The 230,686-nt window shown below is 53.0% G+C and carries 212 protein-coding genes, 1 other RNA gene, 13 pseudogenes and 2 riboswitches (2 of these 228 cut by a window edge); of the genes and pseudogenes, 160 read left to right on the top strand and 66 right to left on the bottom strand.

Translation table 11 applies throughout. The annotated features are described in order from the left end of the window. The 4 genes from GC56T3_RS02105 to GC56T3_RS02125 all read left to right on the top strand — a co-directional run. Positions 1-1,546: the end of a TIGR02680 family protein gene (locus tag GC56T3_RS02105; protein WP_013144183.1), read on the top strand. Its footprint begins 2,576 nt before the window's first position; the window shows 1,546 of its 4,122 coding nt (coding positions 2,577-4,122); its start codon lies off the left edge, out of view; it ends in the stop codon at positions 1,544-1,546. Beyond that, the gene (locus GC56T3_RS02110) at positions 1,543-2,763 is read left to right on the top strand and encodes a TIGR02679 family protein (protein ID WP_013144184.1); all 1,221 of its coding nucleotides are present in this window, start codon (positions 1,543-1,545) and stop codon (positions 2,761-2,763) included. Before GC56T3_RS02105 ends, GC56T3_RS02110 begins: the two co-directional genes overlap by 4 nt. A gap of 144 nt (positions 2,764-2,907) precedes the next feature. Further along, entirely contained in the window at positions 2,908-3,822 is a 915-nt protein-coding gene (locus GC56T3_RS02115) for an Rpn family recombination-promoting nuclease/putative transposase (RefSeq protein WP_013144185.1), read from the top strand. 524 nt (positions 3,823-4,346) lie between these two features. After that, a complete protein-coding gene (locus GC56T3_RS02125) occupies positions 4,347-5,393 on the top strand; it encodes a P1 family peptidase (protein WP_041468665.1) in 1,047 nt (348 codons plus the stop codon). A gap of 59 nt (positions 5,394-5,452) precedes the next feature. On the opposite strand, the gene GC56T3_RS02130 is transcribed toward GC56T3_RS02125, so the two are convergent. From GC56T3_RS02130 to GC56T3_RS20260, 3 genes are all read right to left on the bottom strand, one after another. Beyond that, positions 5,453-6,685 (bottom strand): MFS transporter, encoded by a 1,233-nt coding sequence (locus GC56T3_RS02130; protein WP_013144187.1) that lies wholly within the window; start codon positions 6,683-6,685, stop codon positions 5,453-5,455. Between the two features lie 245 nt (positions 6,686-6,930). After that, positions 6,931-7,584, bottom strand: coding sequence for a PspA/IM30 family protein (locus GC56T3_RS02135; protein ID WP_013144188.1), 654 nt, complete (start codon positions 7,582-7,584; stop codon positions 6,931-6,933). Beyond that, the gene (locus GC56T3_RS20260; RefSeq protein WP_041468174.1) at positions 7,544-8,086 is read right to left on the bottom strand and encodes a hypothetical protein; all 543 of its coding nucleotides are present in this window, start codon (positions 8,084-8,086) and stop codon (positions 7,544-7,546) included. The genes GC56T3_RS02135 and GC56T3_RS20260 overlap by 41 nt, the downstream gene beginning before the upstream one ends. A gap of 160 nt (positions 8,087-8,246) precedes the next feature. Here GC56T3_RS20260 and GC56T3_RS02145 point away from each other — a divergent pair, with 160 nt between their 5' ends. Next, positions 8,247-8,630: a hypothetical protein gene (locus tag GC56T3_RS02145; RefSeq protein ID WP_013144190.1), complete on the top strand. Its 384-nt coding sequence runs from the start codon at positions 8,247-8,249 to the stop codon at positions 8,628-8,630. 97 nt (positions 8,631-8,727) lie between these two features. Here GC56T3_RS02145 and GC56T3_RS02150 read toward each other — a convergent pair whose 3' ends face one another. Then, the gene (locus tag GC56T3_RS02150; protein ID WP_013144191.1) at positions 8,728-9,429 is read right to left on the bottom strand and encodes a hypothetical protein; all 702 of its coding nucleotides are present in this window, start codon (positions 9,427-9,429) and stop codon (positions 8,728-8,730) included. A 355-nt stretch (positions 9,430-9,784) separates the two neighbouring features. Here GC56T3_RS02150 and GC56T3_RS02160 point away from each other — a divergent pair, with 355 nt between their 5' ends. Further along, positions 9,785-10,195, top strand: coding sequence for a hypothetical protein (locus GC56T3_RS02160; protein WP_013144192.1), 411 nt, complete (start codon positions 9,785-9,787; stop codon positions 10,193-10,195). A gap of 720 nt (positions 10,196-10,915) precedes the next feature. Here the strand turns inward: GC56T3_RS02160 and GC56T3_RS02165 are convergent. The 4 genes from GC56T3_RS02165 to GC56T3_RS02180 form a co-directional block, all read right to left on the bottom strand. Next, complete coding sequence (locus tag GC56T3_RS02165) at positions 10,916-13,225, bottom strand: YhgE/Pip domain-containing protein (protein WP_013144193.1); 2,310 nt, start codon at positions 13,223-13,225, stop codon at positions 10,916-10,918. Positions 13,226-13,302: 77 nt separating this feature from the next. Further along, complete coding sequence (locus GC56T3_RS02170) at positions 13,303-13,872, bottom strand: TetR/AcrR family transcriptional regulator (protein ID WP_013144194.1); 570 nt, start codon at positions 13,870-13,872, stop codon at positions 13,303-13,305. Between the two features lie 358 nt (positions 13,873-14,230). Continuing rightward, entirely contained in the window at positions 14,231-15,604 is a 1,374-nt protein-coding gene (locus GC56T3_RS02175; protein WP_013144195.1) for a cell wall metabolism sensor histidine kinase WalK, read from the bottom strand. Beyond that, complete coding sequence (locus GC56T3_RS02180; protein ID WP_013144196.1) at positions 15,585-16,256, bottom strand: response regulator transcription factor; 672 nt, start codon at positions 16,254-16,256, stop codon at positions 15,585-15,587. Before GC56T3_RS02180 ends, GC56T3_RS02175 begins: the two co-directional genes overlap by 20 nt. Before the next feature lie 166 nt (positions 16,257-16,422). On the opposite strand from GC56T3_RS02180, the pseudogene GC56T3_RS02185 reads away from it, so the two are divergent. The 7 genes and pseudogenes from GC56T3_RS02185 to GC56T3_RS02215 form a co-directional block, all read left to right on the top strand. After that, positions 16,423-16,860 (top strand): annotated as a pseudogene (locus tag GC56T3_RS02185) (PepSY domain-containing protein); the annotation flags it as partial. Between the two features lie 23 nt (positions 16,861-16,883). Then, positions 16,884-17,069, top strand: a complete 186-nt coding sequence (locus GC56T3_RS02190) for a hypothetical protein (RefSeq protein ID WP_041468178.1) — start codon at positions 16,884-16,886, stop codon at positions 17,067-17,069. Next, positions 17,050-18,255, top strand: coding sequence for a S1C family serine protease (locus GC56T3_RS02195; protein WP_013144198.1), 1,206 nt, complete (start codon positions 17,050-17,052; stop codon positions 18,253-18,255). Before GC56T3_RS02190 ends, GC56T3_RS02195 begins: the two co-directional genes overlap by 20 nt. A 420-nt stretch (positions 18,256-18,675) precedes the next feature. Continuing rightward, on the top strand, positions 18,676-19,401 hold the full coding sequence (locus tag GC56T3_RS02200; protein ID WP_013144199.1) for a YiiX/YebB-like N1pC/P60 family cysteine hydrolase: 726 nt from the start codon (positions 18,676-18,678) through the stop codon (positions 19,399-19,401). 263 nt (positions 19,402-19,664) lie between these two features. Then, positions 19,665-21,053 (top strand): hypothetical protein, encoded by a 1,389-nt coding sequence (locus GC56T3_RS02205; protein WP_013144200.1) that lies wholly within the window; start codon positions 19,665-19,667, stop codon positions 21,051-21,053. A gap of 10 nt (positions 21,054-21,063) precedes the next feature. After that, the gene (locus GC56T3_RS02210) at positions 21,064-21,432 is read left to right on the top strand and encodes a hypothetical protein (RefSeq protein ID WP_013144201.1); all 369 of its coding nucleotides are present in this window, start codon (positions 21,064-21,066) and stop codon (positions 21,430-21,432) included. Continuing rightward, positions 21,413-21,775 carry a DUF962 domain-containing protein gene (locus GC56T3_RS02215; RefSeq protein WP_013144202.1) on the top strand — a complete coding sequence of 121 codons (363 nt, stop codon included), beginning with the start codon at positions 21,413-21,415 and terminating at the stop codon, positions 21,773-21,775. The genes GC56T3_RS02210 and GC56T3_RS02215 overlap by 20 nt, the downstream gene beginning before the upstream one ends. A gap of 97 nt (positions 21,776-21,872) precedes the next feature. Here the strand turns inward: GC56T3_RS02215 and GC56T3_RS02220 are convergent, their stop codons facing one another. Beyond that, positions 21,873-22,751: an Rpn family recombination-promoting nuclease/putative transposase gene (locus tag GC56T3_RS02220; protein ID WP_013144203.1), complete on the bottom strand. Its 879-nt coding sequence runs from the start codon at positions 22,749-22,751 to the stop codon at positions 21,873-21,875. A gap of 205 nt (positions 22,752-22,956) precedes the next feature. Between GC56T3_RS02220 and GC56T3_RS02225 the strand changes: the two genes are divergently transcribed. The 9 genes from GC56T3_RS02225 (at position 22,957) to GC56T3_RS02260 (ending at position 36,085) form a co-directional block, all read left to right on the top strand. Continuing rightward, positions 22,957-23,493: a hypothetical protein gene (locus GC56T3_RS02225; protein WP_013144204.1), complete on the top strand. Its 537-nt coding sequence runs from the start codon at positions 22,957-22,959 to the stop codon at positions 23,491-23,493. Between the two features lie 21 nt (positions 23,494-23,514). Next, positions 23,515-25,035, top strand: a complete 1,521-nt coding sequence (locus GC56T3_RS02230; protein WP_013144205.1) for a flotillin family protein — start codon at positions 23,515-23,517, stop codon at positions 25,033-25,035. A 142-nt stretch (positions 25,036-25,177) separates the two neighbouring features. Next, entirely contained in the window at positions 25,178-26,098 is a 921-nt protein-coding gene (locus tag GC56T3_RS02235; protein ID WP_041468669.1) for a diacylglycerol kinase, read from the top strand. Between the two features lie 78 nt (positions 26,099-26,176). Beyond that, positions 26,177-27,550 (top strand): 23S rRNA (uracil(1939)-C(5))-methyltransferase RlmD, encoded by a 1,374-nt coding sequence (gene rlmD, locus GC56T3_RS02240; protein ID WP_013144207.1) that lies wholly within the window; start codon positions 26,177-26,179, stop codon positions 27,548-27,550. A 343-nt stretch (positions 27,551-27,893) separates the two neighbouring features. Beyond that, complete coding sequence (locus tag GC56T3_RS02245; protein ID WP_013144208.1) at positions 27,894-29,348, top strand: class I SAM-dependent DNA methyltransferase; 1,455 nt, start codon at positions 27,894-27,896, stop codon at positions 29,346-29,348. Continuing rightward, positions 29,345-30,559 (top strand): restriction endonuclease subunit S, encoded by a 1,215-nt coding sequence (locus GC56T3_RS02250; protein WP_013144209.1) that lies wholly within the window; start codon positions 29,345-29,347, stop codon positions 30,557-30,559. The genes GC56T3_RS02245 and GC56T3_RS02250 overlap by 4 nt, the downstream gene beginning before the upstream one ends. Positions 30,560-30,602: 43 nt before the next feature. Further along, positions 30,603-33,944, top strand: coding sequence for a DEAD/DEAH box helicase family protein (locus GC56T3_RS02255; RefSeq protein ID WP_013144210.1), 3,342 nt, complete (start codon positions 30,603-30,605; stop codon positions 33,942-33,944). A gap of 121 nt (positions 33,945-34,065) precedes the next feature. Next, on the top strand, positions 34,066-34,230 hold the full coding sequence (locus GC56T3_RS19535) for a hypothetical protein (RefSeq protein ID WP_013144211.1): 165 nt from the start codon (positions 34,066-34,068) through the stop codon (positions 34,228-34,230). Between the two features lie 385 nt (positions 34,231-34,615). Next, positions 34,616-36,085, top strand: a complete 1,470-nt coding sequence (locus GC56T3_RS02260) for a sodium:alanine symporter family protein (protein ID WP_013144212.1) — start codon at positions 34,616-34,618, stop codon at positions 36,083-36,085. Positions 36,086-36,267: 182 nt separating this feature from the next. Here the strand turns inward: GC56T3_RS02260 and GC56T3_RS02265 are convergent, their stop codons facing one another. The 3 genes from GC56T3_RS02265 to GC56T3_RS02275 form a co-directional block, all read right to left on the bottom strand. Further along, the gene (locus GC56T3_RS02265; RefSeq protein WP_013144213.1) at positions 36,268-36,615 is read right to left on the bottom strand and encodes a hypothetical protein; all 348 of its coding nucleotides are present in this window, start codon (positions 36,613-36,615) and stop codon (positions 36,268-36,270) included. 99 nt (positions 36,616-36,714) lie between these two features. Beyond that, entirely contained in the window at positions 36,715-37,086 is a 372-nt protein-coding gene (locus tag GC56T3_RS02270; RefSeq protein WP_049775713.1) for a helix-turn-helix transcriptional regulator, read from the bottom strand. After that, entirely contained in the window at positions 37,049-37,474 is a 426-nt protein-coding gene (locus GC56T3_RS02275) for an SRPBCC domain-containing protein (protein ID WP_013144215.1), read from the bottom strand. Before GC56T3_RS02275 ends, GC56T3_RS02270 begins: the two co-directional genes overlap by 38 nt. Positions 37,475-37,758: 284 nt before the next feature. On the opposite strand from GC56T3_RS02275, the gene rlmD (GC56T3_RS02280) reads away from it, so the two are divergent. Continuing rightward, a complete protein-coding gene (gene rlmD, locus GC56T3_RS02280) occupies positions 37,759-39,147 on the top strand; it encodes a 23S rRNA (uracil(1939)-C(5))-methyltransferase RlmD (RefSeq protein WP_013144216.1) in 1,389 nt (462 codons plus the stop codon). Between the two features lie 172 nt (positions 39,148-39,319). Here rlmD (GC56T3_RS02280) and GC56T3_RS02285 read toward each other — a convergent pair whose 3' ends face one another. After that, positions 39,320-40,084, bottom strand: a complete 765-nt coding sequence (locus GC56T3_RS02285; protein WP_193568248.1) for a sporulation protein — start codon at positions 40,082-40,084, stop codon at positions 39,320-39,322. Between the two features lie 426 nt (positions 40,085-40,510). On the opposite strand from GC56T3_RS02285, the gene GC56T3_RS02290 reads away from it, so the two are divergent. After that, positions 40,511-40,924, top strand: coding sequence for a (deoxy)nucleoside triphosphate pyrophosphohydrolase (locus tag GC56T3_RS02290; RefSeq protein ID WP_013144218.1), 414 nt, complete (start codon positions 40,511-40,513; stop codon positions 40,922-40,924). Between the two features lie 192 nt (positions 40,925-41,116). Here the strand turns inward: GC56T3_RS02290 and GC56T3_RS02295 are convergent, their stop codons facing one another. Beyond that, positions 41,117-42,298 carry a Gfo/Idh/MocA family protein gene (locus GC56T3_RS02295; RefSeq protein ID WP_013144219.1) on the bottom strand — a complete coding sequence of 394 codons (1,182 nt, stop codon included), beginning with the start codon at positions 42,296-42,298 and terminating at the stop codon, positions 41,117-41,119. 291 nt (positions 42,299-42,589) lie between these two features. Between GC56T3_RS02295 and GC56T3_RS02300 the strand changes: the two genes are divergently transcribed. From GC56T3_RS02300 to GC56T3_RS02335, 9 genes are all read left to right on the top strand, one after another. Then, on the top strand, positions 42,590-43,633 hold the full coding sequence (locus tag GC56T3_RS02300) for an NDP-sugar synthase (protein WP_013144220.1): 1,044 nt from the start codon (positions 42,590-42,592) through the stop codon (positions 43,631-43,633). Then, on the top strand, positions 43,630-44,817 hold the full coding sequence (locus tag GC56T3_RS02305; protein ID WP_013144221.1) for a glycosyltransferase family 4 protein: 1,188 nt from the start codon (positions 43,630-43,632) through the stop codon (positions 44,815-44,817). The genes GC56T3_RS02300 and GC56T3_RS02305 overlap by 4 nt, the downstream gene beginning before the upstream one ends. Next, on the top strand, positions 44,798-45,913 hold the full coding sequence (locus GC56T3_RS02310) for a hypothetical protein (protein WP_013144222.1): 1,116 nt from the start codon (positions 44,798-44,800) through the stop codon (positions 45,911-45,913). The genes GC56T3_RS02305 and GC56T3_RS02310 overlap by 20 nt, the downstream gene beginning before the upstream one ends. Further along, positions 45,864-47,273, top strand: a complete 1,410-nt coding sequence (locus tag GC56T3_RS02315; RefSeq protein WP_013144223.1) for a phosphomannomutase/phosphoglucomutase — start codon at positions 45,864-45,866, stop codon at positions 47,271-47,273. Before GC56T3_RS02310 ends, GC56T3_RS02315 begins: the two co-directional genes overlap by 50 nt. Positions 47,274-47,461: 188 nt before the next feature. Then, positions 47,462-49,114: a helix-turn-helix transcriptional regulator gene (locus GC56T3_RS02320; protein WP_013144224.1), complete on the top strand. Its 1,653-nt coding sequence runs from the start codon at positions 47,462-47,464 to the stop codon at positions 49,112-49,114. Between the two features lie 337 nt (positions 49,115-49,451). Then, positions 49,452-49,931, top strand: a complete 480-nt coding sequence (locus GC56T3_RS19850) for an ATP-binding protein (RefSeq protein WP_255347863.1) — start codon at positions 49,452-49,454, stop codon at positions 49,929-49,931. Beyond that, positions 49,828-50,112: an STAS domain-containing protein gene (locus GC56T3_RS02325; RefSeq protein WP_227456719.1), complete on the top strand. Its 285-nt coding sequence runs from the start codon at positions 49,828-49,830 to the stop codon at positions 50,110-50,112. Before GC56T3_RS19850 ends, GC56T3_RS02325 begins: the two co-directional genes overlap by 104 nt. A gap of 6 nt (positions 50,113-50,118) precedes the next feature. Next, entirely contained in the window at positions 50,119-51,645 is a 1,527-nt protein-coding gene (locus GC56T3_RS02330; protein ID WP_013144226.1) for a PP2C family protein-serine/threonine phosphatase, read from the top strand. Between the two features lie 190 nt (positions 51,646-51,835). After that, positions 51,836-52,249 (top strand): RDD family protein, encoded by a 414-nt coding sequence (locus GC56T3_RS02335; protein WP_011229872.1) that lies wholly within the window; start codon positions 51,836-51,838, stop codon positions 52,247-52,249. A 42-nt stretch (positions 52,250-52,291) separates the two neighbouring features. On the opposite strand, the gene GC56T3_RS02340 is transcribed toward GC56T3_RS02335, so the two are convergent. Genes GC56T3_RS02340 through GC56T3_RS02355 form a run of 4 tightly spaced genes read right to left on the bottom strand, consistent with a single transcriptional unit; the run spans position 52,292 to position 58,670 of the window. Beyond that, positions 52,292-53,497 carry a type III PLP-dependent enzyme gene (locus tag GC56T3_RS02340; RefSeq protein WP_013144227.1) on the bottom strand — a complete coding sequence of 402 codons (1,206 nt, stop codon included), beginning with the start codon at positions 53,495-53,497 and terminating at the stop codon, positions 52,292-52,294. After that, on the bottom strand, positions 53,485-54,723 hold the full coding sequence (locus GC56T3_RS02345) for an MFS transporter (RefSeq protein WP_013144228.1): 1,239 nt from the start codon (positions 54,721-54,723) through the stop codon (positions 53,485-53,487). Before GC56T3_RS02345 ends, GC56T3_RS02340 begins: the two co-directional genes overlap by 13 nt. 12 nt (positions 54,724-54,735) lie before the next feature. Next, a complete protein-coding gene (locus GC56T3_RS02350) occupies positions 54,736-56,742 on the bottom strand; it encodes an IucA/IucC family siderophore biosynthesis protein (RefSeq protein ID WP_013144229.1) in 2,007 nt (668 codons plus the stop codon). Then, a complete protein-coding gene (locus GC56T3_RS02355; protein ID WP_013144230.1) occupies positions 56,739-58,670 on the bottom strand; it encodes an IucA/IucC family siderophore biosynthesis protein in 1,932 nt (643 codons plus the stop codon). Before GC56T3_RS02355 ends, GC56T3_RS02350 begins: the two co-directional genes overlap by 4 nt. Positions 58,671-59,154: 484 nt before the next feature. On the opposite strand from GC56T3_RS02355, the gene GC56T3_RS02360 reads away from it, so the two are divergent. The 7 genes from GC56T3_RS02360 to GC56T3_RS02390 all read left to right on the top strand — a co-directional run bounded on the left by GC56T3_RS02360 (position 59,155) and on the right by GC56T3_RS02390 (position 70,173). Then, positions 59,155-60,408: a methyl-accepting chemotaxis protein gene (locus GC56T3_RS02360; protein WP_013144231.1), complete on the top strand. Its 1,254-nt coding sequence runs from the start codon at positions 59,155-59,157 to the stop codon at positions 60,406-60,408. Between the two features lie 135 nt (positions 60,409-60,543). Then, positions 60,544-60,657: riboswitch (TPP riboswitch) on the top strand. Between the two features lie 171 nt (positions 60,658-60,828). Next, the gene (gene thiC, locus GC56T3_RS02365; protein WP_013144232.1) at positions 60,829-62,517 is read left to right on the top strand and encodes a phosphomethylpyrimidine synthase ThiC; all 1,689 of its coding nucleotides are present in this window, start codon (positions 60,829-60,831) and stop codon (positions 62,515-62,517) included. A gap of 229 nt (positions 62,518-62,746) precedes the next feature. Then, positions 62,747-63,865, top strand: coding sequence for an RNA-guided endonuclease TnpB family protein (locus tag GC56T3_RS02370; RefSeq protein WP_013144233.1), 1,119 nt, complete (start codon positions 62,747-62,749; stop codon positions 63,863-63,865). Between the two features lie 610 nt (positions 63,866-64,475). Beyond that, entirely contained in the window at positions 64,476-65,654 is a 1,179-nt protein-coding gene (locus tag GC56T3_RS02375) for an aminotransferase class I/II-fold pyridoxal phosphate-dependent enzyme (RefSeq protein WP_013144234.1), read from the top strand. After that, entirely contained in the window at positions 65,651-67,306 is a 1,656-nt protein-coding gene (locus GC56T3_RS02380) for a thiamine pyrophosphate-binding protein (RefSeq protein ID WP_013144235.1), read from the top strand. Before GC56T3_RS02375 ends, GC56T3_RS02380 begins: the two co-directional genes overlap by 4 nt. Positions 67,307-67,376: 70 nt before the next feature. Continuing rightward, positions 67,377-68,858, top strand: coding sequence for an aldehyde dehydrogenase family protein (locus GC56T3_RS02385; RefSeq protein WP_013144236.1), 1,482 nt, complete (start codon positions 67,377-67,379; stop codon positions 68,856-68,858). Positions 68,859-69,015: 157 nt separating this feature from the next. After that, positions 69,016-70,173 (top strand): saccharopine dehydrogenase C-terminal domain-containing protein, encoded by a 1,158-nt coding sequence (locus tag GC56T3_RS02390; RefSeq protein WP_013144237.1) that lies wholly within the window; start codon positions 69,016-69,018, stop codon positions 70,171-70,173. Positions 70,174-70,359: 186 nt separating this feature from the next. On the opposite strand, the gene GC56T3_RS02395 is transcribed toward GC56T3_RS02390, so the two are convergent. From GC56T3_RS02395 to GC56T3_RS02435, 9 genes are all read right to left on the bottom strand, one after another. After that, on the bottom strand, positions 70,360-71,517 hold the full coding sequence (locus tag GC56T3_RS02395; protein WP_013144238.1) for an MFS transporter: 1,158 nt from the start codon (positions 71,515-71,517) through the stop codon (positions 70,360-70,362). Then, entirely contained in the window at positions 71,517-71,945 is a 429-nt protein-coding gene (locus tag GC56T3_RS02400; RefSeq protein WP_013144239.1) for a MerR family transcriptional regulator, read from the bottom strand. Before GC56T3_RS02400 ends, GC56T3_RS02395 begins: the two co-directional genes overlap by 1 nt. 154 nt (positions 71,946-72,099) lie before the next feature. Beyond that, positions 72,100-72,585: a (2Fe-2S)-binding protein gene (locus GC56T3_RS02405; protein WP_013144240.1), complete on the bottom strand. Its 486-nt coding sequence runs from the start codon at positions 72,583-72,585 to the stop codon at positions 72,100-72,102. 21 nt (positions 72,586-72,606) lie between these two features. Beyond that, entirely contained in the window at positions 72,607-73,449 is an 843-nt protein-coding gene (locus GC56T3_RS02410; RefSeq protein ID WP_013144241.1) for a xanthine dehydrogenase family protein subunit M, read from the bottom strand. Next, on the bottom strand, positions 73,436-75,763 hold the full coding sequence (locus GC56T3_RS02415; protein WP_013144242.1) for a xanthine dehydrogenase family protein molybdopterin-binding subunit: 2,328 nt from the start codon (positions 75,761-75,763) through the stop codon (positions 73,436-73,438). The genes GC56T3_RS02410 and GC56T3_RS02415 overlap by 14 nt, the downstream gene beginning before the upstream one ends. Continuing rightward, on the bottom strand, positions 75,750-76,388 hold the full coding sequence (pucB, locus tag GC56T3_RS02420; RefSeq protein ID WP_013144243.1) for a xanthine dehydrogenase accessory protein PucB: 639 nt from the start codon (positions 76,386-76,388) through the stop codon (positions 75,750-75,752). The genes GC56T3_RS02415 and pucB overlap by 14 nt, the downstream gene beginning before the upstream one ends. Further along, positions 76,385-77,410 (bottom strand): XdhC family protein, encoded by a 1,026-nt coding sequence (locus GC56T3_RS02425; RefSeq protein WP_013144244.1) that lies wholly within the window; start codon positions 77,408-77,410, stop codon positions 76,385-76,387. Before GC56T3_RS02425 ends, pucB begins: the two co-directional genes overlap by 4 nt. Before the next feature lie 204 nt (positions 77,411-77,614). Continuing rightward, positions 77,615-77,794 (bottom strand): hypothetical protein, encoded by a 180-nt coding sequence (locus GC56T3_RS02430; RefSeq protein ID WP_013144245.1) that lies wholly within the window; start codon positions 77,792-77,794, stop codon positions 77,615-77,617. Between the two features lie 15 nt (positions 77,795-77,809). Then, entirely contained in the window at positions 77,810-78,655 is an 846-nt protein-coding gene (locus tag GC56T3_RS02435; RefSeq protein WP_013144246.1) for an SPFH domain-containing protein, read from the bottom strand. A 271-nt stretch (positions 78,656-78,926) separates the two neighbouring features. Between GC56T3_RS02435 and hutP the strand changes: the two genes are divergently transcribed. The 8 genes and pseudogenes from hutP (at position 78,927) to GC56T3_RS02475 (ending at position 89,448) form a co-directional block, all read left to right on the top strand. After that, a complete protein-coding gene (hutP, locus tag GC56T3_RS02440; RefSeq protein ID WP_013144247.1) occupies positions 78,927-79,373 on the top strand; it encodes a hut operon transcriptional regulator HutP in 447 nt (148 codons plus the stop codon). Positions 79,374-79,490: 117 nt separating this feature from the next. Next, positions 79,491-81,005 carry a histidine ammonia-lyase gene (gene hutH, locus GC56T3_RS02445; RefSeq protein ID WP_013144248.1) on the top strand — a complete coding sequence of 505 codons (1,515 nt, stop codon included), beginning with the start codon at positions 79,491-79,493 and terminating at the stop codon, positions 81,003-81,005. Positions 81,006-81,663: 658 nt separating this feature from the next. Then, positions 81,664-82,392, top strand: coding sequence for a TerC family protein (locus tag GC56T3_RS02450; RefSeq protein WP_193568249.1), 729 nt, complete (start codon positions 81,664-81,666; stop codon positions 82,390-82,392). Between the two features lie 23 nt (positions 82,393-82,415). Further along, entirely contained in the window at positions 82,416-83,348 is a 933-nt protein-coding gene (locus tag GC56T3_RS02455) for a D-2-hydroxyacid dehydrogenase (protein ID WP_041468187.1), read from the top strand. A gap of 488 nt (positions 83,349-83,836) precedes the next feature. Continuing rightward, positions 83,837-85,201, top strand: coding sequence for an ISLre2 family transposase (locus tag GC56T3_RS02460; protein ID WP_041468188.1), 1,365 nt, complete (start codon positions 83,837-83,839; stop codon positions 85,199-85,201). Positions 85,202-85,842: 641 nt separating this feature from the next. Continuing rightward, a complete protein-coding gene (locus GC56T3_RS02465) occupies positions 85,843-86,982 on the top strand; it encodes an amidase domain-containing protein (RefSeq protein WP_013144251.1) in 1,140 nt (379 codons plus the stop codon). Positions 86,983-87,084: 102 nt separating this feature from the next. Then, the gene (locus GC56T3_RS02470; protein WP_013144252.1) at positions 87,085-87,423 is read left to right on the top strand and encodes a hypothetical protein; all 339 of its coding nucleotides are present in this window, start codon (positions 87,085-87,087) and stop codon (positions 87,421-87,423) included. Positions 87,424-87,781: 358 nt separating this feature from the next. Then, a pseudogene (locus GC56T3_RS02475) lies at positions 87,782-89,448 on the top strand (IS1634 family transposase). A gap of 502 nt (positions 89,449-89,950) precedes the next feature. Here GC56T3_RS02475 and GC56T3_RS02480 read toward each other — a convergent pair. From GC56T3_RS02480 to GC56T3_RS02505, 6 genes and pseudogenes are all read right to left on the bottom strand, one after another. After that, positions 89,951-91,315: an ISLre2 family transposase gene (locus tag GC56T3_RS02480; RefSeq protein ID WP_013145704.1), complete on the bottom strand. Its 1,365-nt coding sequence runs from the start codon at positions 91,313-91,315 to the stop codon at positions 89,951-89,953. A gap of 512 nt (positions 91,316-91,827) precedes the next feature. Beyond that, a pseudogene (locus tag GC56T3_RS19150) lies at positions 91,828-92,242 on the bottom strand (transposase); the annotation flags it as partial. Positions 92,243-92,365: 123 nt separating this feature from the next. Further along, the gene (locus GC56T3_RS02490) at positions 92,366-93,088 is read right to left on the bottom strand and encodes a lactate utilization protein C (RefSeq protein WP_013144253.1); all 723 of its coding nucleotides are present in this window, start codon (positions 93,086-93,088) and stop codon (positions 92,366-92,368) included. Beyond that, complete coding sequence (locus tag GC56T3_RS02495) at positions 93,085-94,515, bottom strand: LutB/LldF family L-lactate oxidation iron-sulfur protein (protein WP_013144254.1); 1,431 nt, start codon at positions 94,513-94,515, stop codon at positions 93,085-93,087. The genes GC56T3_RS02490 and GC56T3_RS02495 overlap by 4 nt, the downstream gene beginning before the upstream one ends. 17 nt (positions 94,516-94,532) lie before the next feature. Further along, positions 94,533-95,252, bottom strand: coding sequence for a (Fe-S)-binding protein (locus GC56T3_RS02500; RefSeq protein ID WP_013144255.1), 720 nt, complete (start codon positions 95,250-95,252; stop codon positions 94,533-94,535). Between the two features lie 108 nt (positions 95,253-95,360). After that, complete coding sequence (locus GC56T3_RS02505; RefSeq protein ID WP_013144256.1) at positions 95,361-96,086, bottom strand: FadR/GntR family transcriptional regulator; 726 nt, start codon at positions 96,084-96,086, stop codon at positions 95,361-95,363. Positions 96,087-96,397: 311 nt separating this feature from the next. On the opposite strand from GC56T3_RS02505, the gene GC56T3_RS02510 reads away from it, so the two are divergent. Beyond that, positions 96,398-98,071, top strand: a complete 1,674-nt coding sequence (locus GC56T3_RS02510; RefSeq protein ID WP_013144257.1) for an L-lactate permease — start codon at positions 96,398-96,400, stop codon at positions 98,069-98,071. A gap of 295 nt (positions 98,072-98,366) precedes the next feature. Here GC56T3_RS02510 and GC56T3_RS19855 read toward each other — a convergent pair. Both GC56T3_RS19855 and GC56T3_RS02515 read right to left on the bottom strand, forming a co-directional pair. Continuing rightward, positions 98,367-98,477, bottom strand: a pseudogene (locus GC56T3_RS19855) (rod shape-determining protein); the annotation flags it as partial. A 216-nt stretch (positions 98,478-98,693) separates the two neighbouring features. Beyond that, positions 98,694-99,146: a C40 family peptidase gene (locus GC56T3_RS02515; RefSeq protein WP_013144258.1), complete on the bottom strand. Its 453-nt coding sequence runs from the start codon at positions 99,144-99,146 to the stop codon at positions 98,694-98,696. A 344-nt stretch (positions 99,147-99,490) separates the two neighbouring features. On the opposite strand from GC56T3_RS02515, the gene GC56T3_RS02520 reads away from it, so the two are divergent. The 4 genes from GC56T3_RS02520 to GC56T3_RS02535 all read left to right on the top strand — a co-directional run bounded on the left by GC56T3_RS02520 (position 99,491) and on the right by GC56T3_RS02535 (position 104,918). Further along, positions 99,491-101,947, top strand: coding sequence for a bifunctional diguanylate cyclase/phosphodiesterase (locus tag GC56T3_RS02520; protein ID WP_013144259.1), 2,457 nt, complete (start codon positions 99,491-99,493; stop codon positions 101,945-101,947). Position 101,948: 1 nt separating this feature from the next. Then, positions 101,949-102,320 (top strand): DnaJ family domain-containing protein, encoded by a 372-nt coding sequence (locus GC56T3_RS02525; protein ID WP_013144260.1) that lies wholly within the window; start codon positions 101,949-101,951, stop codon positions 102,318-102,320. A gap of 205 nt (positions 102,321-102,525) precedes the next feature. After that, positions 102,526-103,095 carry a hypothetical protein gene (locus GC56T3_RS02530; protein ID WP_013144261.1) on the top strand — a complete coding sequence of 190 codons (570 nt, stop codon included), beginning with the start codon at positions 102,526-102,528 and terminating at the stop codon, positions 103,093-103,095. Between the two features lie 164 nt (positions 103,096-103,259). After that, positions 103,260-104,918 carry an IS1634 family transposase gene (locus GC56T3_RS02535; RefSeq protein ID WP_041468191.1) on the top strand — a complete coding sequence of 553 codons (1,659 nt, stop codon included), beginning with the start codon at positions 103,260-103,262 and terminating at the stop codon, positions 104,916-104,918. A 363-nt stretch (positions 104,919-105,281) separates the two neighbouring features. On the opposite strand, the gene GC56T3_RS02540 is transcribed toward GC56T3_RS02535, so the two are convergent. Next, positions 105,282-106,061 carry a YiiX/YebB-like N1pC/P60 family cysteine hydrolase gene (locus GC56T3_RS02540; RefSeq protein WP_013144262.1) on the bottom strand — a complete coding sequence of 260 codons (780 nt, stop codon included), beginning with the start codon at positions 106,059-106,061 and terminating at the stop codon, positions 105,282-105,284. Between the two features lie 397 nt (positions 106,062-106,458). Here GC56T3_RS02540 and GC56T3_RS02545 point away from each other — a divergent pair, with 397 nt between their 5' ends. Beyond that, entirely contained in the window at positions 106,459-107,955 is a 1,497-nt protein-coding gene (locus GC56T3_RS02545; protein ID WP_013144263.1) for a carboxylesterase/lipase family protein, read from the top strand. 100 nt (positions 107,956-108,055) lie between these two features. On the opposite strand, the gene GC56T3_RS02550 is transcribed toward GC56T3_RS02545, so the two are convergent. After that, the gene (locus GC56T3_RS02550; protein WP_013144264.1) at positions 108,056-108,271 is read right to left on the bottom strand and encodes a hypothetical protein; all 216 of its coding nucleotides are present in this window, start codon (positions 108,269-108,271) and stop codon (positions 108,056-108,058) included. A gap of 633 nt (positions 108,272-108,904) precedes the next feature. Between GC56T3_RS02550 and secG the strand changes: the two genes are divergently transcribed. The 5 genes from secG (at position 108,905) to ssrA (ending at position 113,521) form a co-directional block, all read left to right on the top strand. Next, positions 108,905-109,141: a preprotein translocase subunit SecG gene (gene secG, locus GC56T3_RS02555; protein WP_013144265.1), complete on the top strand. Its 237-nt coding sequence runs from the start codon at positions 108,905-108,907 to the stop codon at positions 109,139-109,141. 74 nt (positions 109,142-109,215) lie between these two features. Further along, the gene (gene estA / locus GC56T3_RS02560; protein ID WP_011232515.1) at positions 109,216-109,956 is read left to right on the top strand and encodes a carboxylesterase; all 741 of its coding nucleotides are present in this window, start codon (positions 109,216-109,218) and stop codon (positions 109,954-109,956) included. Positions 109,957-109,978: 22 nt separating this feature from the next. Continuing rightward, complete coding sequence (rnr, locus tag GC56T3_RS02565; protein WP_013144267.1) at positions 109,979-112,255, top strand: ribonuclease R; 2,277 nt, start codon at positions 109,979-109,981, stop codon at positions 112,253-112,255. 81 nt (positions 112,256-112,336) lie between these two features. Further along, positions 112,337-112,804, top strand: coding sequence for an SsrA-binding protein SmpB (smpB, locus tag GC56T3_RS02570; protein ID WP_013144268.1), 468 nt, complete (start codon positions 112,337-112,339; stop codon positions 112,802-112,804). A 365-nt stretch (positions 112,805-113,169) separates the two neighbouring features. Then, positions 113,170-113,521, top strand: a transfer-messenger RNA (tmRNA) gene (ssrA, locus tag GC56T3_RS18255). A 191-nt stretch (positions 113,522-113,712) separates the two neighbouring features. Here the strand turns inward: ssrA and GC56T3_RS02575 are convergent. The 3 genes from GC56T3_RS02575 to GC56T3_RS02585 all read right to left on the bottom strand — a co-directional run bounded on the left by GC56T3_RS02575 (position 113,713) and on the right by GC56T3_RS02585 (position 115,368). Continuing rightward, the gene (locus GC56T3_RS02575; protein ID WP_013144269.1) at positions 113,713-114,162 is read right to left on the bottom strand and encodes a staygreen family protein; all 450 of its coding nucleotides are present in this window, start codon (positions 114,160-114,162) and stop codon (positions 113,713-113,715) included. 168 nt (positions 114,163-114,330) lie between these two features. Continuing rightward, the gene (locus tag GC56T3_RS02580; RefSeq protein WP_013144270.1) at positions 114,331-114,756 is read right to left on the bottom strand and encodes a DUF6114 domain-containing protein; all 426 of its coding nucleotides are present in this window, start codon (positions 114,754-114,756) and stop codon (positions 114,331-114,333) included. A 21-nt stretch (positions 114,757-114,777) separates the two neighbouring features. Then, a complete protein-coding gene (locus GC56T3_RS02585) occupies positions 114,778-115,368 on the bottom strand; it encodes a DUF6230 family protein (protein WP_011232510.1) in 591 nt (196 codons plus the stop codon). 227 nt (positions 115,369-115,595) lie between these two features. Here GC56T3_RS02585 and GC56T3_RS02590 point away from each other — a divergent pair, with 227 nt between their 5' ends. The 4 genes from GC56T3_RS02590 to GC56T3_RS02605 all read left to right on the top strand — a co-directional run bounded on the left by GC56T3_RS02590 (position 115,596) and on the right by GC56T3_RS02605 (position 119,568). Further along, the gene (locus tag GC56T3_RS02590) at positions 115,596-116,771 is read left to right on the top strand and encodes a response regulator transcription factor (protein WP_013144271.1); all 1,176 of its coding nucleotides are present in this window, start codon (positions 115,596-115,598) and stop codon (positions 116,769-116,771) included. A 125-nt stretch (positions 116,772-116,896) separates the two neighbouring features. Beyond that, positions 116,897-118,267, top strand: coding sequence for a PepSY domain-containing protein (locus GC56T3_RS02595; protein ID WP_013144272.1), 1,371 nt, complete (start codon positions 116,897-116,899; stop codon positions 118,265-118,267). A gap of 144 nt (positions 118,268-118,411) precedes the next feature. Beyond that, positions 118,412-118,648 carry a YuzF family protein gene (locus GC56T3_RS02600; protein WP_013144273.1) on the top strand — a complete coding sequence of 79 codons (237 nt, stop codon included), beginning with the start codon at positions 118,412-118,414 and terminating at the stop codon, positions 118,646-118,648. 20 nt (positions 118,649-118,668) lie between these two features. Beyond that, complete coding sequence (locus tag GC56T3_RS02605; protein WP_011232506.1) at positions 118,669-119,568, top strand: manganese catalase family protein; 900 nt, start codon at positions 118,669-118,671, stop codon at positions 119,566-119,568. 127 nt (positions 119,569-119,695) lie between these two features. Here GC56T3_RS02605 and GC56T3_RS02610 read toward each other — a convergent pair whose 3' ends face one another. Further along, positions 119,696-120,610: a LysR family transcriptional regulator gene (locus GC56T3_RS02610; RefSeq protein WP_013144274.1), complete on the bottom strand. Its 915-nt coding sequence runs from the start codon at positions 120,608-120,610 to the stop codon at positions 119,696-119,698. 156 nt (positions 120,611-120,766) lie between these two features. Between GC56T3_RS02610 and hpaB the strand changes: the two genes are divergently transcribed. The 14 genes from hpaB to GC56T3_RS02680 all read left to right on the top strand — a co-directional run bounded on the left by hpaB (position 120,767) and on the right by GC56T3_RS02680 (position 134,277). Beyond that, positions 120,767-122,245, top strand: a complete 1,479-nt coding sequence (hpaB, locus tag GC56T3_RS02615) for a 4-hydroxyphenylacetate 3-monooxygenase, oxygenase component (RefSeq protein WP_013144275.1) — start codon at positions 120,767-120,769, stop codon at positions 122,243-122,245. Between the two features lie 43 nt (positions 122,246-122,288). Continuing rightward, positions 122,289-123,272, top strand: a complete 984-nt coding sequence (hpaD, locus tag GC56T3_RS02620) for a 3,4-dihydroxyphenylacetate 2,3-dioxygenase (RefSeq protein ID WP_013144276.1) — start codon at positions 122,289-122,291, stop codon at positions 123,270-123,272. 133 nt (positions 123,273-123,405) lie between these two features. After that, positions 123,406-124,347 (top strand): 2,4-dihydroxyhept-2-ene-1,7-dioic acid aldolase, encoded by a 942-nt coding sequence (hpaI, locus tag GC56T3_RS02625; protein ID WP_013144277.1) that lies wholly within the window; start codon positions 123,406-123,408, stop codon positions 124,345-124,347. Positions 124,348-124,703: 356 nt separating this feature from the next. After that, positions 124,704-125,483 (top strand): fumarylacetoacetate hydrolase family protein, encoded by a 780-nt coding sequence (locus GC56T3_RS02630; protein ID WP_013144278.1) that lies wholly within the window; start codon positions 124,704-124,706, stop codon positions 125,481-125,483. Further along, positions 125,480-126,220 (top strand): fumarylacetoacetate hydrolase family protein, encoded by a 741-nt coding sequence (locus GC56T3_RS02635; RefSeq protein WP_011232500.1) that lies wholly within the window; start codon positions 125,480-125,482, stop codon positions 126,218-126,220. Before GC56T3_RS02630 ends, GC56T3_RS02635 begins: the two co-directional genes overlap by 4 nt. Before the next feature lie 17 nt (positions 126,221-126,237). Next, positions 126,238-126,624 carry a 5-carboxymethyl-2-hydroxymuconate Delta-isomerase gene (locus GC56T3_RS02640; RefSeq protein WP_013144279.1) on the top strand — a complete coding sequence of 129 codons (387 nt, stop codon included), beginning with the start codon at positions 126,238-126,240 and terminating at the stop codon, positions 126,622-126,624. 16 nt (positions 126,625-126,640) lie between these two features. Further along, positions 126,641-128,152 carry a 5-carboxymethyl-2-hydroxymuconate semialdehyde dehydrogenase gene (gene hpaE / locus GC56T3_RS02645; RefSeq protein WP_013144280.1) on the top strand — a complete coding sequence of 504 codons (1,512 nt, stop codon included), beginning with the start codon at positions 126,641-126,643 and terminating at the stop codon, positions 128,150-128,152. Between the two features lie 39 nt (positions 128,153-128,191). Next, on the top strand, positions 128,192-128,839 hold the full coding sequence (locus GC56T3_RS02650; RefSeq protein ID WP_013144281.1) for a GntR family transcriptional regulator: 648 nt from the start codon (positions 128,192-128,194) through the stop codon (positions 128,837-128,839). A 77-nt stretch (positions 128,840-128,916) separates the two neighbouring features. Next, the gene (locus tag GC56T3_RS02655; protein WP_013144282.1) at positions 128,917-130,086 is read left to right on the top strand and encodes an ABC transporter substrate-binding protein; all 1,170 of its coding nucleotides are present in this window, start codon (positions 128,917-128,919) and stop codon (positions 130,084-130,086) included. Positions 130,087-130,147: 61 nt separating this feature from the next. Continuing rightward, positions 130,148-131,029, top strand: a complete 882-nt coding sequence (locus GC56T3_RS02660; protein WP_013144283.1) for a branched-chain amino acid ABC transporter permease — start codon at positions 130,148-130,150, stop codon at positions 131,027-131,029. Between the two features lie 13 nt (positions 131,030-131,042). Continuing rightward, positions 131,043-132,107, top strand: a complete 1,065-nt coding sequence (locus GC56T3_RS02665; RefSeq protein WP_013144284.1) for a branched-chain amino acid ABC transporter permease — start codon at positions 131,043-131,045, stop codon at positions 132,105-132,107. Beyond that, positions 132,104-132,874, top strand: coding sequence for an ABC transporter ATP-binding protein (locus GC56T3_RS02670; protein WP_013144285.1), 771 nt, complete (start codon positions 132,104-132,106; stop codon positions 132,872-132,874). Before GC56T3_RS02665 ends, GC56T3_RS02670 begins: the two co-directional genes overlap by 4 nt. Beyond that, on the top strand, positions 132,874-133,599 hold the full coding sequence (locus tag GC56T3_RS02675; protein ID WP_013144286.1) for an ABC transporter ATP-binding protein: 726 nt from the start codon (positions 132,874-132,876) through the stop codon (positions 133,597-133,599). Before GC56T3_RS02670 ends, GC56T3_RS02675 begins: the two co-directional genes overlap by 1 nt. 210 nt (positions 133,600-133,809) lie before the next feature. Next, complete coding sequence (locus GC56T3_RS02680; protein ID WP_013144287.1) at positions 133,810-134,277, top strand: flavin reductase family protein; 468 nt, start codon at positions 133,810-133,812, stop codon at positions 134,275-134,277. Between the two features lie 136 nt (positions 134,278-134,413). On the opposite strand, the gene GC56T3_RS02685 is transcribed toward GC56T3_RS02680, so the two are convergent. After that, a complete protein-coding gene (locus tag GC56T3_RS02685; protein ID WP_013144288.1) occupies positions 134,414-134,977 on the bottom strand; it encodes an FAD-dependent oxidoreductase in 564 nt (187 codons plus the stop codon). A gap of 404 nt (positions 134,978-135,381) precedes the next feature. Between GC56T3_RS02685 and GC56T3_RS02690 the strand changes: the two genes are divergently transcribed. The 6 genes from GC56T3_RS02690 to GC56T3_RS19540 all read left to right on the top strand — a co-directional run bounded on the left by GC56T3_RS02690 (position 135,382) and on the right by GC56T3_RS19540 (position 140,712). After that, a complete protein-coding gene (locus tag GC56T3_RS02690) occupies positions 135,382-137,214 on the top strand; it encodes a pyruvate kinase (RefSeq protein WP_013144289.1) in 1,833 nt (610 codons plus the stop codon). Between the two features lie 177 nt (positions 137,215-137,391). Then, entirely contained in the window at positions 137,392-137,955 is a 564-nt protein-coding gene (locus tag GC56T3_RS02695) for a biotin transporter BioY (protein ID WP_013144290.1), read from the top strand. A 4-nt stretch (positions 137,956-137,959) separates the two neighbouring features. Then, entirely contained in the window at positions 137,960-138,676 is a 717-nt protein-coding gene (gene bioD, locus GC56T3_RS02700; protein WP_013144291.1) for a dethiobiotin synthase, read from the top strand. Beyond that, on the top strand, positions 138,666-140,045 hold the full coding sequence (gene bioA, locus GC56T3_RS02705; RefSeq protein ID WP_013144292.1) for an adenosylmethionine--8-amino-7-oxononanoate transaminase: 1,380 nt from the start codon (positions 138,666-138,668) through the stop codon (positions 140,043-140,045). The genes bioD and bioA overlap by 11 nt, the downstream gene beginning before the upstream one ends. A gap of 230 nt (positions 140,046-140,275) precedes the next feature. Then, complete coding sequence (locus GC56T3_RS02710; RefSeq protein WP_011232484.1) at positions 140,276-140,470, top strand: hypothetical protein; 195 nt, start codon at positions 140,276-140,278, stop codon at positions 140,468-140,470. 98 nt (positions 140,471-140,568) lie between these two features. Then, a complete protein-coding gene (locus GC56T3_RS19540) occupies positions 140,569-140,712 on the top strand; it encodes a hypothetical protein (protein ID WP_013144293.1) in 144 nt (47 codons plus the stop codon). A gap of 215 nt (positions 140,713-140,927) precedes the next feature. On the opposite strand, the gene GC56T3_RS02715 is transcribed toward GC56T3_RS19540, so the two are convergent. Both GC56T3_RS02715 and GC56T3_RS02720 read right to left on the bottom strand, forming a co-directional pair. Next, positions 140,928-141,263, bottom strand: a complete 336-nt coding sequence (locus tag GC56T3_RS02715) for a spore coat protein (RefSeq protein WP_011232482.1) — start codon at positions 141,261-141,263, stop codon at positions 140,928-140,930. A gap of 15 nt (positions 141,264-141,278) precedes the next feature. Further along, positions 141,279-141,536 carry a hypothetical protein gene (locus GC56T3_RS02720; RefSeq protein WP_011232481.1) on the bottom strand — a complete coding sequence of 86 codons (258 nt, stop codon included), beginning with the start codon at positions 141,534-141,536 and terminating at the stop codon, positions 141,279-141,281. A gap of 164 nt (positions 141,537-141,700) precedes the next feature. Between GC56T3_RS02720 and GC56T3_RS02725 the strand changes: the two genes are divergently transcribed. Beyond that, positions 141,701-142,618, top strand: a complete 918-nt coding sequence (locus GC56T3_RS02725; RefSeq protein WP_013144294.1) for a proline dehydrogenase family protein — start codon at positions 141,701-141,703, stop codon at positions 142,616-142,618. Positions 142,619-142,849: 231 nt separating this feature from the next. Here GC56T3_RS02725 and GC56T3_RS18260 read toward each other — a convergent pair whose 3' ends face one another. Next, positions 142,850-142,999 carry a YuzL family protein gene (locus tag GC56T3_RS18260; protein WP_011232479.1) on the bottom strand — a complete coding sequence of 50 codons (150 nt, stop codon included), beginning with the start codon at positions 142,997-142,999 and terminating at the stop codon, positions 142,850-142,852. A gap of 187 nt (positions 143,000-143,186) precedes the next feature. Here GC56T3_RS18260 and GC56T3_RS02730 point away from each other — a divergent pair, with 187 nt between their 5' ends. The 12 genes from GC56T3_RS02730 to GC56T3_RS02785 all read left to right on the top strand — a co-directional run bounded on the left by GC56T3_RS02730 (position 143,187) and on the right by GC56T3_RS02785 (position 154,022). After that, the gene (locus GC56T3_RS02730; RefSeq protein WP_013144295.1) at positions 143,187-145,574 is read left to right on the top strand and encodes a 3-hydroxyacyl-CoA dehydrogenase/enoyl-CoA hydratase family protein; all 2,388 of its coding nucleotides are present in this window, start codon (positions 143,187-143,189) and stop codon (positions 145,572-145,574) included. Between the two features lie 28 nt (positions 145,575-145,602). Then, on the top strand, positions 145,603-146,775 hold the full coding sequence (locus tag GC56T3_RS02735) for an acetyl-CoA C-acetyltransferase (protein WP_011232477.1): 1,173 nt from the start codon (positions 145,603-145,605) through the stop codon (positions 146,773-146,775). 137 nt (positions 146,776-146,912) lie between these two features. Continuing rightward, positions 146,913-148,697 carry an acyl-CoA dehydrogenase family protein gene (locus tag GC56T3_RS02740; RefSeq protein WP_013144296.1) on the top strand — a complete coding sequence of 595 codons (1,785 nt, stop codon included), beginning with the start codon at positions 146,913-146,915 and terminating at the stop codon, positions 148,695-148,697. Positions 148,698-148,775: 78 nt separating this feature from the next. Next, on the top strand, positions 148,776-149,141 hold the full coding sequence (locus GC56T3_RS02745; RefSeq protein WP_013144297.1) for an arsenate reductase family protein: 366 nt from the start codon (positions 148,776-148,778) through the stop codon (positions 149,139-149,141). Positions 149,142-149,236: 95 nt separating this feature from the next. Continuing rightward, positions 149,237-149,620, top strand: a complete 384-nt coding sequence (gene gcvH / locus GC56T3_RS02750) for a glycine cleavage system protein GcvH (protein WP_013144298.1) — start codon at positions 149,237-149,239, stop codon at positions 149,618-149,620. 75 nt (positions 149,621-149,695) lie between these two features. Then, a complete protein-coding gene (locus GC56T3_RS02755; RefSeq protein WP_013144299.1) occupies positions 149,696-149,932 on the top strand; it encodes a YusG family protein in 237 nt (78 codons plus the stop codon). Between the two features lie 98 nt (positions 149,933-150,030). Beyond that, a complete protein-coding gene (locus tag GC56T3_RS02760) occupies positions 150,031-150,390 on the top strand; it encodes a toprim domain-containing protein (RefSeq protein ID WP_013144300.1) in 360 nt (119 codons plus the stop codon). Further along, positions 150,387-150,704, top strand: coding sequence for a thioredoxin family protein (locus GC56T3_RS02765; RefSeq protein WP_013144301.1), 318 nt, complete (start codon positions 150,387-150,389; stop codon positions 150,702-150,704). The genes GC56T3_RS02760 and GC56T3_RS02765 overlap by 4 nt, the downstream gene beginning before the upstream one ends. A 146-nt stretch (positions 150,705-150,850) precedes the next feature. After that, entirely contained in the window at positions 150,851-151,198 is a 348-nt protein-coding gene (locus GC56T3_RS02770) for a hypothetical protein (RefSeq protein ID WP_013144302.1), read from the top strand. 73 nt (positions 151,199-151,271) lie between these two features. After that, positions 151,272-151,381: riboswitch (SAM riboswitch) on the top strand. An 87-nt stretch (positions 151,382-151,468) separates the two neighbouring features. Further along, complete coding sequence (locus tag GC56T3_RS02775) at positions 151,469-152,497, top strand: methionine ABC transporter ATP-binding protein (RefSeq protein WP_011232469.1); 1,029 nt, start codon at positions 151,469-151,471, stop codon at positions 152,495-152,497. Next, positions 152,487-153,155 carry a methionine ABC transporter permease gene (locus GC56T3_RS02780; protein ID WP_013144303.1) on the top strand — a complete coding sequence of 223 codons (669 nt, stop codon included), beginning with the start codon at positions 152,487-152,489 and terminating at the stop codon, positions 153,153-153,155. Before GC56T3_RS02775 ends, GC56T3_RS02780 begins: the two co-directional genes overlap by 11 nt. A gap of 15 nt (positions 153,156-153,170) precedes the next feature. After that, positions 153,171-154,022, top strand: a complete 852-nt coding sequence (locus tag GC56T3_RS02785) for a MetQ/NlpA family ABC transporter substrate-binding protein (protein ID WP_013144304.1) — start codon at positions 153,171-153,173, stop codon at positions 154,020-154,022. 118 nt (positions 154,023-154,140) lie between these two features. On the opposite strand, the gene GC56T3_RS02790 is transcribed toward GC56T3_RS02785, so the two are convergent. Continuing rightward, positions 154,141-154,326 carry a hypothetical protein gene (locus GC56T3_RS02790; protein WP_013144306.1) on the bottom strand — a complete coding sequence of 62 codons (186 nt, stop codon included), beginning with the start codon at positions 154,324-154,326 and terminating at the stop codon, positions 154,141-154,143. A 585-nt stretch (positions 154,327-154,911) separates the two neighbouring features. Here GC56T3_RS02790 and GC56T3_RS02795 point away from each other — a divergent pair. The 12 genes and pseudogenes from GC56T3_RS02795 to GC56T3_RS02850 all read left to right on the top strand — a co-directional run bounded on the left by GC56T3_RS02795 (position 154,912) and on the right by GC56T3_RS02850 (position 166,813). Next, positions 154,912-155,274 carry a carboxymuconolactone decarboxylase family protein gene (locus GC56T3_RS02795; RefSeq protein WP_013144307.1) on the top strand — a complete coding sequence of 121 codons (363 nt, stop codon included), beginning with the start codon at positions 154,912-154,914 and terminating at the stop codon, positions 155,272-155,274. Between the two features lie 233 nt (positions 155,275-155,507). Then, a complete protein-coding gene (sufC, locus tag GC56T3_RS02800) occupies positions 155,508-156,287 on the top strand; it encodes a Fe-S cluster assembly ATPase SufC (protein WP_011232465.1) in 780 nt (259 codons plus the stop codon). Positions 156,288-156,304: 17 nt separating this feature from the next. Beyond that, a complete protein-coding gene (gene sufD / locus GC56T3_RS02805; protein WP_013144308.1) occupies positions 156,305-157,615 on the top strand; it encodes a Fe-S cluster assembly protein SufD in 1,311 nt (436 codons plus the stop codon). Continuing rightward, positions 157,612-158,832, top strand: a complete 1,221-nt coding sequence (locus tag GC56T3_RS02810; RefSeq protein WP_013144309.1) for a cysteine desulfurase — start codon at positions 157,612-157,614, stop codon at positions 158,830-158,832. The genes sufD and GC56T3_RS02810 overlap by 4 nt, the downstream gene beginning before the upstream one ends. Continuing rightward, positions 158,822-159,271: a Fe-S cluster assembly sulfur transfer protein SufU gene (gene sufU / locus GC56T3_RS02815; RefSeq protein ID WP_013144310.1), complete on the top strand. Its 450-nt coding sequence runs from the start codon at positions 158,822-158,824 to the stop codon at positions 159,269-159,271. Before GC56T3_RS02810 ends, sufU begins: the two co-directional genes overlap by 11 nt. 6 nt (positions 159,272-159,277) lie before the next feature. Next, entirely contained in the window at positions 159,278-160,675 is a 1,398-nt protein-coding gene (gene sufB / locus GC56T3_RS02820) for a Fe-S cluster assembly protein SufB (RefSeq protein WP_011232461.1), read from the top strand. Positions 160,676-161,166: 491 nt separating this feature from the next. Continuing rightward, positions 161,167-161,367 carry a transposase gene (locus GC56T3_RS02825; RefSeq protein WP_223810853.1) on the top strand — a complete coding sequence of 67 codons (201 nt, stop codon included), beginning with the start codon at positions 161,167-161,169 and terminating at the stop codon, positions 161,365-161,367. An 18-nt stretch (positions 161,368-161,385) separates the two neighbouring features. Then, positions 161,386-161,808: a hypothetical protein gene (locus GC56T3_RS19860; RefSeq protein ID WP_227456683.1), complete on the top strand. Its 423-nt coding sequence runs from the start codon at positions 161,386-161,388 to the stop codon at positions 161,806-161,808. Between the two features lie 482 nt (positions 161,809-162,290). Beyond that, positions 162,291-163,796: an IS21 family transposase gene (istA, locus tag GC56T3_RS02835; protein WP_041468192.1), complete on the top strand. Its 1,506-nt coding sequence runs from the start codon at positions 162,291-162,293 to the stop codon at positions 163,794-163,796. Then, positions 163,793-164,541 (top strand): annotated as a pseudogene (istB, locus tag GC56T3_RS02840) (IS21-like element helper ATPase IstB). The gene istA and the pseudogene istB overlap by 4 nt, the downstream one beginning before the upstream one ends. Positions 164,542-164,798: 257 nt before the next feature. Further along, positions 164,799-165,854 (top strand): hypothetical protein, encoded by a 1,056-nt coding sequence (locus tag GC56T3_RS02845; RefSeq protein ID WP_013144312.1) that lies wholly within the window; start codon positions 164,799-164,801, stop codon positions 165,852-165,854. Between the two features lie 59 nt (positions 165,855-165,913). Next, on the top strand, positions 165,914-166,813 hold the full coding sequence (locus GC56T3_RS02850; protein WP_227456684.1) for a hypothetical protein: 900 nt from the start codon (positions 165,914-165,916) through the stop codon (positions 166,811-166,813). Positions 166,814-166,923: 110 nt separating this feature from the next. Here the strand turns inward: GC56T3_RS02850 and GC56T3_RS02855 are convergent, their stop codons facing one another. Next, complete coding sequence (locus tag GC56T3_RS02855; RefSeq protein WP_013144314.1) at positions 166,924-167,556, bottom strand: LysE family translocator; 633 nt, start codon at positions 167,554-167,556, stop codon at positions 166,924-166,926. Positions 167,557-167,740: 184 nt separating this feature from the next. Between GC56T3_RS02855 and GC56T3_RS02860 the strand changes: the two genes are divergently transcribed. From GC56T3_RS02860 to GC56T3_RS02910, 11 genes are all read left to right on the top strand, one after another. Further along, positions 167,741-168,589 carry a DUF72 domain-containing protein gene (locus GC56T3_RS02860; RefSeq protein WP_041468677.1) on the top strand — a complete coding sequence of 283 codons (849 nt, stop codon included), beginning with the start codon at positions 167,741-167,743 and terminating at the stop codon, positions 168,587-168,589. Between the two features lie 18 nt (positions 168,590-168,607). Next, positions 168,608-169,510: a sulfite exporter TauE/SafE family protein gene (locus tag GC56T3_RS02865; RefSeq protein WP_013144316.1), complete on the top strand. Its 903-nt coding sequence runs from the start codon at positions 168,608-168,610 to the stop codon at positions 169,508-169,510. A gap of 17 nt (positions 169,511-169,527) precedes the next feature. Then, complete coding sequence (locus GC56T3_RS02870; protein ID WP_013144317.1) at positions 169,528-170,910, top strand: bifunctional UDP-sugar hydrolase/5'-nucleotidase; 1,383 nt, start codon at positions 169,528-169,530, stop codon at positions 170,908-170,910. A 61-nt stretch (positions 170,911-170,971) separates the two neighbouring features. Further along, positions 170,972-171,274, top strand: a complete 303-nt coding sequence (locus GC56T3_RS02875; protein WP_011232452.1) for a YunC family protein — start codon at positions 170,972-170,974, stop codon at positions 171,272-171,274. A 52-nt stretch (positions 171,275-171,326) separates the two neighbouring features. Further along, positions 171,327-172,073: a sporulation protein YunB gene (gene yunB / locus GC56T3_RS02880; protein ID WP_013144318.1), complete on the top strand. Its 747-nt coding sequence runs from the start codon at positions 171,327-171,329 to the stop codon at positions 172,071-172,073. A 633-nt stretch (positions 172,074-172,706) separates the two neighbouring features. Next, entirely contained in the window at positions 172,707-173,903 is a 1,197-nt protein-coding gene (locus tag GC56T3_RS02885; RefSeq protein ID WP_041468678.1) for an ABC transporter substrate-binding protein, read from the top strand. A 106-nt stretch (positions 173,904-174,009) separates the two neighbouring features. Further along, complete coding sequence (locus GC56T3_RS02890; protein WP_013144320.1) at positions 174,010-174,888, top strand: branched-chain amino acid ABC transporter permease; 879 nt, start codon at positions 174,010-174,012, stop codon at positions 174,886-174,888. Between the two features lie 16 nt (positions 174,889-174,904). Next, positions 174,905-175,879 carry a branched-chain amino acid ABC transporter permease gene (locus GC56T3_RS02895; RefSeq protein WP_013144321.1) on the top strand — a complete coding sequence of 325 codons (975 nt, stop codon included), beginning with the start codon at positions 174,905-174,907 and terminating at the stop codon, positions 175,877-175,879. Continuing rightward, the gene (locus GC56T3_RS02900) at positions 175,854-176,633 is read left to right on the top strand and encodes an ABC transporter ATP-binding protein (protein WP_013144322.1); all 780 of its coding nucleotides are present in this window, start codon (positions 175,854-175,856) and stop codon (positions 176,631-176,633) included. Before GC56T3_RS02895 ends, GC56T3_RS02900 begins: the two co-directional genes overlap by 26 nt. 2 nt (positions 176,634-176,635) lie before the next feature. Further along, positions 176,636-177,343, top strand: a complete 708-nt coding sequence (locus GC56T3_RS02905) for an ABC transporter ATP-binding protein (RefSeq protein WP_013144323.1) — start codon at positions 176,636-176,638, stop codon at positions 177,341-177,343. A 78-nt stretch (positions 177,344-177,421) separates the two neighbouring features. Continuing rightward, complete coding sequence (locus tag GC56T3_RS02910) at positions 177,422-177,595, top strand: hypothetical protein (protein WP_227456685.1); 174 nt, start codon at positions 177,422-177,424, stop codon at positions 177,593-177,595. Here GC56T3_RS02910 and GC56T3_RS02915 read toward each other — a convergent pair. Then, a complete protein-coding gene (locus GC56T3_RS02915) occupies positions 177,592-178,581 on the bottom strand; it encodes a M23 family metallopeptidase (RefSeq protein ID WP_013144324.1) in 990 nt (329 codons plus the stop codon). The two genes, GC56T3_RS02910 and GC56T3_RS02915, sit on opposite strands and share 4 nt — an antisense overlap. Before the next feature lie 166 nt (positions 178,582-178,747). On the opposite strand from GC56T3_RS02915, the gene lipA reads away from it, so the two are divergent. Next, the gene (lipA, locus tag GC56T3_RS02920) at positions 178,748-179,644 is read left to right on the top strand and encodes a lipoyl synthase (RefSeq protein WP_013144325.1); all 897 of its coding nucleotides are present in this window, start codon (positions 178,748-178,750) and stop codon (positions 179,642-179,644) included. 122 nt (positions 179,645-179,766) lie between these two features. Here the strand turns inward: lipA and GC56T3_RS02925 are convergent, their stop codons facing one another. Beyond that, complete coding sequence (locus GC56T3_RS02925) at positions 179,767-180,453, bottom strand: YhcN/YlaJ family sporulation lipoprotein (RefSeq protein WP_011232443.1); 687 nt, start codon at positions 180,451-180,453, stop codon at positions 179,767-179,769. 112 nt (positions 180,454-180,565) lie between these two features. On the opposite strand from GC56T3_RS02925, the gene GC56T3_RS02930 reads away from it, so the two are divergent. Continuing rightward, positions 180,566-180,841: a YutD family protein gene (locus GC56T3_RS02930; protein WP_013144326.1), complete on the top strand. Its 276-nt coding sequence runs from the start codon at positions 180,566-180,568 to the stop codon at positions 180,839-180,841. Between the two features lie 38 nt (positions 180,842-180,879). Here the strand turns inward: GC56T3_RS02930 and GC56T3_RS02935 are convergent, their stop codons facing one another. Both GC56T3_RS02935 and GC56T3_RS02940 read right to left on the bottom strand, forming a co-directional pair. Then, a complete protein-coding gene (locus GC56T3_RS02935; protein ID WP_013144327.1) occupies positions 180,880-181,164 on the bottom strand; it encodes a hypothetical protein in 285 nt (94 codons plus the stop codon). A gap of 58 nt (positions 181,165-181,222) precedes the next feature. Beyond that, a complete protein-coding gene (locus GC56T3_RS02940; protein ID WP_011232440.1) occupies positions 181,223-181,495 on the bottom strand; it encodes a DUF3055 domain-containing protein in 273 nt (90 codons plus the stop codon). A gap of 97 nt (positions 181,496-181,592) precedes the next feature. On the opposite strand from GC56T3_RS02940, the gene GC56T3_RS02945 reads away from it, so the two are divergent. Beyond that, positions 181,593-182,030: a DUF86 domain-containing protein gene (locus GC56T3_RS02945; protein WP_013144328.1), complete on the top strand. Its 438-nt coding sequence runs from the start codon at positions 181,593-181,595 to the stop codon at positions 182,028-182,030. A 24-nt stretch (positions 182,031-182,054) separates the two neighbouring features. Continuing rightward, on the top strand, positions 182,055-182,825 hold the full coding sequence (locus GC56T3_RS02950; protein WP_011232438.1) for a TIGR01457 family HAD-type hydrolase: 771 nt from the start codon (positions 182,055-182,057) through the stop codon (positions 182,823-182,825). A gap of 83 nt (positions 182,826-182,908) precedes the next feature. Here GC56T3_RS02950 and GC56T3_RS02955 read toward each other — a convergent pair whose 3' ends face one another. Further along, positions 182,909-183,406: a phosphatidylglycerophosphatase A gene (locus GC56T3_RS02955; protein WP_011232437.1), complete on the bottom strand. Its 498-nt coding sequence runs from the start codon at positions 183,404-183,406 to the stop codon at positions 182,909-182,911. Between the two features lie 295 nt (positions 183,407-183,701). On the opposite strand from GC56T3_RS02955, the gene yutH reads away from it, so the two are divergent. The 5 genes from yutH to thrB all read left to right on the top strand — a co-directional run bounded on the left by yutH (position 183,702) and on the right by thrB (position 189,185). Next, entirely contained in the window at positions 183,702-184,703 is a 1,002-nt protein-coding gene (yutH, locus tag GC56T3_RS02960; RefSeq protein WP_013144329.1) for a spore coat putative kinase YutH, read from the top strand. A 144-nt stretch (positions 184,704-184,847) separates the two neighbouring features. Beyond that, entirely contained in the window at positions 184,848-185,822 is a 975-nt protein-coding gene (locus tag GC56T3_RS02965) for a D-glycerate dehydrogenase (protein WP_013144330.1), read from the top strand. 92 nt (positions 185,823-185,914) lie between these two features. After that, positions 185,915-187,213: a homoserine dehydrogenase gene (locus tag GC56T3_RS02970; protein ID WP_013144331.1), complete on the top strand. Its 1,299-nt coding sequence runs from the start codon at positions 185,915-185,917 to the stop codon at positions 187,211-187,213. Next, positions 187,213-188,274 carry a threonine synthase gene (gene thrC, locus GC56T3_RS02975; RefSeq protein ID WP_013144332.1) on the top strand — a complete coding sequence of 354 codons (1,062 nt, stop codon included), beginning with the start codon at positions 187,213-187,215 and terminating at the stop codon, positions 188,272-188,274. The genes GC56T3_RS02970 and thrC overlap by 1 nt, the downstream gene beginning before the upstream one ends. Continuing rightward, complete coding sequence (gene thrB / locus GC56T3_RS02980; RefSeq protein ID WP_013144333.1) at positions 188,271-189,185, top strand: homoserine kinase; 915 nt, start codon at positions 188,271-188,273, stop codon at positions 189,183-189,185. The genes thrC and thrB overlap by 4 nt, the downstream gene beginning before the upstream one ends. Before the next feature lie 237 nt (positions 189,186-189,422). Here thrB and GC56T3_RS02985 read toward each other — a convergent pair whose 3' ends face one another. Further along, on the bottom strand, positions 189,423-189,665 hold the full coding sequence (locus tag GC56T3_RS02985) for a NifU family protein (protein WP_011232431.1): 243 nt from the start codon (positions 189,663-189,665) through the stop codon (positions 189,423-189,425). An 84-nt stretch (positions 189,666-189,749) separates the two neighbouring features. Between GC56T3_RS02985 and GC56T3_RS02990 the strand changes: the two genes are divergently transcribed. After that, positions 189,750-190,103 carry a YuzD family protein gene (locus GC56T3_RS02990; RefSeq protein WP_013144335.1) on the top strand — a complete coding sequence of 118 codons (354 nt, stop codon included), beginning with the start codon at positions 189,750-189,752 and terminating at the stop codon, positions 190,101-190,103. Positions 190,104-190,188: 85 nt separating this feature from the next. On the opposite strand, the gene GC56T3_RS02995 is transcribed toward GC56T3_RS02990, so the two are convergent. Continuing rightward, on the bottom strand, positions 190,189-191,259 hold the full coding sequence (locus GC56T3_RS02995) for an NAD(P)/FAD-dependent oxidoreductase (protein ID WP_011232429.1): 1,071 nt from the start codon (positions 191,257-191,259) through the stop codon (positions 190,189-190,191). Positions 191,260-191,428: 169 nt separating this feature from the next. On the opposite strand from GC56T3_RS02995, the gene GC56T3_RS03000 reads away from it, so the two are divergent. The 5 genes from GC56T3_RS03000 (at position 191,429) to GC56T3_RS03020 (ending at position 195,478) form a co-directional block, all read left to right on the top strand. After that, positions 191,429-191,668 carry a YuzB family protein gene (locus tag GC56T3_RS03000; RefSeq protein ID WP_013144336.1) on the top strand — a complete coding sequence of 80 codons (240 nt, stop codon included), beginning with the start codon at positions 191,429-191,431 and terminating at the stop codon, positions 191,666-191,668. Between the two features lie 131 nt (positions 191,669-191,799). Further along, complete coding sequence (gene dapF / locus GC56T3_RS03005; protein WP_013144337.1) at positions 191,800-192,672, top strand: diaminopimelate epimerase; 873 nt, start codon at positions 191,800-191,802, stop codon at positions 192,670-192,672. Positions 192,673-192,907: 235 nt separating this feature from the next. Continuing rightward, positions 192,908-194,188: an IS110 family transposase gene (locus GC56T3_RS03010; protein WP_041468193.1), complete on the top strand. Its 1,281-nt coding sequence runs from the start codon at positions 192,908-192,910 to the stop codon at positions 194,186-194,188. A 396-nt stretch (positions 194,189-194,584) separates the two neighbouring features. Then, positions 194,585-194,950 (top strand): iron-sulfur cluster assembly accessory protein, encoded by a 366-nt coding sequence (locus GC56T3_RS03015; RefSeq protein ID WP_013144338.1) that lies wholly within the window; start codon positions 194,585-194,587, stop codon positions 194,948-194,950. 225 nt (positions 194,951-195,175) lie between these two features. Next, positions 195,176-195,478 carry a lipopolysaccharide assembly LapA domain-containing protein gene (locus GC56T3_RS03020; protein ID WP_013144339.1) on the top strand — a complete coding sequence of 101 codons (303 nt, stop codon included), beginning with the start codon at positions 195,176-195,178 and terminating at the stop codon, positions 195,476-195,478. Positions 195,479-195,640: 162 nt separating this feature from the next. On the opposite strand, the gene GC56T3_RS03025 is transcribed toward GC56T3_RS03020, so the two are convergent. Beyond that, on the bottom strand, positions 195,641-196,639 hold the full coding sequence (locus GC56T3_RS03025) for an NAD(P)/FAD-dependent oxidoreductase (protein ID WP_193568251.1): 999 nt from the start codon (positions 196,637-196,639) through the stop codon (positions 195,641-195,643). Between the two features lie 276 nt (positions 196,640-196,915). Between GC56T3_RS03025 and GC56T3_RS03030 the strand changes: the two genes are divergently transcribed. From GC56T3_RS03030 to GC56T3_RS03045, 5 genes are all read left to right on the top strand, one after another. Beyond that, positions 196,916-198,139, top strand: a complete 1,224-nt coding sequence (locus GC56T3_RS03030; protein ID WP_013144341.1) for an NAD(P)/FAD-dependent oxidoreductase — start codon at positions 196,916-196,918, stop codon at positions 198,137-198,139. A gap of 119 nt (positions 198,140-198,258) precedes the next feature. Then, positions 198,259-198,762, top strand: a complete 504-nt coding sequence (locus tag GC56T3_RS03035) for an NUDIX domain-containing protein (protein ID WP_041468194.1) — start codon at positions 198,259-198,261, stop codon at positions 198,760-198,762. A gap of 123 nt (positions 198,763-198,885) precedes the next feature. Beyond that, a complete protein-coding gene (locus tag GC56T3_RS19545; protein WP_013144343.1) occupies positions 198,886-199,023 on the top strand; it encodes a YuiA family protein in 138 nt (45 codons plus the stop codon). A 126-nt stretch (positions 199,024-199,149) separates the two neighbouring features. After that, complete coding sequence (locus GC56T3_RS03040; RefSeq protein ID WP_013144344.1) at positions 199,150-199,473, top strand: YuiB family protein; 324 nt, start codon at positions 199,150-199,152, stop codon at positions 199,471-199,473. A 227-nt stretch (positions 199,474-199,700) separates the two neighbouring features. Beyond that, a complete protein-coding gene (locus tag GC56T3_RS03045; RefSeq protein ID WP_013144345.1) occupies positions 199,701-200,339 on the top strand; it encodes a 3D domain-containing protein in 639 nt (212 codons plus the stop codon). A 17-nt stretch (positions 200,340-200,356) separates the two neighbouring features. Here GC56T3_RS03045 and GC56T3_RS03050 read toward each other — a convergent pair whose 3' ends face one another. Further along, positions 200,357-201,166 carry a cobalamin-binding protein gene (locus GC56T3_RS03050; protein WP_013144346.1) on the bottom strand — a complete coding sequence of 270 codons (810 nt, stop codon included), beginning with the start codon at positions 201,164-201,166 and terminating at the stop codon, positions 200,357-200,359. A 183-nt stretch (positions 201,167-201,349) separates the two neighbouring features. Between GC56T3_RS03050 and GC56T3_RS03055 the strand changes: the two are divergent. From GC56T3_RS03055 to GC56T3_RS03065, 3 genes and pseudogenes are all read left to right on the top strand, one after another. Continuing rightward, positions 201,350-202,843 (top strand): annotated as a pseudogene (locus GC56T3_RS03055) (leucyl aminopeptidase). Between the two features lie 254 nt (positions 202,844-203,097). After that, positions 203,098-203,718: a DUF47 domain-containing protein gene (locus tag GC56T3_RS03060; protein ID WP_013144347.1), complete on the top strand. Its 621-nt coding sequence runs from the start codon at positions 203,098-203,100 to the stop codon at positions 203,716-203,718. An 18-nt stretch (positions 203,719-203,736) separates the two neighbouring features. Continuing rightward, positions 203,737-204,735: an inorganic phosphate transporter gene (locus GC56T3_RS03065; protein WP_013144348.1), complete on the top strand. Its 999-nt coding sequence runs from the start codon at positions 203,737-203,739 to the stop codon at positions 204,733-204,735. Positions 204,736-204,844: 109 nt separating this feature from the next. Here the strand turns inward: GC56T3_RS03065 and GC56T3_RS03070 are convergent, their stop codons facing one another. Next, positions 204,845-205,450 (bottom strand): biotin transporter BioY, encoded by a 606-nt coding sequence (locus GC56T3_RS03070; RefSeq protein WP_013144349.1) that lies wholly within the window; start codon positions 205,448-205,450, stop codon positions 204,845-204,847. Positions 205,451-205,717: 267 nt separating this feature from the next. Between GC56T3_RS03070 and GC56T3_RS03075 the strand changes: the two are divergent. Together GC56T3_RS03075 and GC56T3_RS19550 are read left to right on the top strand one after the other, a co-directional pair. Continuing rightward, positions 205,718-206,997, top strand: a pseudogene (locus tag GC56T3_RS03075) (IS110 family transposase). Between the two features lie 396 nt (positions 206,998-207,393). After that, positions 207,394-207,552 carry a hypothetical protein gene (locus GC56T3_RS19550; RefSeq protein WP_013144350.1) on the top strand — a complete coding sequence of 53 codons (159 nt, stop codon included), beginning with the start codon at positions 207,394-207,396 and terminating at the stop codon, positions 207,550-207,552. 425 nt (positions 207,553-207,977) lie between these two features. Here GC56T3_RS19550 and GC56T3_RS03080 read toward each other — a convergent pair whose 3' ends face one another. Then, entirely contained in the window at positions 207,978-209,636 is a 1,659-nt protein-coding gene (locus GC56T3_RS03080) for an IS1634 family transposase (RefSeq protein ID WP_041468196.1), read from the bottom strand. Between the two features lie 397 nt (positions 209,637-210,033). On the opposite strand from GC56T3_RS03080, the gene GC56T3_RS19865 reads away from it, so the two are divergent. The 3 genes and pseudogenes from GC56T3_RS19865 to GC56T3_RS03095 all read left to right on the top strand — a co-directional run bounded on the left by GC56T3_RS19865 (position 210,034) and on the right by GC56T3_RS03095 (position 212,780). Then, positions 210,034-210,597, top strand: coding sequence for a DUF6431 domain-containing protein (locus tag GC56T3_RS19865; protein WP_041468197.1), 564 nt, complete (start codon positions 210,034-210,036; stop codon positions 210,595-210,597). A gap of 141 nt (positions 210,598-210,738) precedes the next feature. Next, positions 210,739-211,987, top strand: a pseudogene (locus tag GC56T3_RS03090) (IS481 family transposase). Then, positions 211,980-212,780 carry an ExeA family protein gene (locus tag GC56T3_RS03095; protein ID WP_041468198.1) on the top strand — a complete coding sequence of 267 codons (801 nt, stop codon included), beginning with the start codon at positions 211,980-211,982 and terminating at the stop codon, positions 212,778-212,780. The pseudogene GC56T3_RS03090 and the gene GC56T3_RS03095 overlap by 8 nt, the downstream one beginning before the upstream one ends. 214 nt (positions 212,781-212,994) lie before the next feature. Here the strand turns inward: GC56T3_RS03095 and GC56T3_RS03100 are convergent. After that, positions 212,995-213,477, bottom strand: a pseudogene (locus GC56T3_RS03100) (transposase); the annotation flags it as partial. Between the two features lie 168 nt (positions 213,478-213,645). On the opposite strand from GC56T3_RS03100, the pseudogene GC56T3_RS03105 reads away from it, so the two are divergent. Then, positions 213,646-214,836 (top strand): annotated as a pseudogene (locus GC56T3_RS03105) (IS1634 family transposase); the annotation flags it as partial. Between the two features lie 90 nt (positions 214,837-214,926). Here the strand turns inward: GC56T3_RS03105 and GC56T3_RS03110 are convergent. Next, a pseudogene (locus GC56T3_RS03110) lies at positions 214,927-215,409 on the bottom strand (transposase); the annotation flags it as partial. A 169-nt stretch (positions 215,410-215,578) separates the two neighbouring features. Here GC56T3_RS03110 and GC56T3_RS03115 point away from each other — a divergent pair. Continuing rightward, positions 215,579-217,246: pseudogene (locus GC56T3_RS03115) on the top strand (IS1634 family transposase). A 90-nt stretch (positions 217,247-217,336) separates the two neighbouring features. Here the strand turns inward: GC56T3_RS03115 and GC56T3_RS03120 are convergent. Then, a pseudogene (locus GC56T3_RS03120) lies at positions 217,337-218,527 on the bottom strand (IS1634 family transposase); the annotation flags it as partial. A gap of 289 nt (positions 218,528-218,816) precedes the next feature. On the opposite strand from GC56T3_RS03120, the gene GC56T3_RS03125 reads away from it, so the two are divergent. Beyond that, positions 218,817-219,356, top strand: a complete 540-nt coding sequence (locus tag GC56T3_RS03125; RefSeq protein WP_013144352.1) for a hypothetical protein — start codon at positions 218,817-218,819, stop codon at positions 219,354-219,356. Between the two features lie 21 nt (positions 219,357-219,377). After that, positions 219,378-219,554 carry a hypothetical protein gene (locus tag GC56T3_RS19555; RefSeq protein ID WP_013144353.1) on the top strand — a complete coding sequence of 59 codons (177 nt, stop codon included), beginning with the start codon at positions 219,378-219,380 and terminating at the stop codon, positions 219,552-219,554. 485 nt (positions 219,555-220,039) lie between these two features. Here the strand turns inward: GC56T3_RS19555 and GC56T3_RS03130 are convergent, their stop codons facing one another. From GC56T3_RS03130 to GC56T3_RS03140, 3 genes are all read right to left on the bottom strand, one after another. Next, positions 220,040-220,390, bottom strand: coding sequence for a hypothetical protein (locus GC56T3_RS03130; protein WP_013144354.1), 351 nt, complete (start codon positions 220,388-220,390; stop codon positions 220,040-220,042). A 120-nt stretch (positions 220,391-220,510) separates the two neighbouring features. Next, positions 220,511-221,833: an ArsB/NhaD family transporter gene (locus GC56T3_RS03135; RefSeq protein WP_013144355.1), complete on the bottom strand. Its 1,323-nt coding sequence runs from the start codon at positions 221,831-221,833 to the stop codon at positions 220,511-220,513. Positions 221,834-221,853: 20 nt separating this feature from the next. Next, on the bottom strand, positions 221,854-222,291 hold the full coding sequence (locus tag GC56T3_RS03140; protein WP_013144356.1) for a hypothetical protein: 438 nt from the start codon (positions 222,289-222,291) through the stop codon (positions 221,854-221,856). Between the two features lie 476 nt (positions 222,292-222,767). Here GC56T3_RS03140 and kapD point away from each other — a divergent pair, with 476 nt between their 5' ends. The 3 genes from kapD (at position 222,768) to GC56T3_RS03155 (ending at position 224,260) form a co-directional block, all read left to right on the top strand. Beyond that, the gene (kapD, locus tag GC56T3_RS03145; protein WP_013144357.1) at positions 222,768-223,388 is read left to right on the top strand and encodes a 3'-5' exonuclease KapD; all 621 of its coding nucleotides are present in this window, start codon (positions 222,768-222,770) and stop codon (positions 223,386-223,388) included. A 76-nt stretch (positions 223,389-223,464) separates the two neighbouring features. After that, entirely contained in the window at positions 223,465-223,680 is a 216-nt protein-coding gene (locus tag GC56T3_RS03150; RefSeq protein WP_013144358.1) for a hypothetical protein, read from the top strand. Positions 223,681-223,735: 55 nt separating this feature from the next. Continuing rightward, positions 223,736-224,260 (top strand): superoxide dismutase family protein, encoded by a 525-nt coding sequence (locus GC56T3_RS03155; protein ID WP_013144359.1) that lies wholly within the window; start codon positions 223,736-223,738, stop codon positions 224,258-224,260. A gap of 245 nt (positions 224,261-224,505) precedes the next feature. Here the strand turns inward: GC56T3_RS03155 and GC56T3_RS03160 are convergent, their stop codons facing one another. Beyond that, positions 224,506-225,666, bottom strand: a complete 1,161-nt coding sequence (locus GC56T3_RS03160; protein ID WP_013144360.1) for a MalY/PatB family protein — start codon at positions 225,664-225,666, stop codon at positions 224,506-224,508. Between the two features lie 154 nt (positions 225,667-225,820). On the opposite strand from GC56T3_RS03160, the gene GC56T3_RS03165 reads away from it, so the two are divergent. From GC56T3_RS03165 to yugI, 4 genes are all read left to right on the top strand, one after another. After that, complete coding sequence (locus GC56T3_RS03165) at positions 225,821-226,084, top strand: DUF1871 family protein (protein WP_013144361.1); 264 nt, start codon at positions 225,821-225,823, stop codon at positions 226,082-226,084. Between the two features lie 54 nt (positions 226,085-226,138). Next, entirely contained in the window at positions 226,139-226,639 is a 501-nt protein-coding gene (locus GC56T3_RS03170; protein ID WP_013144362.1) for an Lrp/AsnC family transcriptional regulator, read from the top strand. Beyond that, on the top strand, positions 226,636-227,808 hold the full coding sequence (locus tag GC56T3_RS03175; RefSeq protein ID WP_013144363.1) for an aminotransferase: 1,173 nt from the start codon (positions 226,636-226,638) through the stop codon (positions 227,806-227,808). The genes GC56T3_RS03170 and GC56T3_RS03175 overlap by 4 nt, the downstream gene beginning before the upstream one ends. A 105-nt stretch (positions 227,809-227,913) precedes the next feature. Beyond that, positions 227,914-228,279, top strand: coding sequence for a S1 domain-containing post-transcriptional regulator GSP13 (gene yugI, locus GC56T3_RS03180; RefSeq protein WP_013144364.1), 366 nt, complete (start codon positions 227,914-227,916; stop codon positions 228,277-228,279). A 104-nt stretch (positions 228,280-228,383) separates the two neighbouring features. Here the strand turns inward: yugI and GC56T3_RS03185 are convergent, their stop codons facing one another. Beyond that, entirely contained in the window at positions 228,384-228,617 is a 234-nt protein-coding gene (locus GC56T3_RS03185; protein ID WP_011232397.1) for a DUF378 domain-containing protein, read from the bottom strand. Between the two features lie 148 nt (positions 228,618-228,765). Between GC56T3_RS03185 and GC56T3_RS03190 the strand changes: the two genes are divergently transcribed. Together GC56T3_RS03190 and GC56T3_RS03195 are read left to right on the top strand one after the other, a co-directional pair. Further along, positions 228,766-229,929, top strand: coding sequence for an iron-containing alcohol dehydrogenase (locus GC56T3_RS03190; protein ID WP_013144365.1), 1,164 nt, complete (start codon positions 228,766-228,768; stop codon positions 229,927-229,929). 104 nt (positions 229,930-230,033) lie between these two features. Then, positions 230,034-230,686, top strand: the 5' portion of a protein-coding gene (locus GC56T3_RS03195) for a glucose-6-phosphate isomerase (RefSeq protein WP_011232395.1). It continues 697 nt past the right edge of the window; only the first 653 of its 1,350 coding nucleotides appear in the window; its start codon is at positions 230,034-230,036; its stop codon lies off the right edge, out of view.

Here is a 230,686-nt window from a genome sequence, read left to right on the forward strand (position 1 = left end):
TTACCGCGAAACGCGCCATACCGAGGCCATGATCGCCCAACAGCGCGAGCGGCTCGCGGCGCTGGAAACGGAGATCGACGAAGCGAAAGGCGAACGAAATCGGCTTCGTGATGACGAAGAGCGGATCTCCTTGGAGATCGCTGAGATGGAACGGACGCTCGCCCAAATGGGAGCGGATGACATTCGCGCGGAAATCGCCCGCATCCAAGAACGATTGGCGTTTTTGCGCCAAGAAATTCCGCGCCTTGTCAACGAACGGGCGCGGACGGAACAGCGCCTCATGCGCTTAGTCGAAGAGCGGGAAAAAGGAGCGCAGCGGGAAGCGTTCGCCTGCCAGCTGGCCGCCATGTGGGAGCGGTCGTTTGCCGATGAAGCGGCGCTTGGGCTCGTGGATCTTGATCGTTCACGTTCCCTTTTGGAGCAGGCCAAAGAAGCGAAACAACGGTATGAAGCAGTGTTAAAAGAGACGCGTTCCTCGCTTTTGGCGCGGCTGAACACCGTCTTCTTCCAAGAGTCGTCCAACTTGACCGAATACCGGGCGACGTTCGAGCGGCTGGCGGAACAAAAGGAGCCCGAATGGATCGCCGCCGCCCCAGACGACGAGATGGCGATGAAAGCGGCCGATTGGCGGGAGAAACAAGAACGGCACGTCATTTATCTCGACTACAAAGGCGAGCGCGCCACGCCGTTTGCCGTGCTCGCCGAGGTGGAGCGCGACATCGCCTTGCAGCACGAGTATATGAAGGAGCAAGACCGCGAGCTGTATGAGGACGTCATTTTAAAATCAGTCGGCCGCATTTTGCGCAGCCGCATCCAGCGCGCCGAGCGGTGGGTGAGCGATATGAACAAACTGATGGGCGGCCTCGACACGTCATCAGGGCTCGTGCTGTCCATTCAATGGAAGCCGAAAACGGCGGAGACGGAAGCGGAGCTTGACACGAAAGAGTTGGTCCGTCTGTTGCGGATCGATTCGCGGCTGCTTAGAGAGGAAGATTTGCAGCGGGTGACGAACCATTTCCGCTCGAAAATCGCCCGCGCTCGCGAACTGCTTGAGGAGCGCGGCCAAGGCAACACGCTCCATCAAATCATTAAAGAAGTGCTCGACTATCGGAAATGGTTTGCGTTCACTCTTTACTACGAAAAAGCGAACGAGCCAAAGCGCGAGCTGACGAACCACCGTTTTTACCAATTCAGCGGCGGGGAAAAGGCCATGGCGATGTACATCCCGCTCTTTGCCGCGGCGTACTCGCGCTACCAAGAAGCGGGAGATGACGCGCCGTACATCATCTCGCTCGATGAAGCGTTCGCCGGTGTTGACGAAAACAACATCCGCAACATGTTCGGTCTTGTCGAACAACTCGGCTTTAACTACATTATGAACTCGCAAGCGCTTTGGGGCGACTACGATACGGTGTCCGCCCTGTCCATTTGCGAACTCGTCCGCCCGCGCAATGCGTCGTTTGTCACCGTCATTCATTATCGTTGGAACGGGCGCATCAAACAGCTTGTCATCGATGACAAGGAATGGGAGTTGATGGAAACATGAGCGCGGTCAAGGAAGCGGCCGCCTTTTTCCGCTCCGAACCGGGGTTTCATCGCCTGTTTATAGAGATGAAGCGCAAGTACGAGTCGCTCGGCCGCGTTGGCGGCGTCGTTTCTTTAGCGGCGTTCAGCGAGGAAGAGCGCGCGGCCGTCGCCGCCTTTTTCGGCAAAGACGTCTCCCGCGTCTCCCTCTCCGACTTTGAAAAACAGCTCGAACAGACAAGGTTTGCGGGTGTTGGACTCGTCGAACTGCTCGAACATTATTTCGGCGTCCCGCTTATGTCGAACAAAGAACGGCGCCAGGCAGAGGCGGAAGAGCGGGAGCGTTTTTTCGCGCGCCTTGCAGAGGAACATCATTGGTTCGCGGCAGTCCGCGGCCAACGCTTCGTCCAAGGCGCATATGAAACCGACCGCGACGGTCTTGAGGCCGCCGTCCGCCTGATCAGCGCCGCCCTCTGCCGCCTCCCGCTCTCTTCGTACATGCGCCTCCCGCTCTTTGCCCAGCAAGTGGCCAGCGACCCGCACGCGTTCGATTTATCCACTCTTCCAGGGAGATTGTTGTTGTCCGCCTTGCAAGCGACGACTCCAGGCCAGTGGGATGTGACGTCCGTAGAGAGTGTCAATGAACTGTTGCAGTCCGTCGGCCTGCTCCGCGAAGATATTTTGAACTTTGTCACATGCGCCAACATTCTCGCCGAAACCGAGGGCGGCCCGCATCCCGTCTTCTCTGCCGCCTCGGAGACGAACACGGCGCTGAACATGCCGCTTAGGGATGTGTTGTCACTTGTCAGTGTCCGCCCCGCCCGCGGCGGGACGGTGTACATTGTGGAAAACGCCGGTGTTTTTTCGACATTGCTTGACACCCGCGCCCCGCTTGTCAGCACGAACGGGCAAATGAATTTGGCGACGATGAAGCTGCTCGATTTGCTCGCGGCCTCTGGCGCCAAGTTGTATTATTCCGGCGACTTCGACCCGGAAGGATTGGCTATGGCAGAGCGGCTGCTTGAACGGTATGGACAGTCCGTCACACTTTGGCGATTTTCCTTGGACGATTATGCGGCCGCCAACCCTGTCGTCGACCTTCCTTCCGAGCGCCTCGCCAAGCTCGCATCCGTAACGTCGGCGCCGCTGCAGCCGCTGAAAGAGGAGATGAAGCGAAAGAAAAAAGCCGGGTATCAAGAGGCGATCATTGGGAGGTTGACAGAGGATATCAATGGGTAGTCCATCCACGAGCTAGAGGAAGGACAAGGGAAGGAGCCCGGAGCGATCGGGTCTCCTTCCCCAAAAAATGAAATTGATGAGAAGGAATTACGCCGCGGAGAGCGAATATCATATCGTGAATGCTATGTCGCAAGGAGGGGAAACGTGGCCAAACAGCGAATCGATCACGACCGGTTGTTCAAAGAGCTGCTGTCGACGTTTTTCGAAGAGTTTTTGCTTCTTTTCTTTCCCAACGTGTACGAGCACATCGACGTGCACCGCCTTTCTTTCCTCTCAGAAGAACTGTTTACCGACGTGACGGCCGGAGAGAAGCACCGTGTCGACTTGTTGGTCGAAACAAAGGTAAAAGGGGAAGACGGGCTCGTCATCGTTCACGTCGAACATCAAAGCTACGCACAGCGGACCTTCCCCGAGCGAATGTTCCTCTACTTCAGCCGCTTGTTTCAAAAATACCGCCGCCGCATTGTCCCGATCGCCATCTTCAGCTATGATGAACACCACGATGAACCTTCCTCATTGATCGTCCAGTTTCCGTTTTTGAAGGTTCTCGATTTTCGCTTTTTGACGGTGGAGCTGCGCAAACAGCCGTGGCGTCAGTATATTCATCAAGACAATCCCGTCGCCGCCGCTTTGTTAAGCAAAATGGGGTATAATGAAGAAGAAAAGGTCGAAGTGAAAAAGGAGTTTTTGCGCATGCTCGTCCGCCTCGAGTTGGATGAAGCGAAACAGCGGCTGTTGTTCGGTTTTTTTGAAACGTATTTGCGGTTGTCCGAAGAGGAGGAAGCGAAACTGCGAAACGAGGTGAGCCAAATGGAGACGAAGGAAGCGAAACAAGTGATGGAGCTCATCATCTCGTATGAACAGCGGGGAATGGAAAAGGGAATCCAACAAGGAATGGAACAGGGATTAAAGCAAGGGATGAAGCAAGGGCGTCAAAAAGGGATTGAGGAAGGGAAGCTCGACGTGGTGAAGAGAATGCTGGCAAAAGGATATGATGTCGACACGATCCACGAACTGACCGGGCTGCCGGTTGAGAAGATTGAAAGGGTGAAGGGGTAAGGCGGCTCTTCGCCGTCGAGCCTCACATTGTCGTCGACCCCCAATCGTGCAAAAACCCCGGGGATCGACGACAATGTCTTTTTGCGTCAAAATCCTACAGCCAACACGTCTGAACAATATTGACAGAATTTTTTGAACTTTATATTCTGGAAACAGCCTAAAGAAAAAGTCTTGATTTTATGCGCATTGTTTTGGGGTTTTTATCGTACCTATGAGGGATTGAAACTACCACAGTGATAATCTTAGGAGAACTAATTCTTGTGATGCAAGCTTTTATCGCACCCATTAACAGCTTGACAATCTTTTCCTCCTTGTTGGTTGTCTTCATTATCAAACATAAAGATGGTCTGCCCTTTTCCATTGACATCCTCGTCATACGGAAAGGTGTTTCTTCTCCTTCTTTCTTTTTTCTTTCTCGCGGCAGCTTTGTTCGATGCGGTATACTTGATAGAAGGAGCAACATTTGTTTGATTCCGAATGGACGTTTTGTTTTTCTTGCGCAAAGGGAAGGAAGGGGAAAGATGATGCGCCGCAAGCTTCGCGATCTCGGTTTTTCCATCGGCACGCTTCCGACAGGGGAGCGCAATCAAATCACCGATGTGCCTGGGGTGCGGGTCGGTCATGTGACGATTCGGGAAGATATGGATGAGCGGACGGTGATCCGCACTGGGGTGACGGCGGTGTTGCCGCATGGGGGCAATTGGTTTTTGGAGAAGGTGCCCGCGGCTTGTTTTGTGCTGAATGGTTTTGGGAAAACGGTCGGGTTGGTGCAGGTCGAGGAACTTGGGTTGATCGAATCGCCGATTATGCTGACGAATACGTTCAGTGTCGGGGAAGTTTGGCAAGGGACGCTTGAGCATATGCTTGCGATGACGCCAGAGATCGGAGATACGACTGGGTCGGTCAACATTGTCGTCGGGGAATGCAATGACAGCTATTTGAATACGGCGCGGGTGATGGCGGTGACGAAGGAGGATGCGAAACAGGCGATTGCCACGGCGCGCGTCGATATGGAAGAAGGGGCGGTCGGCGCAGGAACGGGGATGATGTGCTTTGGCTGGAAAGGGGGCATTGGCAGCTCGTCGCGGATCGCGGGCGGGATGTATACAGTCGGGGCGCTGGCGGTGAGCAACTTTGGACGGCGCGAGGAGTTGCGATTGGTGCCGTATGTGCCGCCGTCATTTGATGAACGGGATGTGCCGCCTGGGTCGATTATGATGATTGTGGCGACTGACGCGCCGCTTGATGCGCGGCAGTTGAAGCGGCTGGCGAAGCGGGCGGCGGTGGGGCTGGCGCGGACGGGAAGCCATGTCCATCATGGGAGCGGCGATATTGTCATTGCGTTTTCCAATGCTTATATGATTCCGCATTTCGCTGATTCTTCTCACCAACCGTTGCCTCCGCTCGTCCGCGACGATGCGCCGCTCATGAATGAGCTGTTCCAGGCGGCGATCGAGGCGGTCGAAGAAGCGATTTGGAATTCGCTCACGATGGCGGAGGCGACGACCGGGCGGAACGGGCGGGTTGGGGAGGCGATTCCGTATTCGTTGCTTCAACGGATGGGGAGATGATAGAAAACGGCCTGAAAGGGATTCCTCTCAGGCCGTTTTTTATGGCCTTGGCCGCGCTGTCAGTGCCGGATGTGAAGGCGATGCGCCCAGGCAGCGATTTTTTCTTTCATTTCTTCGCGCCATGCACGGTCATGCGTCGCATACCCAACCAATGCGCCGGTGGCGATCAGAAACAATCCGGACAAGGCAAAAATCGAGGAAATCGAAAAGAACCCTGCGATCGCGCCGGCGGCGGTCGGGCCGGTCAAGTTGCCGAGGAAGCGGGAGCTTGCCGTGACGCCGAACACGCGGCCTTGAATGCGGCGTGGGCATTGCGCGTTGATGAGAGCTTGAATAGACGGCCATACGCCGCCGACAACAAGCCCTTGCAAGAAGCGCCAGACGTACAATTCATAAAGATGGTCCGTCCATACTTGCGGCAAGGCGAACAGGCCGGAGAGCAGAAGCAACATCGGCAGTGTTTTCTCCTGCCCGATCCGGTCGCCGAGCTTGCCTAAATACGGCGCGCCGATGATCGTGGCGATTCCGGTGATCGAGGAGGCGAGCCCTGATAGAAATGCGAGATTGCGAGAATCGCCGACGAGCGACTGGACGAAAATCGTCATCATCGAGTTGACGCCAAGAACGGCGATTTGCACGAGAAAGGTGGCGACAAACAAGATGACGAGCGGCCGATGGGCGAATACTTCTTTGAAACTGGCATGGCGCTCTTGCGTCTGCGGCGCGACGGGGTCTTTGTCGAGCCAAAAGACGACAGGAAGCAATGTCGCCAAAATGCAAAACCCGGTCACGAGAAACACCGGGCGGAAGCCGAACCAATCGGATAAGGCGCCGCCGATGAGCGGCCCGATGATGTTGCCGGCGATGCTTCCCGTCTGCAGCGTCCCGAGCGCCTCGCCGCTATGGTCTTTTGGCACGACGCGCGCCAAGTACGAAAACGAGACGGTGATGAATCCCGAGAAAAAGCCGACCAAAAAGCGAAGAACAAGCAGCGCCATCGGCGAATGGGCGAACGCCATGCAGCTGGTGATCAGCCCCATGCCAATCCCTGCGCGGATGAGGTTGGCGCGCTGGCCGTACTTGTCGGCGAACATGCCCCAAATCGGCGCCATGATGGCCGCCGACAAAAACGTCGCCGAAAAGACAAGACCGGTCCAGACGCTCAACGAATGGTGCTCGGTGACGCCCATTTCCCACAACAGCAGCGACAAAAACGGAATGACCATCGTCATTCCCGCCGACACCATGAAATTGCACAGCCAAAGGATGCGGACGTTTCGTTTCCAGTTCAAGGAAGGTCATCTCCTGTATTCTTTCGTCTCTCTAATTAATTTTAGCACGATGGAAAAACAAAGGAAACGATTTTGCTTATCAATGGGGCAAGACCATGACAGTAAGGCATCGTGCAGGCTGGTCACGGGCTGCATGCGCTTTTGGCCGCTGTCTGCCCAAGAGGGCGAAAAGGTGCGCAAACAAACGAATCCCCCTTGCCTGCCCGGCAAGGGGGTGATCTATGTCAAAAGGGGGGAGGGGGAAATTAGGCGTTATGCGCTTGGGCGTCTTTCCATTTCGCCAGTTCACGTTCGACTTCTTCGTCAAACGGCAAAGGGGACAACACGGCGTTCGTTCCGAATCGGGCGGCTGCCGCTTCGGCTTCTAACGCGATGACGCGCTCTTCCATGCGGGCGAATCCGCGCAGCGCCTCGTCGGCGGAAAAGGAGGCGAGCGCCGAGTCGATTTGCTTCAACGCTTGCGCGGCGTTAACGCGGGTAGCGAGCTCCAGCTGCTTAGCTGCGAGCTCGTCGTACCGCTCGCGCAGTTGGTTTAGACGGTTGGCGACTTCCGCCGTTTTCGCTTTGATGGCGTCGTATTGTTGTTTGTACGCCTCCAGCTTTTTCTCATACAACAGCTTGTCGCGCAAGGCGAGTTTGGCGACGGCTTCTTCGTTGCGCTCGAGCGCCAGTTTCGCTTGGCGGCTCCGTTTTTCAATCGTCGCCTCCGCTTGGGCGATGAGCGTCTCATAGCGCCGCTCGGCGACCCATTGCTGGGCGAGCGCCTGGCGCCCTCGTTCGAGCTGCTTTTCAAGTTCACGCAAATATTGTTTCGTCATGGCGACGGGGTCTTCCCAGCGGTCGATTTGTTCGTTCACTTCAGCGAGAACGATCGTCTTCATTCGGCGAAAAATACCCATTTGATTGATCCTCCTTTTGAATTGATTTTTCCCATTCATCGAGCCAATCGGTGGAAACCGAAGGCGCCGCTGGCATCAACGCCTCAACAGCGGACGGTTTGCGCGCTTGACGCCGCCCCGAGGCGTACACCGCGGCCAGTGCAAGCAAAATCAACACCCATTTCGGCAGGAGCGCCGCAATCCCTACAGCGACGAGCACCCAGCCGATCCAGCGCTTCGACCGCGCCGCAGCGAGCCATATCGCCCCCGCGCCCACGAGCAAGAGAGGGATGAGCCACATCAGCAAGCCCGCCATCATCCATCCTCCCCGCGGTCCCATTCCGAACTCTGGACGATGATGGCCAAAGCCGCCATGCATGCCGTCAAACATAGCGCCCGGACGCCCGTGCGCCATCACTTCATGCGGTGTGAGAACGTGAAACAGACTGACCCCAGCAAGGGCAACAAGGGAGAGCAGAAAAACTGCCCGAGCTTTCTTCGATCTCGTCACCTCCTTTTCCATGGTGGACTGGCTTACGGTTTGTATTGTAGAAGGGGAAGGAGAAAATTAGGTGAAAAGCGAATATTTTTTGAAGGGGTTTTGAGCATATCCTCCATTAGGGGGATCCGCTGCAAGATAGACGGTGATTTTCTCATGACATGGTGGGGGAGGAAGGAAAGACGTGGTTCGGTCGTATGGGTTTGATGTGGTCGGCGCTTTGTTGGTATGGTTGTTTTCCTTTTTGTTTTCTACGTTTAACGTGGGGTACTATGCGTACGGCTCGTTTCTCTGGTTCGCCATCGGCTCGTTGATCGTCGGCTTGGCGAGAATTCGATGGCATCCGCAGGCGCGGTTCGGCGGTACTCTGATCGGTTCGTTCCTCATCATCGCGGTGTCTGTCCTCATCATCCGCCTGTTTCCGATCGAAATCCGCGATGTCGGAGACTTGGTCATGCCCTATGTCAATGCCATCGTGAATGCGTTGATTTATTTTATGATTACTAACGCCCTCCACTTGTTGCATTGCCTAACACAGGGCAACGCTTCGTTTTGGAAAAAACGCTGAAGCGGCTTATGCAGCTATGATGATTAAAAGGCGCCCCCGTCTGCCTGGAGCGCCTTTTGCTTTCAAGAGGAAGGCAAGCGTGTTGCCCCCCGCCCCCCTAATAAAGTGAATACACGAACCCTAAGTTGATCGGTTTTCTATAATAAATATCTGACCCTGATGAATAGCCGTACGTGAACCCAGCCTCTTTAAGAGCCGAAATGGAAAATGATCCTGTTATACTATAGCTAGTCTTCACTTCAATTGTAGCACTTCCTGATGTCTGCACTTTTGTAGTAGGAAAGGATCCAGTCATTGAAACTGTGTTGGCTACGTCACGAGTCAAATACCAACTTCCTCCACTAGCTTCAGACCACCAGGTGTTCAATACTTTATTAATTTGACGAAACGAATCATATGAATAGATGTAAAGTTGGGTGCTCAATCTAGAAACGGCTGGACCGTCATTTCGTTCGCGATAGACAGTCGAAATCGAATATGTTCCAGATGCATTTGCAACCGATGCATCATTCATTCCAACTGTTTTTGTTGCAACTTGTTCTAGGGGCTGTATAATTTCACCGTATGTTTCTAAAATCTTTCCCGATTTTTTATCGACTAGGCTAATTTTAGTGGAATTCTGATCCTCCGTTCGCACCAAATTTACTTGTGATTTGTCATAATGAATGTCCACAAATACGTTTTTGAGCTTCACTTTGTTCTGAATGAACTGCTCAGCCCCTACACGGGAAGTTGGTGAAAAAAGGGCTATAACCAACAAGAAAACGGACGATAGGAAGCAAAAAGAAAATCTTCTCATAAACCAATCCTCCCTAAATCCAATATTTTATTATTATTATAAACAATAACATTTTTTTGTAAATAAACATTTTTCTGTTATTGTGCTATGATATAATCACAAGACTATTTGCAAGAAAGGCAGGGAAGATGTTGAATAGGGTAATAGAATCTGAGAAGGCGGGTGATGAAACAGAACATAAGGTTCAACCATAGTGCTTATCAAACTGAGAAACTTTATAACGCCTGTCTTACCGTTCAAGAACCATCGGTTAAGGAAAACATATGATTCCTCACCCAGTCTTTCATACAAAAGAATACGAAGAATGTTTGATTTTTTGGCAATGTCAACTTTGTACATGTGAGGTGAATTCCCTATGAAAAAACTTTATAGTTTGCTGTCTATTCTTCTTTTATGCGTATGCGGAGCAGTGATTTTCTTTCAAACATCAGCAAAAACAGATTTCAATCGAAAGGAGGTAGAAGTCATTCGAGTAACAAGCAGAATGGAGGACTTTTCTAGCATTTATGAAATTCGAGACAAAAGAAAAGTAAATAGAATAATCGAAATTATGAAATTTGTAGAATGGTCAAAAACAGCCAAAGTCGATGAAGGTCAACCCGACTATCGTTTTTGGCTCGAACATCCAAAAACGAAGGACAGGCTATTCAATTACAACATTTGGTTTAAGAAGAATAACACAATGATCTTCGATAAAAAAACAGGAAAATATGGGGTCGTTCCTTCAAAATATGAAACAGAATTGAAAAGTTTGCTCAATGAGTAGGCAATGCTTAACAAAGTAGATTATTTGAACGCCAGCTCACATTTCGCACCCTAACAAGGTCAAAACAAAGGATTTTTTATCTCGCTTTTCAGAATAACGTTTTGGCCAACACGACTAGCGATGGCAATCTTTTTTTTACCATCGTTAGTCGTTCCGTATCATGTTATACGTAGATGCTCTCATCCATGTCCATATCCGTCAAGTTCAGCGTTAAAAATCGCTCTATCCATACATAGTGTTTGTGCCCATGGGATGAAGAAAAGAATATTTCTCATTTTAGGCATAGGACTGACTCAAAAGGAAGTCTGTCTTCAGAATAGGCACAAAATATAGTGATTAAGAATCGGTCGGTGCGTATATATAGAAACGAAAGAGGGTGTCTCGATCCTTTTGGGACACCCTCATTTTTATCAATAGAAAAAATCCTTTCTAACAAAGAGTATTCGCTAGAAAGGATGCCATGTTTTTAACGATGCACAAAGGCTCGAATTCTTAACTTGATAGGTGTGGGGAGGCCCAGTTTTTTTGACTAGAGCACTTATTATATTTTCAAATAATAACTACGATAGACCTCTTTGATTTGCACATCCATGAGAGAAAAACTCCTTCACTTTTCTTTGTGCATCAACGATTCATTTGATATCAGAGCGAAAAAAATCTTCCCTATTTTCGTTGGAAGGGTGCGAAATGTAAGGTGAAAAATAAAGCTTCTGAAGCATATTATGCCTCAGAAGCTTGTTCGACGGCCGTTGCAAATTGCCGGCGATGTTGCATCGTAAAATATGCCATCGTTCCAACCATCATGGCGACGATAAACAGTAGTAACTTACCGATGTTTTCCCACATAAATGAGAAATCGCCGCTTGAGATGACCGCTTTGAATCCGAAAACAGAATAGGTCATTGGGAGCCATGCGTTAAAATGCTGCAACGAACGCGGAATTAACTCGAGTGGGAACGTTCCGGCGCTTGTTGTTAATTGCAAAATTAATACGACAATCCCAATAAACCGTCCCGGATCCCCGAAGGTTGTGACGAGAAATTGAATGACAGATAAAAAAGTAATGCTTGTGACGACGCTAAACAAGATAAAGAATGGAACACTTTTCACTTGTAAGTCAAGTCCGTAAAGCAATACGCTATCGGCCAGGAGCGCTTGCAAAATACCAACACCAATGAGTACACCAAATTTAGCGAAAAACCAATGAAATGGCGAACGTGGAACCCCCGCTGGTTCGCGAAGCGGGAAGACAATCGAAAGTAAAAGCGCCCCAACAAACAATCCTAACGACAAGAAATATGGTGTAAATCCTGTTCCGTAGTTTGGCACTTCATTCACTTTTTCATTTTTTACTTTCACCGGTTCTGCAAACATGTCGTATACGTCTTCATTTGCTTTTACGTCGCTTGCTTTTTTGGCTCCTTCTTTTAACTTATCCGCTAGTTCTTCCGAGCCGTCTGTCAGTCGATTCATACCATCTTGCAAATCCCTTGTTCCACTCGTTAATTCATTCATTCCGCTTGCTAGTTGCTGCGAACCATCCGCCAATTGATGGGCGCCGTCTTGCAGCCGATCAGCTCCTTGAGCAAGCACTTGCAGACCAGAGGTCAGTGTTTGGCCGCCATTCGCGAGTTTGTCAGCTCCTTGTTCCGCTTCTTTCATTTTTTCGTGTAACGTATTCATGCCTGCGACAAGTTTTTCTTGGCCGTTCGCAAGTGCATTTGCGCCATTTACAAGCTGTTGTTGCCCAGAAAGCAATTTGTTTACTCCTTGATCGAGGGCAATATGCCCTTCATGTAGCTGTTTGGCCCCTCCGCTTAACGATGCTGCTCCTGATTGTAATGCTTTGGTTCCATCGTTTAACTGAGCAATGCCATTTTCGATTTGTTTGCTTCCTAATGATAATTTTACAACATTTTCTTTTAGCTGCTCATACACCGCCTTTTGTGTCGGATCGGGGGTTTGAGCAATGAGTGCATCAAGCTGTGCCGTTAGCCGTTCAAGTCCGCCTGTCACTTGAGTCGCCCCTGTTTGAACTTGAGTCGCTCCTTGTTGCCATTGTGCAAGTGATGATGCTAGCTTTTCGGCCCCCACGCTTAGTTGTTCCGAACCTTGCAAAAGTTGCGGCATGCGGGCATCGAGTGCTTGCATTCCTTCATATACACGTTTTGCACCTAAAGCAAGATTCGCGGTGCCCTCTTGCGCCTGTTTTGCTCCGTCAAGCAGCTGCCCTTGTCCGTCCACCATGTGTTTTATCCCATTGTCAAGCATTTGAACACCTGTTTGAACTTGCGCGGAACCATTGGCTGCTTGATGCAATCCGTCAGTAAAGGCAATGGATTTTTCGGCAAGTGTCGCCAAATGATGATGCAAATCTTTGGATCCATCCTGCGCTTTTTTCATTCCATCATACAGTTTGTTTGTTCCATTTTTTGCCTCGCTGAGACCATCATGTAATTGTTTGGCCCCATCGCTCGCTTTTGTTAACCCATCTGCTAATGTTTGAATGTTTTCAAACATATTTTCTGCGTACGTTTCCGTTAACGTTTTGGCTACTTCTGTTTTGATTTTTTCAACCGCTGTTCCGCCAATTTGAGCGGATAAAAAGTTAAACCCTTCATTGGGTTTGTAAATAAGTTGAAGTTTTTTCGGGTGATCGTCTTGTAACGTTGTTGCATTTTGCGAAAAATCTTCAGGGATTTGAATGAGCATATAGTACTTTTGTTCTTTTAATCCTTTTTCCCCTTCACGTTCGTTTACAAAATGCCAGTCAAACTGTTTTTTTTCTTTTAACTTTTCAACAAGATCATCGCCAAGATGAAACTCTTTCCCCTCAAACGTTGTCCCCTTGTCTTTGTTTACCACGGCGACAGGAAGTTCGTCCAAATGATCGTATGGATCCCAAAACGCCCATAAAAACATGCCGCTGTATAGAAGTGGAATAAATAATACAGCCATAATCGGAATAAGCACTTTCCGATTGGATGTGACTGCTTTCAACTCTTGCATCCATAATTGAAATGCGTGCACATGCTTAACCTCCTTTTGTAAAAAATATTGACCAATTTGTCCATTTAGTCATTTTTTCATCAAAAAGAGAAGGACCATCATGGTGACAATCCTTTTAACAAATATAAATCAAACAGCTCGGCAATCTTTTGTTGAGACAATGGTTCGTACTCTTTTCCCCAATCAATGTTTAAAGCAATGTACATTTTAAACATTAAAAACGCCATTAACTTCGAATCGCAAGAACGAACTTGACCTTTTGCCATCGCCTCTTCAATTTTCTCACGAATGTAAGCGATCATTTCGCGATCAAGCCGCTTCATCACGTCCCGTACAGCTGGCGTGCCAATATCACGAACTTCCTGTAAAAGTTTTATTGTCAGTTCATGCTCTTTGCGAAACGTAAAGATACGCTGCAAGGCTCGTTGTACGTTTTCATTAAACGATAAGCGATGATCGATCGCCGCATCCGCCTCGCGCTTAATTTCGAAAATAACGGAAGAAACAATATCCTCAAGCAGCTCTTCTTTGCTTTTGAAAAACGTATAAATGGTTCCTTTCCCGACTTTCGCCATCTTCGCCACTTGATCCATTGTCGTCGCCTTATAACCAAAAAGTGAAAACGACTTGGTTGCTGCATCAATAATTTGTTTCTTTTTATCTGACATGGGCGTTCATCCTTTGTTTTTGACTAAATGGACATTTTGGTCATTTCGTTTTACATCTTAACATAAACAACATATGCTTGCAACAAGTAGAAATGATCAATTCATCTTTAAGGTATGGTAAAATATAAAATTCAACCGTTCATCTGGTCATGATGAGCAAAAGGTGTCCCGATCCGTTTGGGACACCTTTTGACTTAGAGGAAAGCATGAACGCTTTGTCGTGAGAAGGACGGTGATTGAATAGAAAACGCGGCACAAAAATGCGGGTTCTCAAATAGAGAAAGTTTGCGAACCTTAACCTTTGCATTCCCTCGAAGACCGTTGCATGTTAGGGAAACGATGGTTTTTCACCTACCTTTTAGACAGGCAAACGGACAAGAAATTCCGACCCTTGCCCGAGTTGGCTTTGGACGTGGATCTTGCCGCCGTGAGCCTCGACGATCCACTTGGCGATCGACAGCCCGAGGCCGTGGCCGCCTTGTTGGCGCGAGCGCGCTTTGTCGACGCGGTAAAAGCGGTCGAAAATGCGGCCGATGTCTTCCGGCGGGATGCCGATGCCGGTGTCTTTGACGGAAAGGAACACGTGCTTTGGCTCGGTGCGGATCGACAGCGTCACCTCGCCGCCTTCGGGGGTGTATTTGATCGCGTTGTCGAGCAAAATGTACAACAGCTGCGTCAATTTGTCCGGGTCAGCGGTGACGAGCGCTTGCTCGGGAGCGTGAAAATGCATCGTAATCTGTTTTTTCGCCGCCAGTTCCGACATGAGCTGGAACGTGCGCTCGGCGTGCGGGCGGAAATCGAACGTTTGTTTTGAAAGCTCCAGCGCGGCGTGTTTCGCATCCGCGCGGGCGAGCGTCAACAAGTCGTTCATCAGTTTCGTGATTCGCTTCAATTCGTCACGCAGGCGGTCGAGCAGGCGGCGGGCAAAGTCGTTTTTCATCACATCCTCCTCAAGCGAAAGCGCCTCGACGGACGAGAAGACGACGCTGAGCGGCGTCCGCAGCTCATGAGAGGCGTCGGCGACGAACTGGCGCTGCCGCTCGTACGCCTCTTCAATCGGTGCGAGCGCGCGCTTGGACATAAAGAAGCTGAGCGCCACGCCGACGGCAAGAAACAAAACGGCCAAGCCGATGAGCACAATGAGCAGCCAATGGAACACGCCGAAAAACGACGTGACGTCCATGCCGATATACAGCATGCCCACGAAATCGCCGTGGATGACGAGCGGACGGGCGGCGGCGAGCACGCGCCAGTCGCGGGCCGCTTCGCGCGCGAGGCCGGGCATATGTTCCGGCAAAGAGACGCTCATGTAGACGGGAGCGCGCTCATTTGCCTTGAGATGGGACAAGGCGTTTAAAAAATACGGACGCAGGCGCGGGTGGACTTCATCCCCGGCGAGCAGGCCCCCGTCCGGGCTGATGACGTAAAAAAAGAGTTGGTCTTCGCTTAACAAAATGACATTTTCATCATCAAACAAGTCGAAATTGCTTTGCTTGAGCAGCACTTGTTCGATCGTATTCGCCTCTTGCTCGGCGAGGCGGCTGATGCGCCGCTCTTGGTCAGAGGTAGCGATCCAGTAAAACAAGGCCGCGGCGATCATGATAAACAAGGCGAGAAACAAGGTGAAAATGCCGCTATAGAGCGCCGTCAGCCGCCAATGGGCGCGGCGGAACAAGTCGGCGCTTCCTAAGCGGCGCAGCCAGTCGCGCCATTCATTCCATCGATTTATCAATTTTATATCCCACCCCGCGCACCGTTTGGATGACATCGTCTTTCAACTTTTTGCGCAATAGCTTGATTGTCGCGTCGATCGTTTTCATCGACACATCCGCATCCCAGCCCCAGACGCGGTCCAAAATCGTCTCGCGCGGCACGACTTGGCCTTGGTTTTGCACGAGCAAATCGAGAAGCTGAAACTCGCGTGGAGTGAGGAAAATCTCTTCATCGCCGCGATGGAGCGTATGGCTTGTCCGGTTTAAGGTGAAGCCGTGAAACGCCACTTTTTCCTCTTGAAGCGGGACGAACGTGCGCCGGGCGAGCGCCTTGAGCCGCGCGACGAGCTCGTCGATTTCAAACGGCTTGACCAAATAGTCATCCGCCCCGGCTTCAAGCCCGGTGACGCGGTCTTGCACAGCGTCTTTCGCCGTCAACATCAAAATCGCGCCTGTGTAGCCGTTTTGCCTCAACCGTCGACAAATGTCCACCCCATCGCCGTTTGGAAGCATCCAATCGAGCACGACGACATCGTAAAACTCCGCCATGGCGTAATCGTACGCATCTTCCCCTTCCTGCACCCAATCGATATGGTCGATGCCTTTCTTTTTCAATAAGTGAACGATCAGCTCCCCTAGGTGAAGATCGTCCTCGGCCAGCAAAATTTTCATCGCCATTCCTCCCGTTCTGTCTCTCTTCCTTCTTATCATATCAAATCGTTCGTGAAAAAACGGTGAAAACGCAGCCGATTCGCCGCGCAGAAGGCCGTTCTCTCAAAAAGAATTTTCACCATTTTTTCACCTTCCTTGGCTATCATGATGGACGAAGAGGAAAAGGAGGAAAACGGCGATGAGGAAAATGAGGAATTTGCATCTTTGGATTGGGCTGATCAGTTCGATCTTTTTGCTTGTTGAGGCGGTGACGGGGCTCCTTCTATCCGAGCCGTGGCTCATTGGCCAGGCGGAGCGCGGCGAGATGCACCGCGCCGCGCAGGAAGGAATGAACGCGTTCGGGGCGGGGCAGACGTCGGGAGCGGGGGCATCTACGGCCCCGATGGCACCGCGCGCCGAGGGAGGCGGATCGTCGCTCATGATGTTCGTCCGCCAGCTGCACGAAGGGAGAATCGGTTCGCTTGACATCCGCTGGGCGGTTGATGTCGCGGCGGTGGCGATGATCATTTTGACCGCGACGGGGATTTTCCTGTCGATCCGCACGCTCGCAGCGGGACGGAGGCGGAAGCAGAAGCGGATGACGCCAGCGCCGGAGACAACATAACGTATGCAGGAAGGGATGAAACGATGCATCAGAACAACCGGAAGAAACAGCGACGCTGGTCTTCTCTTTATGCAAGGCCGATCGATGTCGGTGGCATCGTCGTATTTCGCCCGCCATTTCACTGCTTGGCGGCCATTCGCACAAAAATGCCGCATATGCGATTAGGGATCATGAAGGAGGAGATGACCCATGGACATGATGCCATTTGAACCAACCCCAACGCCAGAACCGAAACGCCGCGGCCGCTTCGTATCGTGGCTCGCCGCTTCCGTCGCGGGGGCGGTGATCGGGAGCGCGGCGACGTGGTATGTGGCGCCGAAATGGATGCATGAAGAAACGAATTCCCAAACGGAAACAGCGGAAACGACCGCAAAAAGCGAGGCGCTGCCATTGCAGCCGACGGCGAACGTCAAAACGAATATGATTGACGCCATTAACAAAGTGGCCGATGCGGTCGTCGGGGTCGTCAACATTCAGAAGCAAGTCGACTTTTTCTCTGATCAAGCACAAGATACCGAAGCGGGAACGGGTTCAGGCGTCATCTTTAAAAAAGAAGGCAATGTGGCCTACATTGTGACGAACAACCATGTCATTGAAGGGGCAAACAAAGTCGAAGTGGCGCTCGCGAACGGGAAAAAAGTGAACGCCGAGATCGTCGGCGCGGATGCCCTCACCGACCTCGCCGTCTTGAAAATCCCCGCTGAAGGGGTGACGAACGTGGCGAGTTTCGGCGACTCGTCGAAGGTGAAAATCGGCGAGCCTGTCGCGGCGATCGGCAACCCGCTCGGCCTTGATTTGTCGCGGACGGTCACCGAAGGGATCGTCAGCGGCAAACGGACGATGCCCGTCTCAACGTCAGCGGGAGATTGGGAAATCGACGTCATCCAAACGGACGCCGCCATCAACCCGGGCAACAGCGGCGGAGCGCTCATTAACAGCGCGGGGCAAGTGATCGGCATCAACAGCATGAAAATCGCCGAAACGGGCGTTGAAGGGCTCGGCTTTGCGATCCCAAGCGAAAATGTCAAACCGATTGTCGAACAGCTCATGAAAGACGGGAAAATCAAACGCCCGTACCTTGGCGTACAGCTCGTCGATGTGGCCGATTTGTCCGATGACGTCCGCACGGATGAACTGAAATTGCCGTCCAACGTGACATATGGTGCGGCCATCACGTCGGTCGAACCGTTCTCGCCGGCGGCCGATGCCGGGTTGAAGTCAAAAGACGTCATCGTCGCGATCAACGGACAGAAAATCGACAGCGTCAGCGCCTTGCGCAAATATTTGTACACGAAAACATTGGTGGGCGATCGCATCAAACTGACGATCTATCGTGATGGGTTTGAGACGACCGTATCGGTCACCTTAAAAGCGAGAGACAGCAGCCAATCGTAAGAAGACATCGCCTCTTTTCCAGCGAATCGGCGGGGAAGAGGCGATTTTTTTGTGAAGTGCTTGTGCAAGGTGAAGGATAGAAACACGGATCTGTATCGTCAACAATCCTCTTCTTGTAAGAGCCGGCAGAATACATGCGCCCGCCATGCGAGTTGGCCCGCGACCAAAACCATAACGCTGTTTGAAATGACGTTCCTGGAAGGGCTTTGTTGGCTGTTACCACAACTCAGCTGAACTGCAGGACGGGTGCTCCAACGTCTCTCTCTATCTAAGTGTAGATGGGTAAATATTAGATATTTTTTATTTTTGTGAATATATTACTATGTTTTAAATGGTAATGAAGACTCTTTTTTTTTTTTTTTAATTTCTAATAAAATTTTAATTGTTAAAATATAAAATTAAAGGAGGTATTTGTATTTTATGAACAAATCTTTCCTGCTTTCTTCGATTGTAGCTTTAGGCCTCATTGGCACCTCAGGAGTTCCGATGGTGTACGCTCAGGGGGATGCGCAAGTGAATAAGGCGAAGATTCAAATCGAACAAGAGATGGAAAAGAAACAAAGAGAAGAGCGGCAAGAAATCATAAATTTAATCAATGAACCTGTTGATCAAGAAGCCGTGAAGAAAGAAATAGAGTGGATGAAAAAGAATGCTCCTGACAAGTATAATCAAATTATTAGCGGGCAACAGACAAAAGGGGTATCAGCATTAGCATCAAGTGGTGCCTTAGGAACTAATGGGGACATCTTAATTACCTATGATAGCGGAAGCTCTGGATGGAATTATGGACATGCTGCCATCGTCCGATGGGACGGTGAATATATCATTGAGGCTTGGCCAGGGGATGGAGTGCGCTACTATGTTAACAACTGGAAAACACGCTGGAAAACATGGAAAGGACTTTGGGTGAAAGGAGCAATGGGAGAGGATTATACATCAGCACAGTCATACGCTAGAGCACAAATCGGTGAGCCGTATAGTTTAACAGCGACAAAAGGCCAATCATCAAAATGGTATTGCTCGTTGCTCGTGTGGAAAGCGTGGGAAAATCGAGGATTTGATTTGGATGACGATGGAGGCATCATCGTGACCCCGTCTGACTTGGATCAAGACCCTGAGACTATTACCTATGCCAGCAGCAACTAAAAGAGTTGATGGGATATATTTCCGTGAGCGTGTAGAAGGGCAGACCATCCACATAACGGTTATGCCCTTCTATTTTCACCTATCCATCCCCGCAACTTGAAAACACTATTCATTATGAAGGGAAACTTTGCGGGTGCAAGCCAAACGTGTGTTGAATTTGAGCAGCCGCTTCCTTACGGAGAAGGGAACATCGTTCTGACAAGAAGGAACTCTTTTGGCTTTTATCGAATATGACCATCATCACGGATGGAAGGGGATTCAACATGGGCCCAAGTGCACCGCTATGGATGTCGATCGTATACGACGTGATGTGTATCGCTACGTTGATTGTTGGTGTGGTTATGCTTGTGAAAGGGACGATTCGCCGTTGGTATTCGCTCGTTGCGGTGCTTGTCGTGCCGCTCTTTTTTCTGAACAATTTTAACACGATCGCCAGGGTTGGCGTCGATCCGTTCGCCTATTGGCAGCAATCCCTCATCGAAGGACAATGGTGGGCGTGGCTGTCGCTTGCGTTGTTTCTTTACATCGTCTGGTATTGGGGATGGCTTGTCCAGTGCATAGGAGATAAAAAGGAAGGGAAGGCCTGGTGGAAGCGGCAGAGATGGATATGGGTGGTGCTGGCGGCAGCCGCGCCTGTCATCGTGTATGGGGTGCAGAGCTTGGATGATTCCGTCGTCTCCTCGGTGCGGACGTATGAACCATCTAAGAGTCACTCGGCGAACGACCCATCAGCGCGCATTTTCTTTTTGTATTCCCACCCATTGGGGCGAGAGTCGTATATCGTGGAGACGGATGGACGTCGCGTGCGCAACGTGGTGACGCTGAAAGCGGTTGGAATATCTCACCTCTCGCCCGCTTCCTCAACAAAAGAACTATTGTTGTGGTCAGATTATACGGGACGGTATGTATATCAACTGAATCCAGACACATGGACGGTTGTCGATCAAGAAGCGGTCTCTGTTCCTCTTTCCTTTGCCTCATTGGAGGGAGAGTGGGAGATTCGTTCGCTGAACCAGGATGTAAAAACAAATAAACTGGAAGTAAGAAAAGAGGGAAAATTGCTATTTTCGAAACGGTTCCCTCCTTACGTTCTTCAAGTTTTGCGCGCAGAGCCGTATTTTTATGTGTTCGTTGATGTGGTCGAAAAGGAACAAGGCGTATTGTATGTGGTTGATCAACGGGGCGCCTTGGTGAAGGAAATTCCATTGCTCACGTCCTCCGCCCGATCGATGGCGAGGTTTCACGACCGCATTGTCATCGCCACGAAACCTCGTCTCACCATCGTGGATCCGCATTCATGGCGAGTGACATATTGGGACATGGGGCAAGAGGAAGCGCGATTCGATCAGCTCTACGTGAAGGGAGACACGCTGTGGGTAAGCTATGTCCAAAGAGGAAAGTCGGGGTGGCTTGCGCTGAACGATCAGTTTAAGGTGATGGAGAAGCATGAGCTGCCGTCGGTGTATTGGGAAGCGCGGTTCCACGACGACTATGTGTACGTATTGTTCGAGCCACAGGAAGGGAACAAGGCGGACCATGCCGGAGAAATGAACATCTTCCAGCTGCGCACGGCCCAACTTGCTGCCAAGTTTACTGTGCCGAAACAAAAGCATCACTTGCAGACATTTCAGGTGATGGATGAAATACAATAGGAGTAGGAGGATGACGATAGGACCGAGCATGCCATTATGGATGTCGATCGTATACTGGGCGATAGGCATCGACACGTTCATCGCTGGCATGGTGACGCTCATTGCAGGAACGATTCACCGCTTGTATACACTTGCCGTCGTGCTCGCGGTGCTGTTGTTTTTTCTAAACAATTTTCATACGATCGCGAGGGTCGGCGTCGATGAGTTTGACTATTGGCAGCAATCCCTCGTCGAAGGGCAATGGTGGGCGTGGCTGTCCCTTGCTCTGTTTCTGTGCATGATCGGGTATTGGGTGCTGCTTGCCCGGCGCATTCGCGAACGGCGGGCCGCATCAGCTGAAGCGAAAGGGGGAAAGGAAGATGGAATTCCGCGATTATGAAGAGTTTTGGCCGTTCTATTTGACCCAGCATCGCAAACCGGCGACGCGGAGATGGCATTTTGCCGCGACGAGTTTCGTGTTTTTGTTTGTGATCATCGCGATCGTGACGAAGAACGCGTGGTGGCTGCTTGGCGCGCCAATCGCCGCCTATGCACTCGCTTGGTTCAGCCACTTTTTCATTGAAGGAAACAAGCCCGCCACCTTCGGCCATCCGCTTTGGTCGCTTCGAGCTGATTTTCACATGTACGGGCTGATGCTTACGGGACGCTTGGGGCGTGAGCTTGAGCGGATTGGGCTTTCAGAGGATCGGGCTGTCAGCCAAAATGGATGGGAACAGCGATAAAGAGGCCTTTCTCCCTGGGGATTTCTCAAAGTTTTGGAGAGATCGGAGGACGACAATCCGGGATGGAATGCCAGGGAGGAAGGCTCTTGTCCCCGTATTATTTCTTCAATTGTTCAATCTTTTCAAGCGGCAGTCCGGTCAGTTCATGGATCGTGTCAGCATCAAATCCTTTTGCCAACATTCGTTTCGCAACATCCAACTTTGCTTTCTCCATTCCTTTCTCCATTCCTTTCTCTATTCCTTTTTCCATGCCTTTCTGTTCGTATGACACGATAAGTTCCATGACTTTGGCAGCCTCCTTTTCCTCCATGGTCTTCACCTCATCTCGCAGTCGGACTTCTTCTTCCTCCGATAACCGCAAATACGTTTCGAAAAAGCCGAACAACAGACGCTGTCTCGCCTCATCGAGCTCGAGGCGGGTGAGCATGCGCAAAAATTCCTTTTTCACTTCCACCTTCTCCTCTTCATTATACCCCATTTTGCTTAACAGGGCGGCAGCGACCGGGTTGTCATGGCGGATGTATGTGCGCCATGGGAGTTTGGACAATTCCACCGTCAAAAAACGGAAATCGAGAACGGTCAAAAACGGAAACGAAACGGTGAATGAAGATGGTTCATCGCGGATGGCATCATAGCTGAAGATGGCGATCGGAAGAATGCGGCGGCGGTGTTTTTGAAACAAGCGGCTGAAATAAATGAACATTCGCTCTGAAAACGAGGATTGGATGTAGCTTTGATGTTCGATGTGGACGACGATCAGTCCATCTTCTCCTCTCAGCTTCGTCTCGACCAATAAATCGACTCGATGTTTTTCACCCGCGGTGACATCGGTCAGCACTTCTTCTGATAAAAAGGAAAGGTAGTGAAAGTCAATCTGTTCGTGTACGTGAGGAAAGAAGAGGAGAACAAATTCTTCAAAAAAGGTGCTCAACAACTCTTTAAACAGCCGATCGTGGTCAATGCGCGTTTCTGACATGGTCTTCCTCCCGATATGTTTTTAGATTCGCATAGCTTGATTCGCCTTGCACTATGCAAAATCCTGCCGGTCTCCCTGCATTTTTTCTGCTGTTAGAAGAAGGAAATCAGGGAGGATTGTCGAATTTTGATGACATTGGAAAAATGATGAAACCAACGGCTGCCTTCGCCGTATGTATAAGCGAAGGGGAAAGGAGGGAGGGGAGTTGTTCAGCCATTCGCCTGAAGTTGTGTACGGATGGGTGCTTGTCGTCAGTGCGTTGTTGACGGTTTTGTATTTTTTCTTCAGCGATGTGCTTGACGGTTTGTTCGATGTGGCTGATCATCCGCTGTTCAGTCCGCAGCTAGTTTTATCGTTTTTCATTGTTGGCAGCGCGGTCGGATTGCTGGCGGAATGGTACACAGACTGGGCATCGAGCTTGGTTCTATGGCTTGCCATCGGCGCGGCGCTCGTTGTCGTGTTGCTGTTGCACTTTTTCGTTTTTTTGCCCCTTCGGTCGGCGGAAGCGTCGCTTGGGTATACGGACGCCGATTTGGAGGGGGCGCTTGCCAAAGTGATCGTCTCGGTGCCGCCTGACGGATTTGGTGAAATTCTCATCTCCCGCAAAAGCGGGGCGGTGGCCAAACCAGCGAAAAGTGCAAACAATGAAGCCATTCCGTCAGGGGAAGAGGTCATCATCGTGCAAATGGAAAACGGCGTCGCCGTGGTGGCGAGGCACGATCCGTATCAGCTTTCCATCTAACATAACGAAAGGGGAAATGTCATGACTGTTGCACCATGGTTGATTGTCATTGGCGTCGTCGTCTTGCTTCTTGTCGGACTTATTGCCATTTTTATCGCCCGCTACCGCACCGTCGGGCCGGACGAGGCGCTCATTGTGACGGGCAGCTACTTAGGAAGCAAAAACGTTCATGTCGATGAGTCGGGAAACAAAATCAAAATCGTCCGCGGCGGCGGCACGTTTGTTGTGCCGATTTTCCAACAGGCCGAGCCGCTGAGCCTATTGTCGATCAAGCTTGACGTGCAAACGCCGGAAGTGTATACGGAACAAGGTGTACCCGTGATGGCGGACGGGGTGGCGATCATTAAAGTCGGCAGCTCGATTGGCGAAATCGCGACCGCGGCCGAGCAGTTTTTAGGCAAAACGCGCCAAGACATGGAAAACGAAGCGAAAGAAGTGCTCGAAGGCCATCTCCGTTCCATTCTCGGGTCGATGACGGTTGAAGAAATTTACAAAAACCGCGACAAGTTTTCGCAAGAAGTGCAGCGCGTCGCTTCGCAAGATTTGGCGAAAATGGGGTTGGTCATCGTCTCGTTTACGATCAAAGACGTGCGTGACAAAAACGGCTACCTCGATGCGCTCGGGAAGCCGCGCATCGCCCAAGTGAAGCGCGATGCTGACATCGCCACGGCCGAGGCGGAAAAAGAGACGCGCATCAAGCGCGCCGAAGCGGACAAGGAAGCGCGCAAAGCCGAGCTCGAGCGGCTGACGGAAATCGCCGAAGCGGAGAAAATCAACCAACTGAAGCTCGCCGAGTTCCGCCGCGAACAAGACATCGCCAAAGCGCGCGCCGACCAGGCGTATCATTTGGAGGAAGCGAAGGCGAAACAAGAAGTGATGGCCCAACAAATGCAAATCAAAATCATCGAGCGTCAAAAACAAATCGAGCTCGAAGAAAAAGAAATTTTGCGCCGCGAGCGGCAATACGATTCGGAAGTGAAGAAAAAAGCCGACGCTGAGCGCTATGCGATCGAACAAAAAGCGGCGGCGGAAAAGGCGAAGCAAATCGCCGAAGCCGATGCGCAAAAATACCGCGTCGAAACGCTGGCGAAAGCGGAAGCGGAGCGCGTCCGACTCGACGGGTTGGCGAAGGCTGAAGCGGAGAAAGCGAAAGGGGAAGCAGAAGCCGAAATCATCCGCCTCAAAGGTCTCGCCGAAGCGGAAGCGAAACAAAAGATCGCCGAAGCGTTCGAGCGCTACGGCCAAGCAGCTGTGCTCGACATGATCATCAAAATGCTTCCGGAGTATGCGAAGCAAGTGGCAAGTCCGCTTTCGAACATCGAGAAGCTGACGATCGTCGATACGGGCTCGGGGTCAGGCGGCGGCGCCAACCGCGTCACAGGCTATGCGACGAACTTAATGGCGAGCTTGCAGGAGACGTTGAAAGCCTCAACGGGCATCGATGTGAAGCAGCTGCTTGAGAATCTCACGGCGAGCGGTGCATCATCGGCCGTCACGGCCAAGCCAACCGTTTCCGAAGAGGCGAATGGGAGTCAGTCATAAGCAGGTGTCAGGCGCCCTTGATCGAACGAAGGGCGCTTTTTTCCGCGGCCATGCTCACGACATTTTTCGGAGTTGCGCATCAAGCGTTGTTTCGCTATGATGGGAACGAGTGGAATGGAAAAAAGGAAGTAGGTTGAAGATGATGAAACGAGCTCGAATTATTTACAACCCGACATCGGGACGCGAACTGTTTAAGCGCCATTTGCCCGATGTGCTCGTTCGGTTGGAAAAGGCGGGCTATGAAACGTCGTGCCACGCCACCGAAGGCCCGGGAGATGCGACGAACGCGGCGCGCCAGGCCGTCCTGCGGGAATTTGATCTCGTCGTTGCCGCAGGGGGCGACGGAACGATCAATGAAGTTGTCAACGGCATCGCCGATCAGCCGCATCGGCCGACACTGGGCGTCATTCCCGTTGGGACGACGAACGATTTCGCCCGCGCCATCGGCGTGCCGCGCTCGATTGAAGGGGCGTGCGACGTGATCGCCACGGGCGAGCCCGTCCCCATTGACATCGGCTGTGTGACGAACGAAGACAAAACACGCTATTTCATCAACATCGCCGGCGGCGGCCGCCTGACGGAGCTCACCTACGAAGTGCCAAGCAAGCTGAAAACGATGCTTGGCCAGCTCGCCTATTACTTAAAAGGGATCGAGATGCTTCCGTCCATCAAGGCGACCGAAGCGCAAATCGAGTACGACGGCAAACTGTTTGAAGGCGAGATTATGATGTTTTTGGTTTCGCTCACGAACTCGGTCGGCGGTTTTGAAAAACTGGCGCCCGATTCGTCACTCAATGACGGTCTGTTCGATTTTATCATCGTCAAGAAAACGAACTTGGCCGAATTCATTCGCCTTGTCACGCTCGCCGCGCGCGGCGAGCATATCAACGACCCGCATATCATTTACACGAAAGCGAACCGGGTGAAGGTGCGTTCGCCGATGCAGCTGAACTTAGACGGCGAATTCGGCGGCATGCTTCCAGGGGAGTTCGTCAATTTGTACCGCCATTTGGAAGTCATCATGCCGAAAGACAAGGCGGAACAAGTGAGAACAGGAAGATGAGCCTGTTCTTTTCTTATGCCTCTTGCTCAAGAAGGGAACGCTAAACTGTACAAACCGATCGGCAGAAAGGAGACGGACATGACCAAGCAGCAAGCACCGGTCGCCAAAAATGAATATTATGATGTCGTATTCACGGATTTGACCCACGACGGTCTCGGAGTGGCGAAAGTCGACGGCTTTCCCTTGTTCGTGAAAAACGCGCTTCCCGGGGAGCGGGCGAACGTGAAAGTCGTCAAAGTGAAAAAAGGCTACGGGTACGGCCGGCTTATCGAGCTGTACGAACCGAGCCCGGACCGCGTCGAGCCCCCGTGCCCCGTCTATCGCCAATGCGGCGGCTGCCAGCTGCAGCACGTAAGCTACGAGGGCCAGCTGAAAGCGAAGGAAAAGCAGGTAAAAGAAGTGCTCGCCCGCATCGGCAAGCTTGACGGCGTCACCGTCCATCCCGTCATCGGGATGAAGAACCCATGGCGCTACCGAAACAAGGCGCAAGTGCCGATCGGCGAGCGCGAAGGGGGCTTGGTCGCGGGCTTTTACAAAGAACGGAGCCATGAGATTATCGATATGGATGCCTGTCTCATCCAACAAGAGAAAAACGATGTCGTCGTTCAGACGGTGAAGCGCATCGCCGAGCGCTATGGTATTCCCCCATACGACGAAACCACGCACAAGGGCGTTCTTCGCCATATTGTCGCCCGCTACGGCGCGGCGACAGGCGAGGTGATGGTCGTTCTCGTCACCCGCACCGAGCATTTGCCGCATGAACAAGAAATCGTCCGCGCCATCGTCCGTGAAATCCCGGACGTGACATCGATCGTGCAAAACGTCAACCCCGAGCGGACGAACGTCATTTTCGGCGCCAAAACGCGGGTGTTATGGGGAAGCGAGTTCATCACCGACCGCATCGGCGGCATTCAATTCGCCATCTCGGCCCGCTCGTTTTACCAAGTCAACCCCGAACAGACGAAAGTGCTGTATGACAAAGCGCTCGAATACGCGGAGCTGACCGGGCGGGAGACGGTGATCGACGCCTACTGCGGCATCGGCACGATCTCGCTCTTTTTGGCGCGTAAAGCGAAACACGTCTACGGCGTCGAAATCGTCCCCGAAGCGATCGAAGACGCCAAGCGCAACGCCAAACCCAACGGCATCCAAAACGTCACCTTCGAAGTCGGCGCCGCCGAAGACGTCATCCCGCGCTGGTACGAAGAAGGCATCCGCGCTGACTGCTTGGTCGTTGACCCGCCGCGCAAAGGCTGTGACGCCTCGCTGCTTGAGACGATCATCGCCATGAAACCGCCCCGCGTCGTCTACGTCTCGTGCAACCCGGCGACGCTCGCCCGCGACTTGCGCATCCTAGAAGACGGCGGCTACGAAACGATCGAAGTCCAGCCAGTGGACATGTTTCCGCACACGGCGCATGTGGAGTGTGTGGCGAAAATTCGGTTGAGATAAGACAACGGGCCGGTGGATCCGGCCTTGTTGTTTGCAGTCGAATTGGGCAAACGGCCATGACGACACGAATGACATGATAAAGATTTCATCCGCCTGCAAAACTGGGGGCTGGATGAGATTCATCCTACTTGAGAATCCACAACACTTGCAAGTGTTCCTCGAACGGTTATGGTGAACGACTCCCGCTTCATAACAAAGCACAGTGGGAGTTTCTTTGTTCCACAAAGAAAGCCATTCTCCGTCTTTCTGAGCGTCAACCGGTATAAAACGTATTTTTCTTCCCCTTTTGTACCGAAAACCGTATATAATGGAGATTGGAAATCACAAGGAGGTACATAGATACATGCTCACAGGCGAATTGCGCCATAAAGTCGATAAAATATGGGAAACGTTTTGGACAGGCGGCATTACGAACCCGCTGACGGTCATTGAACAGTTTACCTACTTATTGTTCATCAAAGGCTTGGATGAAGTCGAAACACAGCGCGAGCAGGAGGATGCGCTGCTCGGCATTGAATCGGAACGCATCTTTCCTCCCGATAAGCAACACTTGCGCTGGAGCAAATTCAAACATTTTGAAGCCGCCCATATGTACGATGTCGTGTCCAATGAAGTGTTTCCGTTCATCAAAAACTTGCACGGCAATCGGGAATCGGCCTATGCAAAATATATGGGCGACGCCATTTTCATGATCCCGACGCCGCAAATGCTCGTCAAAATCGTCGACGGCATTGACCGCATTCCGATGAAAGACCGCGATACGAAAGGCGATTTGTACGAGTATTTGTTATCGAAAATCGCCACCGCAGGCACGAACGGCCAATTCCGCACCCCGCGTCATATCATTCACATGATGGTCGAACTGATGAAACCGACGCCGGAAGACATCATCGTCGACCCGGCGGCGGGGTCGGCGGGGTTTTTGGTGGCGGCGGGCGAATATTTGCGCAAACATCGCAGTGACTTATTTTTAGTGCAAAGTTTAAAAGAGCATTTTAATAACCATATGTTCTACGGTTTTGATATGGACCGCACGATGTTGCGCATCGGTGCGATGAACATGATGCTCCATGGCATTGAAAATCCGAATATCGAATATCGCGACTCCTTATCGGAACAAAACAAAGATAAGGACAAATACACCCTTGTCCTTGCCAATCCGCCTTTTAAAGGTTCATTAGATTATGATGCAGTTTCAAATGATTTGTTAAAAGTTGTAAAGACAAAGAAAACCGAACTTTTATTTTTGGCATTATTCTTACGCATTTTAAAAACAGGCGGACGTTGCGCGTGCATCGTGCCGGACGGGGTATTGTTCGGCAGCTCGAAAGCGCATAAAGACATCCGTAAAGAAATCGTTGAAAATCATAAGTTGGAAGCGATTATTTCTATGCCAAGCGGCGTGTTTAAACCATACGCGGGCGTATCGACAGCGATTATGATTTTCACGAAAACGGGCGTCGGCGGAACAGATCACGTCTGGTTTTACGACATGAAAGCCGATGGCTACTCGTTGGACGACAAGCGCACCCCGATTGAAGAAAACGATATTCCGGACATCATTGAACGATTCCATAACCGTGAAGCGGAAAAAGAACGGAAGCGCACGGAGCAGTCGTTCTTTGTTCCGGTGGAAGAAATTCGTGAAAACGACTATGACCTTTCGATTAACAAGTATAAAGAGATTGAGTATGAAGAAGTGGAGTATGAAGCGCCTATGGAAATAATTAAAAGAATTAAGGTACTGGAAGAAGAAATTAGAGAGGGTATTGTTGAGCTGGAAGGAATGATCAAATGATAAGGACTAAATATAAAGTATTAAAGTTAGAAGATATTGCTGTTAATAGCAAAAATGCAATTGTTGATGGTCCCTTCGGATCGGCATTAAAAGTAAAAGATTACGTTGATGATGGGATACCCGTTTTACAGGGGAAAAATATTAGTAACTTTCAATTTAATTTTTCAGATATAAGATATATAACTCCTCAAAAAGCGCAGGAATTAATTAGAAGTAAAGTTGAAGTAGGAGATATATTATTTGTAAAAATAGGTTCAATTGGTTATTCAGCAGAAGTAACTGATTTAAACGGGTACCCTTTTGCTATTATCCCAGCTAACTTAGCAAAAGTTTCTATTGATTATAGTAAAGTTGATAAAAACTATTTACTCTTTTGGTTAAGATCTGATACAGTTGTCAATTATTTGAAGAAAAATGCATCTAAGACTGCTCAGCCGGCTTTAAGTCTAGGGAAAATTAAACAAATACCGGTTGTTATGCCTTCTCTTGAGACACAAAAAAAGATTAGTGCTGTTTTGTTGAAAGCCCAAGAACTTATCGACAAACGAAAAGCTCAAATTGAAGCGTTAGATCAATTAACGCAAAGTGTGTTTTTGGAGATGTTTGGGGATCCTGTTACCAATAAAACATGGGAGAGACGACCACTTAAAGATATTGCAGATGTAAGGGATGGAACACACGATTCGCCTAAGTATGTTCCAAACGGTTATCCTTTAGTAACTTCTAAAAATATTAAAAACGGGAAAATAGATTTAAGTAATGTAAACTACATCTCGGAAGAAGACTTTATAAATATTAATAAGAGGTCTAAGGTTGATGTGGGAGATATTATTATGCCGATGATTGGTACAATCGGAAATCCAATTATTGTTGATGAACAGCCAAATTTTGCGATAAAGAATGTAGCATTAATAAAATTTAATAATCCTCTTGTGGTCAATATATACCTAAAATATTTACTGGATTCACATTATCTTGATTATATTCTCAATAAAAATAAACGTGGAGGAACACAAAAGTTCTTGTCTTTAACGGATATAAGAAATATGGAAATTCCGTTGCCGCCAAGAGATTTGCAAGACAAATTTTCTGAAATAGTAAAAAAAATTGATTCCCAGAAGTCAATTCTTCACAAAAGCTTGAGAGAGCTAGAAAAAAATTTCAACTCCCTCATGCAAAGGGCGTTTAAGGGAGAATTATTTAACGATTAGTAAGTGTAAAAGGAATTCGTGCTGGTCAAGGGAGGGGTGTTTGTTGTTATCCAACTTTCATTTTTTAATAGGCAAACCTCATTATGAGAGTTTTACGAATGCGTGTTTAGAGGCGGAGAAAAGTTTGGTTGTGAGTCCGGCGACGTGCGCGATTTTGACGCGCCGTGCGCTGGAGCTTGCCGTTAAGTGGGTGTACAGCTTTGACAGCGCATTGAAAGTTCCTTATCAGGACAATCTTTCAAGCTTGATTCATGACAACGTCTTTTTGTCCATTATTGATGAAGACTTGTTGCCGTTGTTGCGTTACATTGTGAAACTAGGAAATGTCGCGGTTCATACGAACTCGATGATTACGAGGGAAGAAGCGATTCTTTCCCTGCATAATCTTCATCAGTTTGTGTCTTGGATTGATTATTGTTATTCAGATGAATATACGGCTACTGACTTTGACGAATCGTTACTGCCAATCGGCGAGGAAAAGCGCGAGCGTCCGGAAGAATTGAAAGATTTATACGAACGGCTAAGTTCCAAAGACAAGCGTCTTGAGGAAATGATGAAAGAAAACGAACAGCTTCGCGCTCTTCTCACCGCTAAACGGGAAGCGAATACAAAAGAGTACCACTTCCAAGTGGATGAACTAAGCGAATGGGAAACAAGAAAGAAATACATTGATTTAGATTTAAAGCTAGCGGGTTGGGAATTTAAAAAGGACGTTATTGTGGAATACCCTGTCGTTGGCATGCCAAATCAAGAAGGAGTCGGCTATGTCGATTACGTCCTTTTTGGCGACAACGGGAAGCCGCTTGCGGTTATCGAAGCGAAACGGACAACCGCTGACCCGAACAAAGGAAAGCAACAGGCGAAATTGTACGCCGACTGCATTGAGAAAATGCACGGCCAACGTCCGATTATTTTTTACACAAACGGTTTTGAAACGTATATTTGGGACGACCTTAACTATCCGGCGCGGAGAGTTTCCGGTTTTTACAATAAGGAAGAATTAAGCTTGCTTATTGATCGACGGACGATGAAGCGGCCGTTGCGAAATGTGCAAATCAATGACAACATTACGAATCGCTATTATCAAAAAGAAGCGGTTTTAGCCGTATGTGACGCGCTTGAGAACAAACGGCGCAAAGCGTTGCTTGTCATGGCGACGGGGAGCGGCAAAACCCGGACGGCGATTTCGATTGTCGATGTTCTTACCCGTCATAATTGGGTAAAAAATATTTTGTTTTTAGCGGATCGCAAAACGCTGGTAACGCAAGCGAAAAATAGCTTTAGCCATTTGTTGCCGAACTTGACGCTTTGCAATTTGCTCGATAACAAAGACAATCCAGAGGAAAGCCGCATGGTGTTTTCGACGTACCCGACGATGATGAACGCGATTGATGAAGCGAAACGAAAAGACGGCAAACGCCTCTTTACCGTCGGGCATTTTGATTTAATTATCGTCGATGAATCCCACCGCAGTATTTATAAGAAATATCGGGCTATTTTTGACTATTTTGACGCGATATTGCTTGGGCTTACCGCCACGCCAAAAGATGAAATTGACCGCAATACGTATGAAGTGTTTGATTTGGAAAACGGCGTGCCGACCTATGCCTATGAGTTAGATCAAGCCGTTCAGGACGGCTATTTAGTCGATTATCGGACGATTGAAACAAAATTAAAGTTTCTCGAAGAAGGCATTCATTACGATGAGTTATCGGATGAAGAAAAAGAACGATATGAAGAAACATTTGATGAGGAAGTGGGCGAGGACATTGACAGTGCCGCGTTAAACGAATGGCTGTTTAATGACGATACGATTGATACGGTGCTGAGAGATTTAATGGAAAAAGGGATTCGCGTCGAAGGCGGAGACAAACTCGGCAAAACGATTATTTTTGCGAAAAACCATCGCCATGCGGAACGAATCGTGGAGCGCTTTGATCAATTGTTCCCTGAATACAAGGGCGGCTTTGCACGGGTTATTGATTACAGCGTGAACTACTACCAAACCTTAATCGATGATTTTTCCGACCGTAACAAATGGCCGCAAATTGCGGTATCGGTCGATATGCTCGATACAGGAGTGGATATTCCGGAAGTCGTCAACCTTGTGTTCTTCAAGAAAGTACGCTCCAAATCAAAGTTTTGGCAAATGATCGGGCGCGGAACCCGTTTATGCAAAGACTTATTCGGAGTCGGGCAAGATAAAACGCATTTCCTTATTTTTGACTATTGCGGCAACTTCGAGTTTTTCCGCGAAAATCCAAAGGGAATCGAAGGAAAAACGGTGGAAAGCTTAACGGAGCGTCTATTTAATGCCAAAATCGAAATTATTAAAGAACTGCAACATTTACAATACCAAGAAGAAGAGTATATTGCCCATCGCAATGAATTGATTGACGAAGTGCTAGCGGAAATCAATAAGTTAAACGAAGAAAACTTCCGCGTACGCCAACATATTCAATACGTACACAAGTTTAAAAGCCGGGCTAAATGGGATTCCTTAACAGCGATAGATGTCAATGAAATCAAAGAACATATTTCGCCGCTGATTGTTCCGTTGAATGATGATGAATTTGCGAAACGTTTTGATTTGCTCATGTACACGATTGAGTTGGCAAAACTGCAAACGAAAAATGCGACGAAGCCAATTCGGAGTGTGATTCGTACTGCAGAGGCGTTGTCGAAACTCGGTTCCATTCCTCAAGTGATGGAACAAAAATACATCATCGAAAAGGTGCAGACGGAAGAGTTTTGGAGCGAAGCCGATATTTTCGAATTGGAAGCCGTTCGTGAAGCGTTGCGTGACTTAGTCAAATTCCTTGAAAAAGAAACGCAAAAAATTTACTATACGAACTTTAAAGACCAAGTTTTAGAAGTCAAAGAAAACGGCCCGATGTTTAATGTCAATGATCTGAAAAATTATCGAAAAAAGGTGGAACATTATCTGCACGAACACCGCGACCAGATGGCCATTTACAAGCTGCGAAATAATAAAAAGCTAACCGTCCAAGACGTAAAAACGTTGGAACATATTCTTTGGAATGAGCTTGGCACACAGGAAGATTATAAAAGAGAATTCGGAGACACACCGATTACAAAGCTCGTCCGCCAAATCGTCGGCCTTGACCCGCAGGCCGCCAACGAAGCGTTTTCCGAATTTTTATCAAGCGAACGGTTGAACATCCAACAAAGCCGTTTTGTCAAATTGATCGTCGATTACTTTGTGAAAAACGGGGTTATGGACAAGCGGGTGCTGCAGGAAGAACCATTTAAAACCGTCGGCAGCATTGTTGAACTCTTTCAAGACAACATGGATGACGCGCGGAAGATTATTCGCATTATCGATGAGATTAACCGAAATTCGGAAGAAATTGCGGGGGCGTGAGCGATGGGCGGCATCAACCGGGAAGAGGTTCTCGCGGGAATGGATCAATCGCTGGTTGTGATGGCACGGATGGAGATGCGCTGTCTTTCCTAGGGGCAGTGCACGATAAGGAGCGCTGAACGTGAGCATTTCGTCTCTCATTTTGCTTTTGTTGATCATGTCGATCGTTTTGTTCGTGTATGGTGTTGTCCAAAAGAGCAAAGCCGCCAAACGGATCGCCTTTGGTCTCTTCGTAGCATCGGTCGGATTAGCGGGTTTTGTCGTGTTTCTCATCGGCTATATGTAACCGAAAGCCCAAAGCCGAACGCGCTGTTCTGTGTGCTCGGCTTTGCGCTTGCGGCGTTTCAGATGGAGATCGTCCGAAAGAGCGGGGGCTCGCGCGCTCAAGGCCTCAAGGACTTGGGATCCTGCGGCGTGGGGAGGCGGCCGTTCGGGGCGGATTCACCCGCCTTGCCTCATCCTATCATTTTTTTGGTTTGAAAGTTATTTTGAAAAAATAGCGGAACAAACCATTTATTTTTTTATACAAGGACAAGTGGGGTGATATAAAGAAAATACAGAAAAAAATGATATATAAAAAAATTATTGAAGCCGAAATGTGTAATATTTATAATATTATTTGGTTATGTGTTATACAACAAAAGTAATTAGCTGGCATAGGAGGGATTGGGTTGATTGAAAAGCTCGTGGAAACGGTGAACGGGTGGCTGTGGAGCCCTTTTTTGATTGCTTTCATTGTCGGTTGCGGTTTGTATTTTAGCATTCGCACCCGTTTCCTGCAAATTCGCCATGTGAAGGAAATGATTCGGCTTCTGACGACCGGGAAAGGCTCTGACGCGGGGGTCTCGTCCTTCCAGGCGTTGACGATGTCTTTATCCGGCCGCATTGGGGTCGGGAACGTCGCCGGGACGGCGACGGGGATTGCGTACGGGGGGCCGGGCGCGGTCTTTTGGATGTGGGTGATCACCTTTATCGGAGCGGCGACGGCGTATGTCGAGTCGACGCTGGCGCAAATCTACAAAGAAGAGCAAGACGGGCAATACCGCGGCGGTCCGGCTTTTTATATTGAAAAGGGCCTTGGCTGGAAATGGTTTGCGGTTGTGATTGCCGGGGCGATCCTTCTCTCCATGGCGGTGTTGATGCCGGGGATTCAGGCGAATTCAATCGCGGATGGGTTTTCGAATGCGTTTGGCATTCCGAAATTGGTGACGGGGATTTTCGTGATCGCTGTTCTTGGCTTTACGATTTTTGGAGGAGTGAAGCGGATCGCGAAAACGGCGGAAATTGTCGTTCCGTTTATGGCGGTTGGCTATTTGTTGGTCGCGATTGCGATTATTGCGGTGAATATTGAGAAAGTCCCGGATGTGTTTGGCCTGATTTTCAAAAGCGCGTTTGGCGCTGATCAAGTGTTTGGTGGAATTCTTGGGTCGGCCGTGATGTGGGGGGTCAAACGCGGCCTTTATGCGAATGAAGCGGGGCAAGGGACGGGCGCCCACCCGGCAGCGGCGGCGGAAGTGTCCCACCCGGCCAAGCAGGGGCTTGTGCAGGCGTTTTCGATTTATTTGGACGTGTTCTTGGTCGTGACGGCGACGGCACTGATGATTTTGTTTACGGGTCAATACAATGTGATCAATGAAAAAACAGGCGAGCCGATTGTGGTTCATTTGAAAGGAGTGGAGCCGGGCGCAGGGTATACGCAGGCGGCGGTGGACACCCTCTTCCCGGGATTCGGGTCGGCCTTTATCGCGATCGCTCTGTTCTTCTTCGCGTTTACGACGATGTACGCGTATTACTATATTGCCGAGACGAACCTCGCCTATTTGGTGCGCAGTGAAAAGAGGGGAACGGCCTTCTTTGCCTTGAAGCTCGTCTTTTTGGCGGCCACGTTCTATGGAACGGTCAAAACAGCGACGACGGCATGGGCGATGGGCGACATCGGGCTTGGAATCATGGTTTGGCTCAACTTGATTGCGATCTTGTTGTTGTTTAAACCAGCCTATATGGCCTTAAAAGATTACGAAGAACAGTTGAAGCAAGGCAAAGATCCGGAGTTCAATGCGTCGAAATACGGGATCAAGAATGCGGAATTCTGGGAAAATGGATATAAGAGATGGGAAGAAAAGAAAGAGAAGGCATTGTAACAGGTTGATTGGTTGGAGTCGACGGTGTCCCGAACGCAGCGGGACACCCTTTTTTTCATCATCATCTATATGGATAAGGAACACTTTCGTTAGACGTTTTCTAGGATGGTCAGTGATGGGCCGGTTTCAAACTTGTACATGCCGTTGCGAATCGCAACGTTCCTTTTCCCATTTCGGAGGCGCTACATCCTTTTTTTTACCTGAAAGCGCCCTTTTTTGCATAGGATTGTGGCGTTGGCGCGCTCGTAAAGCCAATAAATGGGATAGAGTGTAACAAGAAACACGATGATTGTCGGCACGTGATCGATGATTGGCCAATAAGCTGCAGCATATGTCTTGATTTGGACCGTCACGAAAATAAACAACGGGACGATGCATGCGGCGGCCAGCAGCAAAAACGGGGTGACCCGCGTTTCTTTCAGCTTTACATCGCAATATGGACATTTCATCGTCCAAGGAGAGGAAAAGCGCATGACGTCTTTGACTGTAATCGGATTTGTGCATTGCGGGCAAGAGATGAAAGGATCCATTCTTTTCTTCTCTTCTCCTTCCTTATAGAGCGATAGGGGGCGTATAGATTGTCGCTTGATCCGTCTTTGCGCCCCCGTGAATCCATGCGATTTTTGTCATCATGATGACTCCTCATCCGCTTCCACCAAATGCTTGAGAGCCGCAAGCCGTTCATCCCAATACGGTTCAAAGAAGGAAAGCCACGTTTTCAGTTCGGCGAGAGGTTCGGGCTCTAGCCTGTACCTTGTTTCGCGTCCAGTTTTCCGACAGCTGACCAAACCTGCTTCCGAAAGCACACGAAGATGTTTATTGACAGCTGTGCGGCTGATCGGGAAGGATTTGGAAATCGCGGCAATCGACAATTCGTTGTCGGCCAGCAGCTGCAACATCTGGCGGCGAGTTGGATCGGCGATGGCGTGAAACACATCGTGTTTTGGCACGGAAACGGTCCGTTTATCCTTCGAGATATGCTGGAAGTTTTTGGTTGACAATGTTCTCCCACCCGTCATCCATAATCTTGCGAACGACTGTGTGAGGTTGCCCAAATTCGGTTGTTTTGTCCGCATCCCATCCGGAATGGATCAGGGTGAATTCTGTTTTTCCGTCTTCTAATGCTTTTAATTCAAACGTAAGGTGCCAATCCTTTCCCCAGTCAAACCCTAAGCGGTTAGGTGGATCGAGCTCCGTCACTTTGCATGGCGAATCGCCGAATGGCCCTGCGTGCAAAACAAACTGGTGACCTAAAATCGGCTCAAACGTATTCGGCATCCACCACGCCGCAATACCTTCGGATGTCGCCACCGCTTTCCATACTTTTTCAATCGGGGCATTCAATACGATTGTTTTGCGGATTTCCGGCAACGTTTGCTTTGTTTCCACAAGAACTCCTCCATTCATTGGATATGACACCAATAGGTTTCAAAATAAATATATCACCTTTTGGTGTTAAAATCAAATGGAAGGGCCGCAAGCGATGGCGATTGTTTGTACCCTTTCCATTGATTAAGAGAATACGGACGTACATTGCCAGCTTAGGCTTTTCTTTATTATACAGTTTGGGGAACACTGTTCCATTGCGCGAAGTTTCTTTGGATTCGTCCGCTGATCGTGTACAATACATAAAGAGTGACAACACATCGCTCATCTCGGAAGGAGGAAAGCCATTGACAGACAGCGCAAAACAATCGTTCATTACGGACATTCATCAGTTGGATAAAAAAGGAGCGGGACAAGCGGTCGTTTGGCAGGAAGAAGAAGGGAGGAGAAAAAAGCTCAAACTCACCGTTCCGTCCACGCTTCCTGGCGAAAAGGTGCGGGTTTTGATCGATCGGCCGAAACGCCGGAGGGCCCATGCCCGAGTGGAAGAAGTGATCGAGCGGCATCCAGAGCGGCTCGATCCGCCGTGTCCGCACTTTGACCGCTGCGGCGGCTGCGTGTGGCAGCACTGGCACTATGAAGGGCAACTGCGGCATAAAACCGAACAGGTGAAGGCGCTTCTTGCCCAGCGCGGATTTGATCCGGACGTTGTGCGCGAGACGATCGGGATGGAGCGTCCATGGCATTACCGCAATAAAATGGAGTTTACGTTTTCTCCTGAAGGTTTGCTTGGGCTGCACGAGCAAGGGAATTTCCGACAAGTGATTTCGTTGGAGACATGTCTCATTGCCGGCGAGAAGATCGTCAAAGCTGCCATGGAGGTAGCGCGTTGGGCGCGCGATCATCAGCTGCCTGGTTATCACAAAGATACCCACGAAGGGCTGCTTCGCCACGTCATGGTGCGCGAGTCGTTTGCGACTGGGGAAGTCATGGTGGCGCTTTTTGCGACGGAGGCGCCGGAAGGGGAGTTGAAAGAAGCGGCGGCTGATTTGACGGAACGGATCACGAAGGCGCTCCCAGAAGTGAAAAGTTTGCTTTGGCTCGAGAATCGGGCGTGGGCGGACCGCACCCAGGCGGAACAAACCCATGTGTTGGCCGGACGTGATTTCATTTACGATGAATTGTGCGGCTTCCGCTACCGCCTTTGGTTTGATACGTTTTTTCAAACGAACCCGGTGCAGGCGGCCAAATTGGTCGAGCTGGCGTTGGAGATGGGCGAGCCGCAGCCCCATGAAAACATGATCGACCTCTTTTGCGGAGTCGGGACGTTTTCCCTGCCGTTTGCGAAACGGGTCAAAGCGTTAGCTGGCATTGAAATTGTTGAAACGTCGATTGAGTCGGCGAAGCGAAATGCGAAGGACAACGGCATTGACAATACGTACTTTTTGGCTCGGGATGCGAGACGCGGGATTGATGAAGTGTTGGAACAGTTCGGGCGGCCGGAGCTGCTGCTTTTGGATCCTCCACGTTCGGGGGCGGGCGGGAAGGTGATGCGCAAAATCGGCCGGGCGCGGCCGGAGCGGGTCGTGTATGTCTCATGCAATCCGGAGACGTTTGCGTCAGACATTACGGAGCTAGTCCCGTTCGGCTATACATTGGAGACCGTCCAGCCGGTGGACATGTTTCCGCATACGGCCCATGTCGAGTGCTGTGCGTTGCTTGTTCGGGGATCATGATGGAAGGAATCCCGTTTCTCGGATAGGGAGAAACGGGATTTATTGTTTTTGCCATCCTTTTTTGAAACAAATAGAAATCATTTACAGGGATAGATGTGCAACCTATGCCCCACCTACAAACTTCAGAAGCGGAAGGAAAAAGATGGCGGACGGCCCTTTCCGTTTTTTCCGTCTAACTGTACTTCTGGATCGCATCTGCCAGTAATTGCGGCAATGCCGGGATGTCGCCTGTGCCGTAGGTGAACCGGACAAACGTCTCGTCCATATCGAGCGCCTCTGCGAACAACCCAGAAAGTCCACGTGCCTTGCGGTCGATTTCCAGCAAGACTTCCACGCTGTTTTCAGACAAAAAGAAGATCGCTTCCAATTCATCAAGACAGCCTTTGAACGGTCCACTCGCCGGCTTGAATTCAAACTCTTGGACAAACGGCAACCGCCGCTGCCCATAGCGCCGCGCTTGTTCGCATTGGACGTGGTGGAGGCGGAATCCTAATTGGCGGGCTGCCTCGAGAAACGCGGCGACGAGCGGGTGCGGTTCGATGGTGAGATGGTCGCGGTCTTGCGGGTCGAGCGCCATTTTAATGTCAAGGCCGGTTTGCAGCCATACCCGCGAAGAGCCGAGCGTGACGGGCACGTTGTACGGCAAGGCGAATTGAAACGGGATCGTTTTCGTTTCGTTCGGCCCAATCGTCAGCGAGCCGCTTACTTTGTACCGCGCCAGCACCGCTTTTTCCTCGTGTTTCTTATCATCGATTTCGCGAAGGTAAGTCGTCACTAACGCTAAGTAAATTTCGTCGATATGCTGCTCGATGCTGCCGCCGCGAATGTCGACAACCCCTTCGACTGTTTCGCCTTGGACATATTGCGCTTTCGCTAATTTCGTATCAACAGTGGCTGCTCCGATGCCGATAGAACTTAACAGTTTTTTGAACAACAAGTTCTCCTCCTTGTCATCGATTTCAGTTGAGAATACGGAGCGCCTGGTGAAAAGGTTCCGTCCTTCTTAATTAAAAAGGCGGGAACGATGAAATTCTTCATCTGTTTCACGATCACGACCTTCAATGTCCTTCTTAAATTAAAAAGGCGGGAACGATGCCGTCCCGACCTTTGCCTGTCATGATTCTACTGTTGAGAGTAACATAACACCGAAAAGGGTTCCACTATTTTGGAAAATAGGGAAGTTTTTGGCTCTTCACCACAACATGTACTTGACAACGGTTTCCTGACAAGGATAGGCAAAAAGTGCTGATGTTCCCTCACAAGCGTAAATAGGGGATGTTCAGAAAAAATCAAGTACAACTTTTGGTGAAGAGCCAAGTTTTTGCTACAATGGTTGGGAGATCGTAACAAGGAGCCGGTCGTCATGAAACGAACCATCTATGTCGTCGGGGCAGCCATTCGCAATGAACGCGGGGACATCCTATGCGCCTTGCGCGCTCCCGACATGTCGCTGCCCAACGTCTGGGAGTTCCCCGGCGGCAAAGTGGAGGAAGGTGAAAGTCCGGAAGCGGCCTTAGTTCGGGAAATTCGCGAGGAGCTTGGCTGCACGATTTCCATCGGCAAACTGTTGGCGGATGTATGCCATGAATATGAACATGCCATCGTGCATTTGCGGTCGTATGAAGCCCGCTTAGTCGATGGGGAGCCGCGAGCTCGGGAGCATGCCGAGCTTAGGTGGGTGCCGCTTCAAGCATTGCGCTCGCTTGAGTGGGCGCCGGCGGACATTTCGACCGTTGAGGCGCTGTTGCACAAGAGGAAGGTAGGCCGGAACGTGTAAATGGCCGTTGCGGTGTTCGGGTGTTTGTTGGGAAAAACTACCGTTGTACAGATTGAGGCGAAAAAGAGTCTGACGCCAAAGGGCGATGTTCAAGAAGCGAAACACAATATATTGCTTTTTAACAATTATATACGGCAATCAAAAAAGGTGCCCCGATCTTTTTGGGACACCTTTCCTTTTTGTTTCATTGTGTTAACGGATGCCGAGCGGATCGATTGCTTCATCTGCAACGGTGCACGCTTCCGCCAAAGCGAGGTCGGCGGCGGCGTCTTCGGCGGTGACGAGGACGCGCCAGCTCGGGTTCTCGATCAAACGGCAAAAATCAAGAAAGCGCGTTTGGGCAATCGCTTCGTACCACCCGTGGCGGTCCGAGAGCACCACGGTGCGCTTGTATGGGCGGCGCGGAGCGGCTGAAAGTTCAGCGGACGACAATAGTTGGTCGGCCGCTTGTTGCAGTTGTTCGATGGCGCCGGATGACGGCTTTGTCGGGATAGCGTCAAGCCAGGCATCAATGCACGCGGCCTCCTCGTCAGAGACGAGGCCGGAGACGGACAGCTGCGTCGGAATCCAGCCTTCAAGCACGATGCGCCCGCGTGCCGTATGAATGTCCCAGTGCGTCGATTCCGAAGCGGCAGGGTCCATCGTAAAGCCGTGGTAATAATGGACGGGGATGCGCCGTCCGTTGCCTTCATGAATCACCGTAGCGCCGACGCGCGGCCGTGTGCCGTCTGTTTCCCTTAACGCGAATCCGTGCGCGGAAACCGCTTCGCCAAACCAATCGCGACCGACTTCAAAAAAGTGGACGCCGTGCTCGATCAGGATGCCGCCGCTTCGCCGCTCGTCCCAAAACCAATGGCCTTCCGCGACGCGGTGAGCCGCGTTGTGAAGGCTTGCGTAGTCCACTGGGCCAAGAAGCGCGCGGTGGATGAGTTGCTTGACGGCTTCTGCGAGCGGGTGGTAGCGAAGGACGAGATTGACCGCCAACGCCCGGTTTTGGCGGGCGGCGAGCTGGATGTTCGCCCGCAGCGCCTCGGCGGTGAGGCCGCCTGGCTTTTCAAGGAGCACATGTTTTCCTTCCTCAAGCGCCCGCTCGGCAAGCGGGGCGTGCAAATGCGGCGGGGTGGTGAGAATGACGATGTCAACATGCGGGTCAACGATCAATTCTTCAGCTTCGCGGTATTCGCGCACGTCGCCCGCCTGCGGCTGACGGCGGCGATAGGCGTCGATGACGCGCTGGCGTTTTTCGTCCGTCCGCCCGGCGACAGCGGCGAGATGGAAGGAAGGAAGCGGGGCGAGCGCGCCGGCGAGAAATTCAGCGAATGCGCCGGCACCGGCAATGCCAACATGGTAACGGAAAGATGATGAAGAAATCATGGCGTATTCTCCTCCTCCCTCACATATATATAGCATTAACGATACTCATTATACCGCAAAGAAAAAGAAGAACGAGAAAATGAAAGTTTTGAAATTTGCAAGCATCAATCATTCCTCATCGACACCATCCGACAATTATTTCGCTTGCATAGAAGGAGGAATATTATGTATATTATTATTAGCAACCATCGAAGCCGAGTGCTAGCAATCTATGAACTACTTTCATTTTCTCGTTCATCCGTCAAAAAAGGTGTCTATTTTTGTGAAAAAAAGATATGGAGGGATGACGAAATGAAAGCATTGTTGCTGGCAGGAGGATTAGGTACGCGTCTTCGTCCATTGACCGAAAACATCCCCAAACCGATGGCCCCGATTGCGAACCGGCCATGGCTTGAACACCTCATCGTTCATCTTCGCGACCAAGGAGTCAACGAATTTGTCATAGCCGCACATCATTGTTCAGAAGTGATCCGTCGCTATTTCGAAGATGGGAAGCGCTGGAACGTCAAGATTACATACGCGCTCGAACCGTTCCCACTTGGAACGGCTGGGGCGATCAAAAACGCTGAGCGCTGGTTGAAGGAACGGTTTCTCGTGTTTAACGCCGATATCGTGCATTTGCCGCAATTGATCCTGCTGCTTGATTTCCATCGTCAACATGGCGGTTTGGCGACGATTGTCTTAACGGAAGTAGACGATCCTTCTTCCTATGGGGTAGTCGAACAAGACGATCGTGGGCAAATTTTACGCTTTGTCGAAAAGCCGCGCCGCGAAGAAGCGCCATCGAACCGCATCAATGCCGGCATGTATATTTTCGAGCCGGACGTGATGCGCTATATTCCGGCTGAGCGGGAAGTATCGATTGAACGCGAAACATTCCCGCTGCTGATCGAGAAGAATGTCGGTGTATATGGCATCGTCAGCAACGGATACTGGCGTGATATGGGGACGCCGGCCCGCTACCGCCAAGTTCACTGGGATGCGTTGCGTCGGGAGTTTCCGATTCCGCTCAAAGGACGTGAAATTCAACCGGGCGTGTTTGTCGGTGAAAACGTGGAGATTGGGTCTGGCGTTTTGTTTGTGCCGCCTGTGCTCATCGGCGACCACGTGAAAATCGGTCCACAGGCCGTCATTGGCCCGAATGCGGTCATCGGCGACCGCTGCCAAATTGGCGCCCGCGTCCATTGCGCGCAGACAATCGTTTGGGACCGCTCTGTCATTCGTGACCGCAGCCGTTTGCAAAACAGCATTTTCGGCTATCGGACGGTGACGCCGGCGGGAGAAGTGTTCGAAGATTCGATTATTAATCAGTTCAAGGAGGCGGTGCAAGCATGATTCGAATTGCCTACGTCAGCACGTACCCGCCGCGGCGGTGCGGGCTGGCGACGTTTACGGAACATTTGCGCCAAAGCATTGACGGCGTCCGGGGCCCATCCGATGGCGACCGCGTCATCGTTTTGTATAACGAAAGCGACGGCGATGACGCCTATCGCAACGACCCAGCGTATTGGCCGCTTCCGGCGCAAAACCGCGCGGCGTATGCCGAGATGGCCAAACGGGTGAATGAAAGCGACATCGATGTCGTTTTATTGCAGCATGAGTTCGGCATTTTCGGCGGCGAGGCGGGCGAATACATTCTTGATTTCATCGCCGCGCTCAACAAGCCGCTCGTAACGACGTTCCATACGGTGTTTGCCGACCCGCCGTTGCCGTATCGCCCGATTCAAGAGAAAATCGCGGCGGCAAGCGATGCGATCATCGTCATGAACCGGCAGGCGATTCCGTATTTGGTCAAAGCGTTTGGCCTGCCGGAAGAAAAAATTGTCTACATTCCGCACGGTGCTCCAGGCCCAAGCAGCGAAAATTGCGATTCGCTTCGCCGCCGCCTCGGATTCAGCGGCCGCAAAGTGATGTTGACGTTCGGGCTTCTAAGCCGCGGCAAAGGGATTGAATCGGTCTTGGCCGCATTGCCGGGCGTTGTGCGCAAGGTGCCGGAAGCGCTGTATGTCATTGCCGGACAGACGCACCCAGAAGTGAAAAAGAGGGAAGGAGAAGCATATCGCGAGGAGTTGAAATCGCTCATTCACCGTTTAGGGCTTGAGCGCCATGTCCACATGGAAGATCGGTATTTCAGCGAAGAGGAATTGATCGATTATTTGACGGCGTGCGATCTATACGTCACCCCGTACCCGGGCATGCAGCAAATTACAAGTGGCACGCTTGCCTATGCGGTCGGCGTCGGCCGTCCGGTCGTTTCGACGCCGTATGAGCATGCGCGCGATTTGTTGCAAGGTTGTGAAGAGCTGTTGTTGCCGTATGGCGATACGACCGCCTGGGAAGAGCGGCTCGGGCAGCTGTTGGCCGACGAGGCGGCGCTGAAGCGATGGGAGGAAAAGGTGCGCCAAATCGGGGCAAACACGCATTGGCCGCGCGTCGGCGAACAGCATGTCGCCTTGTTTGCGCGCATGTGCGCCGCGAAACGTGGGGAGGTGAAGACCATTGGCACCGTCAGTCATTAAGTTCGACCATCTCGAGCGCATGACTGACGACACCGGGTTGCTTGAGCATAGCCTTGGCCGCATCCCGCGCCGTCGCGAGGGTTATTCGACCGATGACAACGCCCGCGCCATTTGGGCGTGCCTGGAATGGATGGCGCTATGCGAGGACAAAGGAGAAAAAGAGCGGCTGCACCGTTTGCTTGACCGGTATTTGGCGTTTTTGCTTTGGGCGCAAAACGATGATGGCACGTTCCATAACAACTTTTTCTTCGACCGGACAAAAGAAGAGGAAACGCCGTCAGACGACTGCTTCGGGCGGTCGTTTTGGGCGGCGGCGTTGGCTTACGTTCGCCTCAGCGATCCGGCGCGGCGCGAGGCGGCAGCAGATATGTTGCGGCGGGCCATGCCGGCGGCTTGGGAGCTTCGTTCGCTGCGCGGCGTCGCCTGGGGGGTGGCCACTTGCGGCGTCTTATTGACAGAAGGACGTCCGCTTGGCGTCGATCAAGAGGAAGTGGCAGCTTTGGCTGCACGGCTTGAGCAGCGGCTGCTTGCGGCGTATTGGGAGCATGCTGGCGACGATTGGCATTGGTATGAGCCGGAGTTGACGTACGCCAACGGGGTGCTGCCGTGGGCGCTTTGGACGGCATATCGGCGCGCGCCGCGGGATGAGGTGAAGGAAGTGGCGGAAAAAAGCCTTGCTTTCCTTATTGAAAAAATGAGCGGACCGGGAGGTGTCATCCGTCCGGTCGGCAACCGCGGCTGGTGCAGCCGCCGCTACCGCGCCGATTGGGATCAACAGCCGCTTGATGTGATGAAGCTCGCTTTGGCGGCGCGCGAAGCGTATTGGGCAACGGACGACGAGCGTTATCGCGGCGTCGTCCGCCGCTGCCTCGCTTGGTTTTACGGACAAAACGACGGCAACGCGCCGCTTGCGGACCCAAGCGACGGCAGTTGCTGCGACGGGCTTGGCCCGAACGGCCCGAACCCGAATCGGGGGGCGGAGTCAACATTGTCGTACTTGTTAACAGCAGCAATCGCTCAATCGATTTCGGTGGAGGTGGTTGTCGATGAATACGTCAACAACGAAACCGTTCGCATGGCCGGCACACGTGTTTAAAGAATACGACATCCGCGGACGAGCCGGTGAGGAGCTCGATGAGTCGTTCGCGTATTGGCTCGGACGGGCCTTTGCCGACATGATGCAAAAGGAAGGCGAGAAGAGGGCGGTTGTCGGTCATGACAATCGTCTGTCATCGCCTGGCTTGCATCGGGCGCTCAAAGATGGGCTGCTCGATGGCGGCTGCGATGTCGTCGATATTGGACTTTCGACGACGCCGATGTTTTACTACAGCTTATACTACACGAACATTCCATGCGGCATGATCATCACCGCCAGCCATAACCCAGGGGATGAGAACGGATTTAAAATCGCCATGGGGAAAACGACAATTTATGGCGAGCGCATCCAAGCGCTGCGGCGGGCGATGGAGCGGCTCAGCCAGGAACAGCCGCGTCCTGAAACAGCGCGGGGGCGCGAGGAAACGCTTGACCTTGCTCCGGCATATATCAAGATGTTGAAGGAGAAAATTAAGCTCGGTCCGCGCAAGCTGAAGGTCGTCGTCGACTGCGGCAACGGCACCCCATCGATCATTGCACCACAAGTGCTCAAAGAGTGGGGATGCGATGTCATCCCGCTTTACTGTGAATCCGATCCGACGTTTCCGAATCATCATCCGGACCCGGTCGTGCCGGAGAACTTAACGGACTTGATTGAGATGGTGCGCAAGGAGCAGGCTGATCTTGGCATCGCGTTTGACGGCGACGGCGACCGGATCGGAGTCGTGGATGAAACGGGTACAATCCGCTGGGGCGACCAACTGATGGTGTTGTTCTGGCGCGAGATTCTGAAGCGCCATCCGGGAGCCGACGCGCCCGTCGAAGTGAAATGTTCGCAAGCGCTCGTTGAGGAAATTGAGCGGCTCGGCGGGAAACCGTTCTTCCATCGCACCGGCCATTCGCACGTCAAAGCGACGTTGCGCCGTCGTCCGGAGATCCCGTTTGCCGGTGAAATGTCTGGTCATTTGTTCTTCAATGATGAGTTTTACGGCTATGACGATGCGCTGTACGCCGCTGGGCGCCTGCTTCGATTACTGTCGCACGATGAGCGCCCGCTGTCCGAGTGGTTTGCCGATGTGCCGCGGTACGCGGCGACGCCGGAGACGCGCGTTGCTTGCCCGGAAGAGAAAAAACCAGCTGCCATTGCCACGGTGAAAAACCGGTTCGCTGGCCGCTATCCGGTTGTTGACGTTGATGGCGCCCGCATCCAGTTCCCGGAAGGCTGGGGGTTGGTGCGGCCGTCGAACACGCAGCCGATTCTCGTGTTGCGTGCAGAAGCCAAGACGGAGGCTGCATTGGCGGAGATTAAGCGGCAGTTGGCTGATTGCCTTGCCACCCTTGAATTGCGCATTGACTGGTGACGCCTTTTCTCCGAATTGTCTGCCCTTGTTGCCCTCTGTCCGTTTCAAAAGATTTGTTCCGGCGTGGGTCGTCCATAGGGCTCCCACGCCGGTTTATTTTTGTTGTTAGGGGGCTCATGCTTGATTTCTTGCAAATGGTTTGTCCATAATAGATAAGGATAAAAATGTATTGTAGGAGAGTTGAAGGCGTGGTGATCCGTGAATCGTTGCAATATATTCAAGATGCATACGCGGCATTGACGGAGTTGAGCATGCTGATCGTCGATGATCACGGCACTCCCGTGACGAAAGTATCGAATATGACCGAGCTGGCGGAGCTCGTTTTGTTTGCCGCTAAAAGGGAAGCGCCATCGTTTTTCTGCCCGCGAGAACTTGTCATTGACGGATGGCAGCGTCCATCGGTCGTGCCGGTCGGGCGTTTTGGCATGAAAAGCATTGTCGCTCCCGTGTTTGTCGATGAGAAGGCGGAATATTGGATTTGGGCGGGCGTGTTTATCGAGGAAGAGACGAAATGGCTCATTTGCGAACAGCCGCTGGTAGACGGCGGAAAGTGGGTGTCAGCCATCGAACGATCGGTGGCGCTGCCGGCGCGGGCGGTCGAAGCGAAGTTAAAAGATATAGAAAAGATGGCGGTCATATGCGGGGAATTAATCAGCGGCGAGCGCCGCAAGCAACAATGCCATGAATACGGAAAACGGCTCGAAGCAGTGGTTGCGGACAGCTCCGCCCTAGCGGATGTGGACAAGCTGCTTTTTGAGTTGCGGGCGTTCGATGAACGCGTCGATATGGCGTTGTATATCGCCAAGTGTCCGCAAGGATGGATGGTGACGGCGGCAAGCGGGGAAAAGGCTGGAAAGCTGCGTGGCAAAATGATCGATGCGTTGTTTCCGCCGCTTTCGTCTTCGGAGCCGCCGCTTCGTTCGGTTTACGTTCAAGATGCCGCTTTGGATCCACGCTTTTCCTTTTTTGTCCGCCATGGCATCCGCCCGAAAGCGATGATTGCGTATCCGGCGATGTACGGGAAAACAATGGAAGGATGGGTCATGATCGGCAGCGAGGCGGCCTCTTCACTTCCGGCGGCGCTTCGTTCGGTCGGCTCCACCCTCGTTCAACATTGGCTGCTCCTGGCTAAATGTACAGAGGCCGATATGAAAATGGACCGCCATTTGATGCGTCTTTCGATGTTGGTGGAAATTGGACGGGCCATGCGTGTGGTGCAGAATGAGGAAGAAATCATCCGGATAATGGCCGAATTCGCCGCGGAGTTTGCTTACGGGGATTTCGTCTGCGTGGTATGGTCTAATGACGGCCAAACAGCCGTTGTCCACGAAGGGGCGATGGACATAGAAATGGCCGTTCGTTATCGGGATGATGTCTGCCGTCGCTATGGCTGCCATGGGGAAAAGGCGAAAAGCGAGGTGCCGGCGTTGCTTGATGTTGAGGGCAAATCGGTGATGGAAGTGCCGTTTTTCGTCGGCGATGGCCGCTATGGCGTTCTCGCCGTTCATATAAAGAAAGAAAGGGAAGCGAAAGAGGCGGAAGTGTATATGACGGCGCTGGCCGCGATTGGTGCGATGATGATCAGCGGCAAGTCTCACGGTGGGAATGATGGGACGGTCAATATCGACATGTTGTCCGAGCAGTTGACGGCCCGGGAGATGGATGTATTGGAGCTGCTCATTCAAGGCTGCAGCAACCGCGAAATTTCAGAACGGCTGTTCATTAGCGTCCATACCGTGAAAAATCATATTACGAACATTTTTCAAAAAATTGGCGTCAATGACCGGTCGCAGTTGATCGCCCTTGTGTATCAACTAAACCACCGCCGGCAGCGCCGTTAAGGGGGACATCATTGGACGATGGGTGCCATGATGTCTTTTTTTTTGGATGTAGGAAATTGGAATGAACCCCATTTTGTATTATAATGAGTTGTAGTAAATAAGAACTATTTTTCGATAGATGGAACAATAAAGGAGAAAAATAGCATTCGAATCCGTTTTCCCCAGCGCTGGAACGTGCCATAGTGGAAAAGCTGCCATGTTGCTTTGGCCGGCGCATAAGCATAACAAGGATAGGGGAATGCCGATGAAGCCTACGGCCATGATCCGAACGATGGCGATCATGAAAACGGCGGACATTTTAAAAGCGATGGACATTACCGAGGAACTGGCGAAGAGAATGGGGTTTTTGCCGCGCGATTGCCTTTTTCTCCGGCTCGCGACAGAGGAAGCGTGCACGAATGCGTATGAATATTGTCAAAAAACGAGAAAACTGCCATTTAGGATATTTTGGAAAATTGATGCGAGACAGTTTATGATCATTGTCAAGCAGCGAGGGGGATGCTTCTCCGTAGCCCAAACTGATGTCGTCAACACAGGGCCGCGCGGCAGAGGGCTGCAGCTGATCACCCATATCGTCGACGATGTATACGTGAAGCAAGCGGGAAACAACGTCTTGTTGTGCATGTGCAAATGCAAAAAAAAGAGTGACCATTGGAGGAAACAAGATGGAGACAAAACAAGGGGCAATTTGCACGCTGACATGGACAGAAGATATTACCTTAAACAACGTCGAATCGTTCCGTCAAGCGCTGGAAAAGTTGCTGGACAAACGAGCGGATCAATTGATCGTCAACATGGAGAGGGTCAAATACATTAACAGCGCCGGACTCGGTGTCATCGCTGACAGCGTCATGGCGGCGAGAGCCCGACAAAAAGAGTTGGTCATTGCCGGAGTGGAAGGGTCGCTTGCGGAAATTTTCCATATTGTCAAATTTTCTTCGTTTATCAAACTATTTGCCACAGAGAAGGAAGCCATGGATTATTTCAGTGGAGAATGACGTTCTATGGTGGATGGGTTTTGGGAACATGTTCAACGTTATGACCACCTCGCGTGGCGGGAGTTGCTTCTCGGCTTGGAAAAAATGAATGTGTTCGTTGGGCCGGGCGACTATGTCTATTGGCTCGCAGCGCCGGAACAAAGGCGGCTTTTGTTCATTTCGTCATCATGCGAGCAGCTGTACGGCCTGCCTCCGGACGACTTTTACCGCGATCAAGACATATGGGCAAAAGTGTCCTACCCGGATGACCGCGCCAAGGCGGAAAGAAAATGGTCGCTTCTTTCGGGGGCGGATGCGGGTGCCCAAACGTATCGCATCATCAATCAGCGGGATGGCTCCGTCCGCTGGGTGCTTGAACGGACGTTTCCTGTGCTTGGCCAATTCGGGGAAGTGAGGCTCGTCAGCGGAGTTGTCGCTGATCTGACAGAAGCAAAGCGAAACGAGAATGAACGGCAGCTCGCTGAGCAAGTGTACAAAGCGATGGAACAGGCGATGCTCGTAACCGATGGCCAGTTTGTCGTTCAGTTTGTCAATCCGGCGTTCACAAAAATCACGGGCCATGGTGTAGAGATTGTCGGTCAGCCGCTGCATGCGCTTTACGCGGGTTATTACGAGGCCTGGCTTTATGAGGTGATTCAAGCGGGAACTGGGGAAAGTGGAGAATGGAGGGGATGGGTGCGCTGGCGGCGGAAAAACGGTTCGGTCTATGTCAGGCAGACGACGGTGCGGGCTGTGCCCGGCCATGATGGAGGAATCGCGTTTTACTTGTTTTTATTTGCCGGTCCAACTTATGAGAACCCATACATCGCAGCGATGAAAGATGACTTGCGGCTGGCCCGCGAGGTGCAAAAGCGCGTGTTGAGCAAGCCGCTGTCGGCCAAAGGGATCAAGATTGCCGGAACGTACATCCCATCGCGGGAGCTGGGTGGCGATATGTACGCCTGGTATCCGATCGACAAACAGCGGTACGGCATTTTTTTAATGGATGTGATGGGTCATGGGGCAGCGGCTTCGCTCATTTGCATGTCGGTCCGCTCGCTCTTAAACGGCGTCATCCGCAAAGGGATTGTTCCGACGGAAGTGTTTCGCGAGTTGAACCGCCATATGCGCCAGTTGTACCATGAGAATGGGCGGATGACGTATTATTTCACCGCCGTGTATGTTCTTGTGGATGTCAAGGAACGGATGATTGAATATGCATCAGCCGGCCATCCGCCGGGGTTTTTGTTCCAGCCGGACGGAACGGTGGCGGAGTTGGACCGCGGCTGCGCGCCGATCGGATTGCTCCCGCGTCTTTTGGTCGACAGCGGCCGGCTGCGTTACGCTCCCGGGGCGACGCTTGTGTTGTATTCCGACGGGGCGATTGAAGGGGAAACGGGCTCTGTCCGGCAAAAGATTGAAGCGTTCCGCGATGCGCTGGCGCCGCATATTTTATTGGACGAGCAAGTGCTTTTGGACCATCTGCGCCGCCATTTTGCGCAAAAAGGGCCGCTTCCGGACGATTTTTCGGCGGTGGTGGCGAAGCTGGGCTAAAGAAATTGCTGCAAGAAGATCGATTCAAGCATCTTGAGCGTGTGTAGCAGGGACCACCGCATCGAAACAAAAAATCGATGTGATGCCGAAAAAAACCGATTTTCTTTTATACGCCATTTACGGTAAAATGAAGACAATTATACTGTTAATGGAGAATACAATATAGAAAAGGCAACAGGAGGGAAGACATATGGCGGTGACGAATCCGGCTGGATTTTGGAAGCGGCTGTTGGCTAACTTGTTGGATGCGATTGTCGTTGGCATTCCGATTTCGATCATCGGCTATTTCATCACTGGCAGTTGGGAAACGAACTGGTTTACGTCATTAGCGAACATCCTTTACGCGTTAATCGTTCCGGCTGTTTGGTACGGATATACGGTCGGCAAGCGGATGCTTGGCATCCGGATTGCGAAAGTCAACGGCGGAAAAGTTGGGGTCGGCACGATGTTTTTGCGCTCGTTCGTTGGCGGACTCGTATACTTTATCACGTTTGGCATTGGTCTCATTATTAGTGCGATTATGGTAGCTGCAAGAGAAGACAAACGGTCGATTCACGATTTTATCGCTGGGACGTATGTGACAACGGAAAAACCGACGGTGTAAACAATGGAAAAAGGCGGGCTTCCGAGTGGAGGCCCGCTGTTTTTACATCGACGATTCGAGGTAAATAAATTCCGGATGCGGATGGCTTAAAAAATCATGATGAGAAATGTCCCAGCCGTAGGCGCCGGCGCAGCGGAACAATACGATGTCGCCAACGCGAAGGCGGGCGCAAGGCACATCCCGAGCCAATATGTCGTTTGGCGTGCACAATTCGCCAGCTAACGTCACCCGCTGGTTATGTAAAGATGGGCGGTTAAAGGGGTATGGCCACTCATCAATAGGAATGACGAGAAAGGGATGGTTCATTTTCCAGGCTGCCGGCAGCCGAAGATGGTGGGTGCCGCCGCGAATAATCGCAAAATGCGTTCCGTAATTGGTTTTCAGGTCGAGCACCTCGGCGGCGTAATACCCATTATGGGCGGCAATAAAGCGGCCGAGCTCGAAAATGACTGTCCAATGAGGGGGGGCTTGACGGCGCAGCAACAGGTTCAGCTCTTTGGAAAACCAATTCCAACGAAATTGCCGGTCCGGTTCGTTGTAATGCACGCCGACTCCGCCTCCGACGTTAACGACCGAAAACCGCCGCCCGTACGTCGTTTCCGCTTGCGCGACAAATGACAGGCACGTTTCGATAAAAGAAAGATGGGCCTGCTCGTCGGTATGATTGGACATCGAATGAAAATGGAATCCTTGCAGATCAATAGACGGAAGAGTCAATGCCGTATGGATCGCTTCGGCGATATGTTGTTCGTCGATGCCAAATTGGGTCGGTTTTCCCGCCATATGCAATGTGGCGCCTGAGGCGGCTTGCCGCAAATTGACCCGCAGGAGTACACGCACGGTTGTTTGCCTCCTGGCGGCGATCCAATTCAGCCGCTGCAATTCCCATACGCTTTCGACATGAATGAGAGCAACACGTTCCTCAATCGCCGCGGTCAGCTCCTCATCTGTTTTTCCCGGACCGCCGAAAATGACTGGAGAATCGGCAAACAGGCGGCGGACTTTTTGCAGCTCGCCGCCTGAGGCGACTTCAAAACCGGTGACATACGGCGCGACTGTTTTCAAGATGCGCTCATCCGCGTTCGCTTTCACGGCGTAAAAGAGCCGGACGGAAGGAGGAAGCGAAGCGGACAAGCTTGCTGTATGGACGCGGAGGTTGTCTAAGTCATATACATAGGCGCAAAGTGGGCCCTGCTGTTTTGCCTTGCGTTCTATAATGGCTTGAATGACGGTGTTCAATCGTTCCATATTCGTCCTCCTGTAGAGATGTTCCATAGTTCTTTTCGCCGCCAAAAGGCAAGGGCGCAAAGAAGGCAGAGCCATCCCATCGCATAGCCAGCGATTTTCGCTCCAACATACTCGGCAAGAGTCGTAAGCAAAAGGGTGCCGAGCGGGATGAAGCCGCGGTCCATTAAAGCGATGCTCATGACCCGTCCGCGCAACCGATCCGGAACGACCAGCTGGATGGCCAGGCGGCATAACGTCCGGTATAGCTGCCCGGTCAACCCGGCCAGTGCCATGGCGGCTAAGCAAAGCAGCCAATGTTCAAATAAGACGATCCATAGAAGCAACGATAGAGAAAAAGCGAGCAAAGAGACGATGAGCCATTTGCCGATCGCCTCGACCGGCCGGAAGGAAAGCCAGATCGTGCCGAGCAATGCCCCGGCGGATGAGACGGAGAGCAACACGGCGAAATCCCCGGCATCGCCGTTGGCCAACGCGTCAACAAGAAGAGGGGTGACCGCCGAATAGGCAAAGCCAAACGTCATCGGGATGATTGAAAGAAGAAGCAGCCCCCGAACGAGCGGGGTGCGCTTGATGTAACGGATCGCCTCCCCTTTGCTGCCGTCTGTCGGACGCGCAGCTGGACGGCGGGGGCGGCTCTCTTCTAATGACAATACAGCAAAAGCTGCGATAACGAGCATCGTGCTGTAGACGATAAGCAGTGAAACGCCGCCGAGTGAAGAGAGCCCCCATCCGGCCGCTGCCGGGCCGATGATTTTCCCGATGTGAAGAGCGGCGGTATGCAACGAAATGGCGCTGGAGAGCGCCTCGATTGGAACAAGGTCTGCGATATAGGCGTTGCGCGCTGTCGTTTCCATGGCCATAAAGATCGAACGGACAAAGACAGCGGCAAACAGCCAAATTAATGAAGACGGCTCGCGCAGCAACCAAGCAATCACCAAAGTAAAACCTGCCATGCCCAGCAAGGAGGCAGCAAGCACTTGGCGCCGGGACAGGCGGTCGGCGAGCACGCCGCCGAGCCAACTGAATAGAAAGATCGGCAACAGCCGGCAGACGTTGAGAACGCCTAGATCGAGCGACGAGCGGGAAAGCTGCAACACAGCCCAGTTTAGGATGACGAAATCAGCCCACTCCCCGATGCGCGCCGGCAATGTTCCGCTCCAATAAATCCGGAACGGGCGCCAAAATAGCGCAAAAGAGGGGGATGGTTTTTTCGATGTAAGAAGCATGTCAACTCCCCCTTATCGACTCGTTGCTAACGGATTGGGAACGGAAACGAAACAATACGTTTTCGCTTCTGGCTGCAGCCGCATTTTTGCCAGCGCCTTATGCTCGATGTGCGGCCGGTATAAGGCTTGGCGGTCTTCGTCTACTGCTCGTTTTAGGTTTGGGTCTTTGGCCAATTTGGCAAACACCTCATCACATTGGCGGCGGACGCATATCCAGCATTGTTCCTCGGCAATGCCCCACTGGCGGCTGATATGACGGATGATTTCGCCAAGCTGATTTTGAAAGACTGTATAAAACACTTTGTTTTGCGCTTCTCGCAAATCATCCGTAATCGTGATTGAATCGGGACGGACATCGATATTGAACCCTTGGCGCTCAAGGCGCGGCCGGTACAAACGGATGCCTCCCCAGTCGCGGAACAGCAATTTCATCGGTTTCCCTTGCCGGAAAACGGGAACGGTATTTTGCAAGTGTCCTTCCAGGCCAATACCGTACTTGACGAGCAACGTTAGAAAGCCACGGACGGCGATGCCGACGTATTCGCGAAGAAAGGAAAGCGCCGTTTCTTGAGATGATGGACGGCCGATTCCCTTGGCATATGCTTCAATAATATCGTTGATAATCGGCTGGCCGCTGAATGGTGACGAGGCGTATAAAGCGGTGCCGGCAATGGCGATTTCCCCTTCATCGACAAAGCGATCCAGCCCTTCCCGATAAATGACCGATAAGTTCCGTGCTTTATTTGGATCTTCAGAGCGAAACGAGCAGCCGCCGATTTCACAAACAGGAAGAAAGATAGCGGACAAGTCCCTCTCTCTTTCCAAAATGGCGCGAAGCAGCCGGCTGTATGTTGCGCCGTTGTTGGCTGACTGGGGGGAAATGGACCTGACCGTCGAGGTCATTTGACTATGGACGGCAGTCTTTATATACAGCGGCGCTTCTTTCGCCAAAACGGTTCGGAACGAGGCGGTCGCCTGCGTTGGGATCACCGCTCCTTCGATCAGCCAAAGGCGGCCGTCGCGCAATTCCGCACGATAGACGTTAGGAATGACATGTTCGTATTGCCAAGGATGGACAGGCACGAGCACATAGTCTTCTAGCTTCTTTTTGGTTTGCTGGAAGCATTCTGCAACCGGGCCGCGCAGCGACGGAAAATGGTCGAGCAGGAATGTGTTCGGATCCTCGTATCCGTCAAAGTGGAAATCGCACAAATTGCGTCGGACGGCGACGATTCGCAGCTGCGGTTGACCGCCAAACTCAGCCGAGTAAGCAAATACGTCTTTAGGGGACATCGGCAGTTTCGTTTTGGCGCCTGGATGAAGATGATGCCCTTCAATGCAAAGCTGCTCGAAAAACAGCGCCGGGCAAAACGATGGATCGCTTTGTCGTTGTTCGATATAGGTGAACAAGTTGTCCGCTTCCTTCCGCATCGTTTGGCATTCCTTTTCAAAATGCCAATAAGCCAACGCCAAGTTGGAGGTTCCGTTTTCCAATTCTTTCGCCAGCTGCGCCCATGCTTGTTCCTCGCCGGCCGCTTTGATGAGCGGCGTTAGCAACGAAAGGAAGGTAAGGGCGTCCCGCACCGTTTGGATGCCTTCGCCGATCCAAACGACCTCCTCGCCGATGTCACATTGGCGGAAGGCTGATTCGCCGCGGATGGGAATAAGAAAACATTGGCCGGACGCGACCGGAAACAGTTTATACGTGATCCCTTCCTGCAAATTGGCATCTGGCAGCCGGCGAACAACCGGTTCCCATTCTGGCGCCAGTCCATGCCAGTTCGTCATATATACCGAGCCGATCACTTGTAAGTCATAGGAATGTGAGTACAACCCGAATACGTCTTCTCGCAGCAACGCAGCTACGGTTCGTTGCAAGATCGTCGTCCGTGCCCGCATGACATGGCGGACATAAGCGGAGAGACGTTCAGGAAATCGTTTTTGGATGAACTCGACGCATTCTTGTTCGTATGGATAAAGGATGATATCAGCTGTCCGGAGGGATAAACGCGTGTTCATCGTTCCCATTCCTCCCTTTTCCATTTGGCCAGCGGATTAGCTGTTTCAATGAATCGGTTGCGAAGATCATCGGTTAAGCGCATAGCGACAAGTGCTTTCATCGGCAGCACCGGGGAAAAGAGCGCGTCCCGATCTTGCCTTGCCTGTTCTTCTGTTTCACTGTCACGGGTCAACGCGGCAAATGCATTCTCCATTACATCCGCTGTGGCCTGCCAAAGGAGTGTCTCGTCGATAGAGAACGTGCGGGAGAGGCAGGCGATCAGCTCGCCAAGATGGTTGTGAATGACGGCATGGGTGAACGTATGCCGCAATTCGTTAAGATCTGCTGTCACGATGCTTGAAGGCGCGAGCTCGTCAAGCGGATAGCGATGGCGACCGAAGCGGCCGCAATGAAGGCGGATTCCTCCCAAGTCGCGAACGTGCATTGACTGGGGCGCGCCGGAGCGAAAGACAGGAAGGCTATTTTGCAAGTGAGCTTCCAAGCTGATTCCGTACTTGCATAAAAGCAAGAGCAACGGCGGAACGAGCATTTCCGCATACTGCCGGAAAAACCATACAGCCGCCTCGCGCACGGAGCTTGCCCCCTGATTGGCTGCATATTCCTCAACGAGCTCAGCTGCCACCGGTTTGCCGCTCAGGAAGGAAGGGGCAAGGAGCGTCACGGCTGGCATCATGATATCCCCTTCCGCCAAATCGCGCTCCGGATTGGTTCGGACGATGGCCGAGAGCTGTTTGGCAAGAGCGGCATCCTCGTTGTCTGTCCGACCTTGCGGCGAGAAAGAGATGCCCGCTGTTTCGCTGACGACCCGAAAGCGGGGAGCAAGCCGCTCCTTGACGAGCACATCGTTCAGCCAAAGCGATAAGCGTGGTCCGTTGGCCGCTGCCGCCGGAGATACAGTGCGGATGGCGCTCGTCATTTGCACGTTGATCGGAGTTTTCAAATGATCGCCGGAAGCGCCGGGGATCATGAACGTCCGCACGGAAACGAGCGGATAAGCAGGCAGTACGCCGCCATCGATCGGAACGATTGTTTGTGCGGCTAGTTCGTTTTGGAAACGCTGTTGGATGACGTGTTTCCATTGCCATGGATGGACAGGGATGACGTCGTATTCGCATTCAGACAGGCCGTATGCCCGCAATGCGTTTTGCACAACGGACTGCAACGTTTTATCTTGTTCGTAAACCCAATCTGCCATCCGTCCGTAGGAAAAGGAAACGAAACGGCAATGGCTGCGACGCACCGCCAGCAAGGGGAGAGTGACTTTCGCTTCCCATTCCGGCGAATAGTCGATCATGTCTTGGACGCTGAAGCCGAGCCGCGTTTTGGCGCACGGGTGCAGTGTATGCCCGTCAATGACCGTTTGTTCGTAAAAGGTGAGAGGGCTAAACGGCCGCGGCTGGGCACGCACCCACTCGAGCGAAGACGAGTACGTTGCTCCATATGTATCGCGCCATCGACAGCGGCGCCGCTCGGCCGCGGCTTGGGCAAGCGCGTCGTTGATCACGCTGTTGGCGATTTCGGCGCAAAACTCGTCCCAATTTGGTGCACAACTGATGAGCCCTTCGCGTTGAAGCAGCTCGAGCAGCTCCAAGGGAGAGGAGAGAGACTTTCGCTCCTTCTGATCAAGCAGCCAAAGGCGCGCAACGGTAAACTGCCCTAAGGAAAACCGTTCCATTACCGCCGCTGTGATTTGTTTCTTCATAGAGAGTAGGATGGAAAGCTCCAATTTGTGGCCGGTTTGTTCCCAAACAACGCGATCTGGGCTGATGAGCTGTTCGCGAATAAGCGCCTGCAGCAGTCGGTTGGCTATGCGTTGACGGCTGTTCGGCAAGACGGCCAAAAACGAACGAGCCAACGATGGATCGACCGTTTGCAAATATCGATATGTTTCTTCTTCCTCAGTGAGAAAGAGGATGGACGAATTCAATCGGATCCCTCCATTTGATAACGATTATCAATTTCGTTAAATATCATAATATAAATGATTATCATTTTCAATAAGGAATTAAAAAATAGTCTTTCCGTCTAAGAGATAGGGAGGAGAGTAAGAAAAACTGACTAGTTCGATTGATGGGAGGGAGAATATAGAGGTTCCACCCTATGGTAAACGGCTGCGCTGCTTGTTTCACTTCAATGTCATTGCGGAGCAGATGCTCGACCGCTTTTAGTGTAACTGCTGAGAACACTGAATAAATATAACGTTTTTTGCTTTTCACTCAATAAATGAAGATTCGAAGAGGGGCTAAAACCTTGGTATAATAACGTTTTCTGATACTTTTGATGAACTCCTGTCATATAAAGGATGTCCGGTTGGGCGCTAAAGAAGGAAAACCAATGCACGTTGACGAATATGTCAATGCTATAGTAGTAGTATAAAGTTTTTTGACGATAGAAAAAAGGAGGAGAATGGATTGTCGTTAAGCGCTTATATCATTCGCACAATGTTCGTTGTCATTCCTGGCACAGCGGCGATCGGCATGGCCACATGCCTGGTCAACGGCATTCGCGGGGCGGCATTTTGGTGGACGCTTGTTGCTACGGTGCTGTTTGGGGCGATGCTCGGCTTCGTTTCGGCAACGCTCAACTATCGACGGTTTGTTGCCCCGATTGCCGTTATTAACGAACATTTAGGCAAGATGACAGGCGGAGATTTGACGGTGCGCATACCGCTTGATCGCGTGCAGCAGCTGCGGCCGATTGCGGCGTCGTTAAACGATATGGCAAACGCTTGGCAAAGTGTGATGGGGCAAATCCAACATCATGCCGAAGAAGTAGCGCAATATTCTCAGCAGCTTGCCGCCGTCGCCGAACAGACGACGAAAGCGACAGAGCAAATTGCGACAACGATGGAAACGCTTGCGGCAAGTGGGGAGGAGCAGGCCGATGCTGTCCGCACCACCGCCGCGTCCGTGCATGATATTTCCCAAACATTGAGCGACGTCGCTTTCCATACGAAAGAAGTGGCGCACCGGGCTGAGAAAACATCGGCGAAAGCAGAGGACGGCAAGCAGTCAATCGGACAAATGTCCGAGCAAATGCAGTTCATTTACGATCATGTGCAAACGCTCGGCCAGGTGGTGAAAGGGCTTGGGGAGCGCTCCAACGAGATTGGACAGATTACGGAAGCGATCACCGGCATTGCGTCGCAGACGAATTTGTTGGCGCTCAATGCGGCGATCGAAGCGGCGCGCGCCGGCGAGCAAGGGAAAGGGTTTGCGGTTGTCGCGGATGAAGTGCGGAAGCTCGCAGAACAATCAGCGCGCTCAGCGCAACAAATTTCCGAGCTGATCGGTTACATTCAAGAAGAAACGAAGCGGGCGGTTGCGTCTGCCGAACAGGTGATCTCCGAAGTGGCGAAAGGATTGAACGTGGCGGCGGCATGCGGCCAATCATTTGCCCATATTCGCGAGGAGGTCGGCCAAGTGAGCAAACAAATTGGACAAGTATCGTCCGCCATCGAGCAAATGACGGAGCATGCTCGTCAAGTGAACGACGCACTCCAACAGATGACCAATATTGTCGAACAGTCAGCGTCCGGTGCGGCCAACGTATCGGCAGCGACGCAGGAACAAATGGCTTCTGTCGAGGAAATCGCTTCTTCGTCGACATCGCTCGGTCAGATGGCGGACGAGATGCGGGCAATGCTGAAGAAATTTTCTGTGTGAGTGAGGAAAAGGACGCTTTCTTCGAGAAAGAGGGGCTTTCAAACGACGTGTGGGAGTCAACGTTTGGAATAAAATGGTTTGCATCTTTGCCAATTGCCTGATAAAATAAAAAAAGTCAGTCATCATTGTGATACGCTTATCTGCTAGGGGAGTCCGAGAGCCGGGCTGAGAAAAGAACGCGATGAAGTTCTTTGACCCTTTGAACCTGATCTGGGTCATGCCAGCGTAGGGAAGCAGGCAGCGGGAACAGATGGACGTGTCTTGTTCATTTGGCCTTTTGCCTTCGATCAGGTTCCGGTGTCGGAACCTGTTTTTATTTTGAATCGGCCGCCATCGCCTATTCTCGTGTTTGCCCCGCTTCAGACGGTGTGGCTTCAGATCTGATCTTTCATCATTTTATGTTGAAAGGGGAAGCCACGCATGGAAAACATCCGCTCGTTTATGTCGTTTCCGGAAAGCCGCAAAGTGTACATCGAAGGGTCGCGCCCGGATGTGCGCGTGCCGATGAGAGAAATTGCTTTGTCGCCAACGAAAACGCCGCAAGGAATGGTGGAAAACAAACCGGTGCGTGTCTACGATACGACGGGCCCGTATACGGATCCCGATTTTGAACCGGACGTGGAGAAAGGCTTGCCTCCTCTTCGCCGTCGCTGGATTGTCGAGCGCGGCGATGTGGAGGAAATGGAGCGGTCTTCTGTTGCGATCCAACGTTCGCTTCCGTTTGTGCGCCGTCCATTGAGGGCAAAGCCCGGAAAAACAGTGACACAAATGCATTACGCCAAACGGGGGATCATTACGCCAGAAATGGAGTTTGTCGCGATTCGTGAACAAATCAATCCGGAAATTGTCCGCCAAGAAGTCGCCGCTGGTCGGGCCATTATTCCAGCCAATATTAACCATCCGGAGAGCGAACCGATGATCATCGGCCGTCGTTTCCATGTGAAAATTAATGCCAATATCGGCAACTCGGCTGTTTCTTCATCGATTGAAGACGAAGTGGAAAAATTGCTTTGGGCGGTGCGTTGGGGCGCCGATACGGTCATGGATTTATCGACCGGCAAACACATTCATGAAACGCGCGAGTACATCATCCGCAATTCGCCGGTCCCCGTGGGAACGGTGCCGATTTATCAGGCGCTCGAAAAGGTAGGAGGGGTGCCGGAGAAGCTGACATGGGACGTGTACCGCGAGACGCTCATCGAGCAGGCTGAACAAGGAGTCGACTACATGACGATCCACGCCGGTGTGCGGCTTCATTACATTCCGCTCACCGCCAACCGGACGACCGGAATTGTCTCGCGCGGCGGCTCGATCATCGCCCAATGGTGTTTGGCCCACCATGAAGAAAACTTTTTGTATACGCATTTTGAAGAAATCTGCGAGATTTTGAAACAATACGATGTCGCGATCTCCCTTGGCGACGGCTTGCGCCCCGGCTCCATCGCCGATGCGAACGATGAGGCGCAGTTTGCGGAACTCAAGACGCTCGGCGAGCTGACGAAAATCGCCTGGAAGCATGATGTGCAGGTGATGATCGAAGGGCCCGGACATATTCCAATGCATAAAATTCGCGAAAATGTCGAGCAGGAACAGGAAATTTGTCATGAAGCGCCGTTTTATACGTTAGGGCCGCTTGTCACCGACATCGCGCCCGGGTATGACCATATTACGTCAGCGATTGGCGCCGCCATCATTGGTGCTTATGGAACGGCGATGCTTTGTTACGTAACGCCCAAAGAACATTTAGGGTTGCCGAATAAAGAGGACGTACGCGCCGGGGTCGTGGCCTATAAAATCGCCGCCCATGCGGCTGATCTGGCAAAAGGGCATCCAGCCGCTCAGCAGCGTGACGACGCGCTCTCGAAAGCGCGCTTTGAATTTCGTTGGAACGATCAGTTCAATTTATCCCTCGATCCGGAACGGGCCCGCGAATACCATGATGAAACATTGCCGGCTGAGGCGGCGAAAACGGCTCATTTTTGTTCGATGTGCGGGCCGAAATTTTGTTCCATGAACATTTCACATGAACTGCAACGGAAAATCAAAGAGGAGGGGATGAAAGAAAAAGCGCAACAATTTATTCGGCAAGGGTCGTCGCTGTATCAATGACAAGAAGCGGGCTGCGATGCTCGGCATGGTGGAGAGGATATGGAAGTTCGATCAACGGAAAAAGCATGAGCTGGAAAACGCTCGGTGCTGATCGAAGCAGCGGAGGGGGGCGAACGTTCATCGTCTTTGGCGAGGAGACCCCCACTTCAACGACCAAAGGGAGTAAGTGGGGGAGGAATCGCTTTTTTTGTGTTTTTGTATCACTTTTAGTGAAAGAGAGGTGAGACAAATGGACATGACGTTAACAGCCAAAATAAAAATTTACCCAACAGCGGAACAAGCAGAAGTATTGAAAGCCACCCTTTCCGCTTATCGACAAGCGTGCAACGCTGTGTCTGTTGTGATTTTGGACACAAAAGTGCTTGCACAAGCCAAGTTACACGACATGACCTATCGTCTACTTCGATCAAACTACGCTTTGCGTTCGCAAATGGCGCAATCTGTGATTAAAACGGTGATCGCTAGATACCGTTCCCTAAAAAGCAATGGTCATGAATGGACATTGGTTCGCTTTAAAAAGCCTGAATATGATCTCGTTTGGAATCGAGATTACTCCATTGTTCAAGGGTTATTTTCTGTCAATACACTAGAAGGACGAATCAAAGTGCCATTCGAACCAAAAGGCATGGAACAATATTTTGATGGCTCATGGACGTTTGGCACAGCCAAACTCGTCTACAAGCATAACAAATTCTTTTTGCACATCCCCATGACCAAAACAATTCCAACCGTAGATGAACACAACATTCGCCAAGTGGTCGGTGTCGATGTAGGGGTTAACTTTCTTGCAGCAGCTTATGATTCGCAAGGGAAAACTATCTTTTTTAACGGACGAAAAATCAAGCATATGCGTGCCAAGTACAAACGAATGCGAAAAACCCTCCAGCAAAAAGGGACGGCTTCTGCGCGTCGGAAGTTGAAAACAATCGGACAACGAGAAAACCGTTGGATGACGGATGTGAACCATGCTGTCACGAAGGCACTCGTTCGTCAATATGGAGAACGTACCCTTTTTGTATTAGAAGATTTAACAGGCATTCGTGAAAAAACAGAACGTGTACGTATCCATGACCGATATGAAACCGTATCGTGGGCTTTCTATCAGTTCCGTCAAATGTTAGAGTATAAGGCACGTTTGCATGGGTCAAAAGTGATGGTGGTTGCTCCGCATTACACCTCTTTGACATGTCCAAAGTGTGGTCATACGGAAAAAGCCAATCGAAAGAAACGTACACACACCTTTTGTTGTCGAACATGCGGATATACCTCAAACGATGACCGCATTGGTGCTATGAACCTTCAACGAAAAGGAATAGAGTACATCGTTGAAGGAACGACACAGGCATGACCTGCGTCGTTGGGTAGTTGTCAACCTGCCCCCTGATGCAACCCCAAGTCAAGGAAGGAGGACGAAGTCCGCTCGCACTTCTGGGGAGTTGCAAGCCCCCACTTCAAGCGTTAGCTAAGTGGGGGTAGTTGACCGCCCCTCTTGTTTATTGTGCAAATTGGTCCGGTTCCTTATTATTTTAAAAATATATAATTTTTAAAAAATATATTTACAAATCGTTTCGGATTGATTATGATAATGGCATAAGGTGCAAATTTCTAATCATAGAATGATCATGCGGGGAAAACTGCGCAGTCTATCGCGGCGCCTTCGCCGGCGCTTCGCTTCCATAGACAGCGGCCAGTTGCGTCATCGAACCGTGGATGATGCCGGCCGCTTCTTTTTATGGCGAAAGGGCCGGGTTTCAGAAGGTTGATCGCGTTTTTCTAGCAGCTTAGTGAAAAAATAACCACTTCTCCTGCATCGACCGCTTTTCGAGAAAAAAGATTTTGATGATGTCTTGATGTGAGAAAGCCATTGGTATTATAGGCTGCTTCTTGAACGTGAGACGGGCATGAGGGTGATGGGCGTGCGCATAAACTGAAACGAAGGGCCATGAGGAGGGATGGGATTGAACACATTTTCCGATATTGTGCAGACGATGCCGCCATATTTGTTCTCCCGATTTCAGAAGAAAAAAGAAGAACTGCTAAAGCTCGGGGTCGATGTCATTGATTTAGGGATCGGCGCCCCCGATTTGCCGCCCCCTTCCTTTGTCATCGAAGCGTTGAAAGAAGCGCTCGATGCGCCAGAACACTATACGTATTCGCCGTATGGCGGCTGCAGGGAGTATCGGGAAGCGGTCGCGCGTTTTTATGAACGGGAATATGGCGTCAAGCTCGATCCGGAGACCGAGGTGTTGGCGTTAATCGGCTCGAAAGAAGGAATCGTCCATTTGCTGCAAGCCGTTCTCAATCCCGGCGAGCTCGCCTTAGTGCCTGATCCGGGCTATCCTGTCTACCGGACGGCCGTCCATTTTGCCCGCGGCCAGAGCCTATCGCTGCCGCTCGATGCGCAACATGGTTATATTCCTCGGTTTGATGCGCTTCCCTCGTCCGTTTATGACCAAGCGAAAATCATGTTTCTCAATTATCCGAGCAATCCGACGGCCGCCGCTGTCGATTTGGATGTATTTGCCGAAGCCGTTTCACTTGCCCGTCAGCACCAGATGTTCATTGCTCATGATGCGGCCTACTCGTTTGTGACGTTTGCCGGTTTTCAAGCGCCGAGCATTTTGCAGGTGGACGGGGCAAAGGAAGTGGCAGTGGAATTTGGATCGTTGTCCAAAAGCTATAACATGGCCGGCTGCCGCATCGGATACGTAGTCGGAAACCGGGACATGATTCGAGCGCTTTCGGTGATCAAGAGCAACACGGATACGTGCCAGTTTATTCCGATCCAGAAGGCGGCGGTGGCCGCTTTGACGAACGGACGGACGTTTATTCGAGAAAATAGCCGCATTTATGAACAACGCATGAATATGATGGTCGAGAGACTTCGAGAACTGGGCATCGACGTGCAGCGGCCGAAAGCGACCTTTTTCTTGTGGATCCCGGTCTATGACGGATACTCGTCCGAACGATTTGCCGCCAAACTGCTGGAAGAAGCGGGAGTCATCGTAACACCGGGAACAGCGTTTGGATCCGCAGGGGAAGGATATGTCCGCGTATCGCTGTCAGCGCCGATGGAGCGTCTGCAGCAAGCCGTTGAACGATGGAAGCAAGTGGATTGGGAGGAATCGGCGCGATGAAGAGAACGATGCGTCACATCACGGTGGCTCAAGCCATCGTCGAATGTTTCAAACAGGAACAAATCCGTTATGTGTTTGGTGTGCCGGGGGAAAGTTATTTGCCCCTGCTTGATGCCATCTATGATGAGCCATCCATCGAGTTCATCTCCGCCCGCCATGAAGGGGGTGCTTCCTTTATGGCGGAAGGGTATGCGAAAGCGTCGCGGAAGTGCGGCGTCGTGCTGGCTACAAGGGCGGTTGGCGGGGCGAACTTAACGATCGGCGTCCATACCGCGAGGCAAGATTCCACTCCGATGGTCGTGTTTTTGGGGCAAGTGAACAGCCGCTTCCTAGGGCGTGAAGGATTTCAGGAAGTCGATATGGAAGCGTTTTTTCGTCCGATCGCAAAATGGGTGGTCGAAATTCGCGAAGCCGAGCGGGTGCCAGAGCTGGTGCAACGGGCGTTTCGCACCGCGAAAACAGGGCGGCCCGGCCCCGTCGTCGTTTCACTGCCAGAAGATGTATTTTCCAAAACGATAACGGAAGCAGTGATGGCCGAGACCTATGTGCCGAAGCCGGCCCCAAGGCAAGAGGATATACGGAATATAAAGGAGCGGCTCGAGCGCGCCAAACGGCCGCTCGTGATTGCCGGCGGCGGCGTCAAATGGTCGGGAGCGGAGCAGTTGCTGCGCTTATGGGCGGAAAAGTATGCACTTCCGGTCATGGCGGCGTTCCGGCGGCATGACGTGTTTCCCCACAACCATCCGTGCTATGTCGGACACCTAGGTCTAGGGGCGCCCAAAGCGGTCATGGAAACGGCCGAGCAGGCGGATGTGGTGATGGCGTTGGGAACGCGGCTATCGGAAGTGACGACACAAGATTACCGTTTGCTCTCTCCCAATCAGACGCTGATTCACATCGATATCGACAGCGATGGATTCGGAAAAGTGTATGCACCGGATCTCGCGGTTTGGGCTGACTGTCAGGAAGTGCTGTCCCGTTTGCTCGATATCGCGGTGCGGCCGTCTTGGCAAGAATGGGCGGCTGAACGGAGGAAACGGTACGAACAAACGGCCAGGCTGCCGGTGGAACATCGCAATCTCTATGAAGTTGTGATGGCGAGTTTGGCGCGCCATTTGCCAAAAAATGCGGTCATTACGAACGATGCCGGGAATTTCGCCGGTTGGCTTCATGCTTTTTTCCCGTTTGGGGATGGGCACACGTACATCGGCCCCACGTCGGGAGCGATGGGATATGGCATGCCGGCTGCCATTGGCGCGAAACTGGCCTTTCCCGACCGGACCGTCGTTTCTTTATCCGGGGATGGCGGCTTTATGATGACGGTGCAGGAGTTGGAAACGGCCGCTCGATACGATATTCCGATCATCAGCATTGTGTTTAACAATCATATGTACGGCACCATCCGCATGCATCAAGAATTGCAGTTTCCGGGGCGGGTCATCGGCACCGATTTAGGCCGCGTGTCGTTTGCCCGGTTGGCAGAATGCCTAAACGGCCGCGGGTTCCAAGTACAGACGGAACAACAGTTCACGGAAGCGCTTCTGTTGGCGCTTGAGGCCAAGAAGCCGACGGTGATTGAAGTGTTGACCGATCCGGACCACATTTCGGTGGCCGCAACGATCCAGGACTTGCGGGCCAAGAGGAAGTCCTGACGATCATCGCTCGGCGTTCAATGTATAAATTATCTCAATAAATCATCTAGAAAAATGGGGGGAGTATACAGTGAAAATCCAAAACTATATCAATGGAGAATGGAAGGAGCCAAGCACCGGGCAATTTGCGCCGGTGATCAATCCGGCGACGGGGGAAACGATTGCCGAGGTGGCGATGTCCGGGCCAAACGATATTGATGAGGCCGTTCAAGCAGCCAAAGAAGCGCAGAAACAGTGGGCGCTCGTGCCGGCGCCGAAACGCGCGGAAATCTTGTATAAAGTTGGGATGCTGCTAAAGGAGCGGAAAGAACAGCTGGCCCGGCTGTTGACGATGGAAATGGGCAAAGTGATTGAGGAAGCGCGTGGCGAAGTGCAGGAAGGCATTGATATGGCGTTTTACATGGCGGGAGAAGGACGGCGGTTGTTCGGCGATACGACGCCGTCTGAACTGAAAGACAAATTTGCCATGAGCGTCCGCACGCCGGTTGGAGTGGTCGGCATCATCACTCCATGGAATTTTCCCATTGCCATCGCCACTTGGAAGTCGTTTCCGGCCATTGTTGCCGGCAATGCGGTCGTATGGAAGCCAGCGCCCGAGACACCGATCATGGCGCAGGAATTAGCTCGCATTTTTGAAGAAGCGGGCTTGCCGCCGGGAGTGTTTCATGTGGTCCACGGTGACGGGCCGACAGTCGGCAATGCGCTCGTCGAGCATCCTGATGTCAAGGTCATCTCATTTACCGGATCGAATGAAGTCGGGCGGATGATTGCGGAAAAATGCGGACGGCTGTTGAAAAAGGTGTCGCTTGAAATGGGAGGAAAAAACGCCGTCATTGTGATGGATGATGCGGATTTGACATTGGCGGTTGACGGCATCATCTGGAGTGCGTTCGGTACATCAGGCCAGCGGTGCACGGCGTGCAGCCGGGTCATCGTCCATGAGCGGGTGAAACAGGAGCTTGAGCGGCGTCTGCTTGAAGCTGTGAAAACATTGAAAATCGGCAACGGGTTGGATGAAACGGTCAAAGTCGGACCCGTCATCCATGAAGAGGCGCTGCAAAAAATCGACCGCTACGTGCGCATTGGCGTAGAAGAAGGGGCGAAACTGCTTGTGGGCGGCTATATATTGCGCGAGGGCGACTATGCGCGCGGCTTTTATTACGCGCCGACGATTTTCACCGATGTCACGCCGAATATGCGCATCGCCCGCGAAGAAATTTTCGGCCCGGTCGTGTCGATCATTTCCGTCCGCAGTTTGGAAGAAGCGATCGCCGTCAACAACAGCGTCGATTATGGGCTGTCAAGCGCCATTTTCACACGCGATGTCAACAATGTATTCCGAGCGATGCGCGATTTGGACACCGGCATCGTGTATGTCAACGCCGGCACAACGGGAGCGGAAATTCATTTGCCGTTTGGCGGCACGAAAGGGACGGGCAACGGCCACCGCGACTCCGGCGTCGCTGCGCTTGACGTATTCACCGAATGGCGGAGCATTTATGTCGATTTCAGCGGCAAGCTGCAACGGGCGCAAATCGATACCGATGATTGAACCGGGCTGTCGCTTGCAACATGGTCGGCAAAAGAGAAGCGAAGATCAACGTGGAACATATATCGTGAATCGAAGCAGCGGCCGCGGCAAAGATGTGAAAAAAGCGGCTGTCATGTGAGCGTATGGCAAAGAATCGGTGACAGAGGGGGAAAGAACGATGAAAGTGCTCGTGCTTGGAGCGGGGCTGATGGGCAAAGAAGCAGCACGCGATTTAGTGCAAAGCCAAGATGTTGAGGCGGTGACGTTGGCGGATGTCGATTTGGCCAAGGCGGAGCAGACGGTGCGGCAGCTTCATTCCAAAAAGCTTGCCGCTGTGCGGGTGGATGCCAGCGACAAGCGGCAGCTGTCGGCTTTCATGAAAGGGCACGATGTGGTTGTCAACGCCTTGTTTTACCAGTTTAACGAAACGGTGGCGAAAACGGCTATTGCAGCTGGCGTCCATTCTGTCGATTTAGGCGGCCATATCGGCCATATCACCGACCGGGTGCTTGAGCTGCATGAACAAGCCCAAGCCGCTGGGGTGACCATCATCCCCGACCTTGGCGTCGCACCCGGAATGATCAACATTTTATCCGGCTATGGGGCGAGTCAACTCGATGAGGTGGAATCCATCTTGCTGTATGTTGGCGGCATCCCCGTCCGCCCCGAACCGCCGCTGGAGTACAACCATGTGTTTTCGCTCGAGGGGCTGCTTGACCATTACACCGATCCGGCCTTGATCATCCGCAACGGCCAAAAGCAGGAAGTGCCGTCCCTTTCGGAAGTCGAGCCGATTTATTTCGACCGGTTCGGGCCGCTTGAAGCGTTTCACACCTCAGGCGGGACGTCGACGCTCTCGCGCTCGTTTCCAAACTTGAAGCGGCTCGAGTACAAAACGATCCGCTACCGCGGCCATGCGGAAAAATGCAAGCTGCTTGTCGATTTGAATTTGACGCGCCACGATGTGGAAGTGGAGATCAATGGATGCAGAGTCAAGCCGCGCGATGTGCTGCTTTCCGTCCTGAAGCCGCTGCTTGATTTGAAAGGAAAAGATGATGTGGTGTTGCTTCGGGTCATCGTCGGCGGTAGGAAAGATGGAAAGGAAACGGTGCTTGAATACGAAACCGTCACGTTCAATGACCGCGAAAATAAAGTGACGGCGATGGCGCGTACGACGGCCTACACCATTTCCGCTGTCGCTCAGCTCATCGGCCGCGGGGTGATCACAAAGCGCGGCGTCTATCCGCCGGAGCAAATCGTTCCGGGGGATGTATATATGGACGAGATGAAAAAACGCGGCGTTCTCATCAGCGAGAAGCGGACGGTTCATAGCTGAACAGCGAGCGCCATAAGCAGGAGGATGGAAGCAGTTTCGTGAAAAAGGGCAATGCTTCGCCGCCGCGAACACGATGGCAAAATGGCTGCGGCCGGGAAGCGAATTGTGAACAACGCCCGTTCCCGTCTGGAACGGGCGTTTTCTGATTTTAGACGCGAAATGATTGTGATCGCCTGTTTTTTACGGCTATGCCGTTTTGGGTGCCGAAGTCTTGCGCTTGCGCCAGGAAAGGAACAGAAAGGCGATGAGCGCCAGCGCCATGGCTACCATAAACGGTGCTTTTGAGGAAATGGTGTGGCCGATGATGCCGGACAGCACCGGAGCGATGGCCGCTCCGAGCCAGCGGACGAAGTTGTACGTGCCGGACGTCACTCCCCGCTCATATGGCGATGTTTCCATCACATAGCTTGTAAACAAAGCGTTGTTGAGTCCGGAGACGAGCCCAGACAAAATGATGAGCGTTACCATAAGCCATGTCGGCTTGGCGGCTACAAGAAGCAGCAATAAGGCTGCGAACATCAGCAAACCGTATGGCAAAATTCCCCTTGGTTCATATTGTTTCTCAAGATGATGGGCGAGCACCGCTGAGCCATAAGCAAGGCAGAGTCCCCAGCCGAAGAAAACGAGGCCGATTTGGATGGCCGACAGTCCAATGATCAAAGGCGAATACGTCAATACGACGAAAAAGCCGTAATAGTAAAGCATGCCGCCGACCGCCCCTTTTAAAAATGGCGGGAACGAAAGCAACCGCCGCATTTCTTGCAGGCCGACCGCTTTTTTCGGCTTTCCTTTGTTCGGATCATAGACGAAAAAAGTGACGAGTAAAAAGGCAATGAAAATCAAGACGCTCGTGCCGAGAAAAGGATAGCGCCATGAATGTTGGCCGAGCAGTCCGCCGACGAGCGGACCGCCGGCCATGCCGAGGCCGATCGCCGCTTCATACAGGCCGACCGCGGTGCTTGCCTGCGGCGTCAACGCGATCAACAACGTCATGGCTGTGGCGAAAAACGTCGCATTGCCCAATCCCCAGCCGGCGCGAAAGAGCGACAGCTGCGGAATAGTAGAAGCAAAGCCGCACAACAACGAAAAAATCGTAACGAGGCCAAGCCCGATCACCATCATTTGTTTATCGCCGATACGGCTGACAACAAAACCGACCGGGATCATCATGACCGCCATCGTCAAAATGTAGGCGGTAAACAACATTTCGACTTGCCAATGGGTGGCGCCGATGCTTTCGGCGATGACCGGCAAAATCGGGTCGACGATCCCGATGCCCATAAACGCTAAAAAGGCGGCGGCGACGGTAATCCACCGCGCCCTTGTTTTTCTCCCTTCCTCCACTATTCTTCTCTCCTTTCTTGCAAGAGGGCGTCTACCCGCTCTGCCATTTGTTCCAGCTCTTGCTTCAGCATGGCCATCTTCTTCATTTTCTCTTCCAGCATGGCGATTTGCCGACGCAATCCAGCGCTGATTTGTTCCAGTTCACGCCGTTTTTCGCTCCCAGCGGCCTCATGTCGATATTCCGCCCGATGCGTCTCCATCGTTTCTTTCAGCGCCAAAAAATGCTGCAGCTCCTGCAGCGAAAAGCCGAGCACTTCGCGCGCGGCAACGATGTTTTTCAGCCGTTCGATGTCCTCAGCTGTATAAAGGCGTGTGCCGCCTTCGCTGCGCGCCGGCGGCTTGATCAAGCCAATCTCCTCATAATAGCGAATCGTCCGTTTTGTTAGGCCGGTTGCTTTGGCGACGTCATCGATTTTGAATCGCTCCATTCGGGGCCCCCTCGCTTTCCCGTGATCACAGTGAACGATCTGTTTTACAAACATAACATTAACGTTAACGTTATATTTTTGTCAATAGCTATTTAGATGAGATGTCCGCATCAAAAAAGAATATCCCGATTGGGTGCGGGATATCCATTGCTCGTCAAGGATCTGTTGGTTTTGCTTTTTTGGCTTCGAGCACTTCTTTGACCGCCACTTCAATTTCTTGATAGCTTGTGCAGCGGCAAATATTCGACTCCAGCCATTCTTGAATCGTCGCCTCATCGGCGTTTGGGTGCCGCTCGATGAGCGCGTGGGCGTTCATAATGAACCCAGGAGTGCAATAGCCGCACTGAAAGGCGAAGTGGCGGACGAAGGCGTGCTGAATGGGGGCATCATCAAGCCCTTCGATCGAGGTGATCTCTTTGCCGACCGTTTCGATAGCCAGCATCATGCATGATTTGATCGGCGTGCCGTCGACTAAGACGGTGCAGGCGCCGCAGTCGCCGTTCAAACAGCCTGGCTTGGCCCCGGTCAGCCCCAGCCCATCACGCAAAACAAACAGCAGCGTTTCGGATTGGCGAGCGACGATCGATCGTCGTTCTCCATTAATGTGCAGCACAAGCTCCCGCTTTGTCGTTTCCTCCATGTCCACATGCCCACCTCCTGTTTAGACGGTTTCCCCATCTCCGAGCTCACGAAGCATATCTTCAAGCAGCTGGGCGGCCACGAACAGCCGGTAGTCCGCCGAGCCTTCAATATCGTGCAAAATCGGGCGAGGGAAGGCGTCAACCGCCGCTTGGATTCGTTCACCAACTGGGCGGCTCCGGTCGTTTACATGCGCCTCGACTTCAGCGGAGCGGAACGGGAACGGACAGACGCCGCTTAGAGCAACGCGAACCGTCCCGTCTTTTTTCAGCGCTGCAATCGTCACAAGCGGGTAGCCGACTTCCCCTTGCTTGCGGCGCTTGCGGTGGAAATGGGGCAGGGTGGCGGCGGCGCGATCGACCTTAAATTGGACGACAAATTCACCGCGGCCAAGCTGCAGCTGTTGATGAAACATGTCAAGGAAGCGGCATTGCCTGATGCCGTATGGTCCGGCGATGATGACATCCGCCTCGGCGACGAATAGCGGCAGTGCGGTCTCACGGTAAAAAATTTGTCCGCAGATGTTGCCGCCGAGCGTAATTTGGTTGCGCGCTGTCCGGTCGGCGACTTCTCGCGCCGCTTTTGTCAATAACGGGAACGGATTTGCTTCTTCGAGCTCGGCGAGGGAGAGCGCCGCTCCAAGCACGAGAGAATCATGGCCGACATCAAGTGCCCGACATTCAGGGATCGCTTTTATGTCAATGACGGCGGCGGTGCGGACAAGGTTCAAACGAGACAACGTGATGATCTCCGTGCCGCCGCCGTAGTAGAGCGGTCGTTTTCCGTCCCGCTCGAGCGCCGCAAACAGCGCTGTCGCTTCGGCGATCGACTGCGGCCGGTAGTAGGCAAAGTCAAACGGAACCATAGGAGTCCCCTTTCTGTTTCCGCCAAATGAGTTCAGGCACAAGCGGCAGTTCATTGAGCGGCACGCCGGCAGCGAGCGACAAGGCGTTTGCCAAGGCGGCGGGCATGCCGATCAAGCCATGTTCGCCGATGCCGCGAGCGCCGTATGGGGCATCGATTTGCGGCGTTTCGACAAACTCAACGATGTATTCCGGATGTTCGCCGAAGCGAATCGGCCGGTATGTGCGCAGCTGCGGGTTTAACACGCGCTGTTCGTTGTCAAAAAGAAACCCTTCGCGGCTGGCAAAGCTCAGCCCCATGCTCATCGCCCCCATGGCCTGGCCAAGCGCTGCCTTTGGGTTGAGCACTTTACCGGCATCAATGACCGCATACGCTTTGACAATGCGATACGTGTAGTCGCGTCGGTTGAATTCAATTTCCACTCCCTCGGCGCATACGCCCCATTCCGGTCCCGGTTGGCCGGCGCCGGTCTCCGGGTCAAGCGGGGTCAAGCGGCGCAAAATGTAGTGGCCGCGCCCGATCACTTGCCCGCCGATGGCGTTGCCGTTCGGAAACTTGTAGCCGTAGGCGATGTCTTTGATCGGAAGAAAGATGGCCGGGTCATCGCGCAAAAAGACGCGTCCGAACCCGACTTCCAAATCGTCCGGTGAGGCCCGCAAGACGCAGGCGGCGATGTCTTTTAACTGACGGATGGCGTCATCGGCAGCGGCAAGCGCCGCGCGTCCGGCCATAAACGTCCCGCGGCTGGCGACCGTTTTCCAATGTTCGGGCGTCGTCTGTGTATCGATGTCCATTTTGACATGAACTTGATCGACATCCATCTTCAGCCGTTCGGCGACGATTTGTGCGAGCACCGTTTTCGTGCCCGTTCCAATTTCGACGACGCCGGAGATGACGTTGACACTGCCGTCGGAGTTGAACGTTAAGATGACGCCCGAGCTCGCGTCGGTGTCGATTGTCGATGTTTTCCAGCCGGCGCCGATTCCTTTCGCTCTTACCGTATAGGCATCCACTTCGACGCGTTGCCACTCGTCCCAGCGCATCAGCTCGCGCAATCGGTCGAGGCAGGAGGGCATGTTGCCGACGTTGCTTTTGGTGAGCCGCACTTGCGTGGGCGTCGTGTGGCCTGGGCGGATGGCGTTTTTGCGCCGCACTTCCCATGGGTCAAGCTGCAGTTCCTGCGCCAGCTCATCGATGGCCCGCTCGATGGCAAATGCCTGTTCGCAATGGCCAAAACTGCGAAACGGCGTCGCGTACGGGCGGTTCGTATAGACGCACAATGAATCACAAAAGACGTTTTCGACATGGTACGGGCCGGTGCAATCGACGGCTGCGGCGCGGCTGACATCGATCGCCTTGTCGGAATAAGCCCCGCCGTCAAATAGAAATAAGATTTCCATGGCCTTGAACAAGCCATCTTTTGTCGCGCCGATTTTGACGGTTGCCTCCAAACCGATATGGACGGGCGAAGTGACCATGTCATGCTCGCGGCTGTTCCAGACGCTCACTTTTCGGCCGCCGACCGCTTTGGAGGCAAGGTAGGCGAGCAGCTCAAGCTGAACGGGCGCTTTTCCTCCGTAGGCGCCGCCGACAAGCGGCGTATGAACGATGACTTTGCCGGTTTCTTCGCCAAAATACGTATGAAGCAACTTCTTGATCATAAACGGTGACTGTGAGGAGGCGGAAATATGGATCGTGCCGTCCGGCCAAATTTCCGCCGTGGCGCAGCGTGTTTCCATCGCGATATGATCGGAAGGGGCGAACGATACGCTCGTTTCGACGATGACGTCGCTTTCCGCAAACCCTTGTTCAATGTTGCCTTTTCGGATTTTCGTCCGGTGGGCGACGTTTGTCCCCGGCTCAGGATGAGTCGTTTTGTTTTTTTCATAATGGTCGAGATGTTCATGCAATAATGGAGCGCCTTCTTTCAACGCCTCACTCGGTGAACCGACGGCTGGAAGCGGTTCGTAAACGACGCGGACGAGGCGGGCCGCTTGTTCGGCTTGCGCGAGCGTATCGGCGACGACGACGGCGACGACTTCGCCATAGTAGCGCACTTTGTCGACGGCGATCGGCGGACGATCGCGCATGTCTTCACCGGTGAGCGGAAGCCCTTCACCGGTCACAACAGCATGGACGCCGGGGGCGGCGAGCGCGCGGCGTGCATCCAGCGAGAGGATGCGCGCATGGGCGTATGGGCTTGTCACCAGAGCAGCATGAAGCATCCCCTGTTCTTTGAAATCGTTCGTATATTTCGCCCGGCCGGTCACTTTATCCCACGCTTCTTTGCGGATGATGCTTTTACCGACGGCCACGGTGGCGTCCCTCCTTTTCTCCTCGATCCATGACGGCACGCTTATAACCATCTTTTGTGTCAATGTCGATGCCGATCGTCTCATCGCCTTCATACAAGAGACCGCGCCAACGCGGATGGTGAAACAGTGTGCGCCCGCCCGCATCGCCCCTTAGAGAAAGCAAGGCAGGAAACATTTGTTTCCCAAAAATGACTGGGGGCATCGGCGTGCCGAAGCGGGTGAAGGCGACGTAATCAGGACGGTGGCGGCGGTAAAGGTCGGTAAGCGCATTGATTACGTCCGCAGTGACAAACGGTTGGTCCGCCAACAATACGACAGCGGCGTCCGCCCCGCTAGCGAGCGATTCCCGCAAGCCGCAGGCAAGCGAATGCGCCTGCCCACGGCAATGGTCAGCGCAACGGGTGAAGCGGCACTTTTCATGATTCTGAAGTTCAGCCGGAAGCCACGCGAGCGCATCGTCCGGAGGAACGACGACGATGACGGGCGCAAGGCAAGAATGAAGCGCAGCCTGAAGGCCAGCGGCGCCCAGCGTGCTTTCTCCCCAAGGCAAAGCGCGTTTATCCGTTCCCATCCGCCGGCTTTCTCCAGCCGCCAAATAAATGCCAGCGATGGTTGGGCAATTCATGATACTCTCTCCGTTGATCGCCCGCGAAGGACGCTGATCAATTCGGCGGTGATGCTGATGGCGATTTCGTGCGGACCGCGTGCGCCGATGGAAAGCCCTGCCGGCGAACGGACAAATGGAGGCGTCGAGCCGGAAGGAAAGAGGCGGTCCGTGCGCCGCCGCGGACCGAGCACACCGAGATAAGCGAGTGGCATGTCGGCTAACAAGGAAACGAGTTCGCGGTCGCGTTCAAACTGGTGGGTCATGATGACAACAAAGTCGCGCTCGTTTAGGCGAAGCCGCGGAACGGTTTCATGCGGAAAGCCCATGACGAAGGCGTCGGCGTCCGGCACGTGGGATGGGTGGCAAAACGCTGGGCGCCAATCGCTTACGGTGACGGAAAACCCGGCGGCTTTGGCTGCTGAGACGAGCGGCGGCGCGTCTGGTCCGGCGCCGAACACGATGAGGCGCGGTTTTGGCCAAAAGTGCTGAACGTAAAACGCCTCCCCATCTGCCTCATACCATCCATTCCATCCCCTGAAAGGCGGCGCATCGCGAAGCCATTCAGTCCATTCTGGCCTCGGCATCGGGCCGTTGCCAAAGCGCTCTCCGGTTTCGCTTTGGAAAAACGGCGGTTCGTTTCGGTTTGAGAGGCTGCGTGCCATGAGAACATGCTCGCCGTGTTCAAGGCAGCGTTTGAGCGCCAGCCAGACCGGTTTTGTGTCCCCCGTCACCGGCTCAAACCAAACACGGATGAGGCCGTTGCAACCAGCACCCTGCCCCCACGACAAATCGTCCTCGGTCCGCAAATCAAACGAGATAGCAGCTGAATGGCGGTTGGCCAATACCTCACGCGCGTAGGCCGCCACCGCTTCTTCGAGGCATCCGCCGCTCAGCAGCCCGACCGTTTCCCCATTTGCGCCAATCCACATGCATGTTCCTTCTTTTTGATAAGCCGAGCCCTCAACGTCGATGATGATGGCTAACACGCCATCGCCTGGTGCGCCGGCGATCGCTTCGAGCACAGCATAGTAGCTTTCCATGCTCTTCCTCCTTCCTCATGGCGCCAAAGGCTGCTAAGTTGTTGAAAGCGCGGCGGGACGATCAATAAAATTTCGTAATGGCTGTAAGCGGCGACAGCAGGTGGGCCATTAGGTCGTCCCTCTTTCGAAAAAGAGCTCTGCTATCATTATATTTCTGTAACAAATGACCATGACTGAAAAAGGAAAGAAGCCAGCCGTCATCGGCTAGCTTCCTTGTTTTGGATCGTTTTTTCCTTTTCCGAGCCGTCCAGCCCGCTTCGCCGCCTCCCGCAGCAAATACTCGATTTGGGCGTTGACGCTGCGAAACTCGTCTTGCGCCCATTGCTCTAGTATGGCGTACAGGTCATAATCAATGCGCAAAGGGAATTGTTTTTTCTTTGCCATCGCACTCCACAACCATCAGTATAGACTGCCGGTATTGATCACCGGCTGGGCGGCGCGCTCGGAGACGATCGCCACCATTAAGTTGTTCACCATCGCCGCTTTTCGTTCATCATCTAACTCTAAAACGTTTTCTTTGTCAAGCTGTTCGATCGCCATGCGCGCCATCGAGACGGCGCCTTCGACGATTTTTTTCCGGGCGGCCAAAATGGCGGCGGCTTGCTGGCGTTGGAGCATGGCGCCCGCGATTTCCGGCGAGTAGGCCAAGTGGGTGAGGCGCGCTTCCATCACGTCAACTCCGGCAATGCGCAGCCGTTCTTGCAATTCTGCGGCAAGCACATCGGAAATGACATCCGCATTGCCGCGCAGCGTAATGTCGTTGTCGTCTTCAAACGTGTCGTACGGATATTTTGTCGCCACATGGCGGATAGCGGCTTCACTTTGAATCTCGACGAATTGTTCATAATCATCAACGTCAAACACCGCCTTGGCTGAATCAATGACGCGGAAGACGACGACGGCGGCAATTTCAATTGGATTGCCTTGAACATCGTTCACTTTCAACTTGTTGCTCGTGAAGTTGCGCACGCGCAGCGATACTTTCTTTCGAACGGTGAGCGGCACGGTGAAAAACAGCCCGCTGTCGCGAATCGTGCCGAAATAGCGGCCGAAAAAAGTGAGGACTTTGGCTTGGTTCGGCTGCACGATGGTGATGCCGGTTGCGAGCAAGGCCGCAAGAACGAAGCAGACGATGGCCAATAAGAGCTGCGCTTGGATCAAGCTGATAAAGCCGGCAACCAGCAAGAGCGCAATGCAGCCGATGCCGATAAATCCATCCATACGCCATGCTTCTTGTTCTCTCATACCTATCCCCCTAATAGTGTCGATTTGATATTTATATGATATCATATAATCAAAAAATGGAAACAGGGATTGATCATGTTAAGACGAGAAGAGGGATTCGCCCATAGCTCGCCACGAGGCAGATGTTTCTAACTATTTTCCATCCAGAAGCATAAAGGCGATCGTTCAGCCTGTTAATGTTTTAATGTGCTAAAAAATGGAAATTCATAATTGACATCGCTTTCATTGTCATCATACAATAGAAAAAAAGACCAATAGGTGTGTAGAAGCAATGGAAACACGACAAGCGCGCATCGGCCGGCTGGCATTGCTGCTGGCGATGCTTGACGAGGGAGAGGAAGACCCGATCCTCAACCAGCTTGAGGCGCTCGCTTGGCGCTATTGTCAAGGGCGGGTCGGGGCGATGGAGCCGCAAAAAATCGTCGCGGCGATTGAGACGGCGGCGAAACGGCATGGAGTGGTTGACGGTGGCTTGTACCGTGAGATGCACGCCTTATACCATGCGATTTTAGAGGCAGTGCATGGCGTGACGAGAGGGCAGGTAGAGCTGGGAGATTTGTTGAGAACCGCTGGCCTTCGTTTCGCCGTGGTGCGCGGTATGCCGTATGAACAACCGAACGAAGGGGAATGGATCGCCGTTGCGTTGTACGGGACGATCGGCGCCCCGGTGCGCGGGCTCGAGCACGAGGCGGCCGGGCTCGGAATCAATCATATATAGGAGCGATCCATGCCTAGAGCGATGAGTCATGAGGAGGCGAATGCTGCCATATGGCAGGCGCCTCCTTTTTATTTGCCCAGGCGTTCGATTAGGAAAACAAAGGAAGGGGATGGAATGATGATCGTATTGACCGGACATACATTGACAATCGATGAGGTAAGACGTGTTGTCTATGAGCGGGAGCGGGTGGCGGCCGATGAGGAAAGCATGAGGGCTGTCGAGAAAAGCCGCGCGGCAGTGGAACAAGCGATCTCCAATGGACGGACGATCTATGGCGTGAATACGGGTTTTGGCAAACTCGCCGATGTGCGTATTGAAGGAAGCGACCTTGAACAGCTGCAAATCAATCTTCTTCGCTCGCACGCCTGCGCGGTCGGCGAGCCATTTGCCGAAGAGGTGGTGCGAGCGATGCTTCTTTTGCGAGCCAACGCGTTGTTAAAAGGGTATTCCGGTGTCCGGCCGGCGGTCATTGAGCAGCTGCTCGCGTTTTTGAACGCCGGCATCCATCCGATCGTGCCCCAGCAAGGTTCCCTCGGCGCCAGCGGCGATTTAGCGCCGCTCGCCCATTTGGCGCTGGCGTTTGCCGGCGAGGGAGAGGCGATGTACCAAGGGCGGCGGATGCCTGCCGCCCAAGCGCTTTCACAAGCGGGGATTTCACCGCTTTCCCTTCAGGAAAAAGAAGGGCTGGCGCTTATTAACGGCACGCAGGCGATGACGGCCGTCGGAGCCCTTGCTTACTTAGAGGCGGAACAACTGGCGTATGACAGTGAATGGATCGCGGCGCTGACGATTGAGGCGCTTTATGGCATTGTGGACGCATTTGACGCCCGCATCCACGCAGCCCGCGGGTTTCAGGAGCAGGCGGAGGTGGCGGAACGGCTGCGCCGCTATTTAGCTGGCAGCCAACTCACAACAAGGCAAGGGGAGCGGCGCGTGCAAGATGCGTACTCCATCCGCTGCCTCCCGCAAGTGCACGGAGCGTCGCTTAGGGCGCTTCGTTATGTGAAGGAAACGCTTGAAATCGAAATGAACGCTGCTACGGACAATCCGCTTATTTTTGCGGACGGGACGGTGCTCTCTGGCGGCAACTTTCACGGCCAGCCCGTTGCGATCGTCATGGATTTGTTGAAAATCGCGGTGGCGGAGATGGCCAACATCAGCGAACGCCGCATCGAACGGCTCGTCAATCCGCAGCTTAGCGAAGGCTTGCCGCCGTTTTTAAGCCCACAGCCTGGCTTGCAGTCGGGAGCGATGATTATGCAATATGTCGCCGCTTCGCTCGTATCGGAAAACAAGACGCTCGCCCATCCGGCCAGCGTCGATTCGATTCCGTCATCGGCCAACCAGGAAGACCATGTCAGCATGGGAACGACCGCCGCCCGCCATGCGTACATGATCGTGCAAAACGCTCGAAAAGTGTTGGCGATTGAGCTCATTTGCGCTTTGCAGGCGGTGGAGGAACGCGGCATCGAGCGCATGGCCCCGTCAACGCGGCGGTTTTACCATGAGGCGCGCCGACTCGTTCCGTCGATTGTGGTGGACCGCGTCTTTTCCGATGATATCGAAGCGATGGCTAGGTGGCTTGGGGAAAGAGCCAAACATCGCGTTCTCCCCGATGAAGCGAGAGCTTAGAAGTCTGGTGAGAAAGAACTAGGAAGTTGTGGGGGTGCAAAGGTTTGGCTCTTCACCGCAACATGTACTTGACAAGCAATGCGGTTTCCTGCACAAGGATATGCAAAAATCACTGATTTGCTGGTTTTCCCTCACAAGCGTAAATAGGGTATGTTCAGAAAAAATCAAGTACAACTTTTGGTGAAGAGCCAAAGGTTTTTGGAAAATGCTATTAGAGGACAGCGTTTCCCTTGAATCACCAGCTGTTTCAAGAAGGACAGAGCATAGTGGGCGTAGAGGCGTGAGAGCGTTCAAGGATAGGTGTTTGAAAAAATGGTAGTTATATAGACCTTGATCGTTTCGCTGTATACATGCAACATGAAGAGTTAACCTCTCCGTTATCCTGCACACCCTAAGCGCTGCATCACTTCCTTCAAAGATCCTGTGGGCTCAATCTACAAGCTGAGCCATGGGGGAGGAAGTTAGTTGAAGGAGAAGGCAAATGTTCATTTTTCAATGAGCATGTATATAGAGATAGGGAAGCAGTCATCAGTGAAGATGGTTTGCTTCCTTAACTTTTTCTACGGAGTTCGGACGATGCAGTGAGCCTTCCCCATATTGGTTAGGACGAGAGCATTGACAGTCTATTCCATTGTTGTCCCCCAGTCGAATTTGCAGTATGATGAAGAAGAGAGACAAAGGGGAAAGGGTGGGTATATCATTGACAATTTCTGCCGCGGCGCTGTTGGCGTTATGGAAGATTATTGCGATTGACATCATTTTGTCGGGGGATAATGCGGTCGTCATTGCGATGGCGACGCGGCGGTTGCCGAACGACCAGCGGAACAAGGCGATTTTTTTTGGAACGGCGGGGGCGGTGCTGCTGCGCATTTTGTTTGCGGTTGTCATCGTCTTTTTGCTCAACATCCCGTTCGTCCACTTTGCCGGTGGCTTGTTGCTCGTATGGATCGCCTATAAAGTGCTCGTTGAGCGGGAAGAGGAAGCAAACGTAAGATCGGCAGACCGGTTGTTGAAGGCGATTATGACGATTATGATCGCCGATGCAGTCATGAGCTTGGACAATGTCGTCGCCGTCGCCGGAGCGGCGGAAGGGCATCTTGGCATGCTGGCGCTCGGGGTAGCGATCAGCATTCCGATCATGGTTTTCGGATCGAAAGCGATCGTCCACATCATGGAAAAACATCGTTGGATTGCGTACGTTGGTTCGGGCATTTTGGCGTGGACGGCCGGAAAGATGATGGCGGGGGATGAAGGGGTGCTGCATTGGTTTCACCTTTCTTATGGCCCGTTCGTCTACGCGGTTGCCGCCGGCGTGACGATTTTGGTCGTGTCTGCCGGCTATATCACGAATAAAAAGGCCGAGCGTGAAGAAGGGACGCTGATTTGAGCGGTTGGGGGTGGTGTGATGCCATGAACATCCAACGCATTCTCGTGACGGGAAGGCTTTATGCCGAGCTTGCCGCCCTTCTTCCGGACAAGCGGCCCGATAAAGCGTTTCGCTTTGTGGCGGAAGAAGAATTGACGGCCAATGATTTCGCCTGGGCGGATGCGTACGTCGGCTTTCGTCCGGCCGGGCCGTTTTCGCTCGCCAATTTGCGCTGGGTGCATTCGCTCGGCGCGGGCGTTGACGCGTTTTTGTGGAAGCGGGAATGGAAGAAGAACGTGTTGCTGACGCGGACGATCGGGTCATTTGGCGAGCAGATCGCCGAATATTGCCTCAGCTACTTATTGCGCGACGCCCAATGTCATGACGTTTATGCATGGTATCAAGAACAGCGGCAGTGGAAGCCGCTCGCTCCGAAACGGCTTGGTGAACAGCGGGTTGTCATTTACGGGACGGGTGAGATCGGCCGGCGCATCGCGGAAACGCTTCGTCTGTTCGGCGTTTCGCCGATCGGCGTATCGCGAAGCGGCCGAGAAACGCCGCCGTTTTCGGCTGTTTGCCGCCATGAAGAGGCGGGGGAAGCGCTTGCTTGTGCTGATTGGGTGATCGCTGCGCTTCCGCTGACAGAGGAAACGCATCATCTCTTTGACGAGACGTTTTTTGCCTGTTTGCACAACGCGGGCTTTATCAATGTTGGGCGTGGGGCGACGGTTGATGAGACGGCGCTTGTCGGCGCGTTGGAAAACCGAAATGTGCGCCTCGCCGTGCTTGATGTGTTTGAAGAAGAGCCGCTGCCGCCGCACTTGCCGCTTTGGGTTCATCCGAATGTCATCATCACCCCGCATATCGCGGCGCTCACATCGCCAGAGGACGCCGCCCAAAGCATCTTGGACACGCTCCGCCGCATCGAAGCCGGCGAACCGCTTGACAATGCGGTCGATGTCAGCCGGCGGTATTGAACCGGCATTTCGCGTCTTAACCGCGTCACAAAGGCTTTTTTAGTAACTTTTTGACCAGCACAACGAGCGATGACAGCTCTTTTTTGGCCATCGCTCTTCCCTCCTTGTGACATCAATGCTTTCGTCCATGCCCAAACCTTCCACAATCTTTCGCTGATCAGGGGGAGCGGGCGGCCCGGTGCGTTCCACGTATATTCGGCTGTGATGTTGTTGGCCTTTGTCTCATAAAACAAGCGAATCGAGTCGCCGGTGTTGGCAAAAAGGGGAACATTGAAAAAAATCTGTCCCATTGCGGAAGTGTGAGTAAAATATTTGTGGGTGACATTCCGAAATGATCCCCGACGAGGGTTGCGAACTTTTGTTCGCGACGCTCGTCGGGGCCACCAAGCGAAGCGCGGTAGAAAAAAGCAAATGTCATGCAAAAAGGACTCTCTCCCTGCTATGATGGTGATTGTCAACATCAACCGAAAACAGGAGGGAGAGAGTCCATGAAACATCTTACCACAGAATGGCCTTTATTAAAAGAGCTGGAGGAACAATTAGTCAGAACTCTTCAAAAGGTGTTCGCTGTCTTGTTGGCGGCCCTTTTGGAGGAGATTGATCAACAACTGGCGGAAGCGCGGGACAAGCGCCGGTATCAGCTGAAAGACAAACGGCCGACTACGATCCAAACGCTGTTTGGAGAAGTGACGTTTCGACGGAACTACTACTATGACCGGCAAACGGGGAACTATACCTTCTTGCTGGATGCCGAATTAGGCTTTGATGGGGCCCGATCGATCAGTCCTTGCCTCGAGGAAACGGCGGTCGAGTTGGCCGTAGAGTGCTCTTCCTACCGCAAAGCGGCTCGCACACTCGAGTCGATCGTAGGGTATGCGGTCATGAGCCACGAGGCGATTCGCCAACTGGTGCTGGAGGCCCCTGTCTCGCTGCACCACCCTGTTTCCAAACGGCACGGCCGAGTGCTGTTTGTGGAGGCGGATGGGCTGTTCATTTCCCGCCAGGGGAAAGGGAAACGGGCGAAAGAAGAGAAAATCCTGGCGATTCACGAGGGATGGAAACGAAACGGTTCGCAGCTTGAGCTGGTAAACCGGCGCCACTACCTCCATGAAGGGGCGGGAGACGTGTGGGAACGGTTTGAAGAGTGGCTGATGAACGAATATGCCTATGATCCGTGCCGGGACCTTTTGATCATCAACGGCGACGCGGCGTCGTGGATCACGGCCTGCCGGGAGTATTTTGGGAAGCGGGCGTGCTTTCAGCCGGATCGATTTCATGTGGCGCGGGAGCTGCGTCAGTGTCTGTCCGGCCATCCGCGTTGGCGGGAGGTGCGGAAGAAGCTGGCGAAACAAGACGAAGAGGGGCTTCTGGTGGAGCTGAACAGCGCGGTCGGCACGTTGGAGGACGAAGCGAAAGAGAAGCAGATGGCTGCCATGATCCGCCGGATCGAGTCGATGCCGGGATGCATCCGGGACTATCGGGAGTGGCTGTCGGAGCAAGGGGTGGAGACGACCGGCATGCGTCCGATGGGCCACGCCGAGAGCGTGATGAGCCGGTTTGCGCATCGGGTGAAATCCCGCCGCAGCTGGAAAGACCAAGGGCTTCGGGCGTTTCTGAGGGCGATGGCGGCCCGAATCGACGGGATCGGGTGGAGAAAGGGACGGTGGGAGGAGCAAGAGCCCCAGTCGGCCGTCTCGGCCTCAACAAAGTCCAAGCGGATCGAACAGGCCAAACGGAAGGCCGGACGGTTATGGGCAGATGTGGTGCGTCAGAATCTACCGTGTCTGCAGCGGTCATCCGGGACGCCGATCCATCAAGCGTTGTCGGCGCTCCGGGATGGTGGTTGGGTGTAAAAAAATGGAATATCGTATCATCGCCTCAAGATGAGGGATGAGAGTCCGAAAGCGCTTACGATATTAATTCCTGAAAATGGTTCGCTAACTAGTGATTGACAACGCCCGTAGTGAACCGAAAAAATGTTCTCCACAAAGTCTTGACTGACTCATTGCGGAAAATACAGTTGATTTGGTAAATTCAGTTTTGTTATGATAACAATAGTTAAATAATCCATGGATTGGAAAGTAAGGAAGGCGAAAAGCAAGGGCGAGTGGCTGGCGTTGGCAGTGGCCGTCCTTGCAAGCAGGAGTGTTTCGCTTCTTCTTTCAATCCGTCTTTCTAAGGTTCGAACGGTAGTTCACGAGTTTTATTGCCATTTGAGTTCAACTTTCTCATATCATAATCAATTGTGATGATCTGCTGAAAACGCAACTTGTTTCCACATCCCTTTGCGACTCCGCAATGACCACGGAACCCAACTTTCTTAACTAGGCATCCAGCAGGTTTAACTCATTGTCATTGATCTAGCTACTATATAGCTGTCATTAAAAAGAGGAGGTGATCCACGAGATTAGGATGGCTCTGCGGTGTGTTTCTTAACTGAATTGGTGTTGATATGGTTGATGGAAAATGGGGATAGCAGAGGAGAGAGAATGTTATGTTTCGCCCATTACACTGGAAGCGATTGGTCATTTCGTTGATTGTGTTCGTGGCAGGACTAACGAGCCTGTTTATTTCAGGGGGGGGGAGCACGGCTACAGCTTTCAGCTTAGTAGCAAGCCCTTCAAGTGACCGTGATCTTGTTGCTGTGCAGCAGACAATTGTCCGAGCTTTAGAGGCACGATGGCGTCTAATGATTGATCCACAGGTGAACATGAAATCGTTTTATGATCCGGACACTTCGGAACAAGAGGAAAGCCGGGAGCGTGCTTATGTGAGAAGACATTACTTGGAACCGGCTGCTCGTGCTGGGTTTCAATATACCAGTGTAAAGGTTCACCCTGTTTTCGAAAATGTTGAGATCAGCGGCAAAACAGCCAAGGTTCAGGTCTTGGTTTCAGTTGAGTATGAGTCTATGTTTCCGGGATCGAATGAAGTCGTGATCACCAAGGAAGCGAACATCCCCTATTTCGCTGCCCTGACCAAACGTGATGGTCATTGGCTGATTGTTAAGATGAGCGGTCAAGATACGTATTCGAAAAGGGGACAGGAGAACGGGGCGACGATTAGGGCATCACGATCAGAGACTTTGCCTGCATCAATCACTGGCGGCGATGTTGTAACTCAAGGTTTTTACACCTATTACTCCCGGCAAGGAGCTGTCAACTACGCCAATCGTTGGTGGAATGGACGTAACCCAAAGTACCGATCCTTTTCGAACGATTGTGCTAATTTTGTCTCGCAGTCTTTCTATGAAGGGGGCTCTGCTCGGCAAGCTTGGGCGGAACCGTATGTTTGGTGGTACAATACCAAAGGGACTTCGGGAACCGGGGATGATGCATGGACTTACAGCTGGTCTGTGGCTCACGATCAAGCGTATCATCTTTCCCGCAATAACGAGACGGATGAGCACCGTAGCACGTACGTTGCGAAGGCAACTGATCTGCAATTGGGTGACAGCATATATTATGATTTTGACGGTGACGGCATCTTGGATCACAGCGCCATTGTCGTTGAGATCAAGAACGGTCAGCCGTATGTCAACTATCATACCAATGATACGTATCACCGTCATTGGGATTTGGGAGCCAAGACGACAAGGTTCCTCCATGTGACGGATTACTATTGGGTGAACTAACTAAGGAGTGCGATGATAGATAATAAAGCAACAATCCAGTCTGCTATGGACGCATTTCAAAGCTAAGATTCTGCTTAAGCTGTGGGAGCGGAGGAGGATGAAGTGCGCATAGGCATCCCGTTGGTTTTAATCCTTGTAATTGCTTTTTTTTCAGGATGTCAGCAGCAACAGACTGTGCCAGGGTATCAAGACATCCCGCTGCATCCACAAGCGAGTGACATTCGTTCGGTGGATGAACGGGTGGAGTTTGTTGTTGCGTCTTCTTCGGCGGAGGAAGTGGCTGACTATTATCTTGACGAATTGGAGAAACGCCAATGGACTCAAGTTGACAGGTGGGGGTCAGCTTTCGTGTATGAGAAGAAGGGAAGGCAGATTTTGCTGGTCGTTACGGATGTGAAAAATCACGCGAAAGTGTCTGTCAGTCCGTTCCACCCGAATTGATCAAGACGTCAAACCGTTGCGAACAACCATTTTTGCCGCATCGAAGCCGGGAAGCCGCTTGCCAATGCGGTCGATGTGAGCCGGCAATATTGAAGGAAAAAGATGTCTCCAAAACACAATGGGACGCCTCTTTTCTATGGCATCATTGTGAAAGGAAGAAGGAATGTTAGAAATCCTGTTGAAACTTACACCCGAGTTCGACAGTTTTGAGGTCATTTTAGGCAAATGGAAATGACCAAAATGCTGTTATATCAAGGGTTTCGTAATGCGGATCCTAGGAAAAAACGCCGAATTTCATAGGCACACGATTTATTAATTTTTTCTTTTAAAAATAAAGTTTATACGTTATAATATAGGCATGTACATACGACGAGTCACACGCAAAAACAAGGATGGAACAACCGTTGCTTATCTCCAGCTTGCTCACAATGAATGGGATCCAAAGGCCAAATATGCGAAAGCGAAGGTGATTTATTCGTTCGGGCGCGAAGACGAGGTGGATCGCGCCGTCCTGGAACGTCTGGCCAAAAGCATTTCGCGATTCCTTTCTCCTGAGCAGGCTTGGGAAGTCGAAACGTTGACAGGAGAAGCTTCCGATGACTTTCAATTCCAGTCATGCAAACACCTCGGCGGCGTTTGGCTCTTGGATCAGCTCTGGAGACAACTGGGGTTGGGAGAGATTCTCCACTCCTTGTTACCTCCCGACATCACCAGATTTCGCTGGAACGGCTGATTTTTGCCATGGTGGCCAATCGCGCCCTTCATCCGTCAAGCAAGTTGGCGATGGAGGAGTGGGTGGAGAAAGACGTGTATATCCCTCACCTTCCTCAAGCCGCCAGCCACCAGTTGTACCGGGCGATGGATGAACTGCTGGCCGTGCAGCCGGAATTGGAACGTCAAGTGTTCCATGCCGTGGCCGATTTATTGAATTTGGAAGTCGACTTGATTTACTTCGATACGACTTCGTCGTACTTCGAAGTGGATCCCTCTGAAACACCGGAAGGAGAATCGCTTCGAAAACAAGGATTCTCGAAAGACAAACGCCCAGACTTGGTTCAAATCGTCATTGGGCTGGCTGTCACCCGGGAAGGAATCCCGATTCGCGCTTGGGTATGGCCTGGCAATACCATGGACATGACGGTCATCAAACAGGTGAAACAAGACTTGATTGGCTGGAAGCTTGGACGTGTGATCAGCGTCATGGACCGCGGCTTTTCCTCTGAAGAGAATTTGCGAATCTTGCAACAGGCCGGGGGACACTACATTGTCGGCGAAAAAATGCGATCCGGCAAAGCCGCCGTCGAAGAGGCCTTAAGCCGTCGCGGACGTTATCATGAAGTGGACGAGAATTTGCACATCAAAGAAATCATCGTGGGCGACGGAGAAGCGCGTCAGCGCTATGTTCTCGTGTACAATCCCAGCGAAGCCGAACGCCAACGCAAGGAGCGGGAAACGCTGCTCGAATCGCTGAAAGAGGAGTTAGAAGGGCTTCGCCAACTCCCAAACGAAGCTCATCATAAGGCGACCTGCCGGTTGCGTTCCCATCCGTCCTACGGAAAATACTTGCGCCAGTTGAAGGACGGAACCCTTCGCATCGACAAGCAAGCGGTTCGTGACGCGGAAAAGTACGACGGCAAATATCTCATCCGGACATCCGATGACACCTTGTCTGCCGAAGATGTCGCCATCGGGTATAAGCAGCTGGTGGATATTGAGCAGGCCTTCCGAACATTGAAGTCTACATTGGAATTGCGACCTATGTATCATCGCTTGGAAGACCGCATTCGGGCGCATGTGCTACTCAGTTGGCTTGCTCTCTTGTTAGTTCGGATCGTGGAGATCCGAACCCATGAATCGTGGCCGAAAGTAAGGGATGAATGTGAGCGTCTTATGCTTGGACATTTTTCTTCCAAAAACGGCGACCTTTATCAACGAACCGAACTGACGGCCAAACAGGCTCAATTCTTTGCGGCTCTAGGGCTGGAGCCTCCTCCGAAGATCCTAGGCATCCATCCTCGCGCCTAGATACACGCCCAAAGTGTGCCCAAATGTCTCTCGTCCCTTTTGCCTCAAGGGGCGAGAGGCATTTTGTTTGCCTAGTGACTGTCGAACTCGGGTTGTTGACAAAAAAGGTTTCAACAGTTATGAGTATAGTTCAGGAGATGAGGCTGGCAATGCGGCTAATAATGCAACAGTTGGTGATGTAATACAGTTCTATAATATCACAAAACTTCGATATTCTCACACCGTATATGCAACTAAGAGGGTATGGAGATCAGAGCGAGGAACTTATGACATTCTTTATTGTGGACATTCAAGTGCAAGACTCGATTATAGTTTAATTGATGCATTTGAGTCAAGCAGTTATTATACAAGGAGTCAGTCAAGACTTTGTGGAGAACATTTTTTCGGTTCACTACGGGCGTTGTCAATCACTAGTTAGCGAACCATTTTCAGGAATTAATATCGTAAGCGCTTTCGGACTCTCATCCCTCATCTTGAGGCGATGATACGATATTCCATTTTTTTACACCCAACCACCATCCCGGAGCGCCGACAACGCTTGATGGATCGGCGTCCCGGATGACCGCTGCAGACACGGTAGATTCTGACGCACCACATCTGCCCATAACCGTCCGGCCTTCCGTTTGGCCTGTTCGATCCGCTTGGACTTTGTTGAGGCCGAGACGGCCGACTGGGGCTCTTGCTCCTCCCACCGTCCCTTTCTCCACCCGATCCCGTCGATTCGGGCCGCCATCGCCCTCAGAAACGCCCGAAGCCCTTGGTCTTTCCAGCTGCGGCGGGATTTCACCCGATGCGCAAACCGGCTCATCACGCTCTCGGCGTGGCCCATCGGACGCATGCCGGTCGTCTCCACCCCTTGCTCCGACAGCCACTCCCGATAGTCCCGGATGCATCCCGGCATCGACTCGATCCGGCGGATCATGGCAGCCATCTGCTTCTCTTTCGCTTCGTCCTCCAACGTGCCGACCGCGCTGTTCAGCTCCACCAGAAGCCCCTCTTCGTCTTGTTTCGCCAGCTTCTTCCGCACCTCCCGCCAACGCGGATGGCCGGACAGACACTGACGCAGCTCCCGCGCCACATGAAATCGATCCAGCTGAAAGCACGCCCGCTTCCCAAAATACTCCCGGCAGGCCGTGATCCACGACGCCGCGTCGCCGTTGATGATCAAAAGGTCCCGGCACGGATCATAGGCATATTCGTTCATCAGCCACTCTTCAAACCGTTCCCACACGTCTCCCGCCCCTTCATGGAGGTAGTGGCGCCGGTTTACCAGCTCAAGCTGCGAACCGTTTCGTTTCCATCCCTCGTGAATCGCCAGGATTTTCTCTTCTTTCGCCCGTTTCCCTTTCCCCTGGCGGGAAATGAACAGCCCATCCGCCTCCACAAACAGCACTCGGCCGTGCCGTTTGGAAACAGGGTGGTGCAGCGAGACAGGGGCCTCCAGCACCAGTTGGCGAATCGCCTCGTGGCTCATGACCGCATACCCTACGATCGACTCGAGTGTGCGAGCCGCTTTGCGGTAGGAAGAGCACTCTACGGCCAACTCGACCGCCGTTTCCTCGAGGCAAGGACTGATCGATCGGGCCCCATCAAAGCCTAATTCGGCATCCAGCAAGAAGGTATAGTTCCCCGTTTGCCGGTCATAGTAGTAGTTCCGTCGAAACGTCACTTCTCCAAACAGCGTTTGGATCGTAGTCGGCCGTTTGTCTTTCAGCTGATACCGGCGCTTGTCCCGCGCTTCCGCCAGTTGTTGATCAATCTCCTCCAAAAGGGCCGCCAACAAGACAGCGAACACCTTTTGAAGAGTTCTGACTAATTGTTCCTCCAGCTCTTTTAATAAAGGCCATTCTGTGGTAAGATGTTTCATGGACTCTCTCCCTCCTGTTTTCGGTTGATGTTGACAATCACCATCATAGCAGGGAGAGAGTCCTTTTTGCATGACATTTGCTTTTTTCTACCGCGCTTCGCTTGGTGGCCCCGACGAGCGTCGCGAACAAAAGTTCGCAACCCTCGTCGGGGATCATTTCGGAATGTCACCCACAAATATTTTACTCACACTTATACAAGATTAAGAGTGATTAAGATTTATTATGGACCACTTATTGCATAAGACAGGGTAGCGTCAAAAGTTTGATGAAAACTCCACACATGCCATCCCATGGAGCATCGTGAGGCATCCTGGGAGCCGGATTCGCCCTTGACCAACACCCGCCAAAGGTGAGAAAGCGTCGTCAAGGGCGACGGGGACAAAAAAGAGGGCATAGGAAAGCCGCCCTTGCCCTTGCCGCATTTTCCCCTTGGCGGTGTTCGGTTGGTCAAGGGTTCGCTTCGCCGAATCCGGCAGGAGTTCTGTTCAACGGGCTCCAGCGAACAAAAAAGTCAGGGCGCCTCTTGTTGGAGAAATGCTTGTGCCATGGCGATCCGTTTCGTCCACCGGGTTGGCACAGGCGGAAGATCCGCCAGTTCCGGGATGACGACCGGCACCCGGCCTTCGAGCGCGCTGTGTGGGCGCAGGAAGTTGAAATACGCCACAAACAGTGTGACAAAAAAGGACACCGAGCCTTCTTCCGCCCCAAATCCGTGAGTCGATCAGCAGCTGCCTTGAAACGTCCGATTGAATCGCTCAATGTGGTTTTGAGTGGACGGAACTCCTCGGACACCGGATCCTCGTTGGTCAGCCGATCACTTGGCGGACATCGAACAGGATCCCTTGCTGGGCAAAGAAGTGCTGCACCAGCAGGTAAAGGGGATTGTCGTCGACGACAAACGACAAGTCGTCCAGGATGGCCGGCAGCTATTGAACCGCGTTTGCCTCATTAAAAGCCGGCGAACCGCTTGACAATGCGGTCGATGTGAGCCGGCAATATTGACGAAAAACGGTGCTCTATGATCGAGAATGGGCACCGTTTCGTTTTGATCAGCGGTCAGTGACGACGATATACGCCGCTTTCATCGGGCCGTGGACGCCGACGACCAAGTTCATTTCAATGTCGGCCGAGTTGCTCGGGCCGGTGATGAAGTTGATGCATGACGGAATGAGGACGCCTTTTTCAATTTGCTCGTGAATGATCGCCGCCGCTTGCGTCATGCGAGGCACAACGGTGCTTTTCGGCACGATGGCGATATACGTTTTCGGCAAAAAGTGAATAGCCCGCCCTTGTTCATTGCGCGAAAACAAAACGACCGTCCCTGACTCGGCGAGTGTGATGTCGCTAAAAGCGATGCCGACGTTCGCCTGTTCGGCGGCGTCAATGTTTTGGCGTCCAAGCGCCGGGTTCCACGTATGGACGGCGATTTGCTCGGCCGGCCATTCGTCTTGAAGCAGAGTGGACAGCCCATACTCGGCAAAGCGCGGGTCATCCGGCACGATGACTGGGCCTCCGCCATAAGCCGTGACTTGTTGCTTGAGCACCCCAGCAAGTCCGGCGTTTGTCGTCTCGATGTAATCAGTATGAATCAGTTTACATTGTTCGCGAAGCACTGCCAACAAGTCGTCTTGGCTATAGCCGGCAAACACTGTCCATTGCGGCGCACAGTCCCATTGCGGCCGGGAGACGCCGGATAGGCGGGGAGCTCTCCCGAGGCGATGGGCGATGTTTTCTAAAAACGCGTCACGGTTGTGAATAGCACCACGCGTCATGATGGGTTTCCTCCTTTTTGGCGGTCGCGGAACCAGTCGCGGAACCGCTCTTTGCTTGGCGCCGGAAATTCGCGGCTTTCCGTCCACGCTTTGAGCGGGCCGGGGCCTTTCGTAATGCGCCCGTCCTCTACAAACGGTGCGAAGGCGCTCGGTGCGAATTTCGTGCCGAAGCGGTACAGCGACGATGAGGCTGTCCCGAGGCGGAACGCTTTCATCGCCAGTTTTTCTGCGGCCGGCGCTTTTCCTTCCCGCTCGACGATGATTTGGCGATGTTTGATGAGAAGCTCGTGAAGCGGGATTTTCACCGGGCATGCCTCCGTACAGGCCGCGCAAAGGGAAGACGCGTACGGAAGCTCCTTGTAGTCGTCGTAACCGTCTAAGAGCGGCGACAAGACCGCTCCGATTGGGCCGGAGTAAATCGAGCCGTACGAATGGCCGCCGATATGGCGATATACTGGACAAACGTTGACGCAAGCCGCGCAGCGGATGCATTGCAATATGGGCTGGAATTCCGTCCCTAAAATCGAGGAGCGTCCGTTGTCAACGATGACGAGATGGAATTCTTCCGGACCGTCAGCGTCTCCTTCATCGCGCGGACCGGTGAGAACGGTGATGTAGCTCGTCAGTTTTTGCCCGACGGCGCTGCGCGTCAGCATGCTCACAAGCACTTCCATCTCCTCAAACGTCGGAACGATCCGCTCCATCCCCATGACGGTAATTTGTGTTTTCGGCAATGCGGTCACCAAATCGGCGTTGCCTTCGTTCGTGACGAGCGTGATCGAGCCCGATTCGGCGATGGCGAAGTTGCACCCGGTGATGCCGATGTCAGCGGTCAAATAGTCGCGCCGCAGCATCTCACGGGCATGGCGGGCGAGTTCAACCGGATCGGACGACTTCGTATAGCCGAGCTTGCGGCGGAAGACGTCGCGAATTTGCTCTTTGTTTTTATGGAGCGCCGGACCGACGATATGCGACGGCGGGTCATGGTCATCGATTTGCAAAATGTATTCGCCAAGGTCCGTTTCGACCACTTGGCAGCCGATGGCTTCGAGCACCGGGTTTAAGTTGATTTCTTCGGTCACCATCGATTTTGATTTGACGATTTTTTTCGCCTGTTTTTCCAAGGCGATGCGGCGGATGTAGTCGTTCGCTTCTTCGGCCGTCTGGGCGAAAAAGACGTGGCCGCCCCGTTTGGCAACGTTTTCACTGAGCTGCATTAAATAATAGTCCAAGTTTTCGAGCGTATGCTTTCGGATTTGTTCGGCGAGCGAGCGCCACTCCTCCCAATGGCCGAGCTCTTCGATGACGCCAAGCCGCCGCACATAGCCGCGGTCTTGCATGCCGGCGACCGCCCCGCGCATAAAATCATTTTGCAAGTTTTCCTCGACCCGCTTCCAAAACGGACCGTTTTCAATTTTCATCGGCATGTCCGAGTCCCCCTCTCTTACTTTTGGTGATTGAGCACTTCCGCGATATGCATGACGCGAATCGGTTTGCCAAGCCGCCCGATGCGGCCGCCGATGTTCATTAAACAGCCGCAGTCGGCGCCGATTAAATAGTCGGCTTCCACTTCTTCGATATGCTCGATTTTTTCATCAACCATTTGTTCGGAAATCGGCCCCATTTTGACGGAAAATGTGCCGCCAAATCCGCAGCATTGATGGGCGTTCGGCAGCGGAACGAGCTCAAGCCCTTTGACATGTTCCAACAGCCGGAGCGGTGCGTCTTTCACGCCAAGAAGCCTTGTCATATGACAGGATGTATGGTATGTTGCCCGCCCGTGGAGAGAGGCGCCGACATCCTCGACTTTGAGCACGTCAACGAGAAATTGCGTCAGCTCGTACGTTTTCGCTGCGAGCCGTTTCGCCTCCGCTTCCCATTCCGGGTCGCCGTGGAAAATGTGCGGATATTCCTTTAACATCGCCGCGCACGAGCCGGATGGGGTGACGATGTAATCAGCGTGGGCGAACGCGCGCATCATCTGTTTCATGGCTTCTTTTGACTCTTTGACATAACCGCTGTTATACGCGGGCTGGCCGCAGCACGTTTGCGCCTCTGGGAAATCAACCTCGCAGCCGAGCCGCTCGAGCAGTTCGACGGTCGCTTTGCCGGCATTCGTGTAAAAGAGATCGATGAGGCACGTGACAAACAACGATACTTTCACTTCTTCTCCCTCCTGCTTTCGGGTTGGATGAGCGGGTCATCTGATGACTATATGTCTATTATAAACCATTTTTTCAGATTCGTAGCTCTTTTTTCGCAAAAAACGCACTCAGTTTGGCTGCTGAGTGCGAACGTAGCGACGCAACACGTTTTCGACATTGGTCAAATGTTCAAGCATGCGCGCCCGGGCGGCGTCCGGATTTTGGTCGCGAATGGCTTCGAAAATCGCTTGGTGTTCGGCAAGCAGCTTTTCGGTCGTCGTTTGTTTCGAAAACAGCCAAATGCGGCGCGTTTCCCGCATCGTTTCAACGATCATGCCGGAGACACTGTTCATGATGCTTGTGAGCATCGGATTTTGCGAAGCCTCGGCGATGGCCATATGAAACGCCCAATCGGCCTTCTCCCCAAGCTCACCGCTGCCGATGCCTTCTTTCATTTGCCGAAGCGCTTGTGCCATCGCCTCAAGGTCGCGCTCTGTCCGTTTGGAGGCGGCGAGCGAGGCGGCTCCTGCCTCAAGCAGCTTGCGCACTTCAAGCAAATGCCAAATATCTTCTTTGTTCATTAAGACAGCCATTGATAACGGAAACGTCATCATCGTCGGATCGAACTCACGGACGTACGTCCCCTCGCCTTGCCGCAGTTCGATCAACCCCATTGCTTTCAAGGCAGTGAGCGCCTCGCGAATGGCGGCGCGCCCAACTTGAAATTGCTCAGCGAGCTGCTGGACGGAATCAAGTTTGTCACCGGGTTTCAGCTCGCCGTTTTTGATCATATCAAAAATCGCTTCGGCCACTTCTTCATAGATTTTTTTCGTTTTGATTCGTTTAAATGCCAATGGTTCCACCTCAATGTTCGGAAGAATGGATTTCCCGTTTTCAAAAGCAATGCGTCCGCACTGTCTATTATGATACAGCATAAAGGGGAAGGACAAGCGCTTTTTTGCGGACGGAAAGGAGAAGGGGATAAGAGAAAAAGTTAGAAAAATGAAAAAATACTATTGTCTTTTTTGTTGAGTACTTTTATAATGTGAGACAGACGGCGTTTCTTATCCGGTCATCTGATGACTGGAAGAGTGGAACACAAAGGTGAGCGGTCGATCATTTGCAAACGCCGATAAGTCAGGCACAAAGGGGAGGAGAAAACCGCATGTGGAAGCAGGACTTCACGCCAATCGCCGACCAGCTTTGGTTATCGGCCATTGTTGCACTCATTCCGATTTTGTATTTCTTTTGGGCGCTGGCTGTCAAGCGGATGAAAGGGCACATCGCTGGGTTGACGACGTTATTGCTTGCTGTTGCGTTGGCTGTAATCGCTTACAGAATGCCGGCTGGAAAAGCGGTTATGTCAGTGACGCAAGGCGCGGTGTACGGATTGTTGCCGATCGGCTGGATCATCATCACCTCTGTCTTTTTATACAAGCTGACGGTGAAAACAGGCCACTTTGACATTATCCGCAATTCGGTTGTCTCGCTCACCGAAGACCGCCGGCTGCAAGCGTTGCTGATTGCCTTTTCGTTTGGCGCCTTTTTGGAAGGAGCAGCTGGGTTTGGCGCGCCGGTGGCGATTTCAGCGGCGCTTCTTGCCGGGTTGGGGTTCAACCCGCTGTATGCCGCGGGCATTTGCTTGATCGCCAACACAGCGCCGGTGGCGTTCGGGGCGGTCGGGATTCCAATCATCTCGATGGAAGGGCCGACTGGCGTGCCGGCGATGGAAATCTCAAAAATGGTTGGGCGGCAGCTGCCGTTTTTATCGGTGTTCATTCCGTTCTATCTTGTCTTGATTATGGCGGGATGGAAAAAGACGGTGGAAGTGTTGCCGGCCATTATCGTTTCCGGTGTTTCGTTTGCGCTGACGCAATATTTCACCTCGAACTTTTTAGGACCGGAGCTGCCGGACATTTTGTCCTCGCTCGTTTCGATCGTCGCGTTGGCTGTCTTTTTGAAATATTGGAAGCCGAAAAGCACATTCCGCTTTGCAACAGAGTCGGAAGTGGCGGCCGCTGGGCAAGTTGCTCGCGCGACGCAACGCGGCGGGGAAGTATTCCGCGCTTGGTCGCCGTTCCTCGTGCTGACGGCGTTGATCTCGCTGTGGGGCATCCCGCAGGTGAAGGCGGCGCTCACTGGCCATTATGAAGGGACAAACAGCTTGTTGAAGTTGGTCAACGCTATCGGCGTCCACTTGACGTTTATGCCGCCTGTGCCGGGGCTCAACAACCAAATTTTGAACCCAAGCGGCCAGCCAATCGCTGCAGTGTATAAGCTTGAGCTGCTCGGCGCGGCTGGGACGGCGATTTTGCTGGCAGCGGTCGTCACAAAGTTCATCATCGGCATCTCGTGGAAAGATTGGGCGCGTACGTTTGTGGAAACGCTTAACGAATTGAAATTCCCGATCATCACGATCGCTTCGGTTGTCGGCTTTGCCTATATCGCCAACTCGTCGGGCATGAGCACGACGCTTGGGATGGCGTTGGCCAAAACAGGCCCGTTGTTCCCGTTCTTCTCGCCGATTTTAGGCTGGCTTGGCGTGTTTATCACCGGTTCCGACACGTCGTCGAACTTGTTGTTTGGCAACTTGCAAAAAGTGACGGCGACATCGATTGGCATGGATCCGGTGCTGGCGTTGGCGGCCAACTCATCAGGCGGCGTTGTCGGGAAAATGATTTCGCCGCAATCGATCGCCGTCGCCTGTGCGGCCGTCGGTTTGACCGGCAAAGAATCCGACTTGTTCCGCTTCACGGTCAAACATAGCGTGTTCTTAATCATCTTGATTGGCGTTCTCGTTTACTTGCAATCGACGGTATTGTCGTGGATGATTCCATAACGGCCACAAAGGGGGACGAGTATTGTCGATCTGTTGCTCGAAGCGGTCGAAGGAGCACAGGCGGCGAAGGAGGAAGAGCGAATTCGGAAAACGTCATAACGCGGCAGTCTGGCGTTTTTGCCGAATGTCGGTTGTTTGAAGCAAAAAAAGAAGGTGTCCCGAAAGCAGCGGGACACCTTTTCCATTATGACTTGTTTGGGGAAAACAACCGTTTGGATGTTGCATTAGTCCTTTAAGGTGGCGCGGCGATGCCGATTCGAGGCGTGCCAAATGTCCAGCGGGCGCCCAGCAGAGGCTAAAGTGCTGCGCTGAGCCGTTTCGGCATTGCTCGCAGCGCTTTCCCAGTTCCGATCGCAACGGCTTCAGACGGATTGGGAGCGACATGCACCGGTACGTGCAGCTCGGATCATTTGCCGTGCATAAAAATTTTTTGATCTCATGTATAAAAAACGAAAAGGGAGGAAATGAATAATAGCGTAACGTTTTCCAAGTATTCCCCCGATCCCCTATGAAATATAGCATTGGGCTCTCCGGTTTTGGAGGGCCGCTTTTTTTTGCATAATAAAAACCCCCTGTCTATTAGGCGGACTTAATATGACAGAGAGCTTTTCCGACGGAGCTGTTACAGCCGTTTGGCTCCGACATATTTCGTTTTCCAGTAGTTGCTGTTTAAACTGTCGATTTTCACGCCACGGGAAACGGCATGGATGACTTGATTGTTGCCGATGTAAATAGCCACGTGGGAGACGCCTTTCGTCTGTTTGGAAGTGTCGAAAAACACTAAATCTCCCGGCTGTAATTGGGACTTATGTACGTATGTACCTTCTTTGTACATTTCTCGCGAAGTGCGAGGCAGGATGACGCCCACTTTTTTATGGGTATAGTAGACAAATCCTGAGCAGTCAAATCCTTTTGGCGTCGTCCCGCCATATCGGTAAGGGGTGCCGATCAGCTTTTTCGCTTCGATGATGAGCCGTGCTTTGTTGGCGGCTGCATCTGAATTGGAAGTGCTTACAAAGAAGGAGGAAAATAGAACGATCATGGATACGAACAGGAGAGAATACCATTTTTTCATTTCCCCTAACCCCCGACAAAATCTTTTCCGATTCGACGTCTCTCAACTAGAGTATAGCAGAGGAAACTAGACTTGTTTTTTACAGTTGGATTAAATAATGTTACAGCGCCGTTACAAATATAGCACCTCGTCCTAAAGGCTTATACCAATAGATAGATATTTTCGTTTCGGCCGACCTGGCTTTATGGCCGTAAGCGTGGAAACGGTGTCTCATACCCGAGTCCTATGACCGGTAGATGAATGTCGTAAGCTGTCGAACAAATAGGAACGGTGGAGGGAGGCAGCGCGAAGAATGGTCGTCTTATAATGAAAGCAAAGCGTCGAAGAATCGATGACGGTGATGGATGATGTCGAATCAACTTGAATATATCTTGTATATTTTTGGCCTTTTTTTGACGGTCGGCGGTGTCTATGTATACGGCCATTGGATGGCAAAACGTCATTGGGGGGGCATCCCATGGCTGGCGGCGCCGAGACTGACTGTTGTGTTTGCCACCGTTTCCCTGCTTTTTTTAGGGGCAGGGATGATCTATATCCATTATGCTGAAAAACAAGAACATCGTGAATATGAGGAAGCCGCAAAGCAAATCGCCGGCATGATCGCCGGCGATTTGGCCGCCATGGGGCACGAACGGCTCGATGAAAGGGCGGAACATCTGCCTGCGTATCACACGGTGATGGCGGTGCTGGAGCGTTGGCAACATTATGGCCGCGTGTTGAGCGTGTATACGTTAAAAAAGAATGAACGCGGTGAGCTATATTTCGTTGCAGCGCCAGCGACTGACTACAATCGGAACGGCCGCATCGACGGCGAAAAGGAACAAGCTGTTCCACCTGGGACGGTTTACCGCCGCCATTTTCCAGAGATCGAAGAGGCGTTCCACGGCCGGTTTGCGATGGAACAGCATCCGACAACGGATGAATGGGGAAGAAGCATCAGCGCGTTTATGCCGATTCGTCAACCGGACGGGACAGTGGATGCGGTTGTTGGCATCGATTTTGATGCCAAAACGTATGAGCAACATTTGCAGCGAGGACGGAAACAGGCGATGTGGACGATGATGGCCATGTTTTTGGCGTCAGCGGTTGCCTATTTGCTCGCTTTGCATCAACAAATGGAACGGAAGGCGTTGGCTGTCTATAAAAAAACGCTCGCATCCAACGAGCATCGGCTGCGGAGGCTGGCGGAAATGACGATGGAAGGGCTGATCGTCTACGCGCATGGGAAAGTCGTTGAGGTCAATGAAGCGGTGTGCCGTTTGCTCGGCTATTCAGAAAGCGAGCTGATTCATTTGCCGATCGGGGAGTTAGTCGTTGATGGATCCATGAAACTGAATCGTCCGCATGAGGAACCGGAGCGCCTTGAAATCGAGCTGCGCCGAAAAGACGGCACCACATTTCCAGCGGAAATCGTCCGGCGCCGCTACGATTATGAGGGGGAAAAAGTGACGGTGGCCGCCGTCCGCGATTTGACGGAACAAAAACAAAACGAAGAGCGGATGCGTTATATCGCCAATCATGATGAACTGACTGGGCTGCCGAACAAGGAGGCGATGTATAAAGCGGTGGAGCGTTGCCTTGTTGAGGCGAAACAGCATCGCCATGAAGCGGCGGTCATATTTTTAGAAGTGAGTGGGATGAAAACGATCAACGATTTTTATGGCTACGCAGTCGGGGACGAAGTGCTCCTCCATTTGGCGCAAGAATGGAAAGAAAAGCAAGGAATGACCGTCGGGCGCTGGAGCGGGAATGAGTTCATCGCATTGGTGCCAAACAGCACACATCAAAAGGCTGAAGAAATGGCGAAACAGCTCATTGAGGCGGCGGACGAACCGATTGTCGTCAATGGGATGGAATTGTATGTGACCGTGAACATCGGCATCAGCGTCTACCCAAAAGATGGGGAGGATGCAAAAACGTTGATTCGCAAGGCGGATATTGCTCGCTACGAGGCGCGAAAAAAAGCGGCGAGCGATTTTCTCTTTTTCACGGAGCCGATGGCGATTCGTCTCAATGAAAAGATGGCGATGGAACGCGACTTGCGGCGTGCGCTTGAAAATGAGGAATTTGAATTGTACTATCAGCCGCAAATTCGGCTTCACGACCGGCAAGTGATCGGCATGGAGGCGTTGATTCGCTGGCGCCATCCGGAAAAAGGGATGGTTTCGCCGTCATTGTTTATCCCGGTTGCCGAACAGACCGGCATGATCATCCCGATCAATGAATGGGTCATCCGCACGGCTTGTGAGCAGACGAAGCAACTGCTTGATCGTTTTCCTGACTTGTCCGTTTCCATCAACTTATCGCCATATGAATTTGAAAGCCGCCGATTTGTGGATAAACTCGCCCGCCTGCTCGCCGACGCCGGGCTGCCGCCGCACCATTTAGACCTGGAAATTACGGAGCGGATGACCATGGATACAGAACGTGCGCTTGATATTCTCTCGAAACTGAAGGGGCTTGGTGTGACGATCAGCATGGATGATTTCGGCACTGGTTACAGTTCGCTCAGCTACTTGACGGATTTGCCGATCGATCGGCTGAAGATCGACCGTTCGTTCGTTCAGCATATTCAAGGAAAAAAAGATGTCATCTTGCCGGCGATCATCCGACTCGGGCATAATATAGGTGTAAAGGTGCTGGCTGAAGGGGTCGAAACGGAGACCGAAGCGGCTTATTTGCAAGGAAAACGGTGCGACGAGGCGCAAGGCTATTATTTTTCCCCGCCGCTTCCGTATGACGAGCTCGTCCGGTTCTTAAACGAGCAGCGCGTGAGGCGGCAGGCGCAGGAGCTGACGTAACATGGACGGATTTTGGCGCATCGCCGAGGAGAAAATTCGCGAGGCGATGAAAAACGGGGAGTTCGACAACTTGCCCGGCTTCGGCAAACCGCTTGAGATTGAAGACCTTTCCCGCATTCCAGAGGAGCTGCGGCTCGGGTATTTGTTGCTGAAAAACGCCGGCTATGTGAGGGAAGAAGCGGAGTTGCGCAAAGAGCTTTTGACGCTCGAGGACTTGCTTCGTTGCTGCGAGGATGATGAGGAAAAACGGGAGCTGGAGAAAAAGCGGACGGAAAAGCAGCTTCGGTTTGCGGAACTGATGAAGAAACGGGGGCAGACAAACTCGAAGGCATTGCGCGACTACGGGCGGCGCATTGAAGAGAAATTTCGCTAGACGATTCCTTAATATCCTGAGGAAACACGATTGTTTTGCGGGTTTCCTCATTTTTTATGCAAAGATGTCCAAAAAACGGGGAAAATAAGGAAGGAGTAAATGATCGGAAAGGAGGCAGCGCAAAGGAGGGAAAATAAAGAATGATTGATCCCAGCTGTCTAGTCGTTGATGGATCGTGAACGAAATGAAAAAAGGAGTGCACATGATGAGAAAATTATGGGTTGCCTTTTTTGCTTCGCTCGTTCTGGCGATGCCGTCATGGGTGTCTGCTCGAAGCCATGCAGGCGGGGGGGCCGATGTGCATTTGCCGGTCGGCCATATGTGGAAGCATGAGGGACTTGACGAGCAAAAGTGGATGGAGATGGTCCAAAAATATACGCCCGAGCAGGAAGAAGAATGGAAAAAAGTGCTGGATGAGCGGAACGCGTTGCGTCAGCAGTTGAACGATGAAAATGTGAAACAGGCCATCAAAGAAAAGTGCAAAAAGATGAAAAAAGAGCGCGAAGCAGCGCTTGACCGGCTCATCGATCAGCTAGTCGATAAAAAAATCACAAAAGAACAGTTTAAGAAAGAATGGAAACAGTTACATAAAAAGAAACAGTGGATGACGAAAGAAGAAAAACAGCAGCTTCATCTGCTTCATGAACAAACGAGACAGGCTATGGAGAACAATGATCAGGAGGCCATGAAAAAACTGCTCCCGCAATGGCTCGATCATATGAAAAAGAAAAATGAACGGTTGGCGAAATGGCTTCAGGAAGTGAAACAAGGATGATATAATGAAAAAAAAGGCCGTGTTCGATGCACGGCTTCTTTTTTTCTTCATCTTGCTTTTCAGCCTCACATTTCGCACCCTCCCGACGAAAATCGGGAGGATTTTTTCATTCCGATGTCGAATGAATCCTTGACACACAAGGAACGTAAAGGAGTTTTTCTCTCATGAATGTGAAAGTCAAAGGGGTCTATCGTAATGGTTATTTGAATATAATAAGTGTTCTAGTCAAAAAACTCGACATCCCCCACTTGATTGACCATCTTGTGCCCGTCGATCCACAATGCCAAACGCGAGTCAGCGATGCCGTTCAAGCCATCCTTTACAATCTATTTGACGGCCGGCAAGCCCTGGTTCACTTAGAACGATGGGCTCAGGAGATCGATCTGGAGAAACTCATCCGTCCCGGTCTCCAGCCTTCCTGGTTGAACGACGATGCCTTGGCCCGTCATCTCGACCGCTTGTATGAGGCCGATATTCACAAGGTCATCAGCACTTGCTTGATTCACATTTATCGCAAAGAAGGCCTTTCCCTCCGAGCCTTTCACGCTGATACGACGGACAAGACGGTTTACGGAGCGTATGAGTCGGCCTCATTAGAGGCTTTGCAGATCACACATGGCTATAACCGCCATCACCGTTGGCAAAAACAGATCGGCTTCGGGCTGGTCGGCAACGAGGATGGCATCCCGTTTTACGGCGATGTGCATGACGGCAATCTATCGGATAAGGCGTGGAATCCTGAGGTGCTGTCGCGGATCCACGAACAGTTCAAACAAGCCAAGATCGACGACGAATGGATTTACGTGGCCGATTCCGCCGCGATGACGAAAGACACCTTGGCGCAGACAAAAGCCGCCCGTGCCTTTTTGATCACCAGAGGCCCTTCGTCGCTTCGAATCGTGAAACAGGCGCTCGCGGAGGCCGATTCGCCTCACATCCCGTGGAGCGAACCCTTTACCCTAGCGGAGAGAAACGGCGCCACGTACCGGGTATGGGAAACGGCCGCGACCTATGAAGGCCACCCGGTTCGGCTGATCGTCGTCGAATCGAGCGCGCTCGACCAGCGCAAAGGAAAAACCCTCGAAAAAGAGCGAGTCAAAGAAGCGGAGCTTCTTCGCGAGGAACAAGTCCGTTGGGAGCGCCACCCCTTCTCCTGCCGCGAAGACGCCGAACAAGCCTTGACGTCCCTCAAGGCGTCCCTTCGCCCTCGGTTTCATCGAGTGGAGGCCGCGGTCGAAGAGATCGTGCGTCCGAAAAAACGGCGAGGACGGCCGAAAAAAGGGGCGGAACCCGAGATGGAGACGCTGTACACCCTTCGCCTAAACGTCGAATTCGACCAACCGGCATGGGAACAGGCAAGACGGAAAGCGTCCCGGTTTGTCCTCGTCACGACCGTTCCGAAGGAATGGAAGGGCCAACAAATGGATGCCCAAGAGATCTTGAAGCTGTATAAAGGGCAAATCTCGGTGGAAATGAACTTCGCGTTTTTGAAAGATCCGTTTTTTACGGATGAGATTTATGTCAAAAAACCAGAACGGGTCGCCGTATTGGGCTATCTATTTCTCTTGGCCTTGGCGATTTACCGCGTTTTTCAGCGCCGGGTGCGTCAGTTCATCACACCAGAACGCCCGTTAAAAGGGGCTGGAGGCCGCAAGCTGACCCGGCCAACGGGACAGGTGATTTTTCAGCTGTTTCAATATGTGAACGTCATCCTGCTGGAGCTGCCAGACGGGCGCATCCAACGCGCACTGGATCGCTCCCTCAACCCGGATCAGCGAAGGATTCTGCAGGGATTGGGCATGGATGAGAGCATCTACGTCTAACATGATACGGAACGACTAGCGATGGTAAAAAAAGGATTACCATCGCTCGTTGTGTTGGTCAAAAAGTTATTCTGAAAAACTAAATAAAAAATCCTTTGTTTTGACCTTGTTAGGGTGCGAAATGTGAGATCATCTTTTTTGTTAAGCACATTTTGTGATGAAGATCCAAAAATATAGTTTCTAAAAGGCCGGTGATTTTTAATGAAAAAGTCGCTCACCCTAACTCTTTTTTTCAATGAGATAAGCCTTTTCAGAGCTGTTCTCGTTTCTGATCAAATACCGCCGATTTGAGCAAAAAACTAGTTTTTCACTAGCCTTCTAAAGATTATTTTACCATCAAGTATTGCGTATTAATCAGCAGAGTCATGAACCGGTTGCAAATATTTTAGTATCTCCGTCTTGATAAATATCATCCGGATAAACGTATAACCCGCCATCGTAATCCAAATCACGATTCCCCATATCATAATACGCTTTCCAAGCTAATTTGCTACAATACCACGTGCTGGTATCCGACTTGTAAGAACCTACAAATTTGTATGGTTCTCCTAATTGGTTTCTAATGTAATTACGGGCAAGGGTTCTAAATTGCTGTTCTAAAGTATAGACATATAAACCGACGGCTTGGTCGTAGTTTCTAAATTTCCTTGCCGTGGAATAGTGGACATTACTTTGTCCGTCACCAGGTTGGTTTTCTACATTCGCTTCAATGAATGCATATGAATCTAAACTACCAGTATAATAAGTACCGTCCCATACAGCGGCATGACGATAATACCCCCATGCTACTGAACCATCATGTACTCCAATAATATCGCCAGGTGCAAACGCCGCGAAAGATATGTTATTCGTACCTTTGGGTGAACCAAAAGAATCACCAGGCGCCCAGTCCGGCTCAGGGTCATCCTTGTCATAACCCTCTTTAACTCCCAATTCTGATTTTCTGACCAAGTCATACTTATCAATATTCACACTTTGTTTAAGTTTTTCTTTTTGTTCTAACACTTCTTTAACTTCTTTAACTTCTTTGCTTTCATTGTTTACAACTTTTGAGTCTGCAAAAGCATAGTTTACCAAATTCAATCCAGATAGTAGTGTTACAAACGATGAGGCTACCAAAAATTTCTTAAATTTCCCTTTCAAGTAAATACCTCCTCTACCACTGATGTGTAAATAACTGTAGATGAGCAATTTTCATTACAATATTTTCCGTTAACAAAGAGACCAACCTACAGTTTATTAGTGAATTTGCTCAACTATATAGATGCAATTTGAAGTTTTACCATTTGCAGCTTTTCCCGAGTATTTGATCGACTGTCGGGCGACCGAACAACGCCGCTTAAGGTGATCGCGCCTAGAATCATCTTTTTCATGGCGCTGACTGTTTCGGCCGCGTCTATCTTTACTTTTGTGCATGGGCGGGGCACCTCTCTTTTGGACGCGGTATGAGAACCTCGCGTGCGGTCGCAAAACGATGGACGCAGACTGGCTGTTGGTTTATAATATTTTTGAATCATTTGAATATTCGGGAGGAAAGGGAATGGAACCAACCGTTGTCGAAACACGGTATGGACGGCTGCGCGGGGGGACGAAGGAAGGCGTTTTCGTTTGGAAAGGAATTCCGTATGCGAAAGCGCCGGTCGGCGAGCGTCGGTTTCTTCCGCCGGAACCGCCCGATGCGTGGGATGGGGTGCGGGAGGCGGCCGCGTTTGGCCCCGTGGTCATGCAGCCGTCGGATACGATTTTCAGCGGATTGCTCGGGCGGATGAGCGAGGCGCCGAGCGAAGACGGGCTGTACCTGAACATTTGGTCGCCCGCGGCGGATGGGAAGAAGCGCCCGGTGTTGTTTTGGATTCATGGCGGCGCCTTTTTGTTCGGTTCGGGTTCTTCGCCGTGGTATGATGGGACGGCGTTCGCGAAACACGGCGATGTTGTTGTTGTGACGATCAACTACCGAATGAACGTGTTTGGCTTTTTGCATCTGGGGGATTTGTTTGGCGAAGAGTACGCTCAAGCCGGGAATCTCGGAATTTTGGACCAAGTGGCGGCATTGCGCTGGGTGAAGGAGAACATTGAGGCGTTTGGCGGCGATCCGGACAATGTGACGATTTTCGGCGAATCGGCCGGAGCGGCGAGCGTCGGCGTGCTGTTGTCGCTTCCGGAGGCGAGGGGGCTGTTTCGGCGCGCCATTTTGCAAAGCGGTTCGGGATCGCTTCTCCTCCGTTCGCCCAAGACCGCCATGGCGATGACCGAGCGCATTCTCGAGCGCGCCGGCATCCGTCCGGGCGACCGCGGCCGGCTCTTGTCGATTCCCGCCGAGGAGCTGCTGCGGGCGGCGCTGTCGATCGGTCCGGGAATCATGTACGGTCCGGTGGTGGATGGCCGCGTATTGCGGCGCCATCCGATCAAGGCGCTCCACGACGGGGCGGCCAGCGGCATTCCGATTCTCATCGGCGTGACGAAAGACGAGTACAACCTGTTTACCTTGACGGATCCGTCATGGATGAAGCTTGGCGAACACGAACTGCTTGACCGGATCAACCGTGAAGTCGGGCCCGTGCCGGAGGCGGCGATTCGCTATTATGCAGAAACGGCGGAGCCGTCGACGCCCGCCTGGCAAAAGTGGCTTCGCATCATGACGTACCGCGTGTTTGTCGAGGGGATGCTGCGGACAGCGGACGCCCAAGCGGCCCACGGAGCGGATGTGTACATGTACCGGTTTGACTATGAAACGCCGGTGTTCGGCGGGCAGCTGAAAGCATGCCACGCGCTCGAGCTGCCGTTTGTGTTTCACAATCTCCATCAGCCGGGCGTCGCGAATTTCGTCGGCAACCGGCCGGAGCGCGAGGCGATCGCTGACCAAATGCATTACGCCTGGCTGGCGTTTGCCCGCACCGGCAACCCGAACGGCGATCACTTGCCGGAAGCGTGGCCGGCGTATACGAGCGAGCGCAAGGCGGCCTTTGTCTTTTCAGCCGCCAGCCATGTCGAAGATGATCCGTTTGGCCGCGAGCGGGCGGCATGGCAAGGACGCTAGAAGATTTGATTCGTGAGGGAGCACCGCCATCTGTGAAAAAATGGAGCTTCGGCCTCTCTCCGCTAAACCAACAAAGGAACGGCCAACCGCCGTTCCTTTGTTATTCGTTTGCCCCCTGAGAAGGAAGCCCGAACTGTTCCGCCAGCGCCGGGTCGCGGTCGATGGCCTCGATGAGCTTGCGCATGACGTTGACGTCAAACGTAAAGTTCGCCCCAATCGGCGAGGTGACGAAAATTTTCCCTTTCTTCGCCTCCCGCGCCCGTTTGAATTGATAGCCGTCAATCGCGATGACGACTCGTTCGTCCGGTCTTGCCATTGAAGTCCCTCCAGTCGTTGCCGATTTGCTTTCTATTGTAACGTATTTCGGCGGCGGACGACAATGATCATACCGCACCCGATTCATGGAGCGTCAAGCGGATGGAGGATGAAACGCTCCCCCATCTATGCCAAAGGGGAGGGGCAGGGATTTTTTTGGCCCCATCCCTTCGATTTAGCCCTCTAGGAGGCTGGTGAAAAAGTACAAAATGCTGCTAGTTCCAGCTATTTCTCAATTAGCAAAACCTTGCGAAATCAGCCTTCTTTTTTGGCGAAATGCCGCTGATTTGCTCGTGACAGCCGTTTTTCACCGGCCTTCTAGAAAAGACAGGAAATGTAGTCTTTCCTTTAACATCGTTCCATTCTTTCGCTGCCTCCAGGCCGATCAGATCAGGTCAGATACGTTGCGATTTTTGCCAGGCATTCGTCAATGATTTCATCGATTTCCTCCATTTGAGCATCTTCTGGCTTGTATTTTTTTAAAACTTTTAGATGAGGGGCTTTCCAATCTAATGTTTCACAAAAAAGAGAATCTGTTCCTTTCGTTGTGTTGAGACAGGCCCGCCAGTTGCCGCCAACGGCGATCTATGGTATAGTGAAATTATTGCAACGTCGGTCGTTGGAGGTGTCAGGCATGCATGCCTTGCTTGTGACGCTGCTTGTCATTGTGTCGATCGCGCTGATCGCAGTTGTCTTGCTGCAGTCGGGCCGCAGCGCCGGGCTGTCGGGGGCGATCACCGGCGGCGCCGAGCAATTGTTCGGGAAGCAGAAAGCCCGTGGGCTCGATGCGGTGTTTCAGCGCGTCACGGTCGTGTTGGCCGTCTTGTTTTTCGTATTGACGATCTTGGTTACGTACGTACAGCCATCATAAGTCAAACATGGGGCGGTCCATAGAATGAAGGGCTGCCCTTTCTATTTCACACTAGAGAGGAAGGAGAACCTATGATGAAAATTGTTCCGCCGAAGCCGTTTTTCTTTGAAGCCGGGGAGCGGGCGGTGCTGCTTTTGCATGGGTTCACCGGCAACTCCGCAGATGTCCGGATGCTCGGACGCTTTCTCGAATCAAAAGGCTACACGTGCCATGCGCCGATTTACAAAGGGCATGGCGTGCCGCCGGAAGAGCTCGTTCACACCGGACCGGATGATTGGTGGCAAGACGTCATGAACGGCTATCAGTTTTTGAAAAACAAAGGCTACGAAAAAATTGCCGTGGCTGGATTGTCTCTTGGAGGCGTATTTTCTCTCAAATTAGGCTACACTGTACCTATACAAGGCATTGTGACGATGTGCGCGCCGATGTACATCAAAAGCGAAGAAACGATGTACGAAGGCGTGCTCGAGTATGCGCGCGAGTATAAAAAGCGGGAAGGAAAATCAGAAGAACAGATCGAACAGGAAATGGAACGGTTCAAACAAACGCCGATGAAGACGTTGAAAGCCTTGCAAGAACTCATTGCCGATGTGCGCGCCCACCTTGATTTGGTTTATGCACCGACGTTCGTCGTCCAAGCGCGCCATGATGAGATGATCAATCCAGACAGCGCGAACATCATTTATAACGAAATTGAATCGCCGGTCAAACAAATCAAATGGTATGAGCAATCAGGCCATGTGATTACGCTTGATCAAGAAAAAGATCAGCTGCATGAAGATATTTATGCATTTCTTGAATCGTTAGATTGGTAATGGAGAAAGGAGGGGATGGCCAATGGATCATATGTTGGCCGAACGCATTTTAACGTTTATGCGCGATGAGGCGTACAAACCGCTGACCGTTGAGGAACTGGAGGAAGCGTTTGGGATTGCGGATGCTGAGGAGTTTAAAACGTTTGTCAAAACGCTTGTCGCCATGGAAGAGGAAGGTCTTGTCGTCCGTACGCGCAGCAACCGCTACGGCGTGCCTGAGCGGATGAATCTCGTGCGCGGCAAGGTGATTGGCCACCCGAAAGGATTCGCGTTTGTCACACCGGAGGAGCCGGGACTGGATGATATTTTCATCCCGCCGTCCGAATTGAAAAACGCGATGCATGGCGACACGGTGCTTGTGCGCGTCCAAGCCGATTCATCCGGGGCGCGCCGCGAAGGAACGATCGTCCGCATTTTGGAGCGCGGGGTGAAAGAGGTCGTCGGCACGTACACGGAAAGCAAATATTTCGGCTTTGTCATCCCGGATGACAAACGGATCGTCAATGACATTTTCATCCCGAAAAACGCGGCGAACGGCGCGGTCGAAGGGCATAAAGTCGTCGTCCGGCTCACCTCGTACCCGGAAGGACGAATGAGCGCTGAAGGGGAAGTCGTGCAAATTCTCGGTCATAAAAACGACCCGGGCGTCGACATTTTGGCGATCATCTATAAATACGGCCTTCCGCTTCAATTTCCAGAAGACGTGATCGAGCACGCCAACCGGGTGCCGGACGTCATTACGGAGAAAGACTTGGAAGGGCGCCGCGATTTGCGCGGCGAGATGATCGTCACGATTGACGGGGAAGATGCGAAGGATTTGGATGACGCGGTGACCGTGACGAAGCTGGAAAACGGCAACTATAAGCTCGGCGTTCATATCGCCGATGTCAGCTACTATGTTGAGGAAGGCTCGCCTATTGACCGCGAGGCGTATGAACGCGGCACGAGCGTTTATTTGGTTGACCGCGTTATCCCGATGATCCCGCATCGGCTGTCGAACGGCATTTGCTCGCTCAACCCGAAAGTCGATCGGCTGACGCTCTCGTGCGAAATGGAAATCACCCCGCAAGGAGAAGTCGTCCGCCATGAAATTTTCCCAAGCGTCATCCGCACGGCGGAACGGATGACGTATTCCGATGTCAATAAAATTCTCGTTGACAAAGACGAAGCCTTGCGGGAAAAATATGGGCCGCTTGTGCCGATGTTTGAGCTGATGGCTGAGCTTGCTGACATTTTGCGGGCGAAGCGGATGAAGCGCGGGGCGATTGATTTCGATTTTAAGGAGGCGAAGGTGCTTGTCGATGAAAACGGCAAGCCGTACGATGTCGTCTTGCGCGAGCGGTCGGTCGCTGAGCAGTTGATTGAAGAGTTTATGCTGGCGGCGAACGAAACGGTGGCTGAGCATTTCCATTGGTTGAACGTGCCATTTATTTACCGTGTTCACGAGGATCCGAAGCCGGAAAAACTGCAGCGCTTTTTAGAGTTCATCACGAACTTCGGCTATGTCGTGAAAGGAACGGGCAACCAAATCCATCCGCGCGCCCTCCAGCAAATTCTCGAAGCGGTGCGCGGCGAGCCGGAAGAAATGGTGATCTCGACCGTCATGCTTCGGTCGATGAAACAGGCGCGCTATGACGCCGAGAGCCTCGGCCATTACGGCCTGTCGACCGAGTTTTACACCCATTTTACGTCACCGATCCGCCGCTACCCGGATTTGATCGTCCATCGGTTGATCCGGACGTATCTCATTAACGGCCAGATGGATCTTGACACCCAGCAAAAATGGGCGGAAAAGCTGCCTGAAATTGCGGAACACGCTTCCGATATGGAGCGGCGCGCCGTTGAGGCGGAGCGGGAGACGGACGATCTGAAGAAAACCGAGTTTATGGAAGACAAAATCGAGATGGAGTTTGACGGCATTATCAGCTCGGTGACGAACTTCGGCTTGTTCGTTGAGCTGCCGAACACGATCGAAGGCTTGGTGCACGTCAGCTACTTAACGGACGACTATTACCGCTACGACGAACGCCACTACGCGTTGATCGGCGAACGGACCGGGAAAATGTACCGCATCGGCGATGAAATCACCGTCCGCGTCATCAACGTGAACAAAGACGAACGGATCGTCGATTTTGAAGTCGTCGGCATGAAGGGACGCCGTCCGCCGAAAGCGAAAGCCGCTCCGGTCGTCATTGAAGGGAAAAAGCAAAAGAAAGGAAAAGCGAAGGCGGAGCCGAAAGCGCAAAGCGGCTCAAACCGCAGCGCGAAGCCGAAAAAGAAGAAAAAGAAAAAACGGTGAGGAAAAGCCGAACGGGCGGCTTTTCCTTCTTTTTCGTTTTTGGTAAAATAAGAAACGCTACGATGAGGAGGGGGAAAACGGATGCCGAAAGGCGAAGGAAAAGTGATCGCCCAAAACAAAAAAGCGCACCACGACTATTTCATCGAAGAGACGTATGAAGCCGGCCTTGTGCTGCAAGGGACGGAAATCAAATCGATCCGCAACGGCCGGGTGAATTTGAAAGATTCGTTCGCCAAAGTGGAAAAAGGGGAAGTGTTTCTCCATAACATGCATATCAGCCCGTACGAACAAGGCAACCGCTACAACCATGATCCGCTTCGGACGAGAAAGCTCCTTTTGCACCGCCGCGAAATCAACAAGCTGATCGGCTACACGAAAGAGCAAGGGTATACGCTCGTGCCGCTCAAATTGTATATCAAGAACGGCTTTGCCAAAGTGGAGCTCGGGGTGGCCAAAGGAAAGAAAAAATACGACAAACGGGAAGACATGAAGCGGAAAGAAGCGCAGCGCGAAATCGAGCGGGCGTTCCGCGAGCGGCAAAAACTATAGAGGGTTGGTGATTCAAAGAAAAAACGGGAGATCCCAATTCTTTTTCTATTAGAAAAACCCTGTTGGATCGACATGCCTTTCTCGTCCAGCGCCGCCGATCTGGGTGCAAAACCCGTTTTTCACCAGCCTTATAGGGAGTGGGTGGTGTATGGGAAAAACAGTTCTCAATCGAATCTTCTCAAGTGGAGAAGCATTGAAACATCGGCTCTTCTTTCCTGGCGAACTCCATCGCTTTGGCAAAAATGACCGTTTTTCACCGGGATTGAAAACATTCCCATTGAAAATGCGCATCGCCATGGTATAATAAATCATGCAACAGCCAGTTATCCATGGCTTAAGCTGTTCCGGTCTTTCTTCGCCACCGCGGGGACGATCCGGATTCGACAGGGGTAGGTCGAGCTTAAGCGGCGAGCCGAGGGGGACGTCCTCGTAAAAACGTCACCTAAAGATAACTGGCAAACAAAACTACGCTTTAGCTGCCTAATTGCTGCAGCTAGCTCCTCCCGCCATCGCCCGCGTGGCGTTCGAGGGGCTCATATGAAGCGGGCTACGCCCAAATCCGCCGCCTGAGGATGAGGGAAGAGACGAACCAGGCTAGCCGCCGGGAGGCCTGTCGGTAGGCGGAACGGACGGCGAAGCGAAATATACCGACTACGCTCGTAGATGCTTAAGTGGCGATGCCTCTGGACGTGGGTTCGACTCCCACCGTCTCCATTTCCAACATCCAAACCGATGGAACATAGCAAAACCTTGGTGCGGCCGCGTTGGCGGTCGTTTTTGTTTTTGCGGAGTTCCAATGTGGCTCACGTGTCGGGCCGTTTCCGCAACCAACCATCGTCGGTTGCCCCGTCACCTGAAAGCCGATGAGGTGTTTGTGAATCTTGCGCAGAACGTGCAAAAAGAAAGAGTCAACGATACATATAGGGGATTCCGTACGTCTCTGTTCGGTTCAGTTCTGGGTATTCGGAAGTGAAATGAACCAAAATCGGACTGCCATCGCAGGAAGGGAAATGACGGAAAAAGTGCCGGTCTCCGTAGCGAATGGCTTCTAGCGCCAAGGGCAATTCCTTTTCGAATACTTGCTTTCTGCGGATGTTTTCTTCCTTGCCCATCTGCTTGCTGCCGACAAACACATAAATGAACAAGGCGAGATGTTGCCCTGCCTGTTTCCATTCTCCCAATACTTCATCGCGCATGGCATTGAGCCGTGTGGTCGCGAACGAGCGGCCGATCGCTAAATAGAGGTCTCCCGTCGCATCGGAGTGAGTTAACGTATACATTCGTCCGATGAGCGGGAACGTATGGGTGGTTCCGGCGGCGAACTGGGTGTGTAGCCGGTCGATAGAAAGGTGTTTCATGGCGGTCCCTCCTTCTTTCATCTTGTTCTGCAGCGATGATGGGCCCATAATATGAATATGCGCCTCGTTTGTTCATGATGAATGGATTCGTGATCGGGAAAAAGAGATAAAAAAGAAGGCCGAACGAGCGAATCTTTCGCTTCGTTCGGCCGAGCGATCGGCGCCTTGTTAGTCGGTTGCGGCGGATGGCTCTTTGTCTGCCGCTGCTTCACGATGAGCGGCAGGAGTGTCGGCTTCGGCCCATTGCGGGCGCCAGGCGATGCAAAGCGCCCCGCCGATGATGCCGAGAATCGTGCCGACTAAGAAGCCGCCCAAGGCGCCCATGATCGACAGAATGGCACTGAACATACCGATGATGCCGAGCAAGGTGGATAGCCGCGGCATGGCGTAGGAAAGAATCCCCATCAACATGACCATGCCGCCAAGGAAAAAGCCGGCGAACACCATGCTTCCGGGAACGAGAGAAATTTCGTATAGCTGCATCGGAATCCATAAAATCACAAGGCTTGATAACAAGAGAAACGTCGCCCCCCAAAACGGGCGGCGTTTCCGCCAGCGACCGAACGCCTGCCAGCTAGAACGAATGATGCCCAATGTTTCTCATCCTTACTGAAATTAGTTGAGTTTTTCAAAGTACACTTTCATGCCCGGCAGCGACACTTTTTGCTGGAATAAGTAGACGGTTTTGATATCACCGTTTTCGATCGTAATGCTGTCGGCTCCTTGTGTGAATTCTTTGGCCGCTTTCTCGACTGGGTTGCTGGTATCGCCGACATAGCTTTCTTTCATCGTCAAGCTGCCGAAGGAGATGTTGCCGTTGATTTGCGTCGCTTTTTGCACGAGGCCGTCAATGGAGACAGGCTCGCTCGCGACAATGACGACGCGAATGCCCAAGGCCGGGAAGTCTTTCGAAATCCGAAGACCTTGAATCGTCGCTTTATCCATTTCATTGACGAAGACCGGCGTCTGCGGCGCATTGCCTGCTTCCGCCACGCCGCCGTACATTTTAAACCCGCTGCCATTCAGTTTGTCAAATTGAACGGTAAATTCGCCGACCCCGCTGATTGGTACGGCATAGGCGACGCCTGTCAGCCCGAAGATCGACAGCAAGGCTCCGAGAAGCAGGAACCCTCCCAACAGTGCGGCGATCAGCGGCTTTTTCGCTGTACGCCCCCCAATGATGACCGGTTTTGTTGCCATTTCCATGGCGTTTCTCCTCCCCCTTTTTTTGAATGATAAGCGCTGTAAGCGCTTTAGTAAATCTGTTTAAATTTTATGACAATTATATGTTCCATTAAATCCCTATGTTTGTCGGATTTTTTAAGTGCTCTTGGACAACCGTGACGGGCAAAAGAAGGAATTGGCCGATCGAATTAAGAAAGTAGATGATCAAAGTAGTCGATAACTAGCGGGGATGCGGGGGGAGGATGGGGATGTCGAAGGAATTAAATGATCATTTGCTTCGTTTGCTTCATGAAGCGGCCGACATCTTGCATAGGTATGCGGCGGAATTGAACCGGGAATGGAAGCGGATCGGCGAAGCGCTTGGCAAGCGGAATGCGCGGGTTCAAGAGGTGTTTTCCACGCTGTGCGCATTCGTTCAGGCAAGATTGCTCCCGTACGGGGGCGAACATCCAGCGAATGGGCATCTCGAACGCATTGCGGCGTTTCATCCGGAGATGATCATATTTTCCCTGAATTTAATGGAAAATACGGTTCATCAAGTGTTGAAGGCGCATGCATCAGCAGCCGCTGCGCTGCACCCAGCCGTGCGGTATTTGTTTTTTAAATGGAATGAATGGTTGTTGTATGAAGTGAATGAGCAATCATTCAAAATCGGCGGCGATTCCTCGTGGAAAAAAGAATCCTTGTGGAAAGACGCCGTCATTTTGTTCAACGAATGGATTTTGCGGGCGCAGACGTTTGAGGAATCGGCGGCGCATATTTGTTTTGGTTTTTCCTATTTTCTTCCTTTCAGCCGCTGCGCTCTGTTTCAATTTGTCAATCAGGAGAGCACAGCCATCGGTCTGCACGGGCATGGCGTGGACAACGGGCAAATTCAGCGCTTGCGCGTGGAATTGGACAGCATTCCGATGTTGAAAGAAAGTGTGGGAAAATTGAAAGCGGAAGTGCATGAATTTCGCCATTTTCGTCCGATTTATGTGCCGAGGGCGAGCGAACAGTTTCCGCGCCTGTATGTGGACCCGTTCGGTTTGGCCTCGCTGGTGATCGTTCCGGTGTATGTGCCGACGGAAGGGAGGATGATTGGAGGCGTCGTTCTCGACCGCGGACCGGGCCGCTTCTTTGCCGTTGACCGCCGCCTGTTTCCCGCGCTGATGAAATTTGGCCAAAGCGCGGGGGAGTTGCTGTTGAAATGGATCAAGGCGCCAAAAAAAGAATGGGAAGGGATGGCGGAATCCTTGTCGCCAAGAGAAATTGAGATTTTGAAGCTGCTCGCCGACGGAGCCTCGACATTGGAAGCGGCCTGTCAGCTTTATTTGAGCGAATTTACGGTGCGCGACTACATTTCCAGCGCCTTAAGGAAACTCAACGCGAAAAATCGGACGGAAGCGGTGGCAAAAGCGCTGCGTCTTGGGTTGATTGGATGACGAGGCGGACTGGTCTGTCCGGCCGTTTCATTTCACCCCATTTTCGCCGATTGCTCACCGTTTGGACACAGTTTTGTTCTATACTGCCTACTGAAAAACATGAAAACATGGCAGGGGGGAAAACTGTGGAACAAACGGTGAAGGCGGCGGACAAACAGCGGCCGATGTATGCGGCGGTCTGGAGGTGGCATTTCTATGCCGGGATCATCTTTGCGCCGTTTCTGATCATTTTGGCGTTGAGCGGGGCCGTCTATTTGTTTAAGCCGCAGATCGAATCGGCTCTGTACGGCCATTTGTACGAGGTGGACAAGGTTGGGGAAAAAAGGCTGTCTCTCGTTGAGCTGACGGAACGGGTCAAGGAGAAATATCCGCATGATTCCGTTGTCTCTGTGACGCTTGAGAAAGAAGCGAATCGGACCGTGAAAATCGGGATGATGGACAAAGGAGAAATGGTGTTTGCCTTTGTCAATCCGTATACCGGGGAGATTCAAGGGACATTGCGCGCGGATGAGAATTGGACGGAAATCGCGAAAAAAATCCACAGCGAGCTATTGATTGGCGGAACGGCAGCCAACCGTTTTGTAGAGCTGGCGGCTTGTTGGGGCTTTATTTTGTTGGCCACGGGCCTCTATCTTTGGTGGCCGCGGCAATCATTCTCTGTTCTCGGGACGTTTTGGCCGCGCTGGCGGGCGAAAAAACGGTTGGCTTGGCGCGATTGGCATGCAGTGACAGGCATATGGTTGAGCATCGGCATTTTGCTGCTCATTGTGACAGGGATGCCGTGGACAGGGGTCATGGGGGAGGTCATCAACCGGGTGGCGACGGCGACAAACACCGGGTATCCGCCGTTTGCGTTCAGCTTCGGACCGAAGCCGGAATCGAAAGTGGTCACCAAAGAAGTGGCGCAAGACGTGCCATGGGCGGCTGAACAACTGCCTGTGCCTTCTGTTCGCAAGCGCAAGGCGGCCCCGCTTTCGCTCGATGAGGTGTATGCGATCGCGGAGGCGAAAAAGGTGAAAAAGCCGTTCACCATTTCGCTGCCGCAAGGGGAAAAAGGGGTGTTTACCGTTGCGACATCGAAGACGAAGCCGTGGGATAACGCCACCTTGCATATTGACCAATATTCGGGACGGGTTCTGAGCGATGTCCGCTTTTCCGACTACGGCGCATTGGCCAAAGCGATTACGATTGGCATCGCGTTCCATGAAGGGCGGTTGTTTGGGCTGGCCAATCAGCTCGTCAATCTCGTTTTTTGCCTCGGGCTTGTGTTTTTGTGCGTCAGCGGCTTTGTCATGTGGCGCAAGCGCAAGCCGAAAGACGGTTTCGGCGCTCCGGCGCGGGTGAAGGATCCTCAAGCGGCGAAAACGGTGTGGGGCGGCATGATCGCCGCGGCGGTCGTGATGCCTCTATTTGCTTTGTCGCTCGCCGCGATTTGGCTGTTTGATCGTTTTGTTGTGCAAAAGATTCCGAGCATTCGCCGCTTTCTAGCGGCGTAAACATCTTTGGAAGCGGCTTGAATGTCCTTGAGCATCAGGCCGCTTTCTTTTCTCGACGTTGGGTTTTTTTGTCATGTTCTGCATGGGGCGGCATATGGATAAAAAGGGAATCTTCTTCAGCGCATCAAAAGGGAGGAAATGAGAATGAACCAGCCCTACGCGTCCCATGCTTCGTCACCGCAGCTCATTGCCCTGGTTGACCCGTATGTGTACCACGCTTTCCAAGCTTTGAACGGCAAAGAAGTGGTGGTGGAAACAGTCCGCGGTTCGATCCAAGGAACTGTGAGGGATGTGAAGCCGGACCATATCGTCATCTCGGCGCATCAGGCGGTTTATTACATCCGCTTGGCGCAAGTGGTGTCTGTTCGCCTCAGCAATTAATGGAGAGGAGGAAAAGAGTCGTGGTATTTCAGCGGATCGACCGGCTGGCGATCGAATTGCCGAAGCCGAAGTACGCGGACCCCAATGCGGCTGCCGCTGTCCAGGAGCTGCTTGGCGGCCGTTTCGGAGAAATGTCGACGTTAAACAATTATTTGTTTCAGTCATTCAATTTTCGGCAAAAAAAGAAGCTGCGCCCGTTTTACGAGTTGGTGGCGAGCATCACCGCCGAAGAGTTTGGCCATGTGGAGCTCGTGTCCAATGCGATCAACCTTTGCTTGACCGGCTCCACCCATCCGGGTGATCCGGATACAGCGCCGATGAAGGATGCGAAAGACAAGCGCAATACGTATCATTTTATCGCGACGGCGCAGACGGCGTTTCCCGGCGATTCGATGGGGAAGGCGTGGACGGGGGAGTACGTGTTCAACAGCGGCAACTTGATTTTGGATTTGCTTCACAACTTTTTCCTTGAATGCGGAGCGCGCACGCATAAAATGCGCGTCTATGAAATGACGGACCACCCTACCGCCCGCGAGATGATCGGCTACTTGCTTGTGCGCGGGGGCGTTCATATTTTGGCGTACGCCAAAGCGATCGAAGTGGCTACGGGGGTCGATGTGACGAAACTGCTGCCGATCCCGAAGTTGGATAACCGTGTGTTCGACGAGGCGAGAAAGTATGAGGATCAAGGCGTCCACCGCCGGCTTTATACGTTCAGCGATCGCTATTACAAAGAAATCGTCCGCATTTGGCAAGGAACCCATCCAAGCGATGGACAGCCGCTCGAGGTGGTCGAAGGAGCGCCCCAAGGGGGGGCGATCCCCGATTTGGACGAAGTGCCGGAAGAATTCGCCCCCGGGATTTCGGCCGAAGATTTTTTCGAAATCGCCAAGCGGCTGCAGCGGTCGGCAGGGTTGTGATGAGGCGCCCAACGGCGCCTGATTTTTTTTGGAAAGCCGGTCGTTGAACAAAAAGTGCGGCGCAACGAAGAGATGACGCCAATGTTGTTTTTTCCCTTCACTTGAGCGTCCACGATTGGAGGAATCGCTATCTTTCTTCATGTTGTCCGCCGGCGGCGCGGGCGGCAACGGTTTGGAGCACGTCGAGGAATGTTCGGGCGCTTTTCGGCAAATACCGTTGTCGGTCGAGGATGGCGGCGGCTTCCGCTGTCATCGAAGAGTCGATGATCTCCAGCACCTTGATGCCAGGGAGGCGAAACAAGGCTACGGTGGATTGCGGCACAATGGTGGCCCCGAGGCCTTGGGCGACAAGGGAGAGCAATATGGTCGCGTCCGGGCATTCGCATAGAACGTTCGGTTCAAAGCCATGGCGGCGGCATTCCTCGATGACCCGCTCGTACTGTCCGGCGCCGTGCACCCGGTGGAGAAGGAGAAGCGGCCAATCCGCAAAATCGCGCATGCATAATGAGGGTTGGCCGGTTTTCCATTGCGCCGGCAACACGCCGACATAACGTTCGCCGGGCAGACGGATGACGTCGTAATCAGCCGAGTCGATCGGCAGGCGGACGATGCCGATGTCAATGCGCCGCTCGTAAAGCAGCTGACAAATGGAAAATGTATCTCCTTCACGGAGATGAAAGGTCACGTTCGGAGCTTGTTCATGGAAGCGACGGATTGCTTGGGCCAAATAGTAAAAGCACGATTTAACGCAGCCGATCGACAGCGTTCCCGCCGTTCCCTCTTCGATGTCTTTTACTTCCGCTACGGCGTCATCAAGCTGGGCGAGCAGCCGTTTCGCCTTTTCGTAAAACGCTTTGCCCGGTGCGGTGAGCTCCATTTTTTTCGCCTTCCGGTCAAATAAAGGAACGCCGAGCTCTTCTTCGAGCTGCTTCAGCTGCTGGCTGAGCGGCGGCTGGGCGATATGAAGCTTTTGCGCCGCTTTCGTGATTTGCCCCTCTTCGGCAATCGTGACGAAGTATTTCAGCTGCTTCACATCGATCATGGCCGTGCCTCCTCTCTTGCTTCCATATCTTTTTCGTATAGGATGGTTGATCATTTTTGTATTTTTCATATATGAAATCATATGTTATATTAATTTTGAACATTCTGAATGATAGCGCTTCCTTATCTATTATACGTGAAAACGGGGGGAATGAAAATGCCGGCCAAAACAGGTCAGGAGTATATGGAGCGGCTCAAGCGGGCGAAAAGCAGCGTGTACATCCACGGGGAAAAAGTTGAGGATGTCACCGTTCATCCGGCGTTCCGCAACGTCGTCCGTTCGATGGCGGCGCTTTACGACCGGCAATATGAAAAGCCGAAGAAAATGTTGTACCGGTCACCGACAACCGGGCAACTCGTCGGCATGACGTTCATTCAGCCGACAACCATTGACGAGCTCATCGCCCGCCGCGAGGCGACGCAAGAATGGGCGCGTATGTCGGCGGGGATGATGGGCCGTTCTCCCGATTATTTAAACGCGGAAGTCATGGCCATGGGCGTCGCCAATGATCTATTTGCGGAAGATGACCCGATGTTTGCCGAAAACGCGAAAAACTACTATGAGTACGCGCGTGAAAACGACATCAGCTTGACGCACACGCTCATCCATCTGCAAATGAATCGCGCCAAGGCGCTTCATGAACAAAACGATGCCGATGTGCCGCTCCATTTGGTGGAACGGCGAAAAGACGGGATCATCGTCAGCGGCATCCGTCTGTTGGCGACGCAAGGCGGGATTACGGACGAAATTTTAGTGTTTCCATCGACCGTGAAAAAATCGACAGCTGGTGAAGACCCGTACGCGCTCGCCTTTGCCATTCCGAACAATACGCCGGGCGTGAAGTTCATTTGCCGCGAGGCGTTTGACTACGGGCGGAGTTCGTGGGATCATCCGCTGGCGTCCCGCTTTGAAGAGGGCGATGCCATCGTTTCGTTTGAAAACGTGTTTGTGCCGTGGGAGCGCGTGTTTGTTTGCGGCAATTCATCGATTTGCAACCGGACGTTCCGTGAGACGAACGCGGTCATTCATATGTCCCATCAAGTGGTGGCGAAAAACATCGTCAAAACGGAGTTTTTGCTCGGCGTCACGCTTTGTCTGATCGAAGCAATCGGCATCGGCGAGTTCCAGCATGTGAAAGACAAAGGGGCGGAAATCATGCTCGTCCTCGAGACGATGAAGAGCCACTTGTACCGGGCCGAGCATAACGCCAAGCCAGACCGCTGGGGAACGATGACGCCGGATTTTGCCGCGCTCGATGCCGCGCGCAACTGGTATCCGCGCATTTATCCGCGCCTGGCGGAAATCATTCGCATTTTAGGCGCATCGGGCATGATGGCGATTCCGACGGAAGCCGACTTCGACAACGAAGAAATCGGCGATATCGTCCGCCGCGCGATGCAAGGGGCGACGGTGGACGGCTATGAGCGCGTTCAGCTGTTCCGGCTCGCCTGGGATCTCACGATGAGCGCGTTCGGAGCCCGACAGACGCATTACGAATATTACTTTTTCGGCGATCCCGTTCGGATGGGGATGGCGTATTTTGACGGCTACGAAAAAGAGCCGTATAAACAGTTCGTGCGTGAATTTCTGCGCGGCGCCAAAAGCGTGTTCATTCCTTCTGACAGCCAGCGGTGACAGTGCAAATTGAGTTGAATTTTATCGAAGGGGGAGAAGGATGATGACGTTTTCCATTATTCGCTGCGCCCGCGTGGTGCTGCATGTCACCGATTTGGCCGCCGCTCGCGATTTTTACGAACGGGTGCTTGGGTTTGTCGTGACGGAAGCGGATGAGAGCCATCTGTATTTGCGTGGACTTGAAGAATATCATCATCATAGTCTTCTATTGAAAAAGGGGCCCCGCCCCGCGGTCGAGGCGCTTGGCTACAAAGTCGGTTCCGAGCAGGAATTGGAAGCGCTTTATGAATGGTTTGCGGCGCAAACGCTGCAGCCGAAATGGCTGGAAGCGGGAAGCCAAAACGCCATCGGTCGGGCATTTCGCGTTCAAGATCCGTCCGGGCTGCCGCTTGAGTTTTTTGCCCAGATGGAGAAAACAGAGCGGCTTTTGCAGCGGTATGACTTGCACCGCGGCGCCCGCGTGCAGCGCATCGATCATTTCAACTGCGCGGTTAGAGATGTAAAGAACGCGTACGACTTTTATGTCCATGGTTTGGGCTTTGCCTGCTCAGAGTATACGGAAACAGAGGATGGGAAACTTTGGGCGGCATGGCTGCACCGGAAGCAAAATGTCCACGATTTGGCGCTGATGAACGGAAAAGGGCCGCGCCTTCACCATATCGGGTTTTGGCTGCCGGACCCGCTCAGCCTGATCCATGCGTGCGATGTGCTGGCGGCGGCCGGATATGCGCCGAACATTGAACGCGGGCCGGGCCGCCACGGATTGTCGAACGCCTTCTTTGTCTATTTGCGCGACCCGGATGGCCACCGAATTGAGCTGTATAACGGCGATTATTTGACGAGTGACCCCGATTTTCCGCCGATCCGCTGGGATTTGGATGATCCGCGCCGGCAAACGTTCTGGGGGCATGCGGCGCCGGACAGCTGGTTTGAAGAGGCGTCCGTCGTTCTTGACGTTCACAGCGGCCAGCCGATCGAGCCGAACGAACCGACATTGGCGAAGCAGAAACCGACCTTCCTGATTTAGAAGAAGACCGCTGCCCTTCTGCTCGCGGTTTTCGGGATCAAGATTATATATGATTTTATCGTTGATTTCATATATGATAATGTGTACAATATAAATAAGATTCAGAAAAATAAAGTCAATAGGGGGCAAGGGGATGGCATACCGCGAGGCGAAAGAACGGCTGCGCGGCTCGATCGCGCCGGTCGTCACGCCGTTTGATGAGGAAGGAAACGTTGATTTTGCGGCGCTCGCCGCGCTCATCGATTGGCATATTGAAAGCGGCACGCACGGCATTTCCGTCACGGGAACGTCGGGAGAGCCGAGCTCGCTGACGCTTGAAGAGCGAAAACAGGTGATGGAAACGGCGAAAAAAGCGGTGGCGGGTCGGGTGCCGTTCGTGCCGGGGACGGGCTCGACCAACCATGCGGAAACGATCGAGCTGACCAAATTTGCGCAAGAGATTGGGGCTGATGCCGCAATGGTCATCGTCCCGTATTACAACCGTCCGTCCCAGCAGGCGCTGTATAAACATTTTAAGGCGGTGGCCGAGGCGGTCGACATTCCGATCATCGTCTACAACATTCCGGGGCGGACGGCGGTCAATTTGGAAGTCAAAACGTTGGCGCGGCTGGCCGAAGATTGTCCGAACATTATCGGCGTGAAGGAGTCAAACAAAGATTTTGAACATGTGAACCGAGTGCTTTGGCACTGCGGGCGCGATTTTCTTCTCTTTTCCGGCATCGAGCTTTTGTGCTATCCGATGCTGGCGATCGGCGGCGCCGGATCGATCAGCGCGACGGCGAACGTCGTGCCGCATAAAGTGGCCGAGCTGCACGACGCTTGGTTTGAAGGCGACATCAAGCGTGCGCAAGATCTTCATTTTGAACTGATGGAGCTCAATGATGTGCTGTTCATTGAAACGAATCCAGGTCCGGTGAAAGCGGCGCTCGGGATGATGGGGAAAATCACCCCGAAGCTCCGGTTGCCGCTCGATTTGCCAAGCGAAGAGCATCAGCGGCAAATCCGCCGCACGCTCGTCAAATACGGGTTGCTGGCTGAAGAGACGCAGGACGAAGAAATGCAAAAAGCGACATAAAACAAGCGCGTGCAACCGGTCACGAGTGTTGATGATCCGTTGCTTCCCGAAAACAAAGCACCATGCAGCTGCACGCTCCGTCGGCAAGCGAACCGCTTGCCGACGGCGGCAGAAAAGCCGGGAACAATGCTTTCTCAACTGGTTTTGATTGGTTCATCAACACGCCTGGCAACAGGCATATTAGATGCAACGAAATCGTTTAACATATCCTTGACGGAAAAGTGGCTCATCCATTTTTGACTGTCGAAGGCAAGCCTGTGGCTTGCCTCCGTCACGCCAAAGCGCGATCAAATGCTCGGTAAAGCTGCAAATGGTAAAGCTTCAAATGGCATTGATACAGATGAGGAGGATACATGATGGCGAATGTGCGCTTGCGCCTGGCCGGCATGAGGCGGACGATTGAGGCAAAGGCGGATCCGCGCGGCGGGACGGTGTCGTTTGGCGGGCTGACGCACCGCATTGATGAATTGGAATGGGACGCGCCTATTGGCAGGGCGATGTACGGGGTGGCGCTGAATGATGGAAAGGAGTGGGCGGCGCTGTCAAAAGAGATGAACGCCCCGCCGTATGAAAAGCCGCCGGAAGGCCCGGTGCTGTATATGAAGCCGGCAAACACCATCAACGCCCATCGGCGTCCGGTGCTTCTGCCTCGTGGGGTGAAGCATCTTCAGGCTGCTCCGGCGCTCGGGCTGGTGATCGGGCGGACGGCGGCGCGCGTGCGGCGCGAGCAGGCGCTCGATTTTGTATTCGGCTATACGATCGTGAATGATCTGTCGATTCCACACGAGCAGCGGCACCGCCCGGCGGTGAAGGAGCAGGCGCGCGACGGGTTCGCCCCAGTCGGCCCGTGGATCGTGCCGAAAGAGGAAGCGTCGCCGCTGTCATCCTTGACCGCACGCGTATACGTCAACGGGCGCCTCGTCCAGCGTGCAGACCCGAGCCGCTTTCGCCTTCCAGTCGAACAATGGCTTGCTGAGGTGACCGAATTTATGACCCTTTACCCAGGCGATGTGCTGTTTTTCAGCTGGCCGGCCGATGCGCCGCTTGTTACAGCAGGAGATGTGGTGCGCATCGAAATCGAAAGGATCGGTGTGTTGGAAAATGAAATCGCCCTGGAACAAGGAGGCGATGAATGATGAGGCGGGCGCGTGTGGCCTGGAACGGAATCGTGACCGAAGCCGAGCCGCTCGACGATGGCCGCCTCCGCCTGCCGGACGGAACGATCGTCGGGGAGCTTGAAGTGATGTGGCTTCCCCCGGTGGAGCCGGGAGTGATCGTGGCGCTTGGATTGAATTATGCCGAGCATGCCGGCGAATTGTCTTTTGTTGCGCCGAAAGAGCCGCTTTTATTTTTCAAAGGGAAAAATACGCTCATCGGCCATCGCGGCCGAACCGTTCGCCCGGAGGGGGTCAACATGATGCATTATGAATGCGAGCTCGCGGTCGTCATCGGCCGCCCGGCCAGCCGGGTGAAAGCGGAACGGGCGTACGACTACATTTTCGGTTACACGATTGCCAACGATTACGCTGTTCGCGACTACTTGGAAAATTACTACCGGCCGAATTTCCGCGTCAAAAACCGCGACCGGACGACGCCGCTAGGCCCGTGGATCGTCAGCCATGAGGAAGTCGGCGATCCGATGGCGCTTCGTTTGCGGACGTATGTCAATGGGGCGGTTGTGCAGGAAGGATATACGGGCGATATGATTTTTTCGATCCCGTATTTGCTTGAGTACATCACCGAATTCATGACGCTCGCGCCTGGCGACGTGATTTTGACCGGCACGCCGAAAGGGGCGGTGAACGTCCAGCCCGGCGATGAAGTCGTGGCCGAAATCGAACGCATCGGCCGGCTGATCAATTACATCGTCTAGCCAAAGGAGGAGGAATGATGCCGCACTTTATTTTGGAATACACGGCCAATCTCGGCGAAGAGGCCGATATTCGCGGCTTGCTTGGAAAAATTCACCGCGTGTTGATCAAGCGGAGCGATTGGTTTCCCGTCGGCGGCATCCGCTCGCGCGCCATTCGGCTTGACGAGTACTATGTGGCTGATGGGGCCGAAGACGATGCGTTTGTGCACGGGACGCTGAAAATCGGCGCCGGGCGTCCGGAACAGGTGAAAAAAGAAGTCGGCGACGAGCTGTTTGCCGTGATGAAAGACCATTTCGCCCCGCTGTTCGCCAAACGCTATTTGGCGCTGTCGCTTGAGCTGTATGAATTCAACGAGGCGGGGACGTATAAACACAACAACATTCATGCGCGTTATCGGACATAGCGGGAGGGGGAAACGAATGGCAGTGCAACCAAAAGTGCTTCATTATATCAATGGGCAGTTTATGGAAGGGGTAGCCGGTGCGTATTTCGACAACATCAATCCGTTTACGAACGAACCGATCAACGAAGTGGCCGAAGGGCGGAAAGAAGACATCGACGCAGCGGTCCGGGCGGCAAAGGAGGCGTTTGATCACGGGCCGTGGCGGACAATGCCGGTCGAACGGCGTCTTCGTTACCTTTTCCGCATTGCTGACTTGATTGAGCAGTATGCGGACGACATCGCCTATTTAGAAGCGCTTGACACCGGCATTCCGATCAGCCAGGCGAAAAAGCAAGCCGCCCGCGCGGCGGAAAACTTCCGCTTTTACGCGGAAATGGTGAAGACGCGCCTTGTCGGCGAGGCGTACCATGTGAATGGACAGTTTTTAAACTATACCGTTTATAAACCAGTCGGCGTCGCCGGGCTCATCACGCCGTGGAATACGCCATTTATGCTGGAAACGTGGAAGGTGGCTCCCGCGCTGGCGACCGGCAACACCGTCGTCTTGAAGCCGGCCGAATGGTCGCCGTTGACGGCGAATAAACTGGCGGAAATCATCGATGAAGCCGGGCTGCCTCGCGGGGTGTTCAACGTCGTGCACGGGTTTGGCGAAACGGCGGGCGCCGCATTGGTTGCCCACCCGGATGTGCGCCTCATCTCGTTTACCGGCGAGACGACGACCGGCATGGAAATCATCCGCAACAGCGCTGCGACGTTGAAAAAAACATCGATGGAGCTCGGCGGCAAGTCGCCGCTCATTGTGTTCGCCGATGCGGATCTCGAACGGGCGCTCGATGCGGCGGTTTGGGGCGTGTTTTCGCTCAATGGCGAACGGTGCACGGCCAACTCGCGGCTTTTGCTTGAACAGTCGATTTACGACGAATTTGTCGCCCGGCTCAAAGAGCGCGTCGACCGCATCGTCATCGGCGACCCGATGAGCCCGGCGACTGAACTCGGTCCGCTCATTCACCGCGATCATTGGGAGAGGGTGAACCGCTATATTGACATCGCCAAGCAAGAAGGGGCGGACGTCTATGCCCCCAGCGTTCCAACAGGGTTGGAAAAAGGCAATTTTGTGCCGCCAACGTTGCTGCTTGGTTGCCATAACGGCATGAGGGTGGCGCAGGAAGAGATTTTCGGACCGGTCATGGCGGTCATGTCCTTTGCGGATGAAGAAGAGGCGATCCGGCTGGCGAACGATGTGAAATACGGGCTGGCGGCATACGTCTGGACGAACGATATGAAGCGCGGCCACCGCGTCGCCCAAGCGATCGAAAGCGGGATGGCGTGGGTCAACTCGCCGAACGTCCGCGATTTGCGCATCCCGTTTGGCGGGACGAAATACAGCGGCATCGGCCGCGAAGGTGGGCATTACAGCTTTGATTTCTATACGGAAGTGCAAGTCGTCCACGTCGCGGTCGGCGATCCGCCGATCCCCGCGTTCGGCAAGGGGGAGAAACCGACCGCCTTGTCTGCCGAACAGGCATAACGACTAGTCAATGTATATGATCTAGTATATGATAAACGTATGGAAACGAAAGCGAAAAACAAAACCCAATTGGCTTACGAGTATATTCTTTCCCGCATTGAAAACGGCGTCTATGGCCCGGGATACCGCGTCGTCATCGATCAAATCGCCCGCGAGCTTGGACTCAGCAGCATCCCGGTGCGCGAGGCGATCCGCCAGCTCGAGGCGGAAGGGCTTGTCGAATTTAAGCCGTATACAGGCGCCGTTGTGAGCAACATCAACGAGAAAGAATATATCGAGACGCTGTCGGTGTTGGCTGTGCTGGAAGGCTATGCGACCGCGCTTGGCTCCGCCAATTTGACGAAGGAGGCGATCAACGAGCTTGAGCGGTTGAACGAACGGATGGAGCGGGCGCTTGAAGAGCTGGAGCTGGAACGGTTCAGCGAGCTGAACTATGAATTTCATTCCTTGATTTACGCCCATTGCGGCAACGCCTACCTCGAAGAGCAAATCAAGCAAATTTGGCAGCGGATGAAGCGCATCCGCGTGTACGGATTTACGTTTGTCCCGCAGCGGGCGAAAGCATCGATCGAAGAACATAGAGAGATTGTCCGTCTGTTGCATGAACAGGCGCCGCCGCATGAAATCGAACAATACGTCCGTCAACACAAAATCAACACCGCCGAAGCGTTTAAGCGGCGGCGCTGATCTTCTTCCGCCGGGTGGAGGCCTGGCGGGAGAACGATGATTTGAAAGCGTTGTCAATATAAAAGGGGGCAAAAAAGATGAAAAAAGGAATGTCTCTATTGATGGCGGCATTGTTGCTCATTTTCCTTGCCGCCTGTGGGAAGACGGCGACATCGGGAGGAGAGGATGAAATCAAAATTGGCGCCATTTTTTCGGCTTCCGGCGGGGCGGCCCCGCTTGGCAAACCGGAGATGGAGACGGTCAAAATGCTCGTTGAGCAATGGAACAAGCAAGGCGGCATTGATGGAAAGAAAATTAAGCTGATTGCCTATGATGACAAGTCCAACCAAAACGAGGCCGTATTATCCACGAAAAAACTCATCGAACAAGACAAAGTGACGGCCATCATCGGCGGCACGATCAGCGGCAACTCCTTAGCCATGATTCCACTCATTGAAAAAGCAGGCATTCCGTACATTTCCCTCGCCGCAAGCAAACAAATCGTCAACCCAAGCGATGGATCCTCGCGTCATTGGACATTTAAAACCGCTCAAGGGGACAATATCGTCATTCAGAAGCTGCTTGGTTTTTTAAAGGAAAAAGGATGGACGAACGTCGCTTGGCTGAACGTCGCCAATGCATACGGAACAAGCGGGCATGAAGAGTTTGTGCATTATGCCCCGGAATATGGGGTGAAAGCCGTCATCGAAGAGGAATTTGAGGCGACGGTCGATGACGCGAAAGCGATGTTGACAAAGGTGAAAAAAGCGAATCCGCAAGCCATTATCGTATGGGGAACGGCGCAGGAATCGGCGGTCGTCACGAAAAACATCCGCCAGTTGGGCATTGAGGCGCCGATTGTGGAAAGCCACGGCATCGGCACGAAAAGCTTTATCGACTTGGCCGGAGAGGCGGCCAACGGCGTATGGTTCCCTGCCGGGCGCATTTTAGTGGCCGATCAGCTTCCGGACAGCGACCCGCAAAAAGAAACGCTGCTAAAATACAAAGAACAGTTTGAAAAAGCGTACGGCTATGCCCCGACAACGTTTGGCGGACATGCGTGGGATGCGTTCCATTTATTGGTCAATGCGATCAAGGAGGGCGGCGCGGATCAAGAGAAAATACGGTCGGTTCTGGAGAATACAAGAAAATTTATCGGCATTTCGGGCGTCTTCCATATGTCGAAAGACGACCATACAGGGCTTGACGCCGACAGTTTGGTGATGGTGCAAATTCAAGACGGAAAGTTTGTGCTCGCCGAGCAGTAAACAGGGAATGAGGTCGCTAATTCCCTTTTGTTCCACCTAACCGTTGAAGGAGGGACGGGGCATGGAAGCGTGGAGCCAGTTTGTGCAGCTGCTGTTTTCCGGGCTGACGGTCGGCAGCATTTACGCGCTCGTGGCGCTCGGATTTGTCATTACGTACAGCGTGACCGGCATTTTAAATTTGGCTCAAGGCGATTTCGCTATGTTGGGGGCGTTGTTTTGCATTACGTTGGTCAATAATGGCGTGCCGTTTGCCGCGGCCATCGGCTTGAGCATGCTTGCTGTTATGGCCGTCGGCACGTTGTTTGAACGGCTGGCGATTCAGCCGGCGCGCCGTTCGCCTGTCGCCGTGCTCATTATTATCACAATCGGCGTTTCGTTTGTGTTTCGCGGATTTGCCCTGCTCGTTTGGGGGACGGATCCATACGCGCTGCGCCCCTTTACGGGCCATGGAGCGCTTGAGGTGTTTGGAGCGGTCATCCAATGGCAAAGCGTCTGGGCGATTGTCATTTCGCTCGCAAGTTTTGCCGCCTTGCATCTGTTTTTTCACCGAACGTACATCGGCAAGGCGGTGGCGGCCTGCGTCATCAACCCGTTTGCCGCTCGGTTGATGGGAATTGACATCCGCAAAATGTCGCTTGGGGCCATGGCCGTCAGCGCCGGTCTGGGGGCGCTCGCGGGAATTATTATTGCCCCGATTTCCGGAGCTTCCTATGATATGGGGATGATGATCGGGCTGAAGGCGTTTATTGCCGCTGTTGTCGGGGGATTGACGAACGCCCCGGCTGCGATCGCCGGTGCGTTTCTCGTCGGGCTGCTTGAATCGTTTGCGGAAGGATACTTGTCCTCGGGATACAAAGAAGCGATCAGCTTTGGGCTGCTATTGCTTGTTCTGTTGTTCATGCCGAACGGGCTGTTTGCCAAGATGACAGGAAAACGGGTGTAAGGGGGGCGGACAGATGGAGCGCGTTCAACAAATGGCGGATGGGAGGAAACGATGGCCCTTGCTTGCCGGCGCAGCTGTCTGGCTCGGTCTTCCCTGGCTCGTCTTCGGCAATAACTACGTGCTAAGCACTCTGATTCTCATCGGGCTGTACGCGCTCGTGAGCACAGGGATGACGATGTTGATGGGATATGCGGGCCAAATTTCGCTCGGCCAGGCGGCGTTTTACGGCATCGGGGCTTATGCGTCCGCCTATTTGACCGCGCATGCGGGATGGCCGTCCTGGCTGGCGCTGGCTGCCGGCGCGGTTTTGGCTGCATCGGTGGCGCTTGTGGTCGGCATTCCAGTTTTTCGGCTGCGTGAGCATTATTTGGCGTTGGCGACGTTAGGATTCGGTGTCATTATGTTTACGTTCTTTAAAGAATGGAAAGGGATCACGGGAGGGTTAAATGGCTTTTTTGGCATTCCCCCGATCCGTATAGCTGGGGTTCCGTTGCAAAGCGATCTCCAGTTTTACTACCTCGTTTCGTTGTTTGTTCTGGTCGGGTTATGGTTTGCCCATAATATTGTCCGCTCCCGGGTCGGAAGGGCGCTGCGGGCGATTCATGGAAGTGAGGTGGCGGCAAGTTCGCTTGGGGTGAACATTATGAAATACAAGCTGCAAATCTTTATGCTCAGCGCTGTCTATGCTTCGATTGCCGGGAGCTTATACGCCCATTATGTTACGTTTATCAATCCGGACTTATTCGGCATCGTCCCGTCGATTTCCTTTTTGATTATGGTGGTGATCGGTGGATCGGCCCATGTGTGGGGCGGGCTCGTCGGCGCGGCCGTCTATGTTTGTTTAGGAGAATGGCTCAAAGCCGTTGTCCCGCTGTTGCTTCCGAATGCCGGTGGAGAGTTTGAAATTGTCTTTTTTGGCTTGTTGTTGGTGGTCATGTTGATTTATATGCCGAACGGGTTGACGGGTGTGATGCAAAAGAGGATGCGGCGCTTTTTTGAAATGGGCGGACGTCAAGAGAAGCAGATAGCCACAGTTGAGAGGCATAAGGCGCGTTCGATCGGAGGGGAGCGGGGATGAGCGCAGTGTTGCTCGAAGTGGAGCAATTGTCCAAGTCGTTTGGCGGCGTTCAGGCGGTGCAGAACGTGTCCTTTCACGTGAAAAAAGAAGAAATCGTCGCGGTGATCGGGCCGAACGGGGCGGGCAAAACGACCTTGTTCAATATGATCAGCGGCATTATTCCGCCGACGAGTGGTCTCGTTCGTTTTCAAGGAGCCATGGTCAGCGGCAAACAACCGCACGAGTTGGCGATGCTGGGAATGACAAGGACGTTTCAAAACTTGCAGCTGTTTGCCGAGATGACAGTATTGGAAAATGTGATGGTCGGATTTCATTCACGGTTGAAGAGCGGAATCCTCAGCGCCGGCTTTCGGCTGCCGCGTACGGTGAAAGAAGAAAAGCAAGCGCAGAAACAGGCGTTTTCCTGCCTCGAGCAGGTCGGTTTGGCCCATCTCGCCTGGGAGCGGGCAGGCACGCTGCCATATGGGATGCAGCGGCTCGTGGAAATCGCTCGGGCGGCTGTGTCTCGTCCTTCGCTCATTTTGCTTGACGAACCGATGGCCGGGCTGAACCCGCAAGAATCAAAGCAGCTCGTTGATGTGTTGCTGGCGATGAGGGAACAAGGCTTTACCTTTTTGTTCGTGGAACATGATATGGAAACGGTGATGGCGATCGCGGACCGGATCGTTGTCCTCGATTATGGCAAAAAAATCGCCGAAGGGGCGCCGGAAGAGATTGCGCGGCATCCTGATGTCCTCAAGGCGTATTTGGGAGAGGAGGCGGTCTGATGCTCGTGCTTCGCAACGTTCATGTCTACCACGGCCATTTGCACGTATTGAAAGGAATCGATTTGCACGTCGGCCAAGGAGAAATCGTGGCGATTGTCGGCGCCAACGGGGCGGGCAAAAGCACGCTGCTCGGCACGATTGCCGGCGTCTACGCTCCAACCGAAGGGGAGATTCTTTTTGAACATAAACCGCTTCCATACGGAAAGGTGGAGCAAATTGTTGAAAAAGGTATTTGCCTTGTGCCGGAGAGGCGGCAAATTTTTGACAGCCTGTCCGTGAGGGATAACTTGCTGCTGGGGGCGTACCGCCGCCACCGCCGCGACGGACAGGAAGTGAAGCGCGACTATGAGCGGGTGCTTGAACTGTTCCCGAAACTGCAAACGATGATCGACCGTCCGGGAGGACTATTAAGCGGCGGCGAACAGCAAATGCTGGCGATCGCCCGCGGGCTGATGGCGAGACCGAAGCTGCTCTTGCTTGACGAACCATCGTTAGGGCTGGCGCCGCTTGTGGTCAAGGAAGTGATGGGGATGCTGACACAGCTCTGCGATCAATTTCAGACGGCCATGATTCTTGTCGAGCAAAACGTGCGAGCCGCCCTGCAGACAGCGGATGAGGCGTATGTGTTGGAACGGGGAAGCATCGTGGTGCACGGGAAGGCCGCCGAGCTGCTTGCCGATGAGCGGGTGGCAGAGGCGTACCTTGGAGCGGCGTGCCGCCGATGACAGCCGTATATCGTCGTTGTTTCTTTCCCCTATTTCTGCTATGATGGGGGTAGATTTGACCCTCATTTCGGCATGAATGGGGCCTAGCCATAGAGGCAAGATGTCGGACGAAGCGCCCGTCGTGTGGAAACATCAAGAAGGAAAGCCGCCCAACCGCCAGCGGAAGGCGCAGGGCGGCTGATGACGAAAAGGGAAGGATGGGAGAACCGTATGGATGATCGTACATTTCGCAGAGCCATGGGAAAATTTGCGACCGGCGTGACGGTCGTGACGACCGAATTTCAAGGGGAAGCGAAAGGAATGACGGCGAACGCGTTTATGTCCGTTTCGCTCGACCCGAAACTTGTCGTCGTCTCCATTGGCCATAAAGCGCGAATGCATGACATTGTCAAGCAAACGGGGAAATTTGCCGTCAACATTTTGCGGCGCGATCAAGAGGAGTTGTCGCGCTTGTTTGCCGGCCAGTTGAAAGAAGAGCGCCCCGTTTCGTTTGATTGGGTGAACGGCCATCCGATTTTGCCGGAGGCGTTGGCGAATATTTTATGCAACGTCCACAGCACGTACGTGGCCGGCGATCATACGCTTTACTTTGGGGAAGTGACCGACATTTTCATGAAAGACGAACCGGGCGACCCGCTCTTGTTTTTTGAAGGGAAGTACCGGAGCATTGGACAATAAGCGCCCTTGGATGGATCGGGGCCGCTATGTCGATGCGGGGACGACGCAACAGGCAGTTCAGCCCGTCATCTTGCGTCCCGGCCGTTTCCATGGCGCTGTTAGAAAAGGTGTCCCGCTGTTTGGGACACCTTCGTTGTTATTTTTTCAATACATCGTGATCAACGTACCGTTCGCCGTTCAGTTCGCTGATGACGTTGATGGCGACTTTCGCCCCGTCGCCCGCTGTGATGATCGTATGAACGCTGACGCCGGCCACCGTCCCTGCCGCCCAAATGCCGTCGATGTTCGTTTTGCCATTGGCGTCGACGTCAATCACCGTTTTAATGCGCGGCTCTGTGCCCGGTTTGGTGCGCAAGCCGATTTTTTCCGCGAGATCCGTGGCGACGCCGGTGGCGAAGATGACGTGTTTCGCTTCATAGGATCCGGTTTCCGTTTCAAGGCGGAATCCCCCGTCTGTTTTTTGCACATTTGTCACTTGCGTTTCCACCAATTCCGCCCCGAATTTTGCGGCTTGCTTTTTCCCGGTTTCCACCAATTCCGGGCCGCTGATTTCCGGAACCCCGTAATGGTTTTCCACCCAAGCGCGCTTTGTCATGCCTTTGTCGCTGTCAAACAAGACCGTTTTCTTTCCCGCTTTGGCGGCGAAGATCGCAGCGCTTGCCCCCGCAGGCCCGGCGCCGATGATGGCGATGTCGTACATCGTGACCGCCTCCTTCTTTTGAATATTGGCACTATATTACCTTATCACAAATGGAAAAAGAGGCCAAATGATCTGCTCATTATTTATAATTATTATCATTTTGTATTTACTTTAAATAATCATGGGTGTATAATAGATACTAAACACGCAGCAAAGGGGAGGAAACGCGTGAATAAACCGGCCGTTTGTGAACAGTGCGGTCAGCCGTTGCGGCGGCTGAAACATTCGCTGCTTTGTCAATGCGGGATGAAAATTGTCGTGCAAAAATAATATACCGAAAAAACGGCTTCCTGTTTCTGTCGCATTCAACCGGCGAATGGCGCCGGTTTTTTTCTGTCCTCATTTGGGGCGGCGGCGAATATATAAAAGTAAAACCGCATTTTTCACAAGGGTTGGTGCCGCTGATGCACGACAAACGAGATTTGGGCGCCCGCTTGGCCGCCTTTTACCGAGGGATGGCGGAGTGGGTGGGACAAAAGCAGAAGTATTTTCCTCTTCCATCCCATGAAGAGAGCCGGGATCAGTTGCTTGCTTACTTATATATGAGGGAGCATATGCCGTCGGATTTGCGTGAAGCGATGGAAGACGCCGGATGGCGGCTCGAGGGGCAAGAGGCTCATCTCATCGACGCGATCGAACAAGTTTTGGCATATTTGCGCACGCGGGTTGATGGCGGATGGGAGCTTCGAAAGATGACAAGAAAGGAAGCGAAACAGTTGCTTCATAAACGGGCGGAGGCAGTGTTCGGAAGCCCAAGTTCTGTTCGGCCGACACGCATCATGGTGACGATGGACGAGGCATGGGTCGATGAACCGGGGCTGATCGAGCGGCTGCTTCTTTACGGCATGGACATTGCCCGCATCAACTGCGCCTATGGTTCACCGGAAACGTGGGAGGCGCTCGTGGCCATCATTCGTCAAGCCGAGAAGCAGTTGGAGCCACAGCTGCAGGCGAGGCGATGCCGCATTTACATGGATCTGCCGGGGCCAAAAATCCGGGTCGACCGCTTGGCGGTCAACGCGGGGCCGATGAAGCTCTCTGTGAAGAAAAATCTATATGGAGAGCCAATGGAGCCGCTCTTCGGCCTTGTTTCCTTCTCTTCTTCCCCGCCGCCGTCTCCGCTCCCCCGCGATGTTTCATTCTTGTGGCAGTTGACGGCTGAGGACGGAGCGACCGTCGAAGAAGGGGATGAACTGCTGTTTACCGATGTGCGCGGAAAAAAACGAAAACTGCGGGTGGCGGAACAAATCGCGCCGTCTTGTTTTAAAGTTCTTCTTTCGCGGACGGCCTATGTGCAAAAAGGGATGAAACTGCGGCGCGGGTCGGCTTCTTTCACTCTATGTTCTGTTTTGTTCATTCCAATGAAAGCGTTTGTCACGGTCGGTACACCGCTGTATATTTATTTCGATGACGCCGCGTTTGCGGAGGCGCAGAATGGCTGCGGTGTGAAAATGACGACGACGTTGGCGAAAGCGTGGCGCAATGTGCGGGCGGGAGACCGCCTTTATTTGAACGACGGCCAAATTGCAGCGCGGGTCGTGAAAGTGCACGAGCGGCATGTAGAGGCCAAAGTCGTTGCCGATGGCGGAAAGCGAAAAGCGATTAAGCAAGGAACGGGCATCCATCTTCCTGATTCGTTTCTTCATTTGGCCGTTCCGCCGCTCACGGACCGCGACCTTGAATGGATTCCGTTCATCGCGAGATGGGCGGATATCGTCGGGCTATCGTTTGTTCAGTCCCCTTATGACCTGAGAAAGCTTTATCATTTGCTTGCCGAACAAGGGGCTGGTTCTCTCCCGGTGATCGCGAAAATCGAAACGCGGGCGGCGCTTCATAACTTCGTTCGCATCTTGCTTGAGGGATTGAAGTTTCCGGCGTTTGGTGTGATGATTGCGCGCGGGGACTTGGCGCTTGAGATCGGGTTTGAACATCTTGCGGCTGCACAGAACGACATTTTAGCGCTGTGCCGGGCGGCTCACATCCCGGTCATTTGGGCGACGCAAGTGCTTGAACAAATGGCGAAAAAGGGAATTCCGTCGCGCGCGGAAATCTCGGATGTTTTTCTTGGAAAACAGGCGCAATGCATCATGTTGAACAAAGGAAGGCATATTGCGGAGGCGGTGCGCTTATTGTCGTCGTTGTTGGAAAAGGAGGAGAGGCAGAGTGAGCCGCTGGCGATGCCGAAAAAAGACGGCGAACGGATGAACCTGCTTCACTTGTGGGAGGATGAAGGGTGAGCGTTGGCCACTGCTTCCACCGTCTGTTTGAGAAATGAGCCGCTCCAAAAAAGGAGTCCTGCTGTGTTAGGGGGCTCCGTATTTTTTGTCTAAATGTAAACCTATATAAAAATAAAGTTGACAAATAAAAAACATATCAGGCACAATAGAAACAAATATTTGGAGAGGAGGGGAAACGTGCACATCCGTTCCTTTGTTTGGGCAGCCTTTTTTGCCGCGTTGACAGCGGTCGGCGGATTCATCAAAATCCCGGTGCCGTATGTGCCGTTTACGCTGCAAATCGCCGCAGTCTATTTGTCGGGATGTCTGCTTGGTCCAAGAACAGGAGCGCTCAGCCAGATGCTTTACGTGTTGATCGGGCTGGCGGGCGCACCGGTGTTTGCGGAAGGAGGCGGGCTCGGTTATATTTGGAAGCCGACGTTTGGGTACTTGCTTGGCTTCATTGCTGGAGCGTATACGTGCGGCTCGCTTGTGCACCGCTTTCAATGGACAAGAGCGCAGGACATATGGAAGGCGAATTTGGCGGCATTGTTCGTCGTGTATGCGTTTGGCTGCACGTGGCTGTACATAGCAATGAAATGGATCGCGGAGACTCCGCTTTCCATCGGCCAAACGCTATGGTTCGGCTTTCTTCTTCCGGTGCCGGGGGATCTCGTGCTTTGCGCCGTTTGTTCCGTCGTGGCGGCGCGCGTATGGCCGCGCGTCCGACCGATCATGATGACTCGAGGGATGGGGGGATAAGAGAATGGGGCAAGCCATTTTCATGACGGGAACAGGAACAGAAATCGGCAAAACGGTCGTCACTTCCATCGTGGCGTTGGCGCTGGAGCGGCTTGGGATGAAGGTCGGCGTGTTTAAACCGGTTCAGACTGGACTGGCCGAAGACGGGGTGTCGTTTGCCGAACAATATTGGTACGAACGAGTGGCGAAGATTCCGACATCAGAAGGCATGTACTATATGGAACCGGCGATGTCGCCGCATTTAGCGGCGAAGTTGACCGGCACGTCCATCGAACCAGAGAGGGTGGCCGAACGGTTGGAATGGCTTACGCAGCGCTATGATGTGGTGCTCGTCGAAGGAGCGGGAGGGTTGGCCGTTCCGTGGTGCGAGCGCGACGGACGATGGTATATGACGAGCGATTTTGTCCGCGACTATGAGGTGCCGGCGATTCTCGTGTCGCTCTCAAGCCTTGGTGCGATTCATCACGCGGTGACGACGGCAGCGTATGCCGACGCACAAGGCATTCGTCTGCTTGGCCTGATGTTCAATCAGTTTCAGGAGCAAGAGATCATCCACCAAAACAATGTCGAAACGATCGCCGCCTTGCTTCGGCTGCCGGTGCTGGCGGTCGTGCCGCTCCTTCCTGCAGTCTCAAGGCGGGAACTGGAAACCTTAGCTCAGCGTTGGATCGAACAAGGAAAGGCGAAACAATTGCTGGAGGTGCTTAGCGTTGGCGTATAGCTACGAGCAATTGGAACAGTGGGACAAGCAGTACGTCTGGCATCCATTTACGCAAATGAAGCAGTATGCCAAAGAACGCCCCTTGATCATTGAACGCGGGCAAGGAAGCTATTTGTACGATGTCGACGGCAACCGGTACTTGGACGGCTATGCGTCGCTATGGGTCAATGTCCACGGCCATAACGATCCGGAGCTGAATGCGGCGCTTCGCGAGCAATTGGAGAAAATTGCCCATTCGACATTGCTTGGTTCGGCGAATGTGCCGTCGATTTTGTTGGCCAAACGGCTGCTTGAATATTGGCCGCACATGTCAAAAGTGTTTTATTCCGATACCGGGGCGGCGGCGGTGGAAATCGCGCTCAAGATCGCCTATCAGTATTGGAAAAACATCGACCCGGTCCAATATGCGAAGAAGAACAAGTTTGTCTCGTTGAAGGAAGCGTACCACGGCGATACGGTCGGGGCGGTGAGCGTTGGCGGCATGGAAACGTTCCACCGTATTTTTGCGCCGCTTTTGTTTGAGCGGATCGAAGTGCCGTCGCCGTACGTGTACCGTATGGACGAATACGGAAGCGAGCAGGAGATCGTCGGCTATTGTTTGCGCGAGCTTGAACGGGTGCTTGAGGAGCAGCACGATCAAATCGCCGCGGTTGTCATCGAGCCGCTTGTGCAAGGAGCGGCGGGGATCATCGTCCATCCGCGCGGGTTTTTAAAAGGAGTGGAAAGGCTTTGCCGCCGGTATGGGGTGCTCTTCATTTGCGACGAGGTCGCCGTCGGCTTTGGCCGCACCGGCACCATGTTCGCTTGTGAGCAGGAAGAGGTGCAGCCTGATCTTGTCTGCCTTGGGAAAGGGATCACGGGAGGATATTTGCCGCTCGCGGCCACGCTGGTCACGGAAGAGATTTATGCGGCATTTCTCGGCGATGTGGACGAAGACAAAACGTTTTACCACGGCCATACGTACACGGGCAACCAGCTCACTTGTTCCGTTGCGCTGAAAAACATCGAGCTCATCGAAAAACGCGGCCTGATTGACAGCGTCAAGCGGAAGGCGCGCCGGCTGGCCGAATGGCTTGAGCAGTTGTATGAAATTCCAATTGTTGGCGACATCCGGCAAAAAGGCTTGATGTGCGGCATTGAAATCGTGAAAGACCGAAGAACGAAAGAAGTGTTTCCGCGCGCGGCCATGGTGGAGCACCGGATCATCCTCGAAGCGCGCCGGAGGGGGCTTGTCATCCGTCCGCTCGGCCCGGTGTTGACGTTCATTCCGGTTCTTTCCATGAGCGAAGACGAAATGGCTGAGGCGGTGCGTATTTTGTTCGATTCGATCGCCTGTTTGTACGAACAGGCGCGCGCAGAGCTTCTATAAGCGGGGGCGGCGGACAGCCGCCTGTTTTTATTTTTGGAATATACTAGAAACCAAAGAAAATAATTTCCTTTAATGAGAATATCTTTTAGAAAGAAGCCTTCCTTTGCATTCACGGATCGATGATTTGGGAGAAACCGCCGTTTTTCACCAGCCTCCTAGGTACTGGCCTAAGCAGCGGGCGTTTTTCCTGCATACAGTGGGACTAAAGCAAGCGGAAGGGGGGAAGCAAGATGAGCCATCTCCAAGTGGCGGATGAGCGCATTTGGCGGCCGTGGGGCTGGTGGTTTTGGCGGCCGCGCCCATTTTTCTTCGGCGCTCCATTTTTTGGCGCTCCGTTTTTCGGCGGCTTTTTAGGCGGTTTGCTCGGGAGCGCATTGGTCCCGCCGTTTTTCTACCCGTGGTGGTATGGCCCCATTTGGTGGTGAGAAACCGGCAAGGGGTGGGCGGACGGCCCACCCTCTTTTCTTGTTGTTGCATATGAATAAAGTGTAGTATTCTAGCTTTGGGGAAAGGAGAAGGAACAATGCTATTTCCAGGATTGTTGTTTGGCGCCCCATTTGTCGGCGGCTTCTTGGGCGGACTGCTCGGCGGCGCGTTGGCTCCGCGTCCGTTTTACCCGTACCCGCCGTATCCGCCGTACCCGCCGTATCCAGGCTGGTGGTATTAATCGTCTATTCATGAAAGAATAAGCATCCCTGTGGAACAAGAAGGGATGCTTATTCAATGATCCCGGTGTCGCGGATGCGGACGTCCGCTGTTTGCAGCATGCTCCACACTGATTCGGATGGCGCTGCCATCCCTTTCTCCCCTTTCTGCGCCCTGTCTTCTTAACGGATGGAGAAAGAGGATGTCCTTCTGCCGTTCGGACATCCCCTCGTTTTGTTATTGCATGGCATTTCGTTGATAAGGGAGCTGATTCGTATACCCTTGGAACTGCTGGTACGTTTGCTGAAGCTTTTGCGGATCGGCGGCTTCAAGCTTGTACCATCCTTTTTTGAACATCAAATTGTACAAGTCGCGCTGACAGTTTTGCGTTTCGGTGAAAATATTCATCATATCTTGATATAACGGTTGGTTGCTCGCTTCATGCAAAAAGACGCTGTACGACAAGGTCATGTATTTTTCCGTCGTCAACATGTCGTTTAGAAAATCGCGCTCGTTCATTTGCGGCGTTTTCGGCACTTGCATCTCCGGATTTTGCACTTGTTTCGTGTTCATGCGGCGTTCCTCCTTTCACATCACCGGCGGCTGCGGCGGATTTTGCAAATGGCGCAAAATCATGTCGTAATGGCGCTGATGCATCTGTCCAGCGCGCTCGATCGCCTGCACCACTTCAGGGTCTCGGCATTGCGAGGCGAAAAAGTGCGCTTTTTTCGCCGCGAGCAAGTTCCACGACATCATGTCGGAAAAATACATGGCGTCTTTTGTGGACACCATTTGCGGCGGCTCGGGCATCGCCGCCTGCGGGTTCATTTGTGGTTGCTGTTGCATCGTTGTTCGCTCCTTTCGTCGGTTGTTCGCTTGTAGATTGTGCAGAGAGTGGAAAATTATGCGCATATAAAAAATAAACCGTGGGGAAAAAACATATTCAATTGAATTGAAACATGGTACAATAAGAATGGTGAATGCGTTTCCATACAAGGAGGCTTGCAACAGTGGAGCAGTTGATGCGTGATTTTTTCCTGTTCTTATCGAAAAATAAAACATTGACGAAATGGGCGAAACGATACGGCCTTCGCTTCGGCGCTTCACGGTTTGTCGCCGGCGAAACGATCGAGGAAGCAGTGCGCGTCATCCGCCAGCTGAACGAAAAAGGATTGGCGGTCACGGTCGACTATTTGGGTGAGTTTGTCGACAATGAGCAGGAAGCGAATGAGATGGCGCGCCATTGCTTGGAGGCGATTGAGGCGATCAGCCGGGAGAAGTTGAACTCGCAGCTGTCGCTGAAAATGACATCGATGGGGCTTGATATTTCCGATGAGCTTGTCATGCGCAACATGCGCCGCATTTTGGATGCGGCAAAACAGCGCGGCGTGTTTGTGACGATCGATATGGAAGACTATTCGCGCTGCCAAAAGACGCTGGACATTTTTAAAACGTTGAAAAAAGAATACGACAACGTCGGCACGGTGCTGCAGGCGTATTTGTACCGGACGGAACAAGACATTGAAGATTTAAAGCCGTACCGCCCGAACTTGCGGCTCGTCAAAGGAGCGTACAAAGAATCGCCGGAGGTGGCGTTTCCGGATAAAAAAGATGTCGATGAGAACTTTAAGAAGATCATTAAAATGCATTTGCTAAACGGCAACTATACGGCGGTGGCGACGCATGACGACGCCATCATCGAATATACGAAGCAGCTCGTCAAAGAATACAACATTCCCAACAGCCAGTTTGAATTCCAAATGCTGTACGGCATCCGCCCGGAGCGCCAAGTGCAGCTGGCGCGCGAAGGATATACGATGCGCGTGTACGTTCCGTACGGCACGGACTGGTATGGCTATTTTATGCGCCGGCTCGCCGAACGGCCGGCCAACGTGGCGTTTGTTTTAAAAGGCATCCTCCGCAAGTAGGGGCGCAAAACAGAGGAAAACGCCGGCGGCCGCCGAGCGTTCGGGCGCAGAAGGGGACAGGCATCCAGCGGCAACGGCCATCAAGCCTTTTTGGATTTCAGACAAACGCCGTTGCATGTCACGGGGCGTCGGGCGGTCATTTGAGGTAAACGCCGTTCCAGATCGTGCGGCCTCTCTTTGTTTTTTCCCTATATTTGCAGCTATGACAGGCGGGAGCTGACGCCATGGGCGTCAGTCCCCTTGCATGTTGTGCTTTTTGTACTGCTGGTTTTGGCTTGTCCGCTTGCCGCCGCCGTCGGCTTCGACCGTCGGGCCGGCGTTTCCTTTGACGCTTGCGGCGCTGACGCCGCGTTCAGATGGATTTTTTTTCAACCGGGCCATCGGTGGCTCACCTCCTGATCGTTAGTATGAGCAACATTTCGGAGTGCGATGTCGGGAAAAATGTGCGCAAATATATTGCGAAAATTACCAACATACTATATATTTATTTATAGAGAGCGGTTTCAACGATATTTTTTTCATCAAAAAATGAATGACCATTCATTCAATGGTGTGAGGGGGAACCGAAATGGTAAAACGCATTCGGCGCGCCGCGGTGCTCGGGTCCGGCGTCATGGGTTCGGGCATTGCCGCCCATTTGGCGAACGTCGGCATTCCGACGCTGCTGTTGGATATCGTGCCGCGGGAATTGACGAAAGAGGAAGAAGCAAAAGGTTGGACGCTCGAGCATAAACAAGTGCGCAACCGCCTCGCCAATCAGGCGCTGGAAAGGCTGCTCAAGCAAAAACCGGCGCCGCTCATGTCCAAAGACAACATCGCTTTGATTGAAACGGGCAACTTCGAGGATGACTTCCACCGGCTCGCGGAAGTCGATTGGATCATTGAAGCGGTCGTTGAAAAGCTGGAAGTGAAAAAAGAAGTCTTCGCTCGCGTCGACGAGGTGCGGACGCCGGGGACGATCGTCAGCTCGAACACATCCGGCATCTCGATCGCCGCGATGGCGGAGGGGCGTTCGGATGATTTCAAAAAACACTTTTTAGGCACGCATTTCTTCAATCCGCCGCGCTATTTGAAGCTGCTTGAGATCATCCCGACGGAGCATACGGATCCGGACGTCGTCGCCTATATGAAATCGTTCGGCGAAGACGTGCTCGGCAAAGGCGTCGTCATGGCGAAAGATACGCCGAACTTCATCGCCAACCGGATCGGCACGTATGGCTTGCTCGTCACCGTCCGCGAGATGATGCAAGGCGGCTACAGCGTCGGCGAGGTCGATTCGGTGACGGGGCCGCTCATCGGCCGGCCGAAAAGCGCGACGTTCCGCACGCTTGACGTCGTCGGGCTCGATACGTTCGTGCATGTCGCCAACAACGTGTATGAAAACGTCGAAGGGGAAGAAAAAGAGGCGTTCCGCGTGCCGGAGTTTATGAAAACGATGCTTGAAAACGGCTGGCTCGGCAGCAAATCCGGACAAGGCTTTTTTGTCAAGCAAGGAAAAGACATTCTCGAGCTGAACTACGTCACGATGCAATACGAGCCGCGCAAAAAGCTTGTCACCCCGGCGGTGGAGATGGCGAAGCAGGCGAAAGGAGCGGCCGCCAAGCTGCAAACGCTCGTGTATGCCGATGGCGACCGCGCGGGAACGCTCCTTTGGAACATCATCGCACCGACATTGCTGTACACCGCCCGCCTTGTCGGGGAGATCGCCGACGACATCGTGGCGATCGATCAGGCGATGAAGTGGGGGTTCGGCTGGGAGCAAGGTCCGTTTGAACTGTGGGATGCGATCGGCCTCGAGAAGTCGGTGCGCAAAATGCAGGCGGAAGGGCGCGACATCCCGTCGTGGATCACGGACATGCTCGCCGACGGAGCCACATCGTTCTATAAAACGGAAAACGGCCGGCTGTTCTATTATGCGCCGGGCGGGTATAAAACAGTAGAAGAAAACGAAAAAGTCATCCACATCCGCCGACTGAAAGAGGCGCGCGGCGTCATCAAGAAAAATGCCGGCGCCAGCCTCATTGACCTCGGCGACGACGTGGCGCTTCTGGAGTTCCATTCGCCGAACAACGCGATTGGCGCCGATATTGTCCAAATGATCAACGAGGCGCTTGAGGAAGTCAACCGCAACTACAAAGGTCTCGTCATCGGCAACCAAGGGAAAAACTTCTGCGTCGGCGCGAACTTGGCGATGATGCTCATGGAGGCGCAAGACGAAAACTTTTTTGAATTGGAACTTGCCGTTCGCCAGTTCCAGCAAGCGCTTCTCAAAATGAAATACAACCCGAAGCCGGTCGTCGTCGCGCCGTTTGCCATGACGTTAGGCGGCGGGGCGGAAGTGAGCTTGGCGGCTTCGCGCATCCAAGCGGCGGCCGAGACGTACATCGGGCTCGTCGAAGTCGGCGTCGGCTTGATTCCGGGCGGCGGCGGCAACAAGGAGCTGTACATCAAACGGTTGAACAGCCTGCCGCGCGGCGTGGACGTCGACTACGTCAAAATCGCGGCCAGCGTATTTGAAACGATCGCCATGGCGAAAGTGTCGACGTCAGCGGCGGAAGCGCGCGAGCTTGGCTTCTTGAATCACCGTGACGGCATCACGATGAACGGCGACCATCTGCTGTATGAAGCGAAACAGGCGGTGCTCTCGATGTATGAGGAAGGGTACCGGCCTCCTGTAAGGAAGAAAGTGCCGGTGGCCGGCGAAAGCGGCTATGCCGCCATGCTGCTTGGGGCGCAGTCGATGTTCCATTCCGGCTACATCAGCGAGCACGATTTGAAAATCGCGAAAAAATTGGCGTATGTTCTAGCCGGCGGCAAAGTGCCGTACGGAACGGAAGTCGACGAGCAATATTTGCTCGATCTCGAGCGCGAGGCGTTTTTGAGCCTCATCGGCGAGCCGAAGACGCAAGCGCGCATGCAGCATATGCTTGTGAAAGGAAAACCGCTCCGCAACTAAAGCGGAGGAGATCAAGGGGGGGATTGGCGTGAGAGAAGCGGTCATTGTCGCAGGTGCGCGCACACCGGTCGGCAAAGCGAAAAAAGGAACGCTCGCCCACGTGCGGCCGGATGATTTAGGGGCGCTCGTCGTCAAAGAAACGATCAAGCGCGCGGGGAACTATGAAGGAAACATTGACGACTTGATTATCGGGTGCGCCATGCCGGAGGCGGAGCAAGGATTGAACATCGCCCGCAACATCGGCGCGCTCGCCGGGCTGCCGTATACCGTGCCGGCGATCACGATCAACCGGTATTGCTCGTCCGGTTTGCAGGCGATCGCCTATGCGGCGGAACGGGTGATGCTCGGCCATTCCGATACGGTCATCGCCGGCGGGGTCGAATCGATGAGCATGGTGCCGATGATGGGGCATGTCGTCCGCCCGAACGCCCGCTTGGCGGAAGAAGCGCCGGAATACTACATGTCCATGGGGCACACTGCCGAGCAAGTGGCGAAAAAATACGGCGTCAGCCGCGAGGACCAAGACGCGTTCGCGGTGCGCAGCCACCAGCGCGCCGCCAAGGCGATTGCCGAAGGAAAATTCAATGAAGAAATCGTGCCGGTCGAGGTGACGGTGCGCAAAGTAGAAGGCAACAAACTCGTTGAGGAGAAAGTCGTCTTTACACAAGATGAAGGCGTGCGCCCGGACACGAATATGGAAACGCTCGCGAAACTCCGGCCGGCGTTTGCGGTAAACGGCACCGTCACCGCCGGCAACGCGTCGCAAATGAGCGACGGGGCGGCGGCGGTCATGGTGATGGACCGCGAAAAAGCGGAGTCGCTCGGCTTGAAGCCGCTCGGCAAGTTTCGTTCGTTCGCGGTTGCCGGCGTGCCGCCGGAAGTGATGGGGATCGGCCCGGTCGCTGCGGTGCCGAAAGCGTTGAAGCTGGCCGGCCTTGAGCTGTCCGACATCGGTTTGATCGAGCTGAACGAAGCGTTCGCCTCGCAATCGATCCAAGTCATCCGCGAACTTGGATTGGATGAAGACATTGTCAACGTCAACGGCGGGGCGATTGCTCTAGGCCACCCGCTCGGCTGCACGGGCGCGAAGCTGACCTTGTCTTTGCTTTACGAAATGCGGCGCCGCAACGTGCAGTTCGGCATCGTCACGATGTGCATCGGCGGCGGCATGGGAGCGGCTGGCGTGTTTGAGCTGCTGTAGCGGCAGCTGACAGCGAGCGGGCTTCATCAGCTCGCGCGAGGCATGCATCCGCATTTGCCCAGCTGCATGGAACGTCTATTTCCCGGGCGGCGTCGCCGCCCGGATCATCAATCATCTTTCGGGGGAGGAAATCAACGATGGCCAAAACGATGGAAGAAGCGATCAAAGGCGGCAGCTTTTTGATTGAAGACATTCCGGCGGAGCGCGTGTTTACGCCGGAAGATTTCACCGACGAACATCATATGATTGCCAAAACGACGGAAGAGTATGTCAACAATGAAGTGCTCCCGCAGCTCGAGCATTTGGAAAACCACGAGTTTGACCGTTCCGTGAAATTGCTTCGCAAAGCGGGCGAGCTCGGCTTGTTAAGCGCTGACATTCCGGAAGAATACGGCGGTTTGGGCCTAGATAAAGTGAGCTCGGCCATCATTGCGGAAAAAATGGCGCCGGCCGGCGGTTTTGCCATTTCGCACGGGGCGCACGTCGGGATTGGCTCGCTGCCGATTGTGTTGTTTGGCACGGAAGAACAAAAACAAAAATATTTGCCGTATTTAGCGACCGGCGAAAAAATCGCCGCCTACGCCTTGACGGAGCCTGGCTCGGGTTCGGACGCCCTCGGCGCGAAAACGACGGCGAGATTAAACGCGGAAGGCACGCATTACATTTTAAACGGCGAAAAACAATGGATCACCAACTCCGGTTTTGCTGATGTGTTTGTCGTCTATGCAAAAGTCGACGGCGAACATTTCACCGCGTTCATCGTGGAACGCGACTTCCCGGGCGTTTCAACTGGTCCGGAAGAAAAGAAAATGGGGATTAAAAGCTCGTCGACAAGAACGCTCATTTTGCAAGATGTGCCGGTGCCGAAAGAAAACGTGCTCGGTGAAATCGGAAAAGGCCATGTCATCGCCTTCAACATTTTGAACATCGGCCGCTACAAGCTTGGGTTAGGGGCGGTCGGCGGCGCGAAGCGGGCGTTGGAGATCACGCTCAAATACGCCAATCAGCGCCAGCAATTCAAACGGCCGATTTCGCAGTTTACGTTGACGCAGGAAAAATTCGCGACGATGGCGTCGCGCCTGTATGCCGCCGAAAGCTCGGTTTACCGCACGGTCGGCTTGTTCGATGAACGGATGGGCCTGCTTGATGCGGAAAAGGCGAAAGATGGCAAGGAAGTGGCGAAATCGATCGCCGAATATGCGATCGAATGCTCATTGAACAAGTTTTTTGCGACGGAAGTGCTCGATTACATCGTGGATGAAGGCGTGCAAATCCACGGCGGGTACGGCTTTATGCAGGAATACGAAATTGAGCGCGCCTACCGCGATTCGCGCATCAACCGCATTTTCGAGGGGACGAACGAAATCAACCGCCTTCTCGTGCCGGGCATGTATTTGAAAAAGGCGTTAAAAGGCGAGCTGCCGCTCTTCCAAAAAGCGCAGCAGCTTCAGGAAGAACTGATGATGATGGCGGCCGAGGAACCGGGTTCGGGCGTGCTCGAACAAGAGAAATACTTGGTGCGCAACGCGAAAAAAATCGCCTTGATGGTCGCCGGTTTAGCGGCGCAAAAATACGGCCAGCGCATTGAAGAAGAGCAAGAAGTGCTCGTCAACATCGCCGACATCGTCTCGAACATTTACGCGATGGAATCAGCGCTTTTGCGCACGGAAAAAGCGATTCAGGCGAGCGGTGAGGAGAAAAACAAACAAAAATTGCTGTACACGCAAATTTTCTGCCAAGAGGCGTTCAATGAAATTGAAGCCCATGCGAAAGAAACGCTCGTCGCCGTCGAACAAGGCGACACGCTGCGGATGATGCTCGCCGCGCTCCGCCGGCTGACGCGCCATACGCCGATCAATGTGATCGCGAAAAAACGCGAAGCGGCCGCCGCGCTCATTGAAGCCGAACGGTATATTGTGTGATAATGGGAAGTGCCAGGCAGACTGCCTGGTGCTTCTTATTTGTTTGCCAAACAGCGGAAATGAAAGGGAGGAGTGAAGATGGCGCTCACGCTCTATTGGTATCCAAAATGCGGAACGTGCCGGAAGGCGAAGCGTTGGCTCGATGAACACGGCGTTGACGTGCGGACGGTGAACTTAGTCGACGAGCCGCTGACGAAAGAGGAGCTCGCCCGTTTGCACCGTCAAAGCGGGCTGCCGCTCAAAAAATTTTTCAACACGAGCGGGATGAAATACCGCGAGCTTGGCTTGAAGGACAAGCTCGACCGCGCATCGGAAGACGAGATGCTCGATTGGCTCGCCTCGGACGGGATGTTGGTCAAACGGCCGATTTTGACGGACGGCGAGCGGGTCGTCGTGGGCTTTCGCGAACAAGAATACGAGGCGTTTTTCGCGGCGGGGACATAAAAAATTTTTGCAAAATCGGGTGAATTCAGTGAGTTTTTGCGGAAAATCGGTTATGATGAAAAGGAATATACATTTTGTCGCAATGGAGGGATTCGATGAACACGCCGAAAGAACTTCGTTACACAAAGGAGCATGAATGGGTGCGCGTGGAAGGAGAGAACGTGCGCGTCGGCATTACGGATTACGCCCAATCAGAGCTTGGCGACATTGTCTTTGTCGAGCTGCCGGAAGTCGGCGCAGAGGTTGCGGCGAACGAGCCGTTCGGCAGCGTTGAATCGGTGAAAACGGTCTCGGAATTGTATGCGCCGATCAGCGGCACGGTGGTCGAAGTGAATGAGGCGTTAAATGACCATCCGGAGTACGTGAACGAATCGCCGTATGACAAAGCGTGGATGATTGTCGTCAAACCGAACGATTTGAGCGAAATCGACAATTTGTTGACGGCGGAACAATACGAGGCGATGATCAACGAAGGATAAACGTTCCTGCAATCTTCGCTTCGATTCGGGCACTCTATACATATCGGAATTTGATTGAAAAAAGGGGTGCTCGCGATGGCGCTGCAAACGACGCGCATAGATGTCACGGACCGGATCATCGGCAAACTGAACGGCCGCTCGCTGGAGCTGTACGAGGAAGGAGAGCTCATCGGGCGCCTTCCGCTTCCGGCGGCCGTCCCGTTGAAAAATGGGTATACCGAACAAAACGGAAGAATTTACAAACAGGTGACCGCTACCGTTGAGCCGGACCAAAAATATGTCGATTGCGACGGGGAAGCGGGCTGGTGTTGAAAGGCAACGGTGGATGGCCGTTGCTTTTCATTTTCAACATTTGGCCGGCGCAAGACATACAATAATAGTATCCTCATTTGAAGTTAGGTGGGTCGGACATGCGACGCGTGGAAAAAGTGATCATCGTCGAAGGGCGATCAGACAAGCAAAAAGTGGCGGCGGTGCTGAACGAACCAGTCGTCATCGTCTGCACAAACGGCACGATCAGTGATGCGCGCCTTGAGGAGCTGGCTGATGAGCTGGAAGGATGCGATGTATACGTCTTGGCCGATGCCGATGAGGCGGGGGAAAAATTGCGCCGGCAGTTTCGCCGCATGTTTCCAGAGGCGGAGCATCTTTACATTGACCGGGCGTATCGCGAAGTGGCGACTGCTCCGCCTTGGCACTTGGCGCAAGTGTTGTTGCGCGCTCGTTTCGACGTCCGCATCGAATTGCTGATGAGAGGGAGAGGCGAGTGAAAGCGATCGACCGAAACGATGTCAAGCGAGTGGTGGAAGTCGAGCCGCTTCTGGCCCTTTATTTGTATACACCGCTGTGCGGCACGTGCCAGCTGGCTCGGCGGATGCTCACGGTGGTGGAGCAGTTGTTTCCGGCGCTGCCGTTTTACGAAACGGACATCAACTATATCCCTGAGCAGGCCGTTGCGTGGAAAATTGAAAGCGTTCCTTGCCTGCTTCTTTTTAGGGACGGAACGATCGCAGGCAAGTGGTATGCCTTTCATTCCGTTCCGTATTTGTACGAAGTGATTCAAGCCTGCTTGCCGCCCCGATGATTCGCCTTTTTTTGACGCTGTTTGACACATTTCTTGGGAAATGACAAAAACGGCGCTCGTTCGTCAACGGGTTGTCGAGATTTTTGTGAAGGATTTCTCCTCTTCAGGTGGAAGTGAAAAAAATAAAAATGGGGGAGGGGATATCCATGGAAATGCGTGAATTAGTCGGGCAGTTCGTGGAACGGATGCAAGTGTTGCGCCATTTGGTGCCGATTTTGCCGGATGAGCAGCTATATGTTCGGTTTGAAAGCGATGACGAAACCGCCTTGCTGTTGATCGGCAAGGAATCAGCCGCTAGAGGGATGGAAAACGATGAACGGAAAACATTGACGGTGCGCGGCTCCAAAGAGGCGCTCGCGTCCCTGCTGAACGGCGAACTGAAGCTGCAGCAGCTCGTCCGGCTGCAAGAAGTGCACGTGTCAGGAAGCTTCCGCCATATGTTGCTGCTCGAGTCGCTCCTCCATTTGGCCAAGCCGTATCGGCACGTCGGATAAAAAAGATGTTGACACGATTCGACAGACAATGATACAATCACACTCGTAATCAATTGAATAGGCGATTGTTGCGCTCTTATCAAGAGAGGTGGAGGGATGTGCCCAATGAAGCCCGGCAACCGTCAGCGCATCTGCTGAAATGGTGCCAATTCACACAAAGCGGCCTGCTTTGAGAGATAAGAGACGGAATGGTGCACGATACCTTTCTGTTCTCTGCGGGCAGAAAGGTTTTCTTTTTGCGCTCTGCCGCTTGGGGAGGAAGGTGAAACGATGATTACACTCGAACAAGTGACGAAAATCTATCAGGCGGCCAACGGTTCGGTCACGGCTGTCGACAATGTGTCGCTTGAGATTCGCGAAGGGGAAATTTTCGGCATTATCGGCTACAGCGGCGCGGGGAAAAGCACGCTCATCCGCTTGCTCAATGGGCTCGAGAAGCCGACGAGCGGCCGGGTGGTCGTCGCCGGGCGCGATATGACGCGCGTGAAAGGTCGGGAGCTGCGCAAGGCGCGCCAAGAAATCGGGATGATTTTCCAGCATTTCAACTTGCTTTGGTCTCGCACAGTCAGGGAAAACATTGCCTTTCCGCTTGAAATTGCCGGCGTCCCGAAAGAGGAGCGGAACAAGCGGGTGGATGAATTGATCGAGCTTGTCGGCCTTTCCGGGCGCGAGGATGCCTACCCGTCGCAGCTGAGCGGCGGGCAAAAGCAGCGGGTCGGCATCGCCCGGGCGCTCGCCAACAACCCGAAAGTCTTGCTGTGCGACGAGGCGACATCGGCGTTGGACCCGCAGACGACTGATGCGATTTTGGACTTGCTCGTTGACATCAACAAGCGTCTTGGGCTGACGATTGTGCTGATCACCCATGAAATGCACGTCATCCGCAAAATTTGCGACCGCGTTGCGGTGATGGAAAGCGGCCGAATCGTCGAGCAAGGCGAAGTGTTGCATGTGTTCCGCAACCCGCAGCAACCGATTACGAAACGGTTTGTCAAGCAGCTGATCGAGCCCGAGGAGACGGAAGAGGCGATTTCCCATTTGTTTGGCCAATACCCGAGCGGGCTGATCGCGCAGCTGACGTTCGTCGGCGCGGCCGCCGGAAAGCCGCTCATCACCGAAGTGGTGCGCCAGTTTGCCGTCGATGTCAACATTTTGCAAGGGAAAATTTCGCAAACCCATCAAGGCGCCTATGGGGTGCTGTTCGTGCACCTCGACGGGGCGAGGGATGAAATCGACCGGGCGCTTGACTATATTCAACGCCAGCAAGTGGCGGTGGAGGTGATTCACGATGCTCGCTAACCTCCTGCCGAACGTGCAATGGGAGACGATGTGGGCGGCGACGGTCGAGACGCTGTATATGACGGGAGTGGCGGTGGCGGCCACTTTCGTCCTCGGAATCGTTCTTGGCTTGCTTCTATTTTTGACAGCGAAGGGCAACCTATGGGAAAACCGGTTTGTCAATACAGTGATTGCGGCGTTTGTGAACATTTTCCGCTCCATTCCGTTTATTATTTTGATCATTTTGCTCATTCCGTTTACAACATGGCTCGTCGGGACGATGCTTGGCGCCAATGCGGCGCTGCCGGCTCTGGTCATTGGGGCCGCGCCGTTTTACGCCCGCATGGTCGAAATCGCTCTTCGCGAAATTGATAAAGGCGTCATCGAAGCAGCCCAAGCGATGGGCGCCTCAACGTGGACGATCATTTGGAAAGTGCTGCTGCCGGAGTCATTGCCGGCGCTTGTCTCCGGCATTACGGTGACGGCGGTGTCGCTCGTCAGCTATACAGCGATGGCTGGAGCCATCGGCGCCGGCGGGCTTGGGAATTTGGCGTATTTGGAAGGGTTCCAGCGCAACCATAACGATGTGACGTTTGTCGCGACCGTATTGGTGTTGGTCATTGTGTTCGTCATTCAGGCCATCGGTGACTTTGTCACTTCGAAAATCGATAAACGATAAAGGGGGAAACAACTGATGAAGAAATGGCTGGGTGTGTTGCTCGCTGCTATTCTCGTGCTCGCTTTGGCGGCATGCGGCGGCAACAATAACGACAACGCGGAAGGCGGCAAAGACGGCAAATTGGTGAAGTTGAAAGTCGGTGCGTCGAACGTGCCGCATGCGGAAATTTTGGAAAAAGCGAAACCGATTTTGAAGAAAAAAGGCATCGACTTGGAGATCATTACGTTCCAAGATTACATCTTGCCGAACAAAGCGTTGGCTGAGAAGCAAATCGATGCCAACTATTTCCAACACATTCCGTATTTGGAATCGCAAAAGAAAGAGTACGGCTATGATTTCGTCAACGCTGGCGGCATTCATATCGAGCCGATCGGCTTATACTCGAAAAAATACAAAAGCATTGAAGAACTGCCGGACGGCGCGACGATCATCATGAGCAACTCGGTCGCCGACCATGGCCGCATTTTATCGATGCTGCAAGAAAAAGGGCTCATTAAATTGAAACCGGGCGTCGATAAAACGAAAGCGACAGTCAATGACATCATCGAAAATCCAAAGCATTTAAAATTTAAGGCCGATGTCGACGCCGGGCTTCTGCCGCAAATTTACAAAAACGGCGAAGGCGATGCGGTGCTGATCAACGCCAACTATGCGCTTGACGCCGGTTTGGATCCGGCGAAAGACCCGATCGCCGTTGAGTCGCCGAAAAACAATCCGTATGTGAACATTATTGCGGTGCGCAAAGGCGATGAAAACCGGAAAGAAATCAAAACGCTTGTCGAAGTGCTGCAATCGAAAGAAATTCAAAATTTCATTAAAGAAAAATACCACGGCGCCGTCATTCCAGCGGCGGAAAACAATCAATAACGGGAGCATTTCGCTTCCGTTTCTTTTTTTGTCTCCAAAAAGCCGCTCCTCTTAAACGAAACGAAAGCGGCAAAGGTTAAAACGATTCTGAATCCGAGGGCGCCGCGGCCGACCTGCTTCATCGGCCGTTCAAACGCGCCAGTACGGCGGCGAGCATAACGATGATGACGCAGTTTTGCAGGACGATCACCGCCGTTAAGCTGAAGGCGCCGTCTCCTTGTTCACCGAGGGTGTTGCCGATGATGATCCACGCCAAAAACGAAGCGAAAGCGGCGGTTAAGGCAAAGACAACCCAACGAATCAATGGTATTCTCCCCTTTCCTATGATGATGGAAGTGGAACAGAACCGTTTGTTTTCATCATCACATTCCGTCTATGTTGGCGAAACGGTGGTGTTTCCACACGCTTTCAATACCATTCGTTGTTTAATTTCGTTTTCCTTCATCCTATTTCGCGCAGGAGACTCCCACTTCAACGACCAAAGGGAGTAAGTGGGAGAGGAATGCTCGTTCCCCCTTTCTTTTGTGTATGATAGAATAAAGACGTGGAGAAAACTGTTAAATAAAGGCACTCCAATAACGGCTGCTCGATGTATGGAGTTGGTTGCAGGAAACGCTGCAACCGCAAAACATCGAGCGTAGGTCCGTCTGTTGTGTGTGGAAGCCAAGTACTGCCAACAGACACACCGAGAGAATCGGTAACGATGCAGGCATGACCTGCGTCGTTGGGCAGTCGTCAACCTGCCCCCTGATGCAACCCCAAGTCAAGGAAGGAGGACGAAGTCCGTTTGCACTTCTGGGGAGTTGCAAGCCCCCACTTCAAGCGTTAGCGAAGTGGGGGTAGTTGACGCATACTAACAGCAGAAACGAACAAAGGGAGGAAAATGATGATGAACAACGGAACACATGCATCGGTTGAATCCGCGCTTCGCCGCTACAAAGAAGGGATAGGAGCGTTCACCCAAAAACTTCCGAATGTGGCCGAGCGGTTTAACGCGTTTACGGAAGCGTGCTTTGCCGAGGGGGCGCTGTCGAAAAAAGAAAAACAATTAATCGCCCTCGGCATCAGCCTGGCGGCGCAAGACGAGTATTGCACGATTTACCATACGAAAGGATGCCTTGACGAAGGAGCGTCGGAACAGGAAATTTTGGAAGCATGCGCGGTGGCGGCCGCGTTTGGCGGCGGGGCGGCGATGAGCCAGGCGGTGACGCTCGTGCAGGAATGCCTCCGCGAGCTGCGGACGGCTCACTAGACTCCGGAAAAAACGGGGTCTTTTTTTTGCAAAAACTCGTACAAGCTTGCGGTTTTCGTGTAAAATAAATAAAAGATGCGGTTTTTCACATGGACATCGTGAAAAACAGAGCAGGGAAGTTGCAGGCAGTTTTCATTTGTTATAAAATGATAATGAGAATAAACTGAGAATGAGCGATCGCTAGAAGACAAGCGAGCGAATTGACTCTCAATCGGGAATTGGAGGTATGCTGCATGGCGGTATTGACGATTCGCAATCTCCACGTCGCCGTGGAGGGAAAAGAAATTTTAAAAGGAGTGGACTTGGAAGTCAAAGGCGGGGAAATCCACGCCATCATGGGTCCGAACGGAACGGGGAAGTCGACGCTGGCATCGGCCATTATGGGCCATCCAAAATATGAAGTGACAGAAGGATCGGTGACGCTCGACGGCCAGGATGTCCTTGAGATGGAAGTCGACGAGCGGGCGCGCGCCGGCCTGTTTTTGGCGATGCAATACCCAAGCGAAATCAGTGGAGTGACGAACGCCGACTTTTTGCGCGCTGCGATCAATGCCCGGCTTGGCGAGGGCAACGAAATTTCGCTCATGAAATTCATCCGCAAGCTCGATGAAAAAATGGCGTTTCTCGAAATGAACCCGGATATGGCGCACCGTTACTTGAACGAAGGATTCTCGGGCGGGGAGAAAAAGCGAAATGAAATTTTGCAGCTGATGATGCTTGAACCGAAAATCGCCATTTTGGACGAGATCGACTCCGGATTGGACATTGACGCGCTGAAAATTGTCGCCAAAGGCGTCAATGAAATGCGCAGCAGCGAATTCGGCTGTTTGATCATCACTCACTACCAACGGTTATTGAACTACATCACGCCGGATTACGTGCACGTCATGATGCAAGGGCGCATCGTCAAATCCGGCGGTCCGGAACTGGCGCAGCGGCTTGAGGCGGAAGGGTACGACTGGATCAAAAAAGAGCTTGGCATTGAAGACGAAACGGTCGGACAAGAAGCGTAAGCGTTAGGAGGAGGATTATGGCGACAGAAACGAAAATCCCATTCGATGAAACATACATCCGCACGTTCTCAAGCGGGCGCGGCGAGCCGGACTGGCTGACGGCGCGGCGCCTTGAGGCGCTTCGGCTGGCGGAGCGGCTGCCGCTTCCGAAACCGGAGAAGACGAAAATCGACAAATGGAATTTCACCGAGTTCGCCCGCCACACGGTCGACAGCGCGCCGTATGATGGCCTTGACGATTTGCCGGAAGCGGTCAAGGCGCTCATCGAGGCGGGCGAAGGAACGAAAAACTTGTACGTGCAGCGCAACCATACGCCGGCGTACGTGTCGCTGTCCGATGAATTAAAAGAAAAAGGCGTCATTTTCACCGACATCTTCACCGCCGCGCGCGAGCATGGCGACTTGCTGAAAAACTATTTGATGACGGCGGTCAAGCCGGATGAGCACCGCCTTGCCGCGCTCCATGCGGCGCTGCTCAACGGCGGCGTGTTTGTCTATGTCCCGAAAAACGTGGAGATTGAAACGCCGCTTCAGGCGGTCTATATTCAAGACGAAGACGATATCGCCCTATTCAACCATGTCATTGTCGTCGCAGAAGACAACAGCCGCGTCGTGTTTGTCGAAAACTATATATCGGCAAGCCGAGAAGGAAAAGCGGTCGTCAATGTGGTCGCCGAGGTGTTTGCCCAAGCGAACGCAAGCGTCTTTTTCGCCGCTGTCGACCATTTGGCGAAAGGCACAACGACGTATGTCAATCGGCGCGGCATCGCCGGGCGCGACGGACGGATCGAATGGGCGCTCGGGCTGATGAATGACGGCAACACGGTCTCCGAGAACATCACCCGCCTTGTCGGCGACGGCTCGTTCGGCGATACGAAAACGGTCGCGGTCAGCCGCGGCGAGCAAGTGCAAAACTTTACGACCAGCGTCGTCCATTACGGCAGGCATACGGAAGGTTACATTTTAAAACATGGCGTCGTCCGCGACAGCGCGACCTCGATTTTCAACGGCATCGGCAAAATTGAGCACGGCGCTTCAAAATCGAACGCCGAGCAGGAGTCGCGCGTCTTGATGTTGAGCGAAAAAGCGCGCGGCGATGCGAACCCGATTTTGCTCATTGATGAAGACGACGTCATGGCGGGCCACGCGGCATCGGTGGGACGCGTCGATCCGATCCAATTGTATTACTTAATGAGCCGCGGCATTCCGAGACGCGATGCGGAACGGCTTATCATCCACGGCTTTTTGGCGCCGGTCGTCGAGGCGATTCCGATTGAAGGCGTGAAAAACCAATTAATTGAAGTGATTGAAAGGAAAGTTCAATCATGAATGTGAACGAAATTCGCACGTTGTTTCCGATTTTGCATCAGGACGTCAACGGCCATCCGCTCGTCTATTTTGACAGCGCGGCGACGTCGCAAAAGCCGCTGCCGGTGATTGAGGCGCTTGACCGCTACTACCGCGAGTACAACTCGAACGTCCACCGCGGCGTCCATACGCTCGGGACGAAGGCGACGGACGCGTACGAAGGCGCGCGCGAAAAAGTGCGGCGGTTTTTAAACGCCCAATCGGCGCAGGAAATCATCTTTACGCGCGGCACGACCGCTGCGCTCAACTTGGTCGCTGCAAGCTACGGGCGCGCCAATGTCAAAGAAGGCGACGAGATCGTCATCACGTACATGGAGCATCACAGCAACTTAATCCCATGGCAGCAGCTGGCGAAACAAACGGGCGCAACGCTGAAATACATTCCGCTGCAGGAAGACGGCACGATCGATTTGCGCGACGTTGAGGCGGCCATCACCAAAGCGGCGAAGATCGTCGCCATCGCCCATGTGTCCAACGTTCTTGGGACGATCAACCCGGTGCGGGAGATCGCCCGCATCGCCCATGAGCGCGGGGCGGTCGTCGTCGTCGATGCGGCGCAAAGCGCTCCGCATATGAAGGTCGATGTTCAGGAACTTGATTGCGATTTTCTCGCCCTTTCCGGCCATAAAATGTGCGGGCCGACGGGAATCGGCGTATTATATGGCAAAAAGAAATGGCTTGCGCAGATGGAGCCAATCGAGTTCGGCGGTGAAATGATCGATTTTGTCGAGCTGTACGACTCGACGTGGAAAGAGCTGCCGTGGAAGTTTGAAGGCGGCACGCCGATCATCGCCGGGGCGATTGGCCTTGGTGCAGCCATCGATTTCCTTGAACAAGTGGGCTTGGACGCCATCGCCGCCCATGAGCATGAGCTGGCGCAATATGCGCTTAGCCGAATGGCGGACATCGAAGGCGTCACCGTCTATGGCCCGAAAGAGCGGGCGGGGCTTGTCACGTTCAACATCGACGGGGTGCATCCGCACGATGTGGCGACGGTCCTTGACGCCGAAGGAATCGCCATCCGCGCCGGCCACCATTGCGCCCAGCCGCTCATGAAATGGCTCGGCGTGACGGCGACCGCCCGGGCGAGCTTTTACCTTTACAATACGAAAGAGGAAATCGACCGGTTCATCGCCGCATTACAGAAAGCGAAGGAGTACTTCAGCCATGTCTTCTAACCATCCGTTGGATCAGCTTTACCGCCAAGTCATTATGGATCATTATAAAAACCCGCGCAACCGCGGGGTGCTTGAAGGAACGAACGTCGATGTCAACATGAACAACCCGACGTGCGGCGACCGCATCCACTTGACGATGAAAGTCGAAGACGGAAAAGTCGCCGACGTCAAATTTGAAGGGGAAGGCTGTTCGATTTCAATGTCGTCGGCGTCGATGATGACGCAGGCGATCAAAGGAAAAACGGTGGAGGAAGCGCTTCGGCTCGCCCACATTTTTTCCGACATGATCCAAGGGAAAGAGTACGACGATTCCGTTGACCTTGGCGACATCGAGGCGCTCCAAGGCGTTTCCAAATTTCCCGCTCGCATCAAATGCGCGACGTTGGCGTGGAAAGCGCTCGAAAAAGGGCTGCACAATCATGAACATGAAGGAAGGTGAACCGAGATGGCGAAAAAAGCTCCGGAAATCGGTGAATACAAGTACGGCTTCGTCGATAAAGACGTCTCCGTCTTCCGCGCCCAGCGCGGCCTGACGCGCGAAGTCGTCGAAGAAATTTCGCGGATGAAAAACGAGCCGCAATGGATGCTCGAGTTCCGCTTAAAAGCGCTCGACATCTTCTACAGCAAACCGATGCCGCAATGGGGCGGCGACTTGTCGAGCCTCGATTTCGATGAAATTACGTACTATGTCAAACCGACGGAAAAATCGGGCCGCTCGTGGGATGAAGTGCCGGCGGAGATCAAAGCGACGTTCGATAAATTAGGGATTCCAGAGGCGGAACAAAAATATTTGGCCGGCGTCTCGGCGCAATACGAATCGGAAGTCGTCTACCACAACATGAAAGAAGACCTCGAAAAACTCGGCGTCATCTTTAAAGACACCGACTCGGCGCTGAAGGAAAACGAAGACTTGTTCCGCGAGTATTTCGCCAAAGTCGTGCCGCCGACGGACAACAAATTTGCGGCCTTGAACTCGGCCGTCTGGTCGGGCGGTTCGTTCATCTACGTCCCGAAAGGCGTCAAAGTCGATACGCCGCTTCAGGCGTACTTCCGCATCAACTCGGAAAACATGGGGCAGTTTGAACGGACGCTCATCATCGTGGACGAAGGGGCGCACGTCCATTACGTCGAAGGCTGCACGGCGCCGATTTACACGACGAACTCGCTCCATAGCGCGGTTGTGGAAATCATCGTCAAAAAAGGCGCCTACTGCCGCTACACGACGATCCAAAACTGGGCGAACAACGTCTTCAACTTGGTGACGAAGCGCGCCGTCTGCGAAGAAAACGCGACGATGGAATGGATCGACGGCAACATCGGCTCGAAGCTGACGATGAAATACCCGGCCGTCATCTTAAAAGGCGAAGGGGCGCGCGGCTTGACGCTCTCCATCGCCATCGCTGGCAAAGGTCAGCATCAAGACGCCGGGGCGAAAATGATCCATTTGGCCCCGAATACGTCATCGACGATCGTCTCGAAGTCGATCTCCAAACAAGGCGGCAAGGTGACGTATCGCGGCATGGTCCATTTCGGCCGCAAAGCGTCCGGCTCGCGCTCGAACATCGAATGCGATACGCTCATTCTCGACAATCAGTCGACATCCGATACCATTCCGTACAACGAAATTTTAAACGACAACGTGTCGCTCGAACACGAAGCGAAAGTGTCGAAAGTGTCGGAAGAGCAGCTGTTCTACTTGATGAGCCGCGGCATTTCCGAGCAGGAAGCGACGGAAATGATCGTCATGGGCTTCATCGAGCCGTTTACAAGGGAGCTGCCGATGGAATACGCGGTCGAGATGAACCGCTTGATCAAGTTCGAGATGGAAGGAAGCATTGGGTAAGCTGGATGAATCAAGGGTGGAGCGCTCGTTTGCGGGCGCTTCCCCCACAAAACGCCCACATGATCGACGCAGGACAAAACAAGGGAGCGGCCGGCCGGCCCTTATTCTTTCCGGTGATCTCCAGAAGCGTCAAGGCCGCCCCGCAGGCCATTTCCTCCCTCATGGGAGCATGTTTTTAGGGGAGCGCTCTTTTTTGGGCGCTCCCCTGTCTTTCATTTCACATGCCAGGCGGCTCTGTTCAGCCGTGTACGATCTCTCGGCTTAGTAGCCTTTTTAGGCGTGAAGTTAACAGCCATGTATAAAAAACATGATTTTATTCATTTTTCCCGATAGGGACTACGAAAGAGATGTTTAAGTTAAGTGCAACTTTTTATTGACAAATAATTTTCTTTTTTTTACAATTAAACTGTAGATGAGCATTTTTCACTACAATAATTTCTATGGTTAAAAGAGACAAACAGAGACCTCCTTACACGATGCGGAACTGTTTTTTGACTACATCAATGGTCATATCCTCCTATTCGCCACAGCTGAACCCGATCGAGCACTTGTGGAAATGGCTGAAAGACACCGTCATTGCCAATGTGTTTCACCAAGATCGAAACGATATCGCCCAAGCCATTGCTCGGTTTATGGATGACATCCATGAACGCCCGGAGGAAGTGCTGCAACGCTTGGGGTGTGCAGGATGACTGAGAAACTCACTCTTCATGTTGTATGTATATACTTACATTCTACAGGAAAGGTGCTCTTTTTTCTATGATGTGTATGGGTATTATTGGTTAATCAACACGCCTGAAAAAAGAGGTGTTCAACAGCAACAAGAAAAAGGTATGACTAATCCAAATCATTATAAGGTAGGTGGCATTTTATTTTTGGCTCTTCACCAAAAGTTGTACTTGATTTTTTCTGAACATACCCCATTTACGCTTGTGAGGGAAAATCAACAAGTCCGTGATTTTGGCACATCTTTGTGCAGGAAACCGTATTGCTTGTCAAGTACATGTTGTGGTGAAGAGCCTTATTTTTATGAAACTTATATTTTCTGGAAAAAGTGGAATATTCATAAAGGTTCTCTTGTTAGTTATTTCATGGTTTATTATTTTATTCAGCTTGATGATTCAAAATTCTGATGCGTTCATTTATTGGTTTAATCCAAGCGTAGTATCCATTAGCGATGAAAGGTATTTTTATACTTTAGTGCCTACCTTTTTTAATATTCTACTTTTATTTTTCCAAATTAAGTTTTTGGGGGTTAGAGAGAGAAAAACAACTATCTACAAAATCTTGTTTGTTACGCTTGTCATTAATACTATATTGTTTTTATATTATGCTATTTATCAATTTTTTGGATAAATCCAAAACCAATTATTGGCGTGTTAACACAACATGTACATGGCAAGCGAGGTGTTTTCTTAATCCGCCAGTGATGTGTGATTTACTTATTTTTCCTATGGGTGCAAGTAAGATATGTGTTTAGTGCAAAATGAAAATACAGAGTTCTGCAACAAAACGTGCAGATTCTAAGGCAAAGAAAAAAGGCTTGCCAGCCCCTAACATTTCCTCTACTGTGGAAGTTGTGAACACATAAACCAAACAGTGGAGGAGCGAAAGGATGCTGGCAATGCCCGAAATTAATCGTATCAGAAAACTGCGTGAAAAGAAAGGGTTATCGATTGCGGAAATTTCCCGTGAAACGGGATATAACTGGAGAACGGTCAAAAAATACGCAGATGAAGACATTTCTGTCCAACCAACCATCAAACGCAAAAAGGGGATGATGGAGGAAGAAGGGTACGGGCCAATCATTGATGACTGGTTGGAGGAGGATGACAAGCTGCCGAGAAAACAACGGCGAACGAACAAGACGATGTTTGAAGCGCTTTGTCGTGACCATGGATTTCAAGGCTCGTATCGCACCGTTTGCGCGTACGTGCAAAAACGAAGACCGCAGCTCAAGCTCGAGAAAAAACAGCGCTATGAACGACTGGAGCACCCGCCAGGCGAGGCGCAGGTGGATTTCGGGAAGATGACGGTTGTGACGAAGGATGGGAAGGAAGAAGAGCGATCGGTTTTGATCATGAGCTTTCCCTATAGCAACGCTGCGTTTGCTTATCCGCTGCCGGCGGAAAACAGTGAATGCTTCCTCCACGGGTTGACGCAGCTGTTTCGTCAGGCTGGGGGAGTGCCAAAGGCATTGCGCATTGACAATTTGTCCGCGGCCATTGTGTCGATTCGAAAAGGGGGAGAACGCCGATTCACCGAGGCTTTTGAGAAATTCCAACTCTACTATCGGTTTGATGTACAAGTGTGCAATCCATACAGTGGACATGAGAAAGGAAATGCGGAGCGAAAAGTCTATTACACTCGCAACCTTTGTTTCATCCCCGCTCCATTGATGGAGTCGGATCCGGAGCTGGTGGAGTGGCTGCATCGCAAGATGGTCGAGGACCGAAACCGTCCTCATTATGAAAAGGGGCGGTGGATCGAGGAACTATGGCAGGAAGAACAACCAGAGCTGTTGGCGTTGCCGGAACAAGATCTTCCGATCTTCTCCCTCGATCACGCTTACGTGAATCAGTACGGAGAAGTGATGGTGGATGGGAAGGCGTTCGTCGTCCATGGCCTGTCCGTCCCCAACCGGGTGTTGGTGAAGAAAGAATGGAATCGTTTCGTTGTGTTCTCTTCCGATGGAGACGTCCATCTTGAAGCGCCAAGGCCGTATACGAACGTGAAACGCGAAATCCCTTGGAAAGAGATTTTCGCTGAGTGGGAGACCAAACCCCGGGTTGTCGGACATTCCCGCTACCGGACGTACTTGCCGGAGGCGATCCGAATGTATCTGGCTGGCCCCCCGCCCCAGGTGGCGGCCCGTTTGAAAGGACTGCGAGCGCTGTTGGATCGGCACACGCTTTACGAAATCGCCCAGTGGCTCGAGGAGAGTCAGCGATGGGACTTGACTCCTCATGAAATCGGCGTGTTGATGGAAGCGAAGCACTCCTATTACCCGGACAAGTGGGAAGAATCATACACCCCTTCCGTTCTAATCGACTATGAAACGGATTTAACGGTGTATGATCAACGTCTTCATCCCGCTCGGGAAGGGAGTGTCCAGAAATGAGAGCAGAGGTGAAAGAGATTTGTAAAGCGCTGCATTTGGCCTATATCGCAGATCGATTCGAGGAGGTGAGATTCGAAACGAAAGAACAGTTTTTGCGGGATGTATTGGCGCTGGAACTGTCGTGCCGCCAAGAAGCGAAACAGGCCCGACTGATCAAGAAAGCCAAGTTTCGGGAGTTGAAATGGCTGAAGGATTACGAATGGTCGGATCACATCCACTGGCCGACCACGACATCGAAGAAGGAATTGTGTGACCTTCGCTTTTTGGAGCGAAAGCAAAACGTTCTGCTTTTAGGCTCGCCCGGGACAGGAAAAACCCATCTCGCCACAGCGCTCGGCATCCAGGCGTGCCAACAAGGCCATGAGGTTCGGTTTTTCCGCGTCGCGGATCTTGTCGCCCAGCTGGAAGAGGCGTTGAAAAACGGCACGCTCGGGCGGCTGAAACGAAGCATCGATGCGTGCGAACTGTTGATATTGGATGAACTCGGCTATGTGCCGTTTCAAAAGCAAGGATCGGAGCTGTTGTTTCATATTATCGCCGACTGTTACGAGCGAAAAAGCGTCATGGTGACATCGAATCTAGAATTTGGACAGTGGGATCGGGTGTTTGGGGACAACCGCTTGACAGCTGCGCTGGTGGATCGCTTGGTTCACCATGCCCACATCCTGGCCTTTACGAGAGCTATCGACTGCGGAACGCTCTCTCCGCGATCCAGCCGTCCTCTTCCCCCGGTCTGCAACCTTAAGTCTTGAGCTGGCAAGCCTATGTATTTTTTCTTGCATTTCTCTGCATTTTTTGCTTGCAAAAAACACTCTTGTGCTAAATCCATGAAGCAGACCCAATAATATTTTCTCAGCATCTGCTTAAATCTCCTTATGACCTGTTCAAGGTGGCCTTGATCGACTTCTTGGGTTTGGTCATTTTGAGGACTTCGAACGGAGACTTATGTTAAGTAAAGAAGTGTTGTAGGCGATATCTTTTTATAGAGTAGGAGGGGTTTTAATGAAAAAAGTTTTATCATTTAGTTTGTTTATGTTCGTAATGCTCTTTTTAGCTATGGGATCTTCAGTATCAGCTAGTAGCATAACTAATGATAAAAACACTAAGAATGTAAATGGAATGTTAGAATTACTTGGTTTTTCGAAGGAAGATATTAAAGATCTAAAAACAAATAAATTTGATGTAGCAGATATAGATTTTAAAAATAAGGATGTAAGGAACTTGAAACTAAAAAAGAAAGATATCTTATTTTTGGCTCACTTTGGGTTTACTAAAGAACGAATTGAGCATTTCACACTAAATGATTGGGATCATTTTAAGAATATGGAGGAGCCTGAATTAGTAGATGTGAATGTTTCGTACTTCAAAGTCGATGAAAATAATGGAGAGCTAATTCCTATCACGAAATACGAGTTTGAGGGGAACAAAAAACAGCGAGAGGCATATTATGAGGAAATAAAAAAGGATCCTAAAGCCGTAGCATTAATTACCTCTTTATGTGATCCAGATAATACCTGCAATGGTTCAAACTCATCATCGATGGTGAAACTGACTGTTGCTGTCACCCATTCATCGAAATATGCAATTGTTTCTGATTTTGATTGGGTCAATGATTCCAACGAAAGGCATGTTGACTTATTTGGAACTGGTCATAAAGAAGCTTTGACTGTAGATTATGGATCAATATTTGGAAGTTGGACAACTGAGTACTATGATAATTATGGTTATGTAGCAGAAAGGACTTCGTACTTTAATGGTGCAACATATAAATTTTCTACAGGGTATGTTCATAAATTAGATAGAAATTCTTCTACTCATCAAGAATTCTGGCAATACAATGGGAAGTGGATACATGCGCAAGATGACTCAGGATATACGTATGCTGAATTTGTGTGGAGCTCTGGAACGAGTTCTTCTGCATATGCCAATTATACGCATATGAAGACAGGATGGAGCTCATCGTTTAGTGTATCGATGCCGCTAGGAGCGTCAATTTCTGTTTCAGGAACGACAAGTTATATCCAAATACCAAACGCGGCAGTTTCCTTTACAAGATGACAATACGTTTACGTCTCATTTACTGCGAATCGATATTTACAGTGAAGGGTGGCTTATCATTGAAACGGATCCTCCGTTATGTTTTGTTGTGTACAATGCTAGCTGGCTGCGATCATCAGGAGATGAATTTACAGGCTCATCATTTGGATGCAAAAAGACAAGGTTTTGATCAAGAAGAGATAGAAAATCTCATTAGAGAGCCGGAAAACGCCAATAAAGTCAACCGACAGCTCAAAAACAAGGAGGCTGCGGCTTTCTTTCGGCTGGGGATGACGAAAGAAGAGATTCGTCACTTGGATCGGGAGGAGATGGATTTTTTTCGCGCGAGAAGTGCGGCGAATCAATGGCATGAGCTCGATGAACAAACGGTGAAGGAGATTTTCAAGAAACAGGCGGATCATCAAATGATCCGGTGCCATATCGAGAAACAGAAATTATGCACCGCGTCCACGATTTACACCGATCAAAAAAAGAACATCATGGAATTGACCATATCCGTTTCCTTGTTAAGTCGAGAAGAGCATCGATATGCCGTCGTCTTGTCGTATGAATGGCTTATCGATCCGAAAGAAAAGGAGACGGATTTTTACGGGATTTTGACGACTGAAAATGCGGTTGTCGATTATCATCAGCTTTATAGCTCCTACAAGACGTATCGGGATGCGTCTCACGTCAGCATACAACATAGTAGGAAACCTTACCAATCTTCTGTTGTAGGGTATATGATCAAAAATTCTCTGCACAAGGAAAACAACCGCCACTTTGGATATGTGTATTCTGAAATTGTCCCTTCGGATCACGCGCAAACGTATATGGATGTTGAGGGATTTTATGTTCATGCTAATCGGACATGGAGAGAAAAGGATTTGTTTTCTTTCCAAGATGTTTATAACTGGAATGAAAAGGCTGACGCGGTGATGTTCAAGTCTCCGGTGATCCGAATCTCCATCCGGCCGTGATGAAGCGGGATGGAATGTTTTGTTTCGAGGGAGCGCTCTTTTTTGGGCGCTCCCCTGTCATTGATCTCACATGCCAGGCGGATCTGTTCAGCCGCGCTCAGTCTTCCTGTTTAGCGCTGCACTTTTTCAAGCGCCAATTTGATGCCGAACCCGATCATCACCGCGCCCGTGATGCCTTCGATCCATTTCTTCGTTTTCGGCCGCTTCATGAAGTCGCTGATATAATGGATGAAGGAAATGTAAAACAAAAACCATATCGCGGTCATCGCCGTATAAGCCGCCCCCATTAGGAGAAACGGAGCGAAGGAGTGCGCGCCGGGCGCCACGAACTGCGGCAAAAATGTTAAGAAAAAAGCCGCCACCTTCGGGTTCAAAAAATCGGTGAGAAACCCTTGCCGGAAGCAGGCGGGCTGTTTTTCTCCGCTATTGACATCCGTTTCCACACCTAGGGCTTCGCCTTTTTTTATGACTCCATATAATGCCTTGACCCCTAAATACGTTAAGTACACAGCCCCCACATACTTCAGGATCGAAAACAGCAGGGCAGATTGCATGATGACGGCGGAAAGCCCGAGCGACGCTGCGGCGGTGTGGAGAAACAAGGCGCAGCAAACCCCTAGTGCGGTTTTCAAGCCGCCGATCTTCCCGGCGGAAATCGTGTTTTTGGTCACCACCGCCGTGTCGGGGCCGGGCAGCACGATTAAAAACATTGATAAGAGAAGAAACGGGTACAGATGAATCATCGGAAGCCCCCCATTATCAGAATGTTCCGATGGTTACCATTGTATCGCAACGGTTCCTCGGTTGTAAATCTGGACGTTCTGAACCGCCGTTGCCCTTGATGGTGCGGCGGTCATTTTTATTTCCTGGCGGTGGCACATATGATATAGTGAAGATAGCTGGAAATCGAACGAATTGGTGATCGACATGATTTACATCGGACTGACCGGCTGGGGGGATCATGACAACTTGTACCCGCCAGGTCTTGCGGCGAAAGACAAATTGCTGGAATACGCGGCTCATTTTCCGACGGTCGAGGTCGATTCGTACTTTTACGCCATTCAGCCGCGTTCGAATGTGGAAAAGTGGATTCGCGAGACGCCGCCGTCGTTTCAGTTTATCGTGAAGGCATACCAAGGAATGACCGGGCATGAGCGCGGCCCGATTCCGTATGAAAGCAAGGAAGCGATGTTTGCCGCGTTTCTGGAATCGATCGCGCCGTTTCAGGAAGCGGGGAAATTGGCGATGGTGCTGTTTCAGTTTCCGCCGTGGTTTGACTGTCGGCGCGAGCATGTGGCGTACTTGCGCTGGGTGAAAGCGCGGATGGGGGAGGTGCCGGCGGCGCTCGAATTTCGGCACCAATCATGGTTTTCGCCGCGCTTTTATGAAAAAACGCTTCGCTTTATGGAAGAGGAAGGGTGGATTCACGCGATTTGCGACGAGCCGCAGGCGGGGGAAGGGTCGGTGCCGACCGTTTTGCATCCGACCGACCGGGAAAAGACGCTCATCCGCCTGCACGGACGGAATGTCCACGGCTGGAACAAGGCGACGGCCGGCGAGAACTGGCGCGCCGTCCGCTACTTGTATCGATACAACGAGCGCGAGCTGCGCGAGTGGGCGCGCCATATAGAGGCATTAAAGAAAAAAACGAAACAGATTTACGTGCTGTTTAACAACAACTCCGGCGGCGATGCCGCCGACAACGCCAAACAATTGATCGATTTGCTTGGCATTGAGTACACGGGCCTTGCGCCGCGGCAGCTTGGTTTGTTTTGAAGCGGGGGGAGAGACAAAATGGCGTATATGTTGCTTTTTTTGATCGGCTTTATCGCGGGGACGGTCGGCAGCTTGGCCGGCCTTGGCGGGGGGGTGATCATCGTGCCGTCGCTTCTGTTTTTCGGCGCGCTCGGCTGGCTGTCGGCGGTGACGCCGCAAACGGCGGTCGGCACGTCGCTTGTCGTCATTATTTTCAATGGCTTATCGTCCACATTGTCGTATATGAAAGACAAAATGGTCGACTATCAAAGCGGCTTGCTCTTTTGTCTTGGCAGCGTTCCCGGGGCGGTCATCGGCGCTTGGGTGAACAATACGCTGAGCGCCGCTCATTTTTCATTGTATTTTGGGCTGTTTTTAATCGCCATGTCGCTCTTTTTGTCGCTGAGTCAAAAGAAAACGAAGCGTTCGGCTGACGAGACGGCGGCGGCGACGGAGAATGAACGGGAGTCATCCCGAACCGAGACGAAAGCGGAAACCCGCTTGAAACCGGCATCGTGGTGGGCGCGGAAAGTCATGCGCACGTACACGGAGCGGAACGGGGAGACGTTCGTGTACGGCTATTATCCGCTCGCCGCGATCGCCATCGCGTTTGTGGTCGGCTTTTTCGGCGGGTTGTTTGGCATTGGCGGCGGCTCGCTCATGGTGCCGGCGATGATCGTGCTGTTTCGCTTTCCGCCCCATGTGGCGGTCGCCACGTCGATGTTGATGATTTTTTTGTCCTCGCTCGTCGGCTCTCTCACCCATGTCGTGATGGGAAATGTGCAATGGTCGTTTGCCCTTGCCCTCATTCCCGGCGTATGGATCGGCGCGAAAACCGGGGCGTGGATCAATAAGCGGATGCCAAGCCGGACGCTTGTCGTCGTGCTTCGGATGGTGCTCGTTTTGCTTGGCCTTCGGCTTGTGATCGAAAGTTTTTCGTAACCAAGGAGGCTTGCGCATTGAAGCAAACCGTCTATATTTATCATACGAATGACGTGCACAGCCATTTTGAACATTGGCCGCAAATCGCCCGCTTTTTGTCAGAACGGAGAAGGGAGCATCGCGCGCGCAACGAGGCGATGCTTTTGTTTGATGTCGGCGATTTTCTCGATCGCGTGCACCCGATTACCGAGGCGACGCGCGGAAAAGCGAATGTGGACTTATTGAACGATCTTCACTATGATGCGGTGACGATCGGCAACAACGAAGGGATCACCCTTGATCATGATGAACTGGATACGTTGTACGAACAGGCTCGGTTTCCGGTCGTTGTCGCCAATTTGTTTCGCCGCGATGGCGTGCGGCCGCATTGGGCGTTGCCGTATGTCGTCATCCCGGCGACGGAGACGTTTCGCATTGGGGTGGTTGGCGCCACCGCTCCGTTTTCTCACTTTTACGAGCTGCTCGGCTGGAAGATCGTTCCGCCGTTTGACATGTTGGCAGCGGCGGTGGAGGAAGTGAGGCAAAAGGCCGATTGCGTCGTTGTGCTGTCCCATCTTGGGGTGAATGAGGATGAAAAAATCGCTGCGACGATCCCAGGCGTGGACATTATTTTAGGCGCTCACACCCACCATGTGTTTCCAGAAGGAAAAACATTGAATCAAACACTGCTTTGCGCGGCGGGGAAATACGGAAAATATGTTGGGGTGGTCAAGCTGGAGATTGACCAAAACCGGCTGTCCAGGGCATCCGCGACGGTCGTGGATGTCGAACCATTGCCCCGCTCCGAGGCGGTCGAGCGCCATCTTGTTTGTCTTGAGCAGGAAAGTTTGGCGCGGCTTGAAGCGGAACAAGTCGCCGTGCTCCATGATGACTTGCCGCTTGACTGGTTCGCCCCGTCGCCGCTCGCGAATTTGCTTGCTTCCGCTTTGCGTGAGTGGTGCCAAGCGGACATCGGCATGGTCAACGCCGGCGTGCTGCTTGCACCGCTTGCGAGAGGACCGGTGACGAAAAAAGATTTGCATCGCATTTGCCCGCATCCGCTCAACCCGTGCAAGGTGAAGCTGCGCGGCGCGGAGCTCAAAGAGATTATCCTTGAGGCCAACACGGAATGGATGAAGCATTTGCAGTTTAAAGGGTTTGGCTTCCGCGGCGAAGTGATGGGGGAAATGGTGTACGACGGCGTGGACATCGAGGCCGGGCTCGAGGAGGACGGTCAATGGCATATCCGCCGCATTATGATCAACGGCGAGCCGCTCAATCCCGAGCGCACGTATGAGGTGGCGACGACCGATATGTTTGCGATCGGCCACTTTTATCCGCAAATTCAGCGGGCGGCGGAAAAAACGTATTACATGCCGGAGTTTTTGCGCGATCTTCTCGCTTGGAAATTGGCCCAATAGGCAGGCACTTCTTTTTCCATGCTTCATACATTGGAGTATGGAAAGGAGAGTGACTGCGGCGATGGTCGAAGTGAAGCCGATCATCATTGACGGGCATCCGTTTATTGCTGTGTCCGTCCAGCTGCCGAAAACGAATTTGTTGGCGGTGGCGGGTGAAAAAGGGTACATTATGTGCGGGGCGCTCGATGTGGCGCTGTTGAATGAGAAATTGCGTGATCGCGGCATTATCGCCGGGCGGGCGGTCGGGGTGCGCACGATTGAACAGCTGCTTGAGGCGCCGCTGGAATCGGTGACAGTCGCCGCTTTGGAGCTCGGCATTGAAGAGGGAATGAAAGGAAGAGAGGCGCTGTTGAAAATGCGGTGAAAAAATCCCTCCTTGCAAGCATACATATAGCTTGTAAAGGAGGGATTTCATTTTGTTGCGCCCCCGATTCGTGCGGAAGGGGCCGCTCCCGTTCCGCTACGTGTTTTTATTGACGTTCGTTTTTTTTATGCTTTCGACCGCAGCCAGCCTTTGGATTGTCAATAAAGGCATTAAGCCGGTGCTCATGGAGATTGCGGAAACGGAAACGAAGCGGATTGCCAACTTGGTGATCAATAACGCCATTGAGCAGCAGTTTCAAAAAGACAACCCTGAATTTCGGCAGCTGGTCACGGTTCAAAAGGACGAAAGCGGCAAAATTGTGTCGGTCGATTTTGACACCGCGGTGATCAATCGCATCTTATCGGAGACGGATGATCATGTGATGGAAAGCTTAAAGGCGGCGACAGAAGGACGGCTTGAACGGATGGTCCTTCCCGAAGTCGAGTCCGGAACTGGAAACAGCCGCGGCATCATTTATTACATTCCGCTTGGAAAAATCACGGATAATGCCCTCTTGGCCAACCTCGGCCCGCGCATTCCGGTGCAGTTTCAGATCGTTGGCAATGTCGACTCGGAAGTGACGAAAGAAATTCGAGCCTATGATATTAACAGTTTTTTTATTGAAATTGATATTCATGTATCGGTCGACATCCAAGTCGTCATTCCTTTTGCATCGAAAATTTCCAATGTGACAACAGATATTCCAGTTGTGATGCGCTTTATTCCGGGAGAAGTGCCGCAATTTTACAACAAAAACGGCGGTCAAGTCGGCCCGTCCATCCAGCTTCCGAAACGGTAGTGGGAAAGGCTGTCAATGCGCGCCTCTAAAAGGCCGGCGACTGTCATCTTCCTAAATCGATCGTTCTCGTTCGACTGTCGAAGGCAAGCCAAGGCGTGACGGGGGATCGAACAACCGCCTGCTTCACAGACCCATATATGGGTCTGGAAGCGGCGTTGTTCGGTCGCCCGACAGTCGATCAAATACTCGGTAAAAGCTGCAAATGGTAAAGCTTCAAATTGCATCTATATAGTTCCGTTAGGTTGACGGATGCCCGCGTCAGCCGTTGGGAATGGTTTTGACAGAAACATGGAAATGTTATGCAAAAAAAGTGTTCTTCCCGGCGAAGGGGCTTTGGCTGTTTCTCTGGCGTTTGTCAAGAGGAAACAGCTTTTTTTGTTTTTCAAATAGAAAACAACTAGACGAGTTGGTTCGAATTTTGTAATATTATATTAAATTGAAAATAGTTTTATTATTTACATAGCAGTTTGAGAGGGGGAATGAACGGCCGGCATCGGAAGGCATGCATCAGTTTGCGGCGCCATCCGGCGCGGCGGACGAGCGCACAAGGCAGACGGACTCTATCGATATAGTATGCAGAGAAAGGCGTGCGCTCTGGTGACAGAACATTTTGAACAATGGGGGGAACAAGAAATGAAGAAAAAAAGAGCAGCAGGTGTCTTTTTCTCATTGATGCTGACGGCAGGTCTTTTGGCCGGCTGCGGCGGCAACCAGCAAGGCGGCAGTTCTTCAGGCGGAAACGGCGGCGGAGGCGGGGGCGGCGATGTGATTAAAATCGGCGCCAACCTCGAGCTGTCCGGCGGGGTCGCGTCATACGGCCAGTCGATTGCGGAAGGGCTGGACTTGGCGCTTGAGGAAATCAACAAAGAAGGAATCAACGGCAAAAAGCTGGAGTTGGTGAAAGTCGACAACAAATCGGAAGCGGCCGAAGCGACGAACGGCGCGATCAAGTTGATCAGCCAGGATAAAGTCGTCGCCATCATCGGCTCGGCGACGAGCACGAACACGCTCGCTCAAGTGCAAGTCGCCAACGACAATAAAGTGCCGCTCATTACGCCGACAGGCACGAACCCGACGATCACGAACAAAGACGGCAAAGTGAACGAGTTCGTCTTCCGGACGTGCTTCATCGACCCGTTCCAAGGGACGGTGGCGGCGAAATTCGCGCTAAACGACTTGAAAGTGAAAAACGCGGCGGTGTTGATCGACAGCTCGAGCGACTATTCGAAAGGGCTGGCCGCTTCGTTTAAAGACGCGTTCACGCAAGGCGGCGGCAAAATTGTCGCTGAAGAGGCGTATGTCGCGAAAGACACCGATTTCCGCGCGACGCTGACGCGCATCAAATCCAAAAATCCAGAGTTCATTTTCCTGCCGGGCTATTATGAAGAAGTCGGCCTCATCGTCAAGCAGGCGCGCGAGCTTGGCTTGAACGTGCCGATCATGGGCGGCGACGGCTGGGATTCGCCGAAGCTGGTCGAGATCGCGGGCAAAGACGCGTTGAACAACACGTACATTACGAACCATTATTCGTCTGGCGACCCGGATCCGAAAATTCAAGAGTTTGTGAAAGCCTTTAAAGCGAAATACAACAAAGCGCCGGATGCGTTCAACGCGCTTGGCTATGATACAGCCTACTTCCTGGCCGACGCCATTAAGCGGGCCGGCAGCGCCGATCCGGTGAAAATTAAAGACGCGCTGGCGCAAACGAAAGATTTGCAGCTCGTCTCCGGCACGCTGACGCTCAATGAAAACCATGACCCGGTCAAATCGGCGGCCATTTTGGAATACAAAGACGGGCAGCAGCAATTCAAAACGAAAGTGAATCCGTAATGAAAGGCTGGATGGATGCATGGACGGGGGAGGCTCCTAAGGGGGCGCCCTCCTGTCCGGCATTTCTTTTGGTCAACGACGAGTTTTCGTTAAGGAGCGTGCGATCATGGAACTCATTCAACAGCTGATCAACGGCATTTCGCTAGGCAGCATTTATGCGCTCATCGCTCTTGGCTATACGATGGTGTACGGCATTGTTCGGCTCATTAACTTCGCCCATGGCGACGTCTTTATGGTCGGTTCATTCGTCGGGTTTTATGCCGTCACGATGCTTCACGTCGGCTTTTTCCCGGCGCTGTTGCTGGCGATGGCCTCTTGCGCCGTGCTTGGGATGATCATCGAGCGGATTGCCTATAAGCCGCTGCGCAATGCGGCGCGCATCGCGGTGCTCATTACGGCGATCGGCGTATCGCTCTTGATTGAGTACGTCACGATTTATTTGCGCGGGGCCCAGCCGGAAGCGTATCCGAGCACGCTGCTGCCGGACCGGAATTTGGAGTTGTTTGGGGTTGTCATCAGCAGCCAGTCGCTGTTCATCCTCGGCACGTCCCTCGTTTTGATGATCCTTCTTCAGTTCATCGTTCACCGAACAAAAATCGGGAAGGCGATGCGCGCTGTTTCCCATGATGCGGAAGCGGCCCGGTTGATGGGGATTAACGTCGACAATACGATCTCGGCCACGTTTGCCATCGGTTCGGCGCTCGCCGGAGCAGCCGGTGTCATTTTTGGCATTTATTATACGAAAATCGATCCGTTAATGGGCATTCTTCCGGGGCTGAAGGCGTTTGTCGCCGCCGTGTTGGGCGGGATCGGCATCATTCCGGGCGCGATGGTCGGGGGGCTTTTGCTTGGCGTCATCGAATCGCTCGTCAGCGGGCTCGGCTACTCGCTTTGGCGCGACGGAGCGGCGTTTGTCATTTTAATTCTCATCCTCATTTTCCGGCCGGCCGGATTGTTTGGCAAGAACGTACGAGAAAAAGTGTAAAGGATGGTAGGGGACAATGGCAACTTGGAAGCGGACTCGTGGATTTTGGGTTTCCGTCATACTGGCCTTCGCCTTTTTCGCTGTTGTCGAGTGGCTGATTGCAAGCGGGACGCTCAATGTGTTTTACGTCAACACGCTCTTTTTCATGGCGATCAACGTCATGCTGGCTGCGAGCCTTCACTTGATCATCGGCATCACCGGACAGTTTTCGATTGGACATGCCGGCTTTTTCGCCGTCGGCGCTTACGCTTCAGCCGTCATGACGATGAAGCTAGAGCTGCCGTTTGCGGTCGGCGTCTTGACCGCTGGGATCGCGGCGATGCTCGCCGGACTCATCATCGGCGTGCCGAGCCTGCGTTTAAAAGGCGATTACTTGGCGATCGCCACGCTTGGGTTTGGCGAAATTGTCCGCATCGCGCTCTTGAACATCGATTACGTCGGTGGGGCGAGCGGCATGACGGTGACGCATATGACGACATGGCCGTGGGTGTTCGCCTGCCTGTTTGTCACGATTTTGGTGATCGCCAACTTCACGAACTCGACGCACGGACGGGCGTGCATTTCGATCCGCGAAGATGAAATCGCCGCGGATGCCATGGGGATCAATACGACGTATTACAAAGTGGCGGCGTTTGCGATCGGTTCGTTTTTCGCCGGCATCGCCGGGGCGCTGTACGCGCATCACTTTTACATCATTCAGCCGTCGAACTTCGGCTTTTTAAAATCGTTCGACATTTTGATTTTCGTCGTGCTCGGCGGGCTCGGCAGCCTATCCGGCGCGGTGATGGCGGCGGTGCTGCTGACGATCGTTTCGACGTTCTTGCAAAACTATCCGGAAACGCGGATGATCATTTACAGCATCGTCTTGATTTTGGTGATGCTGTACCGTCCAACCGGGCTGATGGGGACGAAAGAACTGTCTTCGCTCTTCAAATGGCGGAAGGCAGCGCAGGGAGGAATGAATCATGGCGGCAAAAACACCGTTGCTTAAGGCAGAAAACGTCGGCATCCAGTTTGGCGGGCTAAAGGCGCTCTCCGGTGTGACGATGGAGCTGTATCGAGGGGAGCTTGTCGGGCTCATCGGCCCGAACGGCGCGGGGAAAACGACGCTGTTTAACTTATTGACGGGCGTGTATGTGCCGACTGACGGGCGGATTCTGCTTGACGGCGAGACGGTGAACGGCCTGCCGCCGTATAAAATTACGCGCAAAGGGATCAGCCGGACGTTTCAAAACATTCGCCTGTTCGGCGAGCTGTCGGTGCTCGACAACGTGAAAGTCGCCTACCATGCGCACGCCCGCCATTCGATCGCGAGCTCCATTCTCCGCCTCCCGTCCCATTTCCGCGGTGAAAAGGAAATGGAAGAAAAGGCGATCGAGTTTTTGAACATTTTTCAGCTTGACGGCGTCATGCACGAGAAGGCGAAAAACTTGCCGTACGGCCAGCAGCGCCGGCTTGAGATCGCTCGGGCGCTGGCAGCGCAGCCAAAAGTGCTTTTGCTTGACGAGCCGGCTGCTGGCATGAACCCGCAAGAAACGAAAGAATTGATGAAGTTGATTGCGTTCATTCGCGAACGGTTTGCGTTGACGATTTTGTTGATTGAGCATGACATGTCGCTTGTGATGGGCATATGCGAGCGCATTTACGTGTTGGATCACGGCCAGCTGATCGCCGAAGGCACGCCGGAACAAGTGCGCAGCAACCCGAAAGTGATCGAGGCTTACCTTGGCGAGGAGGTGTCGTGACCATGTTGAAAGTGCATGGAATCGATGTGTTTTACGGCAACATTCATGCCTTAAAAGGCGTATCGCTTGAGGTGAACAAAGGCGAAATCGTCACGCTGATCGGGGCGAACGGCGCGGGGAAAACGACGCTTCTGAAAACCATTTCCGGGCTGCTTAGGCCGAAAAACGGCGACATCGTGTATGAGGGAGCTTCGATCGCCGGCAAGGCGGCGCAGACGATCGTCAAGCAAGGCATTTCCCACGTGCCGGAAGGGCGGCGCGTTTTCGCCAATATGACGGTCGAGGAAAACTTGGAGCTCGGCGCGTTTTTGCGCAAAGACAAAGAAGGCATTCAACAAGACTTTGCGAAAGTCTTTCAGCTGTTCCCGCGCCTTGAGGAGCGGCGCAAGCAGCTGGCCGGCACGCTTTCGGGCGGCGAGCAGCAAATGCTCGCCATCGGCCGCGCGCTCATGGCGCGCCCGAAGCTGCTCTTGCTTGACGAACCGTCGATGGGGCTCGCGCCGCTTTTGGTCAAAACGATTTTCCGCATCATTCAGGAAATCAACGAGTCGGGGACGACGATTTTGCTTGTCGAACAAAACGCCCATATGGCGCTCTCCATCGCCCATCGCGCCTATGTCCTTGAATCGGGGCGCGTCGTCTTGTCGGGAACGGCGAGCGAGCTGCAGGCGAGCGAGCAGGTGAAGCAGGCGTATTTGGGCGGGCATTGAGAAGCGATAGGCGGAAGAACGTCAGCGGAAAGCCGTTTCGGACGGTTGTGCCGCCGTGGAAAAAAGGCTGATTCCAACTTGGAGATCAGCCTTTTTCCGTCATTACCGTTTCGGCCGGCGAACGCCGGCTGGGATGGACGGACGGGAAACATCGGCGTCCGGGACGTCTCTGCTCTTGAAAAAACATGCCGCTTATTTGGGCGGCTGGCGTTGGCGGAGAGAACCCCGTCGCGCCAGCCCCCGCGCGGCTAGCGGCGCCGTTGTTGCCGCTCGGACCGCTCCCATGCTTTTAAGTGCGGGTACGGGTCAAACGCCCATTCGGTATAGCCGTTGTCTTTGTACATGCCGTAGTGAAGATGGGGCGGAAATTTCCCCGCCGTGCCGGGCGGACCGTAGCCAGAGCTGCCGACCGAACCGATGATCGTCCCCGGCTCGACGATTTGCCCCTCGCGAAGATCGGCGGCGAAGCCGTTCAAATGGGCAAAGTAATGGTACGTGTTGTTGATGTCGCGGATGCCGATGCGCCAGCCGCCGTATTTGTTCCACCCTTTCAGCTCGACGATGCCATAGCACGTCGAGCGCACCGGAACGCCGTAGCCGGCGAAAATGTCGGTTCCTTCATGAATGCGCCGCCCGCCCCAGCCGCGCGCATCCCCCCATGTATCGCGGTAGCTGTAATTGGCTCCTAGCGGAAGCGGAAACACGTGGTTGTCCAATTTCAACGTCTGATACTTTTTATAAATTCTCGCCTTTCCTAAAATCAAGTCGACGGTTTTGGCGCGTTGGTAATAGTTCCAAAGCGCGATTTTGATATGGCGGTGATCGATGCCGTACGTCTGCAAATAGCGGGCCATGGCCATGATCACATCGTCATCGTCATCCGCCCGCGCATAGCCGTCGCCGTCTCCGTCCACGCCAAGGCCGCCAAACTGGGAGATGGAAAACGGGTCTGTATCATGCGGGTTTTTGTTCAGCGGCCCGGCCCATATTTCCGGCTTCATATAAATGCCGAGAACGCCGGTCGGTTTGGGCAAGTCGCGGCGCACTTGCCGGACGTTTCGCTCATACTGGTCAATGGCCGCAAAGTAATACCACGGGATCAAGGAAACGGCCTCGGCCTTTTTGTACAGCTCCATTCGCTTTTCATACACCGCTTCTTCCTGTTCCGCCGCCGAAGCCGCGCCGGCGGCGATCCACAGCATCGCTGCCGCCGATATGGCGGCAAGCCATCGATGCACGCGTATTCCCCCTTTCCGCCCGTTTCATATGTTTAGTTTGGGGAGAAACGGGAATTTCATAAATGTTAAAAGGAGGAAAATCGTCTGATGGACGATTTTTTTGTGTTTTCCTGCGCTTTTCATTATAATGAGAAATGAACAATCATCGACAAGTGGAGTGAGAACGATGGCGACGAAAGAAGAACACGTCCGCAAGCCGGACTGGTTGAAAATCAAGTTGAACACGAACGAGAATTATATCGGTTTAAAGAAGCTGATGCGGGAAAACCGTTTACATACCGTTTGCGAGGAAGCGAAGTGCCCAAACATTCACGAATGCTGGGCCGTACGGCGGACGGCGACGTTTATGATTTTAGGCAGCGTCTGCACGCGCGCCTGCCGCTTCTGCGCCGTCAAAACCGGACTGCCGACCGAGCTCGATTGGCAGGAGCCGGAACGCGTCGCGGAATCGGTGCGCATCATGAACTTGAAACACGTCGTCGTCACCGCCGTCGCCCGCGATGACCTAAAAGACGGCGGGGCGGCGGTATTCGCCGAAACGGTGCGTGCCATCCGCCGGAAAAACCCGTTTACGACGATCGAGGTGCTGCCGTCGGATATGGGCGGGGTGTATGAAAACTTGAAAATTTTGATGGATGCCCGCCCTGACATTTTAAACCATAACATCGAAACGGTGCGCCGCTTGACTCCAAGGGTGCGCGCCCGCGCGACGTACGAACGTTCGCTTGAGTTTTTGCGGCGCGCGAAAGAATTGCAGCCGGACATTCCAACGAAATCGAGCATCATGGTCGGCCTTGGGGAAACGAAAGAGGAAATCATTGAAGCGATGGACGATTTGCGCGCCAACCATGTCGACATTTTGACGATCGGCCAGTATTTGCAGCCGACGAAAAAACATTTGAAGGTCGTAAAATATTACCATCCGGATGAGTTTCAAGAGCTGAAAGAAATCGCGTTGAGCAAAGGGTTCAGCCATTGTGAAGCGGGGCCGCTCGTCCGCTCGTCGTACCATGCCGATGAGCAGGTGAGCGAGGCGGCGAAAGCGCGGCAGTTGAAAGCGTAGCATCCAACGAACGGCGCGAAAGCAAGCAAGCGTTGTTTCAGCGGCTGAAAGCATCATCCCGGCCGGATGAACGCGAAGAAACGGTCATGCCTTTCATGAAGAAGGCAGACCGTTTCTTTTCCCTAGCGCCCCGCTTTCGTCGCCCGCGGCGTGCCGTCGCGGAAATCGCGGTCTAATTCATCGTTTGTTTCGTTGATCATTTCGCCGTTTTCATTTTCCCCGTCGCTCAGTTTTTTCCCTTGCGGATATTTCAACATCCGCTGAATCGTCGCATCGAGAATTTGGTCGATGTTGCGCGTGTTCGAATCAAGGCGCCCGAAGCGCTCAATGTCCTTCATCAGCTGCGGATTGTCGGCGACATACACATGGTAGTAGCGTGGAACGACGGAAAGCGCTGTTTTTTTCACTTGATCGGCCGTTTGCTGCCGGTTGTTCGTGTCCGCGTCATACACGACGAGCACTTCCTCATCCGTGACGAGCGTGGCGACGTCTTTGACGCCCGGCAGCTGGGTGCACAATTTGCTGATTAAATCAGCCGCTTTCTCGCGGTTGAAGGACGGCATGTCGTTATAGCCGTTTGCATCGCCGAGGATCGGGCTTTTTTGATGGCGGACGTAGCCGAAGTTGTTCATCGGCGTGTCATCGCCGTTGGGCACCCCGTTTTCATTGTACAGCTCGTTGCGGTCGGTGACATTGATCGTGTTGCCGCTCCGCTTGTAAATATCGGTGTTTTCGTCCTGAGCCGTCTGCGCGCAGCCGGCTAGGGCGACGGCCGCTCCGAACGCAACGGCCAACCATGGTCGTCTCATCGTCAGCACCCCCTTCGCTTTTAGGGTGGCACACGGATGATGGTTTGATGACAGTAATTGATTGGGGGCGATGCATCGTTTATGATGGAAGTGGAAAGGCGAGGTGAGAACAGTGATTTGCATTAACAATCATTGTTACGAACTGGTGGAAAATGTGAAAAACGCCTTTAATGAAGAAGCCTTTCGCGCCCGATATGCGGACATTTTGGCGAAGTACGACTACATTGTCGGGGATTGGGGATACAACCAGCTCCGGTTGCGCGGGTTTTTTGACGACCATAACCAAAAAGCGACGTACGATACGAAAATCAGCACGTTGTCCGAATATTTGTATGAATATTGCAACTTCGGCTGCGCGTATTTTGTGCTGCGCAAGGTGAAACGGTAAGCACGGCAGCCGCCCGCTTGCCGCGAGCGGCTGCCTCGTCATTCGCCTTCGTTGTACGGAAACTGTTCGCTTTGATGCGGATCGTCGTGCGGCGGGTGGGCGGCTGGGTCACGCCTTGGAATGTTTTGGTGGAACGATTTAAACTCGTAGTTGAAGGCGCTGTAATGCCGCTGGCCTTCCTTCCAAGGCGTGCTTTTGTTTTCGACCGGCGCGTCGTCGCGGCGCGGCGAGCCGTACGGTCCTTCTGGGAACTCTTCAGCGGTCAAGAAATTGCGCTGTTTCTCGACGACGGAAAAATCGGCGTATGTTTCCCGTTCCGCCATTCGTCTCACCTTCCTTCGTTCGTGGACTGTTTCATAAGATGCCCGAAACCGAGGAAGGTTATGAGAGATACTCCTCCAAAAAGGCGCGCAAATCGTTGGCATCTTGTTCATGAAGCTGGTAAGCGTGCTCGATATAGCCTGGCTCCTCCAAATCGTCGCGCCCGAGAATGGCAAAGCGGTTGCTTTGCAAGTCGAGCACGAGCCACTTTCCGTAAAAACGATCCGTTTCGATGAGCGCCAAATCAAACCGCTGCCGCTCGCCGACAAAGCTGACGAAGCGGACGGCCGCTTCGACGGTGTCGTCGTATAAATAAAACCGTTCGCCCATCATTTGAGCCCCTCCTGTTTTTCGTCTATGTCCATCATAGCAGACAGGCGGCGAAAATGGGAGACAGCAAATCGCACAAAGGAACGAGGAGGGATGACGGATGTATTTTGTCGATCGCAAAAAACTGGAAGAAACGCTCAGCTACATGGAACAAATGCTGGACCGTTACAAGGCCGAGGAGCGATGGGACGAGCCGCTTCGGCAATTGGCGCTCGAACGGATCGCTCATATCGTCATCGAGGCGGTGTTGGACGTCGGCAACGCCATGATCGATGGGTTTATTATGCGCGACCCAGGCAGCTACAACGACATCATCGACATTTTGGCTGACGAACGAGTGATCTCGCCGGCGGATGCCGACCGATTGAAAGCGTTCATTGCCCATCGGAAAATGCTTGTGCACGAATATGCGCGCGTCGATCACGCGAAATTGCTCGCCGATCTGAACGAACATTTGCCGGCGCTTGAGGCGTATCCGAAGGCGGTGCGCGCTTACCTTGAAAACGAGCTCGGCCCGGTGTCGGCGTTTCGCAATTGATGGCGGGAAAGGAGAGCGGATGCATTGAAACGATACAACGGCTACCTCATCGATTTGGACGGGACGATGTACCGCGGCACCGAATGCATCGCTGAGGCGCGTACGTTTGTCAACGAGCTGCACCGCCGCGGCATTCCGTATTTGTTTGTCACGAACAATTCGTCGCGCACACCGGCGCAAGTGGCGGAAAAATTGCGTTCGTTCGGCGTGCCGGCCGAGGAGAAGCATGTGTTTACGACAAGCCAGGCGACGGCGAATTACATTTTTGAAAAGAAACCGGATGCTTCCGTGTATGTGATCGGTGAAGAAGGGCTCCAAACCGCCTTGGCGGACAAAGGATTCCGTTTGGCCGGCGAAGATGCGGATGTCGTCGTCATCGGGATTGACCGGCAAATTACATACGAAAAGTTCGCTGTCGCTTGTCTCGCTGTCCGAAATGGAGCGATGTTCATCTCAACCAACGGCGACATCGCCTTGCCGACGGAGCGGGGGCTGCTTCCGGGCAACGGGGCGCTGACGTCGGTCGTCGCCGTATCGACGCAGGTGAAGCCGACATTTATCGGCAAGCCGGAAAAAATCATTATGGAGCAGGCGCTCAAAGTGCTCGGCGTCCCAAAGGAGGACGTGCTGATGATCGGCGACTATTATGAAACGGATATTTTAGCCGGCATGAACGCTGGCATCGATACGCTTTTAGTCCATACGGGCGTTACGACAAAAGAAATGCTCGCCCGCTACGAACGGATGCCGACGTATACGGCCGATTCGCTTTTGGAATGGCTTGACCGCTTGTAAACAACGCCGCTTTGCCAAAAAAGGCAAGGCGGCGTTTCATGTTGCTCGGCGCGGATGGAGGGCGCGCATGGGCAGCGCCGGCGTTACTCCGCATTGGCGGCCCGATGCGCCAGGCGGCTTGACGCCGCCGCGGCGATGGCGCCGACAATGTCGTCCAAAAACGTGTTGCATTTGCCGGTCGATTTATCATTTAAATATTGCAAAATGCCCGGTTTTTGCTTATCGATATATCCGTAGTTCGTAAACCCGATCGATCCGTACACATTGACGATTGACAGCGCCAAAATTTCGTCGACGCCATACAGCCCTTCATCGCGGCGGATGATCGACTGCAGCGGTTCATCGAGCCGACCGTCTTCGGCGAGTTTATCCAATTGGATGCCTGTTAGAATCGCATTTTGCACTTCGCGTTTCGAAATGACGCGGTTGACGTTTTCGATGCACTCCTCCATCGTTAAATCGGGATGATATTTTGATTGCAAGTAATAAACGAGCTCCGCAATTTTTTCCACGGTCACCCCCCGTTCCTCAAGCCAGCGCCGAGCCGTTTGTTCCAGATTGTTCATAATGAATTCGCTCATGAACTTCACCTGTTTCTTTTAGAAAGTCGTTTTCTATATATATGTATCATGTCATAAATCAGTCCGTCATATAAAGAAAAATGCTCATCGGCTTTTTTGGCGCCCGCTGTCATATATAAAAAGTAGCCCCTCTTTTTCCGCGGCCATGCGCTGGCTGATCAGCATAGGTGCGTGAATGGGCCGTTTCATGCTGGAGCGGAGGCGGAATCGGCTCATCGATGGGGCGGCGATGAGATGAAGGTGTGGAACGAGCGGAATGACTGGTTTCGGCAAAAAGGAAAAAGGAGGCGCGGCGATGGAAGAATGGGTGCGTGAACAGTATGGCATGCGCGTCGAGAGGTTGGAGCGAAGCGGACGGCATGCGGCCTTTTGGCATCGGCAGGAGCGTTTTTTGCTCGTTCCCGCCGATGGGCAAAGCGAAGCGGAAATGGAAGAGCGCCAGCAAATGAGCCGCTATTTGCGGGCAAAAGGAGTGGACGGCGTCGGAGAACTGGTCAAAACGACGTCCGGAACGTATATCGCTTCCTATAACGGACAGCCGTTGGCGCTCGTTCGCGCTCCACTTCCGGCGTCCCGCTTTCGTTCGCTCGGAAGGGAATTGGCGGTGATGCATGAATGCGGGAGAACATGTCCATGGCCGATCGTCGCCTGCCGGCGCATCGGCCAATGGCGGGAGCTGTGGGCGAAGCGGATCGATCAAATGGAGGCGTTTTGGTCGAGCAAGCTCGCTTCCGGGCCGTCGTCGCTGTTTGATCGTCTGTTTATCGAATCGTTCCCGTATTATTTAGGCTTGGCGGAAAACGCGGTGCAATACGTGGCGGACACGGAGATTGACGAAGAACCAGGGCGCATCGATTACGCGGCATTTTGCCATGAGCGTCTCCCCGAGGCGAAGTGGGTTGGGGGGGGAGAAGCGAAGCTGCCGACCGACTGGGTGTATGACCATTGCGCCCGCGATTTGGCGGAATGGGTGCGCCATTTGTACGAAAAGAGCGGACTTGGCTGTCAGCGGGCGGTGCGGCAGTTTTTTCAAGAGTATGAACATGCGGCGCCGCTGTCGCCGTTTGCGTGGCGGCTTGTTTACGCCAGGTTGTTGTTTCCGCTTTCCTATTTTGAATGTGTCGAGGCATATTATATCGCTGTGGATGAGAGCGAACGGACAAGGCGGGAGGGGGAGTTGCGGCGCTTGCTCGATCGATCGCACGAGTACGAGCGGTTTTTGGCTTCGTTTGCCAAGATCGCCGGCATCTCGAACCGCATCCGCCTGCCGGCGGTCGAGTGGCTGCCGCCGGCGTAACGCAGGGAAGACAGCTTCCCGCTTTTTTTGGCCCAAACGAAAAAACGACCGCTTCCCTGCCGTTAAACCCTAAGGACAACTTCCCGTTTTTTTTCGGCCAAAGTTGTGATAAGATTTAGAAAAAACGATGCGGGAGGCTGCACCATGACGAAGCCGTATGTATTCATTACGCGAAAATTGCCCGAGGACGTGGTCGCGCCGCTTTTGGCCATCGCTGAAGTAGAGATGTGGCCCCATGAAGATATGGCCGTGCCGCGCGATGTGCTCGTGGAAAAGGCGAAACGGGCGACGGCCATCTTGCCGATGGTGTCTGATCCGATCGATGAAGACGTCTTGTCCGCCGGTTCGGCGCTCCAAGTCGTCGCCAATATGGGCGTCGGCTACGATAACATTGATGTAGCGGCGGCGACCCATCGCGGCATTCTCGTTTGCAATACACCCGATGTATTGACCGATACGACGGCCGATTTGACGTTTGCGCTTTTATTGGCCACCGCCCGCCGCCTCGTGGAAGCGGCTGAATTTTTGAAGGAAGGAAAATGGAAAAGCTGGAGCCCGTTTTTGCTTGCGGGCGCCGATGTCCATCATAAAACGATCGGCATCGTCGGCATGGGGAACATCGGCCAGGCGGTGGCGAAACGGGCGAAGGGGTTTGACATGAACATTCTGTATTACAACCGCTCCCGCCGTCCGGAGGCGGAAGAGAAGCTTGGCGCCGTCTACCGCCCGTTTGCCGACTTGCTGGCGGAGAGCGATTTTGTCGTCTGCTTGACGCCGCTCACCTCCGAGACGCGCCATTTGTTCAACCGCGAGGCGTTCCGGCAAATGAAGAAGTCCGCGATTTTCATTAACGCGGCGCGCGGAGCGGTCGTCGATGAACAGGAGCTGTATGAGGCGCTGGTCGGCGGGGAGATCGCCGCGGCGGGATTGGATGTGTTTGAACACGAACCGGTCGCGGCCGATCATCCGCTCGTTTCGCTTCCGAACGTCGTCGCCTTGCCGCATATCGGCAGCGCCACGTACGAAACGCGGCGCGCCATGATGACATTGGCGCGCGACAACATCATCGCCGTGCTCGAAGGACGGCCGCCGCTGACGCCGGTGAACCGGATCTCGTAAAAATTTTCATTGCCAAATGGCCGATCGTCTTTTATAATGTCTACTATAAAAATACAAATGTCTACTGTACGTAAACAGAAGGGGCGGGAATCATGGAAAAACCAATTTTGGTCGGATTGTTAGGATTAGGAACGGTCGGGAGCGGCGTGGTCAAAATTATTGAAAACCACCAAGAAAAATTGATGCATCAGGTTGGCTGCCCGGTGAAGGTGAAAAAAATCCTTGTCCGGGATGTACAGAAACCGCGTGATGTCGCCGTTGACCCGTCGCTCCTTACGACGAGTGCGGCTGAGGTGATTGACGATCCGGACATTGATGTCATCATCGAAGTGATGGGCGGCATTGAGGAGACAAAAGAGCTGCTATTGCGGGCGCTGCGCCAAGGGAAGCATGTCGTGACCGCCAATAAAGACTTAATGGCCGTCTACGGGTCGGAGCTGCTTCGGGTGGCGGCGGAATACCGCTGCGATTTGTTTTATGAAGCGAGCGTCGCCGGCGGCATTCCGATTTTGCGCAGCTTGGTCGACGGCTTGGCGTCGGACCGGATTACGAAGCTCATGGGCATTGTGAATGGGACGACGAACTACATTTTGACGAAAATGTCGCAAAACGGCGCTTCCTATGAGGACGTGCTCGCCGAAGCGCAGGCGCTCGGGTTTGCGGAAGCCGATCCGACGTCAGACGTCGAAGGGCTGGATGCGGCGCGGAAAATGGCGATTTTGGCCCGCCTTGGCTTTTCAATGGACATCGACTTGGACGATGTGCAAGTGAAAGGCATCACCCAAGTGACGGAGGAAGACTTGAACTACGGGAAGCGGCTCGGCTACACGATGAAATTGATCGGCATCGCCCAGCGCGACGGGCAGAAGGTCGAGGTGAGCGTCCAGCCGACGTTTTTGCCGGATTCGCATCCGTTGGCGTCCGTGCACAACGAATACAATGCGGTGTACGTATACGGCGAAGCGGTCGGAGAGACGATGTTTTACGGGCCGGGGGCCGGGAGCTTGCCGACGGCGACGGCGGTTGTCTCCGACTTGGTCGCGGTGATGAAAAATATGCGCCTTGGCGTCAACGGCCGCTATGCCGTCGCGCCGCAATATGAAAAGCAGTTGAAGACGCCGGCGGAAATTTTCTCGAAATACTTTTTGCGCATTCACGTCAAAGACCAGGTCGGCGCGTTTGCCAAAATTACGACGCTGTTTTCGCAGCGCGGGGTGAGCTTTGAGAAAATTTTGCAATTGCCGCTGAAAGAGGATGGCCTGGCGGAAATCGTCATCGTCACGCATGACGCCTCGCAGCAAGACTACGAAGACATTTTGCAGCAGCTCGGCGATTTGGAAATCGTCGAACGGGTGCAAAGCTCGTATCGATTGGAAGGAGAGAAACGGTAATGGCATGGAAAGGGCTGCTTGACGCCTACGGCGAGTTTTTGCCGCTCTCTGCAGCGACGCCGAGGCTGTCGCTTTGCGAAGGGAATACGCCGCTCATCCCGCTGCCGCGCTTGTCGGAGGAGCTCGGCATTGCGCTCTATGTCAAGGTCGAAGGGGCGAACCCGACCGGTTCGTTTAAAGACCGCGGCATGGTGATGGCGGTGGCCAAGGCGAAAGAGGAAGGAAGCCATACGATCATCTGCGCCTCAACCGGCAATACATCGGCTTCAGCGGCCGCCTATGCGGCGCGCGCCGGCATGCGCTGCCTCGTCGTCGTTCCGAACGGCAAGATCGCTCTCGGCAAGTTGGCGCAAGCCGCCATGTACGGCGCGGAAATTTTTGCGATTGACGGCAACTTTGACGAGGCGCTGAAGATGGTGCGCCGGTTGAGCGAAACGGCGCCGATTACGCTCGTCAACTCGGTCAATCCGTACCGGATCGAAGGGCAAAAAACGGCGGCGTTTGAAGTGTGCGACCAGCTTGGGCGCGCCCCGGACGTGCTCGCCATTCCAGTCGGCAACGCCGGCAACATCACCGCCTATTGGAAAGGGTTTAAGGAGTACCATGAAGCGAAAGGAACGGGCTTGCCGCAAATGCGCGGCTTTGAAGCGGAAGGAGCGGCGGCGATCGTCCGCAACCGGGTGATTGAACAGCCGGAGACGGTGGCGACCGCGATCCGCATCGGCAATCCGGCGAGCTGGGACAAAGCGGTCGAGGCGGCGAGCGAGTCGCGCGGGAAAATTGATGAGGTGAGCGACGCAGAAATTTTGGCCGCCTACAAGCGGCTCGCCCGGACGGAAGGCATTTTTGCCGAACCGGCGTCATGCGCGGCGATCGCCGGGGTGATCAAGCAGCGCGAACGGAACGAAATCGAACGCGGCAGCCTCGTCGTGGCGGTTCTCACTGGCAACGGATTGAAAGACCCGGCCATCGCCTTGGAGACCGCGGCGATCGAACCGATCGTGCTGCCGAACGATGAACAAGTTGTCTTGGAGCATTTGCAAGGGGTTGTCCGGACATGAAAGAAGACGAGATGTTGAAGATCGTCGTGCCGGGAAGCACGGCGAACCTAGGTCCAGGATTTGACTCGATTGGGCTCGCGGTCAATCGCTATTTGACGCTTGACGTCCGCTTGGCGGATGCGTGGTCGTTTGCGCCAAAGACAGCGGAAGTGAGTGGTATTCCGCGCGGGACGGACAACTTGGTGTATCAAGTGGCGGCGGAGACGGCGGACGTTTACGGCCGCCGGCTGCCGAGCTGTGCGGTCGATGTGTACAGCGACATTCCGTTTACGCGCGGGCTCGGGAGCAGCGCGGCGGCGGTCGTCGCCGGCATTGAGCTCGCCGACGCGCTGCTTGGGCTTCAGTTGCCGCGCGAGCAAAAGATGGAGCTGGCGACCCGATACGAAGGACATCCGGATAATGTCGGCGCCTCGTTGTACGGGGGGCTTGTCATCGGCTGCTGCCGCGAGGCGGGCGTGGATGTCATCCATATTCCCGAATTGGATGTAGAGCTTGTCGCCATTATTCCCGAGTATGAACTGGAAACGAAAAAAGCGCGCGGGCAGCTGCCGGAACAATGGACGAGAGAGAGGGCGGTCGAGGCGAGCGCCGTCAGCAACGTTCTCGTCGCCGCGTTGCTCACGAAAAACTGGAAGCTCGCCGGCCGGATGATGGCTGCCGATTTGTTCCACCAGCCGTACCGAAAACCGCTCGTTCCGGAACTCGAGCGGGCCGAGGCGCTCGCTCTTGAATACGGGGCGATCGGTGCGGCGCTGAGCGGAGCGGGGCCGACGGTGCTCGTCTTTGCCGAACCGGGCCAAGGAGAGCGGCTCGCGCGCCGGCTGCGCCCGCATTTTCCGACGTGCGAAATCGCGCGTCTTTCCGTCGAGCCGCGCGGCAGCTGCGTCTACAAGCTGGCGCTTGAAGCTTGAACCTTCTTGGGCGCCGGCGCGAACAGAAGTCCGTTCAGCGGCCTGGCCGTTTCGCCGCCGCGCTTGGGAGCGGGCGAAAGATATGACGGTTTTCCTTGCACAATTTGGAAGGAAACGAAAACGGAGAAGCGCCCGATCAGGCGGGTTGTGGCTGCCCATCACCAGCCTCCCCGTCGGCTCGCCGCCCCGCTGGCGATAAAAAAATCCGAACAGCGGCCGCTGTTCGGATTTTTTATATTAAAACACTTGTTCCACTTCGACGACGCCCGGCACTTCTTCAAACAAGGCGCGCTCAATTCCGGCTTTGAGCGTAATCGTCGAGCTCGGGCAGCTGCCGCACGCGCCGAGGAGGCGAAGTTTCACGACGCCGTCTTCGACATCGACGAGTTCGCAGTCGCCGCCGTCGCGAAGCAGGAACGGACGCAGTTTATCTAAAACTTCTTGCACTTGTTCTTTGATTTCTTGATCCGTCATTTCCATCGACTCCTTTCCTTAGTTTTTATTATAATCATGGTGACAAAAAAAATCTAATGATAAATTTTGCTTTTGCAAAGGGTGACAACGATGACATTCAAACCGGTTGAAATTTGTGTGTACGGGGCCGACGTCATTTGCCCGGCATGCGTGCAGCTGCCGTCGTCGAAAGAAACGTACGAGTGGCTCGAGGCCGCGCTGCGCCGCAAGTATCCGGATCAGCCGTTTGTGATGACGTACGTCGACATTTTTGCGCCGCCGGCCGATGACGAGGAGAAGCGGGAGCTCGCGCAGACGATCGTCGAAGAAGATTGGGTGTATCCGGTGGTGGTGATCGAAGGAAACGTCGTCGCCGAAGGCAACCCGCGGCTCAAGGCGATTTGTGCAGAAATGGAAAAATTCGGGTACCGGCCATCGGCGCATGAAGGGAAAAAGGCGGAATAAGCTCCGCCTTTTATGCGCTCAATGTCTGCCTTTCCGCAAACGTCGATCGATCGAAAAGGCTGAGGCTGTGTTGCGCTGTCTTGATTCAGTACCCATGGTGATGCTTGTACATCCACAAAATGCCTGATTTCAACAAACGCGGCACCCGGCCGGTGAGCGGGCGGTCGGCGAGCAGGCCGAAGCCGTGCTTTTTGCCGAGCGAGCCGAGAATGCCTTTTAATTTGATCGGCGGGAATTCGCTCGGTGGTTCTTCGCCGTTCCACCGCTTTTGCAGCACTTGGACGATTTGCTCGGCTTGCGCTTCAGCGAGCTGGGCGCTCGGGGAATGCGGCAAGCTCGCACAGTCACCGACGACGTAGGCGTTTTCATAGCCGGGGATGTGATGGCGCTTCGTCAGCACGACGCGGCCTTGCTTGTCCTTTTCGACATTCAGTTCGCGGACGACGCGGTTGGGCTGAATGCCGGCCGTCCAGACGATGACGTCGCACTTGACCGGCTCGTCGTGGTTGTACAAGACGCCAGGTTCGACTTTCGTGACGTTGGAGTTGCGGACGATTTCCACCTTGTGTTCAACGAACCATCCTTCCACATAATCGCTCAACCGTTTCGGAAACATCGGCAAAATGCGCTCGCCGCGGTCAAACAGCTTGATGTGCAAGTCCGGACGGCTCTCCGCCAGTTCGCTGGCCAGTTCGACGCCGCTCAATCCCGCGCCGACGATGCCGACCGTCGCTTTCGGCGGTAAATTGTTCAGCGCTTCATAGGCGGCGCGCGCCTTATCGATCGACTGGATGCTGTACGTATGCGCCTCGGCGCCCGGCACCCCGTGGTATTTGTCTTCGCAGCCCAATCCGATCACGACATCATCGTAGCGGACGCTGCTCCCATCCTTTAAATGGACGAGCTGCTGGTCGAGATCAATCGAGACGACTTCGCCGAATTGGTACACAAGCTGCGGATGTTCCGGAAACGGGACGCGGATGTGATGGTCGCTGACCGTTCCCGCGGCCAAGGCGTAATATTCCGTTTTTAAACAATGGTACGGAACGCGGTCGATGAGGATAATATGAATGTCGTTTGGCAATTCGTCCGGGAGGAGGCGCTGCAAAATGCGCATATTGCCGTATCCTCCGCCAAGCAATACAAGTTGTCTCATCGTGAAAAATCCCCTTTTGTCGAGTTTCTAAAGCCGACAATGCCATAGAAAAGTATAACGAAATTGTGACAAAAGAACAATCATTTTTCCGCTTCCTCGATCGAACGAGCATGTCCATTGACGCCGCGCCGGAAAACCGCTACGATGGGAAGAGGAAGGTGAACCGCATATGATGTTGCCCATCATCGAATTTTGCATCAGCAACTTAGCCAGCGGGTCGTACAAAGCAATGGAAATGTTGGAAAAGGATCCGAACTTGGACATCATGGAATACAGTTGCTTAAGCTATTGCACACGCTGCGCGGAAACGCTGTTTGCGCTCGTCAACGGCGAGTTTGTCAGCGGCGAAACGCCCGAGCAGCTCGTGGAAAATATTTATCGGCATCTCGAGGAAAACCCAATGTTTTAACGAAAAAAGGAGGATGCCTGCAAGCGGCATCCTCTTCAATATATTATGAAAAACGGGGGATATTCCCATTGTGCTCAGGAGATGCCGCCATTATACATGCGAAGCGCAAAAAATGTTCAGGAGGGAGTCATGTGCGCTCGTTTTCGTTTACGAAAATGCACGGATTGGGTAATAGTTACATATACGTCGACTTGTTCCGCGAAACATTGCCCGAGGAGGAGCTGCCGGCGATCGCCCGCAGCGTCGCCGATGTCCACACAGGCATCGGCTCCGATGGCTTGATTCTCATTTGTCCATCGGAGAAAGCGCCACTCAAAATGCGCATTTTTAACAGCGACGGCTCGGAAGGGAAAAACTGCGGCAACGGCTTGCGCTGCGTGGCGAAATACGCGTACGAGCACGGCATCGTCCGCGACCGCACCTTTTTGATTGAAACGCTCTCCGGGCTTGTCGAAGCCCGTGTTGCTGTGGCAGATGGCGAAGTGACAAGCGTGACGGTCGATATGGGCGAGCCGCGCCTTGAGCGCAGCGCCATTCCGATGGTTGGACCAAAAGCGGAACGAGTGGTCGCCGAGCCGTTTGCCATCGCTGGGGGCGAATATGAAATGACGGCGGTGTCCATGGGCAACCCGCATGTGATCTTTTACGTTGATGACATCCAAAAAGCGCCGGTGACGATGCTTGGCCCGCTCGTGGAAAAGGACTCGCGCTTTCCGGAAGGGGTGAACGTCGAGTTTGTCGAAGTGGTGAACGAGCGCGAGCTTCATTTCCGCGTCTGGGAGCGCGGCTCCGGCGTGACGCAGGCGTGCGGGACCGGAGCGTGCGCGGCGGTCGTCGCTTCGGTGTTAAACGGCAAAACGGTGCGCGGGGAGGAAACGGTCGTCCATTTGGCCGGCGGCGATTTAACGATCGTATGGGGGCACGACGGGCGCGTGCGCATGACTGGTCCGGCGGAGACCGTGTGCACCGGCGTTTATTACTACCGAGGCGGGCGGAACGGTTGAGCATCGAAAGGCGAAGACGGTATACTATAAGGGAAGAGGGAGCCATTCAAGACGATTCGCCCTATCCGAGTCGTCGGGCGAATCGGTCGAAAAACGGCCAAGCTGTTTGGCCAGTGCCAACCGTTAAAGGAGCATTCCCGTTAGGAGCTTTTCCGGGGACTTGATCAAAAAAAGCCCTCTTGGTATGATGCAGGGGTGTCAAACACATCACTCACCATACCAAGGAGGACTTCAGATGAATTGTACACAAAACTATAAAATTGATCAAGTCACCGAACAAACGCTTGTCGTGGGCATCGATATCGCGAAACGAACCCACTACGCCTGCTTCGTGGATGACCGGGGGCGTGTGCTTCGCAAATCGTTCCCGATCTTCCAGTCGAAAGAGGGCTTTCGCCAGCTGTATGAAGCGATTCAGGAGGCGATGCAAGCGTTCGGAAAGCCGCAGGTGATCGTCGCGGTGGAGCCGACCGGGCACTACTGGTTGAACCTGGCCTACTTCCTCGAGGAGCACGGGATCCCGTTGGTCATGGTCAACCCGGCGCATGTGTGCCGGTCGAAAGAACTCGATGACAACCTGCCGACGAAACATGACGCCAAAGACGCCCTAGTCATCGCCAGACTGGCGAAAGACGGACGATTCCTCGTCCCCCGGCTGCTGCACGAGATCGAAGCCGATTTGCGCGTCGGGAGCACGCTCAAAGAGAAGCTCCGCAAGGAACAGACGGCGGTGAAAAACGCGATCGTCCGCTGGACCGACCGATATTTTCCAGAGTTTTGGACGGTGTTTCGCGACCTGGGGAAAACGGCGCTTTCGGTGCTGGAGTGGACGCCGCTTCCGGCCGATATGGCCAGCCGATCCGCCGAGGAGCTCATCGAGGTGTACCGGCAAAGCGAAGGGCTGAAATGCCCGCAGAAGGCCAAAATTCAGGCGTTGATCGACGCCGCGAAGGACTCGATTGGGGTGACGGAAGGGACGACGATGGCCCGGTTTGAAATCGCCGCGCTCGTCCGCCGATACCGCCAATTGGAGGCTGAGATCGCCGCGTTGGACGCCGAGTTGAAGGCGTTGGTTCAAACGACGATGGAGTATCAATGGCTGAAAACGGTCGACGGGTTGGGAGACGCCACGATCATCGATCTGCTGGCGGAGATCGGCAGCTTCGCCCACTATCGGGACCCGCGTCAATTGGTGAAGTTGGCGGGCCTGACGCTCAAAGAGAACTCCTCCGGCCAGCGCAAAGGGCAAAAGCACATCTCCAAACGGGGACGGAAACGGCTGCGATCGGTGCTGTTTCGGGCGATGATTCCGCTGATCCGGCACAACGAGGCGTTTCGCGAGCTGCAAGAGTATTACACGACCCGCCCCGTCAATCCGCTGACCGGAAAGCAGTCCATCGTCGCATTATGCCGGAAGCTGTTGAATGTGCTGTTTGCGATTTGTACGAAGAAACAAGCCTTTGACGCGGAGCGAATGAAACAGGACGTCTTGTCCCAGGTGCAACGGGCGGCCTAAGGCCTCCCCCTGCGAACGGAAGAATCGTTGGACAACAGGATGACACCGGAGAAGCTGGCGTGATTTTATCCATTCGACCTTGAGTCCCCAAAGGAGCTTGGCCGGCCTCCGCCTGATGACGAGACCGAACGAGGGAATGTTGGCGCGAAGACGCCCGGAGACATGGGAGGGTTCGTCCTCATCAGCGACGCGGAGATCCAAAGGGTGCATCGAATACGCTTCTCCCCACGGAAGGAAAATATCCCCAGCCGTGGCCGCGAAGCGCACCCTAGGTCTGTAAGATATCCACAAAACTGAAAAAGGATGTAAGGGATTTTGTCGAAAAATATTTTTTGGACACCCCTGAGGGGCCGAAAAGCCTTGATAAATCAACATTTCTAGAGGGAGGGATCATGGATGGCAGAGGCAGTTATTACGCTGACAGAAGCGGCAGCGTTTCAAATCAAAGATATGATGAAAGAGCAGGAAGAAGAGGGTGCGTACTTGCGCGTCGGCGTCCATGGCGGCGGTTGCAGCGGGTTGTCGTACGGCATGGGCTTTGACCATGAGCGGCGTGATGATGACATCGAATTTGAGCAGCACGGCATCAAAATTTTGGTGGACCGCGACAGCGCGCCGATTTTGCGCGGAACGGTCATCGACTATAAACAGTCGCTGCTTGGCGGCGGGTTTACGATCAACAATCCGAACGCCATTGCGACATGCGGCTGCGGCTCCTCGTTCCGCACAGCGACCAATGCCGGCACGCCGGAGCAATGCTAAGCGGACGGACAGGTTGACCTCCATCCGCCCGGCAGAGGCAAACGGCCTGCCTTGCCGTGATCGTCGGGCTCTTGAGAAGGCCGGTTTTCGCCGCACGGCCGGTTGAAAACGCGGGCGTGTACCGACTGGCGAAATGTTGGAAGGGTGGTCTTTCCCTCACGAAATTGGGGAAAACGGCCGCGCTCCAACATCGGCCTTTTCGGGAGCGCCAAAGGAGGAGAAACGATGAAAGGACAAATCAATGTCATCTTGGCGCTTGTCTTGGCGCTCATTGTTGCGCTGCTGGCGGTGGCGAATGTCGAGCAGGTGACGATCCATTATTTAGTCGGCGAAACCCGCTTGCCGCTCATTATCGTCATTTTAGGTTCGGCCGTCCTTGGCGGCCTTGTCGTCGGCATGCTCGGATGGGTGCGTTTGTTCAGCCTGCGCCGGCAGGTGAAGCTGCTCGAGAGAGAGCGGGAGGAATGGACGAAAAACAAGGCTGGGAATCATGATGGCGAGTCGGTTTCGCTGGAGCGAGAGGGATGAGGCACGAGCATGGCGCCCCCAACAAAGAGGGGGCGCCTTTTGCTTGAAAAACGGGTGTGGACGGGGCGGGCTATACGAATGGCTCCAATCAGTCGGGATGCGGCGTTAAGGCGAAATGCCGAGCGCCCCTTCGCTTCCGCTTGTTTTCCCGACGGAGCGCCATTAAAACAGCGATGTCGAGTGCGCCGGCTGCATCCGCGCCGTCGGGTCGATGTACGTTTTGGCGCTGCTGATGGCGATCGGCGCTTCGCCAAAGCCGCAGGCGATCAGCTTGATTTTCCCGTCGTACGTGCAAATGTCGCCCGCCGCATACACGCCGGGGATGTTCGTTTCCATCCGCGAGTTGACTTTGATCGCATTTTTTTCGATGTCAAGCCCCCAGTTTTTGATGGGGCCAAGAGAAGAAATAAAGCCGTAGTTGACAATGACGGCGTCGACATCGATCGTTTCTTTCGTTCCTTCTTTCACATGCTCGAGGATGACTTGGCGGATGGCGTGTTCATCGCCGACGAGTTCAACGGGCACAAACGGCGTTTTCACTTGCACGCTGGACTTCTTGAGCTGCTCGACGCTATGTTCATGGGCGCGGAATTTGTCGCGGCGATGCACAATCGTGACGCTCGCGGCGATCGGTTCGAGCATGAGCGACCAGTCAACAGCCGAGTCGCCGCCGCCGCAGACGAGCACGCGCTTTCCGGAAAACTGCCCCAAGTCGTTGATGAAGTAATGTAAGTTTTTTCCTTCATAGCAGGAAGCGCTTTCGATTTCGAGCCGACGCGGCTGAAAGGCGCCGTTTCCGGCGGTGATGATGACCGTTTTCGAATAATGGATTTGTTGATTGGTGACGAGTTTAAACGTTCCGTCCTCCTGCTTTTCGAGCGTGTCGACCGACTCGTTCAGGCAGACGGTCGGCGAAAATAGGTCCATCTGCTCTTTCAGCTGGTTGACAAGCTCTTGGGCGCGCACTTTCGGAAATCCGGCGACATCATATATGTATTTTTCCGGATATAACGCGGCCAGCTGCCCTCCAAGCTGCGGAAGGCTTTCGATAATTTTGACTTTCATTTGCCGCAAGCCGCCGTAAAACGCGGCAAACATCCCGGTCGGCCCGCCGCCGATAATGGTGACATCGTAGACGTTGCGATCTTCTTTCACCGACATCCCTCCCTGCGCGAAAGTCATGGCATTACAAGTTTATCTTACCATAAATGGGCGTGGTTATAACGATCCTTTTTGTTGGACGAACAGAAAAAAAACTTGAAAAGGGAAAGAAAAAGGACTAATATGTTTTGTGGAGAGATTGTTAATTTTTTGTGACAGTCCCTCGACATTTTTTTGGCGGTTAACGTGAATTATTTCACAAACTTCGCTCAATAAAAACGGGGACCGCAGCAAAAGCTATAACAAATGAATGAGAAAAAATGAAAAAGGGTGGAAGTGATTCAGGTGAGAAAACCAAACGTTGTCATTTTAGGCGCTGGCTATGGCGGGTTGATGACGACCGTTCGCCTGCAAAAGCTCATCGGCGTGAACGAAGCGAACATTACGCTCGTAAACAAGCACGATTACCATTATGAGACGACATGGCTTCATGAGGCGTCGGCCGGGACGCTGCATCATGACCGCGTCCGCTATCCGATCAGCGATGTCATCGACCGGAACAAAGTGAAATTCATCCAAGATACGGTGACGAAAATCATTCCAAACGAAAAGAAAGTGCTGCTTGAAAACGGCGAGCTGACGTACGATTATCTCGTCATTGCCCTTGGGTTTGAATCAGAAACGTTCGGCATCAAAGGGTTGAAGGAATACGCATTTTCGATCGCCAATGTCGACGCCGCGCGGCAAATCCGCGAACATATCGAATACCAGTTTGCGACGTACAACGCGGAAGAGGAAAAGAAAGAGGAGCGATTGACGATCGTCGTCGGCGGGGCGGGATTTACCGGCATTGAATTTTTAGGCGAGCTCGCCAACCGGATGCCGGAGCTGTGCCGCGAGTATGACATCGACCCGCACAAAGTGCGCATCATTTGCGTGGAGGCGGCGCCCACGGCGCTGCCGGGCTTCGATCCGGAGCTCGTCGAGTACGCGGTCAGCCAGCTTGAGCGCAAAGGAGTCGAGTTTCGAATCGGCACGGCGATTAAGGAATGCACGCCGGATGGCATCATTGTCGCCAAAGGTGATGATGTCGAGGAAATTAAAGCCGGCACAGTCATTTGGGCGGCCGGCGTGCGCGGCAGCCGCGTCATCGAGGAATCTGGATTTGAAGCGGCGCGGGCGCGCATTAAAGTGGACCCGTACTTGCGTGTCCCGGGGCATGAAGACATTTTCGTCGTCGGCGACTGTTCGCTCGTGATTGATGAAGAAACGAACCGCCCGTATCCGCCGACGGCGCAAATCGCCATGCAAGAAGGCCAGCTGTGCGCGAAAAACTTGGAGGTGCTCATCCGTGGACAAGGGGAGCTGGAGCCGTTTAAGCCGGATATTAAAGGGACGGTTTGCTCGCTTGGCCATGATGATGCCATCGGCGTCGTGTTCGGCAAAAAGCTGTGGGGCGCCAAAGCGAGCTTCATGAAAAAAGTGATTGACAACCGCGCCCTGTATTTGATCGGCGGTTCGTCGCTTGTGATGAAAAAAGGCAAATTTAAATTTTTCTAATCGATCCAAAAAGCTCCCGTGATGGCGGGAGCTTTTTGCATGGCAACGAAACAGGGATCCGCCGCTCGATTGTCGAAATACAAACAGTGCATAACGATCGGGAGAAAAGGATGAGGACGATGGACAACAAACGAGGAAACGTTTGGATTGCGGCGGCCGGACTGGTCATAAACGAGAGCGGGGAATGGCTCGTTGTCAAGAAAAAATACAGCGGGCTAAAAGGCAAATGGTCGCTGCCGGCCGGGTTCGTAAAGCCGGGGGAAATGCTTGATGAGGCGGCGGTTCGGGAAGTGAAGGAAGAAACGGGGATCGACGCCGAACCGGTCGCGCTTCTTGGCTTGCGCACCGGCGTCATCGCTGGGGAGATCAGCGACAATATGGCGATTTTTCTGTTGCGCCCGCTCTCGCGCGACATCGTCGTGCAGACGGATGAGCTGTATGCCGCCGCGTTTTTCAGCAAAACGGCGCTTCAGAATGATCCGAACACATCAGGCTTGCTTCGCTATTTGTTGGCGCTCGAGCCGCTTGATTCCCTTTCGCTGCATGATGGACTCAATCCCGGCGATCCGTTCGGCTACACGAAATACCGCCTTTACTTCGAATCATCGAAATTGAAAGAATAGTCAAGAAAATAAAAGCGATCGAAAGATGTATCCGCTTACACGGACGAAAACGGGGGAGAATCGCCGTTTGTTTTTACAGAAAATTTTGATATATTAACAAAAAAGAAACGGAGGGGAACATCGATGACAAAAACATGGACCATAAACGACTGCCCGTACTGCGAGGGGCATGGATACGTTCAGCTGCTTTTGGGCGGATCGGAAACGTGCTACAGTTGCCAAGGAACCGGAAGCGATGGCGAAGAGGATGACGACCATTGACGTTCGTCTGAGGATATGAAACATCGTTTGGAAACAATCAGGCGATCATAAAGAAGAGAACGAACATTGACGGTCATCCGCCCGATCCAGTACACTGAAAACGGGTGTACGGGAGGTGAAGGGCGGATGCAAATGAGTTTGCCAGTCGTATTGATTTCGATGGTATTGTTTTTCGTTTTGTTTTTTGGCATTGGTTTTTTGTTGAACATGATTTTGCGCATGACGTGGATTTTGGCGGTCTGCTTTCCGTTGATTGCGGTTTTCATTATTGATGATGTGCCGTTGACGCGCTATTTCACCGCGCCGTCCGAGGCGTTCGCCGCGCTCGGCCGGAAGATCGCTTCGCTGGCGGCGGCGGATCTGTTGATTTTGTCAAGCGGCTTTGCCGGCGCTCTTTGCGCCGGATGGGCGATCCGCACGCTGCGGGCGAAAGGGTATCAAATGTTTTAGAGCGTCTCTGCCTTGGGCAGGGGCGTTTTTTTTGTGAACAGCGCTGATGAGCGCCCGAGCGGATCACAACGTCGGTTCGTGTATGTTTTTGGCAAAACGCACAAGCTTTGCGCTCGGGTTTCACAATGAGGTTGTTCATGGACGGTTTTTTCGTTTTTTGTCTCATTCGCAATGAATATTTCGATTTTGGATGGAGATAAATAGAGGTGTGAGAGGAGTTGAGAGCATTGAATGGGTTTAGGCAGTTCGTGCGCCGAACCGCGATGACGCTGCTGTTTTTGGCGGCGCTTTTTGCGACATTCGAGTCCGTTTCCGGGGTTGACGCGAAGACGGTTCTCCATCCCTTTCCGAGCGCTTTATCGATGGATCATCAGCCCGTCTGGGGAATGAAAGAGCTCGCGAAAAACGGGGGCCGCTCCGTTTTGCGGCTTGAGGATCATTTTGACTGGTCAAAATATCCTTCCGTTGAAGTGGTCGCCACCGGCTATACAGCCGGTATTGAATCGACCGGGAAAACGCCCGATCACCCTGAGTATGGCATCACGTACTCCGGCGTCCGCGTCAAGCGCGACCTTTATTCGACGATTGCCGCGGATTTAACTGTGTTTCCGATCGGCACGATTTTGTTCATCCCCGGATACGGGTTCGGCGTCGTCGCCGACAAAGGCGGGGCGATCAAAGGCCATCGCATTGACTTATACTATGAAACAGTCGAAGATGTATATAAATATTGGGGAAAACGAAAAGTCAATGTCTATATCGTGCAAAAAGGCGATGGCAAGCTGTCAGAAGAAGAGTTGAAGCGGCTGAACGAAGATGAAACGATGCAAGTGTTTCGTCAACAATATTTGGAATCGAAAAGTTAAAGGAGGGCTCCCGCTCGTCAGCCGCCAAGGAGCGGATCGCTGTCGTCAGCGGGAGGGAACAGCGCCGGATGCAAAAGCGGCGCCAATTTTTTTAATCCGACCAAGAGGCGCGGAGACGGACGGCAATAGAGCGATTCTTCCAAAATATGGATGTTCCCAGTGCGGACCGCCTCGGCCTGTTGGGCATTCGGGCGCGCCGTGACGGCTTTCGGGCTCATTTTTTTTGTCTGCACGCCGACCCAAACGAGCAAGATGTGCGACGGGTTGCGGGCGAGAACGTCGTCCCATTCCGTTTGAACGCTCGCTTGCGGGACGTCGGAGAAAATGTTGCGCCCGCCGGCGAGCTCGCTTAGTTCACTCAGCCAGTTGGCGCCGCCCGGGGTGAACACGGGGCGCGGCCACCATTCCCAATAGAGGCGGGCCGGTTCAGCCGATGCGGCCCGCTCGCGATGCCAATCAAGCACGTCATGATAGCGGCGGACGAGTTGGGCCGCTTTTTTCGTTTCGCCAAGCGCCTCGCCAAGCTGAAGAAGGTCGTTGGCAATGTCATCGAGCGAATTCGGCGCCAGCACGAGATGCGGGAGCCCGCGCCGTTTGAGCTCCTCGACGTTGCGCTCCATGCCGGGCACGCTTAGGGATGCGACGACGAGATCCGGTTTGAGCGCCTCGACTTGATCCATATCAATGCGCAGATCCGGCCCGACTTTCGGCAGCTGCTTCACTTCCGGCGGCCAGTCGGACGAATCGTCGACAGCGATGACATCGCCAAGGCGGCCGAGATAGGCGAGCAGTTCGGTGTTGCTTGGACAAAGGGAAACGATTCTCATCAGCGTCGGTCCTTTCTAAATCATCGTGATGATTACGGATTCGCCTTGCCTCGCGTGATTTCCTGTCCGTTTCGGCTGATTTTTTTGCGTGAACGCAAGGAGAGAAAGTTAGATAGTCGAAAGAATCGCTTTGCTTCGCTATAATGAAGGTGGGAATGAATCAACATGGAAAGGGATGAGACGATGTTTACGGTAAAGCCTTTGCCGTCGGCAGAGGAACGGGATGAAGCGCTTGTCATCGGTTTGTTTGAAGGGGCGAATTCATGGAGCGGCCTTGCCGGCGAATACGATGCCCGTCTTGGCGGACGGCTGTCGGAACTGCAGAAAGAAGGCGATATTTCCGCGAAGCGGGGGCGCATCGCCACCGTTCATCCATTTTTGCCGATGGGGGCGAAGCGGCTGTATTTCGTCGGTCTCGGCAAAAAAGAAGAGTTGACGTTTGAGCGGCTGCGCGAGGTGTTCGGCAAGCTGTTTCGCGCGTTGAAGCAGGCGAAGCGGACGAAAGCGGCGGTCGCGCTGGACACGTTTACGACCGAGGCCGTCGATGGAAACGAAGCGGCGCACGCCTTGGCGGAAGCCTATCATTTGGCGACGTATGAATTCCCTGGGTATAAGCAGAAAAAGTCAGAACCGGACTACCAGCTCGAATCGCTCATCGTCTACACGGCGGCCGAAGCGGCGGAAATTGAAGCGAGCTTGTTTGTCGGCTCGGTATACGGGAAGGCGACGAATTCGGCGCGCACGCTTGTCAATACGCCGGGGAATTTGCTGACGGCGTCGGATTTGGCTGATTATGCCGTGAAGCTCGCGAACCGGTACGATTTTGATTATGAAGTTTTGGAGAAAGAAGACATGGAGCGGCTCGGCATGGGAGCGCTTTTGGCCGTCAATCAAGGCTCGAAACAGCCGCCCAAACTGATCGTCTTAAAATACCAAGGAAAAGACGAGTGGGAAGACGTGATCGCCCTCGTCGGCAAAGGGGTGACGTTCGATACGGGCGGCTATTGTTTGAAGCCGCGCGACAGCATGGTCGACATGAAAACCGATATGGCCGGCGCGGCGGCGGTGCTCGGGGCGATGGAAGCGATCGGCGAACTGCGGCCGGAACAAAACGTGCTCGCCGTCATTCCGGCGACCGACAATATGATCAGCAGCGGGGCGTTCAAGCCGGATGATGTCATTACCTCCTTGTCGTGAAAAACGATTGAAGTGAAAAACACGGATGCGGAAGGACGGCTCATTTTGGCCGATGCGGTAACCTATGCGAAACAGCACGGCGCCAGCTATATCATCGATGTCGCCACGTTGACGGGCGGGGTGATCGTCGCGTTGGGCACGGACAAAACGGGCGCGATGACGAACAATGAAGCGCTGTTTGAGCAATTGCTTGAAGCGTCGATGGAAACCGGAGAGTTCATTTGGCGGCTGCCGATTACGGAACACGACCGCGAGCGGGTGCGAAGCAGCAAAATCGCCGACTTGAACAATTCTCCGGGGCGGGAAGGGCACGCCATTATGGGCGGGGCGTTCATCGGCGAATTTGTGGAAGATACGCCGTGGGTGCATTTGGATATCGCCGGAACGGCCGCCACAAAGAAAGACGGCGACCTCGGTCCGGCTGGGGCGACAGGCGTGATGGTGCGCACGCTCACCGCGTTTGTCGAGCGGTTTGAATAAGCAAGACGCAAGCGGTTGCCGCGATCCGGATAGAAGGGGCGGCCGCGCGGTGTCGAACGAGAGAGCCGAAGCCAATGTGCATAGCTTCGGCTTTTGTTTGGCACGCTACATAATACATGGGCAGGAAAAACGAACAAAATGTAAAGGTAATGTAAATTTCGTGTAAAGTTTTTGGGCGTCTTATTGTAAATGCTGTGTAAATTGCTACAATAAGTAGCGGTGATTTTCGATTCTTGAGATGGAGGGTGGCCTCAATGATCTTTTCCCCAAAAAAGGACGTTTTCTTCGACATGTTGTTTACGATTTCGGAAAATGTCAAGGAAGCGGCCCAATATTTTGTCGAGTATAAAATTCAAAGCGTGAGCGATTTGAAAGAATTCGCCCGCGTCATGAAAGAGTACGAGCGAAAGGGCGATTCGTTCATCCATGAACTCGTTGTGCAATTAAACAAAACGTTCATTACGCCGATTGAACGGGAAGACATCCATCAGCTGGCGATGAAAATGGACGATGTGCTCGACGGGTTTGAACAATGCTCCGCCCGCTTTGAAATGTTCTCGTTCACAGAAATCGACGAACATATGGCGAAATTTTTTGACTATATTTATCAAAGCACGATCGAAATTGTTCACGCCCTCGAACTGCTTGCGAACAAAAAATTGCTTGATATGCGCCAACATGCCATTAAAATCAAGGACTATGAAACGAAGTGCGACGAAATTTTGCGCGCCTCGATCAAAAATTTGTTTGTGACGCAAAAAGACCCGATTAAAATCATTCAATACAAAGAGCTTTACGAAATGTTGGAAGAGATTGCCGACAGTTGTGAAGATGTCGCCAATACGTTAGAGACGATTATCATGCGCAACGCATAAAAAGGGGACGCTGTGTTTATGGATACGATCCTGATTTTAACGATCTGCATCGTCATTTTCGCATTGGCGTTTGACTTTATCAACGGCTTCCATGATACGGCCAACGCCATTGCCACATCGGTGTCGACAAGGGCGCTCACGCCGCGTCAAGCCATTATTTTGGCTGCGGCGATGAACTTTATCGGCGCGCTCACCTTTACCGGCGTCGCGAAAACGATTACGAAAGACATTGTCGACCCGTTCGCCCTAGAAAATGGGCCGCTCATTATTTTAGCGTCGTTGACATCAGCCATTGCCTGGAATTTGATCACGTGGTATTACGGCATTCCGAGCAGCTCTTCGCACGCGATCATCGGTTCGGTCGCCGGAGCAGCGATTTCCGCGGCTGGGGTTGGGATTTTGAATTATGGCGGGTTTTTGAAAATTTTACAATCGCTGATTCTTTCCCCGTTTTTGGCGTTAGGGGTCGGCTTTATCATTATGAGCATTTTTCGTTTTATCTTTAAAAACGCCAACTTATACAGCACGACGAGGGGTTTTCGGATGTTTCAAATTGTGACCGCGGCGTTTCAGGCGTATACGCACGGAACAAACGACGCTCAAAAAGCGATGGGGATCATTACGATGGCGTTAATCGCCGGCGGATACCACGCGACGACCGACATTCCTGAATGGGTGCGCATTTCTGCCGCCTTGGCCATGGGGTTGGGAACGGCTGTTGGTGGGTGGAAGATCATTAAAACGGTCGGTGGAAAAATTATGAAAATCCGTCCGATCAACGGAGCGGCGGCTGATTTGTCGTCCGCACTCGTCATTCTTTCGGCGACGATGTTCCACTTGCCGGTCAGCACGACGCACGTCATTTCCTCGGCCATCATGGGGGTCGGCGCCGCCCAACGGGTGAAAGGCGTCAAATGGGGCGTCGCTCGCCGCATTGTGCTGACATGGATCATCACCTTGCCGGTGTCAGCGTTGATTGCTGGGTTTGTGTACCAGGTTCTCCGTTTATTTTTCTAACTAATGAAAGAGGGTGTCCCAACAGATCGGGACACCCTTTCTTATTGTTTTTCCTATGTTGTGTTTTGTTTAAGGAAAATTTCCCTTTTGGGTCAGGCTCTTTTCGTGTTTAGGCCGCCGAACGGTCCGCGGCGGAGGAGCGTCCGATCGCCCGGCAAATCCTTGGGGCGATCAAGCCGGCGACGATCGACAGGAGAATGTCTTTCGGCAGCGGGGCAAGCATCCAGCCCCACACCATGCCGTACGAAAGCCCTTCCGGCGCCTCTGCCCATAGTTTGTACGCCATGTACATCCAGTTCGTGCCGATGACATAGTTGATGACCATGCCAACGAGTGCGGCGGTGACGAAACGGGCCTTGGACGCCGGCTGCGGGCCGCGGTTGATGATCCATCCGGTCGCATAAGCGGCAACGATAAAGGAAAGAATGAAGCCAAATGTCGGTTGGAAAATCATCGACAGTCCGCCGTTGAATTTGGCAAACACCGGCACGCCGGCGAGGCCGACGAGCATATACACAATCATGGCCACCGCACCGAGCCGCCGCCCTAACACCGCGCCGGCAAGGACGCAGAAAAACGTTTGCAGCGTAATGGGAACACCGCCGACGACAAGAAACGGCGCCCACGACGTAATGTTCGCCCCGATTGCCATTAAGGCGACGAACATGGCGGCGAGCGTCATGTCAATCGGTCGAAGCGAAGTCCGTCGTTCCATATGTAAACCCCCTTTTTTTGTTCGTTAACAAAATCGTACCGAACAACCGCTAGGCTGTCAATCCTCTTTTTTCGGCGGATGATAAAGCGGCTTGGGGGGGATGATAAGAAAAACGACTCCTCGAGCGCTTCATGCGGACAACGCGGCGAGGAGCGTGAAAGGAGCATTCCCGTTAGGAGCTTTTCCGGGGACTTGATCAAAAAAAGCCCTCTTGGTATGATGCAGGGGTGTCAAACACATCACTCACCATACCAAGGAGGACTTCAGATGAATTGTACACAAAACTATAAAATTGATCAAGTCACCGAACAAACGCTTGTCGTGGGCATCGATATCGCGAAACGAACCCACTACGCCTGCTTCGTGGATGACCGGGGGCGTGTGCTTCGCAAATCGTTCCCGATCTTCCAGTCGAAAGAGGGCTTTCGCCAGCTGTATGAAGCGATTCAGGAGGCGATGCAAGCGTTCGGAAAGCCGCAGGTGATCGTCGCGGTGGAGCCGACCGGGCACTACTGGTTGAACCTGGCCTACTTCCTCGAGGAGCACGGGATCCCGTTGGTCATGGTCAACCCGGCGCATGTGTGCCGGTCGAAAGAACTCGATGACAACCTGCCGACGAAACATGACGCCAAAGACGCCCTAGTCATCGCCAGACTGGCGAAAGACGGACGATTCCTCGTCCCCCGGCTGCTGCACGAGATCGAAGCCGATTTGCGCGTCGGGAGCACGCTCAAAGAGAAGCTCCGCAAGGAACAGACGGCGGTGAAAAACGCGATCGTCCGCTGGACCGACCGATATTTTCCAGAGTTTTGGACGGTGTTTCGCGACCTGGGGAAAACGGCGCTTTCGGTGCTGGAGTGGACGCCGCTTCCGGCCGATATGGCCAGCCGATCCGCCGAGGAGCTCATCGAGGTGTACCGGCAAAGCGAAGGGCTGAAATGCCCGCAGAAGGCCAAAATTCAGGCGTTGATCGACGCCGCGAAGGACTCGATTGGGGTGACGGAAGGGACGACGATGGCCCGGTTTGAAATCGCCGCGCTCGTCCGCCGATACCGCCAATTGGAGGCTGAGATCGCCGCGTTGGACGCCGAGTTGAAGGCGTTGGTTCAAACGACGATGGAGTATCAATGGCTGAAAACGGTCGACGGGTTGGGAGACGCCACGATCATCGATCTGCTGGCGGAGATCGGCAGCTTCGCCCACTATCGGGACCCGCGTCAATTGGTGAAGTTGGCGGGCCTGACGCTCAAAGAGAACTCCTCCGGCCAGCGCAAAGGGCAAAAGCACATCTCCAAACGGGGACGGAAACGGCTGCGATCGGTGCTGTTTCGGGCGATGATTCCGCTGATCCGGCACAACGAGGCGTTTCGCGAGCTGCAAGAGTATTACACGACCCGCCCCGTCAATCCGCTGACCGGAAAGCAGTCCATCGTCGCATTATGCCGGAAGCTGTTGAATGTGCTGTTTGCGATTTGTACGAAGAACAAGCCTTTGACGCGGAGCGAATGAAACAGGACGTCTTGTCCCAGGTGCAACGGGCGGCCTAAGGCCTCCCCCTGCGAACGGAAGAATCGTTGGACAACAGGATGACACCGGAGAAGCTGGCGTGATTTTATCCATTCGACCTTGAGTCCCCAAAGGAGCTTGGCCGGCCTCCGCCTGATGACGAGACCGAACGAGGGAATGTTGGCGCGAAGACGCCCGGAGACATGGGAGGGTTCGTCCTCATCAGCGACGCGGAGATCCAAAGGGTGCATCGAATACGCTTCTCCCCACGGAAGGAAAATATCCCCAGCCGTGGCCGCGAAGCGCACCCTAGGTCTGTAAGATATCCACAAAACTGAAAAAGGATGTAAGGGATTTTGTCGAAAAATATTTTTTGGACACCCCTGAGGGGCCGAAAAGCCTTGATAAATCAACATTTCTAGAGGGAGGTCTTGTCAATGGAGCGGTTCGTGCCGGATGAAGAGTTGAAGCGGGCGAGCAAAATGGGGGCGAACGAAGACATCATCCATACAAGCAAACACGACGACGGCTACGATTTGCGCACCCCGGCGGAAATCGGGAAGCGGCAGCCGACGGATGAAAACGGCAATTCGTGAAAGCAGCGAAGGATTGGGGGCGGATGGACGGGAAAAAACGGTCTTGGACCGGGGGATCGAGCGAAAAAAGATGGCCGCCTCCCTATCGTGTTCTCTTAGAGTGGTCTCGTCGTTCTGATAAAATGCTGGGGGCTCGAATGTGTTACTCATTTTTCAGTGGTTTTTTCGGCATGAAAGGAATAGAAGGAAACGAATTGATTGATTTTTATGAATAAATGCCTATTTTTGATATGGTAATAAAGTTCCTTTTTTTTTATTTACAGTAAAATTTTAATTGTAAATATATAGTTGTTTTACCTCACATTTCGCACCCTAACAAGGTCAAAACAAAGGATTTTTTATTTAGTTTTTCAGAATAACTTTTTGACCAACACAACGAGCGATGGCAATCCTTTTTTTACCATCGCTAGTCGTTCTGTATCATGTTAGACGTAGATGCTCTCATCCATGCCCAATCCCTGCAGAATCCTTCGCTGATCCGGGTTGAGGGAGCGATCCAGTGCGCGTTGGATGCGCCCGTCTGGCAGCTCCAGCAGGATGACGTTCACATATTGAAACAGCTGAAAAATCACCTGTCCCGTTGGCCGGGTCAGCTTGCGGCCTCCAGCCCCTTTTAACGGGCGTTCTGGTGTGATGAACTGACGCACCCGGCGCTGAAAAACGCGGTAAATCGCCAAGGCCAAGAGAAATAGATAGCCCAATACGGCGACCCGTTCTGGTTTTTTGACATAAATCTCATCCGTGAAAAACGGATCTTTCAAAAACGCGAAGTTCATTTCCACCGAGATTTGCCCTTTATACAGCTTCAAGATCTCTTGGGCATCCATTTGTTGGCCCTTCCATTCCTTCGGAACGGTCGTGACGAGGACAAACCGGGACGCTTTCCGCCTCGCCTGTTCCCATGCCGGTTGGTCGAATTCGACGTTCAGGCGCAAGAGATACAGCGTCTCCGTCTCGGGTTCCGCCCCTTTTTTCGGCCGTCCGCGCCGTTTTTTCGGACGCACGATCTCTTCGACCGCGGCCTCCACTCGATGAAACCGAGGGCGAAGGGACGCCTTGAGGGACGTCAAGGCTTGTTCGGCGTCTTCGCGGCAGGAGAAGGGGTGGCGCTCCCAACGGACTTGTTCCTCGCGAAGAAGCTCCGCTTCTTTGACCCGCTCTTTTTCGAGCGTCTTTCCTTTGCGCTGGTCGAGCGCGCTCGATTCGACGACGATCAGCCGAACCGGGTGGCCTTCATAGGTCGCGGCCGTTTCCCATACCCGATGCGTGGCGCCGTTTCTCTCCGCTAGGGTAAAGGGTTCGCTCCACGGGATGTGAGGCGAATCGGCCTCCGCTAATGCCCGTTTCACGATTCGAAGCGACGAAGGGCCTCTGGTGATCAAAAAGGCTCGGGCGGCTTTTGTCTGCGCCAAGGTGTCTTTCGTCATCGCGGCGGAATCGGCCACGTAAATCCATTCGTCGTCGATCTTGGCTTGTTTGAACTGTTCGTGGATCCGCGACAGCACCTCAGGATTCCACGCCTTATCCGATAGATTGCCGTCATGCACATCGCCGTAAAACGGGATGCCGTCCTCGTTGCCGACCAGCCCGAAGCCGATCTGTTTTTGCCAACGGTGATGGCGGTTATAGCCATGTGTGATCTGCAAAGCCTCCAACGAGGCCGATTCATACGCTCCGTAAACCGTCTTGTCCGTCGTATCAGCGTGAAAGGCTCGGAGGGAAAGGCCTTCTTTGCGATAAATGTGAATCAAGCAAGTGCTGATGACCTTGTGAATATCGGCCTCATACAAGCGGTCGAGATGACGGGCCAAGGCATCGTCGTTCAACCAGGAAGGCTGGAGACCGGGACGGATGAGTTTCTCCAGATCGATCTCCTGAGCCCATCGTTCTAAGTGAACCAGGGCTTGCCGGCCGTCAAATAGATTGTAAAGGATGGCTTGAACGGCATCGCTGACTCGCGTTTGGCATTGTGGATCGACGGGCACAAGATGGTCAATCAAGTGGGGGAGGTCGAGTTTTTTGACTAGAACACTTATTATATTCAAATAACCATTACGATAGACCCTTTTGACTTTCACATTCATGAGAGAAAAACTCCTTTACGTTCCTTGTGTGTCAAGGATTCATTCGACATCGGAATGAAAAAATCCTCCCGATTTTCGTCGGGAGGGTGCGAAATGTGAGATGCATTATAGTCAAGAAACATTAGTTAATCATTGGGGGAATGATTGATGAGGAAAATACTTTATTTGATCATTGCTATGAGTTTATTTTTTATACCATTTAATGTTTCAATAGCAGGCGCTGAAACACAATCAGATCAGGAGTGTAAATTATCATTTTATTTCAGCACAAAACACCCATTTTTTTGCACATTCTTTCAGAAAGCCCTCTCCCCTTTTCTGAAGGAATGTGCTAATTTTTTTGTGAATTGTTTCGGACGAAGATTTCCATTCGTTTCAAGGAGAGGGGGAAGGAAGTGTGATCCAGTTTCACGACTTTGGCATTGACATTCAAACGTATACGGATCGTGGGAAAGGGAACGATTTTCCCGACGTGAACCAATGCCCCCACTGTCCATCCCGCCGCCCCTTGCATCGTCACGGATACTACCAACGCTATGCGTTGACGGCAGAGGGGGAGTATCACCTTTGGATCGCACGATATCGCTGTCAAGAGTGTCGCAAAACCGTGAGTGTGCTACCTTCTTTCCTCCTCCCGTATGTTCAATATACACGATCGGTTATTTGGCAAGCGGTCAAAACGTGGCTGGAAACGCCAAGGCGAGGAGCGAAGACCAAACAGGTTGGTTTTCCCACCAAGGAGGTCATCTTATTTTATGTCCGACGATTTTTACGGAATCTCTCCCGCTTGCATCACGCGGCGGTGAGAAGGTGGGGGATCATCGGCCCTGTAGGGAACGCAAGAACGGAACGGGCGGTCTGGTGGATGCAGACCTTGGAGGGACGGGGGGTGGGCTCGATCATCCAAGACCTGTGGACAAACGAGAGGTGGCATCCGTTTGCGGATCAAATGGTTTCCTAATATCCCTCCTAACACCAAAAATGGAGATGATTGATGTTCCCACAAACCCTTCCTCTCGACGAATCTCGAGCCGTTTCGTAAGATAGGAGGCAGAGGGACCGGGACGGTCCAACATCACAGGGAGACAGGGAGGAGATCCGGATGGATGAATCGATGAGACACGACATCGCGCTGTTTCGGTACGGGCTGATCGCTCCGTTGGTGAATGGCCAGGTGGAGCCCAAAGCGTATTTGAATGAGGTGGGCGGGCGAGTGCATTCGATTCCTCATCAAGGGGACAAACCCATTGCGGCGAAGACGATTCTGGATTGGTGTGCCCGATACAAAAAAGGGGGCTTCGACGCCTTGAAGCCGAGGCGCCGTTCGGACCGCGGCCGCTCCAGACGTCTGTCCCCCGATGATGAGGATCATATTCTAGCATTGAGGAAGGAACATCCCACCATGCCCGTGACCCTATTCTACGAACAACTCACCAAGCAGGGGGACATTCCCACCACCCTCTCATACTTTACTATATACCGACTGTTGAAAAAACACAACCTGGTGGGAAAAGAAATCTTGCCGATGCCGGAGCGAAAGCGTTTTGCGTATGACCAGATCAATGAGCTATGGCAAGGGGACTTATCCCATGGACCCACGATTCGAGTCAATAGGAAAGCCCAGAAAACGTTTTTGATCGCCTATATCGATGACTGCTCGCGGTTGGTGCCGTATGTATAGTTTCCCTTCGGAGAAGTTTGACGGGCTGCGGATCGTCACAAAGGAAGCGGTGCTTCGTTGCGGGAAGCCGAAGCGCATTTACTCGGACAATGGGAAAATTTATCGATCCGAGGTGCTGCAGTATGCGTGCGCCGAGATGGGGATTACACTCATCCACACTCAGCCGTATGACCCGCAAAGCAAGGGAAAAATCGAACGGTTCTTCCGCACCGTACAGACACGGTTTTATCCACTGTTGGAGCTGAATCCGCCGAAATCGCTTGACGAGTTGAACGAGCGTTTTTGGAAGTGGCTTGAAGAAGAGTATCATCGAAAGCCTCACGCCTCGCTGGATGGGAAAACGCCGCATGAGGTGTTTCAGTCCCAAGTGGAACGAGTGGTGTGGATCGAAGACATCGATTGGCTGGATGCGATTTTTCTGAAACGGGAGCACCGCAAGGTGAAAGCCGATGGCACGATCACCCTGAATAAACAGCTATACGAAGTGCCGCCTCGGTTCATTGGGCAATCGATTGAGCTCCGCTATGACGAACGAGGCGTCTATGTGTACGAAGATGGCAAACGGGTGGCGGAAGCCATTCGGGTGCGTTTGGAGGATAACGCCTATGTGAAGCGCCACCGGTCGCCGTTTGCGGCGGTTTCGGCGAAGGAGGGCGAACAGGATGTATAAAACGTTTTATTCCCTCTCGCGGGAGCCGTTTGCGAAAGAAACCGACCCGTCCGAGGCGTATCAAGGGGCGGCGTTTCAAGAAGCGTTGCGGGCGCTGGAGTACGTGAAGCGAACGCGGGGAATCGGGCTGTTGATCGGAGAGCCGGGGGCGGGCAAGACGTTCGCCCTTCGGGCGCTGAAAGAGTCATTGAATCCATCATTGTATCATGTCGTCTACTTTCCGTTATCCACCGGAGGCGTGATGGATTTTTACCGCGGTCTGGCCCTTGGGTTGGGGGAAGAACCGAAATACCGCAAGGTGGACCTCTTCCGCCAAATCCAGCAGGCGATCGAGCGATTGCATCATGAACGACGGATCACGCCGGTGTTCATTTTGGACGAGATGCATTTAGCAAAGGATGCATTTTTACAGGACATCGCCATCTTGTTCAACTTTGAGATGGATTCGACCAACCCATTTGTCTTGATTTTGGCCGGGCTGCCCCATTTACAGGGGAAGCTGCGGCTCAATCAGCACCGCCCTCTCGACCAGCGGATCATCATGCGATGCCGGATGGGGCCGCTGGAGAAGGAAGAGGTGGCGGGCTACATCGAGCATCGGATGAAACAGGCCGGGGCGAAGCATCCGATCTTCACCCCATCGGCGTTAGAGGCGATTGCCCTGCAATCACGTGGTTGGCCCCGTGTCATCAACACGTTGGCCACGACTTGCCTGCTGTACGGGCATCAGCTGAAAAAGGACGTCATTGACGAAGAAGTGGTGCGCATGGCTGCAGAGGAAATGGGGTATTAGCACGAAAGGGGCCAAATCGGCCTCTTTTGTGCTTTCTCTTTTCCATCGGTCCATCAGGCGCGCTGGAAATCTTCATCTGAAAGAGCGTGCAAACGTTCCGAAAGAATGTGCAAAATCCGGAACCCGAGTTCGACAGTCACTAGGCAAACAAAATGCCTCTCGCCCCTTGAGGCAAAAGGGACGAGAGACATTTGGGCACACTTTGGGCGTGTATCTAGGCGCGAGGATGGATGCCTAGGATCTTCGGAGGAGGCTCCAGCCCTAGAGCCGCAAAGAATTGAGCCTGTTTGGCCGTCAGTTCGGTTCGTTGATAAAGGTCGCCGTTTTTGGAAGAAAAATGTCCAAGCATAAGACGCTCACATTCATCCCTTACTTTCGGCCACGATTCATGGGTTCGGATCTCCACGATCCGAACTAACAAGAGAGCAAGCCAACTGAGTAGCACATGCGCCCGAATGCGGTCTTCCAAGCGATGATACATAGGTCGCAATTCCAATGTAGACTTCAATGTTCGGAAGGCCTGCTCAATATCCACCAGCTGCTTATACCCGATGGCGACATCTTCGGCAGACAAGGTGTCATCGGATGTCCAGATGAGATATTTGCCGTCGTACTTTTCCGCGTCACGAACCGCTTGCTTGTCGATGCGAAGGGTTCCGTCCTTCAACTGGCGCAAGTATTTTCCGTAGGACGGATGGCCCGAGTTCGACAGTTTTGAGGCCATTTTAGGCAAATGAAAATGGTCAAAATGCTGTAATATCAAGGATTTCACGATGCGGATCCTAGAAAAAAACGCCGAATTTCATAGGCACACGATTTATTAATTTTTCTTTTAAAAATAAAGTTTATACGTTATAATATAGGCATGTACATACGACGAGTCACACGCAAAAACAAGAATGGAACAACCGTTGCTTATCTCCAGCTTGCTCACAATGAATGGGATCCAAAGGCCAAATATGCGAAAGCGAAGGTGATTTATTCGTTCGGGCGCGAAGACGAGGTGGATCGCGCCGTCTTGGAACGTCTGGCCAAAAGCATTTCGCGATTCCTTTCTCCTGAGCAGGCTTGGGAAGTCGAAACGTTGACAGGAGAAGCTTCCGATGACTTTCAATTCCAGTCATGCAAACACCTCGGCGGCGTTTGGCTCTTGGATCAGCTCTGGAGACAACTGGGGTTGGGAGAGATTCTCCACTCCTTGTTTACCTCCCGACATCACCAGATTTCGCTGGAACGGCTGATTTTTGCCATGGTGGCCAATCGCGCCCTTCATCCGTCAAGCAAGTTGGCGATGGAGGAGTGGGTGGAGAAAGACGTGTATATCCCTCACCTTCCTCAAGTCGCCAGCCACCAGTTGTACCGGGCGATGGATGAGCTGATGGCCGTACAGCCGGAATTGGAGCGCCAAGTGTTCCATGCCGTGGCCGATTTATTGAATTTGGAAGTCGACTTGATTTACTTCGATACGACTTCGTCGTACTTCGAAGTGGATCCCTCTGAAACACCGGAAGGAGAATCGCTTCGAAAACAAGGATTCTCGAAAGACAAACGCCCAGACTTGGTTCAAATCGTCATTGGGCTGGCTGTCACCCGGGAAGGAATCCCGATTCGCGCTTGGGTATGGCCTGGCAATACCATGGACATGACGGTCATCAAACAGGTGAAACAAGACTTGATTGGCTGGAAGCTTGGACGTGTGATCAGCGTCATGGACCGCGGCTTTTCCTCTGAAGAGAATTTGCGAATCTTGCAACAGGCCGGGGGACACTACATTGTCGGCGAAAAAATGCGATCCGGCAAAGCCGCCGTCGAAGAGGCCTTAAGCCGTCGCGGACGTTATCATGAAGTGGACGAGAATTTGCACATCAAAGAAATCATCGTGGGCGACGGAGAAGCGCGTCAGCGCTATGTTCTCGTGTACAATCCCAGCGAAGCCGAACGCCAACGCAAGGAGCGGGAAACGCTGCTCGAATCGCTGAAAGAGGAGTTAGAAGGGCTTCGCCAACTCCCAAACGAAGCCCATCATAAGGCGACCTGCCGGTTGCGTTCCCATCCCCGAGTTCGACAGTCACTAGGCAAACAAAATGCCTCTCGCCCCTTGAGGCAAAAGGGACGAGAGACATTTGGGCACACTTTGGGCGTGTATCTAGGCGCGAGGATGGATGCCTAGGATCTTCGGAGGAGGCTCCAGCCCTAGAGCCGCAAAGAATTGAGCCTGTTTGGCCGTCAGTTCGGTTCGTTGATAAAGGTCGCCGTTTTTGGAAGAAAAATGTCCAAGCATAAGACGCTCACATTCATCCCTTACTTTCGGCCACGATTCATGGGTTCGGATCTCCACGATCCGAACTAACAAGAGAGCAAGCCAACTGAGTAGCACATGCGCCCGAATGCGGTCTTCCAAGCGATGATACATAGGTCGCAATTCCAATGTAGACTTCAATGTTCGGAAGGCCTGCTCAATATCCACCAGCTGCTTATACCCGATGGCGACATCTTCGGCAGACAAGGTGTCATCGGATGTCCAGATGAGATATTTGCCGTCGTACTTTTCCGCGTCACGAACCGCTTGCTTGTCGATGCGAAGGGTTCCGTCCTTCAACTGGCGCAAGTATTTTCCGTAGGACGGATGGCCCGAGTTCGACAGTTTTGAGGCCATTTTAGGCAAATGAAAATGGTCAAAATGCTGTAATATCAAGGATTTCACGATGCGGATCCTAGAAAAAAACGCCGAATTTCATAGGCACACGATTTATTAATTTTTTCTTTTAAAAATAAAGTTTATACGTTATAATATAGGCATGTACATACGACGAGTCACACGCAAAAACAAGAATGGAACAACCGTTGCTTATCTCCAGCTTGCTCACAATGAATGGGATCCAAAGGCCAAATATGCGAAAGCGAAGGTGATTTATTCGTTCGGGCGCGAAGACGAGGTGGATCGCGCCGTCTTGGAACGTCTGGCCAAAAGCATTTCGCGATTCCTTTCTCCTGAGCAGGCTTGGGAAGTCGAAACGTTGACAGGAGAAGCTTCCGATGACTTTCAATTCCAGTCATGCAAACACCTCGGCGGCGTTTGGCTCTTGGATCAGCTCTGGAGACAACTGGGGTTGGGAGAGATTCTCCACTCCTTGTTTACCTCCCGACATCACCAGATTTCGCTGGAACGGCTGATTTTTGCCATGGTGGCCAATCGCGCCCTTCATCCGTCAAGCAAGTTGGCGATGGAGGAGTGGGTGGAGAAAGACGTGTATATCCCTCACCTTCCTCAAGTCGCCAGCCACCAGTTGTACCGGGCGATGGATGAGCTGATGGCCGTGCAGCCGGAATTGGAACGTCAAGTGTTCCATGCCGTGGCCGATTTATTGAATTTGGAAGTCGACTTGATTTACTTCGATACGACTTCGTCGTACTTCGAAGTGGATCCCTCTGAAACACCGGAAGGAGAATCGCTTCGAAAACAAGGATTCTCGAAAGACAAACGCCCAGACTTGGTTCAAATCGTCATTGGGCTGGCTGTCACCCGGGAAGGAATCCCGATTCGCGCTTGGGTATGGCCTGGCAATACCATGGACATGACGGTCATCAAACAGGTGAAACAAGACTTGATTGGCTGGAAGCTTGGACGTGTGATCAGCGTCATGGACCGCGGCTTTTCCTCTGAAGAGAATTTGCGAATCTTGCAACAGCCGGGGGTCACTACATCGTCGGCGAAAAAATGCGATCCGGCAAAGCCGCCGTCGAAGAGGCCTTAAGCCGTCGCGGACGTTATCATGAAGTGGACGAGAATTTGCACATCAAAGAAATCATCGTCGGCGACGGAGAAGCGCGTCAGCGCTATGTTCTCGTGTACAATCCCAGCGAAGCCGAACGCCAACGCAAGGAGCGAGAAAAGCTGCTCGAATCGCTGAAAGAGGAGTTAGAAGGGCTTCGCCAACTCCCAAACGAAGCCCATCATAAGGCGACCTGCCGGTTGCGTTCCCATCCGTCCTACGGAAAATACTTGCGCCAGTTGAAGGACGGAACCCTTCGCATCGACAAGCAAGCGGTTCGTGACGCGGAAAAGTACGACGGCAAATATCTCATCCGGACATCCGATGACACCTTGTCTGCCGAAGATGTCGCCATCGGGTATAAGCAGCTGGTGGATATTGAGCAGGCCTTCCGAACATTGAAGTCTACATTGGAATTGCGACCTATGTATCATCGCTTGGAAGACCGCATTCGGGCGCATGTGCTACTCAGTTGGCTTGCTCTCTTGTTAGTTCGGATCGTGGAGATCCGAACCCATGAATCGTGGCCGAAAGTAAGGGATGAATGTGAGCGTCTTATGCTTGGACATTTTTCTTCCAAAAACGGCGACCTTTATCAACGAACCGAACTAGACGGCCAAACAGGCTCAATTCTTTGCGGCTCTAGGGCTGGAGCCTCCTCCGAAGATCCTAGGCATCCATCCTCGCGCCTAGATACACGCCCAAAGTGTGCCCAAATGTCTCTCGTCCCTTTTGCCTCAAGGGGCGAGAGGCATTTTGTTTGCCTAGTGACTGTCGAACTCGGGGATGGGAACGCAACCGGCAGGTCGCCTTATGATGGGCTTCGTTTGGGAGTTGGCGAAGCCCTTCTAACTCCTCTTTCAGCGATTCGAGCAGCGTTTCCCGCTCCTTGCGTTGGCGTTCGGCTTCGCTGGGATTGTACACGAGAACATAGCGCTGACGCGCTTCTCCGTCGCCCACGATGATTTCTTTGATGTGCAAATTCTCGTCCACTTCATGATAACGTCCGCGACGGCTTAAGGCCTCTTCGACGGCGGCTTTGCCGGATCGCATTTTTTCGCCGACAATGTAGTGTCCCCCGGCCTGTTGCAAGATTCGCAAATTCTCTTCAGAGGAAAAGCCGCGGTCCATGACGCTGATCACACGTCCAAGCTTCCAGCCAATCAAGTCTTGTTTCACCTGTTTGATGACCGTCATGTCCATGGTATTGCCAGGCCATACCCAAGCGCGAATCGGGATTCCTTCCCGGGTGACAGCCAGCCCAATGACGATTTGAACCAAGTCTGGGCGTTTGTCTTTCGAGAATCCTTGTTTTCGAAGCGATTCTCCTTCCGGTGTTTCAGAGGGATCCACTTCGAAGTACGACGAAGTCGTATCGAAGTAAATCAAGTCGACTTCCAAATTCAATAAATCGGCCACGGCATGGAACACTTGACGTTCCAATTCCGGCTGCACGGCCAGCAGTTCATCCATCGCCCGGTACAACTGGTGGCTGGCGGCTTGAGGAAGGTGAGGGATATACACGTCTTTCTCCACCCACTCCTCCATCGCCAACTTGCTTGACGGATGAAGGGCGCGATTGGCCACCATGGCAAAAATCAGCCGTTCCAGCGAAATCTGGTGATGTCGGGAGGTAAACAAGGAGTGGAGAATCTCTCCCAACCCCAGTTGTCTCCAGAGCTGATCCAAGAGCCAAACGCCGCCGAGGTGTTTGCATGACTGGAATTGAAAGTCATCGGAAGCTTCTCCTGTCAACGTTTCGACTTCCCAAGCCTGCTCAGGAGAAAGGAATCGCGAAATGCTTTTGGCCAGACGTTCCAGGACGGCGCGATCCACCTCGTCTTCGCGCCCGAACGAATAAATCACCTTCGCTTTCGCATATTTGGCCTTTGGATCCCATTCATTGTGAGCAAGCTGGAGATAAGCAACGGTTGTTCCATCCTTGTTTTTGCGTGTGACTCGTCGTATGTACATGCCTATATTATAACGTATAAACTTTATTTTTAAAAGAAAAAATTAATAAATCGTGTGCCTATGAAATTCGGCGTTTTTTCCTAGGATCCGCATTACGAAACCCTTGATATAACAGCATTTTGGTCATTTCCATTTGCCTAAAATGACCTCAAAACTGTCGAACTCGGGCCGGAACAATCCGCAAAAATTTTGCACATTATTTCAGAATCCATCTGAAATAATTTGAAAAAGGGATTCTGAAATAATGTGCTAATTTACACAGGAGGGAAAAGAGGAAGCATTAACAACAGTGGAAGATATATATAGAACTTCGTATAAAGGAGTTGAAATTATTATTAATTCCTCTAACAGTATGATTACACCTGAAAAAATGATCATTGCGAAGAAAGTGATTGATTCAGAATTATTGAATACATCACATGCTTTTATTTTAAACAGCAACCAAGTGAAGCCTCAAGTGATCCCTAACCCAGGAGATGGAACGGTTATCGGAACTAGATATTATTCTTTTGATAACGATACCGCTAAATTTGTAAGCAGTGTATTAAAAACAGGATTAACTGCTATCGCTACATTAGCTGGATATACGTTTGGCCCTGGAGCGGCAACAACCATTGCTTCGATTTGTACATTGGCAGGGGAATATATTAATCTAAAACCATACTGGACAACAGTGAAAATCATACGATATTACAGTGATTATTATGATCAGTATATATATGACGCGTATCACTTTGTCTATAGCGACAGCAAGCGCACCAATCTGAAAAAAGTATTTATTTCCGACGATATGATCAAAACGACGGGCAATGTATTGGATACATTCTGATAGAAGGAGAATCTATTGTCCATGAATCGAAAAAAAAGATTTGTCTTAGCTCTCGCCGTGCTGATGGTCATATTCTTTTTCGTCTACATGTTTGAAGAACAAGTGCTGCGCTTTTTAGACTATAAGGTGGTCAAGCTGACGATGTTGATTTCGTTGATCACGATCATTGTCGGGGATATCATCTATCGACGCACGTAATCGGATGCGCAATGTGAACGGAAGGGAATGCCGAGCGCGGTGCCCGGCAAGTTTGTTTAGGCGCCAGACGGCGATGAGACGATCGCTGTCTTTTTTTGGTTCACGAAGGTCGGCGGCGAGAACCGTTTTGGTGTGAAACTCATATTTCGCAACCTTTGCATAATATACAAAAAACAACCCGGATATGCGCATAAAAATAATTTTTTATACAAAAATTGTAAAATAATTAATTTTTATTCGGTCAAACCTGGCTTATTTCGAATTTTTATTCAGGGTGCGAAATGTGAGGTGAAAGGAGCTTCTGGCCCAGCAAGGCGCAAACGACAACACCGCTTCCAGCGCCGTGCATAGTCTGGAAGCGGCGCTATCGCATCGGGCGCGGCCGTTGTGAACGGATGTTGGCAGCCGTCAAAGCGGCGAATGCGAAGAGTGAAGGCTGCTTGCCGCCGTTTTTCCCCTTTCGCCCGCCGCCGCGATGGCGAAGGCTATCCGTGAAAAGGCGGAAACACGTTCCAACGCAAGCCGATGACGAGCTGGCAGCACGGAAACGCGCCGGGGGGCGGCGACAACGTCAGGCGGATGCCGTCGGGATTGAAATATATATCGGTTTTCGAGCGGATGCCAAGCGAGCGGATCAGGCGCTTCACTTCATCCGTTTTTCCTTCTTGGGCGGCCGACATGACCGAGGCCGCAAACGAACGGGACTCGGCCAGTTTTTTCAAAACGGTGGCAGCATCGTTCATCAGCGTCTGCGCCGTAGTGGCGGACTGGGAAAAGAGCGCCGGGTCGATCGGAGGGTACGGGCCGGCCGGCATCCGCGGGAACGGGGTGAACATGGCTGCTTGCGCCTCCTTTCCGAAAATGGAATCCGATATTACGATATGTGCAAACAGCCAAAAAGGAGCGAAGCCAAGCGGCGATTTCGCTCCTTCTTTATGCATTGCGCAGGCGGGGCGTTACAAATAGTGCAGCCATAAATAGGCGTGCGACAAAAGCAAGGCGATGAGCGTGAGCGGCGCGCCGATTTTCAAAAAATCCATGTATGTAAAACCATGCCCTTCGCGCGACGCCATGCCGGCGACAATGACGTTCGCCGAGGCGCCGATGAGCGTCCCGTTCCCGCCGAGGCAGGCGCCGAGCGACAAGGCCCACCATAGCACGTCAATTTGCGGAGCGTCAGGGGACAGCCCCATGCCGACCGCCATATCTTGAATGAGCGGGATCATCGTGGCGACAAACGGAATGTTGTCGATCGTCGCCGAGGCGATGCCGGACAGCCAAAGGATGAAATAGGCGGCTGTGGAAATGTCGCCTCCGGTGACTTCAAGCGTTTTTTCCGCCAATGATTTGATCAGGCCGATGTCAACAAGCCCGCCGACCAAGACAAACAATCCGGCGAAAAAGAAAATCGTGCCCCATTCGATCGAATGAAAGACATCCTCGATTTCGTGCTCCGGAACGGCGATAAGCATGAGCGCGACCGCCCCGGTCATGGCGATGATGGCGGCATCGACGTGAATGGCGGAATGAAAAATAAAGCCAAGGATGGTCAGCCCGAGCACGGCGACCGATTTGCGCATCAGTTTGGCGTCTTGAATGTAGTCGGCATCGCGAAGCTCCATCAGCTTTTGAATCAACGTTGGATCGGTTTTCAGCTGCTTTCGGTAAATGAACGCAAGCAATGCGAGCGTGATGATGGCGATCACTATGACGACTGGCGTCAAGTTGAACAAAAAGGCGTTGAAATCAAGCTGCTTGTTCGCAGAGCCGATCATGATGTTCGGCGGATCGCCGATCAATGTCGCCGTGCCGCCGATGTTGGACAACAGCACTTCGGAGATTAAGTACGGCACCGGGTTCACTTGAAGCATGCGCGTAATGGAGAATGTCACTGGCACGACAAGCAGGACGGTGGTCACGTTGTCCAAAAACGCCGACAGCAGCCCGGTCAACAGTGAAAGCATGATTAAAATGCGGACCGGGCTGCCTTTCGCGAGCTTGGCTGCTTTAATGGCCATGTATTGAAAAAAGCCGGACTTGCTTGTAATGCCGACTAAAATCATCATGCCGATCAGCAGTGTGATCGTTCCCCATTCAATATGGTGAGTAAACGCTTTCTCTGCATCGACGATGCCGAAGATGACCATAAGAGCGGCGCCCAGCAAGGCGATGACCGCGCGGTGAATTTTTTCTGCGATGATCATCGCGTATGTAATCAAGAAAACCGCAATGGCAAAATAATATTGAACGTTTGACACATGTGCGGCAGCATGATCCATTTGTACTCCTCCTTTTCCAGTTATGTCGTCATGTCGTGAAAACCGCTCCCACACGCTGGGCACGTCCAGTCGCGACGCTCGCTCGAGGCTTCACGGACGTAAAACGTAAAGGAACAATGCGGACAAGGAATTTCGCGTACCCGATCGATCAGCATCCGCCGTTTCGGTTCAGCCGGGGCGTCGGTGTCAATGACCTCGACATGTCTGTCATCGCGCGATTCGTCTTCGGCGAGGATGGCTCCTTCCGCTTCCTCCTTCGTACGCCACCTGCCGCCGAGCAAGTGCTGCTCGAGCTGGCTGTGTGAGGAATGTTCAAGCATGTCTTCAGCCAGTTTCATGTACTGACGGTCCGTCAACCCGCTGAACGGAAGGTTCTGCTTCTGTTTTTTCCAATACGCCCGCAGTTGGTCTTCGGTGAAGATCCATGTGACAATCTGATGAATCACGACATTTTTCATCCCATCCACCCTCCTTTTTCTTGATCATATCATAGAAGGCTGGTGGTTTAACAGGAAATGCGGCTCAATCATCGCATTTTTTTCAATGGATCAACCTTATAGGTGCTGCTCTTCTCTTCACCCAAGAAACCATCGGTTTAGGGGAAATGATGGTTGTTTTCTGATCGTATATAAACTCCCATGACCAAAATTTCGTCACCATCGGAAGGATGAAAATGCCTCTATGTTGAACTCTGCAATTTTACGCATTTTGGAGTTCTGGTATTTTCAGGATAGAGATAAGGGAGAAAAAGCGATTGGCTTGAATGAGAAGCGTCCATCTGCCCTTCTTCTTTTTCACCAAGGCTGTCGTTGATTCCTCCGTCATCCGCCTATTTTTCGCCATTTTCTGAAAAAAGAAATAAACAATCGCTTCTGCGTGATATAATAATAGTAAGACGGACGGCAGCAGCGTGCCGGAAAGGGGGGAAGCGACGATGGACAGCCTGCAATATTTGTTTCTCGATTTTGAATTTACGATGCCGGAGACGAAAACAAACCCGAACGGGTTTTGCCCGGAAATTATTGAAGTCGGCCTTGTCGCGGTCGTGGACGATCAGATCATCGGCCAATTTTCTTCCTATGTGAAGCCGCTCCGCTTTCCGCAGCTCACGGAACGGTGCAAGTCATTTCTCAACATCACCCAAGAACAAATCGACCGCGGAATGAGTTTTTATGAGTTGGTTTCCTTGCTTCGGCAATATGACCGCGACCGCCCGACGACGGTGATGACGTGGGGGAGCATGGATATGAAAGTGCTCCGGGAAAACTGCCAATCCGCGCAAGTGGAATTCCCATTCACTGGCGAGCATCGTGATTTAGCCATGGAGTATAAGCGGTTTTTCGGCAACAAAAACCAAACCGCGCTGCGCAAGGCGGTGCAAGAGTACGGCAATGAGGCGGTTGGAAAAGCCCATTGCGCGCTCGATGATGCGTTCACCGCGTATACGATTTTCCGGCTGGTGGAAAACGACAAAAAATATTTGGCGAAGACGAAGCCGCCGACGATCGGGGAACGGATCGATTTGACCCAGCTGCGAAAAAAATTCGCTTTATAGCCTGCTGCGTTGGCGGCGGCTTTTTTATGTTATAATAGAAAGTGGACGATTTTTTAGGCAGAAAGGTTGTTTCCTTATGTGGCCATCGGTGCTGAATTTATTTTTGTACTTTCCGGAAGACAAACGTGAATACATTCCCGCAGCCATTTCGTTTGCTGTCTTTTTCTTGATGGCGGTGTTCACGATGCGGCTCATCATCGTTATCTCCCGGCGGCAAGAGAGGGAAGCGAAGCAACTCGAAGAACAGCTGCTTGGAAAACGAGAGGAACGGAAGGAGCCGCCCGGAGTATAAACGAGCCCCCCTCCGGCAATACTGACGGATAACAAGTGATGCTGGAGGGTGGTTCGTGTTGCGAAAAAGGTACGGTGTGGTGTTCGCTGCGGCGCTCGTGTTGTCCGGCTGCGGCCAAGAGAATGGAACGAGCCGGACGGTGGAGATGATCAATGCGGACGGCGATTCGATCGGTACGATCGAGTTGACTGAACAGGCGGAAGGGGTGCGGCTGAAGCTTGACCTAGAAGGTCTCCCGCCGGGGGAGCACGCCATTCACATCCATGAAAACGGAAGCTGCAAACCGCCCGATTTCCAATCGGCCGGCGGGCATTACAATCCGGATGGGAAAAAGCACGGCCTTTTACACCCGGAGGGAGCGCATGCCGGCGATTTGCCGAACATTATTGTGAAGGATGACGGCACGGTCAACGTCGAGCTGACGGCGCCCAATGTGACGCTGAAAGAAGGAGAGAAAGGCTCGCTGCTTACAAAAGACGGCACGTCGATCGTCATTCACGCCAAGAAAGACGACGGCATGACCCAGCCGGCGGGAGACGCCGGCGGACGGATCGCCTGCGGGGAAATCAAGTCGTCGTGAAACAGGGGCTCGCGCGCGGGCCCCTGTTTCACGTGGCCAGGGCAGCGCTTCGCATGGGAAATGCGAGAAAGTGACGGTTGCACGGCTTCTGCTGCACATGGTTGGCAGAACAGAGAACGGAAAGGAACGATCGTTTGGCTTCATTTGCTCTTTTGGTTTACATGGATGGAGGAACCCCGCAACGGATTCGGCGCTGCTTCTTTTCCCTTTCGCCATCCGCTTGGCCGCTCTTCTTTGGCGCAAAGCTAGCCTAGCGCCGCCGCCAGCCGCCGCAGCCCTTCCTCCAGCGTCGGGCGCGGGCAGGCGATATTCAAACGGATGAAGCCGACGCCTTCGGGACCGAATTTGCTGCCGAATTCGACGGCGAGTTTTCCTTTTTCAAGGAGCCGACGCTTCAGCTCCGCCTCGGAAAGGCCAAGGCCGCGGCAGTCGATCCAAACGAGATACGTCGCTTGCGGCCGGATCACGCGGAGCGGCGGCAAGTGTTCCGCTAAATAGGCAACCGTCATGTCGACGTTTTGCCGCAAGTAATCAAGCAAGGCGTCAAGCCACGGTCCGCCATGGCGGTAGGCCGCTTCCGATCCGACGATGGCGAACGCATTCAGCGTAAAAAAGCCGTGCCGCTGCTGGACGCGGCGGAACGCCCGGCGCCGCGATTCGTTGGGAAGGATGACTTCCGCCGCCTGCAAGCCGGCGAGGTTGAACGTTTTCGTCGGCGCGCGGAACGTGGCGCTTTGCGCAGCCAGCTCTGGGTGGAGCGAGGCAAACGGCGTGTGTTTGGCTGGCGGGAGCGTCAAATCGGCGTGGATTTCGTCGGAAAGGACGAAGACGCCGTGCTTGAGGCAAAGTTCTCCCAGCCGTTCGAGTTCTTCTTTTGTCCATGATTTGCCTCCCGGGTTGTGTGGATGGCAAAGGATGAGAAGTTTGGCATCGGGCAGCTTTCGCTCCAAGTCGTCCCAGTCGATGGCATAGTTGTCTTCCTCAAGGCGCAGCGGACTGAACAGAAGCGTGCGGTCATGACGGCGGACGAGATCAAACAGCGGCCGGTAGACCGGGGAAAAAACGATGATGCGATCCCCTAGTTCGGAAAACGCTTCGATGGCGGCGGCGACCGCCGGCACAACGCCGTGGGCAAACACGAGCCAAGACGGATCGATCGTCCAGTCATGACGGCGTTCAAGCCATTGGCACACCGCTTCTTTGAGTGAATCGGGAATGACGGTGTAGCCGAACACGCCGTGCTCCACCCGTTGCCGCAGCGCTTCTTGCACTTCTTTCGGCGCGGGAAAATCCATATCGGCGACCCACATTGGCCATACGTCTTCGCGGCCGAACACGCGATGAACGTCATCCCATTTCACCGACAGCGTGCCCCGGCGGTCGATGACGCGGTCGAACAGAAACATGATCGCGCCTTCTCCTTTCTCAGCACGCGAACGATGCGGTCCTTTCCCTTCATCGAATGGAAACATTGTTGCATCTTCTCCCTTCTTTTTTTCGAATCGATGGCTTATAATGGGTTATATCATAGCATCAAGAAAGAAGGTGGATGGCGGCGGCATGGACGGACAACAGTTGAATCGGCTTCTTATTGAGACGATCGGCGCCTGGGACCCGTTTGGCCTTGGAAAAGACGCCTACGACGTCGAGGCGGCCAGCGTGCTCCAGGCGGTGTATGAGACGGAAGACGCCCGCACGTTGGCCGCCCGCATTCAGTCCATATATGAATTCGCCTTTGACGAGCCGATTCCTTTTCCCCACTGCCTAAAACTCGCCCGCCGGCTGCTTGAGCTGAAGCAAGCGGCGTCCTGTCCGCTCCCGTGATGACGACAGGCGGCCGGTTTGGCGAAACCGACCGATGAAATGGAGGGATGCTGCGTGAAATTGAGCGAAAAAGAGCTGGAAATTATCGAAATATTAGAAAAAGATGCACGAACGCCGATCGATGTGCTGGCGAAGATGATCGATTTGCCGGTCGAAGAAACGGAAGCGCTCGTCAAAAAGTTAGAAGAGGCGAAAGTGATCGTCCAATATACGGCGCTCATTGACTGGCGGAAGGCGGACGGCCGCGAAGGAGTGACGGCGATGATCGACGTCAAGGTGACCCCAAAGCGCGGTGTCGGCTTTGACGAGGTGGCGGAACGCATTTACCGATTCCCGGAAGTGAAATCGGTGTACTTAATGTCCGGCGCCTACGACTTATCGGTCGTGATCGAAGGGCGTTCGATGGCGGAAATCGCCCAATTTGTATCGGAAAAACTGTCGACGCTCGATTCTGTCATTTCAACGACGACCCATTTCATTTTGAAAAAATACAAACACGATGGCATCGTCTTTGACCAAGGAGATCAAGATCGCCGCATCGTGGTGTCGCCATGAAGCCGCAAACGAGAAAAACGTACGTGTCGGAAACGGTTGCGGGCTTGAAACCATCCGGCATCCGCCGTTTTTTCGACCTTGCTTCCACCATGGATGGCGTCATTTCGCTCGGCGTCGGCGAGCCGGATTTTGTCACGTCCTGGAGCATTCGCGAAGCGAGCATTTTGTCGCTCGAGCAAGGCTATACGTCGTACACCCCAAATGCCGGGCTCTTGGAGCTCCGCCAAGAAATCGCCGCTTATTTGCGCCGCAAGTTTCATGTCGACTACTGTCCGGAGACAGAAATTTTAGTGACGGTCGGGGCGAGCCAAGCCATCGACTTGGCGCTTAGGGCGATCATCAACCCGGGCGATGAAGTGATCATCGTCGAACCGAGTTTTGTCGCCTACGAGCCGCTTGTCGTGCTCGCGGGCGGGAAGCCGGTGGCCGTTTGCACGTCTGGCGAAGACAAGTTTCAGCTCAATCCGGCGCACCTTGAACAGGCGATCACCGAGCGGACGAAGGCGGTCATCATCTGCTCGCCGAACAACCCGACCGGAACGGTGCAGAGCCGCACGGAGCTTGAAGCGATCGCCCGTCTGGCTGAGGCGCACGACTTGCTCGTCATTGCCGATGAAATTTACGCCGAGCTGACGTATGAAGGAGAGTACACGAGCATGGCCGCTGTTAGCGGCATGCGCGAGCGGACGATTTTGATTTCCGGCTTTTCCAAAGGGTTTGCGATGACCGGATGGCGGCTCGGGTTTGCGGCAGCACCGGATGAGATTTTGCAGGCGATGCTGAAAATCCATCAATACGCCATGATGTGCGCGCCGACGATGGCGCAATATGGGGCGCTTGAGGCGCTTCGCAGCGGAGAGCGCGATGTCGCCGAGATGCGCAACAGCTACCGGCGGCGGCGCAACTATTTCGTCGCCTCGCTCAATGAAATCGGGCTGCCGTGCCATTTGCCGGGCGGCGCGTTTTACGCTTTCCCATCCATCAAGCCGACCGGTTTGACGTCGGAGCAGTTTGCTGAGCGGCTGCTCATCGAAGAAAAAGTGGCGGTCGTCCCCGGCAACGTTTTCGGCCAAAGCGGGGAAGGCTATATCCGCTGTTCATACGCATCATCGCTCGAACAGCTGCAAGAAGCCATTAAGCGAATGAAACGGTTTTTGGCGCGCCTGTAACTGGGGATGTTCCGCCGTCGGCGGGACATCTTTTTTTGGGGTTTGCTGTCGGTCTATGTTATAATACAGAAACATAGACGAAATTCATCAATAGGAGTGTTTCGCTTGTCAACGATCAAACGAGGAGCGATCGTGAAAGGGAAGGTGACGGGCATTCAGCCGTATGGCGCGTTCGTCCAGCTTGAGGACGGCATGCAAGGGTTGATCCATATTTCTGAAATTTCCCATCAATTTGTGAAAGATGTGCGCGATTACGTCCATGTCGGGGATGAAGTGACGGTCAAGGTGTTGGACGTCGATCGAAAGGCGAGGAGGGCGAGCCTGTCCCTAAAGGCGCTCGAACCTGCCGGGGAAAAGGAAAAACGCCATATGCGCATGAAAATGCCGCTCAAGTCGGGGTTTCGCCCGTTGAAGGAAAAACTGCGCGAATGGATTGAGCAGTCCAAGAAAGAAAATTGGCCGAAACCATAACCCTGCGCTCCAAACGGTGAGAGTCCATGACGCTTTGAGGCCGGGAGAGGCGCAAAAAAATAAGACACCCACCGTCAGGCGGTGAGTGTCCCAATGGTTTTCCGTCATGTGCGCGATGTTTTCGGTTCAGTGCGCCCAAGCTCTTCGGCCGGTTTGAACAGCAGCGCCAAGTTGATCAAGCCGGCGATGCCGACCAAGCTGTAGATGATGCGCGACCAAACGGAGTCTTGGCCGCCGAAAATGGCGGCGACTAAGTCAAATTGGAAAAAGCCGATTAGTCCCCAGTTAATGGCGCCGATAATGGTCAACAATAGCGCAATGCGCTGCAATGCTCCCATCTTGTTTGCCTCCTTTGGAAAATTTCTTTTCAACTTATAGGATGAATCGCAGTCGTGAAAAATATGCATCGTTTGCCGCCAAAGCAGTTGGCTTTACAACCGGTGGCAGGCGCTGCCATAATAGATTCAGGAAAAGGAGGGCATCCATATGCAAGAGTTTATTTTCCGCAACCCGACGAAACTGATTTTCGGAAAAGGGCAGCTCGAACGGCTCAAAGAAGAAGTGCCGCGCTACGGCAAGAAAGTGCTGCTCGTGTATGGCGGCGGCAGCATCAAACGAAACGGACTGTATGATGAAGTGATGAAGATATTGGGGAACATTGGCGCCGAGGTCATCGAACTGCCAGGCGTCGAACCGAACCCGCGCGTCTCGACCGTAAGAAAAGGGGTGGACATTTGCAAGCGGGAAGGCGTCGAGTTTTTGCTGGCGGTTGGCGGCGGCAGCGTCATCGACTGCACGAAAGCGATCGCCGCCGGGGCGAAATTCGATGGCGATCCGTGGGAGTTTATCACGAAAAAAGCGCCCGTCACCGGCGCCCTGCCGTTCGGCGTCGTCTTGACGCTGGCGGCGACCGGGTCGGAGATGAATTCCGGCTCGGTGATCACAAACTGGGAGACGAAAGAAAAATACGGCTGGGGCAGCCCGTTTACGTTCCCGCAATTTTCGATTTTGGATCCGACGTATACGATGACCGTTCCGAAAGACCATACGGTTTACGGCATTGTCGATATGATGTCGCATGTGTTTGAGCAATATTTCCATCATACGCCGAACACGCCATTGCAAGACCGGATGTGCGAAGCGGTGTTGAAAACCGTGATCGAAACGGCGCCCAAACTGATCAACGATTTGGAAAACTACGAGCTGCGCGAGACGATTATGTACTCGGGCACGATCGCCTTAAACGGCTTCTTGCAAATGGGCGTCCGCGGCGACTGGGCGACGCACAATATTGAGCATGCCGTTTCCGCCGTGTATGACATCCCGCACGCCGGGGGATTGGCGATTTTGTTCCCGAACTGGATGAAGCATGTGCTCGATGAAAACGTCAGCCGTTTCGCCCAGCTCGCGGTGCGTGTGTTCGATGTCGATCCGGCGGGCAAATCCGAGCGCGATGTGGCGCTTGAAGGCATCGAGCGGCTGCGTGAGTTCTGGTCGAGCCTCGGGGCGCCGTCGCGGCTTGCGGACTATGGCATCGGCGAGGAAAACTTGGAGCTGATGGCCGATAAAGCGATGGCGTTTGGCGAGTTCGGCCGTTTCAAAACATTGAACCGCGATGATGTGCTCGCCATTTTGCGCGCTTCCCTTTAATGAGGCGATGAATCCGTTTCCAAAAAGGTGGGCTGCTTGATTTCCCTTGTTTATTCCGCTAAAGTGAAAGAAGGCAATGATTCTTGAAGGGGAGGCGGAAATCGATGACCCACATTCGCTTTGACTATTCGAAAGCGCTCGCCTTTTTTGGCGAACATGAGCTTACATACTTGCGCGATGCCGTGAAAGTCGCGCATCATTCGCTTCATGAAAAAACCGGTGTTGGAAGCGACTTTTTAGGCTGGCTTGACTGGCCGGTCGACTATGACAAAGAAGAATTCGCGCGCATCAAGGAGGCGGCGAAAAAAATCCAATCGGACTCTGATGTTCTTGTCGTCATCGGCATCGGCGGCTCGTACCTTGGCGCGCGGGCGGCGATCGAGATGCTGCACCATTCGTTTTACAACGCCCTGCCAAAAGAAAAGCGGAAAACGCCGCAAATCATTTTTGTCGGCAACAACATCAGCTCGACGTATATGAAAGACGTCATCGATTTCTTGGAAGGGAAAGACTTCTCGATCAACGTCATTTCCAAATCGGGGACGACGACCGAGCCGGCGATCGCCTTCCGCATTTTCCGCAAGCTGCTTGAGGAGAAATACGGCAAAGAGGAAGCGCGCCGCCGCATTTACGCGACGACCGACAGCAAGCGCGGCGCGCTTCGGACGCTCGCCAATGAGGAAGGGTACGAGACGTTTGTCATTCCGGATGACATCGGCGGCCGCTACTCGGTGCTGACGGCGGTCGGGCTGCTGCC

It is taken from the genome of Geobacillus sp. C56-T3, from assembly GCF_000092445.1.
Taxonomy (GTDB): Bacteria; Bacillota; Bacilli; order Bacillales; family Anoxybacillaceae; genus Geobacillus; species Geobacillus thermoleovorans.

Excerpts from the sequence above, each read along its gene's own strand:
- GC56T3_RS02110 (WP_013144184.1), top strand. The coding sequence starts at position 1,543 with ATGAGCGCGGTCAAGGAAGCGGCCGCCTTTTTCCGCTCCGAACCGGGG.
- GC56T3_RS02125 (WP_041468665.1), top strand. The coding sequence starts at position 4,347 with ATGCGCCGCAAGCTTCGCGATCTCGGTTTTTCCATCGGCACGCTTCCG.
- GC56T3_RS02135 (WP_013144188.1), bottom strand. The coding sequence starts at position 7,584 with ATGGGTATTTTTCGCCGAATGAAGACGATCGTTCTCGCTGAAGTGAAC.
- GC56T3_RS20260 (WP_041468174.1), bottom strand. The coding sequence starts at position 8,086 with ATGGAAAAGGAGGTGACGAGATCGAAGAAAGCTCGGGCAGTTTTTCTG.
- GC56T3_RS02150 (WP_013144191.1), bottom strand. The coding sequence starts at position 9,429 with ATGAGAAGATTTTCTTTTTGCTTCCTATCGTCCGTTTTCTTGTTGGTT.
- GC56T3_RS02160 (WP_013144192.1), top strand. The coding sequence starts at position 9,785 with ATGAAAAAACTTTATAGTTTGCTGTCTATTCTTCTTTTATGCGTATGC.
- GC56T3_RS02170 (WP_013144194.1), bottom strand. The coding sequence starts at position 13,872 with ATGTCAGATAAAAAGAAACAAATTATTGATGCAGCAACCAAGTCGTTT.
- GC56T3_RS02180 (WP_013144196.1), bottom strand. The coding sequence starts at position 16,256 with ATGAAAATTTTGCTGGCCGAGGACGATCTTCACCTAGGGGAGCTGATC.
- GC56T3_RS02190 (WP_041468178.1), top strand. The coding sequence starts at position 16,884 with ATGCATCAGAACAACCGGAAGAAACAGCGACGCTGGTCTTCTCTTTAT.
- GC56T3_RS02195 (WP_013144198.1), top strand. The coding sequence starts at position 17,050 with ATGGACATGATGCCATTTGAACCAACCCCAACGCCAGAACCGAAACGC.
- GC56T3_RS02200 (WP_013144199.1), top strand. The coding sequence starts at position 18,676 with ATGAACAAATCTTTCCTGCTTTCTTCGATTGTAGCTTTAGGCCTCATT.
- GC56T3_RS02205 (WP_013144200.1), top strand. The coding sequence starts at position 19,665 with ATGGGCCCAAGTGCACCGCTATGGATGTCGATCGTATACGACGTGATG.
- GC56T3_RS02210 (WP_013144201.1), top strand. The coding sequence starts at position 21,064 with ATGACGATAGGACCGAGCATGCCATTATGGATGTCGATCGTATACTGG.
- GC56T3_RS02215 (WP_013144202.1), top strand. The coding sequence starts at position 21,413 with ATGGAATTCCGCGATTATGAAGAGTTTTGGCCGTTCTATTTGACCCAG.
- GC56T3_RS02220 (WP_013144203.1), bottom strand. The coding sequence starts at position 22,751 with ATGTCAGAAACGCGCATTGACCACGATCGGCTGTTTAAAGAGTTGTTG.
- GC56T3_RS02230 (WP_013144205.1), top strand. The coding sequence starts at position 23,515 with ATGACTGTTGCACCATGGTTGATTGTCATTGGCGTCGTCGTCTTGCTT.
- GC56T3_RS02235 (WP_041468669.1), top strand. The coding sequence starts at position 25,178 with ATGAAACGAGCTCGAATTATTTACAACCCGACATCGGGACGCGAACTG.
- rlmD (WP_013144207.1), top strand. The coding sequence starts at position 26,177 with ATGACCAAGCAGCAAGCACCGGTCGCCAAAAATGAATATTATGATGTC.
- GC56T3_RS02245 (WP_013144208.1), top strand. The coding sequence starts at position 27,894 with ATGCTCACAGGCGAATTGCGCCATAAAGTCGATAAAATATGGGAAACG.
- GC56T3_RS02250 (WP_013144209.1), top strand. The coding sequence starts at position 29,345 with ATGATAAGGACTAAATATAAAGTATTAAAGTTAGAAGATATTGCTGTT.
- GC56T3_RS02265 (WP_013144213.1), bottom strand. The coding sequence starts at position 36,615 with ATGGATCCTTTCATCTCTTGCCCGCAATGCACAAATCCGATTACAGTC.
- GC56T3_RS02290 (WP_013144218.1), top strand. The coding sequence starts at position 40,511 with ATGAAACGAACCATCTATGTCGTCGGGGCAGCCATTCGCAATGAACGC.
- GC56T3_RS02295 (WP_013144219.1), bottom strand. The coding sequence starts at position 42,298 with ATGATTTCTTCATCATCTTTCCGTTACCATGTTGGCATTGCCGGTGCC.
- GC56T3_RS02300 (WP_013144220.1), top strand. The coding sequence starts at position 42,590 with ATGAAAGCATTGTTGCTGGCAGGAGGATTAGGTACGCGTCTTCGTCCA.
- GC56T3_RS02305 (WP_013144221.1), top strand. The coding sequence starts at position 43,630 with ATGATTCGAATTGCCTACGTCAGCACGTACCCGCCGCGGCGGTGCGGG.
- GC56T3_RS02315 (WP_013144223.1), top strand. The coding sequence starts at position 45,864 with ATGAATACGTCAACAACGAAACCGTTCGCATGGCCGGCACACGTGTTT.
- GC56T3_RS19850 (WP_255347863.1), top strand. The coding sequence starts at position 49,452 with ATGGGGTTTTTGCCGCGCGATTGCCTTTTTCTCCGGCTCGCGACAGAG.
- GC56T3_RS02330 (WP_013144226.1), top strand. The coding sequence starts at position 50,119 with ATGGTGGATGGGTTTTGGGAACATGTTCAACGTTATGACCACCTCGCG.
- GC56T3_RS02335 (WP_011229872.1), top strand. The coding sequence starts at position 51,836 with ATGGCGGTGACGAATCCGGCTGGATTTTGGAAGCGGCTGTTGGCTAAC.
- GC56T3_RS02340 (WP_013144227.1), bottom strand. The coding sequence starts at position 53,497 with ATGGAACGATTGAACACCGTCATTCAAGCCATTATAGAACGCAAGGCA.
- GC56T3_RS02345 (WP_013144228.1), bottom strand. The coding sequence starts at position 54,723 with ATGCTTCTTACATCGAAAAAACCATCCCCCTCTTTTGCGCTATTTTGG.
- GC56T3_RS02350 (WP_013144229.1), bottom strand. The coding sequence starts at position 56,742 with ATGAACACGCGTTTATCCCTCCGGACAGCTGATATCATCCTTTATCCA.
- thiC (WP_013144232.1), top strand. The coding sequence starts at position 60,829 with ATGGAAAACATCCGCTCGTTTATGTCGTTTCCGGAAAGCCGCAAAGTG.
- GC56T3_RS02370 (WP_013144233.1), top strand. The coding sequence starts at position 62,747 with ATGGACATGACGTTAACAGCCAAAATAAAAATTTACCCAACAGCGGAA.
- GC56T3_RS02380 (WP_013144235.1), top strand. The coding sequence starts at position 65,651 with ATGAAGAGAACGATGCGTCACATCACGGTGGCTCAAGCCATCGTCGAA.
- GC56T3_RS02390 (WP_013144237.1), top strand. The coding sequence starts at position 69,016 with ATGAAAGTGCTCGTGCTTGGAGCGGGGCTGATGGGCAAAGAAGCAGCA.
- GC56T3_RS02400 (WP_013144239.1), bottom strand. The coding sequence starts at position 71,945 with ATGGAGCGATTCAAAATCGATGACGTCGCCAAAGCAACCGGCCTAACA.
- GC56T3_RS02405 (WP_013144240.1), bottom strand. The coding sequence starts at position 72,585 with ATGGAGGAAACGACAAAGCGGGAGCTTGTGCTGCACATTAATGGAGAA.
- GC56T3_RS02410 (WP_013144241.1), bottom strand. The coding sequence starts at position 73,449 with ATGGTTCCGTTTGACTTTGCCTACTACCGGCCGCAGTCGATCGCCGAA.
- pucB (WP_013144243.1), bottom strand. The coding sequence starts at position 76,388 with ATGAATTGCCCAACCATCGCTGGCATTTATTTGGCGGCTGGAGAAAGC.
- GC56T3_RS02425 (WP_013144244.1), bottom strand. The coding sequence starts at position 77,410 with ATGGAAAGCTACTATGCTGTGCTCGAAGCGATCGCCGGCGCACCAGGC.
- GC56T3_RS02430 (WP_013144245.1), bottom strand. The coding sequence starts at position 77,794 with ATGGCAAAGAAAAAACAATTCCCTTTGCGCATTGATTATGACCTGTAC.
- GC56T3_RS02435 (WP_013144246.1), bottom strand. The coding sequence starts at position 78,655 with ATGAGAGAACAAGAAGCATGGCGTATGGATGGATTTATCGGCATCGGC.
- hutP (WP_013144247.1), top strand. The coding sequence starts at position 78,927 with ATGGAAACACGACAAGCGCGCATCGGCCGGCTGGCATTGCTGCTGGCG.
- hutH (WP_013144248.1), top strand. The coding sequence starts at position 79,491 with ATGATCGTATTGACCGGACATACATTGACAATCGATGAGGTAAGACGT.
- GC56T3_RS02450 (WP_193568249.1), top strand. The coding sequence starts at position 81,664 with ATGATGAAGAAGAGAGACAAAGGGGAAAGGGTGGGTATATCATTGACA.
- GC56T3_RS02455 (WP_041468187.1), top strand. The coding sequence starts at position 82,416 with ATGAACATCCAACGCATTCTCGTGACGGGAAGGCTTTATGCCGAGCTT.
- GC56T3_RS02460 (WP_041468188.1), top strand. The coding sequence starts at position 83,837 with ATGAAACATCTTACCACAGAATGGCCTTTATTAAAAGAGCTGGAGGAA.
- GC56T3_RS02465 (WP_013144251.1), top strand. The coding sequence starts at position 85,843 with ATGTTTCGCCCATTACACTGGAAGCGATTGGTCATTTCGTTGATTGTG.
- GC56T3_RS02480 (WP_013145704.1), bottom strand. The coding sequence starts at position 91,315 with ATGAAACATCTTACCACAGAATGGCCTTTATTAAAAGAGCTGGAGGAA.
- GC56T3_RS02490 (WP_013144253.1), bottom strand. The coding sequence starts at position 93,088 with ATGACGCGTGGTGCTATTCACAACCGTGACGCGTTTTTAGAAAACATC.
- GC56T3_RS02495 (WP_013144254.1), bottom strand. The coding sequence starts at position 94,515 with ATGCCGATGAAAATTGAAAACGGTCCGTTTTGGAAGCGGGTCGAGGAA.
- GC56T3_RS02510 (WP_013144257.1), top strand. The coding sequence starts at position 96,398 with ATGTGGAAGCAGGACTTCACGCCAATCGCCGACCAGCTTTGGTTATCG.
- GC56T3_RS02515 (WP_013144258.1), bottom strand. The coding sequence starts at position 99,146 with ATGAAAAAATGGTATTCTCTCCTGTTCGTATCCATGATCGTTCTATTT.
- GC56T3_RS02520 (WP_013144259.1), top strand. The coding sequence starts at position 99,491 with ATGATGTCGAATCAACTTGAATATATCTTGTATATTTTTGGCCTTTTT.
- GC56T3_RS02525 (WP_013144260.1), top strand. The coding sequence starts at position 101,949 with ATGGACGGATTTTGGCGCATCGCCGAGGAGAAAATTCGCGAGGCGATG.
- GC56T3_RS02530 (WP_013144261.1), top strand. The coding sequence starts at position 102,526 with ATGAGAAAATTATGGGTTGCCTTTTTTGCTTCGCTCGTTCTGGCGATG.
- GC56T3_RS02535 (WP_041468191.1), top strand. The coding sequence starts at position 103,260 with ATGAATGTGAAAGTCAAAGGGGTCTATCGTAATGGTTATTTGAATATA.
- GC56T3_RS02545 (WP_013144263.1), top strand. The coding sequence starts at position 106,459 with ATGGAACCAACCGTTGTCGAAACACGGTATGGACGGCTGCGCGGGGGG.
- GC56T3_RS02550 (WP_013144264.1), bottom strand. The coding sequence starts at position 108,271 with ATGGCAAGACCGGACGAACGAGTCGTCATCGCGATTGACGGCTATCAA.
- secG (WP_013144265.1), top strand. The coding sequence starts at position 108,905 with ATGCATGCCTTGCTTGTGACGCTGCTTGTCATTGTGTCGATCGCGCTG.
- estA (WP_011232515.1), top strand. The coding sequence starts at position 109,216 with ATGAAAATTGTTCCGCCGAAGCCGTTTTTCTTTGAAGCCGGGGAGCGG.
- rnr (WP_013144267.1), top strand. The coding sequence starts at position 109,979 with ATGGATCATATGTTGGCCGAACGCATTTTAACGTTTATGCGCGATGAG.
- smpB (WP_013144268.1), top strand. The coding sequence starts at position 112,337 with ATGCCGAAAGGCGAAGGAAAAGTGATCGCCCAAAACAAAAAAGCGCAC.
- GC56T3_RS02575 (WP_013144269.1), bottom strand. The coding sequence starts at position 114,162 with ATGAAACACCTTTCTATCGACCGGCTACACACCCAGTTCGCCGCCGGA.
- GC56T3_RS02585 (WP_011232510.1), bottom strand. The coding sequence starts at position 115,368 with ATGGAAATGGCAACAAAACCGGTCATCATTGGGGGGCGTACAGCGAAA.
- GC56T3_RS02590 (WP_013144271.1), top strand. The coding sequence starts at position 115,596 with ATGTCGAAGGAATTAAATGATCATTTGCTTCGTTTGCTTCATGAAGCG.
- GC56T3_RS02600 (WP_013144273.1), top strand. The coding sequence starts at position 118,412 with ATGAACCAGCCCTACGCGTCCCATGCTTCGTCACCGCAGCTCATTGCC.
- GC56T3_RS02610 (WP_013144274.1), bottom strand. The coding sequence starts at position 120,610 with ATGATCGATGTGAAGCAGCTGAAATACTTCGTCACGATTGCCGAAGAG.
- hpaB (WP_013144275.1), top strand. The coding sequence starts at position 120,767 with ATGCCGGCCAAAACAGGTCAGGAGTATATGGAGCGGCTCAAGCGGGCG.
- hpaD (WP_013144276.1), top strand. The coding sequence starts at position 122,289 with ATGACGTTTTCCATTATTCGCTGCGCCCGCGTGGTGCTGCATGTCACC.
- hpaI (WP_013144277.1), top strand. The coding sequence starts at position 123,406 with ATGGCATACCGCGAGGCGAAAGAACGGCTGCGCGGCTCGATCGCGCCG.
- GC56T3_RS02630 (WP_013144278.1), top strand. The coding sequence starts at position 124,704 with ATGGCGAATGTGCGCTTGCGCCTGGCCGGCATGAGGCGGACGATTGAG.
- GC56T3_RS02635 (WP_011232500.1), top strand. The coding sequence starts at position 125,480 with ATGATGAGGCGGGCGCGTGTGGCCTGGAACGGAATCGTGACCGAAGCC.
- GC56T3_RS02640 (WP_013144279.1), top strand. The coding sequence starts at position 126,238 with ATGCCGCACTTTATTTTGGAATACACGGCCAATCTCGGCGAAGAGGCC.
- hpaE (WP_013144280.1), top strand. The coding sequence starts at position 126,641 with ATGGCAGTGCAACCAAAAGTGCTTCATTATATCAATGGGCAGTTTATG.
- GC56T3_RS02650 (WP_013144281.1), top strand. The coding sequence starts at position 128,192 with ATGGAAACGAAAGCGAAAAACAAAACCCAATTGGCTTACGAGTATATT.
- GC56T3_RS02655 (WP_013144282.1), top strand. The coding sequence starts at position 128,917 with ATGAAAAAAGGAATGTCTCTATTGATGGCGGCATTGTTGCTCATTTTC.
- GC56T3_RS02660 (WP_013144283.1), top strand. The coding sequence starts at position 130,148 with ATGGAAGCGTGGAGCCAGTTTGTGCAGCTGCTGTTTTCCGGGCTGACG.
- GC56T3_RS02665 (WP_013144284.1), top strand. The coding sequence starts at position 131,043 with ATGGAGCGCGTTCAACAAATGGCGGATGGGAGGAAACGATGGCCCTTG.
- GC56T3_RS02670 (WP_013144285.1), top strand. The coding sequence starts at position 132,104 with ATGAGCGCAGTGTTGCTCGAAGTGGAGCAATTGTCCAAGTCGTTTGGC.
- GC56T3_RS02675 (WP_013144286.1), top strand. The coding sequence starts at position 132,874 with ATGCTCGTGCTTCGCAACGTTCATGTCTACCACGGCCATTTGCACGTA.
- GC56T3_RS02680 (WP_013144287.1), top strand. The coding sequence starts at position 133,810 with ATGGATGATCGTACATTTCGCAGAGCCATGGGAAAATTTGCGACCGGC.
- GC56T3_RS02685 (WP_013144288.1), bottom strand. The coding sequence starts at position 134,977 with ATGTACGACATCGCCATCATCGGCGCCGGGCCTGCGGGGGCAAGCGCT.
- GC56T3_RS02690 (WP_013144289.1), top strand. The coding sequence starts at position 135,382 with ATGCACGACAAACGAGATTTGGGCGCCCGCTTGGCCGCCTTTTACCGA.
- bioD (WP_013144291.1), top strand. The coding sequence starts at position 137,960 with ATGGGGCAAGCCATTTTCATGACGGGAACAGGAACAGAAATCGGCAAA.
- GC56T3_RS02710 (WP_011232484.1), top strand. The coding sequence starts at position 140,276 with ATGAGCCATCTCCAAGTGGCGGATGAGCGCATTTGGCGGCCGTGGGGC.
- GC56T3_RS19540 (WP_013144293.1), top strand. The coding sequence starts at position 140,569 with ATGCTATTTCCAGGATTGTTGTTTGGCGCCCCATTTGTCGGCGGCTTC.
- GC56T3_RS02715 (WP_011232482.1), bottom strand. The coding sequence starts at position 141,263 with ATGAACACGAAACAAGTGCAAAATCCGGAGATGCAAGTGCCGAAAACG.
- GC56T3_RS02720 (WP_011232481.1), bottom strand. The coding sequence starts at position 141,536 with ATGCAACAGCAACCACAAATGAACCCGCAGGCGGCGATGCCCGAGCCG.
- GC56T3_RS18260 (WP_011232479.1), bottom strand. The coding sequence starts at position 142,999 with ATGGCCCGGTTGAAAAAAAATCCATCTGAACGCGGCGTCAGCGCCGCA.
- GC56T3_RS02730 (WP_013144295.1), top strand. The coding sequence starts at position 143,187 with ATGGTAAAACGCATTCGGCGCGCCGCGGTGCTCGGGTCCGGCGTCATG.
- GC56T3_RS02740 (WP_013144296.1), top strand. The coding sequence starts at position 146,913 with ATGGCCAAAACGATGGAAGAAGCGATCAAAGGCGGCAGCTTTTTGATT.
- GC56T3_RS02745 (WP_013144297.1), top strand. The coding sequence starts at position 148,776 with ATGGCGCTCACGCTCTATTGGTATCCAAAATGCGGAACGTGCCGGAAG.
- gcvH (WP_013144298.1), top strand. The coding sequence starts at position 149,237 with ATGAACACGCCGAAAGAACTTCGTTACACAAAGGAGCATGAATGGGTG.
- GC56T3_RS02755 (WP_013144299.1), top strand. The coding sequence starts at position 149,696 with ATGGCGCTGCAAACGACGCGCATAGATGTCACGGACCGGATCATCGGC.
- GC56T3_RS02760 (WP_013144300.1), top strand. The coding sequence starts at position 150,031 with ATGCGACGCGTGGAAAAAGTGATCATCGTCGAAGGGCGATCAGACAAG.
- GC56T3_RS02770 (WP_013144302.1), top strand. The coding sequence starts at position 150,851 with ATGGAAATGCGTGAATTAGTCGGGCAGTTCGTGGAACGGATGCAAGTG.
- GC56T3_RS02775 (WP_011232469.1), top strand. The coding sequence starts at position 151,469 with ATGATTACACTCGAACAAGTGACGAAAATCTATCAGGCGGCCAACGGT.
- GC56T3_RS02780 (WP_013144303.1), top strand. The coding sequence starts at position 152,487 with ATGCTCGCTAACCTCCTGCCGAACGTGCAATGGGAGACGATGTGGGCG.
- GC56T3_RS02785 (WP_013144304.1), top strand. The coding sequence starts at position 153,171 with ATGAAGAAATGGCTGGGTGTGTTGCTCGCTGCTATTCTCGTGCTCGCT.
- GC56T3_RS02795 (WP_013144307.1), top strand. The coding sequence starts at position 154,912 with ATGAACAACGGAACACATGCATCGGTTGAATCCGCGCTTCGCCGCTAC.
- sufC (WP_011232465.1), top strand. The coding sequence starts at position 155,508 with ATGGCGGTATTGACGATTCGCAATCTCCACGTCGCCGTGGAGGGAAAA.
- sufD (WP_013144308.1), top strand. The coding sequence starts at position 156,305 with ATGGCGACAGAAACGAAAATCCCATTCGATGAAACATACATCCGCACG.
- GC56T3_RS02810 (WP_013144309.1), top strand. The coding sequence starts at position 157,612 with ATGAATGTGAACGAAATTCGCACGTTGTTTCCGATTTTGCATCAGGAC.
- sufU (WP_013144310.1), top strand. The coding sequence starts at position 158,822 with ATGTCTTCTAACCATCCGTTGGATCAGCTTTACCGCCAAGTCATTATG.
- sufB (WP_011232461.1), top strand. The coding sequence starts at position 159,278 with ATGGCGAAAAAAGCTCCGGAAATCGGTGAATACAAGTACGGCTTCGTC.
- GC56T3_RS19860 (WP_227456683.1), top strand. The coding sequence starts at position 161,386 with ATGTTGTATGTATATACTTACATTCTACAGGAAAGGTGCTCTTTTTTC.
- istA (WP_041468192.1), top strand. The coding sequence starts at position 162,291 with ATGCTGGCAATGCCCGAAATTAATCGTATCAGAAAACTGCGTGAAAAG.
- GC56T3_RS02845 (WP_013144312.1), top strand. The coding sequence starts at position 164,799 with ATGAAAAAAGTTTTATCATTTAGTTTGTTTATGTTCGTAATGCTCTTT.
- GC56T3_RS02855 (WP_013144314.1), bottom strand. The coding sequence starts at position 167,556 with ATGATTCATCTGTACCCGTTTCTTCTCTTATCAATGTTTTTAATCGTG.
- GC56T3_RS02860 (WP_041468677.1), top strand. The coding sequence starts at position 167,741 with ATGATTTACATCGGACTGACCGGCTGGGGGGATCATGACAACTTGTAC.
- GC56T3_RS02865 (WP_013144316.1), top strand. The coding sequence starts at position 168,608 with ATGGCGTATATGTTGCTTTTTTTGATCGGCTTTATCGCGGGGACGGTC.
- GC56T3_RS02875 (WP_011232452.1), top strand. The coding sequence starts at position 170,972 with ATGGTCGAAGTGAAGCCGATCATCATTGACGGGCATCCGTTTATTGCT.
- GC56T3_RS02885 (WP_041468678.1), top strand. The coding sequence starts at position 172,707 with ATGAAGAAAAAAAGAGCAGCAGGTGTCTTTTTCTCATTGATGCTGACG.
- GC56T3_RS02890 (WP_013144320.1), top strand. The coding sequence starts at position 174,010 with ATGGAACTCATTCAACAGCTGATCAACGGCATTTCGCTAGGCAGCATT.
- GC56T3_RS02895 (WP_013144321.1), top strand. The coding sequence starts at position 174,905 with ATGGCAACTTGGAAGCGGACTCGTGGATTTTGGGTTTCCGTCATACTG.
- GC56T3_RS02900 (WP_013144322.1), top strand. The coding sequence starts at position 175,854 with ATGGCGGCAAAAACACCGTTGCTTAAGGCAGAAAACGTCGGCATCCAG.
- GC56T3_RS02905 (WP_013144323.1), top strand. The coding sequence starts at position 176,636 with ATGTTGAAAGTGCATGGAATCGATGTGTTTTACGGCAACATTCATGCC.
- lipA (WP_013144325.1), top strand. The coding sequence starts at position 178,748 with ATGGCGACGAAAGAAGAACACGTCCGCAAGCCGGACTGGTTGAAAATC.
- GC56T3_RS02925 (WP_011232443.1), bottom strand. The coding sequence starts at position 180,453 with ATGAGACGACCATGGTTGGCCGTTGCGTTCGGAGCGGCCGTCGCCCTA.
- GC56T3_RS02935 (WP_013144327.1), bottom strand. The coding sequence starts at position 181,164 with ATGGCGGAACGGGAAACATACGCCGATTTTTCCGTCGTCGAGAAACAG.
- GC56T3_RS02940 (WP_011232440.1), bottom strand. The coding sequence starts at position 181,495 with ATGATGGGCGAACGGTTTTATTTATACGACGACACCGTCGAAGCGGCC.
- GC56T3_RS02945 (WP_013144328.1), top strand. The coding sequence starts at position 181,593 with ATGTATTTTGTCGATCGCAAAAAACTGGAAGAAACGCTCAGCTACATG.
- GC56T3_RS02955 (WP_011232437.1), bottom strand. The coding sequence starts at position 183,406 with ATGAGCGAATTCATTATGAACAATCTGGAACAAACGGCTCGGCGCTGG.
- yutH (WP_013144329.1), top strand. The coding sequence starts at position 183,702 with ATGGAAGAATGGGTGCGTGAACAGTATGGCATGCGCGTCGAGAGGTTG.
- GC56T3_RS02965 (WP_013144330.1), top strand. The coding sequence starts at position 184,848 with ATGACGAAGCCGTATGTATTCATTACGCGAAAATTGCCCGAGGACGTG.
- GC56T3_RS02970 (WP_013144331.1), top strand. The coding sequence starts at position 185,915 with ATGGAAAAACCAATTTTGGTCGGATTGTTAGGATTAGGAACGGTCGGG.
- thrC (WP_013144332.1), top strand. The coding sequence starts at position 187,213 with ATGGCATGGAAAGGGCTGCTTGACGCCTACGGCGAGTTTTTGCCGCTC.
- thrB (WP_013144333.1), top strand. The coding sequence starts at position 188,271 with ATGAAAGAAGACGAGATGTTGAAGATCGTCGTGCCGGGAAGCACGGCG.
- GC56T3_RS02985 (WP_011232431.1), bottom strand. The coding sequence starts at position 189,665 with ATGGAAATGACGGATCAAGAAATCAAAGAACAAGTGCAAGAAGTTTTA.
- GC56T3_RS02990 (WP_013144335.1), top strand. The coding sequence starts at position 189,750 with ATGACATTCAAACCGGTTGAAATTTGTGTGTACGGGGCCGACGTCATT.
- GC56T3_RS02995 (WP_011232429.1), bottom strand. The coding sequence starts at position 191,259 with ATGAGACAACTTGTATTGCTTGGCGGAGGATACGGCAATATGCGCATT.
- GC56T3_RS03000 (WP_013144336.1), top strand. The coding sequence starts at position 191,429 with ATGATGTTGCCCATCATCGAATTTTGCATCAGCAACTTAGCCAGCGGG.
- GC56T3_RS03010 (WP_041468193.1), top strand. The coding sequence starts at position 192,908 with ATGAATTGTACACAAAACTATAAAATTGATCAAGTCACCGAACAAACG.
- GC56T3_RS03015 (WP_013144338.1), top strand. The coding sequence starts at position 194,585 with ATGGCAGAGGCAGTTATTACGCTGACAGAAGCGGCAGCGTTTCAAATC.
- GC56T3_RS03020 (WP_013144339.1), top strand. The coding sequence starts at position 195,176 with ATGAAAGGACAAATCAATGTCATCTTGGCGCTTGTCTTGGCGCTCATT.
- GC56T3_RS03025 (WP_193568251.1), bottom strand. The coding sequence starts at position 196,639 with ATGTCGGTGAAAGAAGATCGCAACGTCTACGATGTCACCATTATCGGC.
- GC56T3_RS03035 (WP_041468194.1), top strand. The coding sequence starts at position 198,259 with ATGGACAACAAACGAGGAAACGTTTGGATTGCGGCGGCCGGACTGGTC.
- GC56T3_RS19545 (WP_013144343.1), top strand. The coding sequence starts at position 198,886 with ATGACAAAAACATGGACCATAAACGACTGCCCGTACTGCGAGGGGCAT.
- GC56T3_RS03040 (WP_013144344.1), top strand. The coding sequence starts at position 199,150 with ATGCAAATGAGTTTGCCAGTCGTATTGATTTCGATGGTATTGTTTTTC.
- GC56T3_RS03050 (WP_013144346.1), bottom strand. The coding sequence starts at position 201,166 with ATGAGAATCGTTTCCCTTTGTCCAAGCAACACCGAACTGCTCGCCTAT.
- GC56T3_RS03060 (WP_013144347.1), top strand. The coding sequence starts at position 203,098 with ATGATCTTTTCCCCAAAAAAGGACGTTTTCTTCGACATGTTGTTTACG.
- GC56T3_RS03065 (WP_013144348.1), top strand. The coding sequence starts at position 203,737 with ATGGATACGATCCTGATTTTAACGATCTGCATCGTCATTTTCGCATTG.
- GC56T3_RS03070 (WP_013144349.1), bottom strand. The coding sequence starts at position 205,450 with ATGGAACGACGGACTTCGCTTCGACCGATTGACATGACGCTCGCCGCC.
- GC56T3_RS19550 (WP_013144350.1), top strand. The coding sequence starts at position 207,394 with ATGGAGCGGTTCGTGCCGGATGAAGAGTTGAAGCGGGCGAGCAAAATG.
- GC56T3_RS03080 (WP_041468196.1), bottom strand. The coding sequence starts at position 209,636 with ATGAATGTGAAAGTCAAAAGGGTCTATCGTAATGGTTATTTGAATATA.
- GC56T3_RS03095 (WP_041468198.1), top strand. The coding sequence starts at position 211,980 with ATGTATAAAACGTTTTATTCCCTCTCGCGGGAGCCGTTTGCGAAAGAA.
- GC56T3_RS19555 (WP_013144353.1), top strand. The coding sequence starts at position 219,378 with ATGAATCGAAAAAAAAGATTTGTCTTAGCTCTCGCCGTGCTGATGGTC.
- GC56T3_RS03130 (WP_013144354.1), bottom strand. The coding sequence starts at position 220,390 with ATGTTCACCCCGTTCCCGCGGATGCCGGCCGGCCCGTACCCTCCGATC.
- GC56T3_RS03135 (WP_013144355.1), bottom strand. The coding sequence starts at position 221,833 with ATGGATCATGCTGCCGCACATGTGTCAAACGTTCAATATTATTTTGCC.
- GC56T3_RS03140 (WP_013144356.1), bottom strand. The coding sequence starts at position 222,291 with ATGAAAAATGTCGTGATTCATCAGATTGTCACATGGATCTTCACCGAA.
- kapD (WP_013144357.1), top strand. The coding sequence starts at position 222,768 with ATGGACAGCCTGCAATATTTGTTTCTCGATTTTGAATTTACGATGCCG.
- GC56T3_RS03150 (WP_013144358.1), top strand. The coding sequence starts at position 223,465 with ATGTGGCCATCGGTGCTGAATTTATTTTTGTACTTTCCGGAAGACAAA.
- GC56T3_RS03160 (WP_013144360.1), bottom strand. The coding sequence starts at position 225,666 with ATGTTTCTGTTCGACCGCGTCATCGACCGCCGGGGCACGCTGTCGGTG.
- GC56T3_RS03165 (WP_013144361.1), top strand. The coding sequence starts at position 225,821 with ATGGACGGACAACAGTTGAATCGGCTTCTTATTGAGACGATCGGCGCC.
- GC56T3_RS03175 (WP_013144363.1), top strand. The coding sequence starts at position 226,636 with ATGAAGCCGCAAACGAGAAAAACGTACGTGTCGGAAACGGTTGCGGGC.
- GC56T3_RS03185 (WP_011232397.1), bottom strand. The coding sequence starts at position 228,617 with ATGGGAGCATTGCAGCGCATTGCGCTATTGTTGACCATTATCGGCGCC.
- GC56T3_RS03190 (WP_013144365.1), top strand. The coding sequence starts at position 228,766 with ATGCAAGAGTTTATTTTCCGCAACCCGACGAAACTGATTTTCGGAAAA.